This is a genomic window from Haloarcula sp. CGMCC 1.6347, from assembly GCF_037078395.1.
Lineage (GTDB): Archaea > Halobacteriota > Halobacteria > Halobacteriales > Haloarculaceae > Haloarcula > Haloarcula amylolytica.
Window position 1 is genome coordinate 887,821 of the sequence record NZ_JAYMGX010000001.1, and the last position, 227,977, is coordinate 1,115,797.

At 63.5% G+C, this 227,977-nt stretch carries 216 protein-coding genes and 2 tRNA genes (2 of these 218 running past the window's edge); 104 read left to right on the forward strand and 114 right to left on the reverse strand.

Annotation, left to right across the window (positions count from 1 at the left end; genetic code table 11):
• Positions 1-398: the 5' portion of an adenylate kinase family protein gene (locus tag VI340_RS04790; protein ID WP_336329669.1), read on the reverse strand. The gene continues 109 nt to the left of window position 1, outside the view; only the first 398 of its 507 coding nucleotides appear in the window; it begins with the start codon at positions 396-398; its stop codon lies off the left edge, out of view.
• A complete protein-coding gene (gene hisC / locus VI340_RS04795) occupies positions 395-1,477 on the reverse strand; it encodes a histidinol-phosphate transaminase (protein ID WP_336357907.1) in 1,083 nt (360 codons plus the stop codon). Before hisC ends, VI340_RS04790 begins: the two co-directional genes overlap by 4 nt.
• 255 nt (positions 1,478-1,732) lie before the next feature.
• Between hisC and VI340_RS04800 the strand changes: the two genes are divergently transcribed.
• The 3 genes from VI340_RS04800 (at position 1,733) to VI340_RS04810 (ending at position 3,595) form a co-directional block, all read left to right on the forward strand.
• The gene (locus tag VI340_RS04800; protein ID WP_008309883.1) at positions 1,733-2,431 is read left to right on the forward strand and encodes a chemotaxis protein CheC; all 699 of its coding nucleotides are present in this window, start codon (positions 1,733-1,735) and stop codon (positions 2,429-2,431) included.
• A 48-nt stretch (positions 2,432-2,479) separates the two neighbouring features.
• A complete protein-coding gene (locus VI340_RS04805; RefSeq protein WP_008309881.1) occupies positions 2,480-2,932 on the forward strand; it encodes a hypothetical protein in 453 nt (150 codons plus the stop codon).
• Positions 2,933-3,016: 84 nt separating this feature from the next.
• Complete coding sequence (locus VI340_RS04810; RefSeq protein ID WP_336357908.1) at positions 3,017-3,595, forward strand: metal-dependent hydrolase; 579 nt, start codon at positions 3,017-3,019, stop codon at positions 3,593-3,595.
• Here the strand turns inward: VI340_RS04810 and VI340_RS04815 are convergent.
• The 3 genes from VI340_RS04815 to VI340_RS04825 form a co-directional block, all read right to left on the reverse strand.
• On the reverse strand, positions 3,592-5,223 hold the full coding sequence (locus VI340_RS04815) for a GMC family oxidoreductase (protein WP_008309877.1): 1,632 nt from the start codon (positions 5,221-5,223) through the stop codon (positions 3,592-3,594). The genes VI340_RS04810 and VI340_RS04815 overlap by 4 nt on opposite strands.
• 395 nt (positions 5,224-5,618) lie before the next feature.
• Positions 5,619-5,692 (reverse strand) — tRNA-Arg (locus VI340_RS04820).
• Positions 5,693-5,769: 77 nt separating this feature from the next.
• Complete coding sequence (locus VI340_RS04825) at positions 5,770-6,009, reverse strand: twin-arginine translocase TatA/TatE family subunit (protein WP_004962460.1); 240 nt, start codon at positions 6,007-6,009, stop codon at positions 5,770-5,772.
• A 641-nt stretch (positions 6,010-6,650) separates the two neighbouring features.
• On the opposite strand from VI340_RS04825, the gene VI340_RS04830 reads away from it, so the two are divergent.
• The 6 genes from VI340_RS04830 (at position 6,651) to VI340_RS04855 (ending at position 10,823) form a co-directional block, all read left to right on the forward strand.
• Positions 6,651-6,896, forward strand: a complete 246-nt coding sequence (locus VI340_RS04830; protein ID WP_008309874.1) for a hypothetical protein — start codon at positions 6,651-6,653, stop codon at positions 6,894-6,896.
• A 56-nt stretch (positions 6,897-6,952) separates the two neighbouring features.
• Entirely contained in the window at positions 6,953-7,420 is a 468-nt protein-coding gene (locus tag VI340_RS04835; protein WP_008309872.1) for a peroxiredoxin, read from the forward strand.
• A gap of 46 nt (positions 7,421-7,466) precedes the next feature.
• Positions 7,467-8,279 (forward strand): HD domain-containing protein, encoded by an 813-nt coding sequence (locus tag VI340_RS04840; protein WP_008309871.1) that lies wholly within the window; start codon positions 7,467-7,469, stop codon positions 8,277-8,279.
• Between the two features lie 62 nt (positions 8,280-8,341).
• The gene (locus tag VI340_RS04845) at positions 8,342-8,740 is read left to right on the forward strand and encodes a hypothetical protein (RefSeq protein ID WP_336358186.1); all 399 of its coding nucleotides are present in this window, start codon (positions 8,342-8,344) and stop codon (positions 8,738-8,740) included.
• A gap of 224 nt (positions 8,741-8,964) precedes the next feature.
• Positions 8,965-9,246: a hypothetical protein gene (locus VI340_RS04850; protein WP_336357909.1), complete on the forward strand. Its 282-nt coding sequence runs from the start codon at positions 8,965-8,967 to the stop codon at positions 9,244-9,246.
• 2 nt (positions 9,247-9,248) lie between these two features.
• Positions 9,249-10,823 carry a methyl-accepting chemotaxis protein gene (locus tag VI340_RS04855; protein WP_336357910.1) on the forward strand — a complete coding sequence of 525 codons (1,575 nt, stop codon included), beginning with the start codon at positions 9,249-9,251 and terminating at the stop codon, positions 10,821-10,823.
• 299 nt (positions 10,824-11,122) lie between these two features.
• Here VI340_RS04855 and VI340_RS04860 read toward each other — a convergent pair whose 3' ends face one another.
• Complete coding sequence (locus VI340_RS04860) at positions 11,123-11,251, reverse strand: hypothetical protein (RefSeq protein ID WP_275039407.1); 129 nt, start codon at positions 11,249-11,251, stop codon at positions 11,123-11,125.
• A 233-nt stretch (positions 11,252-11,484) separates the two neighbouring features.
• On the opposite strand from VI340_RS04860, the gene VI340_RS04865 reads away from it, so the two are divergent.
• On the forward strand, positions 11,485-12,744 hold the full coding sequence (locus VI340_RS04865; RefSeq protein ID WP_336357911.1) for an alanyl-tRNA editing protein: 1,260 nt from the start codon (positions 11,485-11,487) through the stop codon (positions 12,742-12,744).
• 1 nt (position 12,745) lies between these two features.
• Here the strand turns inward: VI340_RS04865 and VI340_RS04870 are convergent, their stop codons facing one another.
• From VI340_RS04870 to VI340_RS04885, 4 genes are read right to left on the reverse strand one after another with little or no spacing between them, the layout of a single operon-like run.
• Positions 12,746-13,669 (reverse strand): DMT family transporter, encoded by a 924-nt coding sequence (locus tag VI340_RS04870; protein WP_336357912.1) that lies wholly within the window; start codon positions 13,667-13,669, stop codon positions 12,746-12,748.
• Between the two features lie 6 nt (positions 13,670-13,675).
• Positions 13,676-14,485: a 5'/3'-nucleotidase SurE gene (gene surE, locus VI340_RS04875; RefSeq protein ID WP_008309862.1), complete on the reverse strand. Its 810-nt coding sequence runs from the start codon at positions 14,483-14,485 to the stop codon at positions 13,676-13,678.
• A gap of 36 nt (positions 14,486-14,521) precedes the next feature.
• Entirely contained in the window at positions 14,522-16,003 is a 1,482-nt protein-coding gene (locus VI340_RS04880) for a small ribosomal subunit Rsm22 family protein (RefSeq protein WP_336357913.1), read from the reverse strand.
• Positions 16,000-16,734, reverse strand: a complete 735-nt coding sequence (locus VI340_RS04885; protein WP_336357914.1) for a prephenate dehydrogenase/arogenate dehydrogenase family protein — start codon at positions 16,732-16,734, stop codon at positions 16,000-16,002. The genes VI340_RS04880 and VI340_RS04885 overlap by 4 nt, the downstream gene beginning before the upstream one ends.
• 162 nt (positions 16,735-16,896) lie before the next feature.
• Here VI340_RS04885 and VI340_RS04890 point away from each other — a divergent pair, with 162 nt between their 5' ends.
• Positions 16,897-17,670: a fumarylacetoacetate hydrolase family protein gene (locus tag VI340_RS04890; RefSeq protein ID WP_008309856.1), complete on the forward strand. Its 774-nt coding sequence runs from the start codon at positions 16,897-16,899 to the stop codon at positions 17,668-17,670.
• A 41-nt stretch (positions 17,671-17,711) separates the two neighbouring features.
• On the opposite strand, the gene VI340_RS04895 is transcribed toward VI340_RS04890, so the two are convergent.
• Positions 17,712-18,536, reverse strand: a complete 825-nt coding sequence (locus tag VI340_RS04895) for a halocyanin domain-containing protein (RefSeq protein ID WP_049942920.1) — start codon at positions 18,534-18,536, stop codon at positions 17,712-17,714.
• A gap of 319 nt (positions 18,537-18,855) precedes the next feature.
• On the opposite strand from VI340_RS04895, the gene VI340_RS04900 reads away from it, so the two are divergent.
• Together VI340_RS04900 and VI340_RS04905 are read left to right on the forward strand one after the other, a co-directional pair.
• Positions 18,856-19,218 (forward strand): winged helix-turn-helix domain-containing protein, encoded by a 363-nt coding sequence (locus VI340_RS04900; protein WP_008309854.1) that lies wholly within the window; start codon positions 18,856-18,858, stop codon positions 19,216-19,218.
• Positions 19,215-19,517, forward strand: a complete 303-nt coding sequence (locus VI340_RS04905) for a DUF7521 family protein (protein WP_014040025.1) — start codon at positions 19,215-19,217, stop codon at positions 19,515-19,517. Before VI340_RS04900 ends, VI340_RS04905 begins: the two co-directional genes overlap by 4 nt.
• Positions 19,518-19,538: 21 nt before the next feature.
• Here the strand turns inward: VI340_RS04905 and VI340_RS04910 are convergent, their stop codons facing one another.
• Entirely contained in the window at positions 19,539-20,096 is a 558-nt protein-coding gene (locus tag VI340_RS04910; RefSeq protein ID WP_008309851.1) for a halocyanin domain-containing protein, read from the reverse strand.
• Between the two features lie 170 nt (positions 20,097-20,266).
• Between VI340_RS04910 and VI340_RS04915 the strand changes: the two genes are divergently transcribed.
• Complete coding sequence (locus tag VI340_RS04915; RefSeq protein WP_336357915.1) at positions 20,267-21,793, forward strand: cryptochrome/photolyase family protein; 1,527 nt, start codon at positions 20,267-20,269, stop codon at positions 21,791-21,793.
• Positions 21,794-21,824: 31 nt separating this feature from the next.
• Here VI340_RS04915 and VI340_RS04920 read toward each other — a convergent pair whose 3' ends face one another.
• The 3 genes from VI340_RS04920 to VI340_RS04930 form a co-directional block, all read right to left on the reverse strand.
• A complete protein-coding gene (locus tag VI340_RS04920) occupies positions 21,825-23,579 on the reverse strand; it encodes an ABC1 kinase family protein (protein WP_336357916.1) in 1,755 nt (584 codons plus the stop codon).
• Between the two features lie 52 nt (positions 23,580-23,631).
• Positions 23,632-26,268 carry a heavy metal translocating P-type ATPase gene (locus tag VI340_RS04925; RefSeq protein ID WP_336357917.1) on the reverse strand — a complete coding sequence of 879 codons (2,637 nt, stop codon included), beginning with the start codon at positions 26,266-26,268 and terminating at the stop codon, positions 23,632-23,634.
• A gap of 129 nt (positions 26,269-26,397) precedes the next feature.
• Positions 26,398-26,988 carry a winged helix-turn-helix transcriptional regulator gene (locus tag VI340_RS04930; protein ID WP_008309842.1) on the reverse strand — a complete coding sequence of 197 codons (591 nt, stop codon included), beginning with the start codon at positions 26,986-26,988 and terminating at the stop codon, positions 26,398-26,400.
• 154 nt (positions 26,989-27,142) lie between these two features.
• Here VI340_RS04930 and VI340_RS04935 point away from each other — a divergent pair, with 154 nt between their 5' ends.
• Genes VI340_RS04935 through VI340_RS04945 form a run of 3 tightly spaced genes read left to right on the forward strand, consistent with a single transcriptional unit; the run spans position 27,143 to position 30,002 of the window.
• Positions 27,143-28,228 (forward strand): metal ABC transporter substrate-binding protein, encoded by a 1,086-nt coding sequence (locus VI340_RS04935; RefSeq protein ID WP_336329658.1) that lies wholly within the window; start codon positions 27,143-27,145, stop codon positions 28,226-28,228.
• An 8-nt stretch (positions 28,229-28,236) separates the two neighbouring features.
• Positions 28,237-29,034 (forward strand): metal ABC transporter ATP-binding protein, encoded by a 798-nt coding sequence (locus tag VI340_RS04940; protein WP_008309838.1) that lies wholly within the window; start codon positions 28,237-28,239, stop codon positions 29,032-29,034.
• A complete protein-coding gene (locus VI340_RS04945) occupies positions 29,031-30,002 on the forward strand; it encodes a metal ABC transporter permease (protein WP_008309836.1) in 972 nt (323 codons plus the stop codon). The genes VI340_RS04940 and VI340_RS04945 overlap by 4 nt, the downstream gene beginning before the upstream one ends.
• Before the next feature lie 75 nt (positions 30,003-30,077).
• Here the strand turns inward: VI340_RS04945 and VI340_RS04950 are convergent, their stop codons facing one another.
• The 12 genes from VI340_RS04950 to VI340_RS05005 all read right to left on the reverse strand — a co-directional run bounded on the left by VI340_RS04950 (position 30,078) and on the right by VI340_RS05005 (position 37,675).
• Positions 30,078-30,476 carry a hypothetical protein gene (locus VI340_RS04950; protein WP_049942918.1) on the reverse strand — a complete coding sequence of 133 codons (399 nt, stop codon included), beginning with the start codon at positions 30,474-30,476 and terminating at the stop codon, positions 30,078-30,080.
• A gap of 69 nt (positions 30,477-30,545) precedes the next feature.
• The gene (locus VI340_RS04955) at positions 30,546-31,253 is read right to left on the reverse strand and encodes a TMEM165/GDT1 family protein (protein ID WP_008309834.1); all 708 of its coding nucleotides are present in this window, start codon (positions 31,251-31,253) and stop codon (positions 30,546-30,548) included.
• On the reverse strand, positions 31,250-31,942 hold the full coding sequence (locus tag VI340_RS04960) for a metal-dependent transcriptional regulator (RefSeq protein ID WP_049942917.1): 693 nt from the start codon (positions 31,940-31,942) through the stop codon (positions 31,250-31,252). The genes VI340_RS04955 and VI340_RS04960 overlap by 4 nt, the downstream gene beginning before the upstream one ends.
• An 82-nt stretch (positions 31,943-32,024) precedes the next feature.
• Positions 32,025-32,174 (reverse strand): hypothetical protein, encoded by a 150-nt coding sequence (locus tag VI340_RS04965; protein ID WP_008309829.1) that lies wholly within the window; start codon positions 32,172-32,174, stop codon positions 32,025-32,027.
• A 129-nt stretch (positions 32,175-32,303) separates the two neighbouring features.
• Positions 32,304-32,552, reverse strand: coding sequence for an MTH865 family protein (locus VI340_RS04970; protein WP_008309827.1), 249 nt, complete (start codon positions 32,550-32,552; stop codon positions 32,304-32,306).
• A 169-nt stretch (positions 32,553-32,721) separates the two neighbouring features.
• Positions 32,722-32,892, reverse strand: coding sequence for a hypothetical protein (locus VI340_RS04975; RefSeq protein ID WP_008309825.1), 171 nt, complete (start codon positions 32,890-32,892; stop codon positions 32,722-32,724).
• 2 nt (positions 32,893-32,894) lie between these two features.
• On the reverse strand, positions 32,895-33,122 hold the full coding sequence (locus VI340_RS04980; RefSeq protein ID WP_008309824.1) for a zinc ribbon domain-containing protein: 228 nt from the start codon (positions 33,120-33,122) through the stop codon (positions 32,895-32,897).
• 198 nt (positions 33,123-33,320) lie between these two features.
• A complete protein-coding gene (locus tag VI340_RS04985; protein WP_008309823.1) occupies positions 33,321-33,911 on the reverse strand; it encodes a DJ-1/PfpI family protein in 591 nt (196 codons plus the stop codon).
• A 66-nt stretch (positions 33,912-33,977) separates the two neighbouring features.
• Entirely contained in the window at positions 33,978-34,772 is a 795-nt protein-coding gene (locus VI340_RS04990) for an HAD-IIA family hydrolase (protein WP_336357918.1), read from the reverse strand.
• Between the two features lie 36 nt (positions 34,773-34,808).
• Positions 34,809-36,194, reverse strand: a complete 1,386-nt coding sequence (locus tag VI340_RS04995; protein ID WP_336357919.1) for a response regulator — start codon at positions 36,192-36,194, stop codon at positions 34,809-34,811.
• An 80-nt stretch (positions 36,195-36,274) separates the two neighbouring features.
• Positions 36,275-36,949, reverse strand: coding sequence for a DUF2071 domain-containing protein (locus VI340_RS05000; protein WP_336357920.1), 675 nt, complete (start codon positions 36,947-36,949; stop codon positions 36,275-36,277).
• 21 nt (positions 36,950-36,970) lie between these two features.
• Positions 36,971-37,675: a YqjF family protein gene (locus VI340_RS05005; RefSeq protein ID WP_336357921.1), complete on the reverse strand. Its 705-nt coding sequence runs from the start codon at positions 37,673-37,675 to the stop codon at positions 36,971-36,973.
• 118 nt (positions 37,676-37,793) lie between these two features.
• On the opposite strand from VI340_RS05005, the gene VI340_RS05010 reads away from it, so the two are divergent.
• Positions 37,794-38,294, forward strand: coding sequence for a macro domain-containing protein (locus tag VI340_RS05010; RefSeq protein WP_336357922.1), 501 nt, complete (start codon positions 37,794-37,796; stop codon positions 38,292-38,294).
• 7 nt (positions 38,295-38,301) lie between these two features.
• Here the strand turns inward: VI340_RS05010 and VI340_RS05015 are convergent, their stop codons facing one another.
• The 3 genes from VI340_RS05015 to VI340_RS05025 form a co-directional block, all read right to left on the reverse strand.
• Positions 38,302-38,592, reverse strand: a complete 291-nt coding sequence (locus VI340_RS05015; protein WP_008309814.1) for a hypothetical protein — start codon at positions 38,590-38,592, stop codon at positions 38,302-38,304.
• 57 nt (positions 38,593-38,649) lie between these two features.
• Positions 38,650-39,627 (reverse strand): aldo/keto reductase, encoded by a 978-nt coding sequence (locus VI340_RS05020; protein ID WP_336357923.1) that lies wholly within the window; start codon positions 39,625-39,627, stop codon positions 38,650-38,652.
• A 70-nt stretch (positions 39,628-39,697) separates the two neighbouring features.
• Complete coding sequence (locus VI340_RS05025; RefSeq protein WP_336357924.1) at positions 39,698-40,591, reverse strand: hypothetical protein; 894 nt, start codon at positions 40,589-40,591, stop codon at positions 39,698-39,700.
• Between the two features lie 103 nt (positions 40,592-40,694).
• Between VI340_RS05025 and VI340_RS05030 the strand changes: the two genes are divergently transcribed.
• A complete protein-coding gene (locus VI340_RS05030; protein ID WP_014040047.1) occupies positions 40,695-41,108 on the forward strand; it encodes a CopG family ribbon-helix-helix protein in 414 nt (137 codons plus the stop codon).
• A 23-nt stretch (positions 41,109-41,131) separates the two neighbouring features.
• Here the strand turns inward: VI340_RS05030 and VI340_RS05035 are convergent, their stop codons facing one another.
• The 3 genes from VI340_RS05035 to VI340_RS05045 are packed head-to-tail and all read right to left on the reverse strand — an operon-like array spanning position 41,132 to position 44,990.
• The gene (locus tag VI340_RS05035) at positions 41,132-42,220 is read right to left on the reverse strand and encodes an ABC transporter permease (protein WP_008309806.1); all 1,089 of its coding nucleotides are present in this window, start codon (positions 42,218-42,220) and stop codon (positions 41,132-41,134) included.
• A complete protein-coding gene (locus VI340_RS05040; RefSeq protein ID WP_008309804.1) occupies positions 42,213-44,087 on the reverse strand; it encodes an ABC transporter permease in 1,875 nt (624 codons plus the stop codon). Before VI340_RS05040 ends, VI340_RS05035 begins: the two co-directional genes overlap by 8 nt.
• Positions 44,088-44,990: an ABC transporter ATP-binding protein gene (locus VI340_RS05045; protein WP_336357925.1), complete on the reverse strand. Its 903-nt coding sequence runs from the start codon at positions 44,988-44,990 to the stop codon at positions 44,088-44,090.
• A 60-nt stretch (positions 44,991-45,050) separates the two neighbouring features.
• On the opposite strand from VI340_RS05045, the gene VI340_RS05050 reads away from it, so the two are divergent.
• On the forward strand, positions 45,051-45,482 hold the full coding sequence (locus VI340_RS05050) for an SRPBCC family protein (protein ID WP_008309800.1): 432 nt from the start codon (positions 45,051-45,053) through the stop codon (positions 45,480-45,482).
• Positions 45,483-45,502: 20 nt separating this feature from the next.
• Here VI340_RS05050 and VI340_RS05055 read toward each other — a convergent pair whose 3' ends face one another.
• The 5 genes from VI340_RS05055 to sucC all read right to left on the reverse strand — a co-directional run bounded on the left by VI340_RS05055 (position 45,503) and on the right by sucC (position 50,634).
• Positions 45,503-46,528, reverse strand: coding sequence for a sensor histidine kinase (locus VI340_RS05055; RefSeq protein WP_008309799.1), 1,026 nt, complete (start codon positions 46,526-46,528; stop codon positions 45,503-45,505).
• A gap of 264 nt (positions 46,529-46,792) precedes the next feature.
• The gene (locus VI340_RS05060) at positions 46,793-47,029 is read right to left on the reverse strand and encodes a hypothetical protein (RefSeq protein WP_004593153.1); all 237 of its coding nucleotides are present in this window, start codon (positions 47,027-47,029) and stop codon (positions 46,793-46,795) included.
• A gap of 243 nt (positions 47,030-47,272) precedes the next feature.
• Positions 47,273-48,262: an ATP-binding response regulator gene (locus tag VI340_RS05065; RefSeq protein ID WP_008309795.1), complete on the reverse strand. Its 990-nt coding sequence runs from the start codon at positions 48,260-48,262 to the stop codon at positions 47,273-47,275.
• Between the two features lie 354 nt (positions 48,263-48,616).
• Positions 48,617-49,489 (reverse strand): succinate--CoA ligase subunit alpha, encoded by an 873-nt coding sequence (sucD, locus tag VI340_RS05070; protein ID WP_008309794.1) that lies wholly within the window; start codon positions 49,487-49,489, stop codon positions 48,617-48,619.
• Complete coding sequence (gene sucC, locus VI340_RS05075) at positions 49,486-50,634, reverse strand: ADP-forming succinate--CoA ligase subunit beta (RefSeq protein WP_008309793.1); 1,149 nt, start codon at positions 50,632-50,634, stop codon at positions 49,486-49,488. The genes sucD and sucC overlap by 4 nt, the downstream gene beginning before the upstream one ends.
• A gap of 228 nt (positions 50,635-50,862) precedes the next feature.
• Here sucC and VI340_RS05080 point away from each other — a divergent pair, with 228 nt between their 5' ends.
• Positions 50,863-51,645 (forward strand): NAD-dependent deacylase, encoded by a 783-nt coding sequence (locus tag VI340_RS05080; protein ID WP_008309792.1) that lies wholly within the window; start codon positions 50,863-50,865, stop codon positions 51,643-51,645.
• Positions 51,646-51,660: 15 nt separating this feature from the next.
• Here the strand turns inward: VI340_RS05080 and VI340_RS05085 are convergent, their stop codons facing one another.
• A complete protein-coding gene (locus VI340_RS05085) occupies positions 51,661-52,086 on the reverse strand; it encodes a DUF5793 family protein (RefSeq protein WP_008309791.1) in 426 nt (141 codons plus the stop codon).
• A 102-nt stretch (positions 52,087-52,188) separates the two neighbouring features.
• On the opposite strand from VI340_RS05085, the gene VI340_RS05090 reads away from it, so the two are divergent.
• From VI340_RS05090 to VI340_RS05120, 7 genes are all read left to right on the forward strand, one after another.
• A complete protein-coding gene (locus VI340_RS05090; RefSeq protein ID WP_336357926.1) occupies positions 52,189-52,689 on the forward strand; it encodes a TIGR04206 family protein in 501 nt (166 codons plus the stop codon).
• A gap of 132 nt (positions 52,690-52,821) precedes the next feature.
• Entirely contained in the window at positions 52,822-54,441 is a 1,620-nt protein-coding gene (locus VI340_RS05095) for a type II/IV secretion system ATPase subunit (protein WP_008309788.1), read from the forward strand.
• 1 nt (position 54,442) lies between these two features.
• A complete protein-coding gene (locus VI340_RS05100; RefSeq protein ID WP_336357927.1) occupies positions 54,443-56,890 on the forward strand; it encodes a type II secretion system F family protein in 2,448 nt (815 codons plus the stop codon).
• A gap of 38 nt (positions 56,891-56,928) precedes the next feature.
• Positions 56,929-58,593 (forward strand): ATP-dependent DNA ligase LigA, encoded by a 1,665-nt coding sequence (gene ligA / locus VI340_RS05105; RefSeq protein WP_336357928.1) that lies wholly within the window; start codon positions 56,929-56,931, stop codon positions 58,591-58,593.
• A gap of 64 nt (positions 58,594-58,657) precedes the next feature.
• A complete protein-coding gene (locus VI340_RS05110) occupies positions 58,658-59,404 on the forward strand; it encodes an MBL fold metallo-hydrolase (protein WP_336329643.1) in 747 nt (248 codons plus the stop codon).
• A 90-nt stretch (positions 59,405-59,494) separates the two neighbouring features.
• On the forward strand, positions 59,495-59,974 hold the full coding sequence (locus tag VI340_RS05115) for a hypothetical protein (RefSeq protein WP_008309781.1): 480 nt from the start codon (positions 59,495-59,497) through the stop codon (positions 59,972-59,974).
• Between the two features lie 145 nt (positions 59,975-60,119).
• Positions 60,120-61,403: an outer membrane protein assembly factor BamB family protein gene (locus VI340_RS05120; protein ID WP_336329642.1), complete on the forward strand. Its 1,284-nt coding sequence runs from the start codon at positions 60,120-60,122 to the stop codon at positions 61,401-61,403.
• Positions 61,404-61,429: 26 nt separating this feature from the next.
• Here VI340_RS05120 and VI340_RS05125 read toward each other — a convergent pair whose 3' ends face one another.
• A complete protein-coding gene (locus VI340_RS05125) occupies positions 61,430-62,536 on the reverse strand; it encodes a DNA topoisomerase IV subunit A (RefSeq protein ID WP_004962323.1) in 1,107 nt (368 codons plus the stop codon).
• 1 nt (position 62,537) lies between these two features.
• A complete protein-coding gene (locus tag VI340_RS05130) occupies positions 62,538-64,928 on the reverse strand; it encodes a DNA topoisomerase VI subunit B (RefSeq protein WP_336357929.1) in 2,391 nt (796 codons plus the stop codon).
• A gap of 139 nt (positions 64,929-65,067) precedes the next feature.
• Here VI340_RS05130 and gyrB point away from each other — a divergent pair, with 139 nt between their 5' ends.
• The 3 genes from gyrB (at position 65,068) to VI340_RS05145 (ending at position 70,685) form a co-directional block, all read left to right on the forward strand.
• Positions 65,068-66,996 (forward strand): DNA topoisomerase (ATP-hydrolyzing) subunit B, encoded by a 1,929-nt coding sequence (gene gyrB, locus VI340_RS05135; RefSeq protein ID WP_008309773.1) that lies wholly within the window; start codon positions 65,068-65,070, stop codon positions 66,994-66,996.
• Entirely contained in the window at positions 66,993-69,467 is a 2,475-nt protein-coding gene (gyrA, locus tag VI340_RS05140; RefSeq protein WP_008309771.1) for a DNA gyrase subunit A, read from the forward strand. Before gyrB ends, gyrA begins: the two co-directional genes overlap by 4 nt.
• Positions 69,468-69,638: 171 nt before the next feature.
• On the forward strand, positions 69,639-70,685 hold the full coding sequence (locus VI340_RS05145) for an FAD-binding oxidoreductase (RefSeq protein WP_008309769.1): 1,047 nt from the start codon (positions 69,639-69,641) through the stop codon (positions 70,683-70,685).
• On the opposite strand, the gene rocF (VI340_RS05150) is transcribed toward VI340_RS05145, so the two are convergent.
• Together rocF (VI340_RS05150) and VI340_RS05155 are read right to left on the reverse strand one after the other, a co-directional pair.
• Positions 70,686-71,600 (reverse strand): arginase, encoded by a 915-nt coding sequence (rocF, locus tag VI340_RS05150; protein ID WP_008309767.1) that lies wholly within the window; start codon positions 71,598-71,600, stop codon positions 70,686-70,688.
• 56 nt (positions 71,601-71,656) lie between these two features.
• The gene (locus VI340_RS05155; protein WP_336329640.1) at positions 71,657-72,574 is read right to left on the reverse strand and encodes an NAD-dependent epimerase/dehydratase family protein; all 918 of its coding nucleotides are present in this window, start codon (positions 72,572-72,574) and stop codon (positions 71,657-71,659) included.
• Between the two features lie 110 nt (positions 72,575-72,684).
• Here VI340_RS05155 and VI340_RS05160 point away from each other — a divergent pair, with 110 nt between their 5' ends.
• Both VI340_RS05160 and VI340_RS05165 read left to right on the forward strand, forming a co-directional pair.
• On the forward strand, positions 72,685-73,218 hold the full coding sequence (locus VI340_RS05160; RefSeq protein WP_004515710.1) for an Rrf2 family transcriptional regulator: 534 nt from the start codon (positions 72,685-72,687) through the stop codon (positions 73,216-73,218).
• A gap of 144 nt (positions 73,219-73,362) precedes the next feature.
• Complete coding sequence (locus VI340_RS05165; protein ID WP_336357930.1) at positions 73,363-74,532, forward strand: NAD(P)/FAD-dependent oxidoreductase; 1,170 nt, start codon at positions 73,363-73,365, stop codon at positions 74,530-74,532.
• A 228-nt stretch (positions 74,533-74,760) separates the two neighbouring features.
• Here the strand turns inward: VI340_RS05165 and VI340_RS05170 are convergent, their stop codons facing one another.
• The 5 genes from VI340_RS05170 to VI340_RS05190 all read right to left on the reverse strand — a co-directional run bounded on the left by VI340_RS05170 (position 74,761) and on the right by VI340_RS05190 (position 78,527).
• A complete protein-coding gene (locus tag VI340_RS05170; RefSeq protein ID WP_008309739.1) occupies positions 74,761-75,585 on the reverse strand; it encodes a nucleoside phosphorylase in 825 nt (274 codons plus the stop codon).
• Positions 75,582-75,968 (reverse strand): cytidine deaminase, encoded by a 387-nt coding sequence (cdd, locus tag VI340_RS05175; RefSeq protein ID WP_004962275.1) that lies wholly within the window; start codon positions 75,966-75,968, stop codon positions 75,582-75,584. The genes VI340_RS05170 and cdd overlap by 4 nt, the downstream gene beginning before the upstream one ends.
• 71 nt (positions 75,969-76,039) lie before the next feature.
• A complete protein-coding gene (locus tag VI340_RS05180) occupies positions 76,040-77,407 on the reverse strand; it encodes a phosphopentomutase/phosphoglucosamine mutase (RefSeq protein WP_008309734.1) in 1,368 nt (455 codons plus the stop codon).
• Between the two features lie 133 nt (positions 77,408-77,540).
• On the reverse strand, positions 77,541-78,254 hold the full coding sequence (gene psmB, locus VI340_RS05185) for an archaeal proteasome endopeptidase complex subunit beta (protein ID WP_008309732.1): 714 nt from the start codon (positions 78,252-78,254) through the stop codon (positions 77,541-77,543).
• A gap of 102 nt (positions 78,255-78,356) precedes the next feature.
• Entirely contained in the window at positions 78,357-78,527 is a 171-nt protein-coding gene (locus tag VI340_RS05190) for a hypothetical protein (protein WP_004593118.1), read from the reverse strand.
• A 273-nt stretch (positions 78,528-78,800) separates the two neighbouring features.
• Here VI340_RS05190 and VI340_RS05195 point away from each other — a divergent pair, with 273 nt between their 5' ends.
• The 3 genes from VI340_RS05195 (at position 78,801) to VI340_RS05205 (ending at position 80,052) form a co-directional block, all read left to right on the forward strand.
• Positions 78,801-79,172 (forward strand): DUF555 domain-containing protein, encoded by a 372-nt coding sequence (locus VI340_RS05195; RefSeq protein ID WP_004515717.1) that lies wholly within the window; start codon positions 78,801-78,803, stop codon positions 79,170-79,172.
• A gap of 71 nt (positions 79,173-79,243) precedes the next feature.
• Positions 79,244-79,786, forward strand: a complete 543-nt coding sequence (locus tag VI340_RS05200; protein WP_008309731.1) for a CBS domain-containing protein — start codon at positions 79,244-79,246, stop codon at positions 79,784-79,786.
• A gap of 86 nt (positions 79,787-79,872) precedes the next feature.
• Complete coding sequence (locus tag VI340_RS05205; RefSeq protein WP_008309729.1) at positions 79,873-80,052, forward strand: hypothetical protein; 180 nt, start codon at positions 79,873-79,875, stop codon at positions 80,050-80,052.
• Between the two features lie 27 nt (positions 80,053-80,079).
• On the opposite strand, the gene purM is transcribed toward VI340_RS05205, so the two are convergent.
• The 3 genes from purM to VI340_RS05220 are packed head-to-tail and all read right to left on the reverse strand — an operon-like array spanning position 80,080 to position 83,360.
• Positions 80,080-81,096 carry a phosphoribosylformylglycinamidine cyclo-ligase gene (gene purM / locus VI340_RS05210; RefSeq protein ID WP_008309728.1) on the reverse strand — a complete coding sequence of 339 codons (1,017 nt, stop codon included), beginning with the start codon at positions 81,094-81,096 and terminating at the stop codon, positions 80,080-80,082.
• 60 nt (positions 81,097-81,156) lie between these two features.
• Positions 81,157-81,831 carry a site-2 protease family protein gene (locus VI340_RS05215; RefSeq protein WP_008309725.1) on the reverse strand — a complete coding sequence of 225 codons (675 nt, stop codon included), beginning with the start codon at positions 81,829-81,831 and terminating at the stop codon, positions 81,157-81,159.
• The gene (locus tag VI340_RS05220; protein WP_008309723.1) at positions 81,831-83,360 is read right to left on the reverse strand and encodes a TraB/GumN family protein; all 1,530 of its coding nucleotides are present in this window, start codon (positions 83,358-83,360) and stop codon (positions 81,831-81,833) included. Before VI340_RS05220 ends, VI340_RS05215 begins: the two co-directional genes overlap by 1 nt.
• A 247-nt stretch (positions 83,361-83,607) precedes the next feature.
• On the opposite strand from VI340_RS05220, the gene VI340_RS05225 reads away from it, so the two are divergent.
• The 4 genes from VI340_RS05225 to VI340_RS05240 all read left to right on the forward strand — a co-directional run bounded on the left by VI340_RS05225 (position 83,608) and on the right by VI340_RS05240 (position 85,260).
• A complete protein-coding gene (locus tag VI340_RS05225; RefSeq protein ID WP_004515723.1) occupies positions 83,608-83,883 on the forward strand; it encodes a PadR family transcriptional regulator in 276 nt (91 codons plus the stop codon).
• Positions 83,884-83,940: 57 nt separating this feature from the next.
• Positions 83,941-84,384, forward strand: a complete 444-nt coding sequence (locus VI340_RS05230) for an acyl-CoA thioesterase (RefSeq protein ID WP_008309716.1) — start codon at positions 83,941-83,943, stop codon at positions 84,382-84,384.
• 110 nt (positions 84,385-84,494) lie between these two features.
• Complete coding sequence (locus VI340_RS05235) at positions 84,495-84,950, forward strand: hypothetical protein (protein ID WP_336357931.1); 456 nt, start codon at positions 84,495-84,497, stop codon at positions 84,948-84,950.
• Between the two features lie 130 nt (positions 84,951-85,080).
• Entirely contained in the window at positions 85,081-85,260 is a 180-nt protein-coding gene (locus VI340_RS05240; protein ID WP_014040080.1) for an HEWD family protein, read from the forward strand.
• A gap of 134 nt (positions 85,261-85,394) precedes the next feature.
• Here the strand turns inward: VI340_RS05240 and VI340_RS05245 are convergent, their stop codons facing one another.
• Positions 85,395-88,220 (reverse strand): oligosaccharyl transferase, archaeosortase A system-associated, encoded by a 2,826-nt coding sequence (locus tag VI340_RS05245; protein WP_336357932.1) that lies wholly within the window; start codon positions 88,218-88,220, stop codon positions 85,395-85,397.
• Between the two features lie 96 nt (positions 88,221-88,316).
• On the opposite strand from VI340_RS05245, the gene aglG reads away from it, so the two are divergent.
• Positions 88,317-89,252, forward strand: a complete 936-nt coding sequence (gene aglG / locus VI340_RS05250) for a glucosyl-dolichyl phosphate glucuronosyltransferase (protein ID WP_336357933.1) — start codon at positions 88,317-88,319, stop codon at positions 89,250-89,252.
• Between the two features lie 39 nt (positions 89,253-89,291).
• Here aglG and VI340_RS05255 read toward each other — a convergent pair whose 3' ends face one another.
• Genes VI340_RS05255 through VI340_RS05270 form a run of 4 tightly spaced genes read right to left on the reverse strand, consistent with a single transcriptional unit; the run spans position 89,292 to position 94,188 of the window.
• On the reverse strand, positions 89,292-90,743 hold the full coding sequence (locus tag VI340_RS05255; protein WP_336357934.1) for a lipopolysaccharide biosynthesis protein: 1,452 nt from the start codon (positions 90,741-90,743) through the stop codon (positions 89,292-89,294).
• Positions 90,743-91,846, reverse strand: a complete 1,104-nt coding sequence (locus tag VI340_RS05260) for a sulfatase-like hydrolase/transferase (protein WP_336357935.1) — start codon at positions 91,844-91,846, stop codon at positions 90,743-90,745. Before VI340_RS05260 ends, VI340_RS05255 begins: the two co-directional genes overlap by 1 nt.
• A 39-nt stretch (positions 91,847-91,885) precedes the next feature.
• Positions 91,886-93,181 carry a sulfatase gene (locus tag VI340_RS05265; RefSeq protein WP_336357936.1) on the reverse strand — a complete coding sequence of 432 codons (1,296 nt, stop codon included), beginning with the start codon at positions 93,179-93,181 and terminating at the stop codon, positions 91,886-91,888.
• A 2-nt stretch (positions 93,182-93,183) separates the two neighbouring features.
• Positions 93,184-94,188, reverse strand: a complete 1,005-nt coding sequence (locus VI340_RS05270; protein WP_336357937.1) for a glycosyltransferase family 2 protein — start codon at positions 94,186-94,188, stop codon at positions 93,184-93,186.
• 233 nt (positions 94,189-94,421) lie between these two features.
• On the opposite strand from VI340_RS05270, the gene VI340_RS05275 reads away from it, so the two are divergent.
• From VI340_RS05275 to VI340_RS05285, 3 genes are all read left to right on the forward strand, one after another.
• A complete protein-coding gene (locus VI340_RS05275) occupies positions 94,422-96,122 on the forward strand; it encodes a glycosyltransferase family 39 protein (RefSeq protein WP_336357938.1) in 1,701 nt (566 codons plus the stop codon).
• Positions 96,123-96,227: 105 nt separating this feature from the next.
• Positions 96,228-97,370 (forward strand): glycosyltransferase family 4 protein, encoded by a 1,143-nt coding sequence (locus VI340_RS05280; protein WP_336357939.1) that lies wholly within the window; start codon positions 96,228-96,230, stop codon positions 97,368-97,370.
• Between the two features lie 58 nt (positions 97,371-97,428).
• The gene (locus VI340_RS05285) at positions 97,429-98,865 is read left to right on the forward strand and encodes an oligosaccharide flippase family protein (RefSeq protein ID WP_336357940.1); all 1,437 of its coding nucleotides are present in this window, start codon (positions 97,429-97,431) and stop codon (positions 98,863-98,865) included.
• Between the two features lie 15 nt (positions 98,866-98,880).
• Here VI340_RS05285 and VI340_RS05290 read toward each other — a convergent pair whose 3' ends face one another.
• Positions 98,881-100,308, reverse strand: coding sequence for a sulfatase-like hydrolase/transferase (locus VI340_RS05290; protein WP_336357941.1), 1,428 nt, complete (start codon positions 100,306-100,308; stop codon positions 98,881-98,883).
• Positions 100,309-100,433: 125 nt separating this feature from the next.
• Between VI340_RS05290 and VI340_RS05295 the strand changes: the two genes are divergently transcribed.
• The 3 genes from VI340_RS05295 (at position 100,434) to VI340_RS05305 (ending at position 104,118) form a co-directional block, all read left to right on the forward strand.
• Positions 100,434-101,615 carry a glycosyltransferase gene (locus VI340_RS05295; protein ID WP_336357942.1) on the forward strand — a complete coding sequence of 394 codons (1,182 nt, stop codon included), beginning with the start codon at positions 100,434-100,436 and terminating at the stop codon, positions 101,613-101,615.
• A 68-nt stretch (positions 101,616-101,683) separates the two neighbouring features.
• Entirely contained in the window at positions 101,684-102,661 is a 978-nt protein-coding gene (locus VI340_RS05300; RefSeq protein WP_336357943.1) for an alkaline phosphatase family protein, read from the forward strand.
• Between the two features lie 2 nt (positions 102,662-102,663).
• Positions 102,664-104,118, forward strand: a complete 1,455-nt coding sequence (locus VI340_RS05305; RefSeq protein WP_336329940.1) for a sulfatase — start codon at positions 102,664-102,666, stop codon at positions 104,116-104,118.
• Here the strand turns inward: VI340_RS05305 and VI340_RS05310 are convergent.
• Positions 104,109-104,957: a TrmB family transcriptional regulator gene (locus VI340_RS05310; protein WP_336329941.1), complete on the reverse strand. Its 849-nt coding sequence runs from the start codon at positions 104,955-104,957 to the stop codon at positions 104,109-104,111. The genes VI340_RS05305 and VI340_RS05310 overlap by 10 nt on opposite strands.
• Positions 104,958-105,285: 328 nt before the next feature.
• Here VI340_RS05310 and aglJ point away from each other — a divergent pair, with 328 nt between their 5' ends.
• Positions 105,286-106,356: an S-layer glycoprotein N-glycosyltransferase AglJ gene (gene aglJ, locus VI340_RS05315; protein WP_336329942.1), complete on the forward strand. Its 1,071-nt coding sequence runs from the start codon at positions 105,286-105,288 to the stop codon at positions 106,354-106,356.
• Position 106,357: 1 nt separating this feature from the next.
• Here the strand turns inward: aglJ and VI340_RS05320 are convergent, their stop codons facing one another.
• Together VI340_RS05320 and VI340_RS05325 are read right to left on the reverse strand one after the other, a co-directional pair.
• On the reverse strand, positions 106,358-106,684 hold the full coding sequence (locus VI340_RS05320) for a hypothetical protein (RefSeq protein WP_008309691.1): 327 nt from the start codon (positions 106,682-106,684) through the stop codon (positions 106,358-106,360).
• 46 nt (positions 106,685-106,730) lie between these two features.
• Positions 106,731-107,081: a winged helix-turn-helix transcriptional regulator gene (locus VI340_RS05325; RefSeq protein WP_008309689.1), complete on the reverse strand. Its 351-nt coding sequence runs from the start codon at positions 107,079-107,081 to the stop codon at positions 106,731-106,733.
• A gap of 136 nt (positions 107,082-107,217) precedes the next feature.
• Between VI340_RS05325 and VI340_RS05330 the strand changes: the two genes are divergently transcribed.
• Together VI340_RS05330 and VI340_RS05335 are read left to right on the forward strand one after the other, a co-directional pair.
• A complete protein-coding gene (locus VI340_RS05330) occupies positions 107,218-107,637 on the forward strand; it encodes a DoxX family membrane protein (protein WP_008309686.1) in 420 nt (139 codons plus the stop codon).
• A 115-nt stretch (positions 107,638-107,752) separates the two neighbouring features.
• Positions 107,753-109,411, forward strand: a complete 1,659-nt coding sequence (locus tag VI340_RS05335) for a rhomboid family intramembrane serine protease (protein WP_336357944.1) — start codon at positions 107,753-107,755, stop codon at positions 109,409-109,411.
• On the opposite strand, the gene VI340_RS05340 is transcribed toward VI340_RS05335, so the two are convergent.
• The 4 genes from VI340_RS05340 to VI340_RS05355 form a co-directional block, all read right to left on the reverse strand.
• The gene (locus VI340_RS05340; protein WP_336357945.1) at positions 109,408-110,034 is read right to left on the reverse strand and encodes an METTL5 family protein; all 627 of its coding nucleotides are present in this window, start codon (positions 110,032-110,034) and stop codon (positions 109,408-109,410) included. The two genes, VI340_RS05335 and VI340_RS05340, sit on opposite strands and share 4 nt — an antisense overlap.
• A 50-nt stretch (positions 110,035-110,084) precedes the next feature.
• Entirely contained in the window at positions 110,085-111,644 is a 1,560-nt protein-coding gene (locus VI340_RS05345; RefSeq protein ID WP_336357946.1) for a sensor histidine kinase, read from the reverse strand.
• A 203-nt stretch (positions 111,645-111,847) separates the two neighbouring features.
• On the reverse strand, positions 111,848-112,894 hold the full coding sequence (dph2, locus tag VI340_RS05350; RefSeq protein WP_336357947.1) for a diphthamide biosynthesis enzyme Dph2: 1,047 nt from the start codon (positions 112,892-112,894) through the stop codon (positions 111,848-111,850).
• Positions 112,895-112,948: 54 nt separating this feature from the next.
• On the reverse strand, positions 112,949-114,223 hold the full coding sequence (locus VI340_RS05355) for a methyl-accepting chemotaxis protein (protein ID WP_008309676.1): 1,275 nt from the start codon (positions 114,221-114,223) through the stop codon (positions 112,949-112,951).
• A gap of 265 nt (positions 114,224-114,488) precedes the next feature.
• On the opposite strand from VI340_RS05355, the gene VI340_RS05360 reads away from it, so the two are divergent.
• Entirely contained in the window at positions 114,489-114,887 is a 399-nt protein-coding gene (locus tag VI340_RS05360) for a YlbF family regulator (RefSeq protein ID WP_008309674.1), read from the forward strand.
• Between the two features lie 153 nt (positions 114,888-115,040).
• Here VI340_RS05360 and VI340_RS05365 read toward each other — a convergent pair whose 3' ends face one another.
• Positions 115,041-115,490, reverse strand: coding sequence for a universal stress protein (locus VI340_RS05365; protein WP_008309672.1), 450 nt, complete (start codon positions 115,488-115,490; stop codon positions 115,041-115,043).
• Positions 115,491-115,603: 113 nt separating this feature from the next.
• On the opposite strand from VI340_RS05365, the gene VI340_RS05370 reads away from it, so the two are divergent.
• From VI340_RS05370 to VI340_RS05380, 3 genes are all read left to right on the forward strand, one after another.
• A complete protein-coding gene (locus tag VI340_RS05370) occupies positions 115,604-116,437 on the forward strand; it encodes an MBL fold metallo-hydrolase (RefSeq protein ID WP_008309670.1) in 834 nt (277 codons plus the stop codon).
• Between the two features lie 171 nt (positions 116,438-116,608).
• A complete protein-coding gene (locus tag VI340_RS05375) occupies positions 116,609-117,706 on the forward strand; it encodes a hypothetical protein (RefSeq protein ID WP_008309668.1) in 1,098 nt (365 codons plus the stop codon).
• 39 nt (positions 117,707-117,745) lie between these two features.
• Positions 117,746-118,642: a hypothetical protein gene (locus VI340_RS05380; protein WP_336357948.1), complete on the forward strand. Its 897-nt coding sequence runs from the start codon at positions 117,746-117,748 to the stop codon at positions 118,640-118,642.
• Between the two features lie 8 nt (positions 118,643-118,650).
• Here VI340_RS05380 and VI340_RS05385 read toward each other — a convergent pair whose 3' ends face one another.
• The 7 genes from VI340_RS05385 to VI340_RS05415 all read right to left on the reverse strand — a co-directional run bounded on the left by VI340_RS05385 (position 118,651) and on the right by VI340_RS05415 (position 126,272).
• Positions 118,651-119,595, reverse strand: coding sequence for an ABC transporter permease (locus VI340_RS05385; protein ID WP_336357949.1), 945 nt, complete (start codon positions 119,593-119,595; stop codon positions 118,651-118,653).
• Entirely contained in the window at positions 119,592-120,599 is a 1,008-nt protein-coding gene (locus VI340_RS05390) for an ABC transporter ATP-binding protein (protein WP_336357950.1), read from the reverse strand. The genes VI340_RS05385 and VI340_RS05390 overlap by 4 nt, the downstream gene beginning before the upstream one ends.
• Complete coding sequence (locus VI340_RS05395) at positions 120,586-121,980, reverse strand: right-handed parallel beta-helix repeat-containing protein (protein WP_336357951.1); 1,395 nt, start codon at positions 121,978-121,980, stop codon at positions 120,586-120,588. Before VI340_RS05395 ends, VI340_RS05390 begins: the two co-directional genes overlap by 14 nt.
• Positions 121,977-122,777 carry a hypothetical protein gene (locus tag VI340_RS05400; protein ID WP_008309659.1) on the reverse strand — a complete coding sequence of 267 codons (801 nt, stop codon included), beginning with the start codon at positions 122,775-122,777 and terminating at the stop codon, positions 121,977-121,979. The genes VI340_RS05395 and VI340_RS05400 overlap by 4 nt, the downstream gene beginning before the upstream one ends.
• A 30-nt stretch (positions 122,778-122,807) precedes the next feature.
• Positions 122,808-124,790, reverse strand: coding sequence for a TAT-dependent nitrous-oxide reductase (gene nosZ, locus VI340_RS05405; protein WP_336357952.1), 1,983 nt, complete (start codon positions 124,788-124,790; stop codon positions 122,808-122,810).
• 1 nt (position 124,791) lies between these two features.
• Positions 124,792-125,304 (reverse strand): plastocyanin/azurin family copper-binding protein, encoded by a 513-nt coding sequence (locus VI340_RS05410; protein ID WP_008309655.1) that lies wholly within the window; start codon positions 125,302-125,304, stop codon positions 124,792-124,794.
• 242 nt (positions 125,305-125,546) lie between these two features.
• Positions 125,547-126,272 carry a DUF7260 family protein gene (locus tag VI340_RS05415; RefSeq protein ID WP_008309654.1) on the reverse strand — a complete coding sequence of 242 codons (726 nt, stop codon included), beginning with the start codon at positions 126,270-126,272 and terminating at the stop codon, positions 125,547-125,549.
• 536 nt (positions 126,273-126,808) lie between these two features.
• On the opposite strand from VI340_RS05415, the gene VI340_RS05420 reads away from it, so the two are divergent.
• From VI340_RS05420 to VI340_RS05460, 9 genes are all read left to right on the forward strand, one after another.
• Positions 126,809-127,615 carry an IclR family transcriptional regulator gene (locus VI340_RS05420; RefSeq protein WP_008309652.1) on the forward strand — a complete coding sequence of 269 codons (807 nt, stop codon included), beginning with the start codon at positions 126,809-126,811 and terminating at the stop codon, positions 127,613-127,615.
• A 733-nt stretch (positions 127,616-128,348) separates the two neighbouring features.
• The gene (gene gdhB, locus VI340_RS05425; protein ID WP_336357953.1) at positions 128,349-129,629 is read left to right on the forward strand and encodes a glutamate dehydrogenase GdhB; all 1,281 of its coding nucleotides are present in this window, start codon (positions 128,349-128,351) and stop codon (positions 129,627-129,629) included.
• 6 nt (positions 129,630-129,635) lie between these two features.
• Positions 129,636-130,583, forward strand: coding sequence for an arginase (gene rocF, locus VI340_RS05430; protein WP_336357954.1), 948 nt, complete (start codon positions 129,636-129,638; stop codon positions 130,581-130,583).
• Between the two features lie 173 nt (positions 130,584-130,756).
• On the forward strand, positions 130,757-132,079 hold the full coding sequence (locus tag VI340_RS05435) for a class-III pyridoxal-phosphate-dependent aminotransferase (protein ID WP_336357955.1): 1,323 nt from the start codon (positions 130,757-130,759) through the stop codon (positions 132,077-132,079).
• A 59-nt stretch (positions 132,080-132,138) separates the two neighbouring features.
• The gene (locus tag VI340_RS05440; protein WP_336329955.1) at positions 132,139-132,927 is read left to right on the forward strand and encodes a transporter substrate-binding domain-containing protein; all 789 of its coding nucleotides are present in this window, start codon (positions 132,139-132,141) and stop codon (positions 132,925-132,927) included.
• 4 nt (positions 132,928-132,931) lie between these two features.
• Positions 132,932-133,612 (forward strand): amino acid ABC transporter permease, encoded by a 681-nt coding sequence (locus VI340_RS05445; RefSeq protein ID WP_008309646.1) that lies wholly within the window; start codon positions 132,932-132,934, stop codon positions 133,610-133,612.
• Positions 133,609-134,361, forward strand: a complete 753-nt coding sequence (locus VI340_RS05450; protein ID WP_336357956.1) for an amino acid ABC transporter ATP-binding protein — start codon at positions 133,609-133,611, stop codon at positions 134,359-134,361. The genes VI340_RS05445 and VI340_RS05450 overlap by 4 nt, the downstream gene beginning before the upstream one ends.
• Positions 134,358-135,344, forward strand: a complete 987-nt coding sequence (locus VI340_RS05455) for an amino acid ABC transporter permease (protein ID WP_336329957.1) — start codon at positions 134,358-134,360, stop codon at positions 135,342-135,344. Before VI340_RS05450 ends, VI340_RS05455 begins: the two co-directional genes overlap by 4 nt.
• A 42-nt stretch (positions 135,345-135,386) precedes the next feature.
• Complete coding sequence (locus VI340_RS05460; protein ID WP_008309643.1) at positions 135,387-136,103, forward strand: helix-turn-helix domain-containing protein; 717 nt, start codon at positions 135,387-135,389, stop codon at positions 136,101-136,103.
• 351 nt (positions 136,104-136,454) lie between these two features.
• Here the strand turns inward: VI340_RS05460 and VI340_RS05465 are convergent, their stop codons facing one another.
• Both VI340_RS05465 and VI340_RS05470 read right to left on the reverse strand, forming a co-directional pair.
• Positions 136,455-137,492, reverse strand: a complete 1,038-nt coding sequence (locus tag VI340_RS05465; RefSeq protein ID WP_336357957.1) for a tyrosine-type recombinase/integrase — start codon at positions 137,490-137,492, stop codon at positions 136,455-136,457.
• Positions 137,489-137,902 (reverse strand): DUF5805 domain-containing protein, encoded by a 414-nt coding sequence (locus VI340_RS05470; RefSeq protein ID WP_008309641.1) that lies wholly within the window; start codon positions 137,900-137,902, stop codon positions 137,489-137,491. Before VI340_RS05470 ends, VI340_RS05465 begins: the two co-directional genes overlap by 4 nt.
• Positions 137,903-139,068: 1,166 nt before the next feature.
• On the opposite strand from VI340_RS05470, the gene VI340_RS05475 reads away from it, so the two are divergent.
• Positions 139,069-139,191 carry a hypothetical protein gene (locus VI340_RS05475; RefSeq protein WP_004962120.1) on the forward strand — a complete coding sequence of 41 codons (123 nt, stop codon included), beginning with the start codon at positions 139,069-139,071 and terminating at the stop codon, positions 139,189-139,191.
• Positions 139,192-139,582: 391 nt separating this feature from the next.
• Here VI340_RS05475 and VI340_RS05480 read toward each other — a convergent pair whose 3' ends face one another.
• Genes VI340_RS05480 through VI340_RS05490 form a run of 3 tightly spaced genes read right to left on the reverse strand, consistent with a single transcriptional unit; the run spans position 139,583 to position 143,192 of the window.
• Positions 139,583-140,011, reverse strand: a complete 429-nt coding sequence (locus VI340_RS05480; protein WP_336357958.1) for a hypothetical protein — start codon at positions 140,009-140,011, stop codon at positions 139,583-139,585.
• A 47-nt stretch (positions 140,012-140,058) separates the two neighbouring features.
• The gene (locus VI340_RS05485; protein WP_008309633.1) at positions 140,059-141,981 is read right to left on the reverse strand and encodes a HAMP domain-containing protein; all 1,923 of its coding nucleotides are present in this window, start codon (positions 141,979-141,981) and stop codon (positions 140,059-140,061) included.
• Positions 141,982-141,983: 2 nt separating this feature from the next.
• Positions 141,984-143,192 (reverse strand): ABC transporter substrate-binding protein, encoded by a 1,209-nt coding sequence (locus tag VI340_RS05490; protein ID WP_008309632.1) that lies wholly within the window; start codon positions 143,190-143,192, stop codon positions 141,984-141,986.
• A 336-nt stretch (positions 143,193-143,528) separates the two neighbouring features.
• On the opposite strand from VI340_RS05490, the gene kdgK1 reads away from it, so the two are divergent.
• The 3 genes from kdgK1 to VI340_RS05505 all read left to right on the forward strand — a co-directional run bounded on the left by kdgK1 (position 143,529) and on the right by VI340_RS05505 (position 147,403).
• Positions 143,529-144,488 (forward strand): bifunctional 2-dehydro-3-deoxygluconokinase/2-dehydro-3-deoxygalactonokinase, encoded by a 960-nt coding sequence (gene kdgK1, locus VI340_RS05495; protein ID WP_008309630.1) that lies wholly within the window; start codon positions 143,529-143,531, stop codon positions 144,486-144,488.
• Between the two features lie 100 nt (positions 144,489-144,588).
• Positions 144,589-146,379, forward strand: a complete 1,791-nt coding sequence (gene pyk / locus VI340_RS05500) for a pyruvate kinase (protein WP_008309628.1) — start codon at positions 144,589-144,591, stop codon at positions 146,377-146,379.
• A 52-nt stretch (positions 146,380-146,431) separates the two neighbouring features.
• Positions 146,432-147,403: an ROK family protein gene (locus VI340_RS05505; RefSeq protein ID WP_008309626.1), complete on the forward strand. Its 972-nt coding sequence runs from the start codon at positions 146,432-146,434 to the stop codon at positions 147,401-147,403.
• Positions 147,404-147,433: 30 nt separating this feature from the next.
• Here the strand turns inward: VI340_RS05505 and VI340_RS05510 are convergent, their stop codons facing one another.
• The 4 genes from VI340_RS05510 to VI340_RS05525 form a co-directional block, all read right to left on the reverse strand.
• Positions 147,434-148,609, reverse strand: a complete 1,176-nt coding sequence (locus VI340_RS05510) for a Cdc6/Cdc18 family protein (RefSeq protein WP_008309624.1) — start codon at positions 148,607-148,609, stop codon at positions 147,434-147,436.
• A gap of 62 nt (positions 148,610-148,671) precedes the next feature.
• Entirely contained in the window at positions 148,672-149,763 is a 1,092-nt protein-coding gene (locus VI340_RS05515; protein WP_336357959.1) for a hypothetical protein, read from the reverse strand.
• Positions 149,764-149,766: 3 nt separating this feature from the next.
• Positions 149,767-151,299: a glycerol kinase GlpK gene (gene glpK, locus VI340_RS05520; RefSeq protein WP_008309620.1), complete on the reverse strand. Its 1,533-nt coding sequence runs from the start codon at positions 151,297-151,299 to the stop codon at positions 149,767-149,769.
• Positions 151,300-151,427: 128 nt separating this feature from the next.
• Positions 151,428-153,971 carry an extracellular solute-binding protein gene (locus VI340_RS05525; protein WP_336357960.1) on the reverse strand — a complete coding sequence of 848 codons (2,544 nt, stop codon included), beginning with the start codon at positions 153,969-153,971 and terminating at the stop codon, positions 151,428-151,430.
• Positions 153,972-154,321: 350 nt separating this feature from the next.
• Between VI340_RS05525 and glpA the strand changes: the two genes are divergently transcribed.
• Genes glpA through VI340_RS05540 form a run of 3 tightly spaced genes read left to right on the forward strand, consistent with a single transcriptional unit; the run spans position 154,322 to position 158,689 of the window.
• Positions 154,322-156,052: an anaerobic glycerol-3-phosphate dehydrogenase subunit GlpA gene (gene glpA, locus VI340_RS05530; RefSeq protein WP_336357961.1), complete on the forward strand. Its 1,731-nt coding sequence runs from the start codon at positions 154,322-154,324 to the stop codon at positions 156,050-156,052.
• Entirely contained in the window at positions 156,042-157,316 is a 1,275-nt protein-coding gene (gene glpB / locus VI340_RS05535) for a glycerol-3-phosphate dehydrogenase subunit GlpB (protein WP_336357962.1), read from the forward strand. Before glpA ends, glpB begins: the two co-directional genes overlap by 11 nt.
• Positions 157,313-158,689 (forward strand): anaerobic glycerol-3-phosphate dehydrogenase subunit C, encoded by a 1,377-nt coding sequence (locus VI340_RS05540; protein WP_008309613.1) that lies wholly within the window; start codon positions 157,313-157,315, stop codon positions 158,687-158,689. The genes glpB and VI340_RS05540 overlap by 4 nt, the downstream gene beginning before the upstream one ends.
• 24 nt (positions 158,690-158,713) lie before the next feature.
• On the opposite strand, the gene VI340_RS05545 is transcribed toward VI340_RS05540, so the two are convergent.
• Together VI340_RS05545 and ppc are read right to left on the reverse strand one after the other, a co-directional pair.
• A complete protein-coding gene (locus VI340_RS05545; protein WP_008309612.1) occupies positions 158,714-159,166 on the reverse strand; it encodes a universal stress protein in 453 nt (150 codons plus the stop codon).
• A gap of 97 nt (positions 159,167-159,263) precedes the next feature.
• Positions 159,264-161,960, reverse strand: a complete 2,697-nt coding sequence (ppc, locus tag VI340_RS05550; RefSeq protein ID WP_008309610.1) for a phosphoenolpyruvate carboxylase — start codon at positions 161,958-161,960, stop codon at positions 159,264-159,266.
• Between the two features lie 153 nt (positions 161,961-162,113).
• On the opposite strand from ppc, the gene VI340_RS05555 reads away from it, so the two are divergent.
• The 10 genes from VI340_RS05555 to VI340_RS05600 all read left to right on the forward strand — a co-directional run bounded on the left by VI340_RS05555 (position 162,114) and on the right by VI340_RS05600 (position 173,762).
• A complete protein-coding gene (locus VI340_RS05555) occupies positions 162,114-162,818 on the forward strand; it encodes a helix-turn-helix domain-containing protein (RefSeq protein WP_008309609.1) in 705 nt (234 codons plus the stop codon).
• Positions 162,819-163,234: 416 nt separating this feature from the next.
• The gene (locus VI340_RS05560; protein ID WP_242493312.1) at positions 163,235-163,567 is read left to right on the forward strand and encodes a hypothetical protein; all 333 of its coding nucleotides are present in this window, start codon (positions 163,235-163,237) and stop codon (positions 163,565-163,567) included.
• Positions 163,568-163,964: 397 nt separating this feature from the next.
• The gene (locus tag VI340_RS05565; RefSeq protein WP_336357963.1) at positions 163,965-165,377 is read left to right on the forward strand and encodes an ABC transporter substrate-binding protein; all 1,413 of its coding nucleotides are present in this window, start codon (positions 163,965-163,967) and stop codon (positions 165,375-165,377) included.
• Positions 165,378-165,379: 2 nt separating this feature from the next.
• Positions 165,380-166,192 carry an ABC transporter ATP-binding protein gene (locus VI340_RS05570; protein ID WP_336357964.1) on the forward strand — a complete coding sequence of 271 codons (813 nt, stop codon included), beginning with the start codon at positions 165,380-165,382 and terminating at the stop codon, positions 166,190-166,192.
• A complete protein-coding gene (locus VI340_RS05575; RefSeq protein ID WP_336357965.1) occupies positions 166,189-166,887 on the forward strand; it encodes an ABC transporter ATP-binding protein in 699 nt (232 codons plus the stop codon). The genes VI340_RS05570 and VI340_RS05575 overlap by 4 nt, the downstream gene beginning before the upstream one ends.
• Entirely contained in the window at positions 166,884-167,873 is a 990-nt protein-coding gene (locus VI340_RS05580) for a branched-chain amino acid ABC transporter permease (RefSeq protein WP_336357966.1), read from the forward strand. Before VI340_RS05575 ends, VI340_RS05580 begins: the two co-directional genes overlap by 4 nt.
• Positions 167,874-168,012: 139 nt before the next feature.
• Positions 168,013-169,176: a branched-chain amino acid ABC transporter permease gene (locus tag VI340_RS05585; protein ID WP_336357967.1), complete on the forward strand. Its 1,164-nt coding sequence runs from the start codon at positions 168,013-168,015 to the stop codon at positions 169,174-169,176.
• Positions 169,177-169,324: 148 nt separating this feature from the next.
• Positions 169,325-170,179, forward strand: a complete 855-nt coding sequence (locus tag VI340_RS05590; protein WP_336357968.1) for an alpha/beta fold hydrolase — start codon at positions 169,325-169,327, stop codon at positions 170,177-170,179.
• Positions 170,172-171,836 carry an AMP-binding protein gene (locus VI340_RS05595; RefSeq protein WP_336357969.1) on the forward strand — a complete coding sequence of 555 codons (1,665 nt, stop codon included), beginning with the start codon at positions 170,172-170,174 and terminating at the stop codon, positions 171,834-171,836. Before VI340_RS05590 ends, VI340_RS05595 begins: the two co-directional genes overlap by 8 nt.
• Before the next feature lie 54 nt (positions 171,837-171,890).
• On the forward strand, positions 171,891-173,762 hold the full coding sequence (locus tag VI340_RS05600; RefSeq protein WP_008309596.1) for a PAS domain S-box protein: 1,872 nt from the start codon (positions 171,891-171,893) through the stop codon (positions 173,760-173,762).
• 77 nt (positions 173,763-173,839) lie between these two features.
• On the opposite strand, the gene VI340_RS05605 is transcribed toward VI340_RS05600, so the two are convergent.
• From VI340_RS05605 to VI340_RS05615, 3 genes are all read right to left on the reverse strand, one after another.
• Positions 173,840-175,090, reverse strand: coding sequence for a mandelate racemase/muconate lactonizing enzyme family protein (locus VI340_RS05605; protein WP_336329978.1), 1,251 nt, complete (start codon positions 175,088-175,090; stop codon positions 173,840-173,842).
• Between the two features lie 212 nt (positions 175,091-175,302).
• Positions 175,303-175,373: transfer RNA gene (locus VI340_RS05610), tRNA-Pro, on the reverse strand.
• 96 nt (positions 175,374-175,469) lie between these two features.
• Positions 175,470-176,555: a right-handed parallel beta-helix repeat-containing protein gene (locus VI340_RS05615; RefSeq protein ID WP_336357970.1), complete on the reverse strand. Its 1,086-nt coding sequence runs from the start codon at positions 176,553-176,555 to the stop codon at positions 175,470-175,472.
• A gap of 110 nt (positions 176,556-176,665) precedes the next feature.
• Here VI340_RS05615 and VI340_RS05620 point away from each other — a divergent pair, with 110 nt between their 5' ends.
• Both VI340_RS05620 and VI340_RS05625 read left to right on the forward strand, forming a co-directional pair.
• On the forward strand, positions 176,666-178,000 hold the full coding sequence (locus VI340_RS05620) for a DEAD/DEAH box helicase (RefSeq protein WP_336357971.1): 1,335 nt from the start codon (positions 176,666-176,668) through the stop codon (positions 177,998-178,000).
• Positions 178,001-178,090: 90 nt separating this feature from the next.
• The gene (locus VI340_RS05625; RefSeq protein ID WP_336357972.1) at positions 178,091-179,668 is read left to right on the forward strand and encodes a DUF790 family protein; all 1,578 of its coding nucleotides are present in this window, start codon (positions 178,091-178,093) and stop codon (positions 179,666-179,668) included.
• Between the two features lie 79 nt (positions 179,669-179,747).
• Here VI340_RS05625 and VI340_RS05630 read toward each other — a convergent pair whose 3' ends face one another.
• From VI340_RS05630 to VI340_RS05645, 4 genes are all read right to left on the reverse strand, one after another.
• Entirely contained in the window at positions 179,748-180,971 is a 1,224-nt protein-coding gene (locus VI340_RS05630; protein ID WP_336357973.1) for a nucleotidyltransferase domain-containing protein, read from the reverse strand.
• Positions 180,965-181,879, reverse strand: a complete 915-nt coding sequence (locus VI340_RS05635; protein ID WP_336357974.1) for a hypothetical protein — start codon at positions 181,877-181,879, stop codon at positions 180,965-180,967. The genes VI340_RS05630 and VI340_RS05635 overlap by 7 nt, the downstream gene beginning before the upstream one ends.
• 424 nt (positions 181,880-182,303) lie before the next feature.
• Entirely contained in the window at positions 182,304-182,819 is a 516-nt protein-coding gene (locus VI340_RS05640) for a lasso peptide biosynthesis B2 protein (protein ID WP_336357975.1), read from the reverse strand.
• The gene (locus VI340_RS05645) at positions 182,722-183,018 is read right to left on the reverse strand and encodes a PqqD family peptide modification chaperone (protein ID WP_336357976.1); all 297 of its coding nucleotides are present in this window, start codon (positions 183,016-183,018) and stop codon (positions 182,722-182,724) included. The genes VI340_RS05640 and VI340_RS05645 overlap by 98 nt, the downstream gene beginning before the upstream one ends.
• A 150-nt stretch (positions 183,019-183,168) precedes the next feature.
• Here VI340_RS05645 and VI340_RS05650 point away from each other — a divergent pair, with 150 nt between their 5' ends.
• Positions 183,169-184,977, forward strand: coding sequence for an ABC transporter ATP-binding protein (locus tag VI340_RS05650; RefSeq protein ID WP_336357977.1), 1,809 nt, complete (start codon positions 183,169-183,171; stop codon positions 184,975-184,977).
• 33 nt (positions 184,978-185,010) lie between these two features.
• Here the strand turns inward: VI340_RS05650 and VI340_RS05655 are convergent, their stop codons facing one another.
• Both VI340_RS05655 and VI340_RS05660 read right to left on the reverse strand, forming a co-directional pair.
• The gene (locus VI340_RS05655; protein ID WP_008309530.1) at positions 185,011-185,511 is read right to left on the reverse strand and encodes a DUF7122 family protein; all 501 of its coding nucleotides are present in this window, start codon (positions 185,509-185,511) and stop codon (positions 185,011-185,013) included.
• On the reverse strand, positions 185,508-186,419 hold the full coding sequence (locus tag VI340_RS05660) for an RsmB/NOP family class I SAM-dependent RNA methyltransferase (protein WP_008309528.1): 912 nt from the start codon (positions 186,417-186,419) through the stop codon (positions 185,508-185,510). The genes VI340_RS05655 and VI340_RS05660 overlap by 4 nt, the downstream gene beginning before the upstream one ends.
• A 51-nt stretch (positions 186,420-186,470) precedes the next feature.
• Between VI340_RS05660 and VI340_RS05665 the strand changes: the two genes are divergently transcribed.
• From VI340_RS05665 to VI340_RS05680, 4 genes are read left to right on the forward strand one after another with little or no spacing between them, the layout of a single operon-like run.
• Complete coding sequence (locus VI340_RS05665; protein WP_080504303.1) at positions 186,471-187,244, forward strand: proteasome assembly chaperone family protein; 774 nt, start codon at positions 186,471-186,473, stop codon at positions 187,242-187,244.
• Positions 187,244-188,239 (forward strand): signal peptide peptidase SppA, encoded by a 996-nt coding sequence (gene sppA, locus VI340_RS05670; RefSeq protein ID WP_008309523.1) that lies wholly within the window; start codon positions 187,244-187,246, stop codon positions 188,237-188,239. Before VI340_RS05665 ends, sppA begins: the two co-directional genes overlap by 1 nt.
• A 40-nt stretch (positions 188,240-188,279) precedes the next feature.
• On the forward strand, positions 188,280-189,401 hold the full coding sequence (locus VI340_RS05675) for a DUF373 family protein (RefSeq protein WP_336330030.1): 1,122 nt from the start codon (positions 188,280-188,282) through the stop codon (positions 189,399-189,401).
• Between the two features lie 35 nt (positions 189,402-189,436).
• A complete protein-coding gene (locus VI340_RS05680; protein WP_008309521.1) occupies positions 189,437-190,156 on the forward strand; it encodes a diphthine--ammonia ligase in 720 nt (239 codons plus the stop codon).
• Positions 190,157-190,182: 26 nt separating this feature from the next.
• Here the strand turns inward: VI340_RS05680 and VI340_RS05685 are convergent, their stop codons facing one another.
• A complete protein-coding gene (locus VI340_RS05685) occupies positions 190,183-191,151 on the reverse strand; it encodes a sugar phosphate nucleotidyltransferase (RefSeq protein ID WP_008309520.1) in 969 nt (322 codons plus the stop codon).
• Positions 191,152-191,235: 84 nt separating this feature from the next.
• On the opposite strand from VI340_RS05685, the gene VI340_RS05690 reads away from it, so the two are divergent.
• Positions 191,236-191,883: an NUDIX hydrolase gene (locus VI340_RS05690; RefSeq protein WP_336357978.1), complete on the forward strand. Its 648-nt coding sequence runs from the start codon at positions 191,236-191,238 to the stop codon at positions 191,881-191,883.
• Between the two features lie 25 nt (positions 191,884-191,908).
• Here VI340_RS05690 and mce read toward each other — a convergent pair whose 3' ends face one another.
• Both mce and VI340_RS05700 read right to left on the reverse strand, forming a co-directional pair.
• Positions 191,909-192,298, reverse strand: a complete 390-nt coding sequence (gene mce, locus VI340_RS05695; RefSeq protein WP_336357979.1) for a methylmalonyl-CoA epimerase — start codon at positions 192,296-192,298, stop codon at positions 191,909-191,911.
• A gap of 82 nt (positions 192,299-192,380) precedes the next feature.
• Positions 192,381-194,063 (reverse strand): acyl-CoA mutase large subunit family protein, encoded by a 1,683-nt coding sequence (locus VI340_RS05700; RefSeq protein WP_336357980.1) that lies wholly within the window; start codon positions 194,061-194,063, stop codon positions 192,381-192,383.
• Positions 194,064-194,193: 130 nt separating this feature from the next.
• Here VI340_RS05700 and VI340_RS05705 point away from each other — a divergent pair, with 130 nt between their 5' ends.
• A complete protein-coding gene (locus VI340_RS05705) occupies positions 194,194-194,667 on the forward strand; it encodes an FKBP-type peptidyl-prolyl cis-trans isomerase (protein ID WP_336357981.1) in 474 nt (157 codons plus the stop codon).
• 44 nt (positions 194,668-194,711) lie between these two features.
• Here the strand turns inward: VI340_RS05705 and VI340_RS05710 are convergent, their stop codons facing one another.
• Positions 194,712-195,296 carry a GNAT family N-acetyltransferase gene (locus VI340_RS05710; RefSeq protein WP_336330040.1) on the reverse strand — a complete coding sequence of 195 codons (585 nt, stop codon included), beginning with the start codon at positions 195,294-195,296 and terminating at the stop codon, positions 194,712-194,714.
• A 108-nt stretch (positions 195,297-195,404) separates the two neighbouring features.
• Between VI340_RS05710 and VI340_RS05715 the strand changes: the two genes are divergently transcribed.
• On the forward strand, positions 195,405-196,109 hold the full coding sequence (locus VI340_RS05715) for a helix-turn-helix domain-containing protein (protein ID WP_008309514.1): 705 nt from the start codon (positions 195,405-195,407) through the stop codon (positions 196,107-196,109).
• Positions 196,110-196,137: 28 nt separating this feature from the next.
• Here the strand turns inward: VI340_RS05715 and VI340_RS05720 are convergent, their stop codons facing one another.
• The 5 genes from VI340_RS05720 to VI340_RS05740 are packed head-to-tail and all read right to left on the reverse strand — an operon-like array spanning position 196,138 to position 201,076.
• Positions 196,138-196,875, reverse strand: a complete 738-nt coding sequence (locus tag VI340_RS05720) for a branched-chain amino acid ABC transporter ATP-binding protein (RefSeq protein ID WP_336357982.1) — start codon at positions 196,873-196,875, stop codon at positions 196,138-196,140.
• Positions 196,868-197,623 carry an ABC transporter ATP-binding protein gene (locus VI340_RS05725; protein ID WP_336357983.1) on the reverse strand — a complete coding sequence of 252 codons (756 nt, stop codon included), beginning with the start codon at positions 197,621-197,623 and terminating at the stop codon, positions 196,868-196,870. Before VI340_RS05725 ends, VI340_RS05720 begins: the two co-directional genes overlap by 8 nt.
• A 1-nt stretch (position 197,624) precedes the next feature.
• Entirely contained in the window at positions 197,625-198,773 is a 1,149-nt protein-coding gene (locus tag VI340_RS05730) for a branched-chain amino acid ABC transporter permease (RefSeq protein WP_336357984.1), read from the reverse strand.
• Positions 198,773-199,717, reverse strand: coding sequence for a branched-chain amino acid ABC transporter permease (locus VI340_RS05735; protein ID WP_014040174.1), 945 nt, complete (start codon positions 199,715-199,717; stop codon positions 198,773-198,775). The genes VI340_RS05730 and VI340_RS05735 overlap by 1 nt, the downstream gene beginning before the upstream one ends.
• A gap of 9 nt (positions 199,718-199,726) precedes the next feature.
• On the reverse strand, positions 199,727-201,076 hold the full coding sequence (locus VI340_RS05740) for an ABC transporter substrate-binding protein (RefSeq protein WP_008309503.1): 1,350 nt from the start codon (positions 201,074-201,076) through the stop codon (positions 199,727-199,729).
• 246 nt (positions 201,077-201,322) lie between these two features.
• Between VI340_RS05740 and VI340_RS05745 the strand changes: the two genes are divergently transcribed.
• A complete protein-coding gene (locus tag VI340_RS05745) occupies positions 201,323-202,192 on the forward strand; it encodes an SDR family oxidoreductase (protein WP_336357985.1) in 870 nt (289 codons plus the stop codon).
• A 147-nt stretch (positions 202,193-202,339) separates the two neighbouring features.
• On the forward strand, positions 202,340-204,361 hold the full coding sequence (locus tag VI340_RS05750; protein ID WP_336357986.1) for an AMP-binding protein: 2,022 nt from the start codon (positions 202,340-202,342) through the stop codon (positions 204,359-204,361).
• On the opposite strand, the gene VI340_RS05755 is transcribed toward VI340_RS05750, so the two are convergent.
• Both VI340_RS05755 and VI340_RS05760 read right to left on the reverse strand, forming a co-directional pair.
• The gene (locus tag VI340_RS05755; protein WP_008309498.1) at positions 204,362-205,552 is read right to left on the reverse strand and encodes an MFS transporter; all 1,191 of its coding nucleotides are present in this window, start codon (positions 205,550-205,552) and stop codon (positions 204,362-204,364) included.
• Between the two features lie 703 nt (positions 205,553-206,255).
• The gene (locus tag VI340_RS05760) at positions 206,256-207,233 is read right to left on the reverse strand and encodes a phosphoadenosine phosphosulfate reductase family protein (RefSeq protein ID WP_008309493.1); all 978 of its coding nucleotides are present in this window, start codon (positions 207,231-207,233) and stop codon (positions 206,256-206,258) included.
• Between the two features lie 136 nt (positions 207,234-207,369).
• Between VI340_RS05760 and VI340_RS05765 the strand changes: the two genes are divergently transcribed.
• On the forward strand, positions 207,370-207,987 hold the full coding sequence (locus VI340_RS05765) for a stage II sporulation protein M (protein ID WP_008309491.1): 618 nt from the start codon (positions 207,370-207,372) through the stop codon (positions 207,985-207,987).
• Between the two features lie 80 nt (positions 207,988-208,067).
• Here VI340_RS05765 and VI340_RS05770 read toward each other — a convergent pair whose 3' ends face one another.
• Positions 208,068-208,670, reverse strand: a complete 603-nt coding sequence (locus VI340_RS05770; protein WP_008309489.1) for a DUF7110 family protein — start codon at positions 208,668-208,670, stop codon at positions 208,068-208,070.
• A gap of 195 nt (positions 208,671-208,865) precedes the next feature.
• The gene (locus tag VI340_RS05775) at positions 208,866-209,198 is read right to left on the reverse strand and encodes a 2Fe-2S iron-sulfur cluster-binding protein (RefSeq protein WP_008309487.1); all 333 of its coding nucleotides are present in this window, start codon (positions 209,196-209,198) and stop codon (positions 208,866-208,868) included.
• 182 nt (positions 209,199-209,380) lie between these two features.
• Between VI340_RS05775 and VI340_RS05780 the strand changes: the two genes are divergently transcribed.
• The gene (locus VI340_RS05780) at positions 209,381-210,799 is read left to right on the forward strand and encodes a geranylgeranyl reductase family protein (protein WP_336357987.1); all 1,419 of its coding nucleotides are present in this window, start codon (positions 209,381-209,383) and stop codon (positions 210,797-210,799) included.
• Between the two features lie 243 nt (positions 210,800-211,042).
• Complete coding sequence (locus tag VI340_RS05785) at positions 211,043-211,495, forward strand: type IV pilin (RefSeq protein WP_080504302.1); 453 nt, start codon at positions 211,043-211,045, stop codon at positions 211,493-211,495.
• Between the two features lie 5 nt (positions 211,496-211,500).
• On the opposite strand, the gene VI340_RS05790 is transcribed toward VI340_RS05785, so the two are convergent.
• Positions 211,501-212,772: an amidohydrolase gene (locus VI340_RS05790; RefSeq protein WP_336357988.1), complete on the reverse strand. Its 1,272-nt coding sequence runs from the start codon at positions 212,770-212,772 to the stop codon at positions 211,501-211,503.
• A gap of 64 nt (positions 212,773-212,836) precedes the next feature.
• Entirely contained in the window at positions 212,837-213,169 is a 333-nt protein-coding gene (locus VI340_RS05795) for an uS10/mL48 family ribosomal protein (RefSeq protein WP_008309480.1), read from the reverse strand.
• Positions 213,170-213,264: 95 nt separating this feature from the next.
• Between VI340_RS05795 and VI340_RS05800 the strand changes: the two genes are divergently transcribed.
• The 3 genes from VI340_RS05800 (at position 213,265) to VI340_RS05810 (ending at position 215,810) form a co-directional block, all read left to right on the forward strand.
• The gene (locus VI340_RS05800; protein WP_008309479.1) at positions 213,265-213,696 is read left to right on the forward strand and encodes a bis(5'-nucleosyl)-tetraphosphatase; all 432 of its coding nucleotides are present in this window, start codon (positions 213,265-213,267) and stop codon (positions 213,694-213,696) included.
• A gap of 361 nt (positions 213,697-214,057) precedes the next feature.
• Entirely contained in the window at positions 214,058-214,723 is a 666-nt protein-coding gene (locus tag VI340_RS05805; protein ID WP_239642283.1) for a DUF4013 domain-containing protein, read from the forward strand.
• 40 nt (positions 214,724-214,763) lie between these two features.
• Entirely contained in the window at positions 214,764-215,810 is a 1,047-nt protein-coding gene (locus VI340_RS05810; protein WP_336357989.1) for a DUF5787 family protein, read from the forward strand.
• A gap of 56 nt (positions 215,811-215,866) precedes the next feature.
• Here the strand turns inward: VI340_RS05810 and VI340_RS05815 are convergent, their stop codons facing one another.
• From VI340_RS05815 to VI340_RS05825, 3 genes are read right to left on the reverse strand one after another with little or no spacing between them, the layout of a single operon-like run.
• On the reverse strand, positions 215,867-216,346 hold the full coding sequence (locus VI340_RS05815; RefSeq protein WP_008309476.1) for a DUF5797 family protein: 480 nt from the start codon (positions 216,344-216,346) through the stop codon (positions 215,867-215,869).
• 46 nt (positions 216,347-216,392) lie between these two features.
• On the reverse strand, positions 216,393-217,628 hold the full coding sequence (locus VI340_RS05820) for an ABC transporter permease (protein WP_336357990.1): 1,236 nt from the start codon (positions 217,626-217,628) through the stop codon (positions 216,393-216,395).
• Positions 217,628-218,335 (reverse strand): ABC transporter ATP-binding protein, encoded by a 708-nt coding sequence (locus VI340_RS05825; protein WP_049942912.1) that lies wholly within the window; start codon positions 218,333-218,335, stop codon positions 217,628-217,630. The genes VI340_RS05820 and VI340_RS05825 overlap by 1 nt, the downstream gene beginning before the upstream one ends.
• A gap of 116 nt (positions 218,336-218,451) precedes the next feature.
• Here VI340_RS05825 and VI340_RS05830 point away from each other — a divergent pair, with 116 nt between their 5' ends.
• Positions 218,452-219,471, forward strand: a complete 1,020-nt coding sequence (locus VI340_RS05830) for a LolA family protein (RefSeq protein ID WP_336357991.1) — start codon at positions 218,452-218,454, stop codon at positions 219,469-219,471.
• Between the two features lie 24 nt (positions 219,472-219,495).
• Here VI340_RS05830 and VI340_RS05835 read toward each other — a convergent pair whose 3' ends face one another.
• Genes VI340_RS05835 through VI340_RS05845 form a run of 3 tightly spaced genes read right to left on the reverse strand, consistent with a single transcriptional unit; the run spans position 219,496 to position 222,143 of the window.
• Complete coding sequence (locus tag VI340_RS05835; protein WP_008309472.1) at positions 219,496-219,960, reverse strand: Mut7-C RNAse domain-containing protein; 465 nt, start codon at positions 219,958-219,960, stop codon at positions 219,496-219,498.
• The gene (gene polX, locus VI340_RS05840) at positions 219,953-221,689 is read right to left on the reverse strand and encodes a DNA polymerase/3'-5' exonuclease PolX (protein WP_336357992.1); all 1,737 of its coding nucleotides are present in this window, start codon (positions 221,687-221,689) and stop codon (positions 219,953-219,955) included. Before polX ends, VI340_RS05835 begins: the two co-directional genes overlap by 8 nt.
• A gap of 1 nt (position 221,690) precedes the next feature.
• A complete protein-coding gene (locus VI340_RS05845) occupies positions 221,691-222,143 on the reverse strand; it encodes a DUF5788 family protein (protein WP_008309469.1) in 453 nt (150 codons plus the stop codon).
• A gap of 228 nt (positions 222,144-222,371) precedes the next feature.
• Here VI340_RS05845 and VI340_RS05850 point away from each other — a divergent pair, with 228 nt between their 5' ends.
• Positions 222,372-224,456 (forward strand): hypothetical protein, encoded by a 2,085-nt coding sequence (locus VI340_RS05850; RefSeq protein WP_336357993.1) that lies wholly within the window; start codon positions 222,372-222,374, stop codon positions 224,454-224,456.
• 67 nt (positions 224,457-224,523) lie between these two features.
• Here the strand turns inward: VI340_RS05850 and VI340_RS05855 are convergent, their stop codons facing one another.
• Positions 224,524-224,655: a DUF7503 family protein gene (locus VI340_RS05855; protein ID WP_011223170.1), complete on the reverse strand. Its 132-nt coding sequence runs from the start codon at positions 224,653-224,655 to the stop codon at positions 224,524-224,526.
• Between the two features lie 412 nt (positions 224,656-225,067).
• Between VI340_RS05855 and VI340_RS05860 the strand changes: the two genes are divergently transcribed.
• The 4 genes from VI340_RS05860 to VI340_RS05875 form a co-directional block, all read left to right on the forward strand.
• Complete coding sequence (locus VI340_RS05860) at positions 225,068-226,012, forward strand: response regulator (RefSeq protein ID WP_336357994.1); 945 nt, start codon at positions 225,068-225,070, stop codon at positions 226,010-226,012.
• A gap of 86 nt (positions 226,013-226,098) precedes the next feature.
• Complete coding sequence (locus tag VI340_RS05865) at positions 226,099-227,040, forward strand: rhomboid family intramembrane serine protease (RefSeq protein ID WP_336330055.1); 942 nt, start codon at positions 226,099-226,101, stop codon at positions 227,038-227,040.
• A 2-nt stretch (positions 227,041-227,042) separates the two neighbouring features.
• The gene (locus VI340_RS05870; RefSeq protein WP_336357995.1) at positions 227,043-227,861 is read left to right on the forward strand and encodes an endonuclease V; all 819 of its coding nucleotides are present in this window, start codon (positions 227,043-227,045) and stop codon (positions 227,859-227,861) included.
• A gap of 42 nt (positions 227,862-227,903) precedes the next feature.
• On the forward strand, positions 227,904-227,977 hold the beginning of the coding sequence (locus VI340_RS05875; protein WP_008309459.1) for an SDR family oxidoreductase. It continues 751 nt past the right edge of the window; the window shows 74 of its 825 coding nt (coding positions 1-74); it begins with the start codon at positions 227,904-227,906; its stop codon lies beyond the right edge, outside the window.

Consider the following 227,977-nt stretch of genomic DNA (forward strand, 5'->3'; position numbering starts at 1 on the left):
ATCTCGTACACCGATTCCATGCCGTGCTCCTCGACGGCTTCCCCGAGGATGACATCGAGCGCTTCCGACTCCGCGTTCTCGTAGGCCTTCGAATCGTCGTCGCCGCGCTCCCGGAGCCGCTCGACGATGGTCTCAGGGTGGGCTCGCAGCACAATCACTCGGTCGGCGTCAAAGTGATGCGCGAGGTGGGACTCGAACAGCACGTCGTCGCGGCCGTCGAGCCACTCGGACAGGCTGTCGAGGTCAGCGACGAGGCTCCCGCGGTCCTCGTCGATGCCCGTGGAGAACCCCTCCTCCTTGATGACGTCGTTGAGGTGGAGTACGTCGAGATCGATATCGAGGTGCTCTGTCGCCGTGGTCTTGCCCGTGCCCGGCGTCCCGGTAACGGCGACTCTCACGGCTCGACCACCTCGATGACCTCGTTCAAGACCGAGACGGCGCGCTCTGTGTCCTCGCGCGTTCCACAGGTGATACGGATGCATTCAGGTAGCCCGAACGAGGAACAGTCGCGGATGATGACGCCCCTCTCCTGGGCGGCGTCCGCGACGGCCGACGCGTCGCCGACCTCCGCGAGGACGAAGTTCCCCGCGCTGTCCCAGGTCGGCGCGTCGAGTTCCGCGGAGAGGTACTCCCGAGCCCACGAAGCAGTTTCGACGGAGCGTTCGACGTGCTCGTCGTCATCAAGCGCCGCCAGCCCGGCCCGGCAGGCGAGCTCGCTCGCCGAAAAAGGCGTGTTGATGCGGGCGTAGGCGTCGGCCCAGTCCTCGGGGACCACTGCGTAGCCGAGTCGAACGCCCGCGAGCCCGTAGGCCTTCGAGAACGTTCGCAAGAGCGCAACGTCGTCGCGGTCGTCCAGCAACGGCCGCTTACTCGGTCGCTCGGAGAACTCCCCGTAGGCTTCGTCGACGACGACGAGGGTCTGTTCGTCGGTCTCCTCGGCGATTGTTCTGACGGCGTCGGTCGTGAACTCCGCGCCGGTCGGGTTGTGCGGACTGGTGAGATAGACGATGCGCTCGCCGTCGTAGTCTTTCAGGACGGTGTCGGCAGTCTGGGCGAAGTCGTCTGCCTTCGAGAGCGTGTACTCGTTGACCTCGCCGTGGTGATACCGGGCGCTCATCGCGTAGTACGCAAAGCCCGGCGACGGGACGAGGACGTCCTGCCCGGGGTCGAGCATCGCCCGGGCGAGGCAGTCGAGCGCACCGTCGCCGCCGTTGCTCAGCCACACCTGTTCGGGCGTCACGTCCCACATGGCCGCCAGTTCGTCGACGAGGTCGGCGTGGGAGGCCTTCGGATAGGAGTGCATCCGCTCGGCCGCCCCGCGAATCGCTTCGACGGCGTCCGGGCTCGGCCCGTACATGTTCTCGTTCGACGCCAGCTTCACCATGTCGTCCGGGTCGAGACCGAGTTCCCGGGCGACCTCCTCGATGCCGCGACCTGCCCGATAGACAGTGTGAGCGGAGAGGTCCCGTGGTTCCATGGCTGTGCAAAACGGACGGGGCGGCTTAAGCGTGCTCACATCGGGCGTGGCCGTGGCTCCCCAGCCAGACCCGTAGAAATACGCTGGCGGCCACCCGTGTGAAACCCGTCGAGGACGGGTAAGGCACGGAATAGCACGCTCCCCACCGAAGCCCTGTCAGTCAGTGGTAATGAGCGTTACGGTGGATCGCCGTTCAGTCTCGGGACGCCGCCCCCACCGAAAACGGTAACACACCATAGGCCCTGATAGCGTGCAATGCCGCTTCTCATCGATATTCGGAAACTCACGCTCATTACCAGACTCATTCAGGACGGGGCCGAGCAGGTTGCCGATTCGCTGGCGACGCTGGCCGGCGTCGACGCCGCCGTCGAGATCAAGAGCCTCTCGTTCGTCCAGCCGGAGGACATCGCCACCGAGATGGGCGGCGGGAATATTTACAGCGCTCGCGTCCGGCTGACAGAGCCGCCCTACGGCGTCTTCTTGATGACCTTCGAGACGGAGACGGCCGCCGAAATCGCGGAGCTGATGACCGGCTCTAGCGTCGACGACGGGTTCACACAGCTCCACGAGTCCGCGCTGCAGGAGATGTGCAACATCCTCACCTCGGGCTTCATCGACGGCATCGCGAACACGCTGAACGCGACTATCAACATGGGGACGCCGACGGTCGTACAGGACGACGCGGCCGAAATCGCAGACAAGGCCCTCTCGCACGTCCGCCGGGACTCGCTGACAATCGTGCTCGACTCGCTCGTCGACATCAAGGAGAGCGACGTCGCGTTCTCGCTCCGCATCTTCCTCATCCCCGACCCCGGCTCGTTCGTCCACCTCATCGACCAGTTGGACTACGACACGGACCGCGAGACGCACATCTCGGCTGACACAGACGCGGTCAAAGAACTCGATATGTCCGGTGACGCGGACGCCCTCGATGCCTTCGATTCCTCGGAGTAACCATACCGAACCCACGACGTTGAAGGGGGTCGCGTCCAACCGCCGTATATGAGTGTCGTAAACGCGGCTGTCTTCGGGGTGCACCTGATATTCGCCGCGCTGTGGGCTGGAACCGTGTTGTTCATGACCTACGCCGTCCTCCCGACGGCGCTGAACGGCGACTCCTCGCCGGGGCCGCTGTTGGCGATTACCGGGAAGCTCAAGACGGTGTCACGGGCGAGCGCGCTGCTCCTGTTTCTGACGGGCGGGCATCTGGCAGCGACCCGCTACACCGCCGAGTCGCTGACGGGGACCGGGCGCGGCCACCTCGTCATCACGATGATCGTCCTGTGGTTCATCCTGGCCGGCCTCGTCGAAGTCGGGGCCTCGAAGCTCAGCGACGGCTTCAATCAGCAGAAGGTGCGCGAACCGGCCCGGAACGCACGCCCGTTCCTGCTTGGAGCGTCCGTTGTGTCGATTCTACTCCTGCTCGACGCCGGCGCGATTCTCGGCCTGTACTGAACGGCCGGCATATCGGTTGCCGATCGCTATGCAGACAGACCTGTATCAGCAGATACAAATCACCATCCGGCATACCGAAACCCAATGTGGCCGTGGGGACATCTCGCCGTCGCCTACCTCGTCTACGTCGTCTACACTCGCCTTGACCCGACCCGTCGCCAGACGGCGGCGACGCTGACCGCGCTGGCGGTGGGGTCGCAGTTCCCGGACCTGATCGACAAGCCCCTCGCATGGACGTTCGGTGTCCTGCCGTCAGGGCGGTCGCTCGCCCATTCGGTGTTTACCCTCCTCATCATCGCTGTGGTCTTGCACCGACTCGCTGTCCGATATCGCAGAACAGACCTCTCAAAGGCCTTCACGGTCGGTGCGTTCGCACACACGCTGACCGACATGAGCCCGACGGCGGTGGCGGGGCTGCTCGGCGGTGACCTGACACAGCTCCAGTGGCTTCGCTTTCTCGTCTGGCCGCTTCAGCCACCGCCGCCGTACGCCAATGACACCTCGTTTGTCGAGCAGTTCGCCTCGCTCTCCATCGAGCCGTACGTCCTGTTCCAGTTCGGGCTGTTCGGCCTCGCCATTTCCGTGTGGCTCGCTCACGGTGCACCCGGTTTCGGGGCGGTCACTCGCCGGGGCAAGGCGATGTTCTCCGAACTTGCCGACTAAAGCCGCTCTGCGACGTGGTCCGCACACTTCAGCGCGAGCGCAGCGATAGTCAGCGTCGGGTTCATCGACCCGGCGGTGACGAACACCGACGAGGACGCGATCGAGAGGTTCGCCACGTCGTGGGTCTGCAACTGTGGGTTGACTACGCTCTTTTTGGAGTCAGTTCCCATCCGCGTCGTGCCCATGTGGTGGTACGCCGGCCCGGTGTCCGCCGGCCCGACCGTCCATGAGATGTCGACGCCCAGCTCCGACAGCACGGCGTGTTGAATCTCGTTCGCACGACTGAGCGACCGTTCCAGTCGCTCACCCCACGACCACTGGATGTCCGGAACTGGATTGCCGAGATCGTCTGTCGTCGACGTGTCCAGCGTCACCCGGTTTTCCTTCCGCGGCGGCTGGCCGACCAGCCCGCCCATCGCGATGCTGTTGCCGTAGCTCTCGCGGAGGCTCGACAGCAGCGTGTCGCCCCACTCCTCGCCGGAGAGCGCGAGTTCGACCGGCGACGGGCCGGCGTAGTTCAGAAACTCCAGTTTGAGGGGTGACAGCGCTTCGTCGGTGGCCCCGATCACCGTCTCGCCGTCCGCGACGCGCTCGACTGCCTGCCCGGGGTCGTCGTAGAACTGGTGGCACTCGCTCGTGAGAAAGCCGACGTGGTTCTGGCGCGTTTCTCGGTCGAGGGTGCCGCCAGCGCCGGCAAACAGGTGGTCCATGAAGTAGTGGCCGACCAGTCCCGAACTGTTCGCCAGCCCCTCGGGGTGGTCTTCGCTCGTCGACAGCAAGAGGAGCCGCGGCGTCTCGACGCCGCCCGCCGCGATGACGAACTCGCGGGCCGTCTGGCGATGTTCGGTCCCGTCCGGCGTCGCGTAGACGGCCGCCTCGACGCGCCCGTCGGCGTCGGTCACGAGGCGCTGGACCGGCGCGCGGTCGATGACGCGTGCCCCCTCGGTTTCGGCGTCCTCGATGTGGACGCTGGCGTCGTATTTCGCGCCGGAGGGACAGACCGGCTGGCAGGTCCCGTAGCCGACGCATGGCCCCCGGCCGTCGTACGGCTCGGAGTTCCGAGCGTTGGGCACGGAGTGCATCGTGATGCCTAACCGTTCGCAGGCCTCGGCGAACAGTGAGTCGCTGTACGACGGGGGGAAGCCATGCATCGGGTACTCGCCGTCTCGCGGCGGCGCGAAGGGGTTGTCCGCGTCGCCGGCGACCCCCATCGCCCGCTCGGCGTCGGCGTAGTACGGCCGCAGGTCGTCGTAGCTGATCGGCCACGCCGGGTCGTCGGTGTCGTGGCTCCCGTCGAAATCCGACGGGTGCAACCGCATCACCATCCCCTGCCAGTGCAGCGTCGACCCGCCGACCCCTTTCACTCGCGAGATATTCAGCGGGTAGTACCGCTCGCCGCTCGCACTGAATGCGTCGCGGTCCCCGCCCATCTCCCAGACAGAGCCGTGGTCGCCGGGCCGGATCGCCTGTTCCATCTGCTGCTCGCGCTTCGACCTGTCGAACCGCGGCCCGGCCTCCAGCACGACCACGTCGCGACCGTCGCTGGCGAGTTGGCTCGCGACGAGTGCCCCTGCCGGCCCGGCCCCGACGACACAGACATCCGCCCGCTCGGACGGCTCCCGGTCCATTTCAGCAGGAGTTAGGTAAGCCTAAACTTATACGTTGGCATCTCAGGCGCTGTGGATGGTGTGATTCAGTTCGGTCGCTGCAGCGGGTCTCGCGGGATTCGAACCACGGTCGGACGTGCTCGCTCCACTGCGCGCGACCTCCCTGATTAGAATCCCGCCATGCCGGTTCAGTCACAGACTCGCTCCGCTCGTCGGTTCCCTGCACGGGCGTGGCGGGACTGAGCGAAACCGAAGGTTTTGCGAGGGTCGCCACGGCCGCGAGTGTGTTTCGAGCGGACGCGAGAAACCACGAGCGGGCGTGGCGGGATTCGAACCGGACCGAGACTCGCTCCGCTCGTCTCGTAGGGTTCGAATCTCCGGGCCGTTTTCACGGCTCGCTGTCGCTCGCCGGAAAACGGGCGTGGCGGGATTCGAACCCGCGTTCTAGGGGTTAGGAACCCCTCGCCCTGGTCCACTAGGCCACACGCCCTATCGGGTGGTCGATTGAGCGGTGAAAAATCCTTTCGTTATCACTACAGACCGCTGAAAACGGAGAAGTGGTCGAGATTACGTCTCGGTTTCCGTCGCCGTCTCGGTCGACTCGGCCGAGTCCACGGTAGACGCGTCGGTCCCCTCTGCAGCGCCGCCGTCACGCATCTCTTCGAGTTCCTGCTCGACTTCTTCGCGCCCTTTCTGGAACTCGCCCATGGCTTCGCCGGTCGACCGCGCTAGTTTCGGAATCTTGTTCGCGCCGAACAGCAGGACGGCGATGAGGAGGATGACCATCATCTCCGTCGTCCCGGGCATCCCCGGGAACAGTACTCCGGATGTCCCTAACATTGTATCCGAAGGTTACGTGGTTGCTATTATAACCTTTTTGCTCAGGACGGCCTGGCAGGCGAGTCACTGCCGTCGAGACCGACTCTCCAGTACTGTCTGGCGTGGGCAGCAGACAGACCGGTAGTCATAACCGAGCCGTGGCCGCTTGGTCTGTCGAAACGGCCTCGCCGGGAACCGACGGCGAGGCCTGACACAGGAGGAGTGGGGCAATGGGTGTGGCTCGGAAGCGGCAACACGAGGTATTCGGTCTCTGACTTCCCGGTGTCACTGGCTTGGGTTGGCACGTCGACAGATACACCGCAGCATGTCCACGGGACTGAGTCGATAGCTGGGGCTGTTCAGGTGACACGATTTCCGTGGCCATGTCCGGCGTCGGGTTTGCCTGCGTGCGGGTTCGCACCCGCAGTACCGGCTACACGGTCCTGTCAATTTATTATATTCTGGTTAAGCCACTGCTCATACTGTCGGCTGTAAGTCTGTGAAGAATTTCGCCCGGGGTGAGGAATATCTTGAAATAGTTACAGCTGACAGTATCACCAGCCACAGCGCCGGGCAGGTGCACTCTCCGCCCGGGGATATAACTACCGTCGGGCGCTCAGAGAGACCAGATGCCGGCCGATAGTCACACGATGGAAGTCAGGAGCGGGGAAGAGGTAACAATTCGACCGATCAAACCGGTCGGAGAGGACGTCGTTCGGGTCGATATCGAGGCTGACGGGGTGTGGCGACTCGATATCACGCGCGAGGGCGAAATCGCAGACATCGTCACGACCCGCGACGCGGACGGGACACTCGCGGACCGCGAACTGCCGGAGTGGATCGACGAGGTCACGGCGAAGTTCGCGCAGTTCTGATTCGGGACTCGTCCGCGTCGGAAAGGGTTTTATCTGCCACGACCCAGGTCGCCAGTATGGTCTCAGTCGGAGACGCTGCACCCGATTTCACGGCACCGATCGCAAACGGCGACGTTGACGAGATAACGCTGTCCGAGGCGCTCGACGACGGGCCTGTCGTGCTCGCGTTCTTCCCGGGCGCGTTCACCAGCGTTTGCAGTCACGAGATGAACTCGTTCCAGGACCGACTCGACGAACTCACCGAGGCGGGGGCGACGCTGTACGGTGTCAGCATCGATACGCCGTTCTCACAGAACGCGTTCCGTGACGAACTGGGACTCGAGTTCGACCTCGTCAGCGACTCCGGGCGCGAAATCGTCGACGCCTACGACATTTCGATGGACTTCGAGGCGCTGGGCGTTCCGAACGTCGCCAAGCGGGCCGTCTTCGTTATCGACGAAGACCAGGAAGTCACGTACGCCTGGGTCAGCGACGACCCTGGCGTCGAACCGGACTACGACGAAGTCATCGACGCCGCCACCTGATCGCGCCGGTGGGGGATTTTTCGCTGTGGGTCGTCTGGGATGTGGTATGAGCGTTGACAACGACGACACCGGCGGCCGTATTTACGACCCCGAGGCAGACCACGCGTTCCCGGACGGGCGACTGAACGCAGTTCTCGACACCATCACGACTGACGAGGAGATCCAGGCGTATCTCGAAGCCCAGAACATCAACCCCGTCGCGCGCAAACAGTACAACGACCACGGCGCGAAACACATCGGTATCGTTCGGAACCGAGCGCTGTGCCTGTATGACCTCCTCAAGCAGGGCGGCGTCGAGTTCAACGGTGCGGCCGACCACGGCCTGGACGAGGCTGACGAGGCTGTCATCATCGCACTTGCGACGACGCTCCACGACATCGGGCACGTCGTCCACCGCGATTCACACCCGTATTATTCGATCCCGCTGGCGGCCGACATCCTCGATGACATCCTCCCGGAGTTCTACGGCATCCGTCAGGCGGTTCAGGTAAAGGGTGAGGTTCTCCATGCTATACTCTGCCATCACACCGAGGAAAACCCGCTGACGCTGGAAGCCGGCGTCGTTCGCGTCGCCGACGCGCTGGACATGGAGCGTGGCCGTTCACGTATCCCCTACAAACGCGGCGGCCGCGGTATCGATACCGTCTCCAGCCAGGCTATCGAGACGGTGACGCTGAGCCCAGGCGACGATTATCCCGTCCTCGTCGAAATTGCGATGAACAACGCGGCCGGCGTCTATCAGGTCGACAATCTTCTGAAAGCCAAGCTCAGGGACTCTGGCCTGGAGAAACACGTCCGTATCGTCGCGCTCAACACCCGGGAAGACGGCAACCAGATCGTCGAGCGAATCGAACTCTAAACCGGATCGACACAACGGTTTTGTACCGTGCTTCCCTAGCCATGTCTATGAGTCTCACACCCATGGATGAGCCACGGGGTGCCCGGGCCAGGACGGACGACGGCGACGTGCCGCCACCCTCGCTTTTGGACCGGGTCAGGTACCGCGTGCGCTCAGCCATTGAGACCATTTCGCTTGGGGAGAGGTGTTTTGAGTGGCTTGATACGCGTGGTCGAGACAAACCACAGTCGAAGATTCACACCGATGGGTTCGCTGACGACGTCGTTACGCCGCCGGAGTGTCCGTCGATTAGCGACCTTCCGACGCGGTCACGACCGTTTACGTATCCGACCCGAAATCACACGGAAACCAACACTGTCGACCTCATCGCAGTCGAATCTGGAGACCAACTCACTATGACACATCCGGACAACTCTGCGGCGAAGATAACGTCCGATACTTGGATAGACGTCGAACAGTAACCCGAGGACAGCCCTTCTTTTTGACTCAGCAGCTCTCTCGTTGTACCGCTTTCATATTCGCCTTAACCAGCACAGCAGTAACGCGTTTTTGCACGCGCAGGAGTACTGTAGTTGTCGTAGCTATCGACGAGTAAATATTGGTATATAATGTTAAACGTGGTATTATTATCGATTCTGATGCTAGGGCCGAGAACCTTTTTTAAACGTGGAAGCTTGTTCAACCCATGGTTGGCATTGGCCCATTCGGAACACTAGAAGTAGTTGGTCTGCTTGTCGCGGTAATCGGCTTAATACCCGTTCTCTCACAGTATCGCGAGGAGACCCGGTGGTTCACTGTTGGGTACGTTCTTCTTGTGGTTGGCATGGTAGCAACGAACCTCGAAGCGGTTGTTCTCGGCGATGTGCTGAACTTCGTTGAGCACGGCGTCGGTATCGGCGTGGCCGGTCTTACTTTTTCCCTGGCCGCCTATCTCCGTCGGGAAAACCGGATCAAGACTGAGGGATAACAATGGTCGGGATTGCACCTCTATTCGACGGTTTGGGCGCGCTCGGCTTTCTCGCTGCGACAGTGCTCGGATGGCTCAATTATCGAGACACTGAGGCCGAGTCGGCCTTCTGGCTGACGTTCAGCTTTGCATCGACGCTCGGTACCGTCTGGACGATCAGCCTCATGTTCGAGAAGGCCGGGATCTACGAGGAAGTGTTCAACCTGGCCACAGGCCCGCTTATGACATCGACTGTTGCCGTCTTCGCCATCGGCGGCACAGCCACCCTCTCGCTGGTCACAGAGATGCAGGAGCTGGTCGACGAGGCCGAGACGAAGCGACAGGAAGCGGAGCAGGCGAAAGAGAAGGCGACGAAGCAACGCAAGCAAGCCAAAGAGGCACAGCGTGAATCGGAAGAAGCTCGCGCGGAGATTGAGGAGCGCGAGGCGGAACTCGAGCAATTGACCGCAGATCTGGAAGCGACCGCCGAATCATACGGTCAGGCGATGGAACGGGCGGCAGCCGGCGACCTCACGGTCCGGGTCGATGCGGACAGTCGGAACGATGCGATGTCGCGCATCGGGACGGGGTTCAACGCGATGATGGACGAGCTCCAGACCGTCATCGCCGAGATCCAATCGTTCGCACGGCAGGTTGACACGGAAAGCACAGAAGTCACAGGCGGCGCTTCGGATATTCGGTCCGCCAGTTCGGAGGTTGCCGAGAGCACTGAGGAGATCTCCGCCGGAACGGAAACACAGAACGAGAAACTCAACGAAGCGAGCAGCGAGATGAGCGACCTATCCGCGACGATCGAGGAGATAGCCTCCTCGTCGGAGGAAGTCGCCACCCAGTCGCAGCAGGCCGCAGAACTGGGGCAGGAGGGCGAAGAAGCGGCCGCGACAGCTGTCGAGAAGATGGCCACGCTTGAAACCCGGACTGATGAAACCGTCTCAGAAGTAACAGACCTCCAAAACGCTGTCGAGCGAATCGAGGAGGTTGTGAACCTGATAAACGACATCGCAGAACAGACGAATATGCTCGCGCTCAATGCGTCAATTGAGGCCGCGCGCGCCGGCGAAGCGGGTGAAGGATTTGCCGTTGTCGCATCCGAAATCAAATCGCTGGCCGGCGAGACTGCCGACGCAACCCAGGAAGTCGAGACGCTCATTGAGGGAATCGAGGACTCGACAGAGAGTGTCGCCGACGACATCTACGACACGCAGTCGGAGGTCGAGGAAACTCGGGAGACGATTGACGAGACAGCTACCGCACTGAACCGAATCGTCACCGAAGTCGAGGAGGCCAGCAGCGCAATCCAGTCGATCAGCCAAGCCACCGATCAACAGGCTGATTCCGGACAGAAGGTCGTCACGATGCTGGACGAGGTGACGTCGATCAGCGACCGGACAGCCGAGCAGGCACAGGAAGTGTCCGCGGCTACGGAGGAACAGACCGCGACGATTCAGGAGATCGCGACCAGTGCCGACTCGCTGTCAGACAGTGCAGAGCGACTCCTCTCGCTCGTCGCTCAATTCGACGCACAGGAACAACAGGCCCGGTCAGGGGCTGTGAGTGCGGAAGCTACGACAGACTAGCTGGGACACAACTCTATAGATCGTACTGCGCAATGTTGCCTGAGCCACAGGCCGGGCAGGTCGAGCTATCCGTCTCGATGGTGGTTCCACAGCGCCGACACTCCAGATGTGAGCGCTGTCGAGTCCCCACGACTCGGCGTAATCGCTCGATCATATTGCCAGACAGGGAGCCAGGCCCTATATAATCGGGTAATTCACGGTGAAAGTGAAAACCGCAGGACGTGACGCCAATTCTGATGGCCCGTCTGCCGGGCGTCTGACGCCGCTGTTCCACCGCCTGCCCTGTCCGTTCGCCCCAATTACGCGCGGGTCTGCTCACGCCGGTCCTGCCTGCCGGACGCGTACAGAAGCGTCAGGAACAGCCCAACCGCGAACAGCCAGACCACCACCAGCCAGAGCACTATCGATTGGCCCCCACTCCCAAGCATGAGTGGGAAGCGTCGCTGCCAGTATTTAATTAGTGACCCTGTATCCATTCCCGATACAGTGTCAAACAGTGGATTACGCCATCGATAGCAGGTGGGTTCAGGGTGAGTCGTCCTCGAAATCGCCACACCGACTTGGCACGCACGAGGACTGCGCTCCTGTCGGCCGCGCAGTCCCGGACGCTCGTCCGGGGCACGCCCAGATGTTTTTGTTCACGCCGACGTAGCCACGCCCGATGACGGGAATAGCCGCAGCCGAGCCCACTGTGACGACGTTCACGTCGACTGTCGACCGTATCGATACGACCGCTGTCGTGCTAACGGAGACGTACTTCTACGCCGAAGGCGGCGGCCAACCGGCCGACCGGGGAACACTCGGTGGCGTTGAAGTCGTCGACGTCCAGCACCGAAACGGCGATATCGTCCACGAACTGGCCGAACCGCCGGCGTTCGACCCGGGCGAGACAGTCGAGGGCCAGATCGACGCGGCGTTTCGGACGTACTGTATGCGTGCCCACACGGCCAGTCACGTCCTCTACGGCGCTGGTCGCCGGCTGCTGTCGGATCTCGGCTACGGCGGCTTCGATATCAGCGCGACAGTCTCGGACGACGACGAAGCCGCTGCCTTCGGGCCGTCTATCAGCGGGAAGGTGCGGGTGGATTTCGAAACCACAACGGAAATCGACGACGAGACGCTCACCGAACTCGAACGGCTGACCAACCGCGCAGTCTGGGAGTCCTACGACGTGACCTGGGAAGAAATCCCGCGTGGAGAGGCACTGGACCGCGACGACATCGCGTTCAACACGAAGACCGAAGAGGGAATCGAGGGCGAGACGGTCCGTGTCGTCACCATCGAAGACTGGGACGTGGCAGCCTGTGGTGGGACACACGTCGGGAACACGCGGGAGATCGGACCGGTGACGGTGCTCGGCCGGTCCAACCCCGGCGAGGGGCTGACTCGCGTCGAGTTCGCTGTCGGGCCGCGAGCGATCCGCCAGCGCGCGACCGAACACGAGCGGGCGATGACCGCCGCCAAGTCGCTGGATACGAACGTTTCGGAACTCCCGGCTGCTGTCGATAGCCTCCAGTCAGAATGTGACGATCTTCGGGAGACGGTGTCAACTCTCCGAGAGCGCCTCGTCGATTCTCGTCTCACTGACCTGCGCGACGACGCTATCGAAGCGGACGGGCGGACGTGGCTCGTCGGCACTGTCACGGGGCTCAACGCGAACGGACTGGCCGACCGAGCGGAGCAAGCCGTCGGTGACGACATCGATGTAGCTGCGCTGGTGGACGCTGACGGCCAGTATCTGGGCGTTGCGACGACCGGCGGCGTCGATGCCGGCGAAGTGGTCGACAGCGTGACGGCGGAGTTCGGTGGCGGTGGCGGCGGACGGCCGACAGTCGCACAGGGCGGGGGACTCGATGCTGCGGGGGACGATATCGTCGCGTTCCTCCGGGACCTGCCAGCGGCGCCAGACCACGGCGACTGACTCAATCGCCTCGGTTCGGCGTCCCGCTGAATCGTGCGACCTCGTTTCGCAGCGCATCCCGTTTCAACAGCCCGAACCCGACAAGGATACAGGCGAATCCGACACCCGTGTAGACCGTCGGTGTCTCACCGAGGAACAGCAGCCCAGTGGCGGCGGCGACGACTGGCGCGGCGTAGGAGACGAGATTGATCTCGATGGGCCCGAGCCGCTCCAGCAGGTCGAAGTAGATGAGAAAGCCGAGGGCGCTGGCGACGACAACCAGATACAGCAGCGCCAGCACGGCCTCAGCAGTCCACTGGACGTCGGAAATCGATTCGGAGGCCCCGAGGCTGACGCCGTGCATAAGCACCGCACCGAGGAGCATCGACCACGCCTCCATCGTCTCGATCTCTAAATCGTCGTCGAACCGCCGGGTCAGCACGCTCCCGAGGGCGAACGACGTGGTCGCGAGGAACACCAGGAACAGCGACACGGTTCGCGGGTCGAGGAGGTTCCCCGGGTCGGGGTTGCTGAGAACACCGACACCGACGAACCCGATGAGCAGGCCGACGATACCCAGCGCCGTGAGCCGTTCGTCCGGGAGGAACGCGCGGGCGAACCCAGTCGTGAGAATCGGCGAGAGGCTGACGACGATAGCGGCGGCGGCACTGGTGGTCCCTTGCTCGCCGACGAACAGGAAGATGTGGTACGCGGCGATCAGCAGTGAGCCGCCGATGCCCACGACGATCCAGTCAGTCCGACCCTTCGGGACCCACTGGTCGGTGGCGTACACCGCGTAGCCGAGCATCAACAGCCCGGCAAGGTCGTACCGGAACGCCGCAAACAGGATGGGCGGGAAGTACTCCAGCCCGGCTTTGATTGCAGTGAAGGCGCTGCCCCAGGCGACGGCGAGCGCGACGAAGAGGATGGCGTTACGGAACCGCATTTCCGGTCAGTCGGCCGCCTCGCCGTCGTCGCCCGGTTCGTACGTCTCGGCGAGCGCGTCGAGCGACTCGTGGTGCTCCGTTGTGTGTGGCGCGGTCAGCGGCGAGACACTGACCTTCCCGTCGACGACGGCGCGGCGGTCGGTCCCCTCGGGGTCGGGGATGTCGCCCTCGGCCATGTGCTCCCAGATGCGGTCGTGGAGCGTCACGGCGTCGCCCTCGCGGACGGCGTCCATCTCGTACTCGTGCGAGGGCCGCGTGACCGTCATCTGTGCGTCGCCCCACTCGGCAACGGGAGCGTTGATGTTCAGGTAGTCACACTGCTCGAACACGCCGGCGTCGACGGCGTGGTCGGCGAGATAGGTCGTCGCCTTGGCGGCCTCGCCGTAGCTGTCGCCGTTGGCCTCGATGTCTGCGAAAGCAGCGTCCTCGCGGACCGGGATATACATCGAGACGGCCATCGCTGGCACGTCGAAGAAGGTGGCCTCGACGGCGGCGCTGACGGTCCCCGAGCGGCCGAGGACGTACGCGCCGAGGTTCGCCCCGCGGTTACAGCCCGCGACCACGAGGTCGGTGTCGGTGACGAGCGCTTCGAGCCCCGCCACGACGCAGTCCGAGGGCGTTCCCTCGACGGCGTAACCGAGTTCGTGTTCGTGGACGGTCACTTCGTGGGAAATAGCCCGACCGACCGCACTCTGGTCCTCCGCCGGGGCGACCGCAGTCACGTCGCCGACTGTCGAGAGGCCGTCGTACACCGCCCGGAGGCCGGCGCTCTCGATGCCGTCGTCGTTGGTCAGCAGAATCGTCGGCTCGTCCATACGCTCCGTCAGGCCGTCTGCGAGAAAAGCCCACCGCTAGCGGGCGCGGTCGACGACCGTCTCGCCGTCGACGACGACGTTGTACGCCTCCTCGTCGTCGTTCCACAGCACCAGCGCGTTCTCGAAGGACAGCAGGTCGCCGTAGTCGGCTTTCCGGAGGTCTTCGTTCAGTATCGACGACTCGGTCAGCACGGCGAAGTGGTCGACCTGTTGGCTCCCGTCGCCCAGCAGATACAGCGGATTGGCCTCCGCCCGTTCGGCGAGGTCGTGACTGAGTTTCACGCCCAGAAAGTTCACCCGGTCGGTGACGTAGTTCTCGGCGTCGGCCATCGGCGCGTGGATGCCCCGGTCCGGCGTCACGTCGTGCGCTCGCTCCCCGTCGGTCCGCAGGACGCTGTAGGCGAACTGCACGTCCGTATTGACGAACTCGCCCGTTCCGCCCGCGGGGTCGTCGAGGCGCTGTTGCATCGTCGGCACTTCGATGTCGGGCTTGCGGTCGAACGACCACGATTCGCTGTCGGGGGACTGGTGGGGCCAGAGCCGTACCGTCGGCCCGTACACCGTCGCCGGGCCGCCGTCGGCCACCTCGCGCTCGACCTGTCGGAGCTGTATCGCCGTGTTGCGGTCGGCCGGGGCCAGCGCCAGCAACGTTCCGTCGTCGGCAAGCGCCTCGACGTACCGGTAGAGGGTCGCCGCCGCGTCGTCGAGTTCGCTGAGGACGTTGCCGAAGATAATGAGGTCGTAGCCCTCGGCGTCAGTGTCGCCGCCATCGGCACCGCTGCCGCTGTCGTCGCCACCAGCCCCACCGCTGTCGTCGAGAATCGGTGACGACGGGTCGAACTCCTCGGCGAGCGCTCGGTGAATCTCCCAGCGGACGTTCTGACCGCTGTCTTCTAGTAGGCTCTCCAGCACGTCCGCGGCGGCGCTCGGTTCGACGGCGTGGTAGTCCAGCAGGGCGTCGTCGGGGAGCAGGTCACGCAGGGCGAGCGCTGGCCCGCCGACGCCGGCCCCGACATCCAGCACGCGGAGCTGCGACGGGAGCTGGCCGTCCGCGGCGAGGTCCGCGAGGACGTACTTGGCCACAGCGTAGTAGTCGGGCAAGTGATAGACGGCGTAGCCAAGGGCGGTCAGCTCGTCGTACTCGACGGGCTGGCCCTGGAGGTACCGCTCCTTGATATCGCGGATGCGCTCCCTGAGTTCGTCACCGCTGTCGCCGCTGTGCCACTCCAGCCCGCCCCACTCTGTCAACAGGTCGATGACCTGCTGTTCGTAGCGGTCGGGGAACCGCTCGACGCCGTCGAAATCCACCGAGAGCCGTCCCTCGGGTGCCGGAACGAAGGTCCCGTCGTCCTGTTCGACGATGCCCAGGTCGAACGCCTCCTCCCGGAGTACTTGCTTGACGACGGCGGGGTGGGGCTGGCCCTCGACGTATTCCTGTAGCTCCTCGGGGTCCAGCGGTCGGACGTTACGGAGGTACTGGGCGTTTTCGCGTATCTGCTGGCGTGTGTCCTGGTTCATGAGAGTTGCTCGTAGAGCCGTTCGAAGGTGTCCGCGTCGGCGTCGGCGATCTGTCGGGCGGCGTCGGCGACCGCGTCCGCGCCGTCGAAGGCCGCCTGAATGTCAGCGTACACCCGCGGGTCGCCGCCGGTGACCTGCTCGACGAGGTCGAACAGGCCGGCCGAAATCGGCGTCTGAAACCGGTCGGGCACGTCGGCTGCGGCCATCGCGAACGCGAGCACAGCCGCGTGAGCGCTGGCCTGTACCGTTTCCATGGCTTCGTCGTGTTCCGCCGCCGTCGTCTCGAAGCAGTTGTTGCCGGCTGCGGCGAGTGCGTCAACGACGGCGACAGCGTCGGGTCCCGACGCGTCGCTGACGACAGCGACGTTGCCGGGCGCGTTCTCGGGGGCAAACAGCGGGTGGAGACTCAATCGCTGGGTATCGGGCACGGCGTCCCGCATTGCCGCGATTGGGCCTGCCATGCTCCCTGTCACGTCGACGATGGCATTCGTGGTACGCGGTGCGAACTCGTCGATGGCCGCCTCGGCGACGGGCATCGGAACCGCGATACAGACGACGTCGAAAGTCTCGGCCGCGTCGCTGGCGACAGCGCGCCCGCCGACCGCGTCGGCAGCGGCTTCGGCGGCCGACTGGTCGAGGTCGGTGAAGGCGACGGACGCGTCGGCGTGGGTTCGGACCGTGCGCGCGAACCACTGGCCCATCGCGCCGGCGCCAACGACGAGGACGTTCATCGGCCCAGCGTAGCCCGTCCCGTCTCAAAAGCCGTTCGGTCACACTCCCACACACCGCGACACCGCAGGCGACGATGGCCGGGTAGACAGCCGTCGAACAGCCCGCTGTGGTCCGGTTTCCCCTCCTAAACGCTTATCTGTCGGCCCTGAGAGAACGGTGACATGAAGCGCGTTCGATTCCGTGATACCGCGGGGAACGTCCGGGGGGGCCGCTGGACTGTCGAGGACGGCGAGCCCGTCGTCACCGCCGCTGCCGGACCGTACGGCCGTATCGCCTTTGGCGACGAGTCCTACGACCCCGACGAAGTGGACATCCTCCCGCCCTGCGAGCCGACGAAAGTCGTCTGTATCGGGCGCAACTACGCCGACCACGCCGAGGAGATGGACTCGGACCTCCCGGACAGGCCGATGCTGTTCCTGAAGGCTCCGAACGCCGTCGCGTCCCACGGCAAGCACCTCACGATGCCCTCGGGGAAAGAGCGCATCGACTACGAGGCCGAACTCGGCGTCGTCATCGGTGAGCAGTGCCGGAACGTCAGCGAATCGGGCGCGATGGACGTCGTCGCGGGCTACACCTGCGTCAACGATATCTCGAACCGCGACGACCAGCGACGGGAACAGAACTGGGTCCGCGGCAAGGCCTTCGACAACGCCTGTCCCATCGGCCCGCTCGTCGCGACACCGGAGCACGTTCCCGAGGACGCAAGCATCGAACTCCGACTGAACGGCGAAACGAAGCAGTCCTCCTCCCGCGAGCATCTCATCTTCTCCGTTCCGGAACTGATCACGGAGATAACGTCGTATATGACCTTAGAGCCCGGCGACGTCATCGCCACGGGGACGCCCGAAGGCGTCGGACCGATGGACGACGGCGACGAGGTCGAAGTCGAAATCGAAGGTATCGGCACGCTCAAACACAGCGTCAAGATCCCATAGGCGGCCAGCACGGCAGTTCCAAAGCTAGTCCGCGATGATTGCTATTCGACGACGACTGCGCCTCTCATCCCCACTCCTTCGTGGGGTTTACAGGAGTACAGATGCGTTCCAGTCTCCTCGAACGTATGCTCGTAGGTGCTCCCTTCGTCGGCGACGAGTTCCGAATCGAGCGGGCCATCGCCTTTGGAGACGATGTTGTGCGGGCCACCGTCGCCGGTCCAGTCCCAGCGGACGGTCGTCTCAGTCGAGACCTTCAGTGCAGGCGGGTCGAACGCAAACTGACCGCCGTTGCCGTCCGCACCGGCCGTAACAGTTGCAGTGTCAGTGTCGGTGCGGTCGGCAATGGTGCCGTCGAAGTTACTCGCGGCTGCGAGCCACTCGTCGACAGTTGCATTGCCTGAACTCGGCGGCTCTTTCACAATAATCGCACCTTTCATGCCATCGTCGCGATGGGGTTCGGAGACGAAGCGGTACTCGCCAGGCTCCTCGAAGAAGTAGTGATACATCGTCCCGGACTGGGCGTTCGTCCGGCCGCTGTCGAAGGTTCCGTCGAGCGCGACGACGTTCTGCTGGCCGCCGTGTCCTGTCCAGTCCCATCGGACTATTGTCATCGGCGGAACTTCGATGGCGGGTGGGCTGAACGCCAGTCCACCGTCTGTCTCCTCGCCAAGCATAATTGTCGGTCGGGACTGTGGTCCGTATCTGCGAATCTCGCCGTCGTAGCCGTTGGCGTCATCGAGCCAGTCGTCGAGGGACTCGGGTGTCGATTCAGGCGTTGCAGTTTCGGTCGCTGTAGCGGTTTCGGTAGCGGTCGCGGTCTCGGTACCGGTTTCCGCCGCTGGCTCAGAGCTACTCCCCGAGGACACGCACCCGGCGGTAACGGCGAGGGCTGCCAATCCTGTGCCTGCGAGAAACTGTCTGCGAGTGGAGGGCCGTTGCATAGCAAGCTAATTGTTGTTATTGGGTGTTAGAAAAGGGGGTGTGCCCTTTCCAGATTCTGGAAACAAACGGTCGCCCTTTATCTGAGGGTGTTTTATATTCCCGACACTGGGTGGGAGCTGCTACCGGAGTATCGCAGGACTCCGGAGTCGCAGTATCCCACAGGTTTCACGTCGCTGCCCCGCCATATCGAAATCGAACCGCCCGCAGAACCACCCCCGACCGTCCACCTGAAAGGGCCCCTCCGTGGCACACAACGACGCGAGCGAGATACAGGCGCTGTTCGACGCCCTCGCCGACCCTGACTGTCGTGACATACTCAGGGTGCTCGACGAGCCGCTGCCAGCCAAGGAGGTCGCCTCGGTCTGTGATCTGCCCCAGACAAGCACGTACCGGAAGCTCGAACAGCTGAGCGAGGCCGAACTGGTCGCCGAGGAGACGGAGGTGCGCCCCGACGGCCATCACGCGACGGCGTACGTCCGGGACTGTGGCGGCGTGTTCGTTGGCGTCGACGCCGACGGCGCGTTCGAGATCGACGTTCTGCCGGCCGAGGAGCGGCCGAGCGAACGGCTTGCACTCCTGTGGTCGCGCGTCAGCGAGGAACTATGAACGGAGATATCCCTCTCATCGTCATCGGATTCAAGACTGTGACAGTGTTGCTTGGCGGGCTCATCACCTACTTCGCAACCCGCGCGGCACTGAAAACACGGGCGACCGGACTCACCTATCTCGCCGTTGGATTCGCGACCATTACTGTCGGGTCGCTCATCGCCGGCGTCGCAGACCAACTGTTCGGCCTGAGTACCAACGCTGCACTGATCTTCGAGAACGCGCTCACCGCGGTCGGCTTCGCGGTCATCGCGTACTCGCTGTACGTCACCAGTCGCTCCGCGCTAGTAAAACGATAAAAACTGGCCGCTAACTATGGGTTATTCGACGACGACTGCGCCGACCATCCCGAGCGCCTTGTGCGGGACACAGTTGTAGAGGTAGGTTCCGGTTTCTTCGAACGTGTACTCGTAGGTGGTCCCTTCCTCTGCGACAGCCGAGCCCGAATCGAGCGGGCCGTCGCCTTCGGACTTGACGTTGTGGCCGGCCCCTTCACCGGTCCACTCCCAGACGACCGTCGTTCCGGTCGAGACTTTGATCGCGGGCGGATCGAAGGCGAACGCGCCGCCGTTCCCCTCGGCACCGACTGCAACGGAGACCTCGTCCTGGTCAGTCATCACGACCGTGTTGCCGTCGAAGTTGGACGACTCGCCGACGTAGTCCGCCACTTCGCTCGATGCTTCGACGGTCTCCATCCCACCGCTACTCTCGGTGTCCATCTCCTCGGCTTCAGTGGTCGCCATCTCCTCTGCTTCGGTGGCTTCCGTTTCGCCGCTGCCACCATCGCCGCCGGACCCGCCACAGCCAGCAAGGAGTCCAGCGCCTGATACGGCTGCCGTCGCGCGGATGAACGTCCGCCTGTCGAGGTCGTCTGTCATGCAACTAGAGTTATGACTCTTCACTTATAAGGAAGTCGTTTCTGTCGTTTGGACGGGAACAATAATTGAGGTTTGTACCGCCCTGCAGTGTGGCGATACCAACACAGTTCGGACGGGGATTGATGCGGACTCGGGCCCACAGTACAGCCAATGGGAGTGTCCGTACACAAATGACCGTCTGGCTTCGGGGCGACCACCTCCTCCGCCGGTCCGGCCCCGTCGACAACCGACCCGACGAGCCGGTGCTCCTGATAGAGGCGCAGTCGTTCGCCCGCAAACTGCCGTACCACCCACACAAGCTGATTCTGCTGTTCAGCGCAATGCGGCATTTTCGCGACGACCTCCGGGACGCCGGTCGGACAGTCCAGTACCGCCAGACGGAGACCTTCGAGGACGGACTGGCGGCACACTTCGAAGCCCATCCGGACGACACGCTCGTAACTCACCGACCACAGACCGAGTCCGCGCAGGCGCGGCTCGAATCACTGGTTGCCGACGCTGGCGGAGCGGTCGAGTTCGTCCCCGACGAACGCTTCCTCTGCCCCCCTTCACAGTTCGACGGGTGGGTTGGGGACGGACGCTACCGCCACGAGGACTTCTACCGGTTCATGCGCCGAGAAACGGGCTATCTGATGGCCGACGGCGACCCCGTCGGCGGCGAGTGGAACTACGACGACCAGAACCGGGAGACGCCACCCGATGAGTGGACCTCAGCGGAGCCACCGCTGTTCGAGCCGGACGACGTGACCCGGGATGTCATCGAGTGGGTCGAGGAAACGTTCGAGGGCAGCTACGACGAGCAGCCCTACGGCGGTGACTGGGCCGACCCCGACCCGTTCCGTTGGCCGGTCACTCGGCGGCAGGCCGTCCGAGCCTTGGACCACTTCGTTACGAACCGACTACCGGAGTTCGGGCCGTACCAGGACGCGATGCTGGAGGACGAGTGGGCGATGAGCCACAGTCTGCTCTCCACGTCGCTCAATCTGGGACTCCTCGGCCCTGACGAGGTCATTGAACGCGCTATCGCCGCCTACGAGGACGGCGACGCGCCGCTGCACAGCGTTGAAGGGTTCGTCCGACAGGTGCTCGGATGGCGCGAGTTCCTCCGGCACGTGTACCGCCGGGAGATGCCGGACCTGGCCGAGGCCAACCAGCTCGGCGCGAGTGCGGACCTGCCCGAGTTCTACTGGGACGGGAACACCGACATGGCCTGTCTCTCCGACGTGGTCGACGGCGTCCGGAAGCGGGGCTACTCACACCACATCGAGCGGCTGATGATTCTCGCGAACTTCGGGCTCATCTACGGCGTCGAGCCGGCCCAGCTAAACCGCTGGTTCCACGCCGGCTACGTCGACGCCTTCCACTGGGTGACGACGCCGAACGTCGTCGAGATGGGGCTGTACGGCGCGGGCGTGTTCGCCACCAAACCCTACGCCTCGTCGGCGAACTACGTGGACAAGATGAGCGACTACTGCTCTGGCTGTCCGTACTACAAGACGAAGACGACTGGTGACGGTGCGTGCCCGTTCAACGCGCTGTACTGGGACTTCCTGGACCGGAACGAAGACACACTCCGGTCCAACCACCGGATGGGGCTGATGTACAGCCACGTCGACAACAAAAGCGACGAGGAACTCACAGAGATACGCGAGCGGGCCGCAGAGATTCGGGAGATGGCGGCCGATGGCGACCTCTGAGCGCGACCGTACTGCCGCGAGCGCCGTTCAGCTACTCCTCTCCCTCTGCAGCGTCGGCCGCCTGCCGCTGTTGCATCTCGTGGCGGGTGAACTGCGGCGACGACAGCGCCGGCCCGCGGCGTCGGCGGAACGACCACGCGAGAATCCCGAGCACCGCGGCGCTCCCGCCCAGCGCAAGCCCGGCAGGCTGGATCCCGTTCACGGTGTAGAGGTAGGCGCTCACCGGCACGCCGGCGCTGGCGACGATACCGAGCAGGAGCCGCTTGGCGAGCACCCGGCTCAGTCCGTCGGAGTCTTCGAGAACGGTCTTGACGAGCAGTTCTTCGCGCTCGACCCTGTCGAGTGCGTTCTCTATCTTCGGCGCTGTCCGCACGGCTGACCGGGTCGAGTCCGTCACCGCCTCCTGGATTTCCGTCTTGATCTGCTCCCGGACGTCGTCCCCGGCGCCCTGCTCCATGACGTACTCGGAGATGATCTCGATGAAGTCGAACTCGGGGTCGAGCGTCCGACAGACGCCTTCGAGTACCGTCGTTACCCGGACCACCAGCGCCAGGTCCTGTGGCAGGCGCATCGGGAACTCGTACAGCTGCGTCTCGAACTGGCCGACCAGCTGTTCGATGCGGTACTCGCTGATGTCCTCGCCGCGGAACTGCTCGATGACGATGTCGAAGGCCTCCCGCATCACCTCACGGTCGGCCATCGGGTCCAGCGCGCCCATCTCGACGAAGGCGTCCATCACGCGGTCCACGTCGTCGGTCGCCAGTCCGACGTAGAAATCAAGCAGTTGGTCCTGTGTCCGGGGACCGAGGTAGCCGGTCATCCCGAAATCGTAGAAGACGAGCGTCCCGTCGGGCTGGACCGCCAGATTGCCGGGATGGGGGTCTGCGTGGAAGAGGCCGTCCTCGACGATCATCTGAATGTACACCTCCTCGAGCCGCCGGACGAGCGCCGGGCGGTCGATGCCGAGTTCGTCCAGTCGCTCCACGTCGTCGATTTTCACGCCGTCGAGATAGGTCATCGTCAGCACGCGGTCCGTCGAGTGGCTCTCGACGACGTCTGGGATAGCGACGTCGTCGTCGTTTGCGAAGCTGTCGCCGATCTCCCGGAGCATCCGCGCCTCGTGGCCGTAGTCCATCTCCCGGCGGACCGTCGTCGCGAACTCCTCGGTGAGGTTCTCCAGCGTGAACGCCTGGCCCGGGTCAGCGCCGTAGGTGAGCACCGGCAGCAGCGTCGACAGCACCCGCAGGTCGGATTCGACGCGCGTTCTGATGTTTGGTCGGAGGACCTTCACGGCGACCCGCTGGCCGTCGAGCCGCGCTTCGTACACCTGCCCGAGCGAGGCCCCGGAGATGGCCGCCGTGTCGAACTCCTCGAACAGCGCGTCGATGTCGTCCCCCAGTTCCCGTTCGATGACAGACTCGATAGTAGCCCACGCGTCCGGCGGGACGTTGTCCTGTAGCTCCGAGAGCACGTCGACGTAGGCCCGCGGCAGGGCGTCGGGCCGGGTCGACAGCATCTGTCCGAGCTTGATAAAGGCCGGACCGAGGTCGACGAACGTGTTCTTCAGGTAGCGAGCGCGCCGCGTCCGCGTCTCGGGCGCGACCGACCGGGACTGACCGAACAGGAGGAACCGCTTGCGGTCCCGGCCCCACTGCCAGAGCAGCGGGACGAACTGCCAGACGATGACGAGCGCTCGCCAGAGGGCCCGAAGCCGAACGCCGACACCGCCCGGCTGTGACACTGTCTGTCCCGTCGGCTCGTCGGCGATACGCTCCTCGGCAGTCACTGTTCGCAAGTGAGGCCCGGCGACAAATGAGTCTGCTGGAGACGGTCCCCGCTCAGCGACGGAGGAAGCCGAACAGCCGGTATTCCGAATCCGGCGTGTAGCGGCGGAACGCGAGGCTGTTTGCGAGCACCGACACGGACGAGGCGGCCATCGCAGCGGCGGCCAGCACCGGCTGGAGCAGTCCCAGCGAGGCTAGCGGAATCATCACCGTGTTGTATCCGAGCGCCCAGAAGAGGTTCTGCTTTATCTTCTGGAGCGTGGCCTCGGATATCCGGATGGCTTTGACCACGTCGGCGGGATCGTCCCGGAGCAGCGTCACGTCGCCGGCCTCGATTGCCACGTCGGTCCCCGAGCCGATGGCACAGCCGACGCTCGCGGCGGCCAGCGCCGGCGCGTCGTTGACCCCGTCGCCGACCATCATCGCCTGGTCGCCGTCGCTCTGGAGTTCGTCGACGGCGTCGGCCTTGTCCTCCGGCAACACGTCGGCCATGACGTTGTCGGGGTCGATGCCGACTTCCTCGGCGACAGCGCGCGCGGTCCGCGCGTTGTCACCGGTGATGAGCCAGACGCCGAGTCCACGCTCGCGCAGGCCGCTAACAGCGGCCTTGGCGGATTCTTTCACCGTGTCGGCGTCGGCGACGATGCCGAGGAGCCGGTAGTCCGAGCCGCTGTCGTCCCCGGTGCCGTCGCCGCCTGCGTCCTCGGCCAGCGCGACCAGCATCGCGGTCTTGCCCTCTCGTTCGAGGGCGTCCATCCGGTCCTCCGCCGGTGCGGTGTCGACGCCGGCCTCGGACAGCAGTTTCCGGTTGCCGACGAGGACGCGGCCGTGGCGCGTCGTCGCTTTCACGCCCTGGCCGGGGACGTTCTCGAACTCGTCGGGGTCTTCGACCTCGATACCGCGCTCGCGTGCACCGTCGACGATGGCCTCGGCCAGCGGGTGTTCGCTGGCGTGTTCGGCGCTCGCGGCGACTTCGAGGACGAACTCCTCGGTCCGTTCGCGCTCGGGCTTGAGCGTCCCGCCGTCGGTAGCGGGGCCGACGACCTCGACATCTGTGAGTTCCATCTCGCCTTTCGTCAGCGTCCCCGTCTTGTCGAAGACGACGGTATCGACGTCTTGTACCCGTTCGAGCACGTCGCCGCCCTTGAACAGGACGCCGTTGCGCGCGCCGATGGCCGTCCCGACCATCGTCGCGGCGGGCGTTGCCAGCCCCAGCGCGCAGGGACAGGCGATGAGCACGGCGGAGGCGAACACGACGATAGCGAACTCGCTTACGCCCACGCCGGCCGGCCCGCCCGCGGCCAGTCCCCACAGCGGGAGCGCGTCGACGACCGCGGCCAGCGTCTCCGGTGCGACCGCCCACAGCACCGCCCAGAGGACGGCGTTGGCGATGACCGCCGGGACGAAGTACGCCGAGATGCGGTCGGCGACGTTCTGGATGTCGGGCTGGCGGGACTGGGCCTGCCGGACCCGCTCTGCGATCTGCTGGATGGCGGTCTCCGAGCCGACTTTCGTCGCCTCGACTTCGAGGACGCCGTTCTGGTTCACCGTCGAGCCGATGACCTCGTCGCCCTCGCCTTTCTCGACCGGAACGGACTCGCCGGTCACCATCGACTCGTCGACGGCCGAGCCGCCGTCCACGACCACGCCGTCCGTCGGAATCTTCTCCCCGGGGCGGACTTTCAGCCGGTCCCCGACCCCCACCTCGTCGATGGGAATCTCCGCCTCGCTGCCGTCCTCACGGACCACCGTCGCCGTGTCGGCTTCCATCTCTAGCAGTTGCTGGATGGCGGCTCCGGCCTGGCTCTTCGAGCGGGCTTCGAGGTAGTTCCCGAGCGTGATGAACACGAGAATCAGCGCGGCCGTGTCGAAGTACAGGCCCGTGCTCGCGATGAGGCCAGACAGCGCGGCCACCGAGTAGAGGTACGCCGTCGAGGAGCCCAGGGCGATGAGCACGTCCATGTTCGCCCGGCCGTTGTTGACCAAGGCCTTGTAGGAGTTCTCGTAGAACGGCTTGCCCAGCAGAATCTGGACCGGCGTCGCGAGCGCGAAGGCGACCCAGCCCTGCGGAACCCCCAGAATCGTATCGCGGATAAGTCCGAGCGAGAACAGGTGGTCCGCCATGAACAGCAGGAGCGGGGCCGAGAGCACCGCTCCGAACAGCGTGAGCCGGAGCTGTCTTCGCGTCTCCTCGTCGCGCGCGGCGGCGCGGCGGTCGACGCCGGATTGTTCCCCGCCGGAGCCGTCACCGACGTTTTCACTCCCGCTACCCTCTCTGACAGGCGTGTAGCCGGCGGACTCGATGGCGTCGTAGAGGTCCGCACGCGACACATCGGCCGGGTTGTAGGTGACCTGGGCCTCGTCGGTGGCGTAGTTCACGCTGGCTTCGATGACGCCGGCGGTCGCTTCAAGCGCCTCCTCGTTGGTGTCCGCGCAGTTCGCACACGACATGTCGGTGATGCCGACGGTCACCGTCTCCGTCGCCACGCCGTAGCCGGCGTCCTGGACGGCGGCGACGATATCGGCCAGCGATACCACGTCAGGGTCGTACTCGACGCTCCCCTCGTCGGTGGCGTAGTTCGCGTCGACGGACGCAATCCCGTCCAACTCGCCCACCGACTCCTCAATCGTGCCCGCGCAGTTGGCACAGCTCATTCCCGTCAGTTCGAGCCGGGTGGTCCGGTTACTCATCTTGTCTTACTATACGCCCCCCATATTCATGCGGTTTGTGCCTTCGATTCGAAGGTCAGATTCGACTACTAGATTCAGAAGTGAACTCAAACAGTCGCTTAGACACTATTCCGAAGTACCACTCACAGCTCAGACCCCGTCTTTCAGCGACTCGTACTGGTCGACGAACCGTTCCGCACAGGACCCACAGCAGAAGTAGTACCGCTCCCCGTCGAGCGTGCGCTGTTCGCCTTCCTCGTCGACGGAGTTGCCACACTCCGCGCAGTCGGGCGCGAACTCCGCCGCACCCAGTCCGACGGTCCACTCGCTGTCTGCGATCATCCGCACCTCGTAGCGGTCCACGTCCCCGAGGTCGACGTGTTCGGCGAGGAGTTCGCTCGCGTCGGACTGGGAGACGTTCGCCGCCAGTACCACCCGGCCGCCGGCGGTCCGATAGACCCGCTCGACGGTGTCTGCGTCGCTGACCGCTGTAGCGATGTCGGCGGCCCGACCCGGCTTCGCGTCTACTTCGATCAGGACCGGCACGCCGGCCTGTAACAGTGAGCGGTCGACATCGACGGTAAACCCCTGTATCAGTCCCATTTCGACGAGCCGGTCGACGCGGTCGGAGACCGCAGGGGCCGAGAGGTCCACTCGTTCGGCGATGTCGCTGTAGGGTCGTCTGGCGTCTTCGAGCAGCAGTCGGAGGATTTCGTGATCGGTATCGTCGAGTCCGGGCATATCGGACCAACTTCGAGCACCGGTTTATTCGTTGTGTCCGCTTGTTCCTGTGCCAAAGATCACATTTCAGACAGGAGTGGCGCATCTTATTAGACTAGTCTAATTCTATAATTAGATAGAAACTATTATATTCTTCTCCGACAGCAACTCACACATGGCAACTAACCAACCCTGTGGCGACCAGCCGTATAGCGTCACCCGCAGGCAGGTACTCAGTGCCGGCGCAGGGGGCCTCGCGTCCGGCTTTGCCGGCTGTCTGACCGGTGGCGGGACGGAATCGGCATCGAACAGCAGCGACGGCACCAGTGGCGCGGACGGACCGGTCGCGGTGGCGTCTTTCTTCAGTTTCTACGACTTCGCCCGCGAGGTCGCACGCGGAACGCCGATAACGGTCGAGAACCTCATCCCGACCGGACTGCACGGCCACGGCTGGGAACCGGACGCGAGCATCACGCGGGATATCATCGACGCGGACGCGTTCATTCACGTCGGCCCGGACTTCCAGCCCTGGGCCGACCGCGCGATTCAGACGCTCGAAGACGACAACGTCGATACCGAACTCATCAACGTCCGCGAGGGTATCGAACTCGAATCGCTCGCGGCGAGTCTCGACCGCGACGAAGAGGGCGTCGGACAGAACAGGGCCAGCGACCCCCATTTCTGGCTCGACCCGCGGCGCGCGAAACAGTCGGTCGACAACATCACCGAGGGGCTGGTCGCGCTCGCACCGGACGCCGAATCCACGCTCCGGGACAACGCCGAGACGTACAACTCCGAGGTCCTCGACCGCATCGACGCGGACTACGCCGAGATTTTTGACCGCGCCGAGAGGGACGTGGTCCAGCTCGCGGCACACAACGCCTTCCAGTACATCGGCTCGCGCTACGGCGTCAAGATGCGCCCGCTCGTGGTCAACCTCGCGGCCAGCGGTGACGTGAAGCCCTCGGACATCACTGAGGCGAAATCGGTCATCGAGGACAACGACATCCGGTATATCGGGGCCGGCGTCTTCGAGACGCGCAAGCCCGCAAAGCAGCTCATCGCCGAGACACCGGTCGAAGCCTACTACCCGGTGACGCCCTATGCCGGCGTCCGCGAGGAGTGGGTGGCAAACGACTGGGGCTACGAGGAAATCGCCTATCGGATAAATATGCCGACGTTCGAGGTCGTTCTGGGTAACACGGCACCTGAAGAGGCGGGTCCCGACGGCTGGAGCGAGACCTGGCGGAACTTCGAATGAGATCGACAATGCGCTCAGACCACCGAGACGATGCCGACGAAGCGACGACCGAATCGAACGAGAACAGGCCATCCGTCGTCGAACTCGCGGACGTGTCGTTCGGGTACACCTCCACGCCCGTCGTCGAAGACATCAGTGTCAGTATCGACGCCGGGGAGTACGTCGCCGTGGTCGGCCCGAACGGCTCCGGCAAGTCGACGCTCATGCAGTTGCTGCTCGGCCTGCTGGAGCCCGATACCGGGACTGCGGAGCTGTTCGGCGTCGATGCGACGGCATTCGACGACGGCGCCAGAGTCGGCTACGTCGCACAGCGCGCTGGGACGAGCCGGGAGATGCCGATAACGGTCCGCGAAGTGGTGAAGATGGGCCGGTTCCCACACGTCGGGTTCGGCCGTCTCTCCGCGGCCGATTGGCGTATCGTCGACAGGGCCATCGACACAGTCGGGATGTCGGCCTTCGCCGACCGGCGAATCACCCAGCTCTCCGGCGGGCAGCGCCAGCGGGCGTTCATCGCCCGGGCGCTGGCGGGCGAGGCTGACCTGCTCGTGCTGGACGAACCGACCGTCGGCGTGGACACCGAATCGGTCGACGCCTTCTACGGACTGCTCGACTCGCTCCACGCCGAGGGGATCACCGTCCTTCTCATCGAACACGACCTGCAGGCCGTCACTGAACACGCGGAGCGCGTCATCTGCCTGAACGGTGAAATCTACTTCGACGGTCCGTCGGCGGAATTCACCGACAGCGCGGCGCTGGCCAGAGCCTTCGGGACGGGTGCACAGTCGCTGGCCGGAGGCAACGGATGACGCTCGCGTTTGCCGGCGGCGTCTACGAGGCGTTCGTCCCGGTCCTCGAACTGTGGTACTGGCTCCTGACACAGCTCTACCACCTGACCGGGCTGGAACTCATCAGCCCCGAGTACACCTTCATGTACCGGGCGATACTGGTCGGGCTGTGCGTCGGCGTCATCGCGCCGCTCATCGGGACCTTCCTCGTCCACCGCCAACTCGCGCTCATCGGGGACGCACTTGCCCACACGGCCTTCGCCGGCGTCGCCGTCGGGCTGTTTCTCAACGGCGTCTTCGAGCTGGGCGTCTCGCCGTATCTCACCGCCGTCGTCGTGGCCGTCATCGCGGCGCTGCTCATCGAACTCATCTCCGAAGCGACCGACGCCTACAACGACGTGTCGATGGCTATCGTCCTCTCGACGGGGTTCGCCCTGGGGACGGTCCTCATCAGCCTCAACGCCGGCGGCCTGGCCGTCGGTATCAATCAGTACCTCTTTGGGAACCTCTCGACGGTGTCCGCCGAGAACGCGGTCATCATGCTCGGGCTGTTCAGCGTTATCGTCGCAACGGTCGCGCTCACCCGCAACCAGTTGCTGTACGTCACGTTCGACGAGACCGCCGCCGCCGTTTCCGGGCTCCCGGTGGCCTGGTACAACCGGATCATGGTGATGCTGACGGCGCTCGTCGTCGTCGGCGCGATGCAGATAATGGGCGTCATCCTCGTCGCGGCCATGCTGGTTGTTCCGGTGGCCGGCGCGACGCAGGTGTCCCGGAGCTTCTCGGAATCGCTCCTGGTCTCGATTGTGCTGGCCGAACTGGCCGTCGTGCTCGGCATCGGTATCTCGTACTACGCCGGTGCGACGGCCGGCGGCGTCATCGTTCTCGTCGCCGTGGGGATCTACGTCCTCTCGGTCCTTGCCGGGAAAGTCCGACAGACGGCCGCTCCGGATGAGACACGGGAACTCGACAGCATCAGTCACGACTGACCGACGACCCCGACTGGGGCCGACGGTCGCAACTGAGAGCCGCGGTTGGTGGCTACACGCCGGCCTGTGAGCGAGTCATCGGAACGCGTCACAGTCGCTGCTCCCGCTCTGCCAGTGGACTACGTTGTCACCGGTGTACTCGACGACGACGTCGTAACAGTTGTCGTCGTCGAACGTCGTTTCCTCCGAGAAATCGGTCCCGGCGATGGCCGTCGCTATCGTTATCGTCCCTTGTTCGTCCGGAAGCACATCGTCCAGTTCCACGGTTGCGCCGTCCTCTTCGGCGGCGACGGTGTGTGTCTCGTCGTACACCGTTTCGCGGTCGACCGTGACCGTGCATTCGAACTCCTGTGTCGTCGAACCGGTGTTCGTTAGCCGCACGCCGGCAAGCCGAGCGCTCGCAGGACTGAGTGCTGAACATCCCGAGAGGGCAAAGAGTGTTCCTGCTGTGAGGACGGTGCGTCTAGAGGGCATCATCCAGAACTGTTCGGCCGTTCTCGAAAAGTCTTCTGTCGTTCACACAGCAGCCGGTATCACACCGTCTCAAACGCCCATCTGCGCCGCGATACCTGAGACCATCGTTTCCCACAGCGAGAACCCCATCGTCACGCTCAGGGCGAAGTCGGCGGCGAAAAACAGGAACAGCCCTGCGCCGACGAAGTGGGCCGTTCGCAGATTGAAGCGATGGGCGAACCGGTGGAAGAACAGCGCGTTGGCGAGGCTCACCGGAATGATGGCCAGCATCTCACCGGCCCAGATGGCGCTGGGGTGGGCGCTGTACTGGGCGGCGAGCGTGATCGTAATGAGCTGGGTCTTGTCGCCGAACTCGCCGAAGGCCATCATCGCGAAGATGGGCAGGAAGCCGCCGAGCCTGTTCGGCACTTGCCAGTCGACGACGGGAACGCGAACGTCTAGCTGTCCGCCGTCAGTGGTGAAGCCGGACGCGGGTTCCTGTTGCTCCGCGCCGGCCGCCGGGGCACTGCGGAGCAGTAGTATCGCGAACAGCAGGAACATCCCAGCGGTGAGGCTTTCGAGGACGATGCCGGGCAATAGCGACGTGATCGCGGAACCGAACCAGATCTCCAGTGCCGTCCAGCCGGCGAAAGCCGTGCCCGCGGCACTGACGACGAGGAACGGATTGAACCGCGTCGACAGCCCGGCGATGATGAACTGGACCTTCTCGCCGGGGAGGACCGCCAACTGCGCACCGGCCGCTATCGCTACCACTGTCAGCCACGTCGCGTCGCTCACGCTTGGCTCACTCCGTCTTCGCCCTGCGTGTCCGGTGCACGGACCTGAATCGCGTCGGCGATGTGGTCCGGAAGCGACACTGACGACCCGCTCTCTAGCTGGACCGTCACCATCCCGATGGGGGCGACCTCCTCGACAGTCAGCACGGTTCCCGGCGTGATGCCGGCGTCGGAGAGATACGTGAGTTCGTCGGGGTCTCGGTCCCGGACCCGTGCGACTTCGAGTCGTCCCCCTTCGTCGTGTTCTGACAGCGCCGTCGCGGACTCGTCGTCGATGGGGTCCAGCGAGTCGCTGGGAATCGGGTCCCCGTGGGGGTCGAACTCCGGTTCGTCGAGGACAGCCGCGACCCGGCGCTCGAACTCCTCGCTGATGTGGTGTTCGAGCACCTCCGCCTCCTCGTGGACCTCGGCCCAGTCGTACCCCAACTGCTCGGTGAGAAACGTCTCAAGCAGGCGGTGGTGGCGGATAATCTCCAGGGCCACCGTCTCGCCTTCCGGCGTCGTCCGCACGCCTTTGTACTTCTCGCGTTCGACCAGCCCGCGGTCGGCCAGTTTCTCGACCATACTGGTGACCGTCGGTGCCGTAACGTCCAGCATCTCGGCGATAGTAGACGGAGCAATCGGCGGGTCGCCGTCCCGCTCGAGGCGATAGATGGCCTTCAGATAATCCTCCATCTTGGCACTCAACATACACCAAATTAGACGAATCTAACCCAAAAGATTGGCGATTCCAACAACTTTGTGCGCACCGGACACATTCGACCGACCGCCGTCAGTCGTCAGCAGCGTACGTTTCTCGTCGGTTCCGTGTCAGGAGCCACAGGAACAGATAGCCGATGGCACCCAGAACGAACAGCGTTGCGGGGATGAGAAACGGTCCGAACGTCCGAACGAGCGTCTCGATCCCCGGCAAACCGACCATATACCAACTAGGGACGTTGCCCTGATAAAGCTCAAGGGTCTGGCGGGTACGGCTACCGACCCGTTCGTCCGGGAATCTCCCGAGTTATCGCACGAGACCGGTGAAGCGGCCGGAGCCGGTATGGCCCGCTCAGATGAGGTCCTGATCTTCGAGCGAAGCCATGACGTCGTCGACGAACGCGTCGACGTTGTCGTATGGGAACTCCCCGTTGAGCTTCGTGTTCAGTTCCATCGCTGTCATCGAGAAGTCGCCGGACTCGAACTTCGTCGACGGGCCGCCCGGGAGTGCCGGAACGAGGTCCATCGGACTGGAGATCGGGTAGTCTGCTTCCTGGAACGCGTCAACGAACTGTGAGCGGAGGTCTTCTTTGTCAACCATGGTCGGACGTTGTGCGAGAATTATGATAAAAGGTTCGACATCGGTACACTTTCCCATTGTTTGGAGTTTATTCAGAGGTACAACGGTACTAGGAACTCACGCCGCTGAATCAGTGTGAGCAGTACGCGAACGACTCAACCCTGCAATCGACGCGACGGTCCCGTGTTGGTCACCGGACCCGACTGTCGTCGTCCGTATCACGCCGGGCCAGTCGTTCGGCCGTCTCGCGATCCATCTCGTTGCGCTGATCGTGCTCGCTTCGGACCAGCGCGTACAGGACCAGCGGTGCGACCACCGCGAGCGACGCGATCACGAGGAACAGCCCGGTTACGGCGGGCATCGTCAGCCGAGGAAGATATCCGCCAGATCACTGCCCGCGGACCCTGTGTCACGGTACAACTCCGAGTAGCCGCAGTTCGTACATGTGACGACCTGGAACTGGTTCGTCTGGATGTCGAACATCTTCGAGAGGCCGCCGCCGGTGGTTGAGATGTTACCCACGTCAGTGCCGGTGTGGCCGCACTTCGGACAGCCGCGGTCGTCGTCCTGTGGTGAAGTGTTGGAGGGCATTGCAGCCGACGTTTCGTGCCCCTCTGTAACAAATCTGGTGCTACCCTGTCGATAGTTACGACGAGCGTACGTAACACGAGGCGGGCGAACGTAATGGTGCACTATGCCAGAACCCACCCGCCTCAACGGAGGGAAACGCCCGCGTTATTTGTTTGTTATGAATTCCTCAATCCTGCATGGCTCAGCCAACGAATGCGTTCAATCGTCGGCCGGGATCGGGTCACCGTGGGACACTTCGTCGCCGAGCAGGTCCATGAACTGCGCGAGCCACTCGGGATGGTCAGGCCAGGCCTGTCCGGTGACGAGGTTCCCGTCGGTGACTACCTCGTCGACCCACGAGCAGCCGGCACCCTCGCACTCGGCGCGACAGGCCGGGTACGCCGTCATCTCGTAGCCGTCTAGTACGTCGGCAGCGGCGAGAATCTGCGGCCCGTGACACAGCGCCGCGACGGGTTTGTCCTCCTCGAAGAAGTGCCGTACCGCGTCGAGGACCTCGTCGTACGTCCGGAGATACTCGGGGGCGCGACCGCCGGGCACACACAGTGCGTCGTAGTCGCTGGGTGTCACGTCGGCCATCGTCGCGTTCAGGACGAAGTCGTGGCCCCGGGACTCCATGTAGGTCTGGTCGCCGCGGAAGTCGTGTATCGCTGTCTTGACCGTCTCTTCGGCCTCCTTGTCGGGACATACCGCGTCGACCTCGTGGCCGACCATCTGCAGCGCCTGGAACGGCACCATTATCTCGTAGTCTTCGCCGAAATCGCCGACGATCATGAGGATGTCTTTGCCCATTGGAAACACCAGGCAAAGCTACGGTCGCCGTCGAAATAAAGTCGCAGGTGAATTACCAGTTTCGTGTCACTCGTCGAGCGATGTAAGCACCTGCTCGATGTCTGCTAACGAGTCGATGACGTAATCGGGCGTCACTGCGCTCCGTTCCAGCGACCGCTCGTTGGAGACGCCGGTCCGAACGAGAACGGTCGTCATTCCGTTCCGCTCGCCCATCGCGATGTCCGTCTCCAGCCGGTCACCGACGATGAGACAATCCGCCGGCGCACAGTCCAGTCGTTCTAGCGCCGCCTGAACAGCAATCTCTGAAGGCTTCCCGAGTATCCTGTCCGGGTCCCGTTCGATGACCCCGGCGACGGCGTTGATTATCGCCCCGGAGCCGGGGACCGGGTCGCCGTCTTCGCCGGGGAACGTCCGGTCCGGGTCGGTCCCGAGGAAGACGGTGTCGTCGTCGACGGCCCGGAGCGCGTCGACCATGTCGTGGTAGTGGAAGCCGTCCGTCCAGGAGGCCAGTAACACGTCGGTCTCGGCGGGGTTCTCGACTAAGCGCGCGCTCGTCCCTTCGACCAGCGCACGGAGCTGGTCGCTCCCGATGACGAACACGTTGTCTCCCGCGTGGGTCCCGTCGAGGTACTCGCGGGTGACGACGCCGGAGGAACAGGCCTCCCCCTCGCGGGCGTCGACGCCCAGCCCTCGCAATCGTTTGACGTACTCGCTCCCGTCGTGGATGGGGTTGTTTGAAAAAAAGCAGATTCCCAGGCCTCGCTCCCTGAGCACGTCGATTGCCGATGCCGCATCCGGCAACAGCGTGTCACCGTGGTACACCGTTCCGTCCAGGTCGATGATAGCCCCCGCAACTGTCATTACTCCTCCTCGGAACCCGGCAGTGAAAAGTCCGTCTCAGTCATGTAGTTCGACGTCCGTCACCTCGAAGCGCGCCCCGCCGCTGTCGCTATCAGTCAGTGACACTTCCCAGCCGTGGGCCTCGGCGACCTGTTCGACGATAGCCAGGCCGAACCCGGTTCCGTCCTCCGTCGAAGAGTAGCCCATCTCGAACACGTCGTCGGCGTCTTCCTCGACACCTTCGCCGTTGTCCGCGATGTAGAACCCGTCGTTGGATTCCAGCAGTCCGACCTCGATTTCGACGTCGCCGTCGTTGTGTTCGATTGCGTTTCGAAACAGGTTCGCCAGCAGGTCCTGCACGCGCCCACTGTCGGCGGCGAGTTCCGTGCTCGACTCGACCGACATGGAGGCCTGTTCCGCCTCGATCCAGGTCCACGCAGTCGACGCCAGCGTGGATAGCTCCGTCTCCTTCGGATCACTGACAGTCTGGCCTTGCCGTGCCAGTGTGAGTACGTCCTCGATGATACAGCCCATCCGGTCCAGCGACCGGTCGATCTTGGCGATCAGTTCGGCCTCTTCGCTGTCGGCAGGCTCCCCGAGCAAATCGACCGCGCCCTGCGCGACGTTCAGCGGGTTCCGGAGGTCGTGACTGACGACGCTGGCGAACTCCTCTAACCGCTCGTTCTGGCGCTCCAGTTCGCGCTGGCGTTCGACGCGTTCAGTGATGTCGCGTGAGACCAACTGGAAGGTATCCGCCTTGCGATGGCTGTCGACGGGGATATACTGGTTGTGGTAATGCCGCCCCCCGACGGCGTCCTCGGATCGTGTCGCAGTACCGTTCTCGACCGCACTTTTCCCGGCTTCGAGACGCTGGCTGGCCGCCTCGCTGTCCATCACTTCGCTCAGTTGTTGTCCGATGAGCGCATCGGGGTCGGCACCCAGTCTGCGTGCCATCGAGGGATTCACTGAGAGGAGGGTCCCGTCAGTCGTCAGGTGGACGATACCATCCGGCGAATCCGATACGAGCGATTCGAACTTCTTGCGCGTTCGCTCCTGTGAAACGACGTTCTCGATCCGGTTTGCAAGCCGACCGTACTGCTTGTCTTCGACGACTTCGAGCTTCAGGAGGTAGTCGGCGACTCCCGCCGCAATAGCCGCGCTCGCCGTCTCTTCGTCCCCTCGCCCGGTTAGCAGAATGAACGGGATAGACGGGTTTGTCTCCCTGATCGCTTCGAGGAGCTCCAGCCCGTCCATCTCTGGCATTTCGTAGTCACTGACGACGCAGTCGAACCCGCCCCCGTCGAGTCGCTCCAGCGCTTCCGTAGCGCTGTTTGCAGCAACGGACTCGATGCCGTGTTGTTGCGTGAGCGTATCAGCGGTCATCTCCGCGAAAAAATCGCTGTCGTCAACAACAAGCGTTCGTATATTACTTTCAGATGTCATATGGGCGGCAGGGTCCTTGTTCCCCCAACGGCCTGTCCGTACTTATATTTCAAGGGAGCTAGGTTGCCCGCTGGTCCCGGCTAGGGCGGTACCGGTGGGGCAATCGAAACCCGAAGTCCAGGACTGTGATGGACTAACGGCTCTGCCTCACGATCAGATATGTCAACCAGTGAGGGTACTGACCCGGTCACAGTGGCGTCAACGCGGTCGAGTCGCCACGGGTCGTGGCCGACGCTGCCGACGAGATGCGTCCCGAAGCGCCCGGTTGTGAAGTACCGTTGTCGGTCGACGAGGAACGAGGCCAGTGAGTCCGGTGGAATTGCCACTGGGTCACCGCCAGCCGTGTACCGGCACTCGAACAGTCGCCGCTCCCCGGCGTCGAGGACCCGGCGACGGTCGGCCGTTGAGAGCGTTCGCGGGGTAGCGTCACCGACTGTGATGCGAAACAGCTCCGAAACCGCCGTCGTTGTCCGCCTGTCGTCACCGAACAGCGCCAGCACGCAGACCCCGCGCTGACCGGTCGGCCCGCGGACGTAGGTCCGAACCGTGAGCAACTCCGACGGCCCGGCGACCTCGATACCGAACGTCTCGACGCGGTCGACGGTCGCCGCAACGGCCGACACCCAGGCGTCGCCGTCGGCCGTCTCGACGGTGAGCCAGTCGGGGACTGCCGCCTGCACCGCTGTCTCGGGGACCGGCCAGTGACAGAAGCAAACGTCGTCGAGCGTGACCTGCAGCGGACGGAGGGCGACCACACCCTCACTGGGGCCGACACGCTAATCAGTGTACTGGGCGACCCCGTCGAGCCGGTGGAGTCGCCCCGCAGTCACCGGGATCTCGGCGCAGTAGTGGACGAGCGGCTCGCCGTCGGGACTGTCGAACCCCGATGCGGCGAAGAGCCCGTTCGTCCGGATATCCGCTCGTCCCGCCTGAAGCGGCCACGGCTCGTGGTCGATGTCGGCGTAGTACACCGTCCCGTCGTCGCTCGCGGCGTAGAAGCGGTACCGTTCCACGAGGAACGACTCCACCGAGCCCGGTTCGGGCGTCGACGGCGGCTCAGTCGGCTCGTAGGTGGCGTGGAAATCCGCCGGCGGTGCGCGCGAACTGGTCCGGCTACTCCGGAACTCGACGCTGTCGCCGTCGGTCCGGACCCGCATCGATGCCCGGTAGTATGACAACTGGAACAGCCGCCGGGCCAGCGTGACGCTGAGCCGATCGTCGGCGTCCAGGTTGTAGAAGTACACCCCCGGCGTCCCGTCGGCGACCACGTAGGTCCGGAGGTTCAGTTCGCCGAAGGACCGCCCGATGGGGCTGCCTCGCGGTCTGATGTCCGCCATCTGGAACGGGACCACACTGAGCCACGCCTGCCCGTCGTACGTGTCGACGGCGAGCCCGTCCGGCAGCGTCGACTGGACGATGTCGGGCTCGACCGGCCAGTGCATGAACCCCACGTCCCGCCACGTCATCGTCAGCAGGTCCATATCTGGTAGTAAGGGCCAAGCAGGTTTCTGCCTGGCGTGGGACGCGGTGACAGTTCACTACCATACGCTCGGTCGCTTCGGCGCTAAAACTTTGACCGTTCCACCCCCAGCATCGCGCATGGAGTTCGAGGTAATCCAGGGCGACATCGCTGCACAGTCGGCGGACGCACTGGTCAACGCGGCGAACACGAGCCTGCAGATGGGCTCCGGTGTCGCCGGGGCGCTCAAGCGGGCGGCCGGGTCGGGGCTGAACGACGAGGCCGTCGCGAAGGGGCCGGTCGACCTCGGCGGTGTCGCGACGACCGACGCCTACGACCTCGACGCCGAGTACGTCATCCACGCCGCCGCGATGCCGCCGGCCGGCCAGTCGACCGCCGAGAGCATCCGCGCCGCAACCCGGAACGCACTGGCAGAAGCGGACGCGCTGGACTGTGAGTCGCTGGTCCTGCCGGCCATCGGCTGTGGTATCGCCGGATTCGACTTCGAGGAGGGTATCCGAATCATCTGCGAGGAGACCAGCGACTTCCAGCCCGACTCCCTGACAGACGTGCGACTCATCGCCTACTCCGACGACGACTTCAAAGGGATGCAACGAGCCGCGGCTGGCGTTCGCGACTAGCGGTCTGTCACAGCAGGTGTACGCGCCCGGCGCGCCACTCCCAGGCGACTTCCAGTGCGATCCAGCAGACGAGCCAGACCGCGGCGAAACTGAACACCAGCCACGTCGACCCGAGATACGACGGGCCCGCGGTGGCCTGGAGCCAGGGGTAGGCCTGCACGCCGATGACGAGCGTCGCGACGAGCCCCAGTATCCCGGTCACGTAGTGTTCGACCGCGTTACCTATCGAGCAGACGCAGGCGTCACTGCCCGCCGTCTCCTCGAGTGTCTCGCTGCTCGGCCCCCGAGCATTGGTCATTGTTACCTGTCCTCAAACTAGTGCTTCATCACACAGCGGGTTAACCGTTTCGGCGGCTCACTCGTGGCCAGACACCCGAACTGGTTCGTACGGGTCTTCCAGCCACTCCACGTCGCTCGCAGAGAGGTCGATTTCGAGCGCCGCGACCGCTTCTTCGAGGTGTTCGAGGCTACTCGTCCCGATAATCGGCGCGTCGACCCACTCCTTGTCGAGCACCCAGGCCAGCGCGATCTGTGCCATCGAGGCGTCGTACTCGTCGGCCAGTTCCTGTACGCGCTCGTTGACCTCACGGCCGTTACCCTCGAAGTAGGGGTGCTCGCGGGCGTAATCGTCCGTCTCGCCCCGGACCGTCTCCTCGACCTGCTCGTGCGGGCGGGTGAGATAGCCCCGGGCCAGCGGGCTCCACGGCATCACGCCGACGTTCTCCTTCTCGCACAGCGGGAGCATCTCGCGTTCCTCCTCGCGGTACAGCAGGTTGTAGTGGTTCTGCATCGTCTCGAACCGCTCCAATCCTTCGCGCTCGCTCATCCGGAGAGAGTCAGCGAACTGGTGGGCCCACATCGACGACGCGCCGACGTAGCGCGCCTGTCCCCGCCGGACGGCGTCATCCAGCGCCCGGAGCGTCTGTTCGATTGGGGTGTCATAGTCCCAGCGGTGTATCTGGTAGAGGTCGACGGTGTCCATGCCGAGCCGGGAAAGCGAGTTCGACAGCTCCTGCTCGATGGCTTTCCGCGAGAGCCCCCCGGAGTTGGGGTCGTCCTCGTCCATCTGGAAGTACCCCTTCGTCGCCACGACCTGGCTGTCGCGGTCGTAGTCGTCGAGGACAGTCCCGAGGACGCGCTCGGACTCGCCCATCGAGTACATGTTGGCCGAATCGAAGAAGTTGATGCCGAGGTCGATGGCCCGCTCGATGACCTCGCGGCTCTCCGCTTCGTCGAGCACCCAGTCGCGCCATTCCGAGGTTCCGAAGCTCATACAGCCCAGACAGAGCCGGCTGACCTCCATACCAGTCGACCCGAGTGTCGTGTACTCCATGTTCCCCACCCCGGGCGCTCCGAGCAAAAAGGATGGGGCGAGCGGCCGGACCGCGGTGAGAAACCGTCCGTCAGAGCACGCCAGCCACGAACCCCAGACCCATCGTGACGAGCACGACGGCGGAGACCAACGGGAGGTAGGGCGTATACCGTTCGACGGCGGCCTCGTGGTGCTGGTAGCCGGCGACGAGCGCCATCGTCAGGCCGACGAGCGCGACGACGACCGTGACCGCGTAGGCGCTCATCAGTTCGAGACAGTACGGCGAGCCGGCACAGAGGGCGATAATCTCGAACTCCTCCTCGTGGGCGAACCCCAGCAGGAAGGCGAACCAGGCGATGCCGAACAGCCCCCGGTCGGCGGCATCGTCCAGACCATCGTGCGCGTGGGAGTGGCCGCCGACGAGCGGGAGTCTGCCGAACACCCGCGGCCATAGGCCGCCGCTGTCGCCGTCGCTGCCGGTCCCGTGAGAGTGGTCACTGCCGCGGGGATGCTGGTGCTGGTGTTGGTGGGCACGCGTTTCAGAGTGAGTGTGGTCGTGTTCGGCCGGCGCTCCACCGTCGTGGTTCTCCGCCGTCCCGCCCTGTCCGGGGTCTCCTGTCGACCCACCATGCCCGTGGTCGTGGCCGTACCGATACTCACGGATGCCAAGCACGATAAGCAGACAGCCGGCCACGATGCTCACCGGCCCGCCGATGTGGACGCCAGCGGCCAGTTCCAGCGGCTCGTTGGCCTCCGTGAGGTCGAAGTAGGCCTTGGCGTAGAAGAACGCGAACACCATCGCGATGCTGCTGACGAGGTGGCCGACGCCCAGCAGGAGGCTCGCCGCGAAGCCGGACAGCCACGCGTTGGACTGGTCGAGGGCGTAGGACGCGGCGACCGGCCAGCCGTGGCCCGGTTCGAGCCCGTGAACCGCGCCGAGGGCGATTGCCCCGAGAAACAGGCCGAGTGCCTCGCTGTATGCCATCGATGTACCACACCGACGCTACGGTCCTGCCTAAGGGTTGTTACTACGGAATCGAGGGCTGCGTAATACGGGGACCTTTGTGGCCGGCGACGGCAATCCGGGTATGCGAACGAGCGTCAACATCCCCGAAGGCCTTCTCGCGGAGTTCGACCGCGTCTGGCGCGAACAGGACCTGGAAAACCGCTCGCGGGCGGTGCGAGAGGCTATGGAGGAGTACGTCGAGCGACACTCACGGCTCGCGGCGATGGACGGCGACGTGGTAGCGCTGGTCGGGTTTGACTACCGCCACGCCGACGTGATTCGGGACCTCCACGCCGTCCAGCACACGTTTCAGGACGTGATTCTCAACACCAGTCACACCCATCAGGGCGAGTGGTGTCTCGAATCGCTGTTCTGTCGCGGCCCGGCCGAGCGGGTCCGGGACCTCACCTATCGGCTACGGGACTTCGACGCCGTCCGCCGAGTGAAGGTGATGGTCATCCGCGACGAGGCGGCGGAGCCACACGGCCACGGGTAACGCCTGCTCTTCTTCCCTCCGTTCTACAGCGCTTCCGCGGCGATGCGGCCGATGTACACCCTTGCGGCAGCGTAGCCAGCGACCGCCACCAGCACTGCGCCACCGACGTGGCCGTAGGTCAGCAAGGTCGGGCTGTCGACCGCAAGCTTCGCCACCGTGGTCGCCGGGTGTTCCGGGAGGAGCACGGCCCCGCCGAACAGCACGAGAGTGAGCACGGAGAACAGCAACTGCGCCGGGCGACGGTTCTGGAGCGTGATGCCCAGCACGACCCCGAGCGTCACGACGACGACGGTGACGGCAGTGATGAACAGCAGAATCGCCGCCGGGTTCGAGACGGCGATGCCGTTCGTGGACAGCAATCCGAGCCACAGTAGCACCTGCGCAGGAGCGAGTAACACCATGCCCAGGGCCTTCCCGTCGATGATGTCGAGCAGCGACACCGGGGCCACGCGGAGCAGTTCCATCGTCCCGCGTTCGATTTCCTCGGTGACGGTGTCGACGGCTACTGAGCCGCTGATGAACGGCGGGAGGAACAGGAGCAGCGGAATCAGAATGGTGTAGGTGAACCCGAAGTACTGGCTCGCGCTGACAGTGTCCGGGAGCGGCACGGGCGGCTTATCGAGATACGGCGTCCGCTCCAGGCGCTCCTGGCGCTCCAGCCCGCTGAGGACCCGGCGCACTTCGACGACGATGAGCGTCGACCGGATGCTCCCCTCCGGCACGACAGCGGTGACCGCTATCTGCTCCCCTGGCCCGCGCGTCGACGGGACGTAGTCGCCGCGCAGTATCGCGTCCACCCGGCGCTGATTGAACGCCCGCTGTGCGGCGGTCTCGTTCTCGAAGGCGGTGACGCTGGTCCCATCTTGTTCAGCGGCCGCGGCCTCCAGTTCCTCGCGGGCGTCACCGGTGACGGCCATCTCCACTTCACCGGCCGCGACCGAGCTGGGGTCGTACAGCGACGTGAGGCCGACGACGAGGAACGAGGAGAACCCCGCGACGAACAGCTGAATGAGCAGCGCCAGCACGATGGTCTTCTCGCGGGACAGCGACCGGATGTCCCGCCGGGCCACGACGACCCGCGGGTCGCGCCAGATGGGGCGGTCGTCAGACAAGGGTGCTCACCACCGCGAAGTTGTAGGCGAAGTGGATGACGATAGCCAGCACCAATCCACCGAGATAGGCCCGTCGCCCGCGGCTCGCGCCCACCGACGAGATGGCCGCTGTCACCGTGTGCAGTGCCAGCGGGAGCAGGAACAGCAACCCAGCAACCCACAGCGGCAGGCCGGCAGGCAACGTCGCGCCCTGCAGGGCGGCTTCCCCGATGGGCAGGCTTTCGAGGTCGGAGAGCCTGGCGATAAGCAGGCCTTTCTCTCCGATGAAGAAGCCGAGCCCGGAGAGCGCGCCGATGCCGAGCGCCGACCGGAGCGTCCGCTCGTAGCGGGCGTGCTCGTAGCCGGCGTAGACGTGCAGGCTCTTTGCCAGTTCCTCGACGACGACGATGACGCCGAGTACGAGCACGATGCCGAGCGACTGGTTCGTGCCGAAGACGTTCAGCGACACCGAATCGAGGACGAACAGGAACGCGATGGCTGCCAGTTCGGCGACGATGACCAGCGGCAGCAGAATGATACTCATCTTTAGCGCGCTCCGGCGGGAGTTGATGCCACCGGCCAGCGCGTCGAGCACCTTCAGCGGAATCGGTCGCTGGGTGAACATATCCTCTTCCCGGTACAGACCGGCTCCCAGACCGAACAGCACCAGCCCGGTCAGCAGCGGCGGCGTCACCGAGAACACGAACGACGAGAGCCCGACCGACTGGCCGGTCAGGTCGAGCACGACCAGCGTCAGCGGCGAGATGAGCGCAATCGGCGTCACGTCGGTGAAGATGGCCGGGACGAACGCGTACGAGGTCAGTGTCACCGTTATCGTCACCGTCACGAAGGTGAGTTCCTTGAACGAGCGGGCGAACATCGCCCCGCAGAACGTCGCCGAGAGGAACAGAACGACGAGCGGGACCACCGCCAGCACCGCGACGTAGCTCCCCGCCGGCGCGATGTTCCCGAACCGCAGCGCCGCGGTGATGAGCGCCGCTACGCCGACAGCACCCACGAAGTACGGGAGCGTCTTCCCGCCGATAATGTCCCCCCGCGAGGCGGGCGTCACCAGCAGGAGTTCGCCGCGGCGGTTCAGCCGTTCGGAGAGCATCGACGAGCCGTAGGCCTGGATAACGAAGTTCATCGGGACGATGTAGAGGAAGGCGAGCACGAGCGACTCGAAGGGGAACGGCGGCGAGATGTCCGAGGGGGTGCCACCCTGCACGTCGCCGGTCAATCGCGCGCCGATAGCGCCGAGGTTCGCACCGCTGCCACCGGCGGTTCCGCCGTCACCGCTGCTGCTCGTGGCTGAGCCGCCAGTGCCGCCCGTGTCCGACCCGTCACCGCTGCCGCCGGTACTCGTCCCACTGCCGTCCGCAGAACCCGACCCGTCACTGCTGTCGCCGCCTCGGGGGTCGAGCTGGCTGCTCCCCGACTGTTGCTCGTAGACGAGCGTCACAGAAACGGGGAACGCGGCGGTCTGGTTGTCGTCCCGAGCGAGTGTCCGGTCGTTGTACTGCGCCGTACTGTCGCGGAGTTCGGCCAGCGCCGCTCGCTCTTTGGCCGTCCGTGGAACGCTCTGGAGCTGGCTTCCCCGATACAGGAGTTCCTGCTGGCGTCGCTCGATGGCGGTGGGGTCAGGCTCACGGATGTCGAACGTCCGGTCGTCGGCCGCGACGCCGTAGTAGGGACTGCTCTCGTCGACGCCGATACGGTAGATGCCGTCGTCCATGCCCGCACCGGTACCGCCGCTGACGGCTATCGCGGCGACCGCGCCCATCGCAACGAGCGACAGCGCCATCACGACGATAGTCCGCTTGTCGACACCGCCAGCGTTTTTCGTCACCTCCCACTTCGCGACGCGCAGGAGCTTGTCGGGTTGCATCTACTCCGGGTCCTCCTCGACGTACCGCGTGCCACGCGTCCCGGCCTCGGCGACGTTGAGGAACACCTCCTCCAGGCTGGACTCCTCCGTCCGTATGTCGACCACGTCGCCGCCCCGGTTCTCGGCCTGCCTGCGTGTCGTTTCGACTGCCTCCATGCTCTCGACGACGCGCTCGTAGGTGCCGTTTTCCTTGGCTGCGCCGGGCACGTCGACGGTGGTGTAGACGTGATACCGCGTGTGGCCGTACTCGGCCTGAAGCTGTTCGAGGTCGCCGCGGGCGACGATTTCGCCCTCGTTCATGATGACGACCCGGTCACAGATAGATTCGACGTGAAAGAGATTGTGTGCAGAGAAAACGATGGTCTTACCCTCTTTCGCCAACTGCTCGGTGAACTCGATGACGTAGTTCGTCGTCAGCGGGTCCAGTCCCGACGCCGGCTCGTCGTAGATGAGCACGTCGGGGTCGTTGATGAGCGAGCGGGCGATGGCGACTTTCCGTTTCATCCCCTTGGACATGTCGCCGAGCTTCCGGTCGCGGTGTTCGAGTTCGAGTTCGTCCAGCGTGTCGTGCATCCGCTCCTCGGCCACGTCCGGGTCCACGTCGTAGAGGTCCGCGAAGAACTTCAGATAGGATATCGGTGTCATCTCCTCGTACAGCGGCGATTCCTCGGGCAGAAAGCCCAGCTGCTGGCGCATCTCCGCGGTTTCTGTGTCGAGCCCCGCTATCTCGGCGGAGCCGCTCGTCGGCTCTAACAGGCCCGCCAGCATCTTCAGCGTCGTCGTCTTGCCGGCCCCGTTCGGCCCGATGATACCGAACACCTCGCCGCGGTCGACCGAAAACGAACTGCCCTGTACAGCGACGAAACCGCCGTACTCCTTCCGAATGTCCCGGGCGTCAATCATCTGGCGATTGATTGTGAGTGAACCAACCTATACCTTGGCTCCAGCCTATTGCTTCTGATAATGGCACTCGAACTCGGCACGAACAGTGTTTCGATCGAGAAAACACCGGACGGGCGACGGCTGATCGTCCGGCACGACGTCGATGCGTCGGTCGACACCGTGTGGGATGTCCTGACCGACACCGACTGCTGGTCAGACTGGGGGCCGTCGGTCACAGCCGTCGAGACAGACACCCGATACATCGATGACGGGACGACCGGCCGCGTTCGCGCTGCTGGCGTGGTGTGGCTCCCGTTTGAAGTGACGGCGTGTGCGCCGTATCGCTGGACGTGGAACGTCGCTCGGCTCCCCGCAACAGGTCACTTCGCCGAGGAACGGGCTGCCGGCTCCGTCGTTGGGTTCGAGATTCCGCCGCTGGCGACTGGCTACGCTCCGGTGTGTGCCCGAGCGTGCCAGCACGTCGCTGCTATCGCACGGCGACGCGAGGCGTAGGCAGCGACCGCGTCGACCCGTCAGGGCTGTATCGGCGTCTTCGAGCGCGTGTAGGTGTCTTTCTCGGAGCTATCCGTTCTCGTGATGTCCGTAATCTCGAAGCGTGTCCCGCCCCCGTCGCTTTCGGTCACGTCGATGTCCCAGCCGTGGGCTTCGACGATGCGCTGGACGATTGCCAGCCCCAGCCCGCCTTCACCGTCCGTGGTGGTGTAGCCGTCGTCGAGCACCGCATCACGCTTTTCGGGCGGGATTCCGGAGCCGTCATCGGCGACGTAAAACCCACCAGATATCTCGCCGACACGAATCGTCAGGTCAGCACTGCCACGTTCGATGGCGTCGTCGGACTTCGCTTGAGCGCTCGTGGACCCGTGTTCCACACTGTTCCGAAACAGGTTCTCGAACAGGTGACGGAGCCGATCCGGGTCGGCGTCGATGACGGCTGTCACTTCGTTTTCGAGCGTCGCGTCCATCGTCGGCACGGCCTCCCAGCAGCTATCGACCAGTTCTGCCAGATCAACGGCCTCCGTATCGCTGATGACGTGTCCGCTTCGAGCCAGCGTCAGCGTCCGGTCGATGAGCGTTTCCATTCGGTCCATCGCTGTCGCAGCCGTCTCCAGCTGTTCCGAGTCGCGGTCCATTCGTTCGAGTTCCAGCTGACCAGATGCGACGTTGAGCGGGTTCCGGAGGTCGTGTGCCACGACGGCCGCGAACTCGTCGAGGCGTTCGTTGCGCTGCTCGATGGCCTCCCGATGGAGTCGCTGTCGCTCGGCCTCGACGGCTCGGGATATCGCGCGCGCTTCGAAGATTCCCATCATGAGGCCACCGAAGCCGCCGACGATAGCCGCAAACAGCGCCCAGCCGATGTCCTCACTTAGCGACCCCGTTGGCCAGGTTAGAATCATCGCCACATTCAACAGCAGAAAAGAAACCAGCCCCCCAGCGAACCAGACCCCGATACGCCGGTAGTGGTCCGGATCGATCTCCGAGTTACTCAGCCAGAACCCGCCGACGATGATCGCCGCTGCAAACGGAACGATTGCCAGCATACTGACCACGAAATCAGCAGTAACAAGCGCTGATAAGCCGGAATCAGAGAAATAAAAATAGTTAGCGACGCCTCCGAGGAGGAGCAGCCACCCGACTCCCTGAATAAGGGCTGGCAGGCGATCTGAGCGGCGATCTGGGTCTGTCACTTCCGCATCGATTTGTTAGACGTGCATTTACATCTGCTGGCCAGCGGAACAGGTGTGCGGCGTATTTCCCAGCATTATCGTCGGTGTTACTGTCGGCTCGGCCTGTTTTCCTGCCAGCTACTGTTTGGTTACGCGTGCGTCCGATACTTTGTGGATGTCGTCGTCGATCCCGGTGCCGTCACAGTCGTCATTCGGACATCGATAGTGCCAGCCGTCTTCCGTTGCCGCTCGCTCGGTAAACCGGTCGCCACATTCGTCGCAGTAGAGCTGCCCGTCCGAACATGTGTCGCGGTGGAGTTCGAGTTCGAGTTCTGTGCCGAAGGTCCGCTTGCAGTTCCGACAAATATGAGGCATATTCGAAACTACAGATTCATCCCTTATAGCGATACCGGAACGTTCACGGCCGCTTCTTTCCGTTGACGGAAGGTTCAGGTCGGCCGCCGTCCGTCGGTTTTCGGCACCACATACATCTCATATCTTGGACAGTAATGGTTGTCAGGGCCGAATAGCTATCGACATATCTCGGCAACAGCCAGTTCGGGACCAGCCCAGCCGCCGTCTTCCAGATACCGACAGCGATTGTGGGTGAGAAAACCGCTAGGCTGTCGTCACGTCGATCCGCGTGCCGCCGGATTCGCCGCTCCCGACTGATACCGTCCACCCGTGGGCGCGCGCCGCAGTGTCGACGAGGAACAGTCCGTATCCCTCCCCCTCCCGCGTCGTCCCGAAGCCCTGGTCGAACACTTCGTCGCGGTCCGCTTCGGGAATCCCCGGGCCGTCGTCGGCCACGTAGAACCCGGACTCGGTGGCACCGATGGTGACGGTTACGGGTCCCTCGCTGTGTGTGACCGCGTTGTCGAACAGTTCGCGGAGGAGCAACTGCAGTCGGTCGTTTTCGGCGTCGACAGACGCGTCAGTCACCACTTCCAGCGTCGCATTCTCGTAGCTCTCTGCGGCCCAGACCTCAGTGGCTACGTCAGAAAGCGAGAGCGAGTCCGTTTCCGAGACGGGACACGCTGTGCTCCCGATGCGCGAGAGGTCGGTGAGCAGCGTCTCGACTCGGCGAACGGACCGATGCAATGCGTCTTCGTGGGGCTCACCGATGTCGAGTAGCTCTAACCGGCCCATAACGACGTTCAGCGGGTTCTTCGCGTCGTGAGAGACGCCGCTCGATATGTCGTCCCACTGTACGGCACCGACCCGCCAGTCGGTCGGCCACCGGGTCGCGTACGCTTCGAGTTTCGCGGCCAGCAGGGATGCCGGCGTCTCCGCGGTCACGTAATCGGTGACGCCGGCCCGGAGCGCCTCGGTGACCCGGTCAGGTTCGGGGTCGGTCGCGACGAGCACAATCGGAATCTCGGCCCCGGCCGCTCGCAGTTCCTCGAACACCGCTATACCGTCGTCGCCGTCATCGCTGACGACGACACCCCTGACGTCCCCATCACTCAGCCGGTCCTGTACGACGCTCGTGTCTCGGACTGCCTCGGCTGTTGCCCCGTCCGTTGGCAGCGCCTCGGAGAGAGCTGCAGCTAGGTCTGTCGCTTCGGTACCGGCTACGAGATAGGCGGTCCCACGAGCAGGCGTCATGCCCCGGCACTACGAAAACGGGCGACAAGAAACCGACGGTGCCCTACAGCAGGTCTTCGACGTGGTCGGCGACTTCTTCCGGTGTGTCACCGACCGGGACACCGATAGACTCACTCCGTTCCACGGCTCGCTTCGCTCGCCGCGTCACATCGAGATCTCCCATCGGTCGATCTCGCTCCGTTCGTCTATCGAGCCCTCGCTCGCTCCGCATCACGGCTCACTGCGTTCGCCGTATCGCGTCGAGGTCTCCCGCTGGTCGTCCTCGACTCGCTCGCGAGGACGCCGTTGTCCGTCCGCACAAACCTATTCGAACTGATCAGAAAAAGTGTCCGGCGAAAGCCGCCTAAATCTGCCCTACAGCAGGTCTTCGACGTGGTCGGCGACTTCTTCCGGTGTGTCACCGACCGGGACGCCGTTGTCCTCTAGCGCGGTGATCTTCGACTGCGCGGTCCCGGTGCCGGAGCCGGAGACGATAGCGCCGGCGTGGCCCATCCGCTTTCCGGGCGGCGCGGTCCGACCGGCGATGAAACCGGCGACCGGCGTGTCCATGTGCTCGCCGATGTAGCGAGCGGCCTCTTCCTCGTCCTCGCCGCCGATTTCGCCACACATGACGACGGCGTGGGTGTCGGGATCGGCCTCGAACTGTTCGAGCGCGCCGATGAAGTCCGTCCCGATGATCGGGTCGCCGCCGATACCGATGGCCGTCGACTGGCCGATGCCGCGGTTGGTGAGGTTGTCGACGACCTGGTAGGTCAGCGTCCCCGAGCGGGAGACGAGACCGACGTTCCCGGACGAGAAGATGTTCCCCGGGAGGATGCCGAGCTTGGCGACGCCGGGCGTGATGACGCCGGGGCAGTTCGGACCGACGAGGTGCGTGTCGGTCTCCTGCAGCTTGCGGTAGACCCGAGACATGTCCTGTGTCGGAATACCCTCGGTGATGGCGACGACGAGGTCGATGCCCTTCGCATCCAGCGCCTCGAAACAGGCGTCGGCCGCGAACGCGGGCGGTACGAACACGACGGCGGCGTTCGCGTCGGCCTCGCGGGCCGCGCCCTGCACGGTGTCGAACACCGGCACGCCGGCGACCTCCTGACCGCCCTTGCCGGGCACTGCGCCGGCGACGACGTTCGTGCCGTACTCAAGCATCTGTTCGGTGTGGAACTTCCCTTCTCCGCCGGTGATTCCCTGTACAACGACGCGTGTGTCTTCGTCGACTAGAACACTCATGCTTCCACCTCCTTTGCGTACTCGACCGCACGCTGAACGGCGTCCTCCAGCGTGTGCTCGACCGTGACCAGGTCCTCGTTCAGAATCTCCATCCCCTCCTCGGCGTTGGTCCCTGCGAGTCGGACGGTGACCGGCTTCGGGATCTCGTCGAACTGCTCCAGCGCCTGGTTGATGCCGTTGGCGACCTCGTCGCCGCGGGTGATACCGCCGAAGATGTTGAACACGACCGAGTCGACGTTCTCGTCGGAGAACACCATATCGAGCGCGTTCGCGATGCGGTCGGCCTTCGCGCCGCCACCCACGTCGAGGAAGTTGGCGGGCTCGCCGCCGTAGTAATCCACGAGGTCGAGCGTCGTCATCACGAGGCCCGCACCGTTGCCGATGATGCCGACGTTGCCGTCCAGTCGGACGTAGTCGAAGCCGTACTCGTCGGCCTTCTGTTCGAGTTCGTCGCCCTCCGCAGCCTCCTCGCCCATCTCGGCGATCTCGGGCTGGCGGAACAGGGCGTCGCCGTCGATGTTCATGACGGCGTCGGCCGCGATGACCTCGTTGTCGGCCGTAATCATCAGCGGGTTAATCTCCGTGTCCGCGCCGTCGCGGTCATCCCAGAGCTGGTACAGCGTCGTGAGGACGCTCGCCACGTCGTTTGCGACCTCGCGGTCGACGCCGGCCTCGTAGACGACCTTCCGGGCCTGGAACGGGTGCATTCCGAAGGCGGGGTCGATGTGCTCTCGGGCGATGGCGTCGGGGTCCTCTTCGGCGACCTCCTCGATGTTGACGCCGCCCTTGGTGGAGACCATGGCGACCGGGCGACCCTCGTTGCGGTCCATCGTCACGCCCACGTACAGCTCGTTGACGAAGTCCACGGCTTCCTCGACGAGCACCTTCGAGACGTGGTAGCCCTTGAGGTCCATCCCGATGATGTCCTCGGCAGCTTCGCGAGCCTCTTCCTTGGACTCGACGAGCTTGATGCCGCCGGCCTTGCCGCGGCCGCCGACGTGTACCTGTGCCTTGATGGCGACCGGATATCCGATTTCCTCGGCCGCGTCGACGGCCTCGTCCACTGTCTCGGCCAGCTGCGAGGCGGGCGTCGGGATGCCCGCGTCAGCGAAGACTTGCTTCGCCTGGTATTCGTGCAAGCGCATGTCATGCAGAAAGCCGAGCGGTGGCGATTTAAATCCGTCCGTTTCTCTTCCTGCGACCACGCGGAATCCGCCCCAGTTTTCTGTGGGTGGGGATAGCGATTCAGGGGCCCACTGCGGCGTGATACGATTGGTTCGTGGGGGTCGGGACGTCAAAGGGGCGTCAACAACTGACTTCACTGTCCGAGTCACATCCGATAGACCCACAGCGCCACACTGCGAAGCGAGCGTATGGCCGACGACAGGCACGGGACCGACGACGTCGACGACGAGACGCTGGATGCTGTGGCCGAGGCGCTTCGCACCGCCGAAACTGGCGTCGCCCTCACCGGCGCGGGCGTCTCGACGGCGTCGGGCATCCCCTCCTTTCGCGGCGACGACGGTATCTGGGAGCGCCACGACCCGGCGGACTTCCACCGCCGGCGACTCGACGCCGACCCGGCAGGCTTCTGGGCGGACCGAATATCGCTTCGGGAGTCTATCTACGGCGATGTAGACCCCGAACCCAACGCCGCCCACGAGGCGCTGGCGGGGCTCGAATCAGCGGGCCATCTCGACGCCGTGCTCACGCAGAACATCGACGGACTGCACGACGCCGCCGGCACAGACCGGGTCATCGAACTGCACGGAACCCACCGGCGCGTGGTCTGTGACGACTGCGGTCACCGTCGAGACGCCGACGCGGTGTTCGAGCGGGCCGCCACAGAGAGCGACCTGCCGCCGCGCTGTGACTGCGGCGGCGTCTACCGCCCGGACGTCGTGCTGTTCGGCGAAGCCATGCCCGACGTGGCGATGGACGAAGCACAGCGTCTCGCCCGAGACAGCGACGTGTTTCTGGCCGTGGGGTCGTCGCTGTCGGTACAGCCCGCGTCATTGCTTCCGAAAATCGCTGCAGAGGCGGGCAGCACGCTGGTCGTGATAAACTACGAGGAGACGCCGCGTGACGCGAGTGCGGCGCACGTCCTTCGTGCGGATGTCACGCATGTCCTTCCGGCGATTGTCGAACGGGTGTAACAGCGCGGAGGCGGTCTACAGCTCGACGCCGCCGGGAATCAGGCTCTGCCCGCGCAGGAGGCTCCCGTCGGGGTCGTAGACGAGTAGCGTCCCCAGCTCGTAGGTCCGTGACTCGCCGTCGCCGTCGGTGAGACGGACTGTAAACTGTGGGTCTTCTTGGGCGTCCGCCGCGGACACGAGCGCGTCGATGTCCGCTGTCGGTGCTGTTGCCTCGAAGACGTACTCGCCGGTGAGGCGGTTCGTCAGCGAGAGCACGCCGTCGCTTTCGGGTTGTCGGCGGAAGGTCACGTCGATATCCTCGCCATCGAGTGTACCGCCGTCTACTTTGGTGAGGCGCTCGCGGAGCTCTCCTGTCGGCCCATCGTATACGATCGCGATCGTCGGGTCGTCGTTGTCGGTGGCCGAAGCCTGGATGTCGACGGTGAAGTAATCACGCCTCATTCCGGTGTTTACCGGTACGTGGCCCGGCCAAATGAACGTAACGGCGCACCGACTGTCGGTATCGGTAGCTTTTACCGGACCGGCCCACCCTCTGACAGTAGTATGGCCTGGGTGAAGTCAGAGTACGCCGGCGAGTTCGCGGTGCTTGCGACGTGGCTCGTGGGGTTGGCCCCGTGGTCGGTGTCGCTGTTCGAGATTGATGGGGTTACTGTCATCGGGCTCCGGTTTCTCCCCTTTCGGTTCCAGTTCATCTTCGGTGCGACGCTCCCCGGAGAGCGGCCGTTTCTCTGGGCCTGGCAGGTCGCCGCGTTCCAGGAGTCGGACCCGCTTGCGCTCGCCGGGACCCTCGGGTTCGCGGCCCTGGCCGTCTTCCTGTTCCCGCTCGGACTCAGTCTCTACTACTACGCCGCTGAGGACCGTGTTGAAGCTACCTTCCCCGTGGACCCGGTTCGCCTGTTTGGCGGCTTGCTCGGACTCGTCGGCGTTCTTACGCTTGCGGCCAGCGGGCTGTTCATCACGTCGTTTCCCGGCATCACCGTCCCCATCGGGTCACTTGTCGCACTCGTGTTCGCCTATCTCCTGTTGACCGTCGACCGAGCCTGACGGGCGGTGCCGTCCCGTTCGTCCGACCGCTGGCGATTATACTCCTGATAATTTGGCGAGCGAATTTAAGTAGGTGGATACGATAGCAGAGGTATATTCCGCGGAGCACCGTGTGCTCCCCACCGAACCACGATGTCGAACCCAGAATCTCCCGACCCCGGTGACTTCGTTTCGGACCCGCTCGGCCACATCCAGTCGTGGCTCTCGCGGACCGCAACGGTGCTGAGCGGGTCAGCGGTCCCGACGGCGAACTACGACCCCAGCCGCCACGGGTCACTGGTCGAGTTCGACGGCCTGGACGGCTACAACGAGGTCGACCGCTACTGGCTGAACGCGCCCTTCGCCTTCGCCTCCATCAATCACGACCCGGAGCGTGACGAACACCTGTACCACGTTGTTGAGCCGTCACTGACCAACATCGAGCGGGAACTGCTCGACCGCCTGTTCGAGGACATCCGCATCCCGCTCATCTACCGCGACGACGTCGACAGCGACCCGGAGCGCGTTCTCGCCGAGGAACTCGAAGCCAGGCTAGAGGAGTACGGCGTCGTCATCGAACCGGAGACGTTCTACCGGCTGTTTTACTACTTGCATCGCTCCTTCCAGGGCTACGGCCACATCGACCCCCTGATGCACGACCCGGACATCGAGGACATCTCCTGTGACGGGGCGAACCTCCCCATCTTCGTCTACCACGACGGGTACACGGACATCGAGACGAACATCGTCTACGACGCCGACGAACTGAACGACTTCGTCATCCAACTGGCCCAGCGCTCGGGTCGGCACGTCTCCGTCTCGGACCCCGTCGTCTCGACGACGCTCCCGGACGGCTCGCGTATCGAACTGGCGCTGGGCGAGGAAGTGACCCCGCGCGGGTCGGCCTTCACCATCCGGAAGTACGCCGACGAGCCGTTCACGCCAATCGAACTGCTCGAGTACGGCACGTTCTCCGTCGAAATGCTCGCTTACCTCTGGCTGGCTATCGAGTCCAACAAGTCGCTCATCTTCGCCGGCGGGACCGCCGCCGGTAAGACCACGTCGATGAACGCGCTGGCGATGTTCCTCCCGCCCCGGTCGAAGGTGCTCTCAATCGAGGACACCCGCGAGCTGTCCCTGTACCACGACAACTGGCTCTCCTCGGTCACCCGCGAGCGGTTGGACGATTCGGACATCACGATGTACGACCTGCTGCGGTCCGCGCTCCGGCACCGCCCCGAGTACATCATCGTCGGCGAGGTCCGCGGCGAGGAGGCGATTACGCTGTTCCAGGCGATGAACACCGGTCACACGACGTTCTCAACGATGCACGCGGACTCGGTCCAGACCGTCATCAACCGGCTTGAGAACGAGCCGATCAACGTCCCGCGGCCGATGGTCCAGAGCCTCGACATCCTCTGTGTGCAGGTGCTGGCCCGCTCCGGTGACGAGCGCGTCCGCCGTGCGAAAACGCTCGCCGAGATTGAGGGCATCGACCAGCGGACCGGCGAACTGGACTACTCGACGACGTACAACTGGCGGGCCACCGAGGACCGCTTCTCCGAGAACAACAGCGAGCTACTGGACGAAATCCGCGAGGAACGCGGCTGGACGCAGTCGGAGCTGCTGACCGAACTCCGAAACCGCCAGCGGTTCCTCCGCTATCTCCAGTCCGAAGGCATCACCGACTACCGGAAGTTCACGGCGATGGTCAACAAGTACTACGCGGACAAGCAACAGGTCATGGCGAACATCGACGATGCGATAGCCTGACATGGCGCTGAACCCGCTCGGTCTGGCTCCGCTCGCCGTCGTCGTCGGGATTCTCGGGCTTATCGGCTACAGCTCCGTCAACGAGCGCTTCGACCGCAACGTCACGCGGCTGTCCCGACGGCTCTTCGGTCGGTACGTGGGCGAATCGCCCAAACGCGAACGACAGCTCGAAGCCGCCTACATCGACGAGACCTATCGCGGGTACGCCGCCAGAACGCTGGTGTACGCCTGTGTGGGGGCTGTCGCCGGCGCTATCACCGGCGCGTACGCCATCGGCGGCTTTCTGCTTGTGCTACCGGCGCTAGTGAACCTTGCACAGGGGCTCCCCTCGACGATGGTGAACGCCTTCGGCCTGCGAACGTTCGAACTCGTGCTGACGCCGACGCAGACGCTCTACATCCTCATCGGCGGCGGCGTGCTCTCGGGCGCGGCGACGGCCGGACTCACGTACCTCTACCGCTGGGAGCGGCTCAAGAATCAGGCGGACGTGCGGAGCCGGAACATCGACGAGGGGATGGCCCGCACCATCGCCTTCATGTACGCGCTGTCCCGCGGTGGGATGTCCTTCCCGGACGTGATGCGTGTGCTGGCCCGCAATCAGGAGATCTACGGCGATACGGCGAAGGAAGTCGGCGTCGCCGTCAGGGAGATGGACCTGTTCGGCCGGGACATGATCTCCGCGCTCGAACACGTCTCCCGACGGACCCCCAGCGAACAGTTCAAGACGTTCACCGAGAACCTCTCCAGCGTCCTCCAGAGCGGCCAGTCGCTGGCCCCGTTCCTCCGCGAGCAGTACGAGCGCCATCAGGAAGAGGCCGCCGAGCGTCAGGAGGACTTGCTCGAACGGCTGGCCACCGTCGCCGAGGCGTACGTCACCGTATTCGTCGCCGCCGTGCTCTTCCTGATGACGATTCTGCTCGTCTTCGGCCTGACGACGACGGACACGCTCTGGCTGTTGCAGCTGATGGCGTATCTCGTTATCCCGCTGGCTAATGCCGGGTTCATGGTGTATCTCGACAGCAAGCTCCAGTCGCTGGGCATCGGGAACGGCGGGACGACGGATATTCTGGATCGGTACGAAACGGCGACACTGGGGAAACCCAGCCCGGGGACCGACCGTCTCGGCCTGACCGACGGCGGCGTCGTCCCGGCTGACGAGGCGAACTGGCTCCGACTCCGGTTCTACGACCGCGTCAAGGCGCTGCGGGAACTGCTCAGCTCCCCGATTCAGTCGCTGGTCTGGAACCCGGTGTACGTCCTCTATCTCGCCGTGCCTGTCGCGGTGGTGCTGCTGCTCGTCCGCGCCCCGACGGCGTTCCAGGCGTCGACGGTCAACGTCCGCCTCCTCGACGACCTCGTCATCCAGTCGGTCCTGCTGATTCTGGGGCCGTTCGCGCTGGTGCGGTTCATTTACACCCGGCGGCTATCCCGCATTGAGGACGCGACGCCGGACCTGCTCGAACGGCTGGCGAGCCTGAACGAGGCCGGGATGACCGTCGTGGAGAGCCTCCGCCGGGTCCGTGGCAGCGACATCGGCGTCCTCACCCAGGAGATGCACCGCATCTGGGCTGACATCAGAATGGGTGCGAACGTCGACGACGCGCTCGTCCGGTTCGGCCGCCGGGTCCAGACCACAGCCGTAACGCGTATCGTGACGCTGCTGATCCACGCGATGCACGCCTCGGGCCAGCTCGGACCGGTGTTCCGCATCGCGGCCACCCAGTCGCGGGCCGACCTCCGGCTGAAACGGCGGCGACGCCAGCAGATGCTCACCTACCTCGTCGTCATCTACGTCGCCTTCCTGGTGTTTCTGGTCATCATTGTCGCCGTCCAGGAGGTGCTGGTCCCAAGCCTGCCCTCCAGCGTGCCGACACCGGCCGGGGAGTCGAACCGCCTGGGCGTCAGCGTCGACCAGTTCGCCCGCTTCGGCCGCGTCGACAAGGCGGCGTACACGCTCGTGTTCTTCCACACCGCCCTCATTCAGGCCGTCCTGACCGGCTTCATCGGCGGCCAACTCGGCGAGGGAACGCTCAAGGACGGCGCGAAACACGCCGCAATTTTGCTGGGCGTGGCGTACGTCGCGTTCATCCTGCTATCCTCGCCGGTCGCGTCGATGACCGTCACCAGCCCCGCCGTCTCCGGCGACCAGATAACGGTCGAATCGGCGTCGCTGTCAGAGGGGGGGTTCATCGTTGTCCGCGAGTTCGAGGAAGACGGCCGGGTGCTCGGGACCTCCGAGTACCTCTCTTCGGGGTCCCACAGCGACGTACAGATAACGCTTGACAGACCGCCGTCGACCGGGCAGTCACTCGTGCTCGTCGCCCATCAGGACACCAACGGGAACCAGCAACTCGACTACCCCTTCGGCGACAATTCGGGATCGCCGGACCGACCATACTCGTCGTCGACGGCCGGCGAGAACGTCACCGTCGAACACACGGTCGAGTGACGCTGGATTTACGGTGCCCAATCGGGTAGGAGGCGCTGATGGAGTTCGCCGCCTTCGCCGACCGGGCCGAAACAATCGAAGCCGAGAGCGCCGACACCGCGATAGCTGAGGCAGTGACCGACCTGTTCACAGATGCGGGGCCGGACCTGCCAACGCTCACCCGCTTTGTTCAGGGACGGGTGTTTCCGGCCTACGAGTCCCGCACGCTCGATATCGGGCCGCGGCTCTGCTACGAGGCGATTGCCCGGGCGGCCGGCCAGAATGTCAGCGCTGACGACGTAGAGCAGCGCCTCGCCGACATGGGCGAAATAGGGGCTGTCGCGGCCAGCTACGACCTCGGCGGCCAGCGGGGACTCGCCGCGTTCGGAGCAGGCGGGAGCGGGAGCGACGCACTGACCGTCGCCGAACTCGACGAGACGCTCCGGGACCTGGCGGCCGTCGACGGCAGCGGGAGCCAGGGGACGAAAGTCGACATCCTCTTTGGCCTGTTCTCGCGGTGTTCGCCGGCTGAAGCCAGCTACCTCGCACGGCTCGTCCTCTCGGAGATGCGCATCGGCGTCGGCGAGGGGACGGTCCGGGACGCCGTCGCGGCGGCCTTCGACGTGCCGGTCGCGGCCGTCGAACGGGCCGTGCAGGTGTCGAACGACTACGGCATGGTCGCCGAAGTGGCCCGCGACGAGGGCGAGTCCGGACTGGCCACTATCACGCTCGAAATCGATCGGCCCGTGCAGGCGATGCTGGCGCAGGCGGGCACAGTCGCCGGCGCACTGGACGACTGGGACCGCGCCGCGGTCGAGTGGAAGTACGACGGCGCTCGCGTGCAGATCCACTTCGACGGCGAGGACGCCCGGCTGTTCTCCCGGAACATGGAGGAAGTCACGGACCCGCTTCCGGAAGTCGTCGACACTGTCGAATCGACGCTGGACACGCCGGCGATCCTCGACGGCGAGGTGGTCGCGGTCGACGCGGACGGCGACCCGCTCCCGTTCCAGGAGGTGCTGCGGCGCTTCCGCCGGAAGCACGACGTGGCCGCGGCCCGCGAGGACGTGGCCGTCCGCCTGCACGCCTTTGACTGCCTGCACGCGGACGGCGAGGACCTGCTCGATGCCCCGCTGGAGACGCGCCACGACCGCCTCGAATCGCTCTTCCCTGCCGGGAGAGATGTCGTCTCACAGATGTGGCTGTCCGACGACCCCGACGAGATCGCGGACCTGGAGGCAGAAGCCCTCGCCGCCGGACAGGAGGGAATCATGCTGAAAGACCCGACAGCGGCGTATTCGCCCGGAAAGCGGGGCAAGCACTGGCGCAAGCGCAAGCCCGACGTGGAGACGCTGGATTGTGTTGTCACCGGCGCGGAGTGGGGCGAGGGCCGCCGGGCGAACGTCCTTGGCTCGTTCGAACTCTCCGTGCGGACCGACGACGGTTACGCCACCGTCGGTAACGTTGCCACGGGTATCACCGACGAGGAACTGGACGACCTCACCGAGCGCTTCGAACCGCACATCCGGAGCGAGGACGGCCGCGACGTGGTGCTCGACCCAGCAATCGTGTTCGAGGTCGGCTACGAGGAGATTCAGGCCTCCCAGTCCTACGATTCGGGCTATGCGCTCCGGTTCCCGCGGTTCCTCTCCGTCCGCGAGGACAAGACGCCTGACAGCGCCGACTCGCTGGGGCGCGTCGAGCGGCTGGCGGCGTCACAGTAACGCCGCCGGTGCTGGTCCGCGACGGACCGACACGCGTAATGGCCGTCTCCGAGAACGACCGTACATGACAGTCAGACACGACGGCATCACCGCGGAGTGGCTCGGCTACGCGACGCTGCGGCTGGAAGGCGAGGAGACGGTCGTCTACTTTGACCCCGGTCGGTACGGCGTCCTGACCGGCGAGTGGGAACCGGACACGCCCGGCGTCGGCCATCCGCCGACGCAGGACTACGCCCCCAAAGACGGGGATATCGTCTGTGTGACCCACATCCACCACTACGACCCCGACGGCATCCGCCGCGTCGCGGGCGAGGACGCCACCGTCGTCGCATTCGAGGGTATCAACGTCCACGCGACCGACCGCGACCTCGACCGCCTCGCCGACCTCGATTACGAGGTCCGCAAAGTAGGGATGGAGGCCGACGTGTTAGTCGACGACGTGCCCATCTGGACCATGCCGGCGTACAACCACGAGGACGGCCGGAACGTGAAAGACGACGGCAGCCCCATCCACCCGAAGGGTATCGGCTGTGGCTTCCTCGTCTCGCTGGACGACACCCGCGCGTTCTGGCCCGGCGACACCGACGTGCTGGACGGCCACGCCGAACTCGACGTGTCGCTGTTCGTCCCCACTATCGCCAAGAACTACACGATGAACCGCCACGAAGCCGCCGACCTGGCCGAGGAGATGGACCCGGACCTCGTGTTGCCGATGCACTACAACACGTTCGAGTCACTGGAGGCAGATTCCGGTGCGTTCGCCGAAGACGTCGCGAAACGCGGCGTCCCGGTCGTACTTGACGAGAACTGACTGGCGAACCCGTCTGTGGCGACCCGAGACGGTGGTCGGTCTATTTGTCAGTCAAAACAATATTGAAGGGTTCAGCAGAACACCACCGACATGGAACGCGCCAGTGACCGAGCAGGGGAAGCACGTTCCTCGGCCGAACGAACGCCCTCGCTCGGTCACCTACTGCTTGTCTGGCTCCTTGTCGGGCCGTCGCTGTGGTCCCTTGGTTCTGCCGTGGCCGATGCGATTCAGGCCGAACTGCCGCTGTCGACGATGGGAGCCGGCCTGCTGTTCGGAACGATAGTCGTCGTGTCGTTCTGGACCGCCGGCTTTCAGCCCTCACTCAGGGCCAGTTTCGGCTATTTTGTCGCGGAACTGAGTATCTATCTGGTCTTGGCTGTCGGGGTCGTTACGGTCTTCGTTCCGACCTTTACACCGTGGGTTACGATTGCTGTCCAACTCGTGTCTATCTGTCTCGCCGCGACGCTGGTGTTCACCCCGGTCGGTGCGAACATACGGAACTGGTTCCGGCGACATGTCCGCTCTCTGCTGAAACTACCGCCACAAGACCGGTCAGTCGATCGCGACTGATGGATTCTCGACCGAGCAAACGCGGATTCGTTTTGCCGGTCAGTCGTTCCGGGTAGTACACTAATTGCGCACCGGTCTCACCACGACTGTTCCCGTTTTCCACTCGACAGAAAACACTTACCGAGAGACAGGAGATGGACTCCTAATGCCCTCCTCCCGTCGGCGATACCTTCGTGGCTGTGTGGCGACCCTCGGACTGGCGTCCGCTGGCTGTCTCGGTTCGAACGGGTACATAGAGACTTCACCGATTGGAACTGAGACGACACCGGAATCAGAGGCTGGGACGGCCGCCCACAAGCGTAGCGGGGAAACGGAACCGTTTGTCGCCTGGCAGCAATCACTCGGTTCAGCGATCACTGCCCCGCCAGTTAGTACGGGGAGCGGTCTGTCTGTCGGGACTGAGTCGGGAACGGTCAAATCACTCGCAACTGCTGACGGGAGCCAGCAGTGGTCATACGACGCGAGCGACCCCATCCGCTCGCAGCCGCTACGCGTCGGGAACACCGTCTTCGTCGTAAGCGGGAAAGAAGGGCTGTACGAGGATCACATCGTGGTGGCACTCGACGCCGAAAGCGGCGCGAAGCAGTGGACGTTCTCGCCCGGAGAGTGGTGGCTGGAGTTGCTCGGCGCGACCGAGGAGATGGTGTACGTCGGGACCAACACCGACGCCCCGTCGAAGCAGGGACGGACGCTCTACGCGCTCGCTGTTTCTGACGGGTCGGTACAATGGTCCGGCGAAGTCGGTGACCAGTACGAAGGCGTCGTGCGCAACGGGACGATATACGTGGCGTCGTACGGCCGGTTCTACGCGTACGACGCTGAAAACGGTGAGCAACAGTGGGTCACTGACGTTTCCGACTACTACTCCCAGACGATGGTCGCCGACGACGACACGCTCTGTTATGCCGCCGACGTGGACGAGACCCGCGGCACGCTAATCGGCGTCGCTGCCGACACCGGTGAGACCGTCTGGAGACACGACGAGGGGTCCGTCGCATCGACGACACTTCACGATGGAACGCTCTATATCGGTGGCACACACGTCGCTGCGCTCGACCCCGCGAGTGGCGAGCAACAGTGGCAAGCGGAGCAGTCCGGCTACGTCCAACAAGCCCCGGTTCAGAACGGCGTCCTCTATGCAGGTGGTGACAAGATACGTGGCTACGACGGTAGCAACGGCGAACAGAGATGGACGTGGGAGCCCGACGTAGACGTTGAAGGGGTGGTGCCGGCAGCGGTCGTTTCCGACACCCTGTACGTGGACTCGTGGACGGACGGCGACCCGCGGAACCGATTCAAGTTCGCAGTCGACGCGACGGCCGGAACGAAACGGTGGGCGTTCGATGTCGGGAGCGACCTGACCGATCTGTCCGTCGACGAAAATGGGGCCTACGTCGCCGCTGCCGATACCGTGTACGCGCTAGAATAACCGAGAACGCTCCGTCGATGCCGTGCCTACAGTATGCCCATCTCGTCCAGCCGCTCGGGCAGATACGTCTCCGTCACGAAGTCCAGACCTCGAGACGCGAGTGCCTGCTGCTCGGCCTTCTTGTTGATGTCCAACTGGAGTTCGATCTGTTCTTCCCAGAAATCAGTCTGGAAGCGCGGGTCCTCCAGTTCGCTCTCTAAGGCGTTGACGTCGGAGTCCGACAGCGGGTCCGTCGGCAGTTCGTACTCGACAATGTCCTCCGGGCGGATGCCGATGAACTGGGCCTCGGGGGTCGCCAGATACTCAGAGAGGTGGGCACTCTTGATGGAGCCGTAGGAGACCGACCCGAAGATGCGGTACGACCACGGGTCACCGTCAGTGAACACCGTGACTGGCAGGTCGAGTTCGTCGTGGAGCCGTTTGATGAGCCGCCGGGTGGCCCGCGCGGGCTGGCCGCCGAGGTGGACGACCAGCGCGTCGTACTCGTCGTCGAAGCCGTTCTCGACGAGTCGGTCGCGCATGCCGCCGGTCTCCACGCAGAGGACGAACTTCGCGTCGTTGTCGAGGAACTCGATGGTGTCGGGGTTGTTCGGGATCTGGTAGCCGCCCTGTCCCACGTCGTCCTGACAGTGGATCTCGCGGTCGCCGCGGTTGGTCTGCTCGCGGAGGAGCAGCGGCCCCATCACCTTCGCACCGGACTCCTCCGGACGCATGTGGAAGTCCTCGCGTTTGACGTCGGAGACGATTTCGAGGTCCTCGATGAGGTTGTTCGACTCGTCCTGCGTGTTGAACTGGGCCTCGTCGAGGTCCCAGGACTCCGAGAGGTAGTACAGCTCACGCAGGGTCGACGAGCGGTCCTCCTCCAGTTGCTGGGAGAGGAAGTCGATGGTGTAGACGGCCTTCAGGATCTTCTCGGCCCCGGAGATCGTCTTGGCCGACCGCGTGGAGTTCCGGTCGCCGTACACCCAGACCTGCTCGTCCTCGTCGAAGACGATGTTCGATTTGGTCCGGGTGGGGATGGTCATCGTCGGCACCTCGCCGTCGGCGAACTGGTCGTAGAAGTCCGCCGCGAGGTCGATGAGTTGCTCGCGCGCTTCCTCGGTGTCGGGTGTGGTGTCTGAGTCGGTGCTCATATCAGGCGTTCACCGTGAGTTTCTCCTCTTCGATCCCGTCGACCGAGACGGTGAACTCGGCCTCGTCGGTCACGCTGTATTCGAGGACGGCGGTCTCGCCGGCCCCGACGGTCGGGGACCACTTGACGAACCACTCGCCGTCCATCTCGACGACGTTCGCGCCGTTGGCGACCTGCGGTTCGGCGGTGACGATGTCGGTCAGTTCCACGTCCGCGTTCGTGTCGTCGTTGTTCTCGATGCGGACCCGGACCGTGTCGTCCTCGACTTCGCGCTCGACGAGGACGTTGTTCATGATACGGGCCAGCGAGTCGTCGATGTGGAGTTCGTCGTTGTCGGTGACTTCGGTGAGCTTCTCGGCCATCTCCGGCAGGATGGTCGCGAGTTTGTCCTGCTTCTCGCGGCGCTGTTGCATCGACTGGCGCTTGTTCAGGTAGCTCTTGAGTTCGCGGGCGGCCTCCCGGATGGCGAGTTCGATCTCGTCTTCCATCTCGGGGACGTTCGCGATAGCGTCCTTGGACTCGCTGGTGAAGGGGACGTTCGTCGAGGCGACGTGGACCATGATGACGGCCGGCCCCTTCGGGATGCCGGAGCCGCCGGGCTGGTCGAGGTTGTAGTTGCGCCAGCGGATAGACTTCACCACGTCAGTCGTCGCACAGGCTCCGCGCTGATACACCAGCGGGACGCGGTTGGCGAACCGCATCACGTCAACGGTCCCCTCGCTTTCGAGTTCGCCGCCGTAGGCGATGCCGGCCTCGACGATGAACGGGTCGCCGCCGTGGACCGACGCGTCCCGCGTCGATGCGGCGTAGAAGTCCGCGTCGAACTCCTTGCGAAGGCCCTCTTCGACGAGTTCCGCGCTGATCGGGGAGAGGCAGTCCGTCGGCGGTGCGATGATGTCCGTCTCGCGCATCGCCGACAGCAGTTGGCTGGCGGTGTCGCGGTCGTCGGCGATATCGGCGACCTTCGGCGGCTCCTCCGGGACGCCCTCGGCGGCCGTCCAGAGCGCCTCAAGCACGTTTTCGCGGGCCGTGTCGCCGAAGGTGGCGTCGTCCTGCTCCTCGGTCATGTCAGCCGCGCGGTCGATGTACTTCCGGAGCTCGTCGCGGGTCAGCCGGTGGCGGCCGTCGTCGTCGAACTTGTCGGCCAGTCGGCTCGCCAGCCCCTCGATTGCGGCGTCGTCCTTGCGTTTCGTCGTCACGTCGTCGACGAGGGCGTAGAGGTCGCTGGATAGAGTGTCGCTGACGGCTCCCCAGGCGGCGTCGACGGCGTTCTCTCGAACCGTCGCGCCGAAGGTGGTGTCGCTGTCCGCTTCGGCGTCTTCGGCTGCCGCATCGACGATAGATTCGATCTCGTGGTACGCGACCCGGTCGCGGTCGTGGATGGCATCGGAGACAGCGGCGGCGAACGTCGCCGTGGTTTCAGCCCCTTTGTTCGCCACGGCGTCCTCGACGGCGGCCTCGATGTCTGCGTCCTCGCCGACTTTCGGCGGCTGCCAGGCCATGCCGCGGCCGTAGTGGCGGTCGTTGAAGTTCGCGATGACGCTGTCGGCGGTCTTCCCGCCGACGCGGGTGAACTCCTCCTGCATGAACCCAGAGACGGAGTAGGAGTCCGTGGCTTCGAGCATCTTTAGCAGGGTTCCCAGTTCGACGCCGTGTGGGTGCGGGCGTATCTCCTCGGTCTCGTCGGGGAGTTCGGCGCGCTCGGCCCGCTCGAACTTCAGGGATTTGTCCAGCCCCGGTTCGTCAAACTCGATGCGGGCGTGGGGGTTGACGACGGCGGTGTCCTGAATGTAGTCCCGCAGCGTCGACCGGGCCCGCATGTTGGCTTCCATCTCCAGTTCGATACGGGTCCCGTGGGGCCGTTCCCACGTCGTCGTCTCGTCGACGCTGATCTCGGGTTCGTTGGTGTCCGTATCGACGATGAGTTCGAAGTACTGTGCGTCGTCCTGGCCCTTCGGCCGGGAGGTGATTTTCGCCGGCTTGCCGGAGGTGAGCTGGGAGTAGAGGACGGCCGCAGAAATCCCGATACCTTGCTGTCCGCGGTTCTGCTCTCTGGCGTGGAAGCGGGAGCCATAGAGGAGCTTCCCGAAGATTTTCGGCGCCTGTTCCTTCGTGATACCGGGGCCGTTGTCCTCGACGACCAGCTTGTAGTAGTCGCCGGACTCCTGAATCTCGACGTAGATATCGGGGAGAATACCGGCCTCCTCGCAGGCGTCGAGCGCGTTGTCGACGGCCTCTTTGACGGCCGTGACGAGCGCCCGGGCCTCCGAGTCGAAGCCCAGCATGTGCTTGTTCTTCTCGAAGAACTCGGCAATGGAGATGGCCCGCTGGGATTCGGCCAACTCCTCGGCGATCCCCTCGCCCTCGCCGAGTCGCGACTGATACGAGGTCATTGTCGTGCGGTACGTACCCGCGTCGGGGTTAAAAGGTAATCGCCACCGGAGTGAAAGTAAACGCCGTCCCCGACAATCGCTGTCCCGCGCGCGTGCGGGAGCTTTATACGTCCCCCTCTATTAGGACGGGTAAGTTCCTATGTCAGGAGAGTCTGATGAGTACGGCGCAAAGTCGATCCAGACCCTCGAAGGGCTGGAAGCCGTCCAGAAGCGACCCGCGATGTATATCGGGTCGACGGACGCTCGCGGCCTCCATCATCTCGTCTACGAGGTGGTCGACAACGCGATCGACGAGGCGCTCGCCGGCTACTGTGATAACATCGACGTAACGATTCACGACGACGGCTCAGTCTCCGTCAGCGACGACGGGCGGGGAATCCCCGTCGATACCCACGAAGAGCACGGCCGTCCGGCCGTCGAGGTCGTGATGACGATTCTCCACGCTGGCGGGAAGTTCGACAACAAGTCCTACCAGGTCTCCGGTGGCCTCCACGGGGTCGGTGTGAGCGTCGTCAACGCCCTCTCGAAGTGGCTCGAAGTCGAAGTCAGGCGCGACGGCGCGCTCTGGAAGCAGCGCTTCGACCACGGTAAGCCCGAGTACGACCTGAAGAAGGTCCGCGACCTCGAACCCGACGAGGAGACGGGCACGACGGTCCGGTTCTGGCCCGACGACGAAATCTTCGAGACCGGCGAGTTCAAGTTCTCGACGCTGTCGTCTCGACTGCGCGAACTCGCCTTCCTCAACTCCGGTGTCGCCATCTCTATCATCGACGAGCGCGACGGCGAAACGGAGACATTTGCCTACGACGGTGGCATCCGTGAGTTCGTCGAGTACCTGAACGAAACCAAGGACCCGCTCCACCGGGATATCATCTACTTCGAGGACGAAGAGGAGATCGCGGAGGGGCCGGTCCAGGTCGAAATCGCCATGCAGGGGACCGACGACCTGCAGGGTTCGATTCACGCGTTCGCCAACAACATCAACACGCGCGAGGGCGGGACACACCTCACAGGATTCAAAACATCGCTCACACGGGTCGTCAACGACTACGCGACCGACAATAATCTGCTGAAAGACCTTGACGACACGCTCAAAGGCGACGACATCCGTGAAGGGCTGACGGCCGTCATTTCTGTCAAACATCCCGACCCGCAGTTCGAAGGCCAGACCAAGACGAAACTCGGCAACAGCGAGGTCCGCGGCATCGTCGAATCGGCGATGCACGACGGGCTGGCGACCTTCTTCGAGGAGAATCCCGATACGGCCGAAGCCATCGTCGGGAAGGCCGTCGAGGCCGCCAAGGCACGGAAGGCCGCACAGAAGGCCGAGGAGCTCACCCGGCGGAAGTCGGCGCTCGACTCGACCGCACTGCCCGGCAAGCTCGCGGACTGCCAGACGCGTGACCCCGAGGAAGCCGAACTGTTCATCGCCGAGGGTGACTCCGCGGGCGGCAGCGCCAAACAGGGTCGAAACCCGGATTTCCAGGCCATCCTCCCCATCAAAGGGAAGATTCTGAACGTCGAGAAACACCGGCTGGACCGGATTCTGGAGAACAACGAAATCCGGAACCTCATCACCGCGCTGGGGACCGGCATCGGTGACGAGTTCGACATCGACGACCTGCGTTACGAGAAGATCATCCTGATGACAGACGCGGATGTCGACGGGGCACACATCCGGACGCTCCTGTTGACGCTGTTCTACCGACACATGAAGCCGCTGCTGGAAGCCGGCTACGTGTACGCCTCCCAGCCGCCGCTGTACCGGATTCGCTACCGTGGAGACACCTACGACGCGATGACGGATGCAGAGCGGGACAAGATCATCGAAGAGAAGTGTGACGGCAACCCCACCCACGTCCAGCGGTTCAAGGGCCTCGGTGAGATGAACCCCGAACAGCTCTGGGAGACGACGATGAACCCCGACAACCGGATTCTCAAGCAGATCACCATCGAGGACGCCGCGGCCGCCGACAAGATGTTCAACATCCTGATGGGCGACGCCGTCGAACCGCGCAAGGAATTTATCAAGGAGCACTCGCCTGAAGCGGAGTGGGTCGATATATGAGTTCCGACGCTAACGACGCGAACGCCCCGGCAGAGCAGATCAAGCACGTCCGCATCGAGGACGAGATGGAGCAGTCCTACATCGACTACGCGATGTCAGTCATCGCGGGTCGAGCACTCCCGGACGTTCGGGACGGCCTCAAGCCCGTCCATCGGCGCATCCTCTACGCAATGCACGAGATGGGCGTCTCCTCGAACACCGCCCATCGGAAGTCCTCCTCGATTGTCGGCGACACGATGGGTGACTACCACCCACACGGCGGTTCGGCCATCTACGACACGCTCGTCCGGATGGCACAGGACTTCTCGATGCGGTACCCGCTGATCGACGGCCAGGGGAACTTCGGCTCGATGGACGGCGACCCCGCGGCCGCCATGCGGTACACGGAGGCCCGGATGGATCCCCTTGCCGAGGAGCTGCTCGAAGACATCGAGAAGGACACCGTCGACTTCTCCAGCAACTACGACGACCGCCTACAGGAACCCGACGTGCTGCCGTCGAAAGTCCCGAACCTCCTGCTGAACGGGTCCTCGGGGATTGCCGTCGGGATGTCGACCAACATCCCGCCGCACAACCTCGGCGAACTGGTCGACGCGACGGTCCAACTGCTGGAAAACCCCGACTGCACGGTCGAGGACCTGATGGAGCATATCAAGGGACCGGACTTCCCGACCGGCGGCAACATCGTCGGCCGCGACGCCATCTACTCGGCGTATGCGACCGGCCGAGGCCGCTTACGGGTCCGCGCCGAATACGAAGTCGACCCCGAAGAGGGGCGCATCGTCATCAGCGAACTCCCCTACCAGGAGAACAAGGCCCGCGTCGTCGAGCGCATCGCCGACGACGTGAACGAGGGGAAAATCGAGGGTATCGCTGACCTCCGTGACGAGTCCGACCGAAACGGCGTCCGAATCGTCGTCGAACTCAAGCGTGGGGCGAACATCGACGTGGTCGAGAACCGCCTACTCGACCACCATCTCGAATCCACCTTCGGCGTCATCAACCTCGCGCTGGTCGACGGCCAACCGAAAGTCCTCTCGCTGAAAGAGACCCTGCAGCACTACATCGACCACCGACGCGAGGTCGTCCGCCGGCGCTCCGAGTACGACCTCGCCGAAGCCGAGGACCGCGCACACATCCTCGAAGGCCGGCTAAAAGCGCTGGAAAACGTCGAGGACGTGGTCGAACTCATCCAAAACAGCGAGGACCGCGACGCCGCCCGAGCCGGTTTGCAGGAGTCCTTCGAGTTCTCCGAGGAACAGGCCGCTCACATCGTGCGGATGCAACTCGGCTCGCTCACCTCGATGGAAGCGACGGAAATCGAGGAGGAGTACGAGGACGTACAGAACACTATCGACTACCTCGAATCTGTCCTCAACAGCCGCGAGAAGCTCGACAGCGTCATCGCCGACGAACTGCAGGAAGTCAAAGACGAGTACGACGACGACCGCCGGACGAGCATCATCGAAGACGAGGGCCAGGTCACCCACGAGGACCTCATCCCCGAGGAGGACTGCGTCGTCGTCATCACCGAGGACGACTACATCAAGCGGATGCCGGTCGAGAACTTCGATCCCCAGAACCGCGGCGGCAAGGGGATCATCGGCGCAGACCCCAAGGAGAACGACCGGGTCTCGAAGGTGTTCCGGGCCAACAGCCACGACTACCTGCTCTGTTTCACCAACCAGGGGCAGGTCTACCGGCTCAAGACCTACGAGATCCCGGAGATGTCCCGTACAGCGCGGGGCAAGTCCGCCATCAACCTCATCGACCTCGACGACGGCGAGGAACTGACCGCCGTCGTCTCGACCGACGAGTTCGGCGAGGACGAGTGTATCACGATGGTGACCCGGAACGGCTACGTCAAGCGGACCTGCTGTTCGGAGTTCGAGAACATCCTTTCGACCGGAATCATCGCCGCCAAGCTCGAAGACGGCGACGAACTCATCGACGTGGACGTCACCGACGGCACCGGCGACCTCGTCATCGCCACGGAGGCGGGGATGACTATCCGCTTCAGCGAGAGCGAGGTCAGCGAGATGGGTCGGTCCGCACGCGGCGTCAACGGCATCAAACTGCAGGGCGACGACAGGGTCGCGGCGATGGTCGCCACCGACGGCGACGACCGCCGCTCGCTGTTGACTGTCACGGAACACGGCTTCGGCAAGCGCACCAAACTCGACGAGTATCGGACCCAATCCCGCTACGGCAAGGGCCTCATCGACATCAAGACCGACGACCGGAACGGCCGGGTGTCGACCGCCAAGGCCGTCACTGACGAGGACCATCTGGTCATCATGTCCGAACAGGGCCAGATTATGCGTATCCGCGCCGGCGACGTGTCCCAGGTCGGTCGGAACACCAAGGGTGTGACGATTATGGGTCTCGAAGACGACGACCGTGTGGCAAGTGTGACGGTCGTGCCGGCGGAAAGCGGCGAAGAGACGGACGGCGCGGCGTCAAGCCAATAGTAGCATACTCGGCGCTTGCGCCGAGTTTCACGCGAATCGCTTCGCGATTCGCGCCTTTTTCGCCCACGTTTTTCGAGGAGCCGTCCCCGCAGCGAGCAAAGCGAGCGAGGAACGGCGACGATGAAAAAGGTGGTGGGCCAGACATACCCGTGTCGGTGTCGTACCCCGTTTATGGACTTGCCCCGGCATCTCTCACAGCACGACCGGGCGGCGCAGTTGCCGCTGGTCACCGAGGACGCACGGGTGACGCTCGTCGAACCGATGGACCGTAACCGCAACAACGAGGTGTTGTCCGCGGTCCGCGAGCAAATCGCACCTGTTGGAGACCGGTCGTGGTTGGCGGCCGCCCGAAACGGCTCGACAATCCGGTGGTCGGCGTTGTTCGACCGCTTGCGCGATGCCGGGGCGTCGAAACGGCGGCTCGCGCGAATCGAGACGCTGGCCGAGCGCTTCGACCGCCCCTATCCCTCCCTGCTGCGACTGCGTGTTAAACCCGACGTAGACCTCGATTTCGCGCCCGGCCAGTACGTGACGCTCAGGCTTCACGGCACGCCGCGGGCGTACTCGCTGGCAAATTCCCCGAGCGAGGACGAACTGGAGTTCTGCATCCGACTGGTCCCCGGCGGGAAACTGACCAGTGGGCTGTTCGAACACGTCGACGTCGGCGAGGACGTCGTCGTTCGCGGGCCGAACGGCGACATGGTACTGGACCCGCCATCGAGCCGCGATATGGTCTTTCTGGCGACTGGGACCGGCGTCGCGCCGTTCAAGAGCATGATCGACTACACGTTCGAGCAGGGGCGGGACGTGGTCGACGGCGAGCCCCGCGACATCTGGCTGTTTCTGGGCTGTGGCTGGGAGGACGACCTGCCCCACCGTGAACACTTTCGGCGACTCGACGCCGAGTACGACCACTTCCATTTCGTTCCGACGCTCACTCGCGAACCGCTTTTGACCGACTGGGACGGCGAGACCGACTACGTCCAGTCGGTGTTCGTCAACTACGTCGCGAGCGACGCACTGGAGGGTGCGGACCTGCCGGCGCGGTTCGACGCCGTTCGGGAGCAGCGCCCCCAGTCCGGCGTCGACGCCCGCATTGATCCGGCGAACGTCGAACTGTACGCCTGTGGCATCAGCGCGATGGTATCGACGCTGGTCCGGGCCGCGCGAAGCGTCGGGATTCCCGAGTCCGAAATGCAGTACGAGGGGTTCGGATAGCTACAGCACGCGCTTGCCGAAGGCGCTGGCGACGAGCTCACAGGCCAGTTCTGCAGTGCGGTTGTGTTCGTCGAGAATCGGGTTCACCTCGACCATTTCCATCGAGCGCAGTTGGTCGTGGTACTCGGCGACGTACTCCATCGCGATGTGGGCCTCACGGTAGGAGACACCGCCGCGAACCGGCGTGCCGACGCCGGGAGCTTCTGTCGGGTCGAGCCAGTCGAGGTCGAGCGAGACGTGTATCCCGTCCGTCCCGTCAGTCGCGATTTCTAGTGCCTCCGCGACGACCTCCGGTGCGCCGCGGGTGTCGATATCCGACATCGTGAACGCGGTCACGTCACTCTCGTACAAACGGCGGCGCTCTCCGTCATCGACATCCCGTAAGCCGACGAGAACAACATTCTCCTCGCGCACCGCAGGGGTGTGGGCCCAGTCGTGGTCGGCAAACGCCCCGTCGCCGAGGACAGCCGCCAGCGACATCCCGTGGATGTTCCCGCTTGGCGTGGTCTCCGGCGTGTTGAAATCGCCATGTGCGTCAAACCAGATGACACCCAGTTCCTCATCATCACGGGCTGCGCCGACAATGGTCCCGATACCGATAGAGTGGTCGCCGCCCAGCACGAGCGGGAACTGGCCGTCCATGAGCGTGGCGTCGACGGCCGTTGCCACGTCTTCGCACACTTCTTTCGTCTCTCTGAAGAACTTGGCACGACCGGATGGGAGACCGCCCGCGTCCGGGTCGGATTCCTCCGGTCGCGGCACAGCGATGTCACCGCCGTCGATACAGTCGATACCGGCACTCGCCAACTGGTCGGCGAGGCCGCCGTACCGTATCGCTGACGGGCCCATGTCGACGCCGCGCCGGTCGGCGCCGAGGTCCATCGGAACGCCGAGGACGCGAACCTGTGTGTCCATACTCGTGCTTCGACGGGCCAGGACTAAATATCAGTGTTTGCCTGTTCTCCGATAACTTACGTGTAGGGCGCACAGACCAGTTCGATGCCCTCCTCGAAACTGATCTCCGGTTCCCAGCCTGTCGCGTCGTGCATCCGCGAGAAGTCAGCGCAGGTGTCGTGGACGTAGACGTCCTCGGGAATCGGGTTCTCGACGTACTCCGGTTCGATATCGGTACCGAGTTCGTCGTTCAGCATCTCGACGACGGTGTTGAAGTCGTAGGCCTCGCCGGTCCCGAGGTTGTACACGCCGTTCAGTTCGTGTTCGGCGGCCAGAACGAGCCCGTGGACGATGTCGTCGACGTGGGTGAAATCGCGGGTCTGCTCGCCGTCGCCGTACAGCTTCGGCGCGTCGCCGCCGGCAAGGTCGTCGGCGAACTGGGCGATGACGTTCGCGTACTCGCCCTTGTGTTCCTCCGCGCCGCCGTAGCCCTGGTACACCGAGAAGAAGCGCATCCCGGCCAGCGAGAGGTCGTAGTGGTTCTGGAAGTACTCGGCGTACGTCTCCCGGGCCATCTTCGAGGCCTCGTAGCCGGTGTTGACCGTCACATCCATGTCCTCTGGCGAGGGTTCGGTCCGGCTGCCGTAGATTGAGGACGTCGAGGCGTAGACGATGGTGTCACAGCCGTCGTCCCGGGCCTGCTCGACTGTGTTGACGAACCCCTCGACGTTCACGCGAGCGCCGTGAGTGGGATTGTCCTCGTGCATCGCGTAGGACGAAAGGGCCGCGAGGTGGAATACCACGTCCACGTCGGTCGGCAGGTCGTCTTCGAGGACGCTCTGCTCGACGTACTCTACGTCTTCTGATACGTTTTCCGGCGTGCCGAGGTAGCCGTCATCGAGGGCGATGACCTCGTTGTTCTCGGCCAGTTTGTTCGCGAGGTTCGCCCCGATAAACCCCCCACCGCCGGTCACCAGAACGCGTTGATTTTCCATATCTGTGTCAGGTCAGCGCTGGAATAAAGTACTAACGTTTTCCGCGATTCTGGGACGGTTCCAGACGGTTTACCGTCGCATTTAAGGACGGCTGTACCGAACAACAGATTATGTCATCTATCGAACTGACACCCAGTCAAAAGAACATTCTGCAGGAACTGGTAAATCTCTATCGGGAAAGTGAAAGCGCTGTCAAAGGCGAGGACATCGCCGAGAAGGTCGACCGCAACCCCGGGACGATTCGAAACCAGATGCAGAGCCTCAAAGCCCTGCAGCTTGTCGAGGGCGTCCCCGGCCCCAAAGGTGGGTACAAGCCCACCGCCAACGCCTACGACGCACTCCAGATTCAGGACATGGACCAGGCCGCGGAGGTTCCGCTGCGCCACAACGGCGAGCTCGTCGAACACTCGAACGTCGAGGAGATCGACCTGACCAGCGTCCACCATCCCGAGGAATGCCGCGCGGAGATTCAGCTGCAGGGTACGATGTCCGAATTCCACGAGGGGGACTCGGTGACAGTCGGTCCGACACCGCTGTCGAAGCTCCAGATTATCGGGACCCTCGAAGGCAAGGACGACACCAACAACAAACTCATCCTCGCTATCGACGATATGCGGGCACCGGCGGGCGAACCGGAACACTAGTACGTGTCACTGGTCTTTTGAATTGTTTTCCTGCGGTCACCGGGGCCGCGACATACCGTATTTGCCACAGTCTCGCTGGAGAATTGTTCCCCCGCTGAGAGGGATTTCAAAGGGTTTGTATCAGTCGGTTGCGGAGTCTCCGGTATGACAGAGAACGTGGTCGTGCTCGGTGCGGGGTACGCTGGCGCGGGGGCAATCAAGAGTTTAGAGGACGAGCTAGACGGTGTGGCAGACGTCGATGTGACCTGGATTTCTGAGACGGACTATCATCTGGTCTTGCACGAGTCCCACCGCTGCATTCGGGACCCGAGCGTCCAGGAGAACATCGCTATTCCCGTCCACGAAATCAAGCAGCCCTCGACGGCGTTCGTCCAGGACGAGGTCGTCGGTATCGACACCGACGCCCAAGAAGTGGCCCTCGCCGATTCTGACACCGTCGAGTACGATTACCTGCTCGTGGGGCTGGGCTCGCAGACGGCCTTCTTCGGCATCGACGGCCTCGAAGAGCACGCGCTGACGCTCAAGAGCCTCGACGACGCCCTCGAAATCCACGACAAGATTCAGCAGGCCGCTCGCGAAGCCTCCACGAACGACCCTGCACAGGTCGTCATCGGCGGTGCTGGCCTCTCGGGCATCCAGACCGCCGGCGAGGTCGCCGAGTTCCGCGACGAACACAACGCGCCAATCGACATCCACCTCGTCGAAGGCCTCGACCAGGTTCTGCCAAACAGCGACCCCGAACTCCAGGGTGCCCTGCGCAAGCGCCTGGAAGCCGCCGACGTGAACATTAAATGCGGCGAGTTCATCGGCGAGGTCGACGAGGAGACCGTCTACATCGGCGACGAGGACGAACTGGACTACGACGTGCTGGTCTGGACCGGCGGCATCACCGGCCGGGACTGCATGCAGGATGTCGACCTCGATAAAGACGACCGCAACCACCGCGTCCACGCGGAAGGGAACTTCCAGACCGACGACGAGCACGTCTTTGCGATTGGTGACTCGGCACTCATCGACCAGCCCGGCGACCAGCCCGCGCCGCCGACCGCCCAGGCCGCCTGGCAAGCCGCCGAAGTCGCTGGTGAGAACCTGGCGCGCGCCGTCCGTGGCCAGCCACTCAAGACCTGGACCCACAAGGACAAGGGGACCGTCGTGTCGGTCGGGGAGAAAGCCGTCGCCCACGACGTGGTGAACATGCCCATCGAAACCTTCGGCGGGCTGCCCGCGAAACTGCTGAAGAAGGCGATTGCCGCCCGCTGGATCAAGGACGTTACTGGCGTCGGTCGGGCCGCCAAGGCCTGGCCTGACATGTAGTACCTTTTTACGTCACCCCCTCTCCTCGCGGCGCTTCGCGCCGCTGCGGGGAGCGGGTTCGCAAAAATCTACGCTAAAAACGACCGTCTCGCTCCCGCTGGTCGCGAGAAGTGAAACCGCGCGCCGATGGCGCGCGGTATGCTGTTTCTACCGCACTGCAATCACTACCGCAATCGCGACTGCAACTGTACCGCATCCCCTCGCGACTAGCAGTGGTCCGGAATCGGACTAGCGGTCAATGGACAGGCCGGCGTGCCACCCGTCGGCGTCGGCTTCCTCGACAGCGGCGTCCATCTCGGCCAGATACGAGACAGCGAGGCTAGCGCATTTCGCCGCTTTGCGCTCGCCTTCGGTTCGGAACTCGCCGGTGACGCGGTTGGCGTACACCGTACAGACAGCGCCGGCCCGCAGGCCGTACAGGTTCGCGAGCGTGAGAATCGTCGCGGCCTCCATCTCGAAGTTGAGGACGCCGGCCTCTTGGAGTGCTTCGATGCGTTCGTCGCTGCCGCTGGCCTCGAAGTCCTTGAATCCGGGGCGCGACTGGCCGGCGTAGAAACTGTCTGTCGAGCAGGTGACGCCGAGGTGGTAGTCGTAACCGAGTTCCTCGGCGGCGGCGACGAGGGCCGAAACGATCCGGTGGTCGGCGCTGGCGGGGTAGTCCTCGCGGACGTACTCCTTGCTGGTCCCCTCCTGCCGCACTGCGCCGGTCGTGATGACGAGATCGCCGATGCTGGCTTCCTCTTGAATTGCGCCACAGGAGCCGACCCGGATAAAGGAGTCAGCGCCGACGCGGGCCAGTTCTTCGAGCGCGATTGCGGCCGACGGGCCGCCGATACCCGTCGAGGTCACAGAGATGGGCGTGCCGTCGTGAGTGCCCGTTGCCGTGCGGTACTCGCGGTGTTCGGCCACGATATCGTGGTCGTCCCAGTAGTCGACGACCTTTTCCACGCGCTCGGGGTTCCCCGGCAGCAGGACGCTGTCGGCCACGTCGGCCTCGCTCACTTCCAGATGGTACTGTACGTCGTCGTTCGGGTCTTCACTGTCGCTTGTCATTTGTCGAGATGGTCGCTGGTGATTGTCGTTGGCAGGAGCTCCCCGAGTTCGTACACTGTCGGCTCGTCGCCGTCGGTGATGATTTCGAACGACTCGTCGCAGAACTCGCTGAACGTCTGGCGGCACATCCCACAGGGAGTGACGCCGTCGCGCTTGCCCGAGGTGACGGCGACGCGCTCGAATGACCGGTGGCCGTCGCTGACAGCCGCGCCGATGGCTACTTCTTCGGCGTGCAAGCTGTTGCTGTAGTTGGCGTTCTCGATGTTACAGCCGGTGTAGACGCTGCCGTCGCTCGTTTCGAGCGCCGCACCGACGGTGTACTCGGAGTACGGTGCGTACGCCTCGTCGATGGCGTCTCTCGCTGCGTCGAGGAGGTCCTCCATGCACTGGGCGTCGAAGGGCCGTGTAGAAATTCTATCGGTCTCGGAAGCGGGCGGGCGTGCCTGCTTCGGGTTCAGGCGTCGGCTGCACTGACAGCGCCAACAGCGTCACGGACCGCCTGTGTGGTTTCCGCGACCAGCGCGTCGATGTCGTCACTCTCCGCGTACACCCGGACGTACGGCTCAGTGCCGCTTGGTCGAACAAGCGTCCACGACCCGTCGTCGAAGGAGAGTCGGACGCCGTACTCGGTCGAGACATCAGCCTCGGGGAACGCATCCGGCAGGCTGGATTCGAGTCGGGCCATCGTCTCGGCTTTGGCGTCGTCGGGACACTCGACGCTCACCTTCTCGTAGGGCCGTTCGGAGATGACGGCCCGCCTGTCGGCGACGCTCTCCTCGGCGAACAGGCGTGTCAGCACGGCTGCGCTCGCCACGCCGTCTATCCAGCCGCCGAAGGCGGTGTGGATGTGCTTCCAGGGTTCGGCGGCGAAGACGACCTCGGTCTCCTCGGTCGCGTCCGCACGAACGTCGGCGATGCCGACGTGGAGTGAACCGAGGTGGATGCGCTCGACGCGGCCGCCGGCGGCTTCGACTCGTTCGTCGATACGACCGGAGGCGTTGGGCGTCGTCACGACGACGGGGTCCGAGACGGCCGCGGCACGCGTGTAGTGTTCGGCGAGCATCGCGAGTATCGTGTCCTCGTGGATGACGTCGCCGTCGGCATCGACCACGACGATGCGGTCGGCGTCACCGTCGTGGCCGAACCCGAAGTCGGCGTCCGTCTCGGCAACGAACTCGCGGAAGTCGGACAGCGTCTCCGGCGTCGGCTTGCTCTCGCGGCCGGGGAAGGTCCCGTCCACGTTCGCCTCCGTCGCCAGCACGTCGGCACCCAGTTCCCGGAGGACCTGCGGCGTCGCCACGCTGGCCATGCCGTTCCCGCAGTCGACCGCCACCGTCAGCCCCGACGGGTCGCCGCCGAGCGACTCGGCGTAGTCGGCGACAGCGCCTCGGTACTCGTCGAGGTAGTCGACCGATTCTGTGTCGCCCCAGTCGCGCCAGGCCGTCGGCGTCGAACCGTCCTCGATTCGCCCTTCGATGCGTGTCTCGTCGGTGTCGCCGTACTCGGTGCCGTCGGCGAACACCTTGATGCCGTTGTCCGTCGGCGGGTTGTGGCTCGCGGTAATCATCACGCCGTGGCGGCCCTGCGATGCGTACGCCAGTGCCGGCGTCGGCACGCGGCCGATTCTGACGACTCGCGCGCCGGCGCTTTGCAGTCCCGCGGCCATCGCATCAGCGAGCGCTGGCGAGGTCACGCGACCGTCGTACCCCAGTACGAACGTCTCGCCGTCCTGCCCAGTAGCCTGTCCAACTCGCAGTGCAAGGTCCGGCGTCACCTTCGATACGACATCACCGCGGATGCCCGCGGTCCCGAACAGTTCCATACCGGCGATGCGGAAGCCGACCGTATAATTCTCTCGTTCGCACGTCAGTTCAGGGTCGCCGTGTGGCCGGTTGGACGAGAACGATGGCTGATGTTGGATACAAACAGGTCAAAAGGGGCCGCGATGTGCCGGGTTACAGCAGTTCGTCGAAGTCGTAGCCGTTGATGTCGACGCCCTCGGCGGTGACATCGGCGAGGTAGATGCCGTTACCGGAGCCGGTGTCACGCTCGGCGGCGGCGTTGATCGAGGCGGCCGCGACCTCTTTTGCCTCCTCGTTTGTCATGTCTTCCTCGTAGCGGTCTTCGAGGGTCCCGTACGCGACGGTGAGCCCGGAGCCAGTGACAGTGTAGTCGTCTTTCATGACGCCGCCGGCCGGGTCGATGGAGTAGACGTGGTGGCCGTCGTCGTCGACGCCGCCGAGGATAGGGTTGATGGCGAAGAAGGGGCCACCGCGGGCGAAGTTGCCGGCCAGCGTCGAGAGGGCCTTCATGCTGATGTCCTCGCCGCGCCGCGCTTCGTAGAGGTTGACCTCGGCACGAAGCGTCCGGATGAACGACTGTGCGCCGCCGACGCTGCCGACGAGGGTCAGCGCCGCTGTGGGGTGAATCTGCTCGACCTTCTGGACGTTCTTGTTCGAGACGAAGCGACCACCGAGCGAGGCGCGCATATCAGTCGCGATGACGACGCCCTCGGACGTGCTGATGCCGATAGTGGTCGTTCCGGTCTTGTTCACCTTCTCCGAATCCTGTGCGGACTGTTCGGGGAGCTCGCCGACTTCGGGCGCGTACGGGTCGCTCTGGAACTCGTCAGCAGCCTGGGGTCCAGAAAGCTCCGGCCCCGGAGTCATATCTCGCATTACTGTGTGGTACTAGTCGGGCGCTGATAAAACCTCTTTTCCTAGTGGGGCCTGACCGCCACCGTCCGGCCAGGCGGCTATCGGCTGCCCGCGTTACGCGCTCGCTTGGTCGTAGGCCTCGTTGAGTCCCGACACGGCCCGGTCCATCGGCAGTCGGAGACCGAACTGCTCCGTGAGCATCGCCACCGGCAGCAGCATGATGCCCAGCAGCAGGGTGAGTTGATACAGTGCGAACAGCGTTGCGGTGTACAGTCGAGCTACCATCTTCCTCGGTCGTTCCAGAGTGAGTCTGGTATATAAGTCTTGTTGCCGAAACTCTGTTTTAGATTATCTTTTGTGGCAAAACAATCCCTCGCCGTCTTGCGGTTTGCTGAGATACCTGAGAGAATGGACTACTACCCGAACGATTCCGCTCACAGACATAATAGGGGCGTGAGTCAGGTGGTTGGTTCGCATAAGTTATAGAGATAGTAACGGTGACGTGCGCAACAGAAGCGAATCAAAACTATCGAATAGTCGGGCCACGAGAGCTAGTGTATGAACTACCTCGTGGCGATGGAAGCAGCCTGGCTGGTTCGTGACGTAGACGACATCGACGACGCTATCGGTGTCGCAGTGAGTGAAGCGGGGAAGCGGCTCAACGAGGCCGAGATGGACTACGTCGAGGTCGAGGTCGGCGCGACCGGCTGCCCGGCCTGTGGCGAACCGTTCGACTCGGCGTTTATCGCGGCCGACACGGCGCTGGTCGGACTGGTCCTTGAGATGGACGTGTTCAACGCCGAATCCCCAGAGCACGCCCAGCGGATCGCCAAGAGCGAGATCGGCGGCGCGCTCCGGGACGTGCCGCTGAAAGTCGTCGAGGTCTTCGAGACCGAAGCCGACGAGGACGAAGCCGAAGCCGAGGCGTAATCGGCGCTTCAGTTGATTCGCCCGCCGCAGCAGCCGTGGGCTTTTTATATTACCTCTGGTAATTAGCGGATATGGACTTACCGACGCCACAGGACCTGCGGGAGCGCCGCAACGAACTCGGGCTGACCCAGAGCGAACTGGCAGAGCGGGCTGACGTCTCTCAGCCCCTTATCGCTCGTATCGAAGGCGGTGACGTGGACCCACGGCTGTCGACACTCCGCCGGATCGTGACTGCACTGGAAGAGGCCGAGGGCGGCATCATCAAGGCCCGCGACCTGATGAACTCTCCCGTCGTTGGCGTCGCGCCCGACGATTCCGTCCACCAGGCCAAGGAGCTGATGGACGAGAAGGGGTACTCACAGGTCCCTGTCATCCGGGACGGGGCACCACAGGGCCTCATCGGCAACTCCGATATCCGCCAGCGCCCCGAAGAGAACGTCGGCGAACTTCCCGTCGCCGAGGTGATGAACGAATCTATCGCGACCGTCGAACCCGACGCTCCCATCGACGAAGTCGATGCTTACCTGAACCACAATGCCGCTGTGATGGTCGTCGAAGGCGGGGAAACTATCGGTGTCATAACCGAAGCGGACATCGCGCGTACGGTCAGCTAACTCTAATTCTCAGAAGCGCGAACTGCGATAGTGGCCGCGTACTACCCGTAGGAGGGGCTTAATACCGAAAACAGTGTCAGGGATATATGTCTATTCTCACCAATGAGAGACGTAGCGACATGCCTAATCCCAGCGACCCACTGTATGCCGAACTCGAAAAGGCCCTCGAGAACGCCGAAAGCGAAGCGGCCAGATATCACATCCGGCAGGCGCTCCAGATACGGATTGCGGAGGAGACCGCCGGCAAAGACATCTTGTCCGCCTGACCGGGTTCCGTCAGATCTTCAAACCACTCAGTCGGTGAGTTCGAGCCCGCGAATCGCGACCGCCTCGTCTCCATCAGCCACTTCGCCAATCACGCGAGCGTCCTCGCTGTCGGCGACGATCTCGTCGGCGTCAGCCTCGGGGACCGCAGCGACGAACCCAGTACCCATGTTGAACGTCCGGTGCATCTCTTCGTCGGTTACCTCGCCTTCCGCCTGAACGAACTCGAAGACGGGCTGGGCCTCGAAGGGATCCGTGATCTCGTACCGGTAGCCTCCCATCCGCGTGAGGTTGGTCCAGCCGCCGCCGGTGACGTGTGCGGCCGCATGGGTCTCGCTGGCACGAAGCGGCTCCAGTACCTCACTGTAAATCCGCGTCGGCGTCAACAGTTCCTCGGCGATAGTCCGGTCCGGGTTTGGCGGGAACGGGTCGGTGTACTCGTGGTCCTGTGTGACCGCCTCGCGTGCGAGCGTGAGCCCGTTGGAGTGAATCCCGGAGGACGGCCAGCCGACGATGGCGTCGCCGGGCTCGGCCTCGCCGGGGAAGACGGCGTCTTTCGGTGCCAGTCCGGCGCAGGTGCCGGCGATGTCCAGCCCCTTGATGACGTCCGGCATCACGGCAGTTTCGCCGCCTACGAGCGCCACGCCGGCCCGCTCGGCCCCCGTCCGGAGCCCCGCGCCGATGTCCTCGCTCGTCTCCTCGTCCGGCGTCTCGACTGCGAGGTAGTCGACGAACGCCACCGGCTCGACGCCGGTCGCGATGAGGTCGTTAGCGTTCATCGCGATGCAGTCGATGCCGATAGTCGAGTAGTCGTCGACGGCCTCGGCGACGAGGAGCTTGGTGCCGACCCCGTCCGTCGCGAGCGCGAGGTACTGGTCGCCGATGTCGACCAGCCCCGCGTAGTCACCCTCGAACTCGCCGGCCGCGCCGATGAGCGCCTTCGTGGCCGCCTCGCTGGCGTCGATGTCCACGCCGGTTTCCGCGTAGGTCAGTCCCTCCGCATCTTCGTCGCCTGTGTCCTCGGTCTCGGGTTCACCGTCGGTCATACCCGAGAGCGTGCGTGGCGCGGGCAAAAGAGCGTCGTTCCGGCGGAGCGTTGCGCCCGCTCAGAGAACGAACAGCGCGCCGACTCCGAGCAGAATCGACGGAACTGCCACGGCGAGAAACACCGGCGTACTCCACTCTCGAACCGTTCGGCCGTCGAGCGGGCCAAAGGGCAGCATATTGAAGCCGGCCAGCAGGAGGTTGATCTGCAGGCCCATTCGCGCGACCTCCCAGAGGAAGCCACTCGTACTCAACAGCAGCGCCGCGACGAACGGCACGAGGAACACGACGGCGAGCGCGAGGTTCGTCACCGGTCCCGCGACGGCGATGAGGCCGTGTTGCTTCGCCGTGAGGCGGCCACGATGAACGACTGCGCCCGGCGCGGCGAACAGGAAGCCGACGAGGCCGCCCAGGACTGCGAACCCGAGCATCCGGTAATCGGCCTTGAACGCGGCGATCTGACCGAAGCGGACGGCGACGACCTTGTGGGCCAGTTCGTGCAGCAGGAAGCCGACGCCGACGGTCAACAGGCTGACGGCGAACGTGCTGGCGATTTCGGCTCCCGAGAGCCCGCCGAACTGGCCGAAGACGATGCGGCGGAACTCCCGTTCGAGGAAGAACGTAAACGCCAGTCCGAGCGCGAGCCAGGCGACGAGGAGGTCCCGGAGTTCGCGCTGGCTGAAGCTGAGGCCGCCGACGGTCCGGCCTCCAGCGGTTCGCTGTCGGCGACCCGCCATCAGAGGACCCCCACGAGTATCTGCGTCCCTTCGCGGACGCCCTGCCAGAGCAGGCGCGAGACGCCCTGCATCCCGCCGATGTCCGACGAGATGTACGGGATCAACACTGGGAAGACGACGTATGAGGCGATTGCGCTGCCGACGTTCGTCAGCGCGACGACGAGGATCAGCCGGAACAGCGGCACGCCGCGCATCCGGCTGACGAGGTCCATGACCGGCGACTCCTGGTCGTTGAGTATCTCGTTGAGCGTCGCGATATCGCTGATGTTGACGGAGATGTACCGCAGTTCGACGTAGCCCGCGAACCAGCCGGCGGCAAGCAGCGGAAACAGGCTCGTCAGCCAGCCGAACGCGCCGGCGGCAGCCGCGCTCGACCAGTGAGCGCCGGCCACCTTCGCCAGCCCGCCGGCCAGTACGGCGTTGACGGCGACCAGCGCGACGAACAGCTTTAGCAGCACCGCCTGGCTCGCGCCACCGAGGATGAGCAGGCCGAAGAAGACGAGGAAGACGACGCCGAAGCCGTAGCCGACGAGCTTGTACAGTGAAAAGCGACGACCGCCTTCGGTTCCGGTGAGCGATTCCATCGGTGGGAGCGTCTCCGGGTTGTCGAGATAGCCCTGAATCCCCTCGCGGTGGCCGGCCCCGACAACGGCGAGGACGTGATAGCCGGCCTCACGGAGGGCGATGAGTCGATGGGCGATGAACGCGTCGCGTTCGTCGATGAGCGCCTCCGCGCCGCCGGGGGAGAACTGACGGAACTCCTCCATCATCGCGCTGACCACGTCTGTATCAGTCAGTGTCTCCATGTCGAACTCCTCGACGTCGGCCTCACCGCGGAACTGGACCAACAGCGCAGCGATGGGAATCCCGATACCGGCAGCGACGACACAGATGAGCAACAGCGTATCGAGCAGCCCCTCAGCAGTGCTTCCGAGGCTGCCCGGCAAAACCGAAAGAGCCCCGCTCGGGACGATGAACGGGCCACCGAAGGCCCCGGCGACGACTGCAAACAGCCCGCCGAAGACGGCACCGATGGTCAGCCCGACGGTCAACGGCGGCCCCATCTCGGCTGCGAGGCTGCCGACGAGTTTGAGTTTCTCGACGGCTGTCAGCCGCGCCCAGAACCGCTGGACGGTCGTCTGAATGTCCCGGTCGACGAGTGCGACGCCCAGACCGAGCCGTTCGGCGGTGTCGATACCCGCCTTCATGTCCGCACCCGGCTCGATGTCGAACCGGTCGCCCAGTCTGGTCTGGATGTACGACAGCATCCAGTACGCGAGGAACTGAAAGACGGTGTTCCCGCGCAGGAGGTCGCTCGCATCGAGGTCGTCAGGCGTTTCGCCCTTGATCTGGCGATACCGGCCCTCGTCGAGTTCCACGGCGACGATATCGGGCTCGGATTCTTCGATCGCTGATTCCACTTCCGTGACGCTGTGCTCGGAAACGTGAGCGGTTCCGACGACATCGACGCGTCCCGAACCTGACGGTTCCGGGAACTCGTCTGCCGCCGACTCCGCGTGTTCGGTCATCACCCGCGTTACACATTCGTTTCCTTTACCCTTGTCGGGTCCGGGTGACTGCCGAGAAACGGCGGCCGAAATCATGTCTGCGGCATTGTATGTTCCCGTTACGCGGCGAAGCTATTACCGACTCTCGTGTTAATACAGCCACAGATGCCGTGGTAACTACTGGACGGTGGCGGCGTTTGTAAATACGCAATAGATTTGCCGATTCAAAAGACTGATATGTACAGGGTCAAACTGTATCGGATATACGATGTATGACCTGACTGGATTCCAGCGGGACCTGCTGTACGTCATTGCAGGCCTTGACGAGCCCCACGGGTTAGCGATCAAGGAAGAACTCGAAAACTACTACGAGAGCGAAGTCAACCACGGCCGACTGTATCCGAACCTTGACACGCTCGTCGAAAAGGCGCTCATCGAGAAGGGCGAACGCGACCGCCGAACGAACTTTTACACGCTGACCAAGCGCGGCCAGCGCGAACTCGACGCCCGGAAGGAGTGGGAAGCGCAGTACGTTTCGGCATAGTCACGTTTTCGACGCCCGTCCGACAGACTCAACCCAGGTGCTGGCCAACCTCGCGCCATGCCGACGGTACTGGAAACCTATATCGAGAACCGCTGGATGGTACAGCCCAACCACTCGAACCACCTGGGTTCGACTCACGGAGGGAACGTACTGAAGTGGATGGACGAACTCGGGGCGATGTCGGCGATGCGCTTTGCCGGCGAGACCTGCGTCACCGCGCGGATGGACCAGGTGAACTTCAAACGGCCGATACCTGTCGGTGACACGGCTCTCATTGAAGCGTTCGTCTACGACACGGGCGAAACGAGTGTCAAAGTTCGACTTCGAGTCGCCCGAGAGAACCTCAGAACCGGCGAGACTGAGTCGACAGCGGAGTCGTACTCGGTGTACGTCGCGGTCGACGAGGACAGGAACCCGGTTCCCGTTCCCGACGTGACGGCCGAGACTGACCGCGGGGAACGACTGCGACAGCGCGCCCTCGACGGGGAAGCGAACCGCTGATACTGTCTGCTGTACTCACGCGACGGATATTGCCACCTCGGAGTGACGACGACCGTCAGAGAGACAGCCAACAGTACGACCTTTATTCCGCTCCGCTGCCAACCACGACTATGACACTGGATGTCGAGACGCCGGAACGGCCGGAACTGTCCACCGGCGTCGCTGCCGACGAGTACGACGACGCCGAAGTACAGGGCGACGAATACCGGCGCGAGGAACTCGCCGAGGCCCTCGACGACGGCGCGTGGGCGGACGCTTTCGAAGAGTGGGCTGCGGACGCGTCGCTCGATGCCGACCAGTGGGCCATCGTCACGGATCTAGGCCTCATCGAGGAGTTCGATTTCTTCTGGGACTCCTTCGCGGGCCGTGTCGGCTACCATGCCCCGGGCTTGCCCGAGGACTGGCGTGAACGGGAGATTCACCCGGACATCGACTCCTGGGGCACTGTCTCAGGTATCAACGCCGGACTGACCGAGTTCGGACAGGTCGTCTGTGAGGTGCTGGCCGACGAGTACATCGACTGGGAAGCGGAGGAAGTCGGTGCGGACGACCTCCCGGACTTTTGAGCGTCGTATCGTTTGCACTACCCGGGAGTCAGTGTCGGTACAGCACACCCACGTCGTCGGCTGCGAATCGCTTCGCACGGGCCGGTCAGGGACCGGCAGCCTGATAACGACCCACGCGCTTGCACCAGATATGGCTGAAATCGTCACCCCACGCAAACGCGAGTGTGAGCGGTGTGGGCGGGTCGACGAGTGGGACCCAGAACAACACAGTTGGCGCATCGTCACCGACGACGACACCAAGCAGTCCGGCGACCCACACTGTCTCCACGAGTGGGACATCAACGGCACGTTCAATCCGCTAGCCGAGTGAGCGCGGTACCGCTGCTGTCGGTTTTTTTCGCAAGCATGGACCACTGCTAGAACGCGCCCCGTCGACGAAATCCTGCAAAAACTCTCAGTTGGACCGAACAGTCGGCCTGACGGTGACTGACCGCTGGGACTCCGTTACGCTCCTGCTTCAGCCGCGTCTTCTGTCATCGGGGTGCGCGATTCACTGCTGGTCCCATTGCCCTGCTGAATCGTTACCGGTTCCAGTTCGACGGTTGCGGCGGAGTCGTCCTCGCCGATGACCTGTCCTTCAGTAACCTCGGTCGTCCCGGTAAAGCCGGTCCGGTTGCCGTTGTTGGTCCCGACTGCGGTGAACTGGTACTGGGTCTCTGCACGGACGCTCACGTTCGTGTAGCCCTCGTCGGTGCCCCAGTCGTCGTATCCGGTAGTCGAGTAGGGAACGGTCATCTCGAAGTTCCCGTTCTGGTCGGTCTGGGTCCGCTGGCGGTAGATGAACGTCTTGTTCGTGGCCGGGTTGCGCATCTGTACGGCGGTCCGCACTGTCGTGTTCGCCGGTCCAGTCCCTTCGACCGTCGCACCGGGGACGCGCTCGAATATCTTCGTCCAAGCGGAGTGTTGGTACTGCGGACTGTTCGGGAACGCCTCGGTCTCACTGGAGCCGACTAAGCGGTAGTGCTCCATTGCGGGAACGCGCTCGGTGGGAGCGCCACCGAACCCGCCCAGCTGTGATGTCGAGTCACTCTCGACGTACTGACGGGCCTGCTCCATGTTCTGGAACTCGCGGACGACCTGTCCCTGTCGCTGGCCCTCCGGTTCCTCTTCGTTGGTCGGCGCACCACGGTACTGGCCTCCTTGGCGTGTCTCCTTGTTCTCCCAGTCGATGACAATCGGTTGCGGCTCCGCAGCACTGCCGTGGAACCGGTACAGCCGTGTGACCATCGTCTCGTAGTATGCCTGCTGCTGGAACGTCACCTGCTGGACACCGCCGTCCCGGGTCTGGACGTACAGTCGACTGTAGAAATCACTGGCCTGCACCCCGTCGACGAAGGCCGGTGGGGCGAAGAACTTCCCGTTGTATGGGTCGTTCCCGTTCGTCTCGACCATCCGCCAGTCAACAGCCACGTACCGGGTCTTCGCGTCATCCTCGTCTGTGCTGTCGAGGATATCGTTTGCCTGCGTTTCGTTCTGTGCGATCAGGAACGGCGCGGCCGTGTCCGTGCCTTGCTGGAACGGGTTCGCGTTCGGAACGCGCTCGGCTCTGGTTGTAATCCAGTGCCCGTAGTCCCACCACGACAGGACGCCGTACTGCCCTTCCTGATAGTCGAAGTCCTCTTGTTGCTCGTACGTACCGTAGTAATCGAGCGTCGCGTCGCCACCGGAGCCGTACGCGCCCTCCGCAGGCGTGTTCCCTTCCATCCACTGCAGGCTCTCGTCCCAGCCCTGGATACTTGGGCCGGGGCCGGTCTCGCCAGCCTCGACCGGCGACGTCGTACCGAAGGCGAACAGCGGGACAACGATCACGAGGAGTACCGTGAGAATCGTCACGACCTGATAGTATTCGATCCCGTCGTCGGTACTGAAATCGAACCAGAGGATGAATCGACCGACGACCATTCCCGACAGCACCGCAATTGGCGCAGCGATATAGTACGCGAACCGCTGCTGGGTGAATGTCGCGGATAGAATGAACAGCGCCCAGACGACGACGAGTAGCTCTTCCGCAGGTGCATCATCCGAGAGGAGCTGCTTCCCGAGCAAAAAGAGGCCGCCGATCGCCGCAACGATGACGGCGAATCCGTATGCGTTAAACAGAACGCCGGCGTCCCGCAGTGGGGCCGCTTCGCCGACGGTGCTGGCCGTTTCGCTGATCGTGAACCCGACGACTCGCATCACGTTTCGCGTCAAGAAATTCCACAGGTTCGGGGTCAACACTGCCATCAGAACCGCTCCGAGGGCGAGGATTCCGAACACAGTCGCAGGGTACACGTACCGGCCGTACTCGCGCTGCTCCATGAATCGGGCCAGCCATGCCATGAAGACGCAGCCGAGGCCAACGGCCAGTGCCAGACCCGGCTGTAGCAGCGACTGAGAGGTCGCTGTGATTTCTAGGACGGTGATTCGAGACGCACTCACTACAGCGGTAGTCGTCATCGTAATTGCGCCCGCGATGGCCGTGTGTTCCGGGCTGCTGTCGTGAACGTACTCCAGACACAACCGGAGCAGGAAGAAGACACCGAGTATCCCGAGAAGGAGTACACCCGGCGGCCAAACCCAGAGATACAGCGCAATCGCCACACCGGCCAGCATGGACCAACTGATGGTGTCCCGCAATGCATCGATATCTCGCTCAAGGAACTGCTCGTAGATCGGCTTGTCCCGCGCGGCGACGCTGACAGCCACCATGACTCCGAGGACACCGAGTACCTGAAAGAGCGCTTCAGCGACGTGGTGGTCGGAGAAACCGACGAGGCTCCGCCGCAGGAGCCACCCCGTCGAGAATGCCATCACAGTAACTGCAGTTACACCACCGAGGCGGCCGCCGAGTCGCCGTCCGATGAGGTACGTCGGAACCGCAACGAGCGTCCCGAACACGGCCGGTGCGAACAGAACCGTCATCGCGACTGTCTGATCACTAGGGGAACCCAGACCGATAATGAGGGCAACCGTCGCGATGATCTGATCGAACAGCGTCCCGAACTGCCCGTTACTGGTCCCGTACGGGAACGCGGTCCAGGGGTCGAACGGCATCGTCGTAGGCCAGTTCTGGACCACGTACTGCGTCGAACGGTAGTGGTACCAGGCGTCGTTCCCGCTGAACAGCACCTCGCCATCAACGATAAAGTTCTGCCAACTCCGGACACGATTCCACAGCATGAACCCGAGCAGTACCAGGAGGACCGGAACGTGGTACCAGCGCTCGGCCCACTCCAGGGCGGACTCGAGTTCGGGGTTGTCGTCAAGATAGCCCCGTGATTGACTCATTGCACGGAAAAACTGCCAAGGCGCGCATAAGCCTTTTGACCTCTGTGCGAGCGCAGGATGGAAACGCCTAACAGCACCGGTGGCACACCACCGACCATGCGAGTCTCGGTCGTGCTCTGTACGCACACGATGGAGCGGTACGACGACTGCCGGGCGGCGGCCGAGAGCGTCTTAGCCCAGACCTACGACGATGTGGAACTCGTACTGGTCTCGGATGGGAACCGCGAAGTGTACGAACAGTACGAATCCGACTTTGGCGAGCGGGACGACGTCCTGACTCACTGCAACGACGAGAACGTTGGACTGCTAGAGAGCCGGAACAACGGGGCCGAAGTCGCCACCGGTGACGTAGTCGCGTTCATCGACGACGACGCAATCGCCGATGAAGAGTGGGTCGCGGCGCTAGTCGATGCTTACGAACAGCACGACGCCCTCGCGGTCGGCGGCCGAATGACGCCGGCGTGGGTCGCCGGCAAACCGAGCTTTCTCCCCGAGGAGTTCTACTGGCTCATCGGCGTCACCCACCGTGGCTTTGGCCCAAACGGCGACCCCGACGAACCCGGCGTCGTCCGCAACACCTTCGGCTCGAACATCTCCTTCAACCGGGACGTGTTCCTCGAACTGGGCGGCTTCGACGACGACATCGGCGGCCGCCAGGGCGAGAAGAACCTCCAGGGCGGGGAGACGGAACTCTGTGCGCGCTTGCGAACGGAATACGACGAGGGAGTGTACTACACCCCGGACGCGCTCGTCGCGCACAAGATATTCGACTACCGAACCGACCCCGGGTGGCTCGTCGACCGCGCGTTCTGGCAGGGGTACTCGAAGCGCGGCATGGAGGTGTTTGTACCGGAATCGACCGGCGAGGAGTCCGATTTCCTCGGCGACCTCCTGTTTCGGTTCCTCCCGTTACGTCTCCGTGGACTCGTCGAATCTCCGTCTCTCGGCGCAGTCCTGCAGTTGGTCTTCCTATTTCTTCTCACCAGCAGTGTCGGCGTGGGATACCTTTACGGAATGTACGTCTGGAGATAGCCACTGCCTCCGGAACGCTATCGCTTCTGTAACAGTGGTTTAGTTTAACACCGAGTCCAAGACTTCGGTCGCCTCTTCGACAGTCAGGACGCCGGAGACGTGGCTACCGAGTGCGTAGACACCCAGCCCAACGAGCGGGAGGACACTCAGGTCGACAAACCACGGGCCGTACGGCTCCAGTGCGAGCAACAACAGGGTCGTACCGAGCCCGAGAGTGAGGACCCGAACTGCCGGGAACCCGGTGAGCGGCCTGAGACCGACGTTGCGCGCGGCTAAAACGTGAGTTACCGCCATGAGCCCGTATGCCGTCGAGGTGCCGATAGCCGCGCCAACGATGCCGACACGCGGTATCAACAGCACGTTCAGGACGATGTTGACGACCACTGACACCCCCGTTGCGAGGAGTAACTGTCGCAAGTGCCCCCCTGCCTGTAACACTGGCCAGATGACTCGTGCGACGGCAAACCCGAGCACACCCGGGAGGAGTACCTGTAGCGGTCGGACGCTCGCCTCGTACGGGGCGCCGAAATACACAGTGAGGAACTGCTCGCCCAGGACGAAGACGCCGGCGACGAGCAACACCGTGAGAACGATGACGTATCGGAGGAGCCGGGATAACAGCGACGTGAGTTGATCTATCCGCCCGTCTTCCCAGAGCTCCGCCGTCGACTGAATCATCACCATCTCCATCGCGACCGAGACGACCCACATGAACTCCGATACCTGCAGCGCCGCCCGGTAGTGCCCGGTTTTTGTCGCGTCCCAGAAGTGGCTGACCAGCAGGACATCGATCTTGTACATGCTCGTCAACAGGAGTGTAAGCGCCATCGACTGAACCCCGAACCGAACCAGCGGTCGCGTGTATGTTTTGAGAGCTAAGCTGCGTACAGACGGGAGTACACCGGCCTCGCGGAACGCCAGTGCCGTCGAGAGGACACCCGTGAGCAGAAACCCTGTCGCGAATCCAGCAAACACGCCCGGTACGCCGTATCCGGTACCGGCTAACGAGAGCCCCACGACAGCGAGGATAACAGATCGGGCAGGGACGAGCGGTTCGGCGAGCTCCTCCCGTTTGTACGCGTGGAGAACGCCACGACCGAAGTAGTACAGTTGCTCACCGACGACTGCACCGAGCATCAGGTACAGCGCCGACTGGAGTGTTCCGTCAGTAAACCAGGTGATGAGTCCGAATAGAGCTGGAATTCCGACAAGTAGGCTCCCAGTATGAAGCGCGAATGACGTGGTGACAACGCTGGTTCGGTCGTCGCCGGTCTCCCGCGACGCGTACGTCTTGGTCGCCTCGAACAGCCCGAGGTTCAGTATCTTCCGGCTCGGGAGGAAAATCGCCATCACCAGTGCGTATGTCCCGAACCCGTTCTGGCCGACGGTACGGACCAGTAGCGGGATGAAAACGGCGAACGTCAGGAGCCGACCGAGGTCTCCTGTAAAGACCGAAAGATATCCCTTTAGAATGCTACCGTCATCGGCCATCACTCGACGTAACCGAGGTCACGCATCTGTTGTTTGAGGTCGTCGTCCACGTCGTCGCGCTCGACGTCGACCGTTTCCCCGTTCCGGACCATTGACACGTCCGCGTCGCGGCTCACGATTTTCGTCTCGAAGTCCTGCCACGCGACGGTCGTCGTTCCGTGCCACGGCGCGATAGTGAGCGTCTGGTCGCGTGGTGTCTCTCGGACGTCTTTCCCGTGCCACTCGGAGGGGATCTCACCGCCGACTTCACCCAGCAGCGACGGCGCGATATCGAGGACGCTGAGGGGTTCACACAGCGAGAGGTCGTTCGTCGCCACGGGCACGGTGGTCAGCGCGTCGACTACCCGTCGCCGCTGTGGCTGGTGGAAGTAGTGGCCGTCCTCGCCGAACTCGTCGCCGTGGTCCGAACTGAACACGACGAGCGGGTCCGATGAGTCGACGCTGTCGACGAGGCGCTCTATCTCGGCATCTGCCCGGGAGAGGGTCTGGCGGTACTTCTGCGTAATTGTTCCCTTCTCGTCCGTACTGAGCTTTTCAGGGGCGAACAGCGCCTTTCGGTCGATCTCTTTCGGCACGGCGTCGTCGCCGAGACCGTACGGACGATGCGTTCCCATCATGTGGAGCCACATGAACCGTGGCCCCGACTCGTCGTTGAACGCCGCGATCGCGTTGTCGATGAGTTCGTCGTCGGGCAGCCGGTTCGATAGCTTCGCGTGGGGCGGCCGGAAGCGATGGTAGACCTTCCGGATGAGGTCAAACTGTGACGCGAACTGTCGAAGGGGGTTGCCGCGGTTACCCGCCTCGCAGTAGTTGTTGTACACGTCGAACCCGGCATCGAATCCGAACCGCGGGTCAGTGTGGGGAGACGAGGAGAGACCGATAGTCGTGTACCCGGCCTGCGAAAACGCTTCCGCGACCGTCGGGGACATCGCTCGGGACTCGATAGCCCCCTGATACGACGCAGTGAGAATACTGGCGAGGCTGGGCCGCGTGTAGTGGGCACCGGTCACGCCCTGATGCTGAGAGAACGTAGAAACGAACTCCATTGCGTCCACGAAATCGTAGCGGACAGAGTCTGCGGTAACGAAGATGATATCTCTCATTGCTACCAGCACCGATTGAGACACACTTGAGTCCTGCGATCAGTCCACGTAGCCGAGATCTTTCAGCATCTCCTGGGTGTCGGCATCGACGTCTTGATCGCTGACCTCGTTGCCGGCGCTGTCCCACGCCTGTAGCTTCTCGCGGAGATCGTCGTACGGCGTTCCGTCAGTTGCTCCAGCGGCGACGAGGTCGTTCTCTTCGTCGGGGTCAGCGGACAGGTCGTACAGTTCGTGATCGGTCCCTTCACGAATGAGTTTCCACCCCGGGGTACGGAGGCCGATCGACTCCACGAACTCCGGGTAGGCCGTCAAGAACGCGTCGCGGTCTCCCGGCGGCGTGCCGTCGTCGTTCGTGCGGATGCTCCGCCCCTCGAACGCGTCCGGAACGTCGACGTCTAGCAGGTCAAGTACTGTCGGTGCGATGTCGATCGTTCGGACCTGATCGGAGACTGTCTCCGGTTCGATGTCCGGGTGATGGAACGCAAGCGGGACGTGAAGTTCCTCGTCGTAGAGTTGGCGGCCGTGGCCAGTGTATCCGTGGTCGTCCAGCGCCTCGCCGTGGTCGGCAGTGAGGATGACGAGCGTTTCCTCGCGGAGGTTCCGCGCCTCGAGTTCGTCGAGTAACTGTTGGACGTACCCATCGACGAGCTTCATCGCGGCCGTGTACTCGTCATGGGCTTCGAGGTCGCTCCGGTCGTAGTTCCGCGGCTCGTGCATGTCGAAGTAGTGGACCCAGCCGAAGAAGGGGCCGTCAACGCGGGCGAGCTGGTCGACAGCGTCCTGTGTCACGCTCTTGGCCGTTCGACAGTGGAGTCTGATGAGGCCCGTCTGGCGTAGGAGCGACTTGAGGTTCCACTGTTCCGTTCCGATATCCTTCACCGCGCCGAACACCGTGTTGAACGTCTTCGTGTCGTATATTCGACTCAAAATCGGGTACAGCGTGTCGTAGGAGCCCCCGCCGTCACAGTACTCGTCGAACCCGCGTCCGAGCCCCGAGTGTTCGTCACTGAGATGATCGACGCTGACGACGCCGAACGTGTCGTTCCCGGCCTCGTGTAGTTCCTCCGCTAGGACGGGCACGGATTCGTCGAGCCCCCAGCCGTTCTCCTGTACGCCGTGCGTGTGGGGATACGAGGCGGTCATGAACGACGTGAGACTCGGATCGGTAGTGTTCGCCACGGTGAACGCCTGATCGAAGTACAAGCCATCCGTTGCGAGTCGTTCGAGCGTCGGGACGATACCCTCGGAGATTCCCCGTTGAAGCCAGTCTTCGCGGAGACAGTCGATACTAACGAGTAATACGTTCTCGATAGCGTGTGAGTCGAAGTCTTGCATTGTCAGTCTTCACCGATGATGGCGTTAACGCGGTACGGTTGCTCGTCCCGATACTGCTGTTTTACGATCATCTCCGCGAGGAACCCGAACATCACAAGCTGAACCCCGAATATGACGAGGGCGACAGTCAGAATGAGCCGCGGGACGTGCGGTTCAAGCGACCGTCCGAAGGCGTACTTGAGAAACACCATGTGGGACCCGATGAGTCCACCCACTGTCATCAGAACGAGACCGATACCGCCGAAGAAGTGCGACGGCCGAGTGGAAAACCGGTTCCAGAAGACGTGAAACAGGAGGTCGACGAACCCTTTGACCAGCCGTTTCATACCGTACTTCGTCTCACCGGCGGTCCGTGGCCGATGGTCGACGGGCAGTTCCGTTATCTTGTACCCGCGCTTGTGTAACTTCGCTGGGATGTACCGATGTCCCTCTCCGTAGAGGTCTATCTCTTTCAGCCCCGCAGCTCGGTAGGCGGTCAGCGTGCATCCGAAGTCGTGAATGTCCGGCCCTGTCAGCTTCGCCAACCGTGTCTGTATTGCCGACGGAATAGTTTTCGAGAGCGGGTCGTCGCGGTCGCGCCGCCAACCGCTGACACAGTCGTACCCCTCTTCGAGTTTCGTGAGGAGCTTCGGGATGTCTGCCGGGTTGTTCTGCCGGTCAGCGTCCATCGTCACGATGTATTCCCCTGTCGAGTAGTCGATTCCGGCAGCCAGAGCCGCACTTTGCCCGAAGTTACGTCGAAGTAAGACTCCTGTCACTTCGTCATGGTCCGTCGCGATCTGCTGTATCGTCTCGGCCGTCCCGTCTGTACTCCCGTCGTCAACGATAACTATCTCGTACGGGCCGTACGTCGTATTCTCACGGAACATAGACTGGATCTCGTCGATCAGCGGCTCCAGATTCTCGGACTCGTTATATGCAGGAAGCACAATAGACGTCTGGACGTCACTGTCGGTATCTGTCGCTGATACGACCGACCCGTCCGGTAGACTCCCTGTTTTTGCCATTCTGAGGCTCTGTATGTGCTACAAGATGCGCATTTATTAACAGTTGCCATTTACTACCTGCTCAAATTATGCCGATACCGCGAACATCCCGATCATTAGTCCTTTAGAGTGGTGTTCGGGTTGAGACTCCCTTGATGAGGAGACGTATCCGAAAGCAACACAGATGCCTATCATCGGGATGCCGTCTCCCGGAACCGTACAGACTATTACAGTCAGTGGTCAATCACGAGGAAATGCCCTCTAGTCTGTGGAACAGAATACGCACGTCGGTCCGCCGCGAACCGTTTGTGCCGCTCATTGCGCTGGCTGCGTTCCTGCTGATGGTCTTCGGTACCTGGCGACTGCGGCCGCATCTGACGTTTCCGGACGAAACCGGCGCTATCGAGCTCGCACTCAGGATGGGATACGAGCAGAACCCCTTCATCGATAACTTCCGGAAGGGCGGGAACCTCCACCTCTACCTTCTGGCGCTCTCTTTCGTCCCGGTGACGCTGTACTGGCTCGTAACCGGCCAGTTTGGCGACATCATGTCGGGCGCGGCTAGCGTCGGCAGCTCACCGAGCTGGGGTGTGTCCCCGGATCTTCTCACAGCCTTCTACGACGTGCTGTTCGCCGGTCGGCTTGTATCTGTCCTGTTCGGTGTCGGGACTGTTGTCGTCCTCTATTACCTCGGTAGAGAACTACTGGACCGCCGTGCCGGAATCCTCGCGTCCGTTTTTCTCACGACTTCTGTCGGGTATGTCCTCACCGCTCATTACGCAACTGAGGATGTCCCGATGACGTTCTTCCTCATGCTCGGGTTCCTGCTAACGGTTCGCGCCTTTCATTCGAGAGATACCAGAACGCTGTTGGCTGCTGCACTGGTCGCTGGTCTAGCAGCGTCGACGAAGGCAACCGCCGGGCTCCTCGTCCTGCCTATTGCTATCGTCATCATCGAACGCCACTGGGACGAATCGGGGACCGTTGTCGAGTTCGTCACGGCGGCGTGGAAATATCCGACGCTAACGATACTCGGCTACGTCGCCACCACCCCGTCGCTCCTCTTCCATCCGGGCTCGTGGGCCGACGAGATCTCCCGATACGTCGTTCGCAGCACGAGCGACTCCGTCTCGTACAACTGGTCTGACCCCGGGTGGCTCATCCAGCTTGCACACCTCGCCGAAGGACAGGGCATCGTGCTGTTCCTGTTCTCGATACTGTCCGTACTGCTCGTCATCGCCTTCCTCCTGCGAGGCACCCTTGACAGTGCGGTCTGGTTGTTGCTTCTCTATGCTATCCCGTACTTCGCAGTCATCATTCAGGGGAACATGACACAGTTCCCGCGTGTGATGCCGTTATTCCCAGTTCTCGCGGTCCTCGCCGGCGTCGCCGGGTCCGAGCTGACCCGATCCGATCGCTCGATCTGCGTGGTCGGCATCGGATTTCTCACGCTCGCCGTTGTCTTTTCGGGCGTACACACTGTCGCCGGTGTCGCCGATGTCAGCCAGTCCCGGCAGGAGGCGACTGAGTGGACACACGCGAATCTGGATAGCGCTGATACTGTCGACGTGTATTCCCAGCGCGTGTACCTCCCGGAGTTCCCCGAAGAAGCGACCGTGAACCGGTACGTCATTCATTCGACGTTCCCTCGCGAGGAGTGGCAGCCGGGGCTTGAACGACTGGACTGTAACGCGCCCGAGTACGTCGTGCTCTCCAGTTACCACTACTTCCGCTTTTTCAAGGATCCGTCCGTGTACCCGGGTGTGACTGAACGCATGTCGGCGCTGTTTGCCGAGGAGGACTACGAAATCGTCCGGACGTTCGGTCCGCCGGTGGACACCGAACTCAGCGCGGAGCGAAAGTTCAGAGACAGCGCCGGACTTTCGTCGTTCCCCGAAGACGGAAACCCGACTATCGTCGTGCTGAAGCGGATAGACGATGAACCGACTTGCTAATGACAACTATATGTCGAAACCACTCCCCGGGACCCGTTCTCTCCGCCCACAGACACTACAGAGTAGCCAGCGAATCACCCGTGACACCGAGCGAAAGTGGGTTCTATGACTGACGAATCACTCCCGAGCGTCTGCGTCGTGACCCATCCCCTCGCCGCTGCTGGCGAGAACGCCACACGAAGCCTGCTCGACATCCTGTCGGCTGTGACATCGGTCGCGCTCGTGACGGCTGATCTGCCGGCTGATTCCAAGATTCGCGACCGGCACGAACTCGTTGAGCTCACGCGAAAAGGCGCGGGCGACTCCGTCGTCACCGCCGCCGTCCGGTTCCTGCTGAACCAACTCCGGATGTGTCGCGTTATTGCTGACCGTGACGAAGACGTGGTCCTGTTTTTCGGCGCAACGTCGTACCTGCTTCCCATTATCGCGGCTCGGTTGCTCGGTAAAACGGTTCTCGTCGAGCCCCGCGGCGACGTGCCGTTGACGCTCCGGCTGAACTGGGAACAGCAGTTGCCGGACCCGGTGGCTGCCGGGCTCGCCGGTGCCGTCCGCGCACTCGAACGAGCCGGCTTCGCCGCGGCTCACGCGGTCATCACGTACACGCCGGAAATGGCTCGCCAGCTGGACCTGCATCCGGAGTCCCCGAGCGTGTATCCGACGGGGGCACGCTACGTCCGGACGGACGAATTTCGCGTCCAGCGACCCTACGCCGACCGCGACCACGTCGTTGGATTCCTCGGGCGACTCGACGAGGAGAAGAACGTCCGTGAACTCGCTTCTGTCGCCGCGGAACTACCTGATGACGTGACCTTCCGGTTCATCGGCGACGGTGACCTCCGTGAGTGGCTGGAAACCGAACTCGCGTCGGAAATCGAACGCGGGGCGGTCGAACTCACCGGCTGGGTGAACCACGACGACGTTCCAGACCAGCTAAACGACCTCTCACTGCTCGTGTTGCCGTCTCAGCCGACAGAGGGGCTGCCGACGACAATTCTGGAAGCACTGGCCTGTGGCACGCCGGTGCTGGCCTCGCCAGTTTCGGGCGTCCCCGACGTTGTCCTCGAGGGCGAAACCGGCTTCCTCATCGAGTCGCGAGAACCCGACTCGCTCCGGGAGACGGTGCTCGATGTGCTCTCCCGCGGGGACCTGTCGGACATCAGTGAGAACGGCCGCGGACTGATCGAACGGGAGTACAGCTTCGAGGCCGCCTGCGAGCGGTACAAAGCGATTCTCTCACAGGTGCGCTGAGATAGGTGGAACGATACCAACGGGCCTTTTACCTCAGTGGCGCTGTCGGGACATACTGATGCGAATCGGGCAAACCTCCTTCGTCTCCTTCGTCTCGAAGGCCCTCTCCTCCGCGGCGGGGTTCGCCGCTACCATCCTGTTCGCGCGTCTGCTCGGGCCCACGGTCCTCGGCCGATACTACCTGTTGCTCTCCATCGTCGCGTGGCTGTCGCTCGCCGGTTCCATCGGCATTGGGAGCGCGATCACGAAGCGCATGAGCGAGGGCGACGATGTCGGCGAGTACAAGGTCGCCGGCGGCCTGTTCATCGGAACCATCGGCGCGGCAATCGCCGTCGGACTGGTCGTCTTTCAGGGACCCGTCGAGCAGTACTTCGACGTCGAGCGTATCGGCTTCGTCATCGCCCTCCTCGCAGTCGGACTGCTCGGATCGTACGTCGACGCGATGCTGAACGGCTCGCACCTGGTCCACGTCGACGCGATGCTCAAGGTCGCGCGCCGGGTCGCCAGAACGCTGCTACAGGTCGGCGGGGTGTTCCTCAGTCTCGGGCTGACCGCGCTGGTCGGCGGGTACGCCATCGGCGGGCTCGTCCTCGTGATTCCGGGGCTGTATCTCGTGGGCGGGCCGTACCGCCTCCCACAGCGACGGCACTTCGAGCGGCTCGTCGAGTACGCGAAGTACGCGTGGATGGGACGGCTCGAAGGGAAGACCTTCCAGCAGGCGGACATCCTCGTCCTCGGACTGTTCGTCCCGAGCGCGCTCGTCGGAGTCTACGGCATCACTTGGAACGTCGCGAACTTCCTCATCATCTTCAGCAGTTCGATCAGCAGCGCCCTGTTCCCGGAGCTGAGCAAGCTCTCCGCCGAGGACCGCAACCGGCAGGTCGCCACGCTCGTCGAGGACGCGCTCTCCTATACCGGACTGGTGACAATTCCGGGGCTCGTCGGCGGGCTGTTGCTCGCGCCCCGCATCCTCCGGATATTCGGCGAGGAGTTCGGTCAGGGCGCGCAGGTGCTTGGCTTGCTCATCCTCTCGGTGCTGTTCTACGGCTACCAGACACAGTTCACGAACGCGCTAGGCGGGATTGACCGACCGCGGGCGGCGTTCAAGGTCAATGCGATACTGATCGTCTCGAATGTCACGCTGAACCTCGTCCTCGTCTACTACTACGGCATGATCGGAGCCGCGGTCGCGTCCGCGTCGTCGACGTTCCTGAGCGTGATCGGTGGCTACCTCGTCCTGCGACGGCACGTCTCGTTCGACACGCCCGTCCTCCAGATCGCTCGACAGGTCGGGGCGGCGCTCGCGATGGGCGCGCTCGTGGCGGCTGCGAACGGTGCCCTGACGCGAATTGGCGACCCACTCTCGAACGAGATCGCGACATCCTTGCTGATTGCCCTCGGCGCTGGGACGTACTTCGTCGTCCTGCTCTTGGTCTCGCCGGACCTCCGGTCGGTCGTCCGGGACAACGCGCCGGAGACCGTTATCCGGAACTGACCGGCGACCAAGGACTCACCGGAGGTAGCCCAGTTCTTCGAGTTGCCGTTCGACGTCGTCGTCCAGCGACGCGTCGTCGGCCGGGCTCCCGCGGACACCCGCGTCTTCGAAGCCCCCGTAAATCCGGTCGAGGAGTTCCGCGTCCCCGTCGCCGCGCGGGTAGGATACCTGCGCGCTCTCGATGACTTCCGACCGGACGTCCGAGCCGTGGTCGGCGACCTTTCTGACGCGGTCGCCGTCCTGCCGGTAGACCGCGCGCCACGGGCCGCCGTAGGACTCCCTGTCCGCACAGGCGGCCGGGAGCACACGCTCGGGCTGTTCGAGGCGGTAGGTCATCGCGACGGCGTGGTCGTCGACTGCGAAGGAACCGCGTTCGTCCGCTAACTCGGACCGGACGACGTCGGGGAAGCGGGTGAGGCTCGCGAGTCGGTCCTCGGCCGTGCCGTCGCCCCCGCCGGGATACCGGATGACGAGCGGAACGTGGGTCTGGACTTCGTGGATGCCCCAGCTGTGGTCCGCGACCTGAACACTGGGGTCGATTCGGCTCCGCTCTCCGAATCCCTCGCCGTGATCGCTTGTGATGACTAGCAGCGTTTCGTCCAGTTCGCCACGGTCCCTGAGCGCCGCTGTGAGGTACTCCATCGCGGCATCGAGTTGCCTGATACATCCGTCGTAGAGGCTCTCCACCGCCCGGAGCTTCCACCAGTCTCCATCCGTCACGATTTCCCGCGACGGCGGAGCCGACAGGGAATCGTGGAGTGCCTGTAGCTCGCTGCCACCCCACTGGTCGTATTCCGTGTCCGGTTCGTACGGATAGTGTGCGTCCATCAGGTTGAGACACGCCGCCCACGGCCCATTCCGGGACCCTGACCACTCCAGAAACGAATCGATGTATTCCGTGGCTGACTCGTCTTCCACCTCGGTTCCGCCGTCGTAATACTGGAAGTACAGACCGTTAACGACCGACCGCAGTGGCGCATCGCTGTTGAAACACCGGCCGAGGTACTCGCGATTCGTCTGATGGCCTTCGATATCCGAAGGTGCGATGCCAGCTTCGAAGTAGCGATGCCCGGGGTCCTGTCGCGGCCCGTCGACGGTGTCGAACGGGTCGGTCAGGTTCGAGGACACGCCCACGACGACGTTCGGCGTGAAGATTCCCGTCTCGTAGTCGTGGTCGGCCGCGAGTTCGTGCCATATCGTACCCGTCGGGTCGAGTTCCGATTCGTGCTTGGTCACGCCGTGCTCAGGGACGTGATAGCCGGTAAAGATGCTAGCGTGGCTTGCGACGCTGTGAATGCTCGGCGCACGCGCCTGTTTGTACACCGCTGCCTCGTCGGCAAACCGTTCGAGAAACGGTGTCGTCCGGGCACCGTAGTCATAGATACTCATGTTTCTCGCCCGGACGCTATCGAGAATGACGAGGAGAACGTTCGGAGAATCCATTGTGTTGAGTGACCAGAGTGGCAATAATATGTCTTTCGTGAAGTGCGGTGGGTAACATATCGAATACAACCATTACCAAAACGCCAGACATAACGGTTAACTCCACCACTGCTCCATCACCACTCATGCCGCGGGTTCTTGTCGGGCCGACCAAGGCGGATATGTCCAACGACGAATACGGAAAGAGCTACAATCTCTTGAATAATCTCTACGACGACGACTTTACTGTCGACACGTACACGCGGACGGTCTCCGACCGGCTCGACCCCGAAAACGTCACCGTGTACCCGCTCGGTGGCGCTAACCGGATCGCGTACTACGCAAAGTTGTACCGGACGCTTCTGGGAGAGTTACGTACTGGTCCTGTGGATATATACCACCATATGAACCTCAGCTATCGGTGGTTCAATCCGCTTCTGGTTTCGGGCCTTCAGGGAGATGTCCCGGTCGTCATCGGACCATGTCAGGCGGGACACGCGATTATGGCCGAGGAGTTCAACCGCATGGTCTCCTCGTGGGTGGGGTCGGATCTGCCGCGTCCACTGACGGACCCGCTACACGCGGCTGTCGACGCAACGCGTGATGCGGTTCTGGACCCGCCCCGGATGGAACTATTCGAGCGAACGCTGGAAGCCGCTGACCGGGTCGTCGTCGTCCACGAGGAAGCTCGGGACGTGTACGCCGAGTTAGTCGACGAGTCGAAGCTCCGGACGATCCCGCTCGGCGTGGATCCGGATTTCTTCGAGTACAGCGAGCCTGCCGACTCCAAGGAGCTCGTGGCTATCGGGAGTCTCAGGGAACGGAAGGGCTACGATATCCTGTTCGATGCGCTTGACATAATCCGACAGGAGCATCCAGATGTCCATCTCAACATCTTCGGTGATGGGCCGCTGGAAGACGAACTGCACGAGCAGGTCGAGCACCTCGATCTGGAGGAGAACGTCACGTTCCACGGGTACGTCGACCAGTCAATCGTCCGGGAACACCTGTCGCAGGCGCGTGCCTTCATCCACCCGTCCCGGTCGGAGAGCTTCTCCCTCGTCCGTCTGGAAGCGATGTCAACCGGCTGTCCGGTGGTCGTCACCGATATCTCCGGGGCGCGCGAGATGGTCCGCGACGGGGAGGAGGGCTTTGTCGTTCCGACAGAGTCACCGGAACCAATCGCAGACGCCGTCACCACCTTGCTCTCCGATTACGAACTCACGAAACAGATATCCAGACAGGCACGAGACCGTGTTGAGGAGAAGTACGACTGGCGGAAAATCGCGGAGGAGTACCTCGACCTGTACCGTTCGCTGTCTGGCTAAGGTCGTACCGCCGTCTATCGCGTGCATCGAAAGGTCTTAAGCCGTCGACTGAGACGTTCAGGGTAGATATGGTCCTCGTAGTGCTGGGTATCGATGCACTCGACCCGGAACTAGTAGACTCGACGGCACATCCGAATTTGACGCTCGCTGACCACCACGCTATCGAGACGATCAGGAGCGTCGAGGGCGGCCCCAGCACGCACGAACTCTGGCCGACGATCATTACCGGGCTCAGGCCCCCGGAACACGGCATCACGCTTGACGACGGCGTTGCCTGGGAGAACCCCGTCCTCCGGTTCGGGAGTGCTGCCGCGGACTACCTTCTCCCGTCGGGGCTGCAGACGCGTCTCGGCGCGTGGCTACTGAACAACACCGAACAGGACGCGTTCCGGATCCCGGCGACCTACTACGAGGAGAACGACCTGTCGACAGTGTTCGACGGCCGGGAGGCGGCTCCAATCGGCATCCCCAACTACGTCATCGACCCGGGCACGGAGGACCGCGAACACAGCCTCCGGCGGAACCTCGGCGACCTCTTCGAGCGCGACCTCGAAGCGAAAGGCGGCCACTCGTCGACAGACCCGGCACTGTTCTACGAGCAGTGCCTCGAAATGTCGATGGTTCGCCTCGCTCGCGCACGACGGGCGCTCAGAGGTGGGCGACACGAACTGGTGTTTGCATACACGAGCGGGCTCGACCTCATCGGCCACGTTGCGTACGAACAACCGTCTCTACAGGACCGCGCCTATGAAGAACTCGACGAGTTCGTCGGCGAGGTTCGAGACGACCTCGGTGACAACGACGAGCTACTACTCGTCAGCGACCACGGTCTGCAGGACGGCGTCCACACCGATGAGGCGATGGTTGCGGGGACCGACGCAGCCATGGTCGACGCAATCGAGAGTGTCGTCGACGTCCGGACGGCTATCGAAGCCGAACTCGACGAAACAGACCACACGTCGACACCGCAGGTGACGGCGTCGGACGACGGCGACCGGTCGGGGGCGGAAGTCAAAGAGCACCTCGAAGATCTCGGGTATATGTAGCCATGTCGGGCGATCCAAACATCTTGCTGGTCATCCTCGACAGCGTCCGTGCACAGAACCTCAGCGCCTACGGCCACGTCAACGAGACGACGCCGTTTCTGGACTCGTTCGCCACAGAGCGGGCGACGCTGTACGAGCAGGCCCGAGCGCCTGGTGCGCGGAGCGTAACGAGCCACGCGAGCATTTTCTCCGGGTTGCACGTCGAAGAACACGGTATCGTCTCGGCGGGGCATCGGCTCGACCCGTCGGCGTCAGTCTTCGCACAGCTGCGAGAAGACGGGTACAGCACCGGCGTGTTCACCGAAAATGACTGGCTGACGGCCGTCGATGTCGGACTCCGGGACGGATTCGACGATATCGTCGGGGCGCGGAACGTCCCGTTCCCGGGCGCAGTCAACCCCCACGAGTTTGTCTCGAACGAGGGACGGGGACAGTACGCGGAGTTCGTCAGACTCGCGCTGACAGACGACGCACCGCTCCGGTCGCTGGCAAACGGTGTGGCGACGAAACTCCAGTCCGATTACAAGCGGTTCCTCCCGGATAGCGTCAGAGCGTCGACGCCGGCGGACGTCTACGTGGACTCGCTCCTGGACTGGAGCGACCGACAGGACGGGCCGTGGGCGGCGTGTCTCAACCTGATGGACGCCCACATTCCGTACGAACCGATGCCGGAATACGACCACTGGGGCGGCTCGGAGGCGTCGTCCCTGCAGGCCGCCTTCGAGGACCAGAAGTGGGACTTCAACGGCGGGCACCGCCCGTGGTGGCAAAAGAAGGCGGTCGAGTCGCTGTACGACGGGGGGATTCGCCAGATGGACGCGGAACTCGAACGGCTCGTCTCGTCGCTCGAACGGCGTGGTGAGCTTGATGACACGCTTCTCGTCATCACGAGCGATCACGGCGAGGGCTTCGGCGAACGGAGCGACGTTCGGCCGGGCATCCGGGTCGCCGAACACGGCGTCGCGATTCACGACAGCGTACTCCACGTCCCGCTCATCGTGCGCTATCCGGGCCAGACCGAGTCTCATCGGGTCGACCGTCCCGCGTCGCTGGTCGAATTTCCGCGGGTCGTGAACCGGCTTCGGGCCGACGATCAGCAGACTGCCGGCTTCTGTCCCGACGGACCGGTCCTCGCTACTGCGGTCGGCCTCGACGAGCCGCTGCAGGAACGCGCCGGTGCGTACGTCGAGGACCTGTCGCCGTGGACCGCCACGTCGCGAGCGGTGTTTGAAGATGACAGTGAGGGGGTTGTCAAGTACTGTACTAACCGCGACCGCGCCGCCACAGTCGTCAGCCGCGACGCCCAGACGTCGTACAAAGTGTCCGACGGCGGTGCGGAACACGTCGACAGCGCATTCGACTCGATAGAGGAACTCGACGTCAAGACGGCAGGCGAGGACTTCGACGACCTCGACGACGGGACGTACCAGCGGCTGGAAGACCTCGGCTACGTCTGATGGGCCGTTTCGACGCTCTCGTACTCCCAGATCAGATCGAAGTAGCGCTTCATCCCGGCGACGAACGACCCGTTGTCCGTAATCGCGGCTTGGCGCATGTGGTTGGGAACGTCCGGCTCCTCGACCAGCAGAATCGCCTCGCCGCTGTCGTAGTCCATGCTCGGGTCGACGAGCGTGCCGCGCCAGGGGAGCTTCTCCGTGCTGAACCGCAGGTCGACAGCGGGGAACTCCACCGTCAGCCGCTCGACGATGTCAGCCTGGATAGCTGCCTTCTCCGGTGGGAGTTCGTCGGGATGCAGGAAGAGAACGCTGACTTCGACCCCACGGTCGAGTGTCTCGGCCAGTGCGCGCTCGACGTTGTCGAGGTAGGCGAAGCTATTGGTGATAACCCGAAGCGTCTCGGCGGCGTCGTCGTATAGCCGTCTGGTCTCGCGTTCGCTCGGTTCGCCCACGTCGACGACGTGGAACAGTTCGGCCGTTGGCGAGATGTCCTCGCTGGCGCGGTCGAACCGCGGTTCGTACTCGGCGAGGAACGCGTCGCGGCAGGAATCGATATCGGCGGCGAACGATTCGTATGACTGTCTGTGGTTCTCGACGGCCCGGTCGAGGATTTCGCCGGGCGATTTCGGCTGGTATTCCTTGGGGCGACCGGGAATCACCTTGATGAAGCCGCGGTCGGACAGCGCTTCCAGCACGCCGTAGACGCGGGCCTTCGGGATGCCGCTCGCTTCAGCGAGATTCGGGGCCGTCGTTCGGCCGAGCGAGAGCAACTGTTCCAGCGCCGTCGCCTCGTATTCGGTCAGCCCGACCAGGTCGAACACGTCCGCAGGGTCGCTCATACACGCTCATGTGTGGCAGGGGATGTAAAACGCGTCGCCCGGTGCCCAAATCTATTAGTGGGTGGGGGCGAGTAGTTACTCGCAGAGTGAGTAACATGACTGCGACATCCCAGACCGAAGAAGACGATCACCTGGCAGACATCGAAGACGGCTGTGGCTGCGCGGAGGTCTGGGAGCACATGAGCGAGCAGCGCGACGACTGACACGGCTGTTATCAGTTGCTTCCGACTGTCGCCGCTTGCTCGCCGATGATCGCGGGAACTTAAAACAGAATCCGAACGCGGCCAGACCCGCATTTATTTGCCTTCGCGTGGATGACGTTGAATCAATGGCCGACCGAGACGACGTCTGTATACTGTTGCCGACATTCAACGAGGCCGAGACTATCGAGTCGGTCGTGTCCGGGTTCCGCGAGCAGGGCTTCGACAACGTCCTCGTCATCGACGGCGGGTCGACCGACGGGACACAGGACCTCGCTGAATTGGCCGGCGCGCGGGTGGTCGAACAGTCCGGCTCCGGAAAGGGACAGGCCGTTAGAGAGGCGGTGACGCGCCACATCGAACAGCCGTACGTGCTGATGGCCGATGGCGACGCGACCTATCGGCCCGACGAGGCGGACAGGCTACTCGAACCGCTGTTGTCGGGTCAGGCCGCACACGTCATCGGAAACCGGTTTGCGGATATGCAACCCGGCGCGATGACGAAACTGAACCAGATCGGCAACCGCATCATCAACAGGGCCTTCGAGACGATTCATGGCCGGGACCTCACCGATATCCTCTCGGGGTATCGAGCGTTCACGCGACAGTCGTTCCAGCGGAGTTCGCTGACGGCGTCGGGCTTCGGTATCGAGACGGAGATGGCCGTCGAGTGTGTCAAACACAACATCTCGACGGCGGTGGTGCCAATCACCTATCAGCCCCGACCAGACGAGTCCGACACGAACCTCCGGCCGTTTCGGGATGGCGCAACGATTATACTGACGCTGTACCAGATGGCGAAGACGAACAATCCGCTGTTTTACTTCGGGAGCGTCGGGCTCGGGAGCACTGTGGTCGGGTTCCTGCTCGGCGCGTACGTGGCCTACGACTGGGTTGTCAACAGTATCTCACACGAGGTGATCGCCGTTGTCGGCTCGTTCGCCATTCTGCTGGGGATTCAGCTCCTCATGTTCGGCGTCTTATCGGATATGCTCGTGGCAGTGAACCGCGAGCAGACGCGCCGGTTAGAGGACATCGCCGTCCAACTCACACACGAGAGCCGCAATCGGCCGGCGGGCGTGTTCGACGACCAGCAGGTCGGCGGCGCAGAGCACAGCAAGAAGGGCGACGCGGAAGGCACCGAAGACAGCGATATAGAGACAGAGCCGGCGGTATCGCCGCACCAACCCGACGAGTAATTTAGAACGGGACCAGCGCGCGGAGCTGGGAGAGAATACTGTTTCTGGTTGCTTCCCGTTTCCGTTCGAATATCGGATGGAGGTCGTTGAGTAGCTCCTGCTCGTTGTCGAACTCCGTGGCAGTCGTCTCCTCGAGCGCCTCGGCGACGGTCATCGAGTGGCCCGACGCGTCGAACGGGACCGCGATGTGGCCGGCGGCGTCCCGGACCTCCCTCGCCGTCGCGGGATACTCGATGTCCACGTCCGACAGGCGGGCGTCGAGTGCCGCGATACCGAACTCGATGACGTCTGGCTCGTCGCTGTTATCGGCTGGTGGCCGTACTCCCATTGGTAAAGCGATGGGGCCGGGGGATAGAAAAGTCTGCGTTGTCGGATCAGCTCTGGCAACCGGCCAGCCACTCCTCGGCCCAGTCCTCGATTTCGTCGAACACTGGACAGAGGGATTCGCCCTTGGGCGTGAGCTGGTAGTACGTCGCGACGGGCGCGTCCTCTTCGAGCCGTCGGTCGACGAAGTCCATCTCCTGCAGGTCGTCGAGGACCCGCGAGAGGGTGCGGGAGCTGGCATCGGTGGCGCGTTTGAGTTCGTTGAACCGCTGTTCGCCGTTCTGGAGTTCGTGGAGGACGACCAGCCGCCAGCGCGATCCGATCTGTTCCAGCGACTCGATGACGGCACACGGCCCGCTCTCTTCCTCCTCGTCCGCGGCGGTGAATACTTCAGATGACATCGGTGCTACCTGGTATCTCCCTTGTCCGGGAACGTACAAATAGGTTCGCATACGAACCAAGTAACGTAATGAAACTACCAATCGCGGTTCGACAGTCTCGTAGCGAAACCACCCCTGCGCCGGAGGTGAGCGCCTGATGGCGTTCGAGTCCGCCGGGGCGGGCGAACTGTTCCTGCTTGGTCGCCTCCTGTTCGGTGGCGTCCTCGCCTTCACAGGCCTGAATCACTTCCAGAACGCCGGGCAGATGACCCCCTACGCCGAGGCGAAGGGGCTCCCAGCACCCGCGGCCTCGGTTTACGGAAGCGGCGGATTGCTCCTCGTCAGCGGTGTCCTCGTCGTCCTCGGGGCGTACCCCGTTATCGCGGCCGGGGCGCTGGCGACGTTCCTCGTCGCCTCCGCCGTCATGATGCACAACTTCTGGGCGGTTCCGGACGACCAGGTACAGGACGAGATGACGCAGTTCCTCAAGAACGTTGCTCTCGCCGGCGGCGCGCTGTCGCTGCTTGCGGTGGCCGGCACGTCCTGGCCCTACAGCGTTGGCATGTCCCTGTTCTGAGGCGACGTATCTGTCTGAGACGGCTGCCTGAGTCCGGTCCGCTCCCCGTTCGTCACTGTTGGTGAGTGACATCTGCCGCCATCCATAAGCCGTCCCGTACCCGAATAGCGGACAGATGATGCAGTCGCTGCCGACGCCGGCCATCCCCGCGTGGCTCCCGTGGCAGGAAGCGGTCGTTCTCACCGTGGTGCTCGCTGTCCTCGTTGCCGTCCGCCGCTTCTCGGATGCGCGACCTGGCGACAGCATACGGACACGGTTCCTCCTCGGGGTCCCGTGGGGGACGCTGCTGACGATGGCCGGCGTCGCGGCGGTGTACCTGTTCTTGCAGGGCGCGTGGTGGCACCCGCGGAACCCGCTCGTTACTCCGTTCCGGACGTGGTCGTACTTCTACCCGTTCGGGATGCTCACCGGGGCGTTCACCCACGGCAGCCAGGGGCATATTACGGGGAACCTCATGGGCACGCTGGTGTACGGGACGGTCGCGGAGTACGTCTGGGGACACTACCCTCGCAAGCGGGGCGTCCAGACCTTCACGTCGCTGCGGACGAACCCACTCGCCCGGATTCTGGCTGTTCCCGTCGCCATGTTCGTCGTCGGCGTGTTCTCCGCGGTGTTCGCCATCGGGCCGATTGTGGGCTTTTCCGGCGTGGTGTTTGCCATCGCCGGGTTCGCGCTCGTGGCGCGGCCGACGCTGTTTCTCGGTGCGTTTCTCGGAAACCGCGTGCTCGACCTCCTGTATTCGGCGCTTCGCTACCCCGTGTCGACGGCCTCGGGTCAGACCCGGTTCGTGACGCCGTGGTGGTCCAACATCGCCATCCAGGGCCACGCCATCGGCATTCTGGCTGGCGTCGTCGTGGCCCTCGCGCTCCTGTGGAACCGGAACGAACGCCCTGACACGCTGCGGGTGTTCTTTGCGACGCTCGTGTTCGCCGTCGCGCAGGGACTGTGGGCGGTGTACATACCGCTCGGTGGCGGCCGGTTTCGGCTGTTCCGCTGGGCCGGGACGGCGCTGGTGTTCGTTCTGGCGCTCGTCGTCGCAGCGGCGACCGTCGGTTCTGACCGGAGTTTTCGCCCGTCGTTTGACCGCCGGCCGGCGTCACTCGCAGTGATGGTCCTGCTCGTCGTCCTCGGCGCACTGAGTCTCGCTGCCGTCCCCACGAACGTCGTCGACCTGCAGGAGGACCAGCTCCCCGAAGACGGCATCGAGATCAGAGACTACGTGGTGACCTACGACGAGAACGTGCCCAACGCGTACTTCGAGAGCATCTGGGTCCCAACGCAGCGAGAGGGGGCGAGCGTCAACGCGAGCGGCATCATCGTCGCCAGCGCGGAGCGGGAGGTCTGGATCGCCGCCGTCCAGCCGGGCCGGCTCGCGGTCAACGGCGAGGAGCGGGTCACAGTCGGCGGGGCGACCTGGCGCGAATCGGTCTACGCGAACCGGACGGACTGGTCAGTGCTCGGCAACGACAGTGTCTATCGGGTCCAACTCAGGCGCGAGGGCGGCCAGCCCCGGACGGCCTACACCTCAGAGCCGTCGACGGCGGACGTGATACTGGACGGACGGAACGTGACAGTGGCTGCCCGGCAGAACGGGTTCGACGTGAGCGTAACGCGGGGGAACGAAACGGTCGGGCAGGCACCGCTCCCGGCGAACATGACGCGGACGCGGATCGGCGGGCTGACCTTCGAGCGGAACCGGTCGCGGCTGTACGCACGGACCGACGGCACTCGCGTCAAAATCGCGGAGCGCCGCTTGCTGGCGGCGCGGAACTAGGTCCAGTCGATGCGGTACACTTCCGCGGTGATCGCCTGCCGGTCCGATTCGTGGAACTCGAACTGTCGCGGCAGATCGAACTCCGTCTCGAAGGCGTGGGTCACCTCGCCGCCGTTGTCGGCGGCGAAGGACTCGACGAACGACTGGCTCCCCTCGTTGTGAATCGAGTAGGAGACGCCCGTGATGGACGCGGCGGTTTCGAGGAACCGACGGTCGGCGTGTTCGTTGTCCGACTGCGCGCCGAAGGGCGGGTTCATCACGACGGTGGTTTCCTCAGTGGGCGGACACAGCGGGGCTGTCGTGGCATCGGCTCGAACCCACGACACCGGCGTCGTCGACCCGACCTTCCGCTCGTTTTCGCGCGCCGTCGACAGTGGTGCGGGGTCGATATCTAGCCCGACCACCCGCGCCGGCGATCGCAGCGCTGCACCCAGCGCCAGCATCCCGGTGCCACAGCCGAGGTCGACGACCGTCTGTCCCTGGATATCGTCCTGGAGGTCCGCAGTATGGACCAGATGCGCCGCCAGGTTCGGCGGTGTCCGGTACTGTTCGAGACTGGCCCGTGGGTTGTCGAACCCGGCGACAACGGCGAGTTGCTGGGCGAGCGCACTCTTTGTCGGCATTACTGGAGATACGCCCGATTCATTCAAAAACGTTTGGAAATGCTCAGTAGTTATTCGGACGGGAGTGCGACGACGAATTCGCTGCCGCCGAGGTCGCTTTCTTCCACCCAGATGTCGCCACCGTAGCTGTCGACCATCACCGACACGAAGTAGAGTCCGAACCCAGTCCCCGTCGACTCGGTTCCACGCTCCCCTTTCTCGAAGATCGCCTCGCGCTGTTCGGGCGGTATCCCGGGGCCGTCGTCCGCGATGCGAAGGTGGACCATCGAGCCGACGCGTTCCGTCGTCACCTCGATTGTGGTGCCTGGACCGCCGTGCTCGACGGCGTTCGTCAAGATGTTCCCGACAACATCGTCGAGGAGGTCGTCAGCCACGACCTCGATGCCGTCAGGGATGTCTGTTTTGAGCGTGCAGTCCTCGTCCATCGAGGCCGCTTTTCTCGTGGCCCCTTCGACGACCGGCCCCAGTGCGATTGTCTCTGCTTCGGTCAGGCCGTCGTCAGACATCGTGCTCAGCACGCTCCGGACCTTCTGTGTGAGGTCGACGATATCCCGACTCCAGTCCAGAATCGTTTCGGCGTAAGTCGCCTGTGTCCCGCCGAGTGCGTCTGCAAGCGTTTCCGCACGCGCTTCGATGACGGTCATCCCGTTGAGGATGTCGTGTCTGAGGATGCTGTTGAAAAACTCCATCTGCTCTTCGCGGCGCTTGAGATCCGTGATGTCTGTCCCCTCGACGATTATTTTCTGCACGGTCCCGTCGACCGCTACTGGTCGGGCCACGACAGAGGTCGAGATCCGCTGGCCGTCTGCGCCGATATGCTCGGCCTCGAACCTGACCATCTCACCGTCCATCGCCCGCTCGACAGCATCCTGGCAACGGTACGCCACTGCCTCATTGTGGTTCCACCAGGGCGTGTCCCAGAACGGTTCCCCGAATATGGCTTCGTCATCAGCATCGACGAACCCGAGCGCTGTTTCGTTCGCCCTGAGGAGGTTTCCGTCAGCGTCGAGGATACCGATGAACGTCTCCGGTGAGTTGAACGTCGCTTCCAACAGCTGCTGGCTCTGCTCGCGTGTGTCGACAGCTAGCTCGCGTTCGATCTCCGCTTCGACCCACTGCGTGAGATGCTCGAACAGCGTCTGTTGCCAGTCCGAGAACTCAGAAATCGCCTCGTTGTCGTTGACGAAACACAGCGTTCCGTACTCCGCCCCGTCCGCTTGAAGTGTCGTGCCGACGTACGCCTCCAGTCCAAACCGCTCGTAGGCGGGGTCAGTCGACATTGACTCGCTCGCGTTGGTGACGACGTGTATCCCGGATTCGTCGAGGGTGTGTCTGCAGTACGTCTCCGAAAGCGGTGTCTCGGCCCCCGGCGTAATCGTCGAAGACAGGCCGCTACTGGCGACGATTGTGTGTTCGTCGCCGGAGACGACCGCGATATGCCCGTTCGGAAACCCCAGGTGTTCTCGACCGACGTCCAAGACTGGCTCGACACGCTCCCGAAACGAGGTCCCGCTGGCCGCCATCGCTGCAGTGAGGTCCTGCATAGCTGCCAGATAGCGATCTCGCTCCTCCGAGTCGCTACCCTCGGGACAGTCCAGCGGATCATCCATAGCAGGTGACTCGGTCTCCCGGGAGTTGAAGATTCGGACCCGTTTCTCAGGAGCTGAAATACGGTCGGTCCGTGCTGGTGGCACGAAATGTCCCGGAACTAGTTCGAACGAAACGGCCGGAAGAAACGCTATCGCCCGCGAGATCTATACGCCGAACCGATTACACACGGCCGTTCGGTACGCTCTCTTTCGAACAGACGATGCTACCAGGTACCTTTGAAGGTGTCGAACTCCAGGGATTCGAGCGGTTTCTCGCCGATAGCGATTTCGTACTCGCCCGGGGTGAGCATCGGCTTCTTGAACTGCGGGCCGTCGTCGGTGGTGATGCGCGGACAGCCGGTGTTGACGTAGGCGTCCATCCCGAAGTTCGTCAGCCGGTCCGGCGTCACCTCGTCCATCGTGATGAGGTAGGCGTTCTCGTTGTTGTCGACGATCTCCTGGGCCTTGTCCCAACGGCCCTGGCCGATTTTGGTACAGAAGATGACGCCCCAGGACTCGGCGTCCATCGCGCGGTGGACCGCGCCGTAGCGCTGCTTCATGAACTTCTCAGTGTCGGCGACGGTGACGACGTTGTTGACGGGATCGGCGATAACGACGTGTTTCTCGGGGTGTTCCATCGCCAGCCCGAGCGGGTGGAACTTCCCGCCGCCGACGTACAGCATCTGGTCGGCGTCGACGTCGGCGCTGGCGTAGTTACAGCCGAGCACCTGTCCCTCGTGGGTGAGCCGCTCGTCGCCCCGGCGCGTGTGGACGGTGTAGCCACGCTCTTCCAGCCACTCGCGCATCTCGTCGAACTTGTTCATGTGCTGGGCCGTCGTCACCAGCCCCACGTCGAGGTCCTCTTCGGGGTCCGCGAGCTGTTCCTCGCGGGCCTGCTCCATGATGGGGAAGACATCGACGTTGGAGAACAGCGGCACGTAGATGATCTTGTCCGATTCCTTCATCGGCGAGTGGCCGAAGTGGACGAACACGTCCGTCCGGCGCATCATGTACGTGTCGAGGTCGCAGGCCCCGTAACACGGCTGTCCCGAGAGCAGTACCGTCACATCGTCGGGGAGGTTCTCGCGGAGGTCGTCGGCGACGGCCGGGCCGCGGCGTTTCAGCCCCTCGGGGAACTGCAGTCCCACCTTCTCGGCGTCTCGCTCCTCGACGGCTTCGACGATTCGGTCGAGCTCGTAATCCCACTCGCGGTCGTGTTTGAGCGACAGTCCGGTGTTCCGGAGGTCGCCGTCAGTCCGCTCTTGACTCATTGCAACCCTGTATCGGTTCGAGCGCCATAACCCCCGTGTTTCGGCGAGCGACAGTTACTCCATAATCTCGGCGAGCTGTCGCTCGACCCGCTCGACGTTCTCCTCTAAGTCACGAGCCATCTGGTGTTGCGTCCCGTTGGCGTCAGCCAGTTCGTCGATGGACTCGGAGACCTCGGCGGCACGCTGGGCGATCTCGTCGATCATGCTGGCGATTTCTTCGGCGCTTGCGGCCTGGTCGTCCGTCGCCTCCGCGACCTCGCTGATACCCTGTTCCGTCTCCGAGGTCGCGTCGAGGATGGCCTGCTGGTTGTCTAGCACCGTCTCCAGATCGGTGAGGGCTTGCTGAACCGCATCGGTCGTTTCTTCGACGTTTTCGGCGGTGTTGTCGGCCATCTCGCGGACCTCGCCGACGATGCGCTCGACCTCGTCGGCGTGCTGTTTGGACTCGTCGGCCAGTTCCTTGATCTCGTCGGCGACGACCGCGAACCCGTCGCTGTCGCTGTTGCTCCGCGCGGCCTCGATGTTGGCGTTCAGCGCCAGCATGTTCGTCTGGTCCGCGATGTCGTTGATGACCTCGACGAACTCGTCGATCTCCTCGATGTGACCCCGAAGCTCCGTCGAGTCCGACGCGACCTGTTCGGCGGACTCAGTCGCGTCCTCGACGCGTTCGATGGTTTCCTCGGCAGTCTCGACGGACTCCTCGGCGAGCTCCCTGGCCTCGCCGCTCTGACTGCTCACTTCCTCGGCGCTGGAGGCGATTTCCTCGACGGTCGCGCTGAACCCGGAGACCTCGGACTGGACCTCGTCGAGGTTGTCGGACTGCTCGCCGGCCATGTCTTTGATCTCGTCGGACTGCTCGGTAACGGCCGCGGCGGAGTCGCTGATTTCGCCGACCGCCGACTCGACGTCCGTCGCCATCTGCGACTGGAGGTTCTGGAGCGCTTCGCGCTGTTCGACGATATCGCTGAAATCGATCAGTAGCTCTAGCGCACCGATAGCGTCCCCGCCGGGACCCATGAGCGGGATTGCCACTGCCCGCGCGTGTGCCATCGTCCCGTCTGGCCGTTCGGCCGAGCGGAACTCGTTTTCGCGGACTGGCTCCCCGGTTCTGATGACCTCCTGGGCGAGCGTCTCGTCTTGGCCTTCCGTCCCAAACACGTCGTAGGCGTTCATTCCGACCGCCTTGCTCGCCGGGAGCCCGAGCATACCTTCGACCGTGTCGTTCCAGTGTGTGATATCGCCGTCCGCGTCGACCACGAACGCCGCTTCTGGTAGATCTTCGACAAGCGACTCGAACGCGTGGAGCCAGAATTCTCCGCTGTTGTCCACAGATTCCGGCAGCAGTTCCCTCGCTGTAGCTTGTTTAGCCATTACCGTAAACAGCAATGACCTGGGTAAATGATTTCTGGCCGATTACAACCGCTGATAACTGAGTGCCGTCATATTGACACCGAGGAGCGACGGGAATTCACGACTGGAACAGAGTCCCACGGGGTAACAGACGCAGCCTGTCGTACCAGCACTGGGCAGCTATCCCGCCTGAAACAACCCGGTTTCGGCAGGCCTATACCGCCCGAGTCCATACCAATCGGTGATGAGCATCGAGACCGATACCGCCGCTGATATCGACGGTGACCACGTCGAGGCGCTCGCTACAGAGTTCGGCGAGGCAATCGCCGAGTTGCCGGTGTACCAGCGATTCAAGGAGACGAAAGACGCCGTCGAAAACCACGACGAGGCGCAGGCGGCCATCAAGGAGTTCGAGCAGATACGCGAGGAGTTCATGCTCGCCCGCCAGACCGGGAACGCCTCGCAGGAGGACCTCCGGAAGGTCCAGCAAAAGCAGGAGGAACTCCACGACATCCCGGTGATGAGCGACTATCTGGAGGCCCAGAACGAACTCGAACTGCGCCTGCAGGAACTCAACGAGATCGTCTCCGAGGAACTGGCCGTCGACTTCGGCCAGAAAGCCGGCGGTTGCTGCGAGGACTGAACAGCGGTACTTCTCGCGGTCGCGTTTTTCGCAGACTCCGAAGCTACCGGTCAGGAACGCAGATGCCGCCGACAGCTACCATCCGTCAGCCGCACTGTTCCACCGACAGCTATCGCCAGTCAGTGACACGGCCCCGCTGGCCGGGCTGTGCTGTCACTCCTCGACTTCGGTTTTCACCACGACCGCCGGTCGCTCGGTCAGCCGAAGCACCTTGTCGGTGATGCTGCCGAGGAGACTCCGGTACTCCGCCGGCCGCCGCTTCGTCCCGAGGACGAGCAGGTCGACGTCCGCTTCGTCGGCGGTTTCGATGATGGATTCGGCCGGCCGTCCGTGTTTCAGAGTCGTCGTCACGTCGACGCCGGATGCCTCTGCATCGGCCTCTATCCGGGCCAGCGTCTCCTGGCCCGTCTCTTCGAGGCCGTGTTCCGGCCCCTCCGACTCGTCGACGTACTCGTCGCCGCTGTAGGCAGTGTACACGTCTTCGTCGACGACATACAGCGCGTGGAGGGCCGCGCCGTGTTCCGCTGCGAGGGCAATCGCGTGGGATTCGGCGTTGGTCGAGGCTTCTGTCCCATCCGAGGCGAGGAGGATGTGATCGTACATACAGGTCGTATTTCTCCCAACTGGGAAATAAACCGAGGGTTCCGTTCTCAGACAGCGGGAGACGACCCGGCGTCTTCGAAACATCTTAGCGACCGGGCGTGGCATCTCTGCACATGACAGTCGAATCTGATTGGGACGACTGGCTCCCGCGTGCGGTGGAGTCGGCGACGCCTGACGGGCTGGCGATCTGGTATCTGGGCTGTAACGGCTTCATCGTGAAATCGAGCGGCGGAACGACCGTCTTCATCGACCCGTATCTCGGCACGGGCGACCCCCCGCGGACCGTGCGGATGGTCCCGGTGCCGTTCAACCCCGAGGACATCACCGAGTGCGACGCGGTTCTGGGCACCCACGAACACACCGACCACGTTCACGGGCCGTCACAGGCCCCGATTCTCGCTGGGACGGGCGCGGACTACTACACGACCGACAGCGGTCACGAAGTCATCCGGGAGGAAGCGTGGCTGGAGAACTACAGCGTCACCGACGACCAACTGCACGAAGTCACGGAGGGCGATACGCTCGAAATCGGCGACCTGACGGTCCACGTCGAACCGGCCAACGACCCCGACGCCGACCATCCGGTGTCGTACGTATTCGAACACGAATCCGGCACGTTCTTCCACGGCGGCGACGCCCGCCCCGGCGAGTTCGAAACCGTCGGCGAGCGCTACGACATCGACGTCGGCGTCCTCGCGTTCGGGACCGTCGGGATGATAGACGACAAGGAGACCGGCGAACCCACGCGAACGCAGTGGTACAACGACGAGAACATGATTATCGAAGCCGCGAACGAACTCCAACTGGACACCCTCGTCCCGACCCACTGGGACATGTGGAAGGGGATGACGACGGAGCCGACCGTCCTGCACAACCACGCCAACAGCTTCGCGCATCCCTCGACGCTTTCAATCGTTGAAATCGGCGACCGGTACGATCTCGACTGACAACGGTCTGCCAGTGTCGCACGGACGGTCTGTCCGTCTTTGCTGGCTCACGTCCTGTTCGTGTTACTGAGGTTACGTCTCTATATTATATTAACTAGTATCGTATAGAAAAAAGGTGTAAATGTTGGTCAGGTACGTACCTTTAATACTATTGCTGAGACCATACAGACCATGAGCAATTCGCAAGCCTACGACGAAGTCACTGTCGCCGCAGATGGCGTGACAGTGACCAAGCGGTTCGAGGCGGACGAGTTCCCCGTACCTGCGATAGCGTTCAATCTCACTTCGCGACGGTCTGTTCCGGTGACGGTCAGGCTAGTCGACACCGTTCCGGAAGACGTAGCAGTCGAGGATCTGGGCTTCCACCCCGAGTACGGCAGCGAGTACTGGGATATCAACGAAAACCGGATCGCTTTCGAGAAGGAACTTGAACCCGAAGCCGACTACACGACCGTCTACGGTATCCGTGCGACGGGAACCGACGACGTCGAGAAGTTCCTGACGGAACCCGAAATCGAGAGTGTGAACCCGCCTCTGGACGAAGATGAGGAAGACCTCGTCGGTGGGGGCGACGAGGCTGTTCGGGACGTTATCGCCGGTGACGCCGACAGCGTTCCCGGTCTGGAAGACGATGACGACGAGGACATCGAGACACTGGATCTTTCGGACCCGAACAACCCGGACTCAAGCGTCGAGGCCCCCGAAGAGAGCAACGCCGCACCGGCAGATTCCGAGGTTCAATCCGGCGCTGTCGTCGCGACGATGGCACAGGAAATCCGCGATCAGAACGTCTCCCCCGAAGACGTGAAGCTCCTCAAGCGCGCGCTCGACGCCGTCTCCGAGGACGACAGCGACGCCGGCGGCGTCAACGACGCCCGGATCCAGCGCATCCAGAGCGATGTCGCGGACCTCCGTGCGTACACCGACGCTCTCGAGGAGTTCCTCGAAGAGAACGGCACCGGCGAAGACATGATTCAGGAGTTCGGCGAGCGCCTCGATTCCTTCGAAGCGACTCTGGAGGATTTCGAGGACGAGGTCCAGTCGGCGACGGATGCAGCCACGTCCGCCTCCGATCAGGTCGACGACCTCTCCGGGGATGTCGAGAGCGTCGAAGGGCAGCTTGACGCCCTCGAAGACGATATCGAAGCTGTCCGCGAGGAGATCGACGACGGCGAACTCGCCGACCGGATCGACGAAACCGAATCGGAGATCGAAGAGCTCAAACAGTGGCGCGAACAGCTGTCGTCGGTTATCGGCGGCGGCGAATAACCGAACTCGTTTTACCGATCCCCCGTCTGTGCCTGCATAATGACGACGACGAGAGTGGCCGTTCCGCGCAAGGGCCGGCCCCTCGAAGCAGTGCTGGAGCGACTCGCCGGACGAACGGGGACGACCGACCTGGCCGACGATATCATCTCGACGCTTCGCTACGAGAAGGCCGTCACCAAGGGTAACCAGGACGCGGTCGCCGACGTGTACCATCGCATCAGCGACTACTCCTCGCTCGATGAGCCATACGAGCCGGAATACACGCTGCTCCGTGACGACCGCGACGGGATGCCCCGACGGATCGTCTTCGACAGCGTCACGGTTCCGACCGAACACGGTGACGTCCAGCTGGTCGGCCGCGAGGAGCCGTTCCGGGCGCTCCGGACCCACGAGTTCGCGCTCGGGTTCGACAGCGCCGACCTCGTTCTCGAAGAAGTCGTCCAGCTTCGGGACGAACCGCTGACCGCCATCCACGAGATCAACGACCGCATCGATCCGCTGGATACGGACGTACGGGTCGTGACCGGGCTGGGAGATACGGTGTACCACACCCTGCTGGCGACGCCGGAGGTCATGGACTCACAGGACGGCCCCCTCGACCGGGCCTTCGTCACCAACTACGAGGGCGAACTCTGCATCTCACCGCGCTACGAGCGACTCGTCGAAGCCGTTCTCGGGACGAGCGCGCTCGACGGCGTCTCCTTTACCTATCCGACGGAGGGCGGCGAAGAAGAGGAAGACATCGCGGCGACCGGCCTCGGCGTCTACCTCACCGTCACGGGGTCGACCGCGCGCGACCACGGCCTCGAACTCGGCGAGCAGTTGTTCCCCAGCGAGACCGTGCTTCTGGAAAACGCCCACGAGCGCACCGAGACGACGAAACAGGTCGCCAGTCTGTTCGAGGAACCGGAAGAAACAGCGCTGCAGTCGGTCTAAAACCGTTTTCAGAGACGGCGTCGCTGGATGAGTTTCGCAGCGACACCGACGGGCACGACGATCCACGCCGCGAGCGCCGCGGCGACCATCGGCGTGGTCAGCCCGGCCTGTGCCAGCACGCTGCCGAAGCCGCCGGCGACCACGTCCACCTGTGAGAGCGCGAGCACGCGGAAGCAGTCCACGGGATTGAGGAGTATTGCCGCGGCGATAGCGCCGGACCCGAGGTCGAATCCCGCGACGGCCCCCAGTGCGACCAGGTCGTGCAACAGCGCGACCCACAGCCAGATGGCGAGTGCGGCACCGAGCGCGTGGGTCTTCGTCCGGGCGACCGTCGAGACCAGCACTGCCACGCCCAGCATCGCACAGGCGGTCAGCACCGCAGCGAGGGCGACAGCCGCGTACTGGCCGACGCTGGCGAGACCGATGTAGCGGACGGTCAGCAGCGCGCCGGGGACGAAGCCGAGCAACATCGCGCCGGACAGCACCGCCGCCCGGCCGACGGCGGTCCCGACGACGACACGGCCTTTCGTCACCGGGAGCGCGAGCATGAGTTCGAGCGACCCGCGCTCGTCGGCCCCGACGATGGCGTCGTAGCCGACCGCCAGCGCCGTCAGGGGGACGAGGTAGACGCCGAGTTCGGCGATGGTCGCGATGACCGCGTCGAAGCGACCCGGGCCGACCGAACTCGCGCCGAACTGAACGACGGCGGTGGTAAAGAGGCCGAACAGCAGCGCCACGCCGAGCGCCCATCGGCTCCGGACGGCCAGCCGGTATTCCCGGCGCGCGATGGTGAGCAGACTGCTGTCGGCGAGTCGGGCAAGCGCCGATCCGTCGGTTGCGTCCGTGGCCGTATTCCCCTCGGTTCCGCCGTCGTGCAACCGGGTGGCCGGAGCGTCGACCGAAACGACGCCGCCGTCCGGGGTCGGATCTGTCGAGGAGTCGCCCTCGCTCATGCCGGCTCACCTCCGGAGTCCTCGGTCGCCGCCTCCGCAGCCGCTGCCGCCGCCGTGCTGTCGGAGCCGGGGCCATCGCTGTCGTCCGCCTCGACGGCCTCGTGGAACGCGGCTTCGAGGCCCGGCTCGCGGACCTCGAAGCGGTCGATGTCGTATCCCTCACCGACGGCGGTTAGCAGGTCGTACGCGTCGGTCGGGGCGGCGGTGACAGTCAGGTCGACGCCGGCGCGGCTGACACTCGACGCGCCCTCGTGGTCGCGAAGCATGCCTGCCACGTCGCTCGCAACCGCCTCGGACGCGAGCGACAGCGACACCGTCACCTCGTCGGCGGCGGCGCGGCGAAGCTCCTCGACCGGTCCCGCAGTCGCCACCTGTCCATCGGCGATGATGACCGCCTCCGAGCAGAGTCGCTGAATCTCCCCGAGCGCGTGCGAGGAGAAGACGATAGTCACGTCCGTCTCGGCCGCCAGGGACTCCACGACCTCGTGGAACGCCCGGATGCCGTCGGGGTCGAGCCCCGCGGTCGGTTCGTCGAGTATCAGCACGGCCGGCTCGCCGACGAGCGCGGTGCCGAGGCCGAGCCGACGGTTCATCCCGTTGGAGTAGCCGCCGACGCGGCGGTCCGCGGCGTCTGCGAGTCCGACTGTGTGCAGGATGCGCTCGACGTGGTGGGCCCGGTCTTCCCGGGGCACCGAGCGCATCCGGGCGTGGAAGCTGAGTATCTCGCGGCCGGTCAGGCTCGGCGGGAAACCGGCGTGCTCCGGCAGGTAGCGTACTCGTTCACGAACGGTGGTCCCGTCGGTCGGGTCCGCGCCGGCGACGGAGACGCTGCCATCGTCCGGTCGGTTCAGTCCGACGAGCAGTTTGAACAGCGTCGTTTTGCCGGCCCCGTTCGTGCCGAACACGCCGAGGGTGGCCCCCTGTTCGACAGACAGACTCAGTCCGTCAAGCGCCTGCACGTCGCCGTAGGATTTCGATACGTCGTCGACATCAATCACGTTCATAGTAGCTCCTCCAGTTCTCGTGGGGTGGTTCGGTCAGCGGGCGGGCATCGACGACGCCGGGCGACTGGACGACCGGGACGGACGACTCGGCCAGCCGAACGGCGTCGAAGGCCGGGCTGCTGGCGAACACTCGCGCGGCGGGCTTTTTCGCGGTGACCTGCTGGACGGTCCCGGCCGGCTGGTAGCGGGTGTCGCCGACGCCGTCGTCGTCAACGTCCGTCGGGTTCGCCCGGGACCAGTAGTTCCCGACGCTCTCGTTCCAGTGGACCTGGTCGCTCATGACCGCCAGCACCGGTCTGTTGTTGCGGATGAAACTGTTCTCGGTCACGGTGCCGTCGGTACTCCCCGCGGCGATGTGGACACCGATGTCGTTGCCGACGACGAGGTTGCCGACGATGCGATTGCTGACGGAGTTGTAGACGAACAGCCCGTTCTCGTTGTCGACGAGGTGGTTGCCGCGGATGTCCGTGTCGTCGATGCTCTTGACAAGGATGCCGTGGCCGGACTGCCCGCTGTTGTTCACCGCCACGTTGTCCGCGATGACGAGGTGTTTCGACACCATCAGCGCGTACCCGACGTCGTTGTCGAAGGCGGTGTTGTCCCGCAGGTGCGAGTCGTCCGAGTACATGTAGTGGACTCCATAGCGGAGGTCCCACATCGTGTTCCCGCTGGCGTTGACGTCTTTCGCCCAGTTGAAGTAGAGTCCGTCCCGGACGGTGGTGATGTCGTTGTTCCGGATGACGCTGTCCTCGGTCTTCCAGATCTGGACGCCGTTGCCGCGCTTGGTCAGCTGCGTAATCTCCTCGCGGCCGACGATGGTGTTGTTGCGGATCTCGGCGTCGTCGACGCCGTCGAGCCAGATACCGAAGGTCATGTCGGTGACGCGGCTGTCGCGGACGGTGACGTCGCTTCCGTTGACGAATATCGCGGCGTCGTTCGTCGCGGTGCTGTAGCCGCTGTTGCGGACCCAGAGGTCCGTCACGGTGACGCCCTGTGCTTCGACGGCGAGCACGTCGCCCTCGCCGTCGCCGTGCAGCAGCGCTGACCCGGGACCGCTCCCGGAGAGCGTGACGTTCGGCGTCGTCACGACGAGAGTCTCGTCGAAGCGACCGTCGAGCGTGACGGTGTCGCCGGGGTCTGCGGCGTCAACCGCCGCCTGCGCGCTGTCGTAGGTCTCGCCGTCGACCGTCGCGGTGCCGTCGGCCGACGGGGCGGTGAACGAGTCAGTGTCGGGCACGTCGGGGTCGAAGGCGAGGTCGTCGCTGCCTGCGCTGTCAGTTGGGCCGGCGCTGGCCATCCCGACAGCGACGACCGACAGCACGAGCAGGACCGCGGTACCGACGGCGAACACACGCTCGAAATCGTGGGACAGTGGGCTCATGAGTGAGTTTCTGATTGGTCAGATTTGACCGCGGTGGTCGTCGGGCGGTGCGGGGCGTCCTCCTCGTCGTCGGTGTCGCCGTCACGGCCGAGGCGGTCCCGGACGGCGTCGGGAAGCCCGGTGAGTCCGTCGCGAACTCGGACCGGGAGCTCACCGAACGTCGCCGCCTGGTCGCGGTAGTAGTACGAAACCGCGAGCAGTCCAACGGCAGCTGCGGCCATGTACGCGCCGAGGCCGAACCGGGAGACGCTCGTGATGTTGGCGACCTGATACTGGCCCCACAGCGGCGGCGTGAAGCCGTCGACGCCCATCACCGGCGCACCGGGATCGAGCGTGTGGCCGGCCTGCCAGAGTCGGGCTTGGATGAGCACCAGCATCGCGGTAAACACGAACACCGTGCCGGCGAACTGGTACTTCAGACCGCGTTTGAGCTTCTCGGTGGTCGGGGCGATAGCGACGAACACCGACAGCAGCGAGACGCCGATGAACGCCACCGGACCCAGCGACCACTCGGGCACGTCGATGGCGTTCTCCTCGACGGGGAAGTTCGGCTCGATCAGCACCGGGTCGGGGAAGTAGAACCCGACGTAGTGGTTTAACCTTGCCATCTCGGTAAAGTCCCCGGCGAGTCTGGGGTAGGCGTACAGCGAGACGTGGAGCGTCGTGCTGGGGTACTGGACCGCGTCGACGCTAATTTGCCACATCGGGAACGCGAGCGCCGCGACGAACAGCAGCGCCGCTCCCACGGGGAGGCCCCGCCGTATCTCACGGAAGTCGTCGATGGTGGGTCGTTGCATGGCTGAACACCTCCGAAATGGGTTGTGGCGCTACCCCTCCGCCGGTTCGACGATCATCCGGCTGCGCATCTCGAGGTGGAGGGCGCTACAGAAGTACGTGCAGTAGATCCAGTACACACCGGGGTCGTCAGCCGTGAACGTGACCTCGCGGGTGTCCTGTGGGGCCACGGCGTAGTTGATGTCGTGCTCGGGGATGGCAACGCCGTGGATGATGTCCTGCACGCCCTCGATGTTGGTCGTGGAGAGTTTCACCTCGTCGCCCTCCTGGACCGTGAAGTCCGGCAGGCCGAACTCCGAGCGCTTGGTCGTCATCTTGACGTGGACGCTGTTGTCGCCCGTGCGCTCGACGCCGGAGTCCTCCTCCGTGATGTAGGTCTCCTCGTAGTCGTCCTTGTCGTAGACCTTCTTGGCGTCGATCTTGTCCTTGTGGGCGAACACGCAGTCGTGTGGCTCGGGGTAGGCCGGGTGGTCCGCGACCAGTTCCATCTCCTCCTCGCCCTGCCCGATGTGGATGAGCTGGTCGTTGTCGGGCATAATCGGGCCGACCGGGAGGAACCGGTCCTTTGACAGCTTGTTGAGGCTGACGAGCCACTCCCCGTCGGGGTCGGTCGTCATCGCCTCCAGCGCCTGAATGTGGCCCGGGTTGTAGTGGACGTCCTGCTTCTCGATGATGGGGTCCTCGGATCCTTCTTCGGCCTCGACGGCCGCCTCGATGTCCCACTTGACGGCCTGTGAGTCGATGAACAGCGACGTGTAGGCGTGGCCGTTGCCGTCGAAGGTCGTGTGCAGCGGGCCGAGCCCGACGCGCGGTCGCCCGGCGACGACATCCTCCGGGTCGGAGGAATCGGCCAGCGCGTTCAGGTCGATCATCGTCACCGTCGGCGAGAGCTTCCCCGCGACGAAGGCGTAGTCGCCGTTCGGCCCGACCTCGACACAGTGGGGGCTTTTCGGCGTCGGGATGTATTTCACGATGGGGCGGTCGCCCTGGTTGAGCGAACTCTCCTGCGTCCCGTCGACGACGGGGATGCCGTTGACCTCCTCGTAGTTGCCGTTCTCGACGGCCTGCTCGATGGCCGGGATGTCGAAGGCCTTGACGTTGTCCCGGTCGTCCTTCGTCATGCCCTGAATGTCGGTGGCCTCCTCGCTGTTGTACGCCGAGGAGATGGCCCACCGACCCTCTTTGCCGGTGTCGACGATGTCGAGGTTGCCGTCGACCTTGACCTGCCACTGGGTCTCCATCGACTCGGGGTCGACGGCGACGAACAGCGACGTGTAGTTGTCCGGGTTCTTCGCGTCGGTCCCGTCGTTGGGCAGCGGCACGCGGAACTCGCCGTTGCCCAGCACGTACTTCGTGTCCGGCGAGAGGACACAACAGCCGTGGATGGCCTGCATGTTCGGGACGTCCGTGATGGCGTCCGTCTCGAAGTACGTGAGGTTCACGCGAGCGATGCGGCCGTTGGCCTTGTCGTTGACGTACAGGTACTCGCCGTCGTAGTCCCCGTCTGTCTCCGAGAGGTTCGGGTGGTGGTTGTCACCCCAGGAGTAGCCGCCGCTCTCTTCGAGCAGTTCCCTGGTATCATCGGTGAAACCATAGCCAGACGCACAGTCGGTGTTGAACACCGGAATGCGGGTGAGTTCGCGCATCGACGGGATGCCGATGACCCGTAGTTCGCCGGAGTGGCCACCGGACCAGAACCCGTAGTACTCGTCGTGTTCGCCGGGTTCGACCGTGTGGCTCGCGCCGCTGCCCGAGGGTGTCGACTGGCTGCCGGCACTGCCATCGCCACCGCCGGTCAGCGCCGAACAGCCGGCGACAGAGCCCATCGCACCGGCGGCGACGCCGGCCTTCATGAAGTCTCGGCGACCGAGCGAGAGGCCGGGCAGCCCCAGCGAGAGGTCGTTGTCCTCAGTCGTTTCGTCCGGTGACTCGACCTCCGCCAGTACCGAGTCGAGGGTTTCTTCGTACTCTTCGAGGACTTCGTTCGGATCGCGTGGGGTTTCGTTTTTGCTCATATCAGACCACCTTGATTGTGCCGACCATCCCGTTCATCTCGTGGGGGATGCAGTAGTACTCGTAGGTCCCCGTCGTCTCCAGCGTGACCTCGTAGCTCTCGCCTTTCGGGATGTTGCCTTCCTGCCCGTTGCTGTAGCCGTCTTTCGCGGCCTGCAGGGAGTCGAACCCGCCGGACGCGAAGTAGTCCGCGCCGTCGGGGATCTCGTCCTCGTAGGCCGTCACCGTGTGGCCGATGCTGCCGACGTTCTCGAACGTGACCGTCGTGCCTGCCTCGACCTGGATTTTCTTCGGCTCGTATGCCAGTTCGTCCGTCATTTCGACGGTGCTCGTCTCGGTCCATTCGGACCCGCTCCCGCCGTCGCTGGACTCGGTCTCGCCGCCGTCTGCTCCGTCACCGCCGCTTCCTGAGTCGCCGTCCCCGCTACTGTCGGAGCCGCCGCCCGATGAACAGCCAGCTAGCGCAACTCCAGCCGCGAGACCCAGACCGCGCACGAATGTTCTACGCGTTTCCATGGTAGCTCACGGCTGCAACTCGAAGACCAACCTGTATATATAGGGAACCGCACTCTCATCTCGCAGGAAGCGGGGCGAATATGTTCGCCCGGAGATAGTGAATGGTGTCCTCTCGTGACGGTTGCCGCAGAATACAACGACTGTGTACTCGTCTCAGTACTCCCCAAGTTGGGAGGGTGTGCCGGCGTCCAGTTCACCGCGCTTCAGTGACGCCTACACCTGTCTGCCAGAGAGCCGCCCGTTCAGCTGTCCACAGATTCCTGTAACCGCGCGAGACTGGTCAACACCGGATACGTCCAGAGTTGCTCTTCGTACATGTACGTGCAGAACTCGTGTGTCTCGAACCGGTAGACGCTTGAGTGGAGCTGGTCCTGGCGCTCCTGTAGAAGCGCAGTAACGTCACTCTGGAACGTCTCGCGATACCACTCGGGCACGACTGTGCTGTCGAGCGTCTCGATGATCTCCTGCAGACTGCCGCGATACTTCCGCATCGACTCCTGTTCGATTTTGACAGCGCGGTCCAGCGAGGTCCGTTCGTCGATTGCTTGCTCGGTCGCTGCCACCAGCGAGCGTTTGAGCGGCGGCGAGAACCCGACGTTCGTCTCGGGGTGAAACAGCGCTGCGTAGTCCGGCCCGAACTCGATAGCGACGTTCTCGACCAGCGATTCGTCGTACACTGATTCGTAGTGGTCGACAGCCAGCACCGTGTCGGCGTAGGCGTCCCGTAGCGCTTCGACGGGGTCTGATGCGGACTGTCGACCTCGCGCACCGACGGGGGAGGAGGGCTGGTCGGCGGGGTCGACGGCACGCAGGCGCTGGAGGAAGTCTTCGAGACCACCTTGCTCGGCCGCGAGTTCCGTATGCTCCACGTCAAGCACGGAGAGAGCCGTCTCTATCGGCTCGAGAATGTGGTCTCGCCATGTATGCAGGAACCACTGCGTGCCGTCCTGCGCAGGCGTCGTTGACATACTAGTGTCTCGGCCGGTAACAACAATAAGTGTTTTAGTTACCGGACAACACCCCCGTGTTCTGGACGACTATTTATATAGCCTTGTCGGCTAGCACCACCGTCTTCGGGACCCATCGTGCGGTTTCGATCTAGCAGCGTTACGGTACTGTAAAATAGCAGCAGATTCTATCAGAGGTGACTATATATCTATATTCGCCATTTCTGGATTGCAAAACGGACTATATTAGAGAGAATTCAGGACTTTCAATCTAGAAGTGCAATATACGATATTGGAATTGATAGCTTAAGAATTTATAAACCAATAGTAGGTGCAGATCGGCCGTCAATCTGAACGCCTCGATAAGACAGCGCCCTACGGCTCACAGCACAGACACACTCACAGCTCGGCTGTTACCGATTCTGTCCGCAATGAGTCGGACAGTCATACTGTGCGTGGCATTACTTCCTGTCGGTCGGTAGCGTCCAAGCGGGTGTTCCGGTCGCTTATCGCTCACATCCGGGTTTTTAAATAATGACGGCAACTCTACTGGGGTAATGACCGACGACGCCGACACACAAAACACGGGCCGGCGGATACAGTCCGTGGAGAACGCCTGCGAGATCATCGAAGCTGTTCAGGAGTCAAACAGCGCGACGTTGCAGGAACTGAACGAGCGAATCGAGCTCTCCCAGGGCACGCTCCACACGTATCTCGCGACGCTGACCGACTGTGGCTTCCTCACGAAGGACAACGACACGTACCAGCTCGGTTTTCGGTTCGTCACGATGGGCGAACACGTCCGCAACGAGACGGAACTCTACACCGCTGGACAGGAGGAAGTGGACAAACTGGCGGACAGGTCCGGCGAATACGTCCATCTGGTCGTCGAAAACGACGGGCGCGAAGTCGCCATCTACGAGCGGCGAGGGGAACACGCTGTCGGGATGGACTATCACCTCCAGTTGCGGGAGGCCCCACAGCACCTCCACGACAGTGCTTCGGGGAAGGCGATCCTCTCGTGTCTCCCGTCCGAACGCGTCGAGGAAATAATCGACCGTGAAGGGCTCTCACGACAGACACAGCACACGATTACGGACCGAGAGACGCTCTGCGACGAGCTAGAGACCATCCGGGAGCGAGGGTACGCGACGAACGACGAGGAAGAGATTCGGGGCCTTCGGGCGGTCGGTGCGCCGATTCTGGACAACGACGGGACCGTCGTCGGCGCGGTCAGTGTGACTGCACCGACCAGCCGTCTGAAAGGGACCCGTTTCGACACCGAAATCCCAGAGATGGTGATGGAGGCCGCGAACCTCATCGAAGTCAATCTCGAAATGACCTCGTTTGACCGGGGCACGTAACGACGGTGTCGGACACTCGTCGCCATGTGTCGGCGACGACCACGAAACGACGACGGCGTCCGGCCTTCGACATTTGGATAGCTCAAATCTCGGCTGTGCTACTGTGACCGTCGAACGGAGCGACTCACCCGGCAAATGTGTCACAATAACAGTCGTACCATCGTTAGTAAGAGGTCGAGGTAGCGTATCAGGCCCGATAGCCATGCCTACAGGCTGTTTCCGGCGGGTCGCCGCGAGAGTTATACCTGTCGTGGGTGGTCTCTCCCAGTACAGTGCTCCGACACTGCCGTGCCAAGTATATTTTTGAGATAGTCAAAACACGGGGCAATTCTCTGTTCAGTACCAGGCCATGGTACAGCACGTCTGCATCGATATTTATGCTATCTGGCGCAGCTTCATCTGACCAATGTGGTCTTGCTCATATTGGGCATATCAAATCCATATTTATGGAATATTCCGCAAATACGCCACTAATCTGGCCCATAATACTCTATAAGCGACGAACCAAGATGTCTACTTGGTTTTGCTATGTTCAAACTATTTGTCCCGCAGACAGTCCCAAATATTTATTAACAATACCGGTATTGGTGCCGATACACTGTCTCACTCCAGCCGTCGGATGTTGACAGTCAGGACGGAAGCAGCGTCCTGAACGACGCAGCGTACTCGCCCCATTGGTCCCGAAGCAACGGGCGTACGCACCGGAACCAAGAGCCGAATCCACCAACCAATCATGAGCACACAGAAGGAGCCATCAGAACAAGCACCAGACGACGAATCGCCTATCGCGACAGCCCGACGCCAACTGGAGCGGGCGGCCGAACACCTCGATCTCTCCGAGGGGCTGCTTGAGCAGCTCCGTCACCCATCGAAAACCGTCGAGGTGTCTGTCCCGATCCGCCGAACTGACGGGAGCGTCGAGGTGTTCAACGGGTATCGCGTCCAGCACTTCGAGGTCAGAGGGCCGTACAAGGGCGGTATGCGATACCACCCGAGCGTCTCCGCCGAAGAGTGTACGGCGCTGGCGATGTTGATGACGTGGAAGTGTGCGGTGATGGACCTCCCCTTCGGCGGCGCGAAGGGCGGCATCGTCGTCGACCCGTCGACGCTCGACGCACAGGAGACCGAGCAGCTGACCCGTCGGTTCGCCGAGGAGCTCCGCGAAGTTGTCGGGCCGACGAAAGACATCCCCGCACCCGATATGGGGACCGACGAACAGACCGTCGCCTGGTTCATGGACGCGTACTCGATGCAGGAGGGCGAGACGGTCCCCGGCATCGTGACCGGCAAACCGACAGCGGTCGGCGGGACACACGGCCGCGAGGAGGCACCCGGCCGGAGCGTCGCCATCGTCGCCCGCGAAGCGCTCGACTACTACGACGGAACCGTCGAGGGTGCCACTGTCGCCGTACAGGGCTTCGGTGCTGTCGGCGCGAACGCCGCACGCCTCCTCGACTCCTGGGGCGCATCCGTCGTCGCTGTCAGCGACGTCGACGGCGGCATCTACGACGAATCCGGTCTCGATATCGAATCGATTTCGGCTGACGGCGACGAACACGGTCAGTTAGGTGATGTTGACGCACCACGGCAGATATCTAACGCCGAGCTGCTGGAACTCGACGTTGACGTCCTCATTCCCGCGGCGGTCGGGAACGTCCTGACCAAGGAGAACGCTGCGGACGTGCAGGCGAGCATCGTCGTCGAAGGGGCGAACGGCCCGACAACGACAGCAGCCGACGCTGTGTTCAAAGAGCGCGACATCCCAGTCATCCCGGATATCCTCGCCAACGCCGGCGGCGTCACTGTGAGCTATTTCGAATGGCTCCAGCACATCAATCGCCGGAGCTGGTCCCGCGAGGAGGTCAACGAAGAACTCGAAACCGAGATGCTCGATGCCTGGGAGGCTCTCCGGACCGAAGTCGAGGACCGTGACGTCACATGGCGAACGGCTGCCTACATCGTCGCGCTCTCACGAATCGGTGAGGCTATGAACGCCCGCGGGCTATGGCCGTAGCAACGGATGTCGCTTCAGTCTACCCACTCGCGAGACCACAGTCGTTCCGTGTCACCTGTCGCGGTACTCGGTGTCCCCTTCGCGCTCGGCGCCGACCGGCGTGGCGTCGACATGGGACCGTCGGCGATTCGCTACGGCGGCCTCAGTACCGCCCTCGATACAGCCGGCGTCGAATACACTGACGCTGGGGACCTCGCACTGCCGACGCTACAGTCGCAGTCGGCGACCACCGACGACGGCGCGAAGTACCTCGATGCGATCGCCGAAATGACCGACACCCTCGCCGACCGGGTGGCGACAGAAATAGCCGACGGGAGCGTGCCGCTGGTGTTAGGCGGCGACCACTCTATCGCAATGGGCACCATGCGCGGTGCGGCCCAGACGGCCGAACTCGGCGTCATCTGGTTCGACGCCCACGGCGATTACAACACCCCGACTACGTCGCCCAGCGGGAACGTCCACGGGATGCCGCTTGCGGCCGCCCACGGCTACGGCGACTTCGCAGAGATGCCGTGGGCGACCGCCCCGAACGTCGCCGAGGAGAACACCGTCATCGTCGGAGCGCGGAGCCTCGACGCTGACGAACGAGCAGTCCTCCGTGAGAGCGATATCTCAGTCTTTACGATGGCGGACATCGACAAGCGCGGTATCGGACCGGTCACCGACGAGGCGCTCGACATCGCGACCGACGGCGTCGACGACATCCACGTCAGCCTCGACCTCGACTGGCTCGACCCGGACGACGCGCCGGGGGTCGGGACGCCAGTCCCGGGCGGCGTCACCTACCGAGAGGCACATACGGCGATGGAACGGGTCGCCGACCGCGACGCCGCCGAATCGGTGCTGCGCTCGCTCGACGTCGTCGAGGTCAACCCTATCCTCGACCAGCGCAACACGACGGGCGAACGAGCGGCCGAACTCGCCGCCAGCGCGTTCGGCAAGCGGATCCTGTAGCGTATAGTAGCCATTGAAAATCAAGGTACACCTGATCGCATGGCGGCAGTGCGATCAGTGTGTACATCGTTTCAATTGTTACAGCTTCGAACTGCGGCACGCACCCAGTTGTGTGGCCGGCACGCGGGGCCGGAACACAGTGATTTATTACCAATGATGGCGATTGTGATAACATGGACCGCGATACTGCGGAGCCGCGTGTCGATAGCCTTCCCGGCCCACAGAGCAGCGAGTGGGTCGAGTACCACCACGAAACCGCCGCGCCGAGCACGTACGTGTACGATTTCGTCTGGGACATCACTGAAGACGCAATCGGTCCGTTCTGTACCGACGCGGACGGTAACGTCCTGCTCGATTTCACCTGCCACGTCGCCGCGTCGCCGCTCGGCTACAACAACCCGAAAGTGCTCGACCGGGCCGACGAGTTCGACATGGTCGACCCGCTGAAAATAGCCGGCCAGGACTTCTACGTCAGCACCGGCGGCTCGCCCGACGAAACGTCGCTGCCGGGTCCCGCCCACCTGATGGATAGGCTGACCGACATTACCAGCCACTACGACTTCGACACCGTCTTCCTCTCGAACTCCGGCGCAGAGGCCGTCGAGAACGCGATGAAGATCTGCTACGACAACTGCGAGACGCCGAAGTACGGCATTACCTTCGACGGCGCGTTCCACGGTCGGACCCTGGGAGCGCTCTCGCTGAACCGTTCGAAGTCCGTCTACCGCCGGAAGTTCCCCGAACTCAGCGGGATTCACGACGTGGAGTACTCCGAGGCCGGAGTCGAGCGCCTCCGTTCGAAACTCGACGCAGACACCGGCCACATCCCGCCCGAGGAAGTCGCATTCCTCATCTTGGAGCCGATACAGGGCGAAGGCGGCTATCGCGTCCCGAGCCCCGAGTTCCTCTCGGCCGTCGACGACCTCTGCCGGGAACACGACATCCCGATCATCGCCGACGAAATCCAGTCGGGAGCCGGCCGCACGGGCGAGATGTGGGCTGTCGACCACTACGACATCGAGCCGGACGTCATCACGAGCGCGAAAGCGCTCCGGGTCGGCGCGACCATCTCCCGCTCGGACATCTTCCCGTCCGAAACGTCGCGGCTCTCCTCGACGTGGGGGGCCGGCGACATCCTCGGCTCGATGCGCGGCGCACTGACACTCGCCGCTATCGAGGATCACGACCTGCTGGACAACGCCGCCGAGAAGGGGACGTACTTCATGGATCGGCTCCGCGAGGTTTCGGCGGACCATCAGCTGGTCGAGGACGTTCGCGGTCTCGGCCTGATGATCGCTCTGGAGTTCGATACGGCCGACCGCCGCGACGCCGTGATGGAAACCGCGCTCCAGCACGGCCTTCTCACGCTCGGCTGTGGCCAGAAATCCCTCCGACTCCTCCCGCCACTCGACGTCACCGAGCGCGAACTGGAACTCTGTCTCGACATCCTCGATTCGGTGTTTACCGAGGTTGCAGACCCTGTCGCGTCGGCCTGACCCTCGCGACTTCTGCGGTAACCGAAATGTTAAAATATGATTGATTCGACTGTGGGACTATGCCACGAGAGGCACGCGTAGACAGACGGAGGTATCTGCAGGCAATCGGTGGCACTGTCGCGACCCTGTCGGTCGCTGGCTGTCAATCGGGCAGCGGGGACTCACAGACGCTTACCGCGGGAACAGCGCCGGGCTTCCCGCCGTTTGAGATGAAACAGGACGGCGAACTCGTCGGCTTCGACGTCGAGTTGCTGGAAGCCGTTATCGCGGCGTCGGAGTACGAACTGAGCGGGTGGGAGGAACTGGAGTTCAAGTCACTCATTCCGGCGCTGAACAACGGGAACGTCGACGTCGTCGCGGCGGGCATGACGATAAACGACGACCGCGACGAAGCGATCGACTTCTCCGACCCGTACTACAGTTCGAATCAGGCCATCGTCGTCCGGGAGAGCGGGTCGTTTTCGCCGTCGTCACTGGACGACCTTTCCGGGGCGTCAGTCGGGGCACAGAAGGGGACAACGGGTGAATCCGTCATCAAGGACCAGCTCATCGAAGCGGGGACGATTCAAGAGTCGAGCTACAACGCGTACGGGAACTACGTGCTCGCCGTCGAGGACCTGCTGAACGAAAACGTCGACGTCATCATCATCGACGTCCCCGTCGCGAACTCCTTCGTGTCAGACCGCCCCATCGAATCCGCGTTCGTCCACGAGACCGGCGAGCAGTTCGGCTTCGGGATTCAGTCCGGCAACGACGAACTCGCGGGTGCGCTCAACAGCGGGCTGACCACTGTCGAGGACGACGGGACGTACCGGGACCTGACCGAGAAGTGGTTCGGACAGAAGTGAGGCCATGGCAGCAATCCTACTCCAGACCGCTGACTGGCTGTTCGTCGCCAACAACTGGGGCCTGTTGCTCGGCGGGACAGCTGTCACCATCGCGCTCACCGTCTCCAGTATTCTCCTGGGATTCGTCGTCGGGTTCCCGGCCGGTGCGATAGAGGTGTACGGCTCGGACAGGGCCCGGCGGTTGGTCGAACAGGTCGGGGTCGTCCTCCGTGGCACCCCGCTGCTGGTCATCATTATGATCCTGTACTTCGGCCTCTCTATCTCCAGTAGCGCGTTCGTCACGGCGACCATCGCGCTCGGTCTCCGGAGCGCCGCCTATCAGTCCCAGATCTTCCGCGGTGCGCTCCAGAGCGTCGACGACGGACAGCTTGAGGCGGCACGCGCCGTCGCGATGTCCCGGTTCGAAGCGATTCGGCACGTCGTCGTCCCACAGGCGCTCCGCCGGAGCGTCCCGGGGTTCCAGAACGAGTTCACTATCGTCCTCAAGGACACAAGCATCGCCATCGTCATCGGAATCGGTGAACTGCTGACGACGGGGCAGAACCTCTACGAAGGCGGACAATCGACGGCAGCACTCGAAATATTCCTCGCCGTCAGCCTCGTCTACTTCGTGCTGACGTTCGCGACGAATCGGTCACTCGACAGACTCAGCGACTACTACGCGGTACCGGAGGGAACGACATGACACAGCCACTACTCTCAATCGACGACCTGCACAAGTCCTACGGGAGCGAAGAAGTACTGGAAGGCGTTGGCCTCGAGATGGAGCAGGGCGACGTGACGGTCCTCATCGGCCCCAGTGGCTCGGGCAAGTCCACGCTGCTCCGGTGTGTGAACCGACTGACGGAGATCAACAGCGGCCGAATCGCCCTCGATGGACAGGACGTGACCGGGGCCGACACTGACGTCAACGAGCTGCGAAAGCAGGTCGGCATGGTGTTCCAGGACTTCAACCTCTTTGCGCATCTGACGGCGCTCGAAAACGTCACGCTCGGCCCGAAGAAAGTACTCGGCATGGACGCTGCTGACGCCGAGGAAGCCGGCCGGACCCATCTCGAACAGGTCGGATTGCTAGAGCAGGCCGACTCCTACCCCGCTGAACTCTCCGGCGGCCAGAAACAGCGCGTCGGTATCGCGCGCGCACTCGCGATGGACCCGGAACTGTTGCTGTTCGACGAGCCGACCAGTGCGCTCGATCCCGAACTCGTCGGTGAGGTCGTCGAGGTGATGCGCGACCTCGCAGCGGAGGGCATCACGATGCTCGTGGTCAGTCACGAGATGGATTTCGCCCGGTCGGCCGCGTCGGACATCGTGTTCCTCGACGACGGTGAAATCGTCGAACACGGCCCGCCGGAGCAACTGTTCCAGAACCCCACAGCGGAGCGAACCGAACAGTTCCTGAGCAGATTGCACGCACACGAGGAGACGGCATGAGCACGGCCGAATCGACAACGTCGCCGAATCCGGGGCTCCGTGACCGTGTCGGGACGGTCTTCACCGTCCGCCCGCTCACAGTGGGCCTGGCACTGTTCTGGGTCTGGGTTCTGGCTCGCTGGACGACCGATTTCGTGCTCGCAGGGGTACTCGGGCTTGACCGCGGCACGCCGTTCGTTCCGGCGGCCCCGTTTCTGACGACAGCGGACACTGTCGCCTCGCTCGCCGCGCCACTCGGTGTCGCCGGAGCACCGCTCGTATGGCTCGCTGACACGCTCCGGTTTGCCGCCGACGCGACGGCGTACCTGCCGGCGCTGGCACACGGCATCTGGACGACCGTTCTCCTGACGGTCTTCAGTGTCTGTCTCGGGTTCACGCTAGCGCTCCCGCTCAGCGTCGTCCGCGTGTACGGGGGGCGGTGGGCCCGCTGGCTCGCCCTGTCGTACACGGAACTCATCCGCGGGACGCCGCTGCTCGCCCAGTTGTTCGTCCTCTACTTCGCGACCTCACTGACGCAGGTTCTCAGAGGCGTGCCGGGAGTCGGTGTCGGGTTCATCCCGGCACAGGCGTTCTGGGTGGCCGTCATCAGTTTCACGCTGAACAGCGCCGCCTACCAGTCCGAGTATCTGCGCGCGTCACTGGAGTCCGTCGACGGCGGACAGCTGACTGCCGCACGCGCCATCGGGCTCTCGAAGCTCGAAGGGATACGGTACGTCGTCGTTCCACAGGGCCTCCGACTCGCGCTTCCCAGCTGGACGAACGAACTCGTGTACCTCATCAAGTACTCCTCGCTGGCGAGTTTCATCACTGTGCAGGAACTGTACGGCAGGACGAGTACAATCGCTAACGAAACGTACCAGTACACGGAACTCTTCGTGCTGGTGGCGATACTGTACCTGGCCCTGGTCGTGTCGGCATCAGCACTGATGGACCGCGTCGAATCGCACACTGCAACCGCCGGTGTCGGACACACCAGACAATGATTACTCTCTTAGGGCCACCAACCAAATATTTCAGCACATCCCATGAGCCAAACCGATAGCGCCGGAGCACGGCTAACACTCGACCTGTGGCATCCGAACTGCTGGGCTATCGAAGCGACCGACCGCACCGATGGCGGCATTCTGGCACACACGGTGCAACAGACCGTACAGTCGCCGACAGCATCGGTCAACGGCGTGTTTACGGCGTATGGGGCCACGAAGTCAGACGTCGAAAACTGCCTCGATGCGGTCCGTGCGTCGCCCTACGCCGGAGAGATACAAGAGCTTCAGGCGCGCATCGGCCACAAGCGCGACGCGCCGGGGACCGTCGTCAGACAGTTCCTGCTGGAGTACGATCCGGACGAGTTAGTCTGCCCAACGCTGCTCGAACACGGGTTCGTCCACAGCGCGCCCGTTCGTATCGAAGACGGGCGCGAACGGTGGCAAGTGAGTTTCACCGGAGAGCGGCCCGAGATCCAGTCCGCACTCGATGCCGTTGAAGCCGACGCCGACGCTGACGTGTCGGTCGAGTCCATCGTCACGCCGGACAGCGACTCCGAACGCTCAGTCGGCGGGCTGCGAACTGATTCGCTAACGCCGGCCCAGCGGCGCGCGTTCGAAGCGGCCCGCGAGGCCGGCTACTATCAGTGGCCGCGTGGAATCTCGGTCCGCGAGCTCGCCGCCCAGATGGACATCTCGAAGACCACGCTCCTTGAACATCTCCGAACTGCCGAGTCGAAACTTCTGGACCCCGAGTAGCTCTATCAGTGGCCCTGCATCCGGTAGAGTCTCCGTCTGAGACGTGCGTGACCCCGGCGTCTGCAGCTCCGGTAGGACGTTCCATTTCGAGCTGGTGTGATCTCTTGTAGTCCGGTCGGGAGTCCCCGACAAGCGCGTGCCAGAGCGCTGCTCGGTCGAGCTACCTGCTGGGAGGCCCCGCAGTGTAATCCGGCCGTACCTCCTGTCTCGTATGCGGCTATCGAAATCGTCCATTGAGACAATACAGCTGAGAAGCAGAATTCGCCCAGTTCTATATAGCGCCATATGATTTATTAGTTCAGCAGCCACCACCCGGAGTGCGGCAACAGTATTGAATAGCCAACAATAAACTCACAGTAGCGAGTAAATTTCGGCCTCGTACACATCCCTGACCCGAGTTCCCCATTCGTGGGTGTAGGTATCGATGACGTCCTGTGCCACGTCGCCTCTGAGATATTTGACGACGCCGCGATCACCGGTCCGGTCCCGGAGATGCGTCGTGAAGAAGTGCCGGAAGTAGTGCGGCGTAACGTTCTCTTCGGCTCCCCCACCGTCCGAGTACCAACCGAACTCGCGGGCGTGGGATTCGACGATGTGGTGTACCATATTCGGCGTGAGCCGCTCCCCCCAGCTGTCGCTCGTAGACACAAACAGCGGCGCTGCTGGGGACTGCGTGTCCGGCCGAATCGCGAGCCAGTGTCGCAGCACTGATGCCAGCTCGGCGTCGACAGGGATCGTCGTCTCCCGTTTCCGCTTGTTGGACGCTGTCCGCTCTTCCCCGTTGCTGGCCTCGCCACGAGTCGGGTCTGCCGCGACGAACAACGAGTCCGGACGCCCGTCAAGCCCCGCTCGGACCGGAATCTCCGGTCTGGGGCCAGGGGTTTCGAGGTTGAGATCACGAATATCGAGGTTACACAACTCGCCGGCCCGCATCCCGGTCTTCAGCAACGTCACCACGACAGCCCGCTCCAGCGGATGCGAGACGCTATCGACGAACGTCCGCATCGACTGGAGGTCTATCTCCCGGCGGGTCGGATCGGTGTTGATGGACTCGTCCATCTCTTCCATGACCAGCGTCATCGGGTTCGATTCGAAGACGCCCACCTGCGTCATGTACGCGAAAAACCGGTGTAGATAGGAGGCATACGTCGCGACTGTGCTTTCCTCGACGGTACCACGGAGGCTGTGGACATATGCCATGCAGTCCCTGTGGGAGGCCTCCTGGACGGGAATGGACTGGTGGCCGTCCGCCAGATAGGACTCGAAGTCCCGAAGGACGCGCTCGTAGGAGGCACGGGTCCGGTCGCTCTTTCCGTGGTACGTGATGTCATCGAGGAAATACCCGACCGGGTCCGACTCGGCGTCCGGCGTGGTTGTCTCCGTGCTCATTCGTCTCGAACGTACCCCCCGTGTCGCCCACTGTACTGTACTTTGTTGTTGGACTGCAGTTCCTGCAGTGCCTCTTCGAGACGCTCCTCAATACCGTCTGTCAGTTCGGCGACGAGGTCGTCCCACTCGTAGTAGTCCCCGTCAGCAAGAATATTCTGGACCCGGTCTTTCAGCCCGTTACCCCCGGGGGTAGCGTCCGGAGAACGGGGCTCCTCGCTCTCGCTCTCAGCGGCGTCCGACTCGGTTGTTTCGGATGCTGCTGGCTCAAAGCCACTTCGGCCTGCCTGTACCATCGTCCGGACGAACTCGCTTTGACTCATATCCAGTTCCTCGGCGTGGGCCTGCCACTGTTCTTTCTGGTAGGCCGGAATATACGTCCGAACCGTCGTTCGCTCACTGCCACTGGACATATTTCACCCTCGGACGCCGGGGACTTCAATGTAGTCCCATACTTCGGGATAAAAGCCTTTATTTGGGTACATGACACCCTATTTCGCCGGAATATGGGGCATAATTAACAACTATCCCACACTTTGGCAGAAGGTAAGCTTAAACTCACAAATATAAAACAGGCCCAGATTGGCCGCTTCCATTTGATTCGTCTACCGTCCCAACGGGATACAGACGTGCGGACGCATCTCCTGTTGCTAATCAATATGACCCGTGGTTCGGTCCGGTAAACGGTCACGGTAGATGGGTCCGGGACTACTCAGGTCGGGCCGGGTTACTCGTCAGGGCCCAATGGATGTAACTGACAGCCTGTCGGAACTCCTGGTGGTACAGACCCTCCTGCATACTCGGCCCCTCGACATACCGACGCTGCATACCGCGGCCCTCCATCGAATGGGGCGTGTCGCTTTGATACACGCGCAGTAGAACGCTACCGAACGGACCACTCGCCCACGCCTCGACGTAATCGTCATTTTCAGTCAGATTCTCGCCGCGGAGCCGTCGCAGCCATCAGATTGTGTACTGGCAACAGCGCTATCCTGAATTCTGACCCAGGCTGCGTATACGCCACACGCCAAGACCTGCATTGCTTGATACAGTGCCCGCTCTCGTGGTCCTTGCTGTCTGGTCCTCGATATACAACGCCGAGGCCACTGTCGTCGGGTACTACGGACGAAGAGCTCTGTCTCTCCAGCTTTGAGATGACGACGATGGTTTAGCCCCGCTTTGACCGACACTAGCTCATAGAGGCCGTTTGCGAGCCTATCGAGTGATTCTCCGCGTTTCAAGTAGCACTCAGAATAAAACGTGTCGTTCCGACGATTGCTCCCGGTGGCTGGTCGTGTTTGGGAGTAGCGCTCCCAACCGCGAATACCATACTCGACTCCCGGCACCGTGCCGATGTGTGGCGCAGTCCTACACATTGGATGCTGCCAACCGGATACTCACCTAATCCGTCCTTCCCCTTACACACCTCACACCGAGCGCTTCTCTATCCATCAACCCCCACCGTAGACCACGAGCAGCAGGGAATGCTGAACCGAAAGCCTCCTACATTAGCGTGTCCAGGCTGAAGTTAGCGATATGCGTTCTCGACGATATGCAGCCACTCAGGCGGGTGGGTTCAATGGCTAACGACGCACTCGTTCTCCTGTTCATGATTGCAATTGTGTTAGTGGTCATGGCTGTCACGCTGATTGGCGGGTTCTATCTGGTCAAGTACCTCGTCGAGCGCACGTTCAATTCCTGACCCCGTTGCCTTGACGGACTGTGAGCGTTGGCGGACCGTGGCGCTCACTGATTGTGATTGTCGTGGATGATTTACTTGCCATTACCTGTGGTAATTCCGACAATGTACCGCAATGGTCCACTCGGACCGGATAAATTGTATATCGCTATACCGAATTTGTGCTAACTCCTACCGATTCCGTACGGGAACCGTCCCTCGATGACCGACAGACGTACACCGAGCACTGACACATCGGCTGGCACCTGAAAGGGCCGTGCTAGACACGGCCCAGCCCCGCGACGAGGACAGTGCTGTCCGCGAACGACTCAGTGCCAACTCCGTGAAAACATGGCCGCCACCGGTAACTGGCGCTGTAGAGCAACCTGATTGTGTGTGGTGCCCCCCTGTGAAATCACTGCTCCGTGTCTGCTCCGGTCGCCACTCCCAGAATCGTTGTCTCGGCGTCGAAATATGTCGGGGCGTCGGTATCGATTTCGAACTCCAGCACGGTCTCAAGGTCACCGGAGCCTTCGGCGAGTTGTTCGGCAAGCTCAGTATACCCCTCAGCGAGCGTCCGGTATTCGTCGATTTGTGCCTGTTTCGTCTGTGCTCGCTCCTGCTTGGCCTCTATATCTGCGACAGTCGTTTCCACATCAGTGTCCGGACGTTCGGGGCTCTCAGACAATGTCGCACGAGCGTCGGCGGTGTCCTGTTCGATTTCTTCGAGTAAGTCGGTGAGCTCCGAACTGCGCTGGTCCAGATGGCCGGCAAGAATCGCAGCCTGGGTCCGACAGTACTCGGCGAGTTCCGCCTGCGAGATTTCTCCTGCGTCGTCGCTCATTGAAAAGAGTACGCCGCCAGCGCGAAAATCGGTTTCGGTGAACCGGATTACTCTTCTTCCTCTTCGCCCAGACTCTGTGACGGACCGCCAGAGAAGACGAACTCGTGTTCGGCTTCGGTCTCGAAGCGGTTCAAGATGTCACCGAGTGGCTTCGCGTAGCGTTTGAGCTGCTCGGCACGCGAGGACACTTCGTTGAGTTCTGCAGCCTGCTCTTCGGCTGCGCCGGCCACGGTCTGGGTTTCGGCCATCATCTGGTCACTTGTCTCGGCTGCCGACTGTAGCGTCGTCGCCACCGTCCGGAACCGCTCGAGCGAGTCACCAAGGTCGATGTCCGGATTGTCCGCTTCCAGTTCTTCGAGCGTGTCTACGAGGGTGTCGAGGTCCTCCGAGATGGTCGCGAGGCGGTCCTTCTGGTCGTAGGCGTCGTCGGAGATTTTCTGTGTGGATTCGGCGACCTGCTCGGACGCGTCACGGACGGACTCGGCACTCGACAGAACGACGTCTCCGGATTCCGCGACTTCGTCGGCGAAGCTGTTGAGCTGACCGATCGTCTTTTCGAGTTCGTCGACCATGCCGTTGAACTCGCTGGCGATCCGGTCCATCGACTCGTTCTCGCCGTCGGTCGCCATCCGCTCGGTGAGGTTTCCAGCGGCCGTTTCCTCCATCACGTCGGAGAATTCTTCGGCCTTCTTCTGGAGGTATTTGTTGACTTCAAGGGCTTCGGCGCGGGATACCTCCGCCTCTTTCTGTGCGCGCTCGGCCTCGTTGATCTGTTGTTTGAGCGCGTCGCGCATATCAGCGAACCCGCTGTACAGGCGGCCGATATTGTCGATACGACTGGTGGCGATCTCGACGTCGAGGTTCCCCTGTCGCATCTGATCCGTCTTTCGGGTCAGGCGGTCGATGGACGTTGCCGTGTTGTACCCGAGTATCGCACCGACACCCGCGATGAGCAACACCATCAGTGCCGTGCCGATGAGCCCGTACTGCTGGACGTTCTGGACGAAGCCAAAGACCGCGGAGTTGGGTGCGTGTACGAGAACGACCCAGTCAGTTCCCTGAATCGGTGCATAGCCGACAGTGTAGCGCTCGTTGAGTACGTCAGTCGCCGGCATGTCGGCGGTGACGCCGGACTGTTGCTCCGACGAGCGGAGGTCATCTGCCGCGTCGATCGGTTCCGTGGCAGGGCTGTTCGAGCTATACGACTGCAGCATGTTTTCGCCGAGGCCGCGGCTCCCGTCTCTGGGTTCGTCGATCATGACGACCGCCGATCCGTTGACGACCTGTGTGAACCCGCCTTCGGCCCTGTTGTTCCCCTGAAGCGAGTTCGCGATCTCGTCAAGCGAGTACTCGATGAGGATATACCGGTTCTGTGAGGCATCGACAGGACTGGCGAAGCCGACGACCGGGCCGGAGTTCGTCTGGTACACGTCGGAGACGGTGACATCGCTTGCCGTTTCGAAGTTCGCACCGGTAAGCCAGGCCCTGCTCGTCGATTCGAGCGCCGAGTTAGTTAGCACCTGTGAGTTAGATGTGCTGGCGACAACCTGGGATTGGCCGGCATTCCGTTCGACCAGATGGATGTCGGCAGCATCTGCGGACAAGGCGGCTTTCCGATTGTTGAGTTCGATATTGATATCGTCTGTCTCACTACTGGCCCAAACGTCGTCAGAGGAGACAAACTGTGTTGACAACCTATTCCGGTCAACCCACTGTGACAGGATGTCAGCTTCCTGTGCGGCGGCGTTTTCGTAGTCGCTCAGAACCTGTTGTTCCGTGTAGTCCTTGACTTGCTCTGTCGCGGCAAGGCCGATGAGCCCAACCGACAGCGCCATAACGAAGAGGACGATACCGAATTTGAGTGCGAAGTTTCGCCGGATGAAATCCGGGACGACTGTTGCAAGAATTCCACCGGAGGCGTTCGAATCGTTTTCTGAACTGTCTGGTATCTGTGTGTCTCCTGAACTCATAGCTAGTTCCCTCCAAGCGAGCAGTTAGCCGCTGGACCGCTGTCGCATGCGTACTGTACATCCGCTGGTTCCCCAATCAGGCCGTAGTAGGTGCCGTAGGACTGCTGAACCTCTGGCTTTCCTTTCACGACTGGCACCCGGCGCATCGCCTGGTGATCACAGGCTCGGAGCGTCTGCGGTCCGAGACCGGCGTCGTACTCGTGTCCTTCGAGCGCTCCGATGACATCGATCGGATTGAACGTTCCCGCCCGCTCGGCTGCACTGGCGTATTGCAGCGTTTGCGTATACGCGATGTGGGCTGCTCCTGATGGGGACGCTGATTTCGAGGTCCCCGTCGAACTGCCGTACTCCTCACGGAACGATTCTCGGAAGGTATCAGACAGCGGCGAGTTGATTGCCGGGCTCCAGGCGACCGTCCCGATAACACCCTCTATCGCATCGCCTGCGGTCCGGGCAATATCTTTCGAGGCTATCGGAAGGACGATATTCGACTCCGGGAACTCCTCCCGGAACGCTCTGAGTGCGTTTACTGCGTCGAGGCCCCCCAGTCCGAGCACGATCACGTCGAAATCGACCGACTCGATGTCTTCTGCGTACTGAGAGTAGTCGGTCGTCCCGACCTGTGCAGTTGTGTCCCAAACAGGTGCCCAGCCGAGATTTCCGAGGGCTGTATCCATCTCATCCCGGAGCGTCTGTCCCCACTCATTATCCTGGGAGATCTTGACGTAATTGACGTCGTCTCCGAACTCGTTACTGAGGGCCGGAGCCAGCGCTTTGGCCGCCATGTGGTTGTTGTACATCTCGCGGAAGGAGTACCGGTTGCAGTCGATACCCGTCAGCGAGTTCGCGTTGGCCATCGTCGCCATATACACGACCTGGTTCTGCGCGGCAACCTCCTGATTGGCCAGGCCGGAATTGCTGGACGTTCCGCCAGCAAGCATAATCACCTCCTCACTATCAACAAGCCGCTGTGCGTTGCTCCGGGCGGTATCTGAACTGCCACCCGTGTCTTCGACAGCGAATTCGACATCCTTATCGAGAAGTCCGTCACCGTCCAGCGGTGACTCGTACTGCTCGCTCGTTACCCACCCACCACCGTTGTTAATGTGCTTGACCGCGAGTTTGAAACCTCGGAGCTCCTGCTTGCCGGCCGTTGAGTACGCCCCGGAGGAAGCGACGTTGAAACCGAACGTCACCGAATCCCCGGACACCGGAAAGTTTCCAACTGGCGTTGGGGTCGGCGTCCCGTCCCCATCTGTCACTCCCTCGCTGCCACCACAGCCTGCAAGTCCGGCCAGTCCGGCCGCACCAATCGAACGGAGTAGGTTCCGCCTAAAGACGGACGGCCCACCACCATCTCTCCCTGAATCCATACTGGCGTGTCTAAATTAGTATAGCACATAAACTTTTGGAGAAAACTTATACTGTCCATAACCCATGACGAAAAATACGAGCTAACGCCCTCCACCCCAGTAAGGTGTAATTAACAGGTCCGTTAGACGACGGGTTCTCCGGGATTTATACCCAGCCAGTGAGCAACGTCGGATATGACGGAGTTAGTTACGTTCGGTGAGACGATGTTGCGGTTGTCGCCACCTGACGACGAGCGACTGGAGACCGCAGACCAGTACACCGTCAGGGCGGCTGGTGCGGAGTCAAACGTCGCGGTCGCTGCTCAACGGCTTGGGCTCGATGTATTGTGGGCCTCAAAGCTCCCCGACTCACCGGTCGGTCGCCGAGTCACGGGAGAACTCAAACACCATGGCGTATCGGTCGATGTCGCCTGGGACGACTCGGACAGCGCCCGACAGGGAACCTACTATCTGGAGCAGGGTAGTCCACCGCGGGGCAACGATGTTATCTACGATCGCCAGAGCGCCAGTGTCACGACCGCCACACCGGGGGAGCTTCCGACGGAGACCATCGCGGACGCCGCGGGATTCCACACTTCGGGTATCACACCGGCGCTCTCGGAGACGCTCGAATCGACCACTGCTGACCTCCTCTCGCTCGCACAGGACGCGGGCACGACCACGAGCCTCGACCTGAACTACCGCTCGAAGCTCTGGACGCCGGCGGAAGCCCGCGCAGTCCTGACCGAGCTATTCCCGTCTGTCGACGTGCTTGTGGTCGCCGAACGCGACGCGAACGTCGTGTTAGACCGGAGCGGTGACGCGGAAACGATTGCCCGGGACCTCGCCGCCGAATACGGGTTCGAAGCAACAGTAATCACCCGTGGCAGCGACGGGGCGCTCGCGCTTGCCGACGGGACTGTAACGGAGCAACCGACGTTCGAGTCGACCGACGCACATCCGGTCGGGACCGGCGACTCCTTCGTCGGCGGTTTCCTCTCGCAGTATCTCTCCGATGGCACCGTTGCAGACGGGCTCGCCTGGGGTGCCGCGACAGCCGCACTCAAACGGACGATTCCAGGTGATATTGCCGTCGTGTCGCCCGAGGAAATCCGTTCGGTTCTCAGCGGCGACACGGAAGCGATTTCGCGGTAGCTACGCCGTCCAGCAAGGTTCTTATCCCTTCGCGGGGAACGGCAGGGTATGATTAACTATGAACGCTGTAAACTGTGGCTCCCCGGAGACGGAGGTCACAATGCGTAGCGCAAAGATCGTCTGTACCCTCGGTCCCGCGTCGGACTCGGTCGACGACATCGCGTCACTTGCGAAGGCCGGGATGTCTGTTGCCAGACTGAACGCGAGCCACGGCTCGCCGGAACACCGCCGGGAAATGATCGATCGCATCCGCGAGGTAGACGAGGCGGTCGAGGAGCCGGTCGCGGCCATGCTCGATATGCCGGGGCCGGAGGTCCGGACTGCGGAGATCGACGCGCCGATTCAGCTCACTGAGGGGTCCACCATCCGGTACGTCGTCGGCGACGACGCGACGCCCGAGGAGGTCGGCCTCTCGCAGTCGATTACCGCAGTCGAGCCGGGAGACCGGGTGTTGCTTGACGACGGACGCATCGAGACGACTGTCGAACGTGTCGAGGACGACACGGTGTTTGCGACCGTCGAGAACGGCGGTGAACTGGCTGCCCGCAAGGGTGTCAACGTTCCCGGCGTCGAACTCGACCTGCCGACGATTACGGCAAACGACGAGCGAGAACTCGACGTGGCTGCCGAGAAGGAGCCGGATTTCGTGGCCGCGTCGTTCGTCCGTGACGGCGAGGACATCTACGAGATCAGCCAGGCGCTCGAAGAGCGCGGCGTCGACATCCCGATCATCGCCAAGATCGAACGGGCCGGGGCCGTCGAGAATCTCGATTCGATCATCGACGAGGCCTACGGTGTGATGGTCGCCCGCGGTGACCTCGGCGTCGAGTGCCCGCTCGAAGACGTGCCGATCATTCAAAAGCGCATCATCCGTCGGTGTCACGAGGCCGGCGTCCCGGTCATCACGGCCACCGAGATGCTCGACTCGATGGTCCACTCCCGGCGGCCGACCCGCGCGGAGGCCTCAGACGTGGCAAACGCAGTGCTTGACGGCACCGATGCAGTGATGCTCTCGGGCGAGACGGCAATCGGTGACCACCCGGCCCGCGTCGTCGAGACGATGGACCGGATCATCCGCGATGTCGAGAGCAGCGAGGAGTACGCCGAGTCCCGGGAACAGCGCGTGCCAAACGCCGGTGACACCCGGACAGACGCGCTCGCGCGCTCCGGTCGGTTCCTCGCTCGCGACATCGGGGCGTCGGCGATTGTCGCCGCGTCCGAGTCCGGCTACACCGCCCTGAAATCGGCGAAGTACCGGCCCTCGATCCCCATCGTCGCGTCGACGCCGAGCGAGCGCGTCCGCCGGAAGCTCGCGCTCTCGTGGGGTATCACACCCGTAACGACCGAATACACCACCGAAGGGGCCGACGCCGTCATCCAGACGGCAGTTCAGGCAGCCCTCGACACCGAAGCCGCGGACAGCGGTGACACGGTCGTCGTCCTGTCCGGGATGATGACCGAACTGGAGGGGATGAACACGGCGAATATGCTGAAAGTCCACGTCGCGGCCGAAACGGTCGCCAGCGGTCGGTCCATCGTCGACGGCCTGGTGACCGGCCCCGTCCACCGGATTTCGACAGCACCGCCCCAAGAGTCGCCGGGCGACCTCTCGAACGTCCCCGACGGGGCTATTCTGGCAGTGCCCGAAGGGTTCGACGGCGAGTTCATTGGTGACACCAGCCGCATCGGGGGCATCATCGACGCCCACGAGGGCGTCACGAGCTACGCGGCCATCGTCGCCCGCGAGCTTTCGATTCCGATGATCTCGAACGCGGACTTGCCCGATGCTGTCTCCGACGGATCGACCGTCACGCTAGACTCCGAGCGCGGCGTCGTCTACGAGGAGGCCGTTGGCCGAGAGGACATCTCGGGCAGGGAGCGAGACTACTGACCGCAGTAGAATCTGTGTAGTTAAGTATCGGTGGGGCAACCCTTCGACCAGCATGGGCGCTTACGCAGGGGTCGACCTCGGAGCGACACATATTCGGGCTGTTATCGGTGACGAGACGGGTTCGATAGTCTCGTCACACAAAACTGAGACACCGCGTGGACCGGCAGGTATCGCGGTCACGGAGGCGGTCCTCGACGCGATCCGGCAGGCCTGTGACGCCGCCGATATCGCCCCCACAGACGTGGTTGCCGCCGGTATCGGGTCCTTCGGTCCGATGGACCTGGCCGAAGGCGTCGTCGAAAACCCCGCGAATCTCCCCGACACCATCGACCGGATTCCGCTGACCGGGCCGGTCGAGAATCTCATCGGCAGCGAGCGGGTGTCGCTGCACAACGACGCCAACGCCGGCGTCATCGGCGAGCGGTTCTACTCGGACCGGAGCCCCGACGACATGGTGTACCTCACTATCTCCTCCGGGGTCGGTGCCGGGGTCGCTGTCGACGGGAACATCCTCTCAGGCTGGGACGGCAACGCCGGGGAAGTCGGCCATCTGACCATCGACCCGCACGGATTCATGACATGTGGCTGTGGGCACGACGGCCACTGGGAAGCGTACTGCTCGGGCGAGAACATCCCGCGGTACGCCACGCAACTGCACCGAGAGGACCCCGTCGAGACGGCGCTCCCGATCGAGACTGAGGAGTTTTCCGCGGCGGATATCTTCGAATATGCCGGTGAAGACGAGTTCGCGTCCCACGTTCTCGACCAGATCTGTCACTGGAACGCGATCGGCGTCGCGAACATCGTCCACGCGTACGCGCCCCTCGTCGTCTACGTCGGCGGGGCCGTTGCGCTCAACAACCCCGAACAGGTGCTAGACCCGATCCGGGACCGGCTCGACGACATGGTGATGTCGAACATTCCGGATATCCAGTTGACGCAGTTCGGTGACGACGTCGTAGTCCGTGGCGCACTGGCGTCCGCGCTGACTGGCGGCACAGGTGACCCGTCACAGCGCGTTTGAAAAACGTCGACCTGACCGCGGACCGCTGGCCTACTGCTGTAAATCGTACAGTCGCCGGAAGGCCGTCGGCGGGAACCGCGGTTCGACACGGCTCGGCGGGCGGCCCTGGCCGTTGGTGGTTGTCGCCTCGACCCGGTCGACGACACCGGACTCGGCCATCTCGTAGAGAAACCGCTTGACGGTCCCGGCCGAGAGATCGACTGATTGTGCCGACGCAATCGCCTCCGTCGTCGCCGTTACCGAGGAGCGTTCGCTCTCCTCCAGGTCGATGAGTTCTCTGAGGACGGCCTGCCGATTCGTCGGCAGGGAGAGGACGACCCCCAACGAAACACAGGGATCGGGCACCTCCGCGATGGCCGCGTCGACGTTGGCCTGTGTGATGCGGTCCTGGCCCCGTTCCTCGGCCAACTCCGCAGCGATAAACAGTGCGGCAAGGGCATCGTGGGCGTTTCCGTCCGCCCAATCGGCGATATGCCTCGCCAGACCGTGATCGAGTCCCTGCTGAGCCAGCCCGTTCGAGGTTCTGGTCATCAACACGTCGACGAGCATCTGCCGCTGATAGCGGTCGATACTGATCGACTCAGCGGTGTACCGCGTCAGTTCCGTTGTCGACGGGTCGTCGCGACCGATAGCGAGCCAACTGACGTTGCTCGGTAAGCCAGCAAACAGGTCAACGAGGGCCGGTGCCTGGATGCTTTCCGGCTCGCTGATGTGGTCGACTGCAATGACGATGCCCGTGCGTTGCTCTCGTACCAGTTCGTGGAGTCGGGATTTGAGCGTCTCCGTTCCGATCCCGTGTTCCGGCACCGATTCGTCCACGAGCGAGTCCAGCACTGCATGGTAGAACGCGAACTCGCTTGCGGTCTCTCGGGCGTTCACGTAGACGAACGACGGCGAGGTCGGTGGCTGTGCGCGGGTCGTCGTGTGAATGATCGCCTGTTGTTCCGTCGGGAGCTGTTCTAAATTGGCGAAAAGCGCCGTGATAACTGCGGACTTCCCTGAACCACGGGGGCCGTACACGTACGCGTTCGGCGGAAGCTGCCCATCGAACACCGGATCGAGATGGTCGAGTAGGCGCTCGAGAACCGGACCGCGGTCAGCCGGCTCCTCTATGTGGACGACCGGTGAGATCGACTCGTAATCCTGAATGAGCCGTGGCTCACCGTTCCGGCGTTGTCGACGCTTGATTCTCGCTTCGATGTCCATGCTTGGAAATTAGATCGTGTGTATATTCGATTGGACCTGTAAATAAAAAGCCGTATGAGTTCTTACGGCAGGGGGATCGCTGCGGACGTCGTGAACACTCCAGCCAGTGCCAGAATGCCCAGGATGAGGGTCGTCGTGATGATCGAGGCGGCTGGCGGGTCAAAGTGCGTATCTGAGTGCGCGTAGAAGATGCGCTGGTAGACTTCACCGAACAGCGCACCCAGGATACCGAAGAATGCGCCCAGCCCGAGCGCGACTAGGACGCTCGCTCCATCCGTCATCGCCATACTAGCGACGAACGTTGCTGGGAGCGTCATGTGGTGTGTGACCGGGAATTTCTCCACGCCGAGGTTCAGGAACAGCAGACTCGCTGCTGAGATACCGAACGGGAGGAAGAGACTCCCGGTCTTCGCGAAGATGTACGCACCGAGGATGCCGGTGATGAGCCCGAGCATTGCGACGTGTGTCCACTTGTACTGGTGTGGCAGCCACGGCTCGACAGCCGGTCGCTCGGCAGCCATGGCTCCGCCGTCCGTTGCGACTTCTTCACCGTTGCTCGACCGCATCTTCCCGCTCTCGAACGGCGACATATCGAGCAGGCCACTTCCGCGGGCACGGCCGATAACCGGGTAGCCAAAGACCAGACGGGCGATCACAGCGGTCAGGATGACGCCTGCCGCAGGCGGGTCGATCGGAATCCCGAGTCCACCGGACGTCTGCCGGATTGCCATCCCCAGGATACCGAACACACCACCGACGGCGAGGACGTCCGGTCGGGTACCGAGGGCGTAGGCGATGTCCTTCGCCGGGTGGTAGTCACCGTCGTCCGGCTCGTACATTCCGTCGTACTTCGCGGCGTAAGCGGCTGCTGCCACACCGCCGGCGAAGGCGACGTGTGGCCCGAACACGGGACCGAAGGCCAGTGGGCCGACGATGCCGGCTCCGTACCCACCGGCGCCACCCGCGATGACGTCAGGCGAACCGCCGATGAACGACTCGGAGACAACGTTGCCGGCTTCTCCGATAAGCACCATGAAGCCGGTGAAACAGAACGCCGGGAGTGCACCGATAGATGCCCCGAACGCGCCGCCCGCGAACGCCGCGATGGCGAGGACGAGCATATCGGCCGCCGTGAGTCCGAATGCGATTGCCATCTGTTATTCCTCCTGAGCCCAGTCGCGGGCACGGTCGACGGCGTCGTCCCAGCGATCGTACATTTTGTCTGCCTTCTCGGCGTCCATCTCCGGCGAGAACTCCTTGTCGACCTGCCAGTTGTCGCGGAGTTCGTCGACGGTGTCCCAGTACCCGACGGCGAGGCCGGCCGCATAGGCCGACCCCAGCGCGGTGGTCTCGTCGACCTGCGGGCGGGCGATATCCGTCTGGATGATGTCCGACTGGAGCTGACAGAGGAAGTTGTTCTTGACTGCGCCGCCGTCGACTCGCAGCGTCGTCATCTCGACACCGGAGTCTTCCTCCATCGCTTCCGCGAGGTCGCGGGTCTGGTACGCGATGGATTCCAGAGTCGCACGCACGATGTGTTCCTTTCGCGTTCCGCGAGTCATACCGACAATCGTCCCGCGGGCGCGGCCGTCCCAGTGCGGAGCGCCGAGCCCCGTGAAGGCCGGCACCATGTAGACACCGTCGGTCGATTCGACCGAGCGGGCCAGTTCCGCCGTCTGGGCGGCGTTGTTGATGAGGTCGACGTCTTCGAGCCATTCGATAGCTGCGCCGGCGATGAAGATGGAGCCCTCCAGCGCGTACTGGACGGGCTCACCGGACATCTGGAAGCCAATCGTCGTCAGCAGGCCGTTGTCCGAGGCGACTGCCTCGGAACCAGTGTTCATCAGATAGAACGCGCCGGTACCGTAGGTGTTCTTCGCATCACCCTTGTCGAAGCAGGTCTGGCCGAACAGCGCGGCCTGCTGGTCGCCCAGCGCACCCGCGACGGGGACTTCCTCTCCGAGGAAGCCGTCCGCGTCGGTGTGTCCGTACAGGCTCTCGTCGGAGGACGGGCGGACTTCCGGAACCATGGACTTCGGAACGCCGAACTCTTCGAGGAGTTCCTCGTCCCACTCCATGTCGTGGATGTTGTACAGCATCGTCCGCGATGCGTTCGAGACGTCCGTGATGTGGTTGCCGGTGAGCTTGTAGATGAGCCACGCGTCGATGGTCCCCATCAGGAGTTCACCGTCTTCGGCCCGCTCGCGGAGGTCAGCGCCGCGCGAGCTCTGCATCTTGAGCGGCTCCGCGTTGTCGAGGATCCACTCGGTCTTGGTTGCCGAGAAGTAGGCGTCACATTCCAGCCCGGTCTTACCCCGGATCCACTCGACCTTGTCTTCCTCTTGGATCTCCTCGACGCGGTCGGTGGTTCGGCGGTCCTGCCAGACCAGCGCGTTGTGGACCGGCTTGCCGGTCTCTTTGTCCCAGACGATCGTCGTCTCACGCTGGTTCGTGATGCCGAGTGCCTCCAGCTGTTCGGCACCGACACCTGCATCCGCAAGCCCCTTGGTCACGACTTCCTGCGTGTTTTCCCAGATTTCGACGGGGTCGTGTTCGACCCAGCCGGGCTCCGGATAGATCTGTTCGTGCTTCTCGTAGGCGTTCGCAACGACCTGGCCGCTATGGTCGAACACCATGAAGCGAGTGCCAGTCGTTCCCTGGTCGATCGCGCCAACGTATGTGTCTGCCATTGTTGTGTTCTCCGTGGTGGAGGTAGCTTATTTATGAAAGCTACCACCTTGCCAGTAAACAACATAGTGAACCATTATAAAGATTACTAATGGTGATGTTTGGCTAGTAAAGAAAGGACGGGACGGCGCTACCGGTCGGAATCGTACCGCTCAAGCTGTTTCGTGACCTGTGTGTCGAGTCGGTCGAGCGCGGACGGGACCGAGTCGGGCCCGTCCATACTGTCGACCGCGTCTTCGATGATCGTTCGTACCGTATCGAACGGACCGATCTGTGCGCCCCGTGTCGCCGTGGTGTCGCGTGTGTCGACGAGCTGGTCGAACGCCGTTCTGTAGTGTGGGTTCTGTTCGAACCAGTCCGCCGACCGGAGCTGTGGGATCGCATCGGCGTGCACTGGGAAGTACCCGGTTTCCTGGTGCCACCGTCGCTGCTGGGCCGGTTCGGTGAGCCATGTGAGGAACTCGCCGACAGCGTCGTGCACGGCCTCGGAAACCGCATCACCGACCCACAGGGACGCGCCGCCGACGAGTACGCCGGTCCGGTCGTCGAGGACGGGGAACCGGCCGGTTCCGACGTCGAAGTCAGCGCTGCTTTCGATGCTGTTCAGCGACGATGTCGAGCCGATCAGCATCGCAGCGTTCCCCTCGGCGAAGTGGGTCCGAGCGGCTCCTCTGGCTTCGATGCCGGGGTCGTGGTACAGTCCGTCCGCTTCGAGGCCTTTCCACCACTCGAATAAGTCGTGGGCGAACTCCCCGTCGAGATGGCTCTCCGTTGGCGACCCGGACCGACCGTTGTTCTGGTCCACGAGGAGCTGGTCAGCCTCGGCAAACCACTGTTCGACGAACCACGAGTAGTTCGCGAACGTGATACCTGTATCCACGCCTTTCCCGTCGACGAGCTGCTCGGCCGCGCTTCGCACGTCAGCGAGGGTTTCCGGCGGCGAATCGGGATCGAGCCCCGCCACCCTGAACGCGTCGCGGTTGTACGCCATCACCGGGTTCGACGCGTTGAACGGGAGCGAGTGGAGCGTCCCGTCGAAGCGGTAGTAGTTCGTCACCGGGTCGAGCAGCGAGTCGATGTGGGTTGCGGGGAGGAGGTCCTCGACTGGCGTAAAGTGTCCACTGTCGCGCGCACGCGTAGTGCCGATCTCGAAGATCTGTGCGATCGCGGGCGGATCGCCGTTTTCGGCGGCGTTCAGCGTTGCGTCGAGGGTCCCGCGGTAGCTCCCTTTCGACCGCAGTGTGAGACTAATACCCTCGGTCTGTGATTCGAACTCGCGGACGAGCTCTTCAAGCAGTAGCGCTTTCTCGCCGCCCATCGCGTGCCAGAACTCGACGACGGTTCCGTCCGTGTTCGCTGCCGCCGAACCGGTCGCAAGTTCGAAGGAATCCAGCGACGCGTCCAGTGATTCGGCCCGCTCGGTGAGCGTCGACACCCGCGTCGAGACCTCCGCGAGTTCCGTCGTCTGGTCCGCTGCGGCGTCGGCGGCGATAGCCGCCTCTTCGGCTGTCCGGGCGCTGATGTCCTCGACGTCGTCGACCATCGACACCACTTCCTGCGTGGAATCGGCCTGCGTATCCGTCGCATCGTCGATCTCCTGGACGCTCGAATCGACCTCTTCGACCATCGAGACGACGGAATCCAGTTCGTCGAGCGCGCTGGCGACTGACGAGCGGGTGTCTTCGACACTCTCCCGCGTATCGTACATCTCCGAAACCGTCGTGTCGGCCTGTTCGTGGACCTCCTGAATGGAGGCTGCGATCTCGTCGGTCGCCTCCTTCGTCTCGGTCGCGAGCGATTTGACCTCCTCTGCGACGACGGCGAACCCGTCGCCGGATTCGCCTGCTCGGGCCGCTTCGATGTTGGCGTTCAGCGCCAGCATGTTGGTCTGGTCCGCGACGTCCGTGATGAAACCCACAATCTCCTCGATGTCCGACAGCAGGTCGTTCAGTCGCTCGACCTTGTCGACGGTCGCTTCGGCGTTGTCGGTCAACCGGTCGAGCGTCGTCATCGCTGCGGACGCCGACTCCAGTGCGGATTCGCCTCGAACGCTGGCTTCGCTGGACGTGTCCGCGACCTCGTTTGCGGCGCTCGCTATCTCCTCGATCGTCGCCGAGAGGTTCCGCATCTCGTCGGAGATCGACTGTATCTCGTCGCGTTGCTCGTCCGACCCGGTCGAAATCTCTCCGACAGCGCCACTCACGTCCCGGCTGGCGGACTTGACCGACCCGAGACGGGTGTCGACCTGTTCCGTTGCGGCAGTCACCTGCTCGCTGAACGACGCCATCCGGTCGACAGTGTCGGTCCATTCCCGGAGCAGTTCACTGTATGCGTCGTACAGCGGCTCAGCTGCCTCAGCTGGTGGCTGCCCCGGTTTCGCAGTGAGGTCGCCGTCGGCGTTCGCCCTGGCAACAGAAGTGAGACGGGCGACAGCGGTTTCGAGCGCTTCACGTTCCGCCCGCTCCTGTTCGAGTTCCGCCGCCAGTTGCTCACATCGTGCTTCCAGCTCCGCCCGTTCAGGGTCGTTTTCGGTCTCTGTGTCCTTCTGGAGGGCTTCTGCTGACGGCGGTTCAGTCTCCGACTCGTTTCCATCCCGCCCCTCTGTGACGCCGCCGTCGGTGCGTTCCCCGTCAGGCGGGCCGTCTTCTGAATCAAGTGGGTTCCATTTACTCATTGTCGATCCCGTTGGCCGAACGGCCAACACGTTCTCGGGAATAGTCCACTATCAAAATATATAATAGTTACTGTCGAAACGGTAGGAGTGATAATTAATCCGTGAGCGCGGTTTCTATCCTGCAACGTCGTCTGTAGTACGTCAGTAATTGAAAATGTGGAGTTATCTCTCGAATTTGAGAGAATATGTTCAACCACTGCCCTGACCAATCAGTGAAAAATAATGTGGTGTGCGTTTCCGATTAACAGTGGGTGTCACCGGGATTCCTCATGATTACATAGAAAATTTACTGCCCAAGCACCAGCAACGGTAAAGTGAAGTGTATGCGCTCCAAACCCACGGAAAGATAGATGGGACCGACACCACACATCGCCGTCATCGGTGGCGGCTCGACTGGGGCGGGCATCGCGCGGGACCTCGCGATGCGCGGGCTCGACGTGACCCTGGTAGAACAGGGAAATCTGACCCACGGGACCACCGGTCGGATGCACGGGCTGCTCCACAGCGGCGGGCGATACGCCGTTTCGGACCAGGCCAGTGCGACCGAGTGTATCGAGGAGAACCGCGTTCTCCGGGATATCGCCAGTCACTGCGTCGAAATGACTGGCGGCCTCTTCGTCAAGCGGCCGGAGGACTCCGAAGAGTACTTCCAGAAGAAACTGAGCGGCTGTGAGGAGTGCGGGATTCCCGCGGAAGTCGTCTCCGGCGAGGAGGCTCGGGCGATGGAACCCCACCTGGCGAAAGACATCGACAAGGCAATCAGCGTTCCCGACGGGGCCATCGACCCGTTCCGGCTGGTGGTCGCCAACGCCGCGAGCGCACAGGAACACGGCGCACGCATCGAGACCCACTCAAAAGTGACCGACCTCCTCGTCGAGAGCGGCGAGGTCGTCGGTATCGAAGTCGAACACGACTCCGGCCCCGGGAAACGCGTCCACGGCACGGAGGGCGGAACCGAACAGATCCGCGCCGATTACGTCGTGAACGCAACCGGAGCCTGGGCCGGTCGCATCGGCGACATGGCCGGACTCGACATCGAAGTCCGCCCCTCCAAGGGCGTCATGACCATCATGAACATCCGCCAGGTCGACACCGTCATCAACCGCTGTCGGCCCAAGGGCGACGCCGACATCGTCGTGCCCCACGAGACGACCGCGATTCTGGGGACGACCGACGAGGAAGTCGAGGACCCCGAGGACTACCCCGAGGAGCAGTGGGAAGTCGACATGATGATCGACACGCTCTCGGAGCTGATTCCAATGCTCGGCGAGGCACGGACCATCCGCTCGTTCTGGGGCGTTCGCCCGCTGTACGAACCGCCGGACGTCGGCAGCGACGACCCGACAGACATCACGCGGGACTTCTTCCTGCTCGACCACGACGAGCGCGACGACCTGCCCGGCATGACCAGCATCGTCGGTGGGAAGTTCACCACCTACCGGATGATGGGCGAACAGATCGCCGACCACGTCTGCGGGAAGTTCGGCATCGACGCCGACTGCCGGACCGCCGACGAGCCGCTCCCCGGCAGCGAGGACTTCTCGGTCCTGCGGGACTACATGGACGAGTTCGGGCTTCGCTCACCTATCGGCCGTCGGAGCGTCGAACGGCTCGGCTCCCGGGCCGACGACGTGCTCAAGACCGACGGGCCGAACCCGACGGTCTGTGAGTGCGAGGGCGTCACCCGCGCCGAGATTCAGGACGCTATCGAGGGGTCCGGCTCGGACCTCAACGCCGTCCGCATCCGCACCCGCGCGTCGATGGGGAACTGTCAGGGTGGCTTCTGCTCGCACCGGATGGCGAGCGAACTCCACTCGGAGTACGACGAGCCGGTCGTCCGCGAGGCCTGGGACGAGCTGCTACAGGAGCGCTGGAAGGGACAACGACACGCCCTCTGGGGCGAACAGCTCTCCCAGGCGGCACTGAACTACGCGCTGCACGCCACCACGCAGAACCGCGACCAGGACCCGGCTGACGGCGACTCGGTGGATTTCTCGGCGTTCGATTCGGGCCGCGGACAGACAGGCGGCAGCGTCGACAGCGCTGATGTCGCTGCCGACGGAGGGACAAATGGCTATTGAGTCGGAGGTACTCGTCATCGGCGGCGGCCTCGGCGGGCTGACCAGCGCGCTGGCGGCCGCCCGCGAGGGAGCTGACGTGCGACTGGTCTCCTACAAACAGAGCACGCTCCGGCAGGCGTCGGGCCTTGTCGACGTGCTCGGCTACACACCGGACGGCGACGGCCCGTTGACCGACCCCTACGAGGCGATTCCGTCGTTGCCAGCGGAGCATCCGTACCGGAAAGTCGGCGTCGGGACGGTCCGGGACGCACTGTCGCTGTTTGACGACGCGGTTCCGACCTACGAGGGCGAACACACGGACACGAACGCGCTCCTGCCGACCCACGGCGGGAGTATCAAACCGACCGCCCGCTACCCGGCCGGGGCCAGCGCCGGTCTGGCCAGCGACACCCGCGATACGCTGCTGGTCGGCATCGAGGAAATGGTCGACTTCGACGCCCCGCACGTCGCCGCCCATCTCGACGCGACGGGCGTCCCATTCGATGTCCGCGGCGAGACGATCCGGTTCCCGGGCGACCTGCGCGCGGACGCGAAGGTCACGCGCTATGCCAAACTGCTCGATACCAACAGCGAGGTGGCAGTCCGCGGGCGAATGGTCCCAGCCCGCGAGGCGCTTGCCCAGCGCGTGAACCCGCTACTGGAGGACGAACAGCGGGTCGGCTTCCCGGCGATTCTCGGCGACGACAATCCCGGCGCTATCCGTGACTCGCTGAGCGACCACCTCGGCGTCGACGTGTTCGAGGTGCCGATGGGGCCGCCGTCGCTGCCCGGCCTCCGACTGGAGGACGCGCTGTTCTCGGCACTGGACGAGGCCGGGGCCAGCATCGAGACCGGCAATCCAGTCGTCGATTTCGACGGCGAGGACCGTATCGAGAAGGTATTCATCGAGAAGAACGGCGCGAAGATACCCAACAGCGCCGACCAGTACGTTCTCGCGACCGGTGGCTTCGTCGGCAAGGGCGTCGAGTCCGACCGCGAGGGCGTGTACGAGCCGGTGTTCGACTGCCACGTCCCCCACGCCGCGGACCGCTACGACTGGTTCGACGGCGAACTGTTCGGCGACCACGAGTTCGCCCGCTACGGCGTGGCGACCGATGACGACCTTCGGCCCCTCGATGCGAGCGAGCACAGCGAGTTCGAGAACCTGCGCGCTGCCGGCTCCGTGCTGGGCGGCTACGACTTCGCCGCCGAGAAATCCGGCAGCGGCGTCTCGATTGCCACAGGCTACGCGGCGGGCCAGCGCGCCGCACAGGAGGCACGATGAGTGACGCTGAAACCCCACCAGAGACAGAGTTTGACCCGGTAGCACCGAACACAGGCGAGGAGTTCGAACCAGTCGACGTCTTCCCCGACAGCGACGACTTCGACCTCCGACCCGGCGCGGACTCCTGTTACAAATGCTCGACGTGTGACACGAACTGCCCCGTCGCCGAGGTCGACGACGACTTCCCCGGCCCGAAGTTCCAGGGCCCCGAACAGTGGCGGCTCAAGCAGTCCGACGACGACCACGAGATCGACGACTCGGTGATGGACTGCTCGAACTGCATGCGCTGTGACAACGCCTGCCCGTCGGGCGTCCCGCTCAGCCAGATGCACAACACCGCCCGCGGGGAGTACGTCAGCGAGCAGATGGACAAGCTCTCCGTCGAGTACATCCGCAACCGCATCCTCGCGAACTACCGCACCTCCGCGTTCCTGGCGAGCAAGGTCCCCCGACTCGCGAACTTCGCCATGAACTTCGGGCCGGCCCGCTGGGTCATGGAGAAGACGATGGGTATCACCAGCGAGCGTGACTTCCCCGCCTTCGCAAAACAGACCTTCCGCGACTGGTGGGCCGACCGCGGCGGTCAGGTCCAGTCGCGGGAGAACGCGAGAGCCGCCCGCAAGCGCCGCGGACTCCCCGAGGACGCCGATAAGAAAGTTGCGTACTTCCACGGCTGTTACTCCAACTACAACACGCCGGAAGTCGGCAAGGCGACGGTCCGGGTGTTCGAGGAGTTCGGCTACGAGGTCGTCGCACCCGAGCAGAAGTGTTCCGGGACGCCGATGTTCGCAAACGGGATGCTCGACGACGCCCGCCGCCACGCCGAGACGAACGTCTCGTCGATGTCCGAACTCGTCGACGAGGGGTATCACGCAATCGCCTCCTGTACCTCGTGTTCGATGGCGCTCCGACAGGAATACCCCGAGCTGTTCGACATCGACGGTATCGACAAAGTGGCGGAGAACACCTTCGAAGCCGTCGAGTACCTCCGCATCCACGAGGACCTCAAGGGCGAAGTGCAGGCGGCAGACGTTGACGGCGACCTCGCCGAGGAGTTCGCCTACCACGCCCCGTGTCACTCACGCAACCAGGGACTCGACCGCCAGGCCGTCGAACTGTTCCGCGACCTCGACGGCGTCGAAGTCGAAGACGTGGGCGACTCCTGTTCCGGCATTTCGGGGACCTACGGCTGGAAGGAAGAGAAGTACGAGAAGTCCATGGAGATCGGCGAGGAGATGTTCGAGCACATGGACCACGCCGAGGGCGAAACCGGCATGACCGAGTGTCCGACCTGCGCGATGCAGATGGAACACGGCAGCGGCTACGAGATCCGACATCCGCTCGAACTCCTCGAAGCCGCGCTGGTGGAGTAACTGAAAAACTCGGTTTCTGCGGTCTTAGTCCTCGCCGCGGACGAACGTGACCGGACACGGCGCGTTCAGCATGACTTCCTGTGCGGTGGAGCCGAAGACGGCCTTCCCGGTCGGCGAGCGCTTGCGGCCGCCGACGACGACGAGGTCCGACTGCGTGGCCTCGGCGAGGCTGACGATCTGCTCGCCGTGGTTGCCCACGGCACCGCGTACCTGTGTCGACAGCCCGGCGTCGTCGAACCGCGAGACGAGTTCCCGGACGGTTGTGTGGCGGTCGGCGACCTCGTCGGGGTCGGCTTCGCCGGTCGACTCGAATTCGAGTCTGTCGACAACACCGTCGTACTGGTCGTCAGTGAATACGTGTGCGACGATGACCGTCGCGCCGGCCGGGCTCGCGATATCGAGCACGGCGTCGGCGAGTTCGTCGATTCGGTCGGCGTCGTTTGGTCCAACTGCAAGAAGAACAGTTTCGAGTGCCATACCGGCTACTCCGGGGGAAGACGCCTAAATCCTTCGATGGGTACTACTTTTGTAGTAAGTCGTTCGCACGATGCCGCACCCGGTGTCGCTCAGTGCCTCACCCGGTGTTTTTCATCCCGGCCGCGATACCTTGGACGGTCAGCCGCAGGGTCCGGCGCTCGGTGTCGGTCCGGTGGGACTGCTTGAGCAGGCGGACCTGCAACAGGTTCAGCGGGTCGACGTACGGGTTCCGGCGCTCGAGGTTCTCCTGCAGCCACTCACGCGAGAGCAGGCCGTCCTGCCCGGTGATTTCGAGCACCTTCTCCACGGTGTCTTCGTACTCCTCGACGATACGCGGGTAGATGCGCTCGCGGAGTTCGGGGTCGGCCAGGTCGGCGTACTCCTCGGCGATTTCGAGGTCAGTACGGGCGAGCGCCAGCGACGCATTGTCGAGCTTCGTCCGGAAGAACGGCCAGTTCTCGTACATCTCCTGTAGCGTTTCCATGTCGCCGCCGTTTTCGAGGTAGGCGTCCAGCCCGGTCGAGATGGAGTACCAGCCGGGGATGATACAGCGGGCCTGCGTCCAGGAGAACACCCACGGGATGGCCCGGAGGTCCTCGACGCTACGGTCCTCGCTTCGGGAGGCCGGTCGCGAGCCCATGTTGAGGTTCTCGATAACAGTGATCGGCGTCGCCTGCTCGAAGAACTCGACGAAGCCGTCCGTTTCGAGCAGGTCCTGATACTCGTTGCGGGCGGCGTCGGACGCCGTCTCCATCGCCTCCTCCCACTCGTCGGGGATCTCCTCGACGGGTTCCTCGATTGCGTTTTTCCGCGCCCGGATCTGGGCGTTGAGCATCTGTTCGAGATTGCGCTCGGCGATGTCGTGGTTGGCGTACTTCTCGGCGATGGCCTCGCCCTGCTCGGTGAACTTTATCTGGCCGGTCACCGTCTCGTTTGGCAGGGCCAACATGGCGTCGTTCATCGGGCCGCCGCCGCGGGAGATGGAGCCGCCGCGGCCGTGGAACAGGCGCATCTCCACGTCGTAGTCGTCGGTGATGTCCGCCAGCCGCTTCTGGTTGTTGTACAGCGACCAGTTGGCGGCGAGGAAGCCGTTCTCCTTGTTCGAGTCGGAGTACCCCAGCATGATCTCCTGGATGTTGTCCCGGGCCTCAAGGGCCTGAGAGTAGGCCTCGTTCTCGAACAGCGTGCCCATGATGCGGCGGGCTCCGGAAAGGGCGTACTCCGATTCCAGCAGCGGAACCACGTCGAACCCGCAGTAGCCGGGCAGGTCGACGATGTCGACCTGGTCGGCGAGGAACAGCACTTCTAGCGCGTGACTTGGTTCTTCACACCACGAAATAGCGTAGGTGTCGATGGCGTCGATGCCGAACTCGTTTTGCCAGTCGGCGGCCGCGCGGAAGCGGTCGAGGACGCGGGTGGCGTCCTCCGAGAGCCCCTCGGTGTCTTCCATGTCGATGACGGGGTTGTCCTGGAGGATAGCCTCGGTCAGGAACTCGACACGCTCGTCCTCGTCCATGCCGGCGTAGTCGATGCCCTCGCGCTCGACGGATTCGGCGATGGCATCGGTGTGCATCTTCCGGTGGTCGCGCAGGTCGAGGCTGGCGAGGTTGAAACCGAACGTCTCGACCTTGCGGATCAGCGGGTCGACGTGGGCCTCGGCGATGACCTCGGCGTCGTTCTCACGGAGGCTGTCGGCGATGACGCGGAGGTCGGTTAGCAGTTCCTCGTCGTTCTCGTAGCCGCCCTGGCGAACGTCGCTGACCCGGATGACGGATTCGCGCATCAGCCGGAGCTTCTGGCGGTAGGGCTCGTCCGGATACCGTTCCTCGGCCTCCGTGGCGATGCCGGGGAGCCTGGACTTGTGACGGTCCAGTCGCTCGTTGAACAGCGCGTCGGTCGCGATGTTCGAGGCGTCCTGGCTCAGCACGCCGGAGAGTTCCTTGAGCTTGTTGCGGTACAGCGGCAGCACGGTGTCGCGCTGGCGCTCCAGCGTCTCCTCGGTCACCTCGGTGGTGACGAACGGATTGCCGTCGCGGTCGGACCCGGCCCACGAGCGGAATTCGTAGAGGGTGTCGATGTCGATGTCCTCGTCGTACACGTCTTCGAGGGTGTGTTCGAGTTCGTCGTACACCTCGTCGATAACGTCGAACAGGACGTTTTCGAGGTACCACTGGACGTTCAGCGCCTCGTCGGTAACCTCCGGGCGGCGGTCCCGGACCTGCGGGGTCTGCCAGAGACTCGTCACTTCGGCGTCGAGGTTCCGCTCGATACGCTTCTGTTCGCGTTCGGTGAGTCGCCGCTCGTCGAGTCGTTCGATGTCACGGGCAACCGACCGGAGCTTCGCCTTCACCGTCTTCCGGCGGGCTTCGGTGGGGTGGGCCGTGAACGTCGGCTGGATGAGAACGTCTTCGAGCACCTGCTCGAACTCCTCCGGGTCCGCGCCGCGTTCGGCCAGGTCCCGGACGGCTTCCTCGACGCTGTCGGCCAGTACACCCTCCTGGCTCCCCTCTCGGATTTCGCGGACCCGTTCGCGCTCCTCGGCGAGATTGATAAGTTCGAAATAGGTCGTAAACGCGCGTGCGACGATATCCTGGGTCTCCGGGTTCAGTCGGTTCAGTGCCCGGTGGACTTCGTCCCGCGTCTCGGCGTCACCGCGCCGGTAGTCGATACACGACGTTCGAATGGTTTCCACCGTTTCGAACGCCTCGGTCGAGGTTTGTGCTTCCAGCACTTCGCCCAGGAGCGCACCCAACTCCCGTACGTCCTGGTTTATCTCTCTGGCGTGCAAAGTCATACCACTTCCTCCAGAACCGAGCCCTAAAACACTATTGAAACGGTGTATCAGGGATAGACGTTCGTGAAGAACTCGGTTTCGGGAAATAGTTATTATTAATCGTGGGGTTCTTTACCGTATCACACGAATCACACAGGATATAGTGGACTGCCAATGATAGATATCGCCCTGGACATGGAGCAGTACGACTGTCCCTTCATCGACACGACGGCAGACCACGACGTCGCCTTTGCAGCGGTACACTGGGATTTCGACCAGCGTGCGCGGGAGTTGGAGACGCGGATGGTTGTCGAAGCCGAGGACGCGGGGATACTCGATACGGGGCTAGACAGTCTGCAAGCCCACGAGAACATGAACGACTGTGCGCTGTTGCGCCGCGAGGACAACGCCGCCCACATCCGGACGACTATCGAGGAAACGGCGGCGATGCAGACCATCCGGGACAACGGCGGCTACATCACCGGTCCGTTCCACATTGAGGCGGGCAGCGAAACCTGGCACGTCGGCTTCGACCGCGGCCGCGACGCCGACACGACGCTCTCAGAGCTTGACCGCGACAACGAGTACGACGTGGTCGAGCGCACGTCGACGACGCTCCCACAGCTCCAGGACCTCGTGCAGAACGCCGGCGCGGCGATGACGCTCGTGGACGGCTGTCGGGACCTCTCGGACACCGAACGCGAAACGCTGGAAACCGCCGTCTCCGAGGGCTACTTCGAGTCACCCCGGGACGCGACACTGGGGTCGCTGGCCGAGGACTTCGGCGTGTCCAAGCCCGCCGTCTCGAAGAACCTCCGGCGCGGCGAGCGCAAGATGATCGAACGCGTCGTCGAAGCGCTTGATGACATCGAGGACTGAGTTCGGTGTTCCCGCCGGCCTGTTCGCTACTCTGTCCAGAATGACAGCTGGGTGCAATTGTCACAACGGCCGTACCTAGCTCCCACTGTAGGCCTTAGCGTTGTTTTACTGCATAACTGACACTCGTGAGAGCGACATCGATACAAGACAACACCGATTGCGTGGGCTGAGATATGAATCAGCAAATGCCGGTCAAACGAATCCTGAACTGTCCGCATATCTGTGTTGCTGGGTGGTGACCGCTGGTTCCACCCAGACGGATAGAGTAAGGGTTACTTCCATGCATGATTCCGAGATTGTGACCTGCTTAAATCATATTCCCACGGCCGGACTCGATACGAGTGGTTAGGAGGGGACCGGTCAGACAAATATTTCGACCAAAGATATTTTTATACAAAAGCAAAGACAACATAATCATGACTGCTGAAGAAGACGAATCATCGTCTAGAAGAGCCATACCGGCTCTTGGGATGCTTTTCAAAACGGTATTCGGGTTGTTCTTACGAATCATATTCGTACCGTTCCGTCGGCTCGCAAGACGGTTGCTTGCTGGAGTTATCCTGTTACCAGTTGCCGTATTCCTCGGCGTGTTCATTTTTGCGGGGTTTGCGGGAGGAATGGAACTGTTTGACTTCCTCGGTGTGAACCGTCAGATTGGGTTTCTGATTTCAATCACCGTCGGAATGACCTTGCCGTGGGTGGTCATCCTCGGTATCCTGCATCGATACACTGACCACGAAATTCTCTAACTACCCGCAGTGCGACTGGGACAGCGAATAGCGGCGTATTTTCGTCCGAACTCTGGTCGGGTTGATAAACAGTTCTCTGATGGACCTTTGTCGCAGATATCTACTCTATTTCGTCGGACACACAGTTCGCTGTGGCCCTTGGACTGGTCCTCTCTATCATTCCGGCGTTACTAACGTGGGTGACCGCTGAAATATATCGATTGACAGTTACTGAAGCAGTTACGTAGCAGATAGTCAAATCGGTGTGATCGCATAATTCGCCAAGGAAAGAACGGTACAGACCGTTTACGGCCAGTTTTGTGACAGTCCCGGTACGGACGAGAATTGCGGTCTGTCTCGCCGCGTTAACATGTTAACTCAGCACACTATGTAGTCGGCGAATCTACGATAATCTGTTATGCAGAACACGGCTACACGGAGGCGCGTTCTCGGCGCGCTCGGTGCCGGTGTTGTCGGGCTCAGCGGCTGTGTCAGTGACGACTCATCCATGACTGAACAGGACGATTCGGACGGCGGCACGACGGACAGTGGCACGAACGGCGAATCGGGCGGCAGTGGTTCGGCACAGACCGTTAGTATCGGGGTCCTTCAGCCCCGCGCTGGTGACCTGAAGTACTACGGCGACCAGTCGCTGTGGGGGTTCCTCTCCGGGCTGGCGTACAAGGGTGAGACCGATCCGCCGACCGACCCCGGCAGCGGCGAGATTACGATTACCGCCGGCGACACGGAGTACCGCCTGCTCGTACGGGACACCGAGTTCTCGGCGGACACGGCCCAGACGGCGGCGACGAACCTCGTCGAGAACGAGAGCGTGGACATGCTCGCCGGCTGTGCGTCCTCAGCAGTCGCCAGCCGCGTCGTCACGACGGTCGTCAATCAGGCGCAGGTCCCCATCATGCTCGGTCCGGCGGCGTCGGCCGACATCACGTCCAACTCCGAGACCTGTAGCGACCTCGTCTACCGAGCGAGCGAGAACACCGCGATGGACGCCCGCTCGGGCGGGAAGTACGTCGCCAGAGAGACGGACGTATCGAGCGTCTATCTGTTCGGCGCGGACTACAGTTTCGGCCGCGCGGTCGTCAACAACTACCGGGACGTACTGGAAGCCGAAGGCGTCGAGATCGTCGGCGAGCGATTCGTCGAACAGGGATACGCCGAGTGGGATGGGCTGCTGGACAATGCGGAGGAGGCCGGGGCCGAGGGCGTCGTCGGCGGGTTCACCGTCGCGACGCTCCCGGCGATGTTCAACGCCTTCCTCTCGGGCGATTACTCCTATCGGGTGTTCGGGGGGTTCGCCACCCGAATCACCAACAACGTCGTCGGCGGGACGATGCAGAGCGTGCTCGGCGAACCGCTGACCGAGGAGAAAATCAGGGACTCACAGCTCGGGCCGTTCACGACGCGCTACCACTGGAACCAGTACGACAACCCGATCAACGACGCGTTCGTCGAGAGCTACACCAACGCCTATGGCGTCGTCCCGGACCTCTTCACCGCGGGGACGTTCACGGGCGCGTCGGCGATTCACCAGGCCATCCAGGAGAGTGGGTCGACCGACGGGGCCGACATCGCCGATGCTCTGAAAGGAATGACCGTCACCGACACGCCGAAAGGCGAGAACGGCTACACCTTCCAGGAGTACAACAACCAGGCGCGGTCGGCGATGACCGTCGCGAACCCGATCCCGACGACCGACGAGTGGGCCGACAACTGGGGCGCGGCCATCATGCCCAGCGAGCCGCTCGCCCGCATCAGCGCCGACGAGACGACCATCCCACAGGACAGCGACCAGATGGGCTGTTCTCTGTAGGCATGCTCAGAACACAGAGACTGACAAAGGAGTTCGGGGGACTCACCGCCGTCGACAGCGTCGACTTCGAGCTTGAAAACGAACTCTGCTCGCTCATCGGCCCGAACGGGGCCGGCAAGACGACGTTCTTCAATCTGCTGACCGGGAGCCTCTCGCCCACCGAGGGCACAGTCGAACTCCAGCGCAACGGGACCTGGCAGGATATCACCGACGCCTCCCCCCACGAGACGGCCAGCAAGGGTATCCACCGGTCTTACCAGGTGACGAACGTCTTCCCCAACAGCACGGTCTTGGAGAACGTCCGGGTCGCCGAGCAGGCCCACAGCGACGACGCCACGACGTTCTGGCGCAACGTCGACCACTTTGACGAGTTCACCGAGCGTGCCCACGAGATTCTCGACCGGGTCGGGCTCTCCCATCGGGCCGACGACCTCGCGAGCACGCTGAGCCACGGCGCAAAGCGCAAGCTCGAAGTCGCTATCGCGCTGGCCGGCGACCCGGCGGTCCTCCTGCTGGACGAGCCAAACGCCGGCGTCTCCTCGGAGAGCGTCGACGAGATACGGGACCTCATCGAAGCGGTCGCCGAGGACTACCCGGTCCTGCTGGTCGAGCACAACATGGACATCGTGATGGGCGTCTCCGACCGCGTGGTCGTCCTGCATCAGGGCGCAGTCATCGCTGACGGGCCGCCGGCCGACGTACGAGCGAATCCCGACGTGCAGTCGGCGTATCTCGGCGGCTACGAACCGGGCAGCCTGGACGATGATACCACTGCGGCCGGGTCCGACCCGGACTCGGAGGAGGGGACGGCGTGAGCCTGCTCGAACTCGCCGGCGTCCACACGTACTACGGCGACAGCCACATCCTCGAAGGCGTCGACCTCTCGGTCGAGGAGGGGGAAGTAGTCGCGCTGGCCGGCCGTAACGGCGTCGGCAAGACAACCACGCTGCGGACCATCCTGCAGTTGACGCCGCCCCGCGAGGGGTCGATCACGTTCCGCGACGAATCGCTGGTCGGCCTGGAGACCCACGAGGTCGCCGAGCGCGGACTGGGCTGGATTCCGGAGGACCGCAGGATATTCGGCCAGCTCACCGTCGAGGAGAACCTCCGGGCGGCGATACCGGACCCCGACGGCGTGGGCGAGGGCCTCCGACTGGCCTTCGACTCGTTCCCCATCCTCGAAGAGCGGCGGGGGCAGGAGGGAGGCACGCTGTCGGGCGGCCAACAGCAGATGCTCGCCATCGCCCGCGGGCTGGTCGGCGACAACGACCTGCTGCTGGTCGACGAACCGAGCGAGGGCCTGGCCCCACAGATCGTCGCCGACGTGGCCGAGGCACTGTCGAAAGCCAGTGAGGACGTGACGATGCTGCTGGTCGAGCAGAACCTCCCGCTGGCGCTGGACCTGGCCGACCGGTTCTACATCATCGACAAGGGCCGCGTCGTCGACGACGGCGAGACGGCGGCGGTGACGGCCGACGACGAACGGTTCAGGAGGTATCTGTCGGCATGATACTCGAAGCGCTCGCGGAGTTTCTGACGCTGAGCGAACTTGGCGGCGTCATCGTTAACGGGCTCGCCAAGTCGGCGCTGTACGTGATGATTGCCAGCGGTCTGACGCTGATTTTCGGCCTGATGGGCGTGTTGAACTTCGCCCACGGGTCGCTGACGATGGTCGGGGCGTACCTCGGTGGCCTCCTGATGGTGGTGACGGTCACCGGCGGGACAGCGCCGCTGGCCCGTCTCGGCCTGTTCTTCGTTGCCATCGTCGTCGTGTTCGCGCTACTGTCCCTGCTCGGCGGCGCAATCGAGACGACCATCATCCGGCCGCTGTACGACCGGCCGCCGATATACCAGATTCTCCTGACCTTCGGGCTGACGCTGGTCATCGAGGAGGTCGTCCGCATCGTGCTAGGAATTTATGACCTCCAGCCGCTGTCGGACTGGCAGGCCGCGCTGGCGACCAAGCCGCAGTTCCTCCGGGAACCGGTCGCGCTCGGCCCCGTCAGCGCCGGGTGGATGTCGCTGTTCCAGATACTCCTTGGAACTCTCACGGTGGTCGGCATCTGGGCGTTCCTCACCAAGACCCGCTACGGCCTGTACATCCGCGCCGGCAGCGAGGACACAGAGATGGCGTCAGCGCTGGGCATCGACGTTCGCCAGGTGTTCACCGTCGTGTTCGCGCTGGGTATCGGCCTGGCCGGCGCGGCCGGAACGCTCCTGATGTGGGACCCGACGTGGGGCGCGAGCGTCCCGCTCGCGGCCGAGACACTGCTGCCGGCGTTCATCGTCGTCATCGTCGGCGGCCTCGGGACGTTCCGGGGGACCGTGGTGGCCGCCCTCGTGGTTGGTATGGCCGACGCGGTGACGACCTGGTGGTTCCAGAACGTCATCGAGTTCACGGGCCTGCCGGAACTGGTGCTGTTTCTGGTCCTCGTGGTGACGCTCATCGTCCGCCCGCAAGGACTGTTCGGCGTCGAGGAGGTGGGGGGCCATTAGCGCCGAACCCGAGGCCGACGCCGAGGCGGCGTCCGAGCCACAGGCCCCCACGACTGTTGAGACGGGCTGGCCCCGCGAGTACCTGCGGGACCACACCGCTCACATCCTCGTTATCGCCCTGCTGGCGCTGTACCCGCCGGTGTATCACACGCTGTTGAACTCGCCTGTCGGTGCCGAGACGCAGATGCTCCTGCCGACCGTGGAGACGATGGTCGGCGTCCTCTATTTCGGCCTGTTCGCCATCTCCTTTGACTTCATCAGCGGCTACACCGGTTACCTCTCCTTCGGTCACGCGGTGTTCTACGGGACCGGCGCGTACACGGTCATCCTCATCGCCAACGGGAAGGTCCCGCTCCTGGGTCCTGGGACGCCGTTCATGCTGTCACTGCTGGTCGGCGGTCTCATCGCTATCGCCCTGGCGATGCTGGTCGGGCTGGTGTCGTTCCGGCTGTCGGGCGTGTACTTCGCGATGATTACGCTCGGCTTCGCGCAGGTGTTCTACGTGTTCGTCCGCGGCTGGGACTACGTGGCGACCAATCCCCGGGACGGCCCCGCGGTCGGGCCAAGCCACGCCGAGGGGTTCCAGATCGGAGTCCCCGGCATCGACCAGCTATCGCTGTCTATCGGCGTGCTCACCGGCGACGAGGTGGCCCTGCTGGGGTCGACGCTGTCCGGGACAGAGGTGTCCTACTACATGATCGGGCTGGTCGTCCTCGCGTGTTACTTCGCCATGCAGCGCGTCATCCACTCCCCCTTCGGCCGGGTGATGATCGCTATCCGGGAGAACGAGGAGCGCGCCGTCGCAATCGGCTACAACACCTACTGCTACAAGCTCGGGGCCTTCGCCATCAGCGGCTTCTTCGCCGCCGTCGCCGGCGGCCTGTTCGCCGGCTTCAAGCGCTCGGCCAGCCCGGAGAACTCCTTTTACTTCCTGGTGACCGGCGACGCCCTGCTGGCGAGCATCATCGGCGGCTTCGGGACGCTTGCCGGCTCGCTGTACGGCCACCTGTTCGACGAGACGGTTCGGGAGTTCCTCTCGAAGGCCGGGCAGGGCGGCGGGCTGTTGCCCTATCTCCGCGCGCTGCTGGGCCAGGAAACGCTGGACGCGACGCTGGTCGGCGAGACGACTATCGGCGGCCTCATCGACCTGCTGTTGAACGGCCACGCGAGCCTCTACGTCGGTATCGTGTTCGTGCTGTTCGTCCTCTACGTCCCTGACGGCCTGCTGGGGACGCTGCGGGCGCGTCTCGGCGGGACGTTCGCCGAGGCGCTGCCGGCGAGGCTCTGGGGTGATTCGGAATGACGAAACCAGTGAAAACGACCGTCGAACCGCCAGACCGTACGACAACTTGGGCGTGGGGCGGCCGCTTCCGACCCGGCTACCCCACGGCGGTGCATCGCCAGCGAAACGACACGCAGTGTGACAACCCGAAGGGGGAGCCAGTAGAGCAATGAGCGCGGAACCGGACCACTTGAAGGATATCCAACCAGAACCAGCCAGTATGCAATACGCGACCAACGACGGGGTCTCGCTCGCCTACGAGCGCGAGGGGCCGTCGGACGCCGAGACTGTGGTCTTCGTCGAAGGCATCGGCTACGGCCGCTGGATGTGGCTGTGGCAACAGGAGGCACTCGTCGACGAGTACCAGACAATCGTATGGGACAACCGCGGCACCGGCGATTCGGACGAACCCGAGGGACCGTACACGATGCGCCAGATGGCGAGTGACCTGGAGGCCGTACTCGACGACGCCGACATCAAGCAGGCCCACATCGTCGGGGCCAGCATGGGCGGGATGATCGCCCAGCAGTACGCGCTGGAGTACGACCGGGCGCAGTCGCTGACGCTCATGTGTACCTCGCCGGGCGGGCCGGAAGCCAAGGCGGTCCCCGAGGAGACCCAGCAGCGGATGTTCAACGTACCCGAGGACCTCGACGAGCGCGAACTCCGGCGGTACAAAATGCAGCCCGCGCTTTCGGATCGGTTCATGGGCACCCACGAAGACCTCATCGAGCGCATCATCGACTGGCGCATCGACAGCGACGCCAGCGACCAGGCCCTCGAATGGCAAGGCGCGGCCGTGCAGGCCCACGACGTGTCGGAACGACTTGGAGAGATCACGGCCCCGGCACTTGTCATCCACGGGACCGCTGACGAGGTCGTCCCCTACGAGAACGGGAAACTGCTGGCGCGGGGCTTGCCAAACGCCGACTTCGTCACTGTCCACGGCGGTCCGCACCTGTTGTTCATCGAGGAGTACGACCGCGTCAACACACAGATACGGGAGTTCATCGACGATGTCTGAGGGGCTGGCACAGGAGTGGGTCGGTGCCTGGAGCGAGCGCCGGGCCGCGCTCACGCCGGACCGCGAGGGATTGGTGGATGCGACCACCGGCGAACGATTCACGTACGCCGAATTGGACCGGCGAGCGAACCGGACTGCTCGGCTGCTCCGGCAGTACGGCGTCGGCGCGGACGGAGACGACGCCCGCACTGCGACGGACGCCACGGCGGCAGCCGGCACCGTCGCCGTCGTCTCGCGGAACCGCCCTGCCGTCGTCGACTTATTCTTCGCCACCGGCAAGACCGGGAGCCGACTGGCCCCGCTGTCCCACCGGCTTGCGTCCCCGGAACTCGCCGACCTCCTCGACCGCGTGGACCCCGAACTCCTCGTCGTCGAGGCCTCCTTCGCAGGAACTGTCTCGGCCGCCCTGGAGACAGCCGACGCGACGAGCCCCCAACTCATCCATCTCGAAACCGAAACGACGGAGTCGTCCGCTTTCGCCACTCTCGACAGCACGCCCTACGCTTCGGCCCTCCCCGCGGACGACTCATCCGTCGAAACGGCGACACCGACTCCCGGCGACACGCACCTCCTCCTGCACACCGGCGGGTCGACGGGGACGCCCAAGGAGACGGAAATCACGCATCGCGGCATCGTCTGGAACTCCCTGAACACGATTACGGCCTGGGGGCTGCGCGAGGACGACGTGACGCCGATGGTGTTCCCGATGTTCCACACCGGGGGCTGGAACGTCCTCACCGTCCCGCTGTGGCACATGGGCGGGACGGTCGTCATCGCCCGCGAGTTCGACCCCGGCGACGTGCTGGAGACCATCGACACCGAGGGTGGGACCGTCCTCGTCGCCGTCCCCGCAGTGCTGCGAATGATGACGGACCACGACCGCTGGACGGAGACGGACCTCTCGACGCTGCGCTTTGCCAAGTCCGGCGGTGGCCCCTGCCGCAAGAGCGTGATGGAGGCGTGGTGGGACCGTGGCGTCGACCTCTCACAGGGGTACGGCCTCACCGAGTGCGGCCCGAACAACTTCGCGATGCCGGAGGGCTGGCCCCGAAAGAAGGCCGATTCCGTCGGCAAGCCGGCGATGCACGTCGACGCCAGAGTCGTCGAACCCGACGACGGTGACAACGGCGATGGTCCCTCCGACGCGCGAAAGACGGTCGACCCCGGCACCGTCGGCGAACTCCAGTTGCGCTCGCCCCACGCCGCGACGGGCTACCTCGACAACCCCGAGGCCACCGCCGAGACGTTCGGCGACGGCTGGGTGTCGACCGGCGACCTCGCCCGCGCCGACGCGGACGGCTACTACTACATCGAGGGTCGCACCAAGCATATGTTCGTCAGCGGCGGCGAGAACGTCTACCCCGCGGAGGTCGAGGACGCTATCGCCGACCATCCGTCGGTCGGTGAAGTCGTCGTGATTCCGGTCCCCGACGGCAAGTGGGGACAGGTCGGGAAGGCCGTCATCGAACTTGCGACCGATAGCACGGCGGGCGGGGCCGGCGACCGGCCGCTGACACTCGACGGCCTCCGGACGTTCCTTGACGACCGACTGGCCCGGTACAAACACCCCCGCGAGATTGCGTTCGTCGAGGCGATGCCGACCAGCGGCCCGGACAAGATCGACCGGGGTGCAATCTCGGACCGATTCGGGGCGTAATCCATCAATGCAGGCGTATCTTCAAGAGGGGTGATGCAGTTCCATTTACACAAGATGGCTGACACATATGCGCCGGCGGATTCGATACATGTGTTGCAGGTGGACGACACCCCGCTACTCGACGAGACTGTCGAGTTCCCGGCTGGACGGGACCCGGACTCGCTTACCCTGACTACGACTGACCGGGCTGACAGTGCGCTCGAACACCTCGAAGACAACGCTATCGATGGCATCGTTGCCGCGGACGACCTCTCGGACCGGTCCGGCCGTGCGTTCGTCGACGCGGTCCGCGAGCGGGATAGCAATCTCCCGGTACTGTTGCTGATCGAGTCGGAATCCGTCGCCAGTAACGCGGTCTCGAACGGCGTCACCGACGTTTTCAGCAGAGACACGGCTGTCGAGCGTGGCGACCTCCTCGCCAATCGAATTCGGTTGCTCGTCGAACACCATCAGTCGACAGAAATCGCTAGCCGGACCAGACGGCAACTCACAGAACTGGCGGAACAGTCGAACGAACTGCTGTGGGTGTTCTCCGGGGACTGGACCGAGATACAGTTCGTCAATTCGGCATACGAAACGCTCTACGGCCGCTCCGTGGAGTCCCTGCAGGCTGACCCTGCGGAGTTCATGACCGCGATTCACCACACGGATCAGGAGCGAGTCATGCAGGCGATGCAACGCGTGTCAGCCGGCGAATCGGTCGATCTCGAATTCCGTATTACCAAACCGGATGGCGAACAGCGCTGGGTGCGGGCCGAGGCGCAACCGATTGTCGACGATGGCACAGTCATCAGAATCGTCGGTGCCTCGCGCGACATCACTGAGCGGAAGCGACGCGAGTCCGAACGCGTCACGGAACTGGATAGCCCCGACGCGCCAGTCGATGCAGTGCCGGATCTGTTCTATGAACTCGACGAGAACGGCGATCTGGCTCGCTGGAATGATGCACTGGCGGCAGCCACCGGACACGAAGACGCTGATCTCGCGTCGATGGCTCTGACAGCCCTCTTCGCCCCGTCCGACCGCGAGACGGTTCGCCAAGGCATTGAGACGGCGTTCGAGACCGGTGAGGCGTCGTTCAAAGCCGACCTGCTGACCGCCGACGGAACGACAGTCCCGTACGAATTCACCGGCGGCCGGATAACGGCTGCTGACGGCTCGACGCTCGGCGTGGCCGGTATCGGACGGGAGATCTCTCCCCCCGACAGCCGTCAACAGGCCCTTGAACAACAAAACGAGCGCCTCGACGAGTTCGCCAGCGTCGTCAGTCACGACCTCCGGAACCCGCTTGACGTTGCCCGAGGCCAGCTAGAACTCGCACAGATAGAACACGACAGCGAGCATCTCGACGCAGTCGAGCGAGCCCACGACCGTATCGGCCAACTCATCGAGGACCTCCTGTCGCTGGCCCGGAACGGCGAGGCCGCGCTCGACAGCGAGCCGGTGCCGCTCCAGACCGTCGTCGAGCAGTGCTGGCAAACCGTCGAGACCGGCGACGTGACGCTGGAGCTACGGACCTCGGCCGTGGTCCGCGCGGACCCGGGTCGGCTCCGACAACTGTTCGAGAATCTCATCCGCAACAGTGTGGAACATGGACAAACGCCACACACTGAGAAACAGGGAGACACCGGCGAGCAGCGTGTGACAACCTCGATATCACAGTCGCAGGGAGCGGCCACCGACCTGACGATAACTGTCGGCGAACTGGACGACGGCTTCTACGTCGCGGACGACGGCGTCGGGATTCCGGCCGACGAGCGCGAGAACGTGTTCGAGGGCGGCTACTCGCTGGCTTCGGGCCCCGGGTTCGGCCTCCGAATCGTCGATGAGATCGTCGACACCCACGGCTGGTCGATAACGGTTGCAGAAAGCGACGCCGGCGGTGCTCGCTTCGAGATCACCGGCGTCGAATTCGATGCGGCGTAACTGTGCCGCCGTGATATCGGGTGACCACCACGTCACCCGGTGCCGTCCCAGTCAACACCAACAGATGGGGGCTGAACTTACGCTTCGTCGAAGACGGTGTCGCCCTCGACGACGTGCTCTTCCACGGCGTCGAGGTCGAGCGTCAGACCGAGACCCGGCTCTTCCGGAATCTCGATGTAGCCGTCCTCGATGACGGTCTCCTCGACCAGGTCCTCCCACCAGCCGAGTTCGTAGGAGTGGTACTCGACGGCCAGAGAGTTCGGGACAGACGCCCCGACGTGGGCGCTCGCCATCGTCGCAATCGGCGAGGAGACGTTGTGCATCGCGACCGGGATGTAGTACTGGTTCGCCACGTCGGCGACCTTGCGTGTCTCGCGCATGCCGCCGACCTTCGGCATGTCCGGCGCGATCATATCGACGGCCTGGTTCTCGATGAGCCGGCGCTCCTCGGTGACGCGGTAACGGTTCTCACCGACGGTGATCGGCGTGTTCGTGGACTTGGTGACCTCCTCCTGCACTTCGAGGTTCTCCGGCGGAACGGGGTCTTCGAGCCACCAGACGTCGTACTCCTCGATGGCTTCGGCGAGACGCTTGCCGGAGCTGCCCGAGAACGTCCAGTGACAGTCGAAGGCCACATCGGCCTCGTCTTTGACCTCCTCCGTGACTTTCTCGACAATCTCGGCCTTGTGTCGAATTTCGCCCGGACGGAGGTGGCGGTTCGCGCGGTCCTTTTCCAGGCCGCTTGGCACGTCGAGGTCGAACTTCAGCGCGTCGTAGCCCAGTTCGTCGACGACGCGGCGCGCCTCCTCGGCGCAGGCGTCGGCGTCGGCCTCCTCTTCGGTGTGACAGTCACAGTACACGCGCATCTCGTCGCGGTACTTGCCGCCCAGGAGCTGGTAGGCCGGCACTTCGAGGATCTTGCCCGCGAGGTCGTGCAGCGCGACCTCGATGCCAGCGATGGCGGTGACGGTGACACCCTCGACGCTCCCCTCGCCGCTCATCTTCTGGATGAGGTGCTCGTAAAGGCGGTCGATGTCGAGCGGGTTCTCGCCGACGACGAACGGCTTCATCCGCTCGATGAGTTCCGGGACGCCCGCGCCCCAGTATGCCTCGCCCGTGCCGACGATGCCCGCGTCGGTGTAGATTCGGACGAGCGTCCACGGGAAGTTCCCGTCGACCATCGTCGTCTGAACGTCTGTAATCTCCACGTCACGGCCGCCACCGCGCTTGGCGGTGACGCCCATCGTCTCCGCAGAGAGCTCCCGCATGGTGTACTCTGCGTTGGGGTCGTGCAGGTCAGCGTAGTCTACGTCGTTTGCCTTTCCCATACCCCTCGCTTGCTATCGGCGTTACAAAAGTGTAGAGGAAATCGGTCTCGCTCTGGCAGGACCGCACAAATCACAATTTGGCTGTCAGCCTTCGTCTGCTTCCGCCTTGGGTGCCTGCTTGACGCTTCCGTCAACCACTGTGGCAGCGCAACCCTTGCGGTCCATATGAAACCGCTGCTGTCAAGTCGTATTCCCTGCACAAAGTTTTGAAGTGGGACCGCCGAGATTCGAACTCAGGTCCGACGGACCCCATCCGCCGAGGATACCGCTACCCCACGGTCCCGCACTCTGGGAGAAGGGGGTGTTTTAATTAAGGGCTTCGCTTTGGTGGCGAGAGTGGCAGCCCGTGACGAGGGAGGGCAGTGTCGGTGCGGTCGCTTCACTCGGCGACTTTGATATCGGGACTGTCGATGGTGACATCGGTAAGCGACCAGCCCTCGCTCGCGGAGCGGGCGTCGACACCGATGGCATTCTGCTCGGCGGTTACGGATATGGTCGACCCAGAGACAGTCCACGACGCGTTGGTCTTGACGGCGTGGATTCCCTGTTGCCGGCTTTCGATGGTCGTATTCTGGATGGTCCACGCGCCGGTCGTTCGAGCGGTGAAGACCCCGATATCCCGGGTTTCGAGGGTCGCATCTTCAAGCGTCCACGCGCCGCTTGAGAAGGCGGTCACGAGGCCGGTGTCGCTCTGGCGGACTGTCAGGTCGGTCGCCGTCCAGTCGCCGGCGCTATTGATAGCCTTGACGCCGGTATCGCTCCGGCGGACCTCCGTGTTCTGGACCGACCAGTCACCAGTTGTCCCGGAGGCGTCGACGCCGTCCGCGCCGGACCGGTCAACGACGACTGCTGCGACCGTCCAGTCGCCGGAAGACCTGCGGACGTCGGCGCCGTCGCCGCCGACAGCGACGAAGCGAGTGTCGCGAATCGTCCAGTCACCGCTGGTCCCGCGGGCGAACACGCCGCTGTAGGTCGTGCTGGCGACGGCGGCGTCCTCGATAGTCCAGTTCCCGGACGAATTCGGCGCGTAGACGCCGACATCGGCAGCGATAACGGTCGTATCAGTGACCGTCCAGTCGCCGCTGGTTCCGTTGGCCACGACGCCAAAGCGGTAGTTCCGCACGGTAAATCCGGTGACGTTCGGTTCGGCTGTGCCGGCCACCGTGACGCCGGTTCCGTTGACGAACCGCGAGCCGTCCAGTATCGCCCGGTCGGGTGCGACGATGGAGATGTTCTCGTTGATTCGGACTTCTTCGTAGTAGGTGCCCGGACGGACTTCGACGGTGTCACCGCTGTCGGCGGCGTCCACAGCGGCCTGTATCGACCGGTAGTCGGCACGCCCGTCTTTATCCACGGTCAGTGTCTCCTGTGCCGTCTGTGCTCCCGCTACGCTCGCCGGCAACACAGCGAGGGTCAGCACTACCGACAGCAAGAGGGCAAGTAGTGTCGTACGCCTGTCGTCCATAGTTGACACTGTAGGCGCGAGTGGACGTAAACCGTATTGTTATTTGAACTGGTGCCCCCGGCGATGCGGCCCGCGAAAGCGTTATCGGCCGGACCGGCGAACCCCGGAGTGTGCTGGAGTTGACGTACGAGTCGGGGACCATCCGCGTGACGGGGGACCCGCCGTCGGACCTGCCCGGCGTCGAGTACGACGAACGCACCCAGACAGCCAGAGCGCCGGCCTACCGGTACGCCGACCTCCGGAGTGCGCTGGGGGACCGCGGGATAGCGTACGAAGACGCTGTCTGCTCCCTGCCGTCGCTGTCGCTCTCGACGACGTACGACCTCAGAGCCTACCAGCAGGCAGCGCTGGACGCCTGGCGAGAGGCTGGCGATAGGGGCTGTCTGGAACTCCCGACGGGGAGCGGCAAGACCGTTATCGGCATTGCGGCAATGGTCGCGCTGGGGACGCCGACGCTGGTCGTCGTCCCGACCATCGACCTGCTGGAGCAGTGGCAGCGCGAGCTACAGCGGGAGTTCGACCAGCCGGTCGGCCGCATGGGCGGGGGCGAACAGCGCGTCGAGGACATCACGGTGTCGACGTACGACTCGGCGTACCTGCGGGCCGACGAACTCGGGGACCGATTCGGACTCGTGGTTTTCGACGAGGTCCATCACCTCGGCGGCGAGGGGTATCGGGACATCGCTCGGCTGCTCGCCGCGCCGGCGCGACTCGGGCTGACGGCGACGTTCGAGCGGCCGGACGGCGCACACGAGACCATCGAGGCACTCGTCGGGCCGCTCGTCCAGCGAGTCAGCGTTGACGATCTGGCGGGCGAGCACCTCGCGGACTACGACATCAAGCGAATCGAGGTCGCGCTCACGCCGGACGAACGGGACCGCTACGAGGAGTCCCAGGGGACGTTCACCGACTACCTGAAGCAGTCCAACATCCAACTCCGGTCCGGCAGCGACTATCAGGAACTCGTGAAGCGGTCCGGCAACGACCCGGCGGCCCGGGAGGCGCTGCTGGCGAAACAGCGCGCCCGCGAGGTGATGATGAACGCCCAGCGGAAGGTCGACCGGCTGGCGACGATTCTGGACCGCCACCGCGAGGACCGGATCATCGTCTTCACCGCCCACACCGACCTCGTGTACCGCCTCTCCGAGCGGTTCCTCATCCCGGCGATAACACACGAGACCGGCGCGAACGAGCGTCGGGAGATCTTAGAGCGGTTCCGCGACGGGACCTACTCCCGGGTCGTGACGGCGAACGTCCTCGACGAGGGTGTGGACGTACCCGACGCCAACGTCGCCGTCGTCCTCTCGGGCAGCGGCTCCGAGCGGGAGTTTACCCAGCGACTCGGCCGGATTCTGCGGCCAAAAGCCGACGGCGGTCGGGCGCTGCTGTACGAACTCGTGACCGAGGAGACCGCGGAAGAGCGCGTCGCCAGGCGACGCAGATAGCGGGCGTCGCAGCGTCGAGGTGCCCCTGAGCGTGCTGAGTGGGTGCCCTGACTCCCCGTGTTTTTGTCGCTCCGTCGCGGAGACGCATCTGTGCTGACGAAAGACCTCCTGCGGGTGTCCCGGGCCGGCGGCGGCTACCACCTGCAGTTCGCCGACGCCGACGCGGAGCGGCTGGCGGCCCGCGTGCTCGGAATCTATCAGGGCCATGTCGGCGAGTCCCGCGAGACGCTGGAGGCGGCACTTGCGGACGTAGAGCGAGAGGCCGACGATTTCAAGCTGGTCCGCGGGCTGGCGAAACTCGTCGAACGGGAGGCAACATTCGAGACGCAAGCCCCGATCGACCCCGTTCGCGCCCGTCGTCGGGTGTTCGAAGCCGCCGCGGACGTTGGCGTCGTGACCGAGGCCGAGCGCGAGCGAGCACTCTCCGAGGCGGCCGACCACTTCGGCACGGACGCCGAGACGCTGGCCGAGGCGCTATACGCCGACCGGGACTCGCGACAGGTTCTCACTGACGTCGACTCGCGCTGGGGGCCGGCCGAACTGCGGACCCAGTACAACCTCTCGCTAGCGCAAACGGCGCTGTTCGACGCGACCGAGGTACGGGTCCGCTCATCCGACCCGAAGGCGCTCGTCTCGGCGGTCAAACGCCTCCGGCTGATGTACGAGATTCGCCGGACTGGGAACGGTCGAGAGGTCGTCGTCACGGGGCCGGACGCGCTGTTCTCGAATACACGCCGGTACGGCACCCGCTTCGCTCGTCTCCTTCGGACGGTCGCGGCCGCGAGCGAGTGGGAACTGACGGCGACCATCGACGACCGGGGCACCGAGCGGGAACTCACCCTTTCAGATGGGGATGTCTCCGTGCCCGGCGTCGAGCCCGTAACTGAGGTCAGCTACGACAGCGGTGTCGAAGCCGACTTCGCCGGCCGGTTCGCCGCGCTGGACCTCGACTGGGACCTCATCCGCGAGCCGGAGCCGCTGGCGGCCGGCGAACATGTCATCATCCCGGATTTCGCCTTCGAGTGGCGACCCGGCGCTGATACCGGCGTTCGGGACACCGGGCGCAGTGGCGGGGGCTCGGACGGGGCTGACGGGGCCGCCAGTGACGCTCCCTTCCGGATTTTCTTCGAAATTATGGGTTTCTGGACGCCGGAGTACGTCGAGAAGAAGCTCGCCCGCCTCGACGCGCTGGCGGACGTGGAGATGCTGGTCGCCGTCGACGAATCGCTCGGTGTCGGGGACGAAATCGAAGCGACGGATAACCGAGCGATTCCGTACGCCGGGACGGTCAGAGTGAAAGACGTGCGGGATGCCCTGCGACCCTACGAGGAGCGGCTGGTGCGCGAGAGCGCCGCGGAGATACCCGATGAACTCCGGCCGGATGCCGACGTTACCTCGCTCGCTGACCTCGCCGCGGAGTACGGCGTCAGCGAGGATGCGCTGGAAGACGTGGCCTATCCGGCCCACGAGCGCGTCGGGCGCACGCTCGTTTCCCCTGCCGTGTTAGACGACCTGGCCGAGGAGATCGAGCCCGGAATGGCGTACGAGGCGGCGAGCGACAGACTGGCAGACTACGGTCTCGAGGACGACAGCGCCGCCCTCGCACGCCTTGGCTACCGCGTCGCCTGGGAAGGGCTGGGTGAGGGGACAATCCAGCCACGGGAGTGAGCCGCCTGTGGGATACCGCTGAGAATCAGCCCCCAGATACAGCGAATCGTCGCCGGAACGAAGCGAGCGACTCGGCTGTTCAGGTCGCTTCGTCAAGTGGCTCTTCGGACCGCTGTCGCTGCCACTGTGGCACTTCGAGGAGGAGTCGGAGCGGCCAGATGACGTAGTACAGCGGATGCAGCGGACCGGGGAGCGGGCAAAACTGGTACTCCGAGTAAGTCGGGTGAAGCGACGAATGCAACAGCAGGAGCGGCACCAGCGCAGTTGCCGAATCGCTGGCAGCCAGGTGAAACTGAGCGGCCTCGAACTGCGTGGGTGCCTGTGGCGTCCCAGCGGCCAGCGATTCGACGACGGCCTCGGTTAACTCGGTGACGCGGTCGTCCGTGCGAAGGCGATCCAGTATCGGCGTTGGGAGGGTGTACCCGAAGACAGTACGTGCGAGCGCGGCCCCGAGCAGTAGGTTCCGCTGGACGCCAGTTTCCCGCGCCCGAGCGAGGACGTGTGACCAGTCAGCTTCCGTCGACTCCAGCGCCGCAACGAAATCACAGAGCCACTTCAGGAGATACCAGCGGTGTTTGGTTCCGTGGAACGCTAACACGAGTAGCCGGTCTGGCTGTGCAAGCGCCGGAAGCGGTTGGCCGCCGACCGCGACTGTGTCGCGGCGGTCCCAGAGTTCACTGAACGGTGTGGTGAACGGTCGCTCGGCGTCGCCCACGCGCCAGCGGAGTTCCACGTCGAACTCCGGACCTCGCATCTCGTACTCGTGAACGATTGCCTTCGTCACGGGACCGCCCAACAGCGCGGCGTCGTCCAATCGCGGCGTGCCCCCGCGCCACTCGTAGCCTCGCTCTTCCAGAATATCCGCGGCGACAGTGATATCTTCAGGATGGACGAGCAGATCCAGATCGTTGTACTCCCGCACCGTTGCGTCGTCGTAGGTGGCGGCCGAAAGCACCGGTCCCTTGAACGGTACCGCGCGTACACCGCGTGTCTCAAAACTCTCGATTATCTCCTGTAGCTCGGTCGTGAACGCGAGATTTCGCATCCGCTTTCCCTGTACTGTGCTGCTAAGTCGTGTCAACACGGACTCTGGCACGGTGAACTCATCACCGCTCTCGCGTGCTATCGGTTCCAGCCCCTGATAGAGGAGTTGCACGACGCCATGATATCGGGCGAGTTCAAGGACGCGGTCCCAGGCAGGTTCGGCATCCAGCGCGGGAGGGTCGGGGGAAGCGTCGGTGACGATTGCGGTACGAACACAGTCGACTACCAATTGGAGTTCGGGTTCAGCCTCCGTTAGCATGGCTCACTCTTGAGATCAGACTGAATCCGGGCTACGACCTCCGGGAGCATATCGAGATCGAACGGTCGGCGGAGCCGTTTTATATCTGTCATGTCGACGATCTCCCCGCAAGCACTGAAATTGGACACGGCCTGGCCGTCGGCGTCCAGCGCGCCCAGTGTGTACGTGTTATCGACGAGCGCCATGACCTGTTCGTCCGGCCTGACTGAATCCACCCCGATAGAGTCGCCGTCTTCGAGCAGATAGATGCGTTCTAGCGGCACCGGAGTCGCGGGCTGGTCGTGTCTGAGCCCGTAGAAGTGTCGCGGGCGCCCGTTGTGGACCTGTTCCGGCGGCTCGACCGGGGGGTCAAACGCCGCAACTGCCTCCGGGTCGAGTTTCATCGATGGGTAGCCGCTCCGAACGACTGGTCCCGCATTATCCAGCGTTATCGCAGCCACGTCGTCGCTCAGGACACGGTGCCCGTCAAGCAAACAGGCCATCGCAGTCGTCGTTTTTCCGACCCCGGACTCCCCGACGAACGCCACTGCACGCCCGTCGATGCTGACGGTACTGGCGTGCAGCACGAAGTAGCCCCGCTGGTCCAGCAAGTGATTCAACGCCGGGCCGACCAGTACGTGGCGGAGGACTTCGCTTGGCACGTCCGAGGCCGGGTCTACAGCGATGGACGTCCCGTCGAGAATTCTGACCGTTGCGGCGTCGTATAGAAGGTAGTATTCGCGCTCGTCTACCGCGTGAAAGGTCGATTCGGAGTCAGCCGACAGTGGGCGAGGGAGCCGTTCTTCAGTGATGGTGACGTCGGCCCGCCCGTCGGGCTCTGTCTCAGCGGGCGGAAGCTCCGGTACGTCGAATGCCGAGCGGACTGTCAGTCCAAAGGCTTCGTACGTGGCTGTGTTTACTGTTGCCATCCTGCTAGGTCCCTCCCTGCGTAGTTGTCCATCGATTCCGTCCGTGCTGAAACACACCCCATCTACGACACCCCTGGTTCATACCAGATCGCTTGACTGCTGTGGTGGATAAGAATGCACTCTCTACTTCCGACACACAGCCACGAAACCGTCACGACGTAGCCACTGACCGGTGCCAGTGTCGAGGATCAATAAAGGAGGGATCAGTTAGATACGTGAACCGACTGCGGACGCTAGCTCCACTTCCCGTATCCGTCGTCGTGGTCCCACCAGTTCGTCTTTTCTTCGACAGTTCCGTACGTTTCGACCGACGGCGTTTCGTATTCCTTCATGGGTTACCCCCGCCTCTGGTTTCAGATGTAGATGTATTTGTTATAGTACTCATTACTGTTGAATTCATACAGAATGCCGTGTTTACTATTCGTTAGCCACGTACTTCGCGTTCCGTGAGTGTGCGGAAGCGCCCAAAGTCGTCGACATCCCCGATAAGGACAGCCCCGTTGGACTCGATCCAAGCGTGAGCCTCGAACGTCTCGGACTGGGTGTCCACGCCGAAGCGGAGACGATGCGGCAGGTCGTTTGCTACCAGCAGTGTGCTACCAGTGAGTGCTCGGTCAAGACAATCGTAGGAACCTGGGAGACGTGATCCTGCTGTCAGAACCGCCCACCGTACTGACTCTGGTGACCCGGACTGACGATGACACGGGAGGTACTGAGAGACCATACCGAAATATCGCTCTGCGTCCTCCAGCCCAGCGACTGCAAGCAGTACCTTGCTCGCAACGATCAGTACCACAGCTTCACAGAGCAATAGCTTCTGCGCCCGTGGCAACGCCCTGAACTCACGGAGTCGGGCTCGCATCGACCTTGATGAGTTGCTCCGCGGCAAGCGTTTCCAGGAATCGTTCCACGTCATTTGCCACTCGGTCTCTGTCGACATCGTACTCCTCGACCAGCGTTGAGACGATAGCCGCTGGTTCCGTCGGTTCCTGGATTCGGTCCCAGATGTCCGGGCCGACGCCCGACAGACCCTGATACCGCCCCGTCTCGTTGTTGAGCAGCACGATTTCGCCGTCGATAGTCGTGGTGACACAGTTGTCAGTTGCGACGACAGTCGATCCAGCATCTATCGCGACCATATGTGGACTCCAGGGATACCCGCACTATTTGTTATGGCCTCTTTTCGTCGCCGTCACGACCCAGACAGGCGGTAGACGCTCCCTTCGCTCCCGTACTGCCCAACCGTAGAGAGTCGGTAACTATGTTACATAGAACTCGCATCCGGAACAATGGCTGATACTCCCTCCGTCAGTGAGAAATACGCATCGCTGCGCCGTGTGGCACTGTATCGTCCGGCGCTGACGGGGAGTATCGTCGCCGCCAGCCTCTTCGTGATGCTGCTGGAAGGCGTCGGCCTCTCGTTCCTGTTTCCGATACTCGACGCCGCACAGGCCGGGCAAGGCCTCCCGCTTCAGGCGGACGGTGTTACCGGTCAGTTCCTGTCCGCGTACGCCGCCGCCGGACTGCCGCTCACGCTCGAATCCCTGCTACTCGGCCTCGCGTGCGTGATGGTCGTCCGGTTCACGGCATCGTTTGCGGTGAAATGGCTCGCGGCGAAGCTCACACAGGCGTACGAACGCGACCTCAAAAACCGGGCCTACGAACTGGCGATGAACGCGTCGGTCGCCTACTACGACGACAAGGGGTCCGACGACATCATGAACACGATTCTGACACAGACCCGGTACGCCGGCCGTGTCATCGGCCGGATTATCCAGTTCTTCCAGCAGGGAATCCTCTGTCTGGTGTACATCGGAATCGCACTGGCTATCGCGCCGATGCTGGCAGTCGGTGCGGCTGTCGCTCTCGGCGGGGTCACGGCGCTCATCAGATACGGCATCGAGCCCGGGTACGCCGTCGGCGACCGTGTGGCGACGGCAAACGAACGGCTGCAGGAGACAACACAGGCGGGGACGCAGGGTATCCGTGACGTGAAGCTGTTCGGCATGCGCGACGGACTGCTTGCCGAGTTCCGGGATACACTCGACCGATACACTGCAACCAGCATCGCCGTTCGCCGGAACGAGGTCGCAATCGGTAGTCTCTATCGGCTCTCGGTCTCGCTGCTCCTGTTCGGTCTCGTCTACGTCGCAATCAGTTTCCGGGCGCTGTCGATCGCTGAACTCGGCGTGTTCCTGTTCGCGATGCTCCGACTCGCGCCCCGACTGAGTTCGCTCAATTCTACCATCTACGCCATCGAGGGAGAGCTACCACATCTGGTTCGCACCCACCAGTTCATCGACCGCCTCGAAACCCAGCAGGAACCGACCGGTGGGAAGCCGGTCCCGGACTGCATCAAGGAAATCGCGTTCGAGAACGCCTCGTTCGCCTACGAGGACGAGCCAGTACTCGCGGACTTCTCGATGACTGTCGAGCGAGGCGAGTTCGTCGGTATCGTCGGCGAGTCCGGTGGCGGCAAATCGACAGTCGTCTCGCTTCTCACTCGGCTCTATACCCCGGACAGCGGTGAGATCCTGGCGAGCGAGACGCCGATTTCGACCTATGCACTCGACGAATGGCGTGACGCTGTTGCGATGGTTCGACAGGACCCACATATCTTCAACGATACGTTGCGGTACAACCTCACTGCCGGTCGGGATATCTCCGACGAGACACTCTACGAAGTGGCCGAGAAGGCCCTCGTCCTCGAATTCCTCGATGACCTCCCGCAGGGGCTCGACACAGTGCTGGGCGACGACGGCGTGAAACTGTCCGGCGGGCAACGCCAGCGGGTCGCACTGGCCCGCGCGCTGCTGACGGACGCAGAGATACTCGTACTCGATGAGGCCACCAGCGACCTCGACTCGAACCTGGAACGGCAAATCCATCGAACCGTCGAGACGCTCGACGGGGACCAGACCGTGATCGCAATCGCCCACCGGCTCTCGACCGTCTCGAACGCCGACCGAATCTACACTGTCGAGGACGGGCAGGTCACGGAACAGGGCAGCCACGCCGAACTGCTCGACGACGACGGGACGTACGCGGAGTTGTACGCGTTGCAGGGAACGGCGGCCGCGAAGTCTTTCAGCGGCTGAGCCGCTCTCACCGGAGCGGTCGCACTGCTTGGATCAGACCTCTCGGCGACGTCCTTTCGGCACCTGTGACCTGAGTTCGCCGTAGACGTACAGGCCGACGCCGACCGGTTCGGCCTCGCCGGCGAGGTCGTGGGTGACGACCAGATACCCCCAGTCGCCGTCCCAGTCGAGTTCCTGGTCCTCGCCGGCCACGAACGCTCGGGCAGCGTCCTCATCGAGGTGGATGACGTTCTGGCTGGCGTGCTCTCCGAACCGCTGGACGGACTCCAGCGTCGGTTTCCAGTGTTCCTGGCGCGTCCGCAGGAACGTCATCCCCAGGCCCTCGATATCGACAGGCGATGGCGGACTCCCCTGATACAGCCACAGTTTGCCAGCACCACGTTCCCAGAACGTGTACCCCTCGAAGGTCTCCGGCGGGACGCCGAAGCGTTCAGCCCAGAAGTCGAGCACTTCTTCGCGGGTCGCCCGCTCGGGGTCCTCGCGCTCCTCGTCTGTCTCTGGGAGCCGCGTGAACTCCGTGCTCTGGTCGCTCATTCCGCGGGCACCTCCAGTTTCGCACAGAAGAACCCGCCCGTGTCGTTGTGATGCGGGTAGATGCGCTTGGCGTTGGTGACGCTGGGGTCGAATCTCTCGTCCTGCCACTCGGTGATTCCCGGTGCGTGGTCGAGCGGGAGGTCGTAGTCCACGATCTCACAGGCGACCTCGTCGAGCACGTAGTCAAGCACGGCCTCGTTTTCCTCCGGAGCGAACGTGCAGGTGGAGTAGACGACGGTTCCGCCCGGTTCGGTCACTTCGATGGCCCGTTTGAGGATGCCCTTCTGGACGCCGGAGATGCCTTCGACGTGAGAGAGCGTCCAGTCCTCCAGCGTATCCGGGTTCTTGCGGATGGTCCCCTCACAGGAGCAGGGCACGTCGACGAGCGCGCGGTCGTACTCTTCGCCGCCGAAGGGCTTGAGCGAGTGGTTGCGGCCGTCCTCGTGGGTGACGGCAACCGTGGTCGCGCCCAGCCGCTCGGTATTGGTCCGCAGCGCCGAGATCCGCCCGAGGTTGTTGTCGGTCGCGACGACTTCGCCGGTGTCCTCCATCAGCGCGGCGAGCTGGGTCGTCTTGCTCCCCGGTGCTGCACAGGCGTCCCAGACTCGCTCGCCGGGCTGGGGGTCCAGTACGGTCGCCGGAATCACGGACACTTCCTCCTGCCCGTGAATCCAGCCGTGGAAGTACGGCCAGTTCGCGCCGGGGGAGTCCTCGGGCAGGACGAACAGGCCGTCGTGCCAGTCGACGGGGTCGTAGGCGATGTCCGCGTCCGCAAGCGCCGTTCGGACCCGCTCGACGGAGGCTTTGATGGTGTTGACCCTGACAGCCGACGGCAGCGGGCGTTCACACGCGTCGATGAACGCCTCGAAGTCGTCGATGATGGGTCGGTAGCGGTCGAGTGGTTCCATTGTCCGGCGTTCGCTGGCGGTCGGTTTGTGGGTTTCGAACGGCACCGGCCCATGGCTTTCAAGCCGCCGGCGGCCGATACCCGAGGTATGGCACACATACAGGTCCACCGCGACGACATTTCGCTCGATTCCCCGACACTGGTCGAGGGGCTCCCGGGCGTCGGACTCGTCGGCAAGATAGCCGCCGACCACCTCGTCGACGTCTACGACATGGAGTACTACGCATCGGCCCACTGCGAGGGGTTGCCAGAGATCGCCGTGTACGGAACGGACGACCCGGAGGTTCGCCCGCCGGTCCGGCTGTACGCTGACGAGGGCCGTGACCTGCTAGTCCTCCAGAGCGATGCCCCGATCTCCCCGTCCGGCGCGAAGGAGTTCGCCGGCTGCATGGTCAGTTGGTTCGAGGCCAACGACGCGACGCCGATCTACCTCAGCGGCCGTCCTGCCGAGAAAGACGGTGTTCCGGACGTGTACGGCGTCTCGACGGGTGACGGGGCGGCGATGCTAGAGGAGGCAGACGTGGACCCGCCCTCGGAGAACGGCGCGATTACCGGGCCGACCGGCGCGCTGGTCCACGAATCACAGCGGGTCGGGCTGACGAGCATCGGGCTCATCGTCGAGGCCGACCAGCGCTTTCCTGACCCGGAAGCGGCTCGGGCGCTCCTGCAGACGGCGATCAGCCCGCTGGCCGACTTCGAGGTCGACACCGATGCGCTGGTCGAGCAGGCCGAGGAAATCGGTCGAGCCAAGGCACAACTTGCCCAGCAGCTCCAGGAGAACCAGGAGGAGAGCACGAGCGCACGGCCGCTCGGGATGTATCAGTAATGGCGGGCGCAGACGACATCATACGTGGGTTACTGGTCGTAATTATCGTCGGTATCGGCACGGTCCTGGGGTGGGTGCTGTTTGTCAGAACACCCGACAACCTCGCCCAGTTGCTCGGCGTCCTGTTGGTCGTCGCTGTCGCCGTCGCCACAGCCCGTATCGGCAGCAACATCGCCGGCTCCCTACTCCCAGCACACAACGTCGCGGAGGTCGCCGTCGAAGGGCCGATCAGCCGTGACGGCGGTGGCGGCATCACCAGTCCGCCGGTGGGCGCGTCGGCCGACGACATCGTCGAACAGATAGACCGTGCCGACGCGGACCGGGGCTCAGAGGCGCTGCTCCTGAAACTGAACACGCCGGGCGGCGAAATCGTCCCCAGCGAGGACATCCGCATCGCCGCCGAGGAGTTCGACGGCCCGACCATCGCCTACGCCACGGACGTCTGTGCCAGCGGCGGCTACGACATCGCCGCCGGCTGTGACGAGCTCTGGGCGCGCGAGGGCTCTATCGTCGGCTCGATCGGCGTCGTCGGCTCGCGGGTCAACGCCAAGGAACTGGCCGACCGCCTGGGCCTCTCCTACGAGCAGTTCACCGCCGGCGAGTACAAGGACGCCGGCGTTCCGCTGAAGGAGATGACCGAGGACGAACGCGAGTACCTCCAGGGCATCGTCGACGACTACTACGACCAGTTCATCGACACCGTGGCCGAGGGCCGCGAGATGGACGCCGAGACGCTCAAGGACACCGAAGCGCGCATCTTCCTCGGTGACGAGGCCGAAGAGCGTGGGCTCGTCGACCGGCTCGGCACGCGCGACGACGTCGAGGCGAGCCTGGAGCAACGGCTGGGCGAGGCTGTGACGATCAAGGAGTACGAGCCTGAGCGCGGATTGACGGGCAAACTCCGCGGAGGCGCACAGCAGGTCGCCTTCGCCCTCGGCGCGGGTATCGCCGGCGTCGCCGACGGTGATATCGAGGGCCTCTCCTTCCGGCGATAGCTCGGGAGGTTTTTTATTCGGGGACCGCCTTCGCCGTAGTGTGACAACGCTGGTGGTGTGTATCGACAGGGACAGTCCGGCCGCAGCGGCGTGTCCCGTCGTCGGCCGCGACGCCGTCGAGTCACTCATCACGCAGACGGGCGTCGTTGACCCGGAAGACAGCCGGGTCAACTGCCTCCTCGAGGGGCTCGCAGTCGCGGATGAACTCGAAGCCGAGGGGTCCTCGCCGGTCCTCGCCGTCGTCGGCGGCGGAAGCGACAGCGTCGGTTCGGACCGGGATATCGCCGGCCAGATCGACAGTCTGGTCGCCGAGCACGACCCGGACTCCGCGGTCGTCGTCGTCGACAGCGCCGACGACGAGCGGCTGGTTCCCATCATCGAGAGCCGCGTCCAGGTCGACGCCGTCGACCGGGTCGTCGTTCGTCAGGCCCGCGACATCGAATCCACGTACTACCTGCTCAAGCAGTTCCTGGCAGACGAGGAACTGCGCAAGACGGTGCTGGTCCCCGTCGGAATCATCATGCTCGCGTTCCCGCTGTTGCTCGTCGTCACCAGCCCGACGATTGCCGTCGGCGCTATCGCGGCCGCCATCGGCGTGTTCCTCATCTACAAGGGACTGGGTATCGACGCATACCTCTCCCGACTTCCCAGCCAGACCCGAGAAGCCCTGTACTCGGGACAGGTGTCGCTCGTGACCTACGTCGTCGCCGCCGGCCTCTCGCTCGTCGGCATCTTCGCCGGCGTGCTGGGCGTCTCGGCGGTCGGCGATATCAGCCCCTTCCTGCTTGCGAACCGCTTTGCCTTCGCGTCTGTGCCGTGGCTGACCGGCGCGGCGCTGGCCGCCTCGCTCGGTCGCCTGCTGGACGAACTCATTCAACAAGAGGGGGTCCGGAGCGCGTACGTGAACCTCCCCTTCGGTGCGGTCGCGGTCGGGCTCGTCGTTCGCGGCTTTTCTGCGTACTTCCTCGAACGCGGTGGCGTGTTCGAGCCGTTTCAGGTGCCGGAGACGAACCTCGGCATCGTTCAGGTCCAGGGGTTCATACTGGAGGCGGGGACCCGCCTCGGGCTGTTCATCCTCGCAGGTATCCTCATCAGCATCGTCGGCGTCCGGGTGGCGACCTACGTCAGCCACACCGATATCGAGGACGAACTGGTGGAATAGACAGCGATTTACGCCGCCGCCGGCTACCGGCGGCTATGACAGACGGCGCGTGGGTTTCGCTGTTCTCCGGCGGCAAAGACTCTTCGTGGGCGTTGTACCGAGCACTGGAACGGGGCCACCCTGTCGAACATCTGGTGACGGTCCACCCGGAGGGCGACTCCTACATGTACCACGTTCCGGCGACTCGACTGGCCCGCCTGGCCGCCGAGAGTATCGGCATCCCGCTGGTCGAAGTCGAGCCCGATGACTTCGAGGCTGACGACGTGCTCGACTCCGGCGACCAGGGCGACGCCGAACTCGAACCGCTGGAGGCCGCGCTACGCGAACTCGACGTCGAACTGGACGGCGGCATCACCGGCGTCACCGCCGGCGCGGTCGAGAGCGAGTACCAGACGACCCGCATCGAATCGATGGCCGACCGCCTCGAAGCCAACGTGTTCGCGCCGCTGTGGCAGGAAAACCCTCGTGACCTCGCCGACGCGATGCTCGACGCCGGTTTCGAGATACGGATCATCCGCGTGGCCGCCTACGGCCTCGACGAGTCCTGGCTGGGTCGCACGCTCGACGCCGACGCGCTCGACGAACTGGAGGCGCTCAACGAGGAGTACGGCGTCCACATTCTCGGGGAAGGCGGCGAGTTCGAGACGCTCGTCACCGACGGGCCACACATGGACCGCCGGATCGAACTGGAGTACGAGACGGAGTGGGACGGCAGTCGCGGGACACTCAAAATTGAAGACGCGTGGCTGGCGTGACTTTGTATCGAAGCGGCTAGGCGGGGTCAGTCCCCGTTCGTCAACTGCGTATGCGCACCGATGAGCGCGCCGGCGAGGTCCAGACTCTCGACCTGTGTATCCCGGTCGATAATCGACTCGCGGATGTCCGAATCGAGGATAGTCGTGTCCGGGAACACGATGGTGCCGTCGAGGCTGGAGTTGACGATTTCGGCCCCCGAGAGGACGTGGACGTTCTCGCCGAGCGTGGTGTTCTCGATGGTGGCGTCCTCTGCGACGACGTTGTCGCCGTCGAGTTCCCACGCGACGGCCTCCAGATAGCTTTCGGGCGTGCCGATATCGTACCAGGCGTCGTCGAACGTGAACGCCCGGACGGGGCCGTCGTCGACGAGCCACTGGATGAACCAGCCGGGTTCGTCGGGGTTGTTCCCGTCGTCGAGGTACTCGCCGAAACGAATCGCGTCGGCCGGGAAGGCGTAGCAGGCAATCGAGACGAGCGTGCTGTTGGGGTCGTCGGGCTTCTCTTGAAAGTCCGTGACCTCCTCGCCGTCCAGTTCGATGAGGCCGTAGGAACTCGCCTTCTCCCGCGAGCCGACATCGTAGGCGGCGAGCGTGGGGTCGTCGTACTGTTCGAAGTAGTCGATGAACTCCGCGATGTCGAAGCTGATGAGGTTGTCGCCGGCGATGACCAGCAGGTCCTCGTCGCCGAGCCCCTCCCGGTCGACCAGCTGGGCGAGCGCGCCGACGACGCCGAACTTCTCGTCCTCTTCGGCGGTTTCCTCGACGGTCAGGGACGGCTTCTCGAAACTACTCGCGGCGATGTGGTCACGGAAGTCATCGGCAAAGCGCTGGTTCGTACTGACGAACACGTCCGAGATGCGATCGTCCTTCTCCAGTTCGCCCAGAATCCGGTCGATGACAGTCGTCTCACCGACGGGAAGCAGCATTTTGGGCCGGTTCTTGGTGACAGGCCAGAGCCGGGTGGCGTATCCGCCTGCGAGGACAATCGCTTTCATGTCCGGAAGCAGACAACCAGAATACAAGTTCTTTTTCATCGACTGGACCGCGGCACTTATCGGTGGCCCGCAGTATCACCCCGTATGACTGGTGACGACACCCCGGTCGACGCGGAGGCCGGCGACGCGAACCTCACGGAGAAAATCAACCAGACGAACGTCGACAAGCGCATTGCGAGTCTGGAAGCGGCCTACGACGAGGTCCCGGTCACCGAGGAGACCTTCGAGCTGTCGCCTGACGAATACGCCGACGTGTTCGCTGCGACACGCGGGACCGGCTACTCCGGGAACAGCGTCGTGTTCGTCACCCGTGACGGCACCGATTTCCCGGAGCTAAGCGACCAGATACCCGACCAGGCGGCCGACGACACCCGCGACCGCGTCCTGCTAGTGCTAGGCCGGGGCGCTGACATGTGGGCGCTGCCGGGTGGCGGCAAAGGAGACGAATACGAATCGGTGCAAGGGACCGCCGTCCGCCGCGTCAACGAACAGACCGGCATCCGCTGTACGGTCACCGGCGTCGCGGAAGTCGTTCACTCGAAGTACTATCCGGACACCGACGCGCAGGGGTCGGTACACACGCTAGACATCTACCTCGAAGCGGCGTACAAGAAAGGCAGTCTCGACGTGGACGAGTCGGAACTCGTGGGAGCGGCGTGGTTCGCGGAGCCGCCCGAGCGGCTCACGCCCGGTGCCGAAGAACGGTTTGCAGCGTTGCTCGACGGCGAGTGAATCCGGGACCGGGACGAGAAGCCGATTAGTGTTCGACTAACTCCACGAGCACGCCGCCGGTCGTCTTCGGATGGAGAAAGGCCACGTCGTGCCCCCACGCGCCGGGCCGCGGTTCCTCGTCTATGAGGTCGATGCCGCAGTCGCTAACGGTCTCTAGCGCGGCGGAGATGTTGTCCGTCTCTAGAGCGACGTGATGGATGCCCGGCCCGTTGCTGTCGAGATATCTGGGAATCGCGCCGTCGGCGTCCGGTAGCGGCTCCAGCAGTTCGAAGTAGCCGTTGTCCATCTCCAGAAACGTCACCTGCAGGCCATCGAACGTCTCCTCGTGGACGACCGGTGTCTCGAAGGCGTCGGCGAACAGTTCTGCGAGCGGGGCGGCGTCGTCCGTTGCGATGCCGGCGTGGTCGAATCGCATGGACGGCCGTACACCGGGGTGGCTTATAATTCTGGGAGCATGGACAGCCGGAAAACAGAACGGCCACGCGGTTCGACTGACCTTACATCGACGAGCCGGGCTGGTACTCGCCGAACACGTCCCGGAGCACGTCACACACCTCGCCGGTCGTGGCGTACACCTTCACGGCGTCGATGATGTAGGGCATGACGTTCTCGTCGCCCTCGGCCGCCTGCCGGAGTGCGTCGAGTTTCGCTTCGACAGCCTCGTCGTCACGCTCCTCCCGGACGGTGGCGACGTTGTCTTGCTGGGCCTGTTCGACGGCCTCGTCGACCTCCTCGATGTCCTGTTCGCCCTCTTCCTCGACCTGATACTCGTTGACGCCAACGATGACGCGCTCGCCCGCCTCCTGTTCGCGCTGGCGCTCGAAGGCCACGTCCTGAATCTGGCGCTGGACCCACTGCTCCTCGATGGAGCGGCGCATCCCGCCGCGTTCGTCGACCTCCTCGATGAGGTCGCGGGCCTCGGCTTCGAGTTCGTCGGTCAGCGACTCGACGTAGTAGCTGCCGGCCAGCGGGTCGATAGTGTCGGCCGCGCCGGATTCGTGGGCGAGTATTTGCTGGGTCCGCAGCGCGGTCCTGACTGACTGCTCGGTCGGGAGGCCGATGGCCTCGTCCTTGCCGTTGGTGTGGAGGCTCTGGGTACCGCCCAGGACCGCCGCGAGTGCCTGGTAGGACACGCGGACGACGTTGTTCTCGATCTGCTGGGCGGTCAGCGTCGACCCGGCGGTCTGGGTGTGGAACTTCAGTTGCTTGGACTTTGGGTTCTGGGCGTCGAAGCGCTCGTCCATGATCTTCGCCCAGAGGCGCCGGGCCGCCCGGAACTTCGCCACCTCCTCGAAGATGTTGTTGTAGGAGGCAAAGAAAAAGGAGAGCTGCGGGGCGAACTCGTCCACATCGAGGCCGGCTTCGATGGCGGCTTCGACGTACTCGATGCCGTCGCCGAGCGTGAACGCGATTTCCTGAGCGGCCGTCGAACCGGCTTCGCGGATGTGATACCCCGAGATGGAGATGGTGTTGAACTTCGGCGTCTCGGCGGCGCAGAACTCGAAGATGTCGGTGATGAGGCGCATCGACGGCTCCGGCGGGTAGATGAACGTGTTCCGGGCGATGTACTCCTTGAGCACGTCGTTCTGGATGGTCCCGCGGAGTTCCTCGCGGTCGACGCCCTGCTTGTCGCCGACGGCGATGTACATCGCCAGCAGCACCGAGGCTGGGGCGTTGATGGTCATGCTCGTCGACACCTCGTCTAGCGGGATGCCGTCGAACACGGTCTCCATGTCGTCCAGCGAGTCGATGGCGACGCCGGTCTTGCCGACTTCGCCGGCGGCCATCGCGTGGTCGGAGTCGTAGCCCATCTGCGTCGGGAGGTCAAAAGCCATCGACAGCCCAGTCTGGCCCTGGTCGAGCAGGTAATTGAACCGCTCGTTAGTCTCGGTCGCGGTCCCCATCCCGGCGTACTGACGCATCGTCCAGAGTCGGCCCCGATAGCCGGTCGGATACACGCCGCGGGTGTACGGTTCCTGGCCGGGGAAGCCCAGGTCCTCCTCGTAGTCCATATCGGAGATGTCTTCGGGGGTGTACAGACGGTCTACCTCGTGTCCCTCGGTGTCCGTGGTGAACGTCTCCTTGCGTTCGCCAAAGCGGTCGACGGTGGGCTGGACGTCGTCTTCCTCCCACTGAGCCTTCGACTCCCGTATCTCCGCCAGCTCGTCGGGGTCAAACATGGACGGATTGTCGGACGGCGGAGGCTTAAGGGTTCTTAAATCCTTCACGGTTTGTAATGCGCGTCCCACCGTGAGACGGTCGCGCGCTGTTCCGAGGCGGGTTTATATCGTCGGTATCTATCGAGGACGTATGCCAATCGAACCGGGAGACGGCGTCACCATCGAGTACGTCGGCCGCTTCGAGGACGGGAGCGTCTTCGATACGTCACGTCCCGAAGTCGCCAGAGAGCACGGACTCATCGAGGCACAGGGCGTCGAGGCGAGCGAGTACGCACCGCTTTCCTTCACCGTCGGTGCAGGGGATATCATCGAAGGGATCGACGAGGCCATCGTCGGAATGACTGCGGGTGAGGAGGCCACTGTCACGGTGCCTCCGGCGAAAGCCTACGGGGAGTTCCAGGCCGACCGCGTCCGCGAGTACGACCCCGAGACGTTCGAGGGTATGGTCGGAAAAGAGCCGGAGGTCGGGCTCCACGTCGAGGCCGAGAACGGCCTCCACGGGGACGTGACTGCGGTCCGCGACGACGCTATCGAGGTGGATTTCAACCACGAGCTGTCCGGCAAGACGCTCGTGTTCGATATCGAAGTCGTCGATGTCAGATAATCAGTCTGTCGTCGGCAGGTAATCGGTCCGTCGTCGGCAAATAATCAGTCGCCCGTGTCGTACTTGTAGGTCGCTTCGTCGGGGTCGATGCCGAAGTCCTCGGGACCCTCCTCCGGCTCGGATTCCTCGGACTCGCCGGCACTGGCCCGCTTGAACCGTTTGCGGAGGTGCCCCGGTACTTCGAAGCGGTCGAGGGCCACCCGGAGCGGCACCGCGTCGGGCTGGATGTTCTCCTGTTTGGTCGCGAGTCGGTCCCGGAGCGAGTCAGGGAGTTGCGCCGGCTCGATGCGCTCGAAACCGAACTGCGCGAGGTACTCGGAGGCGTTCGTCAGCGAGTAGACGGTGTCGAACCCCTCGTCGCCGGCGTACTCGACCAGGCGCTCGATGACGTGTGCGCCGACCCCCTGGTTGCGCCATACGGGCAGCACGCCGATACTCGTCAGTTCACAGACGGACTCCTCGTCGCTCTTGTGAATACGGATACGGCCGAAGCCCGCCTTTTCGTGGCTCTCCTCGTCGATAGCGACGACGTAGTCCCGGGATCTGAAAGCCGTCTCGTCCAGCCCCATCTCCTCGATACGGTCGAGCAACCAGACTTCCTCTCGGTTTTTCGCATCCCGGACGTACATACTCGAAAGTTAACTGCCGCAGTCAAAAGGGTTTGCGGCGTGACTGGCACGGTCGGGTTACGTGGCGGAGAGGCAATCACTAAGAGAGTTCAACATGATTGATTACTCATGATCTCGCTCGAGATGGACATGGTCCAGTACGACTGTCCGTATATCGACACAACACGGGACTACGAGGTGTCGTTTCTGGCCAAGCAGTGGGATTTCCACCCTGTCGAGCGGGAGTTGGAGACGCGGATCATGGTCAACGGCGCGGACCGGGAGGAACTGGATCGCGGGCTGAACGCGCTGGAGACGCACGATCACATGGAGTCCTATCAGCTTCTCCGTCGGAAGGGCGACCTGGCGCTCATCCGCTCGCGCATCGACGAGACGAACGCGATGAGCGTCATCCGCGACCACAGCGGCTACATCACCGGGCCGTTCCGCATCCGTGACGGCTCGGAAATCTGGCACGTCGGCTTCGACACCGAGCGAGTCGCAGAGGGGACGCTGTCGGAACTGGAGCGGGACAACGACTACACCATCCGGTCCCGGGAGTCGGTCGACCTGGAGGACTACTACGACCTGCTGCAGAACATCGACTCGGCAAAGCGGCTGGTCGATGGCTGCCGGGAGCTGTCGGATGTCGAACGGGACACATTGGAGAAAGCCGTCGAAGGCGGTTACTTCGACACGCCTCGGGACGCGACCCTGTCGTCGCTCGCCGAGGAGTTCGATGTCTCCAAGATGGCTATCTCGAAGAACCTCCGGCGCAGTCAGCGGAAGATACTCGACCGCGTCACGACGGCGATGAACGACGTGACCGAGTAGGCCACCGGTCCGGTGCTCCGGTTTTCCGCTACTCCGTACCGCTCCCTTGCATCAATTTCTGGATGTCTTCGTCGGCCGCCAGTTCTTCAGGGTCGCCGCTGGCGACGATGTCGCCCCGTTCGATGACGTACAGGCGGTCGACGACATCGGGGACGTGCGTGACGTTGGACTCCGCGATGAGCACCGCGATGTCGCGGTCGTTGATGGCTCGGATGTAGCGCTTGAGGCTCTCGACGACGACCGGGGCTAGCCCCTCTAGCGGTTCGTCGAGGATGAGCAGGTCGGGCTGAAGCGCCAGTGCCCGGCCGATAGCGACCATCTTCGCCTGGCCGCCACTGAGGTTCTGGACCTTCGCGTCCCGGCGGTCATCGAGTTCGGTCAGCACGTCGTAGACGCTCTCGATGACCGCGTCCTCGTCGTCGATACCGCGGGCCTTCCCACTGGTCCAGATGGGGAGCCGGAAGTTTTCGTCGACAGTCATCCCGGTGAACAGCTTCCGGTCTTCGGGCTGGTAGCCGATGCCTCGCTTGGGTATCAGCTCCGAGCGGATGCTGGTCAGCTCCTCGCCGCGGAACGTGACTGAGCCGCTCCAGACCGGCGTCAGGCCCATGATGCCGCGAAAGGTACTCGTCTTGCCGGCCCCGTTGCGGCCGACGAGACCGACCGCCTCGCCGGCGTTCACGTCGAGGTCGATGTCCTCGGTCACCTGGAACCCCTCGACGGCGGCGTTGAGACCGCGGACGGACAGCAGGGCGTCGCTACTCATCGTCACCCACCCCCAGGAGGAGCCGCCGGAGTTCGTCGTCCGTTTCGAGCATCGTCGGCGGGCCGACCCCGTGGACGGTCCCCTGGTGGAGCGCCACGACGCGGTCGGCGTACTCGGTGACGATGTCCATGTCGTGCTCGATGGTGACCGTCGTGACGCCCTCGGCCCTGCCGACCTCGACAATCGTCTCGATGACGTACTCCTTCTCGCGGGTCGACACCCCGGAGGTCGGCTCGTCGAGCAAGAGGTAGTCCGGGTCGAGACCGAACGACATCGCTACGTCCAGTAGCTTCCGGTCGCCGTGGGGCAGTTCCTCGGCGAGGGTGTCGGCGGCGTCTTCGAGCCGGAACTTCGCAAGCAGTTCATCGACCTTGGTCTCCACTTCCGCGTGGCCGTCGGCCATCGAGAACAGGCTCCAGGTCTTGCCCTGTTCGGTCAGCACGACCGTCCGGAGGTTCTCCCGGACCGTCATCTCCTCGAACACCTTGACGACCTGAAAGCTCCGGGCGATACCGGCGTCGACACGACCGTTTGCCGACATGCCGGTGATGTCGTCGCCGTCGAGGACGATGGAGCCTTCGTCCGGCGAGAGAAAGCCGGTGAGGAGGTTGATGAACGTCGTCTTCCCGGCCCCGTTCGGGCCGACGATGAAGACGAGTTCGCCGTCCTCTTTCCCGAACTCGAGCGTGATGTCGTCAGTTGCGACCAGTTCACCGAAGGACTTCCGCAGATTGCGTGCTTCGAGCATATCAGTCGACTCCAAAAAGGATTATTCGCAGGCTGGTCAGCGCTTCTGTCACTTTCCGTTCTATCGATTGCACGGCGGTCCGCCCCCACGTCGACAGGACGGACGGCTCTCGACGCAGTTCATTGAGCCGCGTGTTGACGATGCCGCCGGACCGGAGCGATCCGACGATACCCCTCGGGAAGCCGTACACCAGGATCAGGAGCACTACGCCCGTCAGGAAATCGTAGTACTGGGTCACGTCCTGGCCCACGTCCTGCAGGAAGACGAGGACGACACCGCCGATGAGCGGGCCGACCAGCGTCCGGAACCCGCCCAGAATCGCCATGAACAGGATGTCTCCGGACCGGAGGAAAAACAGCGTCCCCTCCGGACGGACGTACTGGCGGACGACGGCGTACAGGCCGCCCGCGACGCCGCCGTAGATGCCCGAGACGACGAAGGCGGCCCAGACGTACCGCCGGACCGGCAGACCAATGAACCGCGCTCGGGTCCGCTCTTGCCCGATGGCGTCAAGCGCGTTGCGGAACGGCGACTGCGTGATGCGGTACATCACGAACAGGCCGATGAGGATGACGACCACCGTCAGGTAGTACGTCAGCACCTGATACACGTCCGGGCTGAACGCGGTCCCGAACAGGAGCGGCTGGTTCGCCGGCCCCGGTCGGATGGGGAGCCCGTCGCTTCCCCCGAGTGCGCTCTGCCCGAGCGCGATGGCGTACAGGAGCTGGCCAAAGGCCAGCGTCAGGAGGGCGAAGTACAGCCCGGTGTGTCGCAGCGATAGCGCCCCGATGATAGCCGCCATCACCGTCGCAGCCGCGATAGCCCCGAGCAACAGCAGGCCGACGCTCTGGACGCCAGCGTAGCGTGCCAGCACTGCGGTCGCGTACGCGCCGGTGCCGAAGAAGGCCGCGTGGCCGAACGACGTGAGCTTCGTGTGCCGAAGCAGGAGGTTCAGCCCGACCGCCGCGAAGCCGAACAGCAGGCCCTGATGGATGACGCTGAGCTGGAGGCTGTCGGAGAGGCCCGCGATGTCCGGGATGACGAACAGGAACACGACCCCGATGACGAGGAAGGCCGCCTCCCGGCGGGTCACCTCGACCCCGAGGAAGCGATACGCTGGCGTCCCGTCACGGTCGACGCGCTCCGGCATCACGCTGTCTCACCCCACGTCCCGAACAGGCCCTCGGGCTTGACCAGCAGGATGAGCGCCATAATGGCGAACGGGGCGGCGATTTCGCCCGGCGGGTACAGCGTGATCATCCAGCTCCGGATGACACCGACCAGAAGCGCCCCGACGAACGCGCCACGGAGGCTGCCGAGGCCGCCGATGACGATGACGACGAAGGATAGTACCAGCGGATTGGTGCCCATTTCGAGCGTTGCCGACGTCGGCGGCACTGCCATCGCACCGGCGAAACCGGCGAGGAACGCACCGAGCGCGAACACGAGCGTGAACACGCGGTCGGTGCTGACGCCGATGGCGGTCGCCATCTCGCGGTCGATGGCGGTCGCGCGGATGATACGGCCGGTTTTCGTGCGCTCGAAGAACCAGAACAGGCCGACGACGACGACCGACCCGACGAGGATGACGAACACGTTGTAAGTCGGGTAGTTCAGCCCGACGAGTTCGCTCGTCGGAATCGTGTTGATGGCGCTGTAGACGGCGTCGGTCCGTATCGAGCTGTCCCCCCAGATGACCTTCTTCACGTCGAGGAGTATGAGCAGGAGGGCGAAGGTCAGCACCAGCTGGTACACCTGGTCGCGGTCGTAAATCTGGCGCAGGAACACTGCTTCGAAGAGGGTCCCGACGGGGAGGAGGATGGCTGCCGTCACCAGAACGGCTGCGAGGACCGCGAGAACGAACACGGCGGTACCGACGACGCCGCCACCCGGTGGGCCGACGATGCCGATGATAAACCCGAACACGCCGATGGCGGTGTACGCGCCGATGGAGAACAACTCTCCGTGGGCCAGGTTCAGGACGTCCAGGATGCCCAGGATGACGGTCAGTCCCGAGGCGATCATGAACAGGATGAACCCGAACTGGATGCCGTTGAGCGTCTGGACGAGCGCGGCTGTGGGTGTTACGGCCATGGCTCGGTATCAGGCGCTCCAGCTATCCAGCCAGTCGCTGCCGGTGACGCCCGGCGGCGGCGCGGTCTCGGTCGCCGCGTAGGTGTTCACGTCGTCGAGCCTGGCCGCGCCGAGGTCGTCGTCGTACACCATCTGCCCGGCGAAGGAGTTCGACGCTCCCTGGTGGTCCTCGGCGATGTTGTGGTAGCCGGCCGGCGTGAAGAAGCCGTGGCCCTCCAGGACCTGCGCGATCTGCTCCTGGCTGGGGTAGGTCCCCAGCAGGTCGATGGCCTTCTCGGTGGCCGTCGCCCAAGCGGTGACCGCGCCGTAGCCGCTCATGTAGTGTGCGGTCGGGACGGTCACGCCCTCCTGCTGTGTCGCGGCGTCGAACAACTCGCGGCCGGGCTGCCAGTTACCGAGCGCCGGCAGGCCCCAGTAGTAGTTGCGCGACCCGGAGTAGATGTCCGTCCCGGCCAGTGCATCGCCCGGCACGTCGCCGGCCGCGCTGTACAGCGTCGTGCCGAACACCGTCGTGTTCTCGAACATGTTGTTGGCGTTCGCCTGTCGGACGAACGTCGTCACGTCGCCGCCCCACAGGCTGGAGAAGGTCACGTCCGGCTCTTCGTTGTTGATCGAGGTGATGTGGTTCGACATGTCGCTGGCCCCCAGTTCCGGGAACCCCTCGTAGACGATTTCGGCGTCCGTGAGCTGCTGGATGGCCTGCGTGAACACCCGCATCTCGTCCTCGCCGAAGGAGTAGCCGGGGTTGACCCCGGCGACGGTCGAGATGTTGTCAGCGCCGATGCGTTCGACGGCCTCCCGAGCCATCGTCACCACTTCCATGATGTCGTAGTTCTGGAAGCGAAAGGAGTAGGTCGGGTCAGGGACGGTCTCCTCGTAGAGTGTCGTCACCGTCCCGTCGGTGCTGACATTGATTATCTCGTTTTTCTCGATTTCGGGGGCGATCTGGCTGTGCGTGCCGCTGGAAATCGGGCCGAACGTGACCTCTTTTCCTTCTTCGATGAACTGGTTGTAGCTGTCGAGCGGATTCGACCCCTCGTTGACCACGTCCAGCTCGATCTCGCGCTGCCCGCCGATACCGCCCGCTTCGTTGATGCGCTGGACTGCGAGTTCGGCCCCGCGCTGGGCCTGGATGCCGAGGACGCCCGGTGCGCCACGCGTGAACGTCAACAGCCCGGCCTGTATCGGTTCGTCGGAGATCTCGCCTCCGGACTGCCCGCCCTGATCCGCTGTTTCACCGTCGCTCAGCAGCGTCGAGCAGCCAGCGAGTGCTGCGGCGACGGCCGAGCCGCCGACGGCGGAGAGCAGTTGTCGCCTGCCGATGCCACCAGTGTCATGGTCCGTTGTCGTTTGTTCCATAGGTGTGTCCCAATACGCCCGGACTCGTCCGGGCTGTCTGGTCACGCAGTGTGTGCCACGCTCACAGGGATGGCTGGCTCTTCCGACGTAACCCCCGAATAACGGGAGGTTTACACGTAAACCACGGTGGCCGGTGAGACGGCGGAACGGTGTTCTCACCCCGAATTGCAGGAGTTCCGCAGCAGCCAGGCGGGTATACATGTCAACCCACCCCTATTCGGGTATGTCTAGAGAACGTGTGACCGAATGGCATCCAGCACCTCTCACGAACGGCTCGAAGTCGAATCCATCGACGAGTCCTCGATCCTGTTCGTCGACGACGATCACTACACCGAAGACACCGTCTGTCTGGTGACCGGCGGCGGCTCGGGCATCGGTCGGGCGACGGCGCTGGCGATGGCCGCCAACGGGGTGACCGCTGTCGCCACAGATATCGACGAGGACGGCCTCGCCGAAGTCGCGGCGACCGCGGCGGACCTCGACCTCGACGGCAGTGTCGAGACAGTGACCGGCGACCTCGCGAACGACGCGGACATCGAGTCCATCGTCGAGACCGCGGCCTCCCACGGCACGGTTCGCTACCTTGCGAACATCGCCGGCCTCCAGCACATCGACGCCATCGAGGACTTCCCGATGGCAAAGTACGACCAGATGCACGACGTGATGTTGCGAGCCCCGCTCGCGCTCTCGAAACAGGTCATTCCACACATCCGCGGGACCGACGACGGCGTCGGTGCCATCGGGAACATGGCGTCGGTCCACGGCCACTACGTCACCTCGGACAAGGTGGCCTACAACGTCTCGAAGTTCGGCCTGCGGGGGCTGACGCAGTCTATCGCCGCCGAGGGCGGCGACGGACTCCGTGGGTTCTCCATCAGTACGGGCTACGTCAAGACGCCGCTGGTGGTCGACCAGATTCCCGACACCGCCGAGCAACGTGGCATCAGCGTCGACGAGGTCATCGACGACGTGATGCTGGGTCAGGCCCGAGTCAAGGAGATGATGGACCCCATCGACGTAGCGAACCTCTTCGTGTTCGGCTTCTCGACCCACGCCGACCATCTCAACGGCGGGGACCTGCTGTTCGACGGCGGAATGACAACGACCTACGAGTGAGACAGTGACGTGTGAACGTGAACTGCAGCGGCCCGCAACGCACGCGCTGCGGGACCGGGCTCCCCCGGACGGCCCACGGGCGTATGGTGCCCCGGGCGGCGGTACGAGTTTATACCAGACGGCCAAACACTACGGAATACTGACGCTATGAGCGAACAAGACCACGTAGACTCCATCGTCCACGAACCGAGCCACGCGTTCGTCGAGTCGACGAACGTCTGGGAGTTCATGCAGGAATACGACATCGAAAACTACGACGAACTCATCGAGCGAACGACCACGGACCTGCCGGAGGAACCAGAATCAGGCGTCGAGTGGTTCTGGGACCTGCTCCCGGAGTACCTCGACATCGAGTTCTTCGAGGCGTACGACGAGGTCCGAGACGACAGTGAGGGGCCGCAGTTCACCGACTGGTACGCCGGCGGGACCATCAACGCCGCCCACAATGTCCTGGACCGCCATGCAGCGCGGGACAGCCCCACCCGCAACACGGTGGCGCTCATCTGGGAGGGCGAGCCCGGCGACGTGCGGGAGGTCACGTACCACGAACTGAACCGGCAGGCCAGCAAGGTGGCGAACTACCTGGAGTCCGTCGGCGTCGGCACCGGCGACACCGTCGGCCTCTATATGCCGATGGTCCCCGAAGTCGCGTCGATACTGTACGGCTGTCTCAAAGTCGGCGCGATTGCCGTGCCGATTTTCTCCGGGTTCGGCGTCGACGCGACGGCGACCCGCATCGCGGACGCCGAGTGTTCCGTCCTGTTCACCGGTGATGGCTTCTACCGCCGGGGCTCGGGGGTCCAGATCAAGGGGAGCGCCGACGAGGCCATCGAGCAGGCCGGCGACGAACTCGGGACAACACCGGTCGAACACACCGTGGTCTACGACCGGCTCGGCATCGCGGACGACCCCGACGAGACGATTCGCTGGACCCGCCGCGACGAGTGGTGGGACGAGGCTATCGAGACCGCCGACGACGAGTACGCGGCGAAGGAACTCCCGAGCAATCAGGAGTCGATGCTGTTGTACTCCTCGGGAACGACCGGGAAGCCGAAGGGTATCGTCCACACGCACGCCGGCGCGCTCATGCAGGCGGCCAAAGAGATCTACTTCGGGTTCGACCACAAGCCGAGCGACCGCTTCTTCTGGGTGAGCGACATCGGCTGGATGATGGGGCCGTGGACGCTGCTCGGGAACCACGCCTTCGGCGGGACCGTCTTCATGTACGAGGGCGCGCCGGACCACCCCGAGCCGGACCGCTTCTGGGAGATGATAGACCGCCACGACCTCACCACCTTCGGCGTCTCACCGACCGCGATTCGGGCGCTCCGCAAGCAAGGCGATGAGTGGCTGGAGGGCCACGACCTCTCCAGCCTGCGGCTGCTGGGCTCGACTGGCGAACCCTGGGACCCCGAGAGCTGGCTGTGGTTCCACGAAAACGTCGGGAACGAGGACTGTCCAATCATCAACATCTCCGGCGGGACCGAGATAATGGGCTGTTTCCTCATGCCGATGCCGATACAGTCGCTCAAACCATGTACGCTGGGTGGTCCCGGGTTGGGGATGGACATCGACATCGTCGACCCCGACGGCGAATCCATCGCCGACACCCACGAGCGTGGCTATCTGGTCGCCCGGGACTCCTGTCCGTCGATGACCCGGTCGCTCTGGTCTGGCGACGAGCGCTACCTCCAAGAGTACTGGTCAACCTGGGACGACGTGTGGGACCACGGCGACTGGGCGCAGAAGGACGAGGACGGCCTCTGGTTCCTCCACGGCCGGGCCGACGACGTGCTCAACGTCGCCGGGCGGAAGGTCGGGCCGGCGGAGGTCGAGGGCGCGGCGATGGAACACAGCGCCGTCAATCAGGCCGCCGCCGTCGGTGCCCCGGACGACACCACTGGCACTGCCGTCGTCCTCTATACTGTTCTGGAGGCCGGCTACGAACCCGACGACGACCTCCGGGACGATATCCGCGCCGCCGTCGGCGAGGAACTCGGCAAGCCGTTCCGGCCCCGGGAGGTGCTGTTCGTCGACGAGTTCCCCAAGACTCAGAGCGGGAAGATCATCCGCCGGGCAATCGCCGGCGTCTACCGCGGCGAGGACCTGGGCGACATGTCCAGCATCGAGAACCCGGACGCACTGGACGAGGTCCGCGAGGCGTCGTAGTCAGCCCCCGACGGCGTCCTCGGCCGGCTTCTCCAGCCGGAGCAATCCAGGGAGCGCCAACACCGCGAGGACGACTTCTGTCCCGCCGGCGACAAAGAATGCGACTGCGTAGCCGAACGCTCCCGCGACGGTACCGCCGATGAGGATGCCGGCGAGGAAGCCGACGCTACCGAAGATGTTGAACCCGGCCATAGCGGTCCCGCGCTCCGTCTCGCCGGCGAGGTCCGAAACGAGCGCCATTGTCGCCGGAGCCATCAGCGCGCCGATGACGCCGGTCAGTACCATCCCCGCACCGGCGATGGTGACCGTCGGAGCCTGCCCGACGCCGATAACGGTGAGTCCGTACAGCACGGACCCGGCGACAATCGGAGCCGTTCGACCGATGCGGTCCGAGAGCACGCCGAAGGGGTACTGCAGGAGGGCGAACGGCGCGAAAAACAGTGCCAGCATAACGCCGGTTTCGCCGGGCCCCAGTTCGAACGTCTCCCTGAAATACAGGGTCCCGACGAGCGCGAAAAAGCCCGCGGTGAGCCGGTCGATGAACCCGAAGGCGTACGGGACGCCGAGGGTCGGTCGCTGTTTGAGCCCGGACACGGTCGCAGCCAGGCCCGACCGCCCGTCCGACGGTGCGCGGTCGGTCACGAACAGAGCGGCCACTGCAACAACGAGCGACAGCGCGCTCGCCACGTACAGCGGGAGCGTGGTCTGGATTTCGTACAGTTGGCCGCCGAGTGGCGCGCCAAGCGCCGTTCCGCTGCCGATAGCGATGCCTGCCGCCCCCATGTTCTTGCCGTGGCCGCCGCCCAGGTCCATCAGCATCGTCATCGCCAGCGAGAACGCCGCGATGGTGGCTCCGCCCTGAAGCGCTCGCAGGACCAGCACGCCGGCAAACGGGAGCGAGACAGCGCCGGGGAGCCACGCAATGAGGGCGTATAGCACTGCGCCCGCGCCCGCCCCGCCGACGATGAACGGCGTGCGCCGTCCGGTGGCGTCGCTGAGCACGCCCCATACGCCAGCGAAGACGACGAAAGCCCCGAACTCAGCGGCCAGGAACCACATACTCGCGTTCAGGTCCGTCGTCGCACCCAGCGTCCGGACGAGTCTGTCGACGCCCGGGTACAGCAAGACCTGCGCCAGTAAAACGGCGAAGATAACGCCCGCGAGAACGCCCCGGTCTGTGCGGTCCGTCACAGACAACGGATACAGCGAGCCGAGAAAAATAGATGTCGGACCCGAATACGTGACCCTACTCGTCGAACTCCACAACGACCGACTACAGAACAGCGCGTCCGCTAACTCGGCCCAATCCGCCTTACTCAGCGCTGTGCGGCGGAACGAACCCGCAGTTCGAACAGCCGTTGTGCTTCGTCGTCTGGTAGCTCAATTCCGTCCCGCAGTTCGGACAGTTGTACTGGTCTGAACTCATTCACCTACTGGTATTGTTCGACAGTACCTAAACCTTTTCTCGACAATCGTCTATAACGTTTTTTCGGCCGGTTTGCGGGACGTAGCGAGGCTTAGACTGCAATCCACCGGATTGTGGGACGGATAATTACATCGTTCAGAAAGGATGAACAAGGGTCTAAAACGGGTATTGGTCGTCGCCTGTAGCCGTTGCCGCGCACATAACGACAGCCGTGTCTACTCTGTGCGTTTGACCACACCGGGTCCGGGATTGCTGCCGGCGCGGGATACATCGACTCTTGTCGAAGTGTTAGAGTGACAGTATTCAGTGCCGAGGGGGGCTTCTGTACTCCGGGGGTCAGCTATCGGAGACCACTCGTCTCGGTCGACAGACGGATTCGGCCGTGTATTTACTGTTTGTCGTGGCGAACGTCGCTACTGAGACAGCAAGGGAAATAACAGTACGGAATCAGCGTCGTTCCGTGGCCGCTTACATATAGCCGAGGTCGCGCAGGCGCTCCATCAGGTCTTCCTTGTCCTGGGCGCGGCCGGCGCGCTCGGTCGTGTTCGCCATGTCCTGCAGCCAGGCGGGCTCCTCGGCGGACTTGTCGGTGCTGACCTCGCTCCCGAGCGAACGGAATCCGGCGAAGTACTTCGGCGAGACCGGCACGTCTTCCTTCTCGATGCCCTCGGGCAGGTCGTCCTGGCCCTGCGGGACGTAGCCGTCGTCCGGGTAGCCCTCGACGGTGTCCGGGACGACGAAGTTCCAGAAGGCCTCCCACACGTCGGCTTCCGCGAACTGGAGAATCGACTGGATGCGGTCGTGCGGCGGGTAGATGTCCGGGTCGTGACGCGGCGAGAAGAACGTCTCGTCGGCGCGGGACTCCTGCTCGTCCCAGCGGATGCCCGACAGGATGCCGTCGACGTCGTGCTCCTCGATGGTGTCGTTGAGCGCCACCGTCTTCAGGAGGTGGTTGCCGACGTAGGTGTCGAGCAGGAACGGGAACGTGTCCTCTTCGTATTCGAGGATGTTCCGAATGTGGTGCTGGTTGTGCTCGGAGAGTTCGTCGACAGGGATGTCGTCACCCGGTTCGAGACCGTTCTCGTCGACGTAGTTGCCCACGTCCTCGTTGCGGGCCCAGATGACGTCGAGGTCCCACTCGTCGGCCCAGTGCTCGACGAAGTCGATGAGTTCGTCGAAGTGCTGGTAGTGGTCGATGAAGACGACCGGCGGGACTTCGAGGTCGAAGCGGTCGGCGACCTCCTTGACGAAGTACAGCGTCAGCGTCGAGTCCTTGCCGCCGGTCCACATCACGACAGGGTTCTCGTACTCTTCGAGGCCGGTCTTCGTGACCTCGATAGCCTTCTCGATCTTGTGGTTGACAGTCGGGTACTCTTCGGGGTCTTCGCCTTCCCCGTCAGTGTAATCAACGTCCAGATAGTCCGGGAACTCTGCTGATTCGGACATAGTGTAATGAGATATAATTACGAGTGCCAAGTACTTTTTGGATGGCCGACAGGTGTGTGAGGCGGTGGCAAATAAAACGGCGGCCGCGCCCGTTCAGGTCACTCGGGTTTTTTGCTGCCGGCGCGAAAGGCGTGGTATGGACGACCGCCCAACCCTCCCGGCCCGCCTCTTTCACCGCTGGCTGTTGCGCTATGTCCCTGTAGCCGCGCTGATCCTGATCGTCAGTGGACTCCTCGGGTACGGACTCGGCAGCCAGGTGCCCGCCGAATGGCTTCAGAACCCCGGAACGACCGGCGAGAATCCCTTCATGCCGGCTGAGCTAACGACAGTCTCACTGACCGTTAACAACCTCGGGGCGTTGCTCGTGATGGCACTCGGCGCTATCTCGCTCGGTTCGATGACGGTCCTGTCGCTCGTCTTGAACGGCCTGCTCATCGGGGTCGTCGTCGGTATCGCACTCAAGCAGGTCTCGCCCGTCGTCGTCGCCGCACTCATCGTTCCACACGGCCTCATCGAGATCCCCGCACTGCTCATCGTCGCCGCCGTCGGGCTTCGGTTCGGGTGGCGCACGATACAGTACATCCGTGGCCGCACAAACGAACTGGTTACTGGACAGGATCTCCGGGAAGCCGGCTGGCTGCTTGCAACGGCCGCCGTACTAATCGTGATTGCGGCCTACATCGAAGCGAACCTCACAATCGAAATCGCGTCACGGTTCACGGACGCCGATCTCTCGGGCATCACGCCAGCGTAGCGGTTCGGACCGTCCGCTATTCGGTGTTGAGCTACGGCTCGGCAAAATTGAATCCGTGACCGGACGCTCCGCAGGCCGCGTTACGAGATGAACTCGTTGTCGCGCCAGTTGACGCCCTCTTCTTCCTCGCCGTCGCGGGGTTCCTCTGCAACGTTGATCGCGGCGGGCCGCTCTTCCCCATCGACGATGCGGACGGCTTCGAGTTCCTCGTCGACCGCCGCAATCGCCGTCAACGTTCCTTTCTCAGCGACTTTCGCGACCTCACACAGAACCTCGAACATCGCGTACTGGAGCGCGGTGTTCTGGAGCACGGTCTCACGGTCGCCCTTGAAGCAGGCGTACTCAACGAGTTCGGACTCGATCTCTTCCTCTTCCTCTTCGAGTGCACCCCACTGGGGGCCACCGCCGGAACTCCCGGTACTCGCGGCTCCGGGCGGTCCCATCTCGTCGGGGTCTTCCTCGTACACCCGATTCTCCGTGACGCTGGCCTTGAGCTGGGCCGTCGGGGTGTACTTGCTCATGGAGTCGTCTTTGGCGACGGCGCTGACGATTAGCGTATTGTTTCGACGGGTGATGTCGATGTCAGCGATTTCGGGGGGAAGGTCCGGATCCTCGAAGAAATCGTAGGCGTCTTCCAGTGGCAGTTCAAGTGTCGAGTGAAGTCTGTATACGCGGCTGGTCATGGTTGGGGAAGCGTGTATCAGTCGTCGAAGGCCGTCCGCTGACGCTGTAGTCACTACTCCATAGGGGCCACTTGCTTATATGACCTGTCCTTCATTCGCGGTTTCACCGCTCTATATCAGGCAATATATCAGGCGTATGTTAAAGGTATTTACAGACCTTCTAGCAGGCCATATGCTAATGGTATTCAGTGCCTACTAGTCGTCCGCAGGCGTGGCATCGCCGTCCTCCAGGTCGACATCCGCTTCAATACTGGGCGGGTACTTCCCGCGGTCGAGTTTCAGGTCCGACTGCGGGCGCGCCATGCAAGTCAGTGCGTAGTTCTCCCGTTCACGGTCGGTCAGTCCGCGGGCGGCAGGCTGCGTGACCGATCCCTCAATGATTTCCGCCGAACAGGCCAGGCACATCCCCACGCGGCAGGAGTACTCCTGGGCGATACCCTCCTCGATACACCGCGAGAGAATCGTCTCCTTCTCGGAGACGGTGATTTCCTCGCCCGTCCCCACGAACGTCACCGTGTACTCGGTCATGCTCGGCCCTTTGACACCCCCCAGCAAAACTCTTTATCACCGCTGTCCCGGAGCGAAACGGACCGCTGTCCGTCAATGCCGCATGACGCACCCGTAGTCGGCTGTGCATCGCAGAAATAGTTACAGCAGTTCTGAAACCCGTAGTCGGAATAATTTTCTCTCTCCGGGCAGGACGGGAGTGCATGACCACACACCAGGACGACAACGCCGGCGGAGCGTCGGCGACTGCACGGACCGTTTCCGTGGACGTTGTCGTCGTCGGGGCCGGGACATCCGGCTGTTACGCCGCCGCGACTGTCGCAGACGCGGGCTACGACGTCGTTGTCGTAGAGCGAAAAGACGAGACCGAGGCCGGCCACATCGCCTGTGGGGACGCGCTCAAGGGTGCCAGCGACTTCCCTGAAGCGATTCCGAAGTCACAGCTCGAACCGGCGTTTACCAACACAGATGTCGACCACGGCCGGTTCGAGATACCACAGGAAGACACCGTCCTCGAAATCCCCGTGCCGGGCGAACTCGCCGTCATCGACCGCTGGGAGTACGGTCGCTGTCTCATCGAAGGGGCACACAACAGCGGCGTGGAGTTCCATTACGACACGGTCGTTCAAGACGTGTTGCAGGACGACAGCGGCCGTGTGACCGGCGTGAAAGCCATGCGGAAAGGCGACCCCGTCACGTACGAGGGTGACATGGTCATCGACGGGGCCGGCGCGCTCTCGATTCTGCAGGACAAGACCGACCTCGAAGACGCGACCTTCGACACGAACGTCCAGTACTCGCAGTTTTGCTCTGCCTACCGGGAGATTATCGAGGTTGACGAGCCGGTCGAATGGGACGACGCGCTCGTGTTCAAGCCGACCGAGCGCTCCGCCGGCTACCTCTGGTACTTCCCGCGTACGGACACGGAGATCAACGCCGGTCTCGGCTTCCAGATGAACGAGGAGCCGATGGAACTGGTCGACGACCTCAAGCGCGACCTGCAGGGCCGAAGCGAGTTCGAGGGCGCGGAGGTACAGGATAAACTCGGCGCTGCGCTGCCGACGCGCCGGCCGTACGACTCCGCCGTCGCGCCCGGGTTCATGGCCGTCGGGGATGCCGCTGGACACGTCAATCCAACCACCGGCGGCGGTATCGCCGGTGCGGCCTACGCCGGGACCTACGCCGCCGAACAGGCTATCGAGGCTATCGAATCCGGCCGGACGGACGACGAAGCCGCGCTCTGGGAGTACAACGAGCGCGTGATGGAGCACTTCGGCGCCCGGTACGCGGCGCTTGACGTGTACAACATCTTCACCACCGCCTACGACGTCGACGACCTGATGGCGCTGCTGGCCGCGTTACCCGGCGAGAAGCTCGCCGAGGCGCTGTACGGCGGCTCGACCAGTATCGGGCTCGGACTCAAAATCAAGATGGCAGTCAAGAGCATCGGCCACTTGGGGACTATCCGGGACCTCTACCAGACGAAGAAAGCTGCCGACCGGCTGCTGGAGCATTACGAATCCTATCCAAGCGACCGCAGCGGCTTCGAGGCCTGGCAGCGCGAGCGCGACTCGATTATGGACGATATCTACGACGTCACTGGCGCAGAGCCCAAGTACTGACGCGGCGGTTCGTTGCGTCTTCCGGTTGGTTCTGATATTCTGGCGCGGGATTGCCAGCAGCAGCGACGGCGTTTCGAACAGCTATCCGGAGAGTAGTTGCTGAAATCATGAACTATAGTTCTGAACAACAAGTTTTATTATTTAACAACATGATATCAAAATGAAGTCACACTGGGGTCGGTCGACCGGGGGGTCACCGAGACGGAGACAGCGTGTCGACCGTCGCCCGAGTGGGGGTCAATCATGCTAGCACGCAGATTCCAATCCGACGATAGTGCAGTCTCGCCAGTTGTTGGTGTCATTCTAATGGTTGCAATAACAGTGCTGTTGGCGGCGACAGCAGCGACGTTCTTCCTCGATTTCGGGTCTGGGAGTCTCGGCCAAAGCGCGCCACAGGCGGCGTTTACGTTCGATTACGACGCGGGTAGTCCCGACAGCCTGACAATCGAACACCGGAGCGGCGACTCGATCCGGGCCGGAAACCTGTACATCACCGTTAGCGGGGCTTCAACCGCCAACGGACAGCACGATTTCCCGAGTCTCGGCGGCGCACCGGCGGCCGGTTCGGAAATCACAGCCGGGTCGAAGGTGACGTTTTCGAAAGCCGCTGATCTCTCGGATGCAACGGTCACGCTGAACTGGAAGTCGCCGGATAGCGGCAAATCGATCCAGCTCGCCAGCTGGGAAGCGCCGTAGCGTATTCACTCACTCAGTTGGCTGATCGCTTTGCTGACGACGTCGATACCGATGGCCAGTGAATCCTCGTCGACGTCGAACGTGGGCGTGTGGTGGCCGCCGGGGTGGTCGGTACCGATACCGACGAACGTCGCCGTGCCGCCGCGGTCCTGGACGCGGTCCATCAGGTAGGTCGCGTCTTCGCTCCCGCCGAGGTCGTCGGTCCGAAGGCGGCTTGTGACGCCGGGAACTGATTCTGCCGCGTCGTACACCACGCCCGCGAGTACCTCGTCGCTCACCGCACTCGGCGCTTCTGCGGTCGTCTCGATGGCGACCTCGCAGTCGTGCATCTCGGCTGCGGATGACATGACGGTGTCCGCCCGCTCGCTCATGTACTCCTTGAGCGCGGTCGTCTCACCCCGGACTTCCCCTTCCAGCGTCGCTTCCTCGGGGACGATGTTCGTGGCTGTGCCACCCTCGACGACCCCGGCGTTGACCCGCGTCGCGCCGTCGCCGTGCCGCCGAATCGCGTGGAGGTTCTGCACGGCAGTTGCCAGCGCCTGGACGGCGTCCCGCCCCTGTGCCGGATGCCCCCCTGCGTGAGCAGACTCACCAGTGAACGTCGCTCTGAACTGCCGGACGGCGAGGAAGCCGCCGACCCCGGCGACAATCTCACCGGTCGGATGGTCGAGACCGATATGTATCGCCAGCAAGTGGTCCACGTCGTCGAGATGACCGCTTTCGGCGACGGCCTTCCCGCCGCCGATGACCTCTTCGGCCGGCTGAAAGACGACTTTGAACGTTCCCCTGAAGTCACTCTCTTTCACTGCCTCCAGCACGCCAAGGCCAATCGTTGCGTGGGCGTCGTGTCCGCAGGCGTGCATATACCCCTCGTTGGCTGAACGGAACTCCTCTGTCGCCGGGGCGTGTGTCACGCTGTCTGACTCCGTTATCGGAAGCGCGTCGATGTCGACCCGGAGCGCGACGGTCGGCCCATCGCCCTGTTCGAGCACAGCGAGGGCACCGGTGAATCCCCCGGTGGCGGCCTCCAGCACGTCCTCGCGAGCCCCGGCCTCTCGGGCCTTCGCCTGCCAGTCTTCGAGTTCATCAGCGTCCGGGACTGCCATCCGCGCGTCGCCGTCCACGACATCCTGACCGAGATGCAACTGGTCGACGCCGATACGTTCGAGTTCGTCGACGATGCGACTGGTGGTGTAGAACTCCCGCCACGCGGGTTCAGGGTAGCTGTGTAGGTCACGTCGAACGGACCTGAGCCGTTCCTGTTGAGACTCGTTCATGCCGGCGAAACGGGGCACAGTTACTTATAAGAATCCACAGGAGCGGACGACAGTCACTCCGGCCCTACGACCCGCTGCCGACCTGCGTCCGCTGTTCGACGCCGGCCTCGACGTGGATGGCGTTCGGGAAGGTTCGCTGAGTAACGTTCCGAGCGAACTCCTCGTACCCGACGATCTCTATCGTCCGGGTGTAGACGGTGTGGGTCCAAGACTCGAAGCGGCCGCCGCTTGGCCCCAGTGACTTCGACTGTGGAACCCGCAGTTCCTGTGGTTGCTTCGGATGCGGGCCTTTGAGTTCGACCCCTTTCTGTTCGGCGCTCTCTTTGATCTCTGTGACAATGTCCTCGAGGCGGTGTCGGTCCCCACTGGTGAACGTCAGCGTCGTGACGAAGGGCATCTGTAGACGAACACTCAGCCGCGAGTGACAAAAGGCCATCTGTTTCCGTTGTGTCTCCGATATTCTCTTAAGTAGCGGTGTCATAAAATCCGATAATGATAGAGGCCACGAGCGCGGGAGCCATCCTCTTTCGCGATACGCGTGGCCGGCGGGAGTACCTCCTGCTCAAGAGCCGACCCGGCGATTGGGAGTTCCCCAAGGGCGGCGTCGAGGGCGAGGAAGAACTCCAGCAGACCGCCATACGCGAAGTGAAAGAGGAGGCCGGAATCGGCGATTTCCGGCTTTTAGACGGGTTCCGCGAAGACTACGACTACGTGTTCGAGGCGAACGGCAACACCATCCACAAGACGGTCCACCTGTTCGTCGCGAAATCGTTCGAAGCGTCAGCCGAACTGTCCACAGAACACCGCGACCTGCAATGGCGCGACTACGAGCAGGCCATCAACACGGTCACGCAGGACGGTCCCCGCGAGATACTCGAACAGGCAGACGAGTTCCTCGACGAGCGAGCGGACGACGAGGAGTAGAGGGAGAGCGGACAGCACCCAGCCCGATTCACGGAGCACCGACGTGGCCATCTGGTCAGCGATGGCTTTACCGTCGCTTGATGACGAAACTGGATGTTCTCTCCGACGAATACAGATCCGCTCAAGTGACATATGAACTAACAGAATGGCATCACTTTCTGTGGTATCCTGCCCGACAGTTCGCCCGCATATGTAATACAAACTACTAATACCGCGATATCAGCCGCAGCTAAGCTATTTACGGGCATAAATGTGTTTTATGAATAATCTCTAATTCAATACTAACAGTATTTTTAAATACGATAAGCTTACAGTTTGCAAAGAGGCATCCAAAATGTTAGAAGACGGACTATCGTACCCAATGCAAGGCGACAGTTGGATAGCACAGATGTTGATCGGCGGCGTACTGCTGGTGTTCTTTTTCCTCTTGATTCCGGTGTTCGCGTTCAACGGCTATTTGCTTCGCGTGATCGGAACGACGGTTGAAGGTGAATCCGAGCCACCCGCCTGGGACGACTGGGGTGAACTCATCATCGACGGCATCAAGTTCAGTATCGTCGGTCTCGTGTACTCTATCGTTCCCATAGCTGTCATCTTCGGTATCGGCAGCGTCCTCCTCGGGTTGGGTGGCGCTGCTGGCGACTCTGGCGGCGGAATCATCGCCGGATTCGGGTTCATGACGATCCTCCTCCTGATTCCAGTAATGTTCCTCATTTACTATATTGTCCCGGCAGCACTCGCCAATATGGCGGTCGAAGGCAGCCTTGGAGCGGCGTTCGACTTCTCATTGCTGAAAAACGTCGTTCTCACGAGCGACTACTTCATCGCAGTCCTGATGCCGATTGTCGTTGGCATCATCACGAACCTCATCAGCAATATTCTGGCGATTACTGTCATCGGACTCGTTCTCGTTCCGTTCGTCACCTACTACGGGCAGGTCGCCGTCTTCCGTATGTTCGGAACGGCATTCGCAAGCCAGACGAACAAGAGCGCACAGCAGGTAACAGGTCCGACCACGTCAGCCTAACCCAGCAGTTCTTACGCGGCCGGCTATTTTTTCGAGATACGTGACATCGAGTGGTGGAGCCGATTCAGACTCCGAGTTCGCCTTCGAACTGGCTGTCTGTCAATGGGTCGAACGAGCGTGGGCGCCGTCCGACGACGCGGCGGTGCTGGTCGCCAGACAGTTCGGGACGAAACACCGCCGCTGGGACACGATTGTGCTGGAGTGTGACCCCGACGGACTCTGCGAGCGAGCGAAGTTCGGGGCGGAGCCGTTCGACTCGGACCTCCTGCACGTCCTGCAGAACGCGCCGGCCGGCTGGACGTACTACCGCGATGCGCTGCCTGACCCGGGCTATCCGTGGCGGTACGTCCGAGAGTCGATTCACGAGGCGGCCGACCGGGACGCCATCGAGACCCGAAAGCGGGGTAACCGCATCGAAATCCGTCGGGTACGCCCGTATCCGGACTGGGTCCGACGGATCGTCGCTATCGAGAACAAGCCCGATCTCACTGCCAGCGCCGCCAGAAATCTCGTCCCACAACTACAGCGGGACATCGCCTTATCGCTGGCCGACGAGGTGTGGGTGGCGACGGCGGCGACCGACGAGCGCGTCGAGCCGATCCTGCTGGCTGACTTGCCGGCAGCCGCCGGCGTGTTGACTGTCGACCCAGAGATAGGCACGGCCGAGGCGGTCTGGCAACCGCGGTCGCTGTCGGTTGACGACCCTGGAACGCGCATTCTGGACCGACCGGACGACGACACCAGCGCGGCGCGGTTCGAGTACGCGAGTCCCGATTGGAAGCGCGAGCGGCGGCTCGCCATCGCCGAACGGGCGTACGCTCGCGGGTGGCGCGCGTACGTGGACACGATGCGTCCCGACTGCCGGCACTTCCAACTCAGCGCCGACGAAACTGGTGTGTATCCCCACTGCGCGGCGAAAGAGTGTCTCCCGACGGCCGCGGAGTGTCGGGGCCAGTGTCCGTCCTACGAGCCGGAGCCGCCGGCGTGGCGGTCGAAGGCGTGGCCGCTCGACGGCGGTCCGGGCAAAGCGATACAGCGGGTGTTAGCACGGCGTCGTCGCCGCCAGCGGCCGGGACTGTCGGAGTAGCGGACCGACACCGCGGCCGGGCTGTCAGAGTAACCGACCGGTACTGTGGGACGCACTCACTCCTCGGATAGCTCGATGTCCAGTTCGTCCCGGGGAACGGCGAGCCTGAACGTCGGCACCGTCTTCTCAACCGTCTCCACGATACCTTTGTCTGCGAGGCTGCGGAGCGCGGAGCGAACATCGTCGGTGTCGCGGTCCTCGCCGACCTCGCGGAGGGCGTGTAACACGGCGACGACGCTCTGGCTCTCCTCGTCCGGCCCGGCGATCACGTCGACGATAGCCTGCTGAAGCGTGGTGACCGTCACCGTCTGTATCCGTTCGGAGTCCTCCCCGTCGATGAGCGTCGTCGCCTCCGGCGTCGCACAGATGAGGCTGTTGTCGTTGCGGTAGTAGTACTCCTTGAGTTCGGATTCGAGGTACTGGTGCACCTCGCTCCCGCTGTCCATGTCCCAGCGCTCCTGCAACTCGCCGTTTTTCGTCGGCTGGAGTTCGACGATGTCGGCGAGTCGCTCGCGGGCATCCTCCGAGAGGGTCATGGCCCGTCGGTACGACGACCACGTATTTCGGTGTTCTGAATCCCGATCATTCGTGTCTGAGCGCGTCGATGGGGTCGACCCGGGCCGCCCGCCACGCCGGATAGAGACCGGCCACGACGCCGACAAGGACGCCCACGGCGACCGCGAGCGCCATCCACAGCGGCGCGAGTGAGAACGTGACCTCGGCGTACCGAGTCGCGCCGTAGCCGACGAGGAGTCCGAGCGGGACGCCGAGCAGCGAGCCAATCGTCCCGAGCAGTGCGGCCTCGACGAGGAACACCTGCATTACATCGCGGTTGCGCGCCCCGACGGCTTTCATGATGCCGATTTCGCGGGTCCGTTCGGTCACGCTGACGAGCATCACGTTGGCGATACCGATAGCGCCGACGACCAGCGCGATAACGGCGATGCCGGTGACGAAGCGCGTGATGCGCTCGATGACGTCGCTGATTTCCTCGACGAAGTCGTTGCCCGAGCGAGCGACCAGTTCCGTGTCGTCGGCCGACAGCGACCGCGCATCAGAATTACCGGAGAGGTACGTCTGAATCGCCGACTGCGTTTCCGGAATCGCCCGAGGGTCGACGACGAGGGTCACCTGCGGGTACGCGCGCTGTCGCACGCCCGCTGAAGGACTCTCGACGACGGAGTCGTAGAACGGGTCGATGGGGACGTACACCCGCGGCTGGCGGGCGAACTCGCTGACCGGGACCTCGCCGCGGGTCCCGTTGACGACGCCGACGACTGTGACGTTGCGCTCGCCCCCGTCGGGCATCGTCATCGTGAGTCGCTCGCCGGTCGTGAGGTTCTCGGAAAACGACCTCGCCATGCGCTCGTTGACGACGACGGCCTCCTCGTCGGTTTCGAAGGAGCGTCCGTCGACGAGGACCCCGTCGTTGATGCTGGCCGGCCGTATCGCCGTGACCTGCTGTCTAGCGAGGGTCTGGTCCCCGTGCCGTACCGATTGCGTCTGGACGATACCGCGCGGGAGTACCGCTTGTACTCCGGTAATCCCCTCCAACTGCTGAATGTCGTACTCGGTGAACACCGGCTGAAGCGTCCGGTCGAAGTCGTCGTCGCCCGACGGCGTCCCGAACACGTAGATGTTGCCCGCGTTCGATGTCTCGATGTCGCCGACGATTTCCGCCTCGACGCTGGCCCCGAACGTGGCGAAGGTGATGACCGACGCGATGCCGATGACGACGCCGACGACCGTCAGCGCCGACCGGAGCTTGTGGGCCCTGATAGACCGGAGCGTGATTCGCACGCTCTCGCCGGTGTCCATCAGTCCTGCCCTCCGGAAACGTCCTCGACGGACTGGATGTGGCCGTCCTCGACGTGGACGATGCGCTCCGCCCGCTCGGCGACGTGGCGCTCGTGGGTCACCAGCAGGAACGTGTTGCCCGCCGCGTGGAGATCGTCGAACAGGTCGAGTATCTGTGCGCCGGTGTCCGTGTCGACGTTGCCGGTGGGCTCGTCGGCGAGAATCAACGCCGGGTCGGTCGACAGGGCGCGGGCGATAGCGACCCGCTGGCGCTGGCCGCCGCTGAGTTCCGAGGGGACGTGGTCGGTGCGGTCGGCGAGCCCCACCTCAGAGAGTAACGACACCGACCGCTCGCGGCGACGGGCGCGGTCCCAGCCGTCGAAGACGAGCGGCAGGGCGACGTTTTCCACCGCGGACAGTCGCGGCATGAGATTGAACGTCTGGAAGACGAAGCCGACCTCAGTCCCGCGGATGTCGGCCCGTTCGGCCTCGCTGGCCGCCGAAACGTCCTGTCCGTTGACGACCACCTGTCCCGACGACGGCGTGTCCAGCCCGCCGATGAGATTCAGGAGTGTGCTCTTTCCGGAGCCGCTCGGTCCCATAACCGCCGTGTACGACCCTGCCGACAGGTCCAGGCTAACGTCGTCCAGCGCCGTCACCGTCCCGCCGAGGTCGTACTGCTTGCTGACGCCCTCGACGCGGACGGTCGTGTTCGCTGACTCGCTCACGGACCGATGTACGGACTGGACGGCAATGAGGGGTTCGCCGGGCCCAGGTTTCGCCGGATACAGTCCGCGCTCTGACAAGAAGAACCCACTTACCACTCCAGTCCTAAGACCGGACAATGACAGCCGATACCGGACGGAGACTGGCTATCGTCGCGGTGTTCGTCACCATTGGACTACTGGCTGCTGGGGCGGTCGCCGGCGTGTCCGGCCTCAGCGAGATGGGGCAGCCGTCCGGCGACGACGTGCTCGACCGGACCGAGCAGCGCTACGACGCAGCTGAGACAATTACCGGAACGGCGACGGTGAGCGTCGCGAACGACTCGGTGTCGAAGACCGCTACGGTCGAGTACGCCGCCGCTGAGCCCAACAAGACGTGGGCCGCCGTCACGAGCGAGAACCGGTCCTACGAGATGGGGACGAACGGGACCGTCGTCTGGGCGGTCGGCGAGAACCAGTCCTACGGCCGCGAACTGCCCGAGGACCCGGCGGCGATGAACGACACGACGGACCCGGTTCCCGAGGAGAACGTCACCGCGACGCTCCGGGGGACCGCCGAAGTCGACGGCGAGTCGACGTACGTTCTCGACCTGGAACCGACCAACGAGAGCATCGACGCGCCGAACACGACGCTGTGGGTCGACACTGAGGACTACCGCGTCCACAAGCTGACCACTGACGACGGGACCAACCGGACGGAACTCACCGTCGCGGAGACGAACTTCAACGTCAGCATCGACGACAGCCAGTTCGCCCCGCCGGCTGACCGGGTCGCCGTCACGACCGTCGAGAGGTACGACTCCTACGACGCGGCCCAGTCCGCGACGGAGATGGACCTGCCCGAATACGAGAACGGGACCTTCGAGGAAGCCCGGTACATCAGCCGGCCCGAGAGTACGGCTGTGGCCCAGCAGTACAACGCCGATGGGGAGAACGTGACGGCTCTGTCTGCGACCGGCGCGTCGAGCTATCTGGCCGATGCGGAGAACGGGACGGCGGTACAGGTGAACGGCCAGAACGCGACTGCAATCGAGCGCGACGACAGTGCTGTCGTCTACTGGACCGAGGACGATGTCACGACCGGCGTGGTCGTCGAGGGGACGACCGACGAGGCCGTCGCCGCGGCTGAAGAACTGTAGCGACGCCCGCTGACTTTCTACGTTCTACAGGCCGTCCAGCGTCGCCTGAACTGACGCCCAGTGGCTCCCTTTCCAGAAGTACTGTCCGCAGTCGGTACAGCGCCAGACCGTCTCGTCGTCCGTATTCGGTGCGTACTCCGGCGTCGGTTCCACCGGATCGACCTGTTCGACCGGCCCATTGCAGACGCCACAGTGAGCCGGCTCCGAAGCGAGTGAGAGGTTGAAGCCGGCATCGGCGAGTTCCCGCAACTGGTCCTCGACTGCCCGCTCGATGAGGAGCACGCTCTCGGGTGCGCGGGCGGCGAGGTCGCTGTCCCGAGTAATCACAAGCCGGTCTTCGCGTTCGGCGAGGGCGAGGAGGTCATCGTCGGCCTCGGCGTCCCGATCTAGCGCGTACGCCGTGTCGTAGCCGCACATCCGCAGATAGGTGGCGAGCTTGCCGAGCATCGCATCGAGCACGAGCCGGTCGCTTGGGGAATTCTCAGGCATCGAGGAACTCGCGGAGGCCCTCGGCGTCGCGGGTGTTCAGCACGTCGTCCGTCTCGGCCCAGCCCCGCCGCGCCGTGTGGACGCCGTAGCGCAGAAGTTCGAGGTCGCGTGGGCTGTGTGCATCGGTGTTGATGACGATTGCTGCCCCGGCCTCGACGGCCTGCTTGACCGCGCCGCCGCCGAGGTCCAGCCGGGCCGGGTTGGCGTTTATCTCCAGCGCCGTGTCGTTGTCGGCGGCGGCTGTTGCGAGACGCTCGATATCAACATCCAGCCCTTCCCGGCGGTTCAGATAGCGCCCCGTCGGATGGCCGATGACGTTCACGTCGGGGTGTTCCGCTGCGGCGACGAGGCGGTCCGTGCCGTCCCCGTCCAGCGCGGCATGTGGCGAGGCGACGACCACGTCCAGTTCCGCCAGCAAGCCGTCGGCAACGGAGATACTGCCGTCCGCGGCGATGTTGGCCTCGACGCCGGAGAACACGTCGATGTCGGCGTCCGCCGCGACCGATTCCACCTCGGCCAACTGTTCGCGGAGTTTCTCGTCCGGGACGCCGACGCCGCCGACCATCCCCGGTCCGGTCGCGTGGTCCGTGACAGCGAGGTAGTCGTGGCCGAAGTCGGCCGCGCCCGCGACCATTTCTGCGATGGTGTTGCCGCCGTCCGACCAGTTCGTATGGGTGTGGATATCGCCGCGGACCTCGCCCTCGGCGAGGAGGTCGGGGAGCGACCCGTCGGCGGCGGCTTTGACCTCACCGCGGTTCTCGCGGAGTTCCGGCGGCACCCAATCCATGCCCAGCGCGTCGTACACTGCGTCCTCGGTCTCGCTGGCCACCAGTTCGCCGGCCCGCTGGCCGTCGTCCTCGACGCCTTCGACATCAAACACGCCGTACTCGTTGACTTTGAGGTCCCGTTCGATAGCGCGGTTGCGGACCGCCACGTTGTGGTCCTTGCTCCCGGTGAAATACTGTAGCGCCGCGCCGAACTCCGAGGGGTCGACGATTCGCAGGTCGACCCGCACGTCGTCCGCGTAGGCGCTCGCTTTCGTCTCGCCGGACTCGATGACCCGGTCGAGCCCGTCCCAGTCGGTGAACCGCTCGACGACGGCCTCGGGGTCGGTGCTTCCGACGAGTACGTCCACGTCGCCGATGGTCGGTCGCCAGCGGCGGATCGACCCACCGAGCGCGCACTCGGCCACGGCGTCGCCGCCGGCCATGAAGCTCCGAATACGGTCGCCGTACGGCCGGGCCTCGCCGAGCAGCGACCGCTCGTGGGCCTCGCGGGCGAAGTCGATGTTGTCGAGGATGTTCTGCTCCGTTTTCGCGCCGAAGCCCGAGACTTCCTGTATCTCGCCGGCCTCGGCGGCTGCTTCCAATTCGTCAAGGGTAGTGATTCCCAGCGCCTCGTACAGCGAGCCGACGGATTTCGGTCCCACGCCCTCGACCGCCGTGAGAGCATCCATCTCGACGGGGAGTTCCGCGCGGAGTTCGGTTAGCTCCTCGATTTCGCCAGTGTTGACGTATTCAACGACCTTCGAGGAGATAGCGTCACCGACGCCGTCGATCTCGCCGACGCTGTCCTCGCCCTCGGTGGCCAGCCCCTCGATCGCCCCGGGGAAGTCCCTGATGTTCTCGGCTGCCCGGCGGTAGGCTCGGGGCTTGTACTCCACCCCTTTCGCGTCCAGCAGGTCGGCAAACTCTTCGAGCAGTGTCGCGATTTCGTCGTTCCGGCTCATGTTAGTAGCTCCGCCCGGCACGACCCGTGCCGGAGTCCGCGTCCTCGTGACCCAGTGCTTTCTGGAGGAACTTCATCCAGCGCTTCCTGTCGGCCGTCTCCTGGGTCTGCGCTTCCTGTTCGATGTTGGCCGCACCGAGCTGTTCGAGCGCGTTGAGCGCCCGGTCGATACCGATGATGGCCGTGGCAAGCTCTTCGCCGCGCTCGTAGCTCACTTTGTTGTCCTCGATCCGCTGCTTGCGCTGGAGGCGCTCGCGCCGCAGGTTCTTTTTCGCCTGCTCGACGCGTTCGCGCTCGCCCCGCGGAATCGTCTCCCGACGCTTGATTTCGAAGACGAACGACTGGAGTTCGATCTCCTCGCCCTGCACGGTGATCTCATCGGGGATATCCGCACCGACGGTCGCGCTGTCGCGTTCGATGCGCTCCAGCAACTGTTTGCGCTCGAACTCTTTCACTACCGGAGTGTTAGACCGGGGTGCCCTTACCCGCTTCGCCAAGCCACCGGCGGTGTTTGCACGGAACTTCCTGTCTTGGATCGGCCACGCGTCCCTATCCTGTCCCCCAGTTTCGGGGGAGATCCATCCCGTGGTCTCGACTAAGAGAGAACGAAGTCGGCGATATCTTTTTCATGGTTTCTGTCGTTCTCATTGTACGAGAGTCCTACTGTCCCCCTCGCCTATTACATGACTCTAACGTTCGAACCGCTTGACGACCGCCCTGGACTTGCGGTTATTGATCAGATCGAGCGCCAGCGCTACCGGATACACACGCCGACCCCCGTCGCGCCCAGGGAGGCAGCGACCGACATGTTCCAGTATCCGGTCGGGGACGCTGTCCGGATACAGACACGCGCTATCGAACTTCCGACAGTGGTCATGGTGTACGTCCGTGACGATGCCGGAGCGATAGCCGCCGAGGTCGCCCAGTTCGAGTCGGAGACGCTGCCGGCGGACGACTACGTGCTGGACCCGCTGACGCAGATCAAGACGTATATGCGGGTCGAAGACACCGCGGTAGAGGTCACCGTCGACTCGGGCCGGACCCGCATCGAGTTCGACGCTCCGGTAGACCTGCTCATCGGCGCTCGGTCCCAGCACGACCGGCCAGCAGCCACGGTCACGACAACTGAGCAACCGACAGACGTGATGGCCGCAGTCGAGACCTTCGGGTCCGCGCTCAAGGCTCACGACCCCGAGCGCTCTTATCCGACGCTTCGCGGCCACCCACCGGCGCTTGAGATCGGTGACAGTCTGGCTATCCCGTCGGATATCGACAGGCCGGATACCGGTGTCACACTCGAATTACCGCCCGACCTCCCGTCGATCTTCGTCGCCGCACCGCTTGCGTACTATCTCGGAGCCTCACTCGTCCCCGCATCCGAACCGCGGCTCACGACCGACACGGGATTTACGTACTCGCTTGATACCGCACGGGGCTTCGAATCCGAGGTCGGACGCACGCTCAAACGTCTCTTCTTTCTCGATTGTGTCACGCGAACCGAGGGATTCCACCAGATCGACTTGCACGAGCGAGCGGCCATCGAGCCGTACGTCGACCTCGACTTCCAGTCGCTGTATCAGCAGCCGCTGGCGGAGCAGGTCGCCGCCTATCTGCAGGTCCCGTACGACGTCATCGAGGACCATATCCCGAAGTGGCGGCTGACGACGCACATCGACCCGGTGCCGGCGAACGCGGAACAGCTCCCGTACGTCGTCGACGACCTCGCTATCGTCCGAACACACCAGCGAGAGCAGCTGGAGCAGGCGAGCGTTCCGGCGGAAGTCGAGGCCGAGTTCACCCGGGACGATGTCATCACCCGCGCCGCGAGTTCCGATGCTGCGACCGCTCCATCCGAGGCGGACTACGTCGAGCCGCAGGCCGAGGACTCACTGGAACAGGCCTGGATCGGGGACAGTATCCCCATCGGTGCGAGCAAGCTGACCAAAGCGGCGTTCGAACACCGGCTTGACCGCGACACGAACGCCGAGGACATCACGATTCGCGTCGTCCAGAACGACGCTCGCATGGACGAGGAACGGCAGGTCGTCGACGACGTGTACGGCACCCGCGACGACTTGCCGTTCGATGTCACGGTCCACGACGACCTGACGACGGCGGAGCTCAGGACCGTTCTCACGACCGACGCGGAGTTCTTCCACTACATCGGCCACACCGAACACGACGGCTTCGTCTGCCGCGATGGCAAGCTCGACGTGACGACAGTCGACTCGGTCGGTATCGACACCTTCCTGCTGAACGCCTGCAACTCCTACAACCAGGGGTTAGCGCTCGTCGAAAAGGGCGCAATCGCTGGCATCGTCACGCTTAACGAAGTGCTGAACGACGGCGCGGTTCGCATCGGTGAAACGGTCGCCAGGCTGTTGAACTGCGGCTTCCCCCTTCGAGCGGCGCTTACTATCGCACGTAAAAAGAGCGTTCTTGGGGGGCAGTATATCGTGGTTGGTGATGGTGGTGTGACAGTTGCGCAAGCGGAAAACGGGACACCGAATCTACTGAATGTTTCTGCGACCACAGCAGGATACGACGTAGAAATGAAGGCCTATTCTATGGATAACAAAGGCTTAGGAGCAATCGTATTTCCGTTCTTTGAGAAGTGTGAAGAGTACTTTTTAGCGCCGGGATCAGTTGGAAGTTTCAATATTTCTAGCTCGGAACTATCTGAGTTCCTTCAGATGCAACAAGTCCCTGTCAAAACCGGCGGAGATCTCTATTGGAGTAATTCGATGGAACTAGAAGATATCGGCTGATTTCCTTGCCGGTTTTTGCTAAGAACAACGCGACGAAAACAGCTGCTTATGTTGCCAGTTCTACGGTTTATGGCCCGATGTAGATATTATTATTAGCTGCTGCAGTCCCCGCCTGTGACAGTAGCATCAGGAGGGTGAACAGTGCGCCGGCCATTTTCGGGTGCTCTGCGAGGTATTCGCGCATGGTAGTATCGGACATGATACGATTTTGATGTAGGGCGCGAAATAATTAAATTTATCTGAAGTGTACCTACATATTATATGTTGTATTAAGTATAGAATTAAAAGATAAATCCGGGAATCTACACATATAAGACTTGAACCGACCATATGGCGGTCAAGTAACACAGACGGGTGAAACGTTCAGAAGAAGGCCCACAGCGATACACCTCATCAGTAGCGTTTAGTAGACTGGTATGTAACTACTGGCCAGGATTAGGTATTGATGTCTGGATGGGTAGTTCCTGACTACTATTTGAAACACATACGTCCCGCCGGCTCTCTTTGGCGGGCAGACGTAGGGGGGCTGAGGTCTACAACACTCACGACCAGCGTGACTGGACGGGTGATTGCGTTCGACTGCTGTACTATCGACAGCACCGTGAGAGAAAATGACTTCTGAGGAGCAGTGGCAGCTCGAGGATAAGATAGTGGAACTCTCCAGCGAGGCCATCAGCGGAAGCCGCCGCGCGACGACGCGTCACACACCGCTTCTCCGGACCGAATCAGCGGACCGCCGCGATGAAATACGGGCAGAGGTGCCGATTCCACTAGCGAAAGTCGAGCAGTCCCAGCAGTGTACCGTGTTGCACGTCGACGACGACCCACAGGTCGGTGAACTGGTCGAGATGTATCTCGAACGCATCAACGACGACTTCGACGTCGTGACGAAGACCAGCGCCGTCGCCGCGCTCGATTTCCTCCGGACCGAGCAGGTCGACTGTATCGTCAGCGACTACGACATGCCAAACACCGACGGGCTGGAGTTTCTGGAACTCGTCCGCGAGCAGTACCAGGACATCCCGTTCATTCTGTTCACTGGCAAGGGTAGCGAGGAGATCGCGAGCGAGGCAATCGCGTCGGGCGTGACGGACTACATGCAGAAGGGAGGCCGGTCAGATACGTACGACGTCCTCGCCAACCGAATCGAGAACGCCGTCGAGCAACACCGCACCGAACAGCGGTTCTGGAACGCCCTCTCGTGGTATCAACGGCTCGTCGAACAGGAGCTCGCGGGCGTCTGTATCATTCAGGACGGGACGTTCGTCTACGTGAACCAGAAGCTGGCCGACATTTTCGGCTACGACCAGAGTGAGCTCATCGACGAATCACCGACTATACTCACTCCAGAGGGCGACGAAAGCCAGTTCCCCGGCTCACTCCGAACCGCAGAGTCGGACGAGCTTGACACGTTCCATTCGGAATTTGCGGGGCAACAGGCCGACGGCGAAACGCGCACCACCGAGGTGTCCGGCGGGTCGATCGAGTACGACGACGAACCGGCGTGGATCGGCGTGCTCCGGGACGCTGAAAGCAACCCCGACATCGGCGAATGAGCCGCTGCGTCACGAAACCCGTCACAGACTGACAGCCGACAGTATAAGCACAATCCCTTTCCACCGCCCACTCCTACCGTAGGACAATGTCGGAGTGCGATGCCTGTGGAAAGCAGGAGAACATGCCGTACCAGTGTGGGCACTGTGGCGGGACCTACTGTTCGGAACACAGACTGCCCGAGGCCCACGATTGCCCCGGACTGGATAACTGGAGCGATCCGGGCGGCGTGTTCGACAGCGGGTTCGATGAGAGTGTAAACACTGGCCAGACCTCCGGGGGCGGCGGCGTCGCCGACCGGCTCGGTATCGACACCGGACCCGGCGGCCCGCTGGCGTACTTCCGGGGGAACGTCACGTACCTGTTCCTGGCGATCATGGGGATCGTGTTCATCCTCGAACACGTCGTCATCCTTTCCCTCGGTCGCGAAGCGTTCCAAACGCTGTTCATTCTCCATCCAGACAATCCGGAGTACGTCTGGACCTGGGTCACGTCGGTGTTCTCACATGCCCCCTTCGGGTTCTATCACATTCTCGGAAACGGGATTATCATATACTTCTTCGGCCGACTCGTCGAGCAGCAGATCGGGTCGAAGAAGTTCGCGATCTTCTTCCTCGTGTCCGGTGCGCTGGCGGGTCTCGGACAGATCGCAATTCAGACCGTGCAGGGAACCTCTGCTGGCGTCCTCGGAGCCAGCGGCGCGGCACTGGCGATTATGGCGTTCCTGACCGTCCTGAAACCTGATCTCCGCGTGTACCTGTACTTCCTGATCCCCGTCCCGATCTGGGCGATCACCGGCTTCTACTTCCTGTTGAGCATCTTCGGGTCGCTCAATCCGATGGGGGCCGGACTGCTCGGCGGCAATATCGCCCACCTCGCGCACCTCATCGGCCTCGTCATCGGGCTCTGGTACGGCCAGAAGATCAAGGGGCAGACCCGGATGCCCGGCCAGATACAGTTCGGTGGTGGCGGTGGCGGCGGCCCAGGCGGCCCCGGTGGACCGGGCGGTCCCGGCCGCCGTCGTCCGTGACGATGGACCCGGTTCGCCCCGAGTTCGTCCCCGACCCGTCGCTCTCGCAAGCGGAGATGGAGTCGCTGCAACGCGACATCGCCGAGGTTGCGCGATTCGAGGACGACCTGGACTTTTCACCCGAGACAATCGGGCGCGCCGGAGACGTCCCGGACGGCGACCAGACGACGCTGGGTGCTGGCGACGATACAACGGACGCGCCGCTCGTCGCCGGCGTCGACCAGGCGTTCGTCGACGACAGGGCCGTCTCGGCTATTGTCGTGCTACGGAACGACGAGGTCATCGAGCGGGTCAGCGCCGTGGAGCGCACCGAGATTCCGTACATTCCCGGCCTGCTGTCGTTCCGCGAAGGCGGCGCAATCCTGGCCGCCTTCGCTGAGTTGGAGGCCGACCCGGACGTGGTACTCGTCGACGGCAGCGGTCGCATCCACTTTCGGGAGGCCGGCCTGGCGACACACATCGGCATCACGCTGGACGTGCCGGCCGTCGGCGTCGCCAAGAGCCTCCTCTGTGGCACGCCGGAGCAGTCGCTCGACGAAACATACCCGGAAGGGACTCGGATTCCGATTGCAGCAGACGACAGCGTCGAGACCTGCCCCGATGGAACGGTTATCGGTCATGCGCTCCAGACGCGTCAGTACGACTCACCGAACCGGCACATCAATCCGCTCATCGTCAGCCCCGGCCATCGCGTCAGCGCAAGCACGGCGGCGGACATCGTCGAAGCCACCACCGACGGCTACAAGCTCCCCGAGCCGACCCGGCTGGCCGACAGCTACGCCGACGAGGCGAAGGCTGCTGTCAGTACTCCGTCCGAATAACCGACAGTATAACTTCCCGGGGTGTGTTCTCCCGGCCAACACATGGCGAAGACGGTGCTGATTACCGGAGCGTCCTCGGGTATCGGGCGGGCGAGTGCCGAGGCGTTCCTGGCCGA

Coding starts and splice junctions, on each gene's coding strand:
- VI340_RS05630 (WP_336357973.1), bottom strand. CDS start 180,971: ATGCTAACGGAGGCTGAACCCGAACTCCAATTGGTAGTCGACTGTGTT.
- VI340_RS05640 (WP_336357975.1), bottom strand. CDS start 182,819: ATGTCGACAGAGACCGAGTGGCAAATGACGTGGAACGATTCCTGGAAA.
- VI340_RS05685 (WP_008309520.1), bottom strand. CDS start 191,151: ATGAAAGCGATTGTCCTCGCAGGCGGATACGCCACCCGGCTCTGGCCT.
- sucD (WP_008309794.1), bottom strand. CDS start 49,489: ATGAGTGTTCTAGTCGACGAAGACACACGCGTCGTTGTACAGGGAATC.
- VI340_RS05265 (WP_336357936.1), bottom strand. CDS start 93,181: ATGCAAGACTTCGACTCACACGCTATCGAGAACGTATTACTCGTTAGT.
- VI340_RS05480 (WP_336357958.1), bottom strand. CDS start 140,011: ATGAGCGACGACGCAGGAGAAATCTCGCAGGCGGAACTCGCCGAGTAC.
- VI340_RS05815 (WP_008309476.1), bottom strand. CDS start 216,346: ATGACCCTCTCGGAGGATGCCCGCGAGCGACTCGCCGACATCGTCGAA.
- VI340_RS05305 (WP_336329940.1), top strand. CDS start 102,664: ATGTCGGGCGATCCAAACATCTTGCTGGTCATCCTCGACAGCGTCCGT.
- VI340_RS05190 (WP_004593118.1), bottom strand. CDS start 78,527: ATGGTAGCTCGACTGTACACCGCAACGCTGTTCGCACTGTATCAACTC.
- VI340_RS04950 (WP_049942918.1), bottom strand. CDS start 30,476: ATGCCCTCTAGACGCACCGTCCTCACAGCAGGAACACTCTTTGCCCTC.
- VI340_RS05195 (WP_004515717.1), top strand. CDS start 78,801: ATGAACTACCTCGTGGCGATGGAAGCAGCCTGGCTGGTTCGTGACGTA.
- VI340_RS05855 (WP_011223170.1), bottom strand. CDS start 224,655: ATGTCCGATACTACCATGCGCGAATACCTCGCAGAGCACCCGAAAATG.
- VI340_RS05515 (WP_336357959.1), bottom strand. CDS start 149,763: ATGGCAATCGCATTCGGACTCACGGCGGCCGATATGCTCGTCCTCGCC.
- VI340_RS05145 (WP_008309769.1), top strand. CDS start 69,639: ATGGACTTGCCCCGGCATCTCTCACAGCACGACCGGGCGGCGCAGTTG.
- VI340_RS04825 (WP_004962460.1), bottom strand. CDS start 6,009: ATGCCCGGGACGACGGAGATGATGGTCATCCTCCTCATCGCCGTCCTG.
- aglG (WP_336357933.1), top strand. CDS start 88,317: ATGCGAGTCTCGGTCGTGCTCTGTACGCACACGATGGAGCGGTACGAC.
- VI340_RS05465 (WP_336357957.1), bottom strand. CDS start 137,492: ATGAGCACGGAGACAACCACGCCGGACGCCGAGTCGGACCCGGTCGGG.
- VI340_RS05715 (WP_008309514.1), top strand. CDS start 195,405: ATGATCTCGCTCGAGATGGACATGGTCCAGTACGACTGTCCGTATATC.
- VI340_RS05705 (WP_336357981.1), top strand. CDS start 194,194: ATGCCAATCGAACCGGGAGACGGCGTCACCATCGAGTACGTCGGCCGC.
- VI340_RS04960 (WP_049942917.1), bottom strand. CDS start 31,942: ATGTTGAGTGCCAAGATGGAGGATTATCTGAAGGCCATCTATCGCCTC.
- VI340_RS04815 (WP_008309877.1), bottom strand. CDS start 5,223: ATGGACCGGGAGCCGTCCGAGCGGGCGGATGTCTGTGTCGTCGGGGCC.
- VI340_RS04990 (WP_336357918.1), bottom strand. CDS start 34,772: ATGACAGTTGCGGGGGCTATCATCGACCTGGACGGAACGGTGTACCAC.
- VI340_RS05870 (WP_336357995.1), top strand. CDS start 227,043: ATGGACCCGGTTCGCCCCGAGTTCGTCCCCGACCCGTCGCTCTCGCAA.
- hisC (WP_336357907.1), bottom strand. CDS start 1,477: ATGGAACCACGGGACCTCTCCGCTCACACTGTCTATCGGGCAGGTCGC.
- VI340_RS05110 (WP_336329643.1), top strand. CDS start 58,658: ATGACAGTCAGACACGACGGCATCACCGCGGAGTGGCTCGGCTACGCG.
- VI340_RS05760 (WP_008309493.1), bottom strand. CDS start 207,233: ATGTCCGAATCAGCAGAGTTCCCGGACTATCTGGACGTTGATTACACT.
- VI340_RS05455 (WP_336329957.1), top strand. CDS start 134,358: ATGAGCACGGCCGAATCGACAACGTCGCCGAATCCGGGGCTCCGTGAC.
- VI340_RS05045 (WP_336357925.1), bottom strand. CDS start 44,990: ATGATTGACGCCCGGGACATTCGGAAGGAGTACGGCGGTTTCGTCGCT.
- VI340_RS05655 (WP_008309530.1), bottom strand. CDS start 185,511: ATGAGCGACCAGAGCACGGAGTTCACGCGGCTCCCAGAGACAGACGAG.
- sucC (WP_008309793.1), bottom strand. CDS start 50,634: ATGCGCTTGCACGAATACCAGGCGAAGCAAGTCTTCGCTGACGCGGGC.
- VI340_RS05270 (WP_336357937.1), bottom strand. CDS start 94,188: ATGGCAAAAACAGGGAGTCTACCGGACGGGTCGGTCGTATCAGCGACA.
- glpK (WP_008309620.1), bottom strand. CDS start 151,299: ATGGCAGACACATACGTTGGCGCGATCGACCAGGGAACGACTGGCACT.
- VI340_RS05525 (WP_336357960.1), bottom strand. CDS start 153,971: ATGAGTAAATGGAACCCACTTGATTCAGAAGACGGCCCGCCTGACGGG.
- VI340_RS05295 (WP_336357942.1), top strand. CDS start 100,434: ATGCCGCGGGTTCTTGTCGGGCCGACCAAGGCGGATATGTCCAACGAC.
- VI340_RS05635 (WP_336357974.1), bottom strand. CDS start 181,879: ATGGCAACAGTAAACACAGCCACGTACGAAGCCTTTGGACTGACAGTC.
- VI340_RS05765 (WP_008309491.1), top strand. CDS start 207,370: ATGGACGACCGCCCAACCCTCCCGGCCCGCCTCTTTCACCGCTGGCTG.
- VI340_RS05080 (WP_008309792.1), top strand. CDS start 50,863: ATGGCCGACGACAGGCACGGGACCGACGACGTCGACGACGAGACGCTG.
- VI340_RS05300 (WP_336357943.1), top strand. CDS start 101,684: ATGGTCCTCGTAGTGCTGGGTATCGATGCACTCGACCCGGAACTAGTA.
- VI340_RS05375 (WP_008309668.1), top strand. CDS start 116,609: ATGAGCAATTCGCAAGCCTACGACGAAGTCACTGTCGCCGCAGATGGC.
- VI340_RS04965 (WP_008309829.1), bottom strand. CDS start 32,174: ATGGTCGGTTTGCCGGGGATCGAGACGCTCGTTCGGACGTTCGGACCG.
- VI340_RS04930 (WP_008309842.1), bottom strand. CDS start 26,988: ATGCCCGGACTCGACGATACCGATCACGAAATCCTCCGACTGCTGCTC.
- VI340_RS05310 (WP_336329941.1), bottom strand. CDS start 104,957: ATGAGCGACCCTGCGGACGTGTTCGACCTGGTCGGGCTGACCGAATAC.
- VI340_RS04975 (WP_008309825.1), bottom strand. CDS start 32,892: ATGCCCGCCGTAACCGGGCTGTTCCTCGTGATCGCGTCGCTCGCGGTG.
- VI340_RS05015 (WP_008309814.1), bottom strand. CDS start 38,592: ATGACCAATGCTCGGGGGCCGAGCAGCGAGACACTCGAGGAGACGGCG.
- VI340_RS04800 (WP_008309883.1), top strand. CDS start 1,733: ATGCCGCTTCTCATCGATATTCGGAAACTCACGCTCATTACCAGACTC.
- VI340_RS05600 (WP_008309596.1), top strand. CDS start 171,891: ATGGCTGACACATATGCGCCGGCGGATTCGATACATGTGTTGCAGGTG.
- rocF (WP_008309767.1), bottom strand. CDS start 71,600: ATGGACACACAGGTTCGCGTCCTCGGCGTTCCGATGGACCTCGGCGCC.
- VI340_RS05155 (WP_336329640.1), bottom strand. CDS start 72,574: ATGGAAAATCAACGCGTTCTGGTGACCGGCGGTGGGGGGTTTATCGGG.
- VI340_RS04925 (WP_336357917.1), bottom strand. CDS start 26,268: ATGAGTAACCGGACCACCCGGCTCGAACTGACGGGAATGAGCTGTGCC.
- VI340_RS04860 (WP_275039407.1), bottom strand. CDS start 11,251: ATGCTTGGGAGTGGGGGCCAATCGATAGTGCTCTGGCTGGTGGTGGTC.
- polX (WP_336357992.1), bottom strand. CDS start 221,689: ATGAGCCGGAACGACGAAATCGCGACACTGCTCGAAGAGTTTGCCGAC.
- VI340_RS05215 (WP_008309725.1), bottom strand. CDS start 81,831: ATGGCGGGTCGCCGACAGCGAACCGCTGGAGGCCGGACCGTCGGCGGC.
- VI340_RS05560 (WP_242493312.1), top strand. CDS start 163,235: ATGACTGCTGAAGAAGACGAATCATCGTCTAGAAGAGCCATACCGGCT.
- VI340_RS05120 (WP_336329642.1), top strand. CDS start 60,120: ATGCCCTCCTCCCGTCGGCGATACCTTCGTGGCTGTGTGGCGACCCTC.
- VI340_RS05205 (WP_008309729.1), top strand. CDS start 79,873: ATGTCTATTCTCACCAATGAGAGACGTAGCGACATGCCTAATCCCAGC.
- VI340_RS05065 (WP_008309795.1), bottom strand. CDS start 48,262: ATGACGCCTGCTCGTGGGACCGCCTATCTCGTAGCCGGTACCGAAGCG.
- aglJ (WP_336329942.1), top strand. CDS start 105,286: ATGGCCGACCGAGACGACGTCTGTATACTGTTGCCGACATTCAACGAG.
- VI340_RS05100 (WP_336357927.1), top strand. CDS start 54,443: ATGGCGCTGAACCCGCTCGGTCTGGCTCCGCTCGCCGTCGTCGTCGGG.
- psmB (WP_008309732.1), bottom strand. CDS start 78,254: ATGACTCCGGGGCCGGAGCTTTCTGGACCCCAGGCTGCTGACGAGTTC.
- VI340_RS05235 (WP_336357931.1), top strand. CDS start 84,495: ATGACACTGGATGTCGAGACGCCGGAACGGCCGGAACTGTCCACCGGC.
- VI340_RS05435 (WP_336357955.1), top strand. CDS start 130,757: ATGGACCGCGATACTGCGGAGCCGCGTGTCGATAGCCTTCCCGGCCCA.
- VI340_RS05230 (WP_008309716.1), top strand. CDS start 83,941: ATGCCGACGGTACTGGAAACCTATATCGAGAACCGCTGGATGGTACAG.
- VI340_RS05225 (WP_004515723.1), top strand. CDS start 83,608: ATGTATGACCTGACTGGATTCCAGCGGGACCTGCTGTACGTCATTGCA.
- VI340_RS05085 (WP_008309791.1), bottom strand. CDS start 52,086: ATGAGGCGTGATTACTTCACCGTCGACATCCAGGCTTCGGCCACCGAC.
- VI340_RS04830 (WP_008309874.1), top strand. CDS start 6,651: ATGCCGGCCGATAGTCACACGATGGAAGTCAGGAGCGGGGAAGAGGTA.
- VI340_RS05240 (WP_014040080.1), top strand. CDS start 85,081: ATGGCTGAAATCGTCACCCCACGCAAACGCGAGTGTGAGCGGTGTGGG.
- VI340_RS05780 (WP_336357987.1), top strand. CDS start 209,381: ATGACCACACACCAGGACGACAACGCCGGCGGAGCGTCGGCGACTGCA.
- VI340_RS04985 (WP_008309823.1), bottom strand. CDS start 33,911: ATGGGCAAAGACATCCTCATGATCGTCGGCGATTTCGGCGAAGACTAC.
- VI340_RS04835 (WP_008309872.1), top strand. CDS start 6,953: ATGGTCTCAGTCGGAGACGCTGCACCCGATTTCACGGCACCGATCGCA.
- VI340_RS04810 (WP_336357908.1), top strand. CDS start 3,017: ATGTGGCCGTGGGGACATCTCGCCGTCGCCTACCTCGTCTACGTCGTC.
- VI340_RS05570 (WP_336357964.1), top strand. CDS start 165,380: ATGCTCAGAACACAGAGACTGACAAAGGAGTTCGGGGGACTCACCGCC.
- VI340_RS05325 (WP_008309689.1), bottom strand. CDS start 107,081: ATGTCATCTGAAGTATTCACCGCCGCGGACGAGGAGGAAGAGAGCGGG.
- VI340_RS05605 (WP_336329978.1), bottom strand. CDS start 175,090: ATGGGAAAGGCAAACGACGTAGACTACGCTGACCTGCACGACCCCAAC.
- VI340_RS05770 (WP_008309489.1), bottom strand. CDS start 208,670: ATGACCAGCCGCGTATACAGACTTCACTCGACACTTGAACTGCCACTG.
- VI340_RS05170 (WP_008309739.1), bottom strand. CDS start 75,585: ATGACAAGCGACAGTGAAGACCCGAACGACGACGTACAGTACCATCTG.
- VI340_RS05010 (WP_336357922.1), top strand. CDS start 37,794: ATGGAGTTCGAGGTAATCCAGGGCGACATCGCTGCACAGTCGGCGGAC.
- VI340_RS05370 (WP_008309670.1), top strand. CDS start 115,604: ATGACAGTCGAATCTGATTGGGACGACTGGCTCCCGCGTGCGGTGGAG.
- VI340_RS05060 (WP_004593153.1), bottom strand. CDS start 47,029: ATGCCTCATATTTGTCGGAACTGCAAGCGGACCTTCGGCACAGAACTC.
- pyk (WP_008309628.1), top strand. CDS start 144,589: ATGCGTAGCGCAAAGATCGTCTGTACCCTCGGTCCCGCGTCGGACTCG.
- VI340_RS05450 (WP_336357956.1), top strand. CDS start 133,609: ATGACACAGCCACTACTCTCAATCGACGACCTGCACAAGTCCTACGGG.
- gyrA (WP_008309771.1), top strand. CDS start 66,993: ATGAGTTCCGACGCTAACGACGCGAACGCCCCGGCAGAGCAGATCAAG.
- glpB (WP_336357962.1), top strand. CDS start 156,042: ATGGCTATTGAGTCGGAGGTACTCGTCATCGGCGGCGGCCTCGGCGGG.
- VI340_RS05345 (WP_336357946.1), bottom strand. CDS start 111,644: ATGGATGATCCGCTGGACTGTCCCGAGGGTAGCGACTCGGAGGAGCGA.
- VI340_RS05245 (WP_336357932.1), bottom strand. CDS start 88,220: ATGAGTCAATCACGGGGCTATCTTGACGACAACCCCGAACTCGAGTCC.
- VI340_RS05360 (WP_008309674.1), top strand. CDS start 114,489: ATGAGCATCGAGACCGATACCGCCGCTGATATCGACGGTGACCACGTC.
- VI340_RS04995 (WP_336357919.1), bottom strand. CDS start 36,194: ATGACATCTGAAAGTAATATACGAACGCTTGTTGTTGACGACAGCGAT.
- VI340_RS05545 (WP_008309612.1), bottom strand. CDS start 159,166: ATGGCACTCGAAACTGTTCTTCTTGCAGTTGGACCAAACGACGCCGAC.
- VI340_RS04910 (WP_008309851.1), bottom strand. CDS start 20,096: ATGACAGACGACCTCGACAGGCGGACGTTCATCCGCGCGACGGCAGCC.
- VI340_RS05020 (WP_336357923.1), bottom strand. CDS start 39,627: ATGGAGTACACGACACTCGGGTCGACTGGTATGGAGGTCAGCCGGCTC.
- VI340_RS04845 (WP_336358186.1), top strand. CDS start 8,342: ATGGATGAGCCACGGGGTGCCCGGGCCAGGACGGACGACGGCGACGTG.
- VI340_RS04915 (WP_336357915.1), top strand. CDS start 20,267: ATGACCGTCTGGCTTCGGGGCGACCACCTCCTCCGCCGGTCCGGCCCC.
- VI340_RS05795 (WP_008309480.1), bottom strand. CDS start 213,169: ATGCCCTTCGTCACGACGCTGACGTTCACCAGTGGGGACCGACACCGC.
- VI340_RS05565 (WP_336357963.1), top strand. CDS start 163,965: ATGCAGAACACGGCTACACGGAGGCGCGTTCTCGGCGCGCTCGGTGCC.
- VI340_RS05390 (WP_336357950.1), bottom strand. CDS start 120,599: ATGAACGTGATTGATGTCGACGACGTATCGAAATCCTACGGCGACGTG.
- ligA (WP_336357928.1), top strand. CDS start 56,929: ATGGAGTTCGCCGCCTTCGCCGACCGGGCCGAAACAATCGAAGCCGAG.
- VI340_RS05725 (WP_336357983.1), bottom strand. CDS start 197,623: ATGCTCGAAGCACGCAATCTGCGGAAGTCCTTCGGTGAACTGGTCGCA.
- VI340_RS05055 (WP_008309799.1), bottom strand. CDS start 46,528: ATGCTGGCAATCGTTCCGTTTGCAGCGGCGATCATCGTCGGCGGGTTC.
- VI340_RS05690 (WP_336357978.1), top strand. CDS start 191,236: ATGACTGGTGACGACACCCCGGTCGACGCGGAGGCCGGCGACGCGAAC.
- VI340_RS05050 (WP_008309800.1), top strand. CDS start 45,051: ATGGCACTCGAACTCGGCACGAACAGTGTTTCGATCGAGAAAACACCG.
- VI340_RS05505 (WP_008309626.1), top strand. CDS start 146,432: ATGGGCGCTTACGCAGGGGTCGACCTCGGAGCGACACATATTCGGGCT.
- VI340_RS05260 (WP_336357935.1), bottom strand. CDS start 91,846: ATGAGAGATATCATCTTCGTTACCGCAGACTCTGTCCGCTACGATTTC.
- VI340_RS05730 (WP_336357984.1), bottom strand. CDS start 198,773: ATGCCGGAGCGCGTCGACCGTGACGGGACGCCAGCGTATCGCTTCCTC.
- gdhB (WP_336357953.1), top strand. CDS start 128,349: ATGAGCACACAGAAGGAGCCATCAGAACAAGCACCAGACGACGAATCG.
- VI340_RS04970 (WP_008309827.1), bottom strand. CDS start 32,552: ATGGTTGACAAAGAAGACCTCCGCTCACAGTTCGTTGACGCGTTCCAG.
- VI340_RS05460 (WP_008309643.1), top strand. CDS start 135,387: ATGAGCCAAACCGATAGCGCCGGAGCACGGCTAACACTCGACCTGTGG.
- VI340_RS04980 (WP_008309824.1), bottom strand. CDS start 33,122: ATGCCCTCCAACACTTCACCACAGGACGACGACCGCGGCTGTCCGAAG.
- VI340_RS05115 (WP_008309781.1), top strand. CDS start 59,495: ATGGAACGCGCCAGTGACCGAGCAGGGGAAGCACGTTCCTCGGCCGAA.
- VI340_RS05255 (WP_336357934.1), bottom strand. CDS start 90,743: ATGGCCGATGACGGTAGCATTCTAAAGGGATATCTTTCGGTCTTTACA.
- VI340_RS05645 (WP_336357976.1), bottom strand. CDS start 183,018: ATGGTCGCGATAGATGCTGGATCGACTGTCGTCGCAACTGACAACTGT.
- VI340_RS05800 (WP_008309479.1), top strand. CDS start 213,265: ATGATAGAGGCCACGAGCGCGGGAGCCATCCTCTTTCGCGATACGCGT.
- VI340_RS05615 (WP_336357970.1), bottom strand. CDS start 176,555: ATGGACGACAGGCGTACGACACTACTTGCCCTCTTGCTGTCGGTAGTG.
- VI340_RS04855 (WP_336357910.1), top strand. CDS start 9,249: ATGGTCGGGATTGCACCTCTATTCGACGGTTTGGGCGCGCTCGGCTTT.
- rocF (WP_336357954.1), top strand. CDS start 129,636: ATGTCGCTTCAGTCTACCCACTCGCGAGACCACAGTCGTTCCGTGTCA.
- VI340_RS04935 (WP_336329658.1), top strand. CDS start 27,143: ATGGCAACTAACCAACCCTGTGGCGACCAGCCGTATAGCGTCACCCGC.
- VI340_RS04870 (WP_336357912.1), bottom strand. CDS start 13,669: ATGCGGTTCCGTAACGCCATCCTCTTCGTCGCGCTCGCCGTCGCCTGG.
- dph2 (WP_336357947.1), bottom strand. CDS start 112,894: ATGAGTCAAGAGCGGACTGACGGCGACCTCCGGAACACCGGACTGTCG.
- VI340_RS05030 (WP_014040047.1), top strand. CDS start 40,695: ATGCGAACGAGCGTCAACATCCCCGAAGGCCTTCTCGCGGAGTTCGAC.
- VI340_RS05580 (WP_336357966.1), top strand. CDS start 166,884: ATGATACTCGAAGCGCTCGCGGAGTTTCTGACGCTGAGCGAACTTGGC.
- VI340_RS05805 (WP_239642283.1), top strand. CDS start 214,058: ATGCAAGGCGACAGTTGGATAGCACAGATGTTGATCGGCGGCGTACTG.
- VI340_RS05555 (WP_008309609.1), top strand. CDS start 162,114: ATGATAGATATCGCCCTGGACATGGAGCAGTACGACTGTCCCTTCATC.
- VI340_RS05415 (WP_008309654.1), bottom strand. CDS start 126,272: ATGTCAACGACGCCTGCGCAGGACGGCACGCAGTGGTTCCTGCATACA.
- VI340_RS05710 (WP_336330040.1), bottom strand. CDS start 195,296: ATGTACGTCCGGGATGCGAAAAACCGAGAGGAAGTCTGGTTGCTCGAC.
- VI340_RS05275 (WP_336357938.1), top strand. CDS start 94,422: ATGCCCTCTAGTCTGTGGAACAGAATACGCACGTCGGTCCGCCGCGAA.
- VI340_RS05380 (WP_336357948.1), top strand. CDS start 117,746: ATGACGACGACGAGAGTGGCCGTTCCGCGCAAGGGCCGGCCCCTCGAA.
- VI340_RS05445 (WP_008309646.1), top strand. CDS start 132,932: ATGGCAGCAATCCTACTCCAGACCGCTGACTGGCTGTTCGTCGCCAAC.
- VI340_RS05740 (WP_008309503.1), bottom strand. CDS start 201,076: ATGGAACAAACGACAACGGACCATGACACTGGTGGCATCGGCAGGCGA.
- ppc (WP_008309610.1), bottom strand. CDS start 161,960: ATGACTTTGCACGCCAGAGAGATAAACCAGGACGTACGGGAGTTGGGT.
- VI340_RS04940 (WP_008309838.1), top strand. CDS start 28,237: ATGCGCTCAGACCACCGAGACGATGCCGACGAAGCGACGACCGAATCG.
- VI340_RS05090 (WP_336357926.1), top strand. CDS start 52,189: ATGGCCTGGGTGAAGTCAGAGTACGCCGGCGAGTTCGCGGTGCTTGCG.
- VI340_RS05820 (WP_336357990.1), bottom strand. CDS start 217,628: ATGGACACCGGCGAGAGCGTGCGAATCACGCTCCGGTCTATCAGGGCC.
- VI340_RS05590 (WP_336357968.1), top strand. CDS start 169,325: ATGAGCGCGGAACCGGACCACTTGAAGGATATCCAACCAGAACCAGCC.
- VI340_RS05850 (WP_336357993.1), top strand. CDS start 222,372: ATGACTCTAACGTTCGAACCGCTTGACGACCGCCCTGGACTTGCGGTT.
- VI340_RS05865 (WP_336330055.1), top strand. CDS start 226,099: ATGTCGGAGTGCGATGCCTGTGGAAAGCAGGAGAACATGCCGTACCAG.
- VI340_RS05720 (WP_336357982.1), bottom strand. CDS start 196,875: ATGAGTAGCGACGCCCTGCTGTCCGTCCGCGGTCTCAACGCCGCCGTC.
- purM (WP_008309728.1), bottom strand. CDS start 81,096: ATGACCGACGGTGAACCCGAGACCGAGGACACAGGCGACGAAGATGCG.
- VI340_RS05385 (WP_336357949.1), bottom strand. CDS start 119,595: ATGAGCGAGGGCGACTCCTCGACAGATCCGACCCCGGACGGCGGCGTC.
- VI340_RS04805 (WP_008309881.1), top strand. CDS start 2,480: ATGAGTGTCGTAAACGCGGCTGTCTTCGGGGTGCACCTGATATTCGCC.
- VI340_RS05130 (WP_336357929.1), bottom strand. CDS start 64,928: ATGACCTCGTATCAGTCGCGACTCGGCGAGGGCGAGGGGATCGCCGAG.
- VI340_RS05510 (WP_008309624.1), bottom strand. CDS start 148,609: ATGGACATCGAAGCGAGAATCAAGCGTCGACAACGCCGGAACGGTGAG.
- VI340_RS05410 (WP_008309655.1), bottom strand. CDS start 125,304: ATGGAAACGCGTAGAACATTCGTGCGCGGTCTGGGTCTCGCGGCTGGA.
- VI340_RS05470 (WP_008309641.1), bottom strand. CDS start 137,902: ATGTCCAGTGGCAGTGAGCGAACGACGGTTCGGACGTATATTCCGGCC.
- VI340_RS04880 (WP_336357913.1), bottom strand. CDS start 16,003: ATGAACCAGGACACACGCCAGCAGATACGCGAAAACGCCCAGTACCTC.
- VI340_RS05280 (WP_336357939.1), top strand. CDS start 96,228: ATGACTGACGAATCACTCCCGAGCGTCTGCGTCGTGACCCATCCCCTC.
- VI340_RS05330 (WP_008309686.1), top strand. CDS start 107,218: ATGGCGTTCGAGTCCGCCGGGGCGGGCGAACTGTTCCTGCTTGGTCGC.
- VI340_RS05665 (WP_080504303.1), top strand. CDS start 186,471: ATGGCTTTCAAGCCGCCGGCGGCCGATACCCGAGGTATGGCACACATA.
- VI340_RS05650 (WP_336357977.1), top strand. CDS start 183,169: ATGGCTGATACTCCCTCCGTCAGTGAGAAATACGCATCGCTGCGCCGT.
- VI340_RS04905 (WP_014040025.1), top strand. CDS start 19,215: ATGAACGGAGATATCCCTCTCATCGTCATCGGATTCAAGACTGTGACA.
- VI340_RS05200 (WP_008309731.1), top strand. CDS start 79,244: ATGGACTTACCGACGCCACAGGACCTGCGGGAGCGCCGCAACGAACTC.
- mce (WP_336357979.1), bottom strand. CDS start 192,298: ATGCGATTCGACCACGCCGGCATCGCAACGGACGACGCCGCCCCGCTC.
- kdgK1 (WP_008309630.1), top strand. CDS start 143,529: ATGACGGAGTTAGTTACGTTCGGTGAGACGATGTTGCGGTTGTCGCCA.
- VI340_RS05400 (WP_008309659.1), bottom strand. CDS start 122,777: ATGCAACGACCCACCATCGACGACTTCCGTGAGATACGGCGGGGCCTC.
- VI340_RS04850 (WP_336357909.1), top strand. CDS start 8,965: ATGGTTGGCATTGGCCCATTCGGAACACTAGAAGTAGTTGGTCTGCTT.
- VI340_RS05835 (WP_008309472.1), bottom strand. CDS start 219,960: ATGCCTGAGAATTCCCCAAGCGACCGGCTCGTGCTCGATGCGATGCTC.
- VI340_RS05005 (WP_336357921.1), bottom strand. CDS start 37,675: ATGGACCTGCTGACGATGACGTGGCGGGACGTGGGGTTCATGCACTGG.
- VI340_RS05440 (WP_336329955.1), top strand. CDS start 132,139: ATGCCACGAGAGGCACGCGTAGACAGACGGAGGTATCTGCAGGCAATC.
- VI340_RS05220 (WP_008309723.1), bottom strand. CDS start 83,360: ATGACCGAACACGCGGAGTCGGCGGCAGACGAGTTCCCGGAACCGTCA.
- VI340_RS05785 (WP_080504302.1), top strand. CDS start 211,043: ATGCTAGCACGCAGATTCCAATCCGACGATAGTGCAGTCTCGCCAGTT.
- VI340_RS05750 (WP_336357986.1), top strand. CDS start 202,340: ATGAGCGAACAAGACCACGTAGACTCCATCGTCCACGAACCGAGCCAC.
- VI340_RS05830 (WP_336357991.1), top strand. CDS start 218,452: ATGACAGCCGATACCGGACGGAGACTGGCTATCGTCGCGGTGTTCGTC.
- VI340_RS05475 (WP_004962120.1), top strand. CDS start 139,069: ATGGCTAACGACGCACTCGTTCTCCTGTTCATGATTGCAATTGTGTTA.
- VI340_RS05860 (WP_336357994.1), top strand. CDS start 225,068: ATGACTTCTGAGGAGCAGTGGCAGCTCGAGGATAAGATAGTGGAACTC.
- glpA (WP_336357961.1), top strand. CDS start 154,322: ATGGGACCGACACCACACATCGCCGTCATCGGTGGCGGCTCGACTGGG.
- VI340_RS04945 (WP_008309836.1), top strand. CDS start 29,031: ATGACGCTCGCGTTTGCCGGCGGCGTCTACGAGGCGTTCGTCCCGGTC.
- VI340_RS05340 (WP_336357945.1), bottom strand. CDS start 110,034: ATGCCGACAAAGAGTGCGCTCGCCCAGCAACTCGCCGTTGTCGCCGGG.
- VI340_RS05395 (WP_336357951.1), bottom strand. CDS start 121,980: ATGAGCCCACTGTCCCACGATTTCGAGCGTGTGTTCGCCGTCGGTACC.
- VI340_RS05025 (WP_336357924.1), bottom strand. CDS start 40,591: ATGGCATACAGCGAGGCACTCGGCCTGTTTCTCGGGGCAATCGCCCTC.
- VI340_RS05540 (WP_008309613.1), top strand. CDS start 157,313: ATGAGTGACGCTGAAACCCCACCAGAGACAGAGTTTGACCCGGTAGCA.
- VI340_RS04890 (WP_008309856.1), top strand. CDS start 16,897: ATGAAGCGCGTTCGATTCCGTGATACCGCGGGGAACGTCCGGGGGGGC.
- VI340_RS05290 (WP_336357941.1), bottom strand. CDS start 100,308: ATGGATTCTCCGAACGTTCTCCTCGTCATTCTCGATAGCGTCCGGGCG.
- VI340_RS05095 (WP_008309788.1), top strand. CDS start 52,822: ATGTCGAACCCAGAATCTCCCGACCCCGGTGACTTCGTTTCGGACCCG.
- VI340_RS05125 (WP_004962323.1), bottom strand. CDS start 62,536: ATGAGCACCGACTCAGACACCACACCCGACACCGAGGAAGCGCGCGAG.
- VI340_RS04885 (WP_336357914.1), bottom strand. CDS start 16,734: ATGAACGTCCTCGTCGTTGGCGCCGGCGCGATGGGCCAGTGGTTCGCG.
- VI340_RS04840 (WP_008309871.1), top strand. CDS start 7,467: ATGAGCGTTGACAACGACGACACCGGCGGCCGTATTTACGACCCCGAG.
- VI340_RS05790 (WP_336357988.1), bottom strand. CDS start 212,772: ATGAACGAGTCTCAACAGGAACGGCTCAGGTCCGTTCGACGTGACCTA.
- VI340_RS05365 (WP_008309672.1), bottom strand. CDS start 115,490: ATGTACGATCACATCCTCCTCGCCTCGGATGGGACAGAAGCCTCGACC.
- surE (WP_008309862.1), bottom strand. CDS start 14,485: ATGGACGAGCCGACGATTCTGCTGACCAACGACGACGGCATCGAGAGC.
- VI340_RS05745 (WP_336357985.1), top strand. CDS start 201,323: ATGGCATCCAGCACCTCTCACGAACGGCTCGAAGTCGAATCCATCGAC.
- VI340_RS05485 (WP_008309633.1), bottom strand. CDS start 141,981: ATGAGTTCAGGAGACACACAGATACCAGACAGTTCAGAAAACGATTCG.
- sppA (WP_008309523.1), top strand. CDS start 187,244: ATGGCGGGCGCAGACGACATCATACGTGGGTTACTGGTCGTAATTATC.
- VI340_RS05165 (WP_336357930.1), top strand. CDS start 73,363: ATGACAGAGAACGTGGTCGTGCTCGGTGCGGGGTACGCTGGCGCGGGG.
- VI340_RS05040 (WP_008309804.1), bottom strand. CDS start 44,087: ATGCAACCCGACAAGCTCCTGCGCGTCGCGAAGTGGGAGGTGACGAAA.
- VI340_RS05335 (WP_336357944.1), top strand. CDS start 107,753: ATGATGCAGTCGCTGCCGACGCCGGCCATCCCCGCGTGGCTCCCGTGG.
- VI340_RS05180 (WP_008309734.1), bottom strand. CDS start 77,407: ATGGAACTGTTCGGGACCGCGGGCATCCGCGGTGATGTCGTATCGAAG.
- VI340_RS05735 (WP_014040174.1), bottom strand. CDS start 199,717: ATGGCCGTAACACCCACAGCCGCGCTCGTCCAGACGCTCAACGGCATC.
- cdd (WP_004962275.1), bottom strand. CDS start 75,968: ATGGAGGACCTCCTCGACGCAGCGAGAGACGCCATCGACGAGGCGTAC.
- VI340_RS04865 (WP_336357911.1), top strand. CDS start 11,485: ATGACGGGAATAGCCGCAGCCGAGCCCACTGTGACGACGTTCACGTCG.
- VI340_RS05660 (WP_008309528.1), bottom strand. CDS start 186,419: ATGGAACCACTCGACCGCTACCGACCCATCATCGACGACTTCGAGGCG.
- VI340_RS05700 (WP_336357980.1), bottom strand. CDS start 194,063: ATGTTTGACCCCGACGAGCTGGCGGAGATACGGGAGTCGAAGGCTCAG.
- VI340_RS05160 (WP_004515710.1), top strand. CDS start 72,685: ATGTCATCTATCGAACTGACACCCAGTCAAAAGAACATTCTGCAGGAA.
- VI340_RS05420 (WP_008309652.1), top strand. CDS start 126,809: ATGACCGACGACGCCGACACACAAAACACGGGCCGGCGGATACAGTCC.
- VI340_RS05285 (WP_336357940.1), top strand. CDS start 97,429: ATGCGAATCGGGCAAACCTCCTTCGTCTCCTTCGTCTCGAAGGCCCTC.
- gyrB (WP_008309773.1), top strand. CDS start 65,068: ATGTCAGGAGAGTCTGATGAGTACGGCGCAAAGTCGATCCAGACCCTC.
- VI340_RS05775 (WP_008309487.1), bottom strand. CDS start 209,198: ATGACCGAGTACACGGTGACGTTCGTGGGGACGGGCGAGGAAATCACC.
- VI340_RS05595 (WP_336357969.1), top strand. CDS start 170,172: ATGTCTGAGGGGCTGGCACAGGAGTGGGTCGGTGCCTGGAGCGAGCGC.
- VI340_RS05320 (WP_008309691.1), bottom strand. CDS start 106,684: ATGGGAGTACGGCCACCAGCCGATAACAGCGACGAGCCAGACGTCATC.
- VI340_RS05680 (WP_008309521.1), top strand. CDS start 189,437: ATGACAGACGGCGCGTGGGTTTCGCTGTTCTCCGGCGGCAAAGACTCT.
- nosZ (WP_336357952.1), bottom strand. CDS start 124,790: ATGAGCAAAAACGAAACCCCACGCGATCCGAACGAAGTCCTCGAAGAG.